Here is a 230,686-nt window from a genome sequence, read left to right on the forward strand (position 1 = left end):
CCCGCGAGGACCGCCTCGACCTCATGGTCGTGGACAGGGCCTCGGGCACCTGGGTGGGCGAGGTCGTCCTCAACGACTGGGACCCTGGCAACGAGTCGTGCAACTTCCGCATCCTCCTCGGCCCGCGCGGCCGCGACCGCGGCCTGGGCAGCGAGGCCACCCGTCTGCTCCTCGACCACGCCTTCACCCGCCTCCCCCTCCACCGGGTCTCACTCGGCGTGTACGCCTTCAACCCCCGCGCCCAGCGCGTGTACGAGAAGGCGGGCTTCGTCGTCGAGGGCCGCGAGCGCGAGGCGCTGCGCTACGACGGCGCGCGCGTCGACCAGGTCCTCATGTCCGTCCTCCGGCCCGACTGGGCCGCCCGTCAGCGCCTCCCGCCCCCGCCGTTGGTGCCACAATGACGCCATGACCGACCCCGTACCCAGCGCGCCAACGACGGCCGCCACGACGGGGACGGTGACCACCCGCCTGGTCCACCGCGCCCCCGTCGGCTCACCGGAGTGGTGGCGCTCCGCCGTCGTCTACGTCAACGAGCCGCCCCTGGTGAGTGGCACGACCACCCTCACGGAGGTCGCCGAGCGCGTCGAGCAGATCCGCGCGGTCTCCCGTCTCGGCGTCCAGGCCGTGCGCATCGGCTGCCCTCCCCTGCCGGGCGAGGCGCCGGAGGAGGCCATCGACGCCGTCGTCGGCCTCCTCACCCGCGCCCACCGCACGGGCCTGCGCGTGGTTCTGCGCATCGACCCGCTCGACCCGCGTGAGGAGGCGTGCGCCCGCTACTGGCTCAGCCGCGGCGCCGACGGCCTCGACCTCGGACCGGTCACCGAGTCCGAGCCGGTCTCCCACGCGCGCTACCGCGAGCTGCACGCCGTGCTCGCCGAGCACGCCCGCGACGAGGACCCGATCCTCTCCACCCGGCTCAGCCCCGCCACCCAGTCGCGGGTGGCGGACATGCTCCACGAGGACTGGCTGCACCACCTCGTCGACGCCGACCTCCTCGATGTCGGCGACCCCGCACTGGTCAGGGAGTCGGTGACGGAGAGCCTGCGCATCCGCGACGCGCTCGGCAGCGCCGGCGCCTGGCTGGTCCCCGACGTCCTCGAGGCCGGCTCCCCCGAGCTCGCGCTGGCCACGGCTCTGGTCGTCCTCGCCATGCCGGGAGCGGTCTACCTGCGCCAGGGCATCGAGCTCGGCATGCCGGTCAAGACCACCCAGCAGCCCGAGCCGGAGCGCCTCACGCTGGCCGCCCGGCTCAAGGAGGAGCAGCGCGGGCAGACGGGCTCGTCCTTCGAGATCGTCCGCGCCGCCCTGCGCCTGCGCGGGGACCACCGGCTGGGCCTCGCGCCGCTCGCCTGGGTCGATGAGCTCGGCGGACCCGTGCCGGACACAGTGCTCGCCTTCCTCAGCGGGGAGGTGCTCGTCGTCGTCAACGTCGGCGACGACGACGTCCCCCTGTCTCCCGAGCGTGAGGTGCTGCTGTCCTCGGGTCCGCTCACCGAGAGGCCTGACGGCCGTCTCCTCCTGCCGCCCCGCACCGCCGTGTGGCAGTGGCTGGAGCCGCAGCCGCGGGAGAACGACCCCCGCGTCCGCCGCTGAGGCCGCTCAGCCCTTGACGGACCCGGCGGTGAGGCCGGAGACGATGTAGCGCTGGAGGAAGAGGAAGATGAGCACGATCGGGATCGCGCCGATCGTCGCGCCGGCCGCGAAGAGTCCCCAGTTCGCCGAGAGCTGGTCCGAGACCCACCCGTAGAGACCCACCGCCAACGTCCACTTCGACTCCGACTGCAGGATGAGCTTGGCGAGGAGGAAGTCGGAGAAGCTCGAGATGAAGGACAGGAGCGCGACGACGGCGAGGATCGGTGCGACGAGGCGCAGGATGATCGTCCAGTAGGTCTGCGCGTGGGTGGCGCCGTCGATCTTCGCGGCCTCGTCCAGCTCCCGTGGCACGGTGTTGAAGAAGCCGTACATGAGGAAGGTGTTCACGCCCAGCGCCCCGCCGAGGTAGACCATGATGAGCGCGACCCGGGAGTTGAGCCCGAGCACCGGGGTGACCTCGCCCAGGACGAGCAGCAGCAGGAAGATCGCGACAAAGGCGAGCAGCTGCGGGAACATCTGGACGATGAGGAGGGCGATGAGCCCGCCGCGGCGCCCGCGGAAGCGGAAGCGGGAGAAGGCGTACGCGGCCGCCGCGCCCATGAGGACCGTGCCGACCGCCGTCGTCGACGCGATGACGAGGGTGTTGGCGAGCCAGGTCCAGAAGTAGGTGTCGCCGAGCTTGCCGTAGTTGGCCGGGCTGACATCGGCGAAGAGCGCGTTGGAGCCGGTGAGGGTGCCGCGCTCGGCGAGCGAGGCCGAGACGATGTAGACGATGGGCCAGACGGCGTAGACGATCGCGACGACGGCGACGACGTAGCGCCAGCCGACCTCGCTCCACCAACGTCGGCGGCTGAGGCGGTGCTGCGGGGCGGCGGTGCGCCCGGCGGGGACGGTCGTGGTGGCCATGTCAGCTGATGTCCTCCAGCGCCTGGGTCTTGCGGAAGGTGATCGCCGAGATCGTCGCGACGATGAGGAAGATGACGAGGGACAGCGCCGAGGCGAGCCCGTAGTTGGTCGCCGCCCGGCCGTCGAGCCCGGAGATCGAGTAGACCATCGTGATGAGGATGTCGGTCGCGCCCACGGGCACCGAGGTGTCCTGGAAGCGTGGCCCGCCCTCGGTGAGCATCTCGATGCCGTTGAAGTTGTTGAAGTTGAAGGCAAAGGACGAGATGAGGAGCGGGGCGACCGCGATGAACAGCAGCGGCAGGGTGAGCGAGCGGAAGATCCGCAGCCGCCCGGCGCCGTCGATGCGGGCAGCCTCCATGACGTCGCTGGGGATCGACTGCAGCGCACCGGTCGTGATGAGGAACATGTAGGGGAAGCCCACCCACAGCTGGACACCGAGGACGACGGCGCGGGCGAGCCACTCGTTGGTCAGCCACGGCACCTCCGCCCCCCCGAGGAGCACCTGGTTGACGAAGCCGAAGTCGGTGTTGAGCATGCCGCGCCACAGCAGGTAGGACATGAGCGCGGGGAAGGCGTAGGGCAGGATGAGCAGCGCCCGCATGACCTTGCGCCCCCGGACCCGCTCGTCGTTGAGGACGAGCGCGAAGAACAGGCCGAGGAAAAAGGTCAGGCCCACGGTGAGGATCGCGAAGGCGAAGGTCCACACGAGCACCTGGAGGAAGGGCTCCGCGTACCGCGAGTCACCGAAGGCCGTGGTGAAGTTGTCCAGGCCCACCGGCACGCGCCAGCCGACGTTGAGGGTGGAGCCGTCCTCCGCCTCGAACTGCCCCGTGTCGTTCGGGCGGTAGACGGCGCCGGTCTCGAGGTTGGTCATCGTGTCCGCTGCCTCGTCGTACTCGAGGACCGAGCGGTAGACGAAGCCGTTGCGGCCGTCCTGGGTGCGGATCGAGCCCTGCTCGGCGTCGTCGGACACCGGGACGCGCAGCTCGACGACCTCGGTCTGGCGGGTGATGACCGTCTGCCGGTCGACGAGCTCCCAGCCCGGCACCTCCGCGACGGCCCCGTCGGTGACGACGGCGCCGTCGATCCCCGCGAGCGGCTCCTCCGCGGTGCCGGCGCGGACGGTGCCGTCGTCGACGACGGCGAAGCCGAGCTCGCCGTCGCGCTCGACGACGGCGAGCGGGTAGGAGCTGGAGCCCTCCACCCGCTGCTCGTTCTGGATGAGCAGCGCCTCGATCGCGTCGCCCTTGGAGGAGTTGTGGCCCTGCCCGTAGTTCGTGAACGCGACGTAGCCGGTGTAGGCGACGGTGAAGACCTGGAAGACGAGGAGGAAGGCCAGCCCGGGGAGGATGTACTTCATCGGCAGCGAGCGGCGCGAGAAGTACACGTAGTCGGCCGCGACGAGGAGCGCGACCATGACTGCGAGCACCGCCCACGACTCCGCCACCCACGCCTGGATGACGATGAACACGCCGAGGGCGTTGACGAGCGCCATGAGCGCGACCTTGACGAAGAAGCCGGGCGTGTACGTCCGCGAGTGCGGCGTGCGCCGGACGTGGAGCGTCTCGGGCTCCGAGTCCGCCGTCGAGAGCTGAGGGGCCTGGGGCTGGGACATCGCGTGCCTTCCGGGGCGAAGAGACGGGGGCGGCGCGGGCGCGGCACGTCCGTCACCGGGCGTGCCGCGCGCGTGCGTCAGCCGCCGATCGCGGCCTGGATGTCCGAGACCATCTTCTCCCAGCCCTCGACCGGGTCGAGCTGGCCGGAGATGATCTGCCCCTCGGTGACACCCCAGAAGTTCCACACCTCGCCCATCTCCGGGATGGAGGGCATGGGCACGGCGTCGGCGCCGACCTCGCGGAAGCCGGCCGCGACCGGGTCCTCGGAGACGGTGTCGGCGGCGGCAGTCAGCGCCGGCGTGCGGTCACCGGCCTCGTACAGCGCGATCTGCGCCTCCTCGGTGGCCATGTAGTTGACGAGGAAGTCCGTGGCGAGCAGGGCGTTGTCACTCTGCGCGCTCACGTAGAAGCCCTGGACACCGGTGAAGGGCTGCGCGGGCTCCCCGCCCGCCGTCGGGATGGGGTCGACGGCGACGTCGACGCCCTCGAAGGAGGCGAGCATCCACGGGCCGCCGAGGAGGTAGGCCGCCTCGCCGTTCGCGAAGGCCTCCACGACGATGTCGTACTCCCAGGAGGTGTTGAGCGTGCCGGCCGCGCCCTGCTCGGCGAGCCACTGGGCGAAGGCGTTGCCGTTCTCGCCGCCCAGGGCGAGCTCGGCGGTGTAGCTGCCGTCCTCGTTCATCTCGAAGACGGGCGCCCCGAAGGACGTCTGGAACGGGTACATCGTGTACGGGTCGCCGACCTCGGTGATCTGGACGAGGAAGGGGTACTCCGCGCCGGACTCCTCGCCCATGGCGATCATCTCGTCGAAGGTCGCGGGGGTCTCGTCCACGAGCGCGGTGTTGCGGTAGATGGCGATGTTCTCGATCGCGTAGGGCAGGCCGTAGACCTGACCCTCGTAGGTGAATGCCTCGACGGCGACGTCCTCGAACTCGCCGGCCTTGTCACCGAGCTCGACCGGGGCGACGACACCGTTGGCCGTGAGCTCGCCGAGCCAGTCGTGGGCGCCGACGGTGATGTCCGGGCCCTCGCCGGTGGGGACCTGGGCGAGGAAGTCGGGGCGGATGTCGTCGAAGTTCTTCTGGACGAGCTCGACGGTGGTTCCCGTCTCGGCCTCGAAGGCCTCGGCTGCGGCGGCGACGGCCGCCTCGCGGGTGTCGTCGACCCAGATGGTGAGGGAGCCGCCCTCGGCGGCGGTGGGCCCCGCGGAGTCCTGCGTGGCCTCGGGCGTGGACTCCTCCGGCTCCTCCGACTCGCTGCCACATGCGGCGAGTCCGAGCGTCAGTGCGACGGCTGCGGTGATCACGATGCTACGGCGCATCCGGTATCTCTCCTTCGTCGGGGCCGAGGCGACGCCGGCGTCGTAGCCGCGTCGCTGTGCCGTTTCGGCGCAGCGTAAGCCGCACCGGCAACGGAGTGCAACACGTTGCAGTAACTTTCATGCAACGATTGCACCCGCACATCCGTCGGACAGCAGGGAGGAGTCAGCGATGCAGGGACGCACCAGACTGACAGACGTCGCCGACCAGGCCGGGGTCAGCACCGCCACCGTGTCCCGGGTCCTCAACGGCAAGCCGGAGGTCGCCGCCGACACCCGCAAGGCCGTCCTCGCCGCCCTCGACATGCTCGGCTACGAGCGGCCCGAGCGGCTGCGCGCGCGTTCGGCCGGGCTCATCGGCCTCGTCGTGCCCGAGCTGACCAACCCGGTCTTCCCCGCCTTCGCGCAGTCCATCGAGTCGGTGCTCTCGACGCTCGGCTACACCCCGCTGCTGTGCACCCAGTCCCCCGGCGGGACGACCGAGGACCAGTACGTGGAGATGCTCCTCGACCACGGTGTCGACGGCATCGTCTTCGTCTCGGGCCTCCACGCCGACACGCAGGCGGACGCCGACCGCTACGAACGGCTGCAGTCCAAGGGCGTGCCCTTCGTCCTCGTCAACGGCTACACCGGCGAGCTCGACGCCGCCGCGTTCTCCACCGACGACTCCGGGAGCATGGAGCTGGCAGTGCGCCACCTCGTCTCCCAGGGACACACCTGCATGGGCCTGGCGATCGGCCCCGACCGCTTCGTCCCCGCCCAGCGCAAGCGCGCGGGCTTTGAGCGCGCGGTCGGTGCGCTCCTTCCCGACGGCGCCGCGCACGTCGTGCCCACCCTCTTCACCTTCGAGGGAGGCCAGGCCGCCGCCGGCATCCTCCTCGACGAGGGCTGCACCGCCATCATCTGCGGCTCGGACCTCATGGCGCTCGGCGCCGTCCGTGCGGCTCGCAGCCGCGGGCTGTCCGTGCCCGAGGACGTGTCCGTCGTCGGCTTCGACGACTCCCCGCTCATGGCCTTCACCGACCCACCGCTGACGACGCTGCGCCAGCCGGTGGACGCGATGAGCCACGCGGCCGTCACGTCCCTCGTCGCCGAGATCAGCGGCTCGCGCGCCCCGCGCAGCGAGCTGCTCTTCGTCGCCGAGCTCATCGTCCGAGGCTCCACGGCCGCCGCGCCCCGCGACGCGGGCTGAGAGCGCCGCCCAGGGCGCACGGTACCCACGAGGCCAGCGGGCGACGGATCGCGCCACCAGTGCGGTCCACAGGGCGGGGCTGAGAGAGCGCGCTCGGCGTGTCGCCGGCGTGTCGCATCCGTGCCGACCGCGCTTGTGGCGCGATCCGGTCGCTCAGGAGGTCCGGGTTGCGGCGTTGGCCTCAGTCCTCGGCGACCGCCCAGGTCGGGCGGCGGTGCAGCGCGTAGAGCGTGCCGCCCACGAGCACCGCGAGCGCTGCCGCGGTGAGGGCCGCCTGGACGGAGGCGCCGAGGGCCGGGAGACCGCGCCGCCACTGCCGCTGCTGACTGCCCCGGCCTCCGTCTCGTCCTCCGAGCCGGCCGGCTCCTCGCCTGGCACAGCCGCGGACGCGCGCCGGGGCCCGCTGGACGTGGACGCTCGCGCCGTCGATCCCGCCGAGCGCACCGAGCCCGGGGGTGACGAAAGTGTCGTTGCGGGTGGTGTTGCCCTTGGTGACGTCCCGCGCTGCGTGGATCTCGTCGCCCAGCATGAGCACCGTGCCGAAGCAGAAGGTCTTCTGGCTCGCGCCCAGCCGCACGGCCTGGAGCAGGTTGGCCGGGCCGTCGGCACCGATGACGCCGGCCTCCCCCGCCGTCTCCCCCGCCGCCCACGGGCGCAGGGCGCCGGTGAGGACCACCGGCTTGCGGTTCTGCATCGTGAGGTCGAGCCAGTAGGCGAACTCCTCCACCGTGTCGGTGCCGGTGGTGACGACGACGGCGTCGAACTCCTCCAACGCGAGCCCCACCGTCGCGGTGAGCTCGCGGTACTGCTCGATCGTGTACCCGCCGGACCCGGCGTTGCCGAACTGGAGGACGTCGACCCTCGCCGGCGATCGTGCCGCCGGTGGCGACGACCGTCACTCGCGGCAGGTCCTCGGCCGGGGCCGCGCCCGCCGCGGGCGCGAGCAGGACACCCACCGCGAGCGGGCGGAGGTGAGGGCGGTGACGGCACGCGCCCGTGGTGAGTCGTGTTCATGAGGCTCCTCGCGTGTGCGGCCGGGCGGGCGCCCGGTGGGCACACAGTCCCAACGACGTGTTTCGGGACCGTTGCACCTCCGCGTCGGCCACGTCTCGGCCTCGCGGACCGTTGGGCTCGGCTCGGGAGCGCGGGTAACGTACTTCGAACCCCCTCCACCCCGCCGAGAGATGGACGCGCCCGTGACCGCCAGCCCTCACCTGCCTCAGCCCCTGACCGGACAGGTCGTGCACCAGCCCACCGCCGACGCCGAGTGGTGGCGCACCGCGGTCATCTACCAGGTGTACCCGCGCTCCTTCGGGGACGCCGACGGCGACGGGATCGGTGACCTGCCCGGCGTCACCGAGCGGCTGGAGCACCTCGCCCGGCTGGGTGTCGACGCGGTGTGGCTCTCCCCCTTCTACCGCTCCCCGCAGAAGGACGCGGGCTACGACGTCGCCGACTACCGCGACGTCGACCCGCTCTTCGGGACGCTCGCCGACGCCGACGCGCTCATCGCCCGCGCGCACGAGCTGGGCCTGCGCGTCATCGTCGACCTCGTGCCCAACCACACCTCCGACCAGCACGCCTGGTTCCGCCAGGCGCTGGCCGACGGCCCCGGCTCGGCGGCCCGGGCCCGCTACATGTTCCGCGAGGGCGCCGGCGAGTACGGGGAGGAGCCGCCGAACAACTGGCAGTCGGTCTTCGGCGGCTCGGCGTGGACGCGCGTGAGCGAGCGGCCAGACGCCCCCGGCAGCAGCTGGGAGCGTGACGGGCAGTGGTACCTCCACCTGTTCGACAGCAGCCAGCCGGACCTCAACTGGGACCACCCCGAGGTCCACGAGGAGTTCTGCAGCATCCTGCGCTTCTGGCTCGACCGGGGCGTCGACGGCTTCCGGGTCGACGTCGCGCACGGCCTGGTCAAGGCAGCCGGGCTGCCGGACTGGGCCGGCCACGTCCGGATGGTCGAGGGGACCGACGTCGAGGAGGGGCTGGCCGCGGCTGAGGACGAGGTCCTCGTCCCCGACGCGAGCGACGACGTCGAGACCGGCCGCAGCCCGATGTTCGACCAGGACGGCGTCCACGAGATCTACCGCGAGTGGCGCGCTGTGCTCGACGAGTACGACGGCGACCGCATCCTCGTCGCCGAGGCCTGGGTGGAGCCGCTCGAGCGGCTCGCGCTCTACGTCCGCCCCGACGAGATGCACCAGGCCTTCAACTTCAACTTCCTCGTCACCCGCTGGGACGCCGCGGCGCTGCGCGCCTCGATCGCCGGCTCCTACGCCGCCAACGACGCCGTCGGCGCGCCCACGTCGTGGGTGCTGTCCAACCACGACGTCGTGCGGCACGCCTCGCGCCTGGGCCTGGCCGAGACCGGCAAGGGCCCCAACGGGATCGGCGCCGAGGACACCCAGCCCGACGCCGAGCTCGGCCTGCGCCGCGCCCGCGCCGCGTCTCTCCTCATGCTCGGCCTCGCCGGCAGCGCCTACGTCTACCAGGGGGAGGAGCTCGGGCTGCCCGAGCACACCACCCTGGACGACTCGCTGCGCCAGGACCCGGCGTGGTGGCGCACCGGCCACGCCGAGAAGGGCCGCGACGGCTGCCGCGTGCCGCTGCCGTGGCGCTCGGACGCCCCGGGCCTGGGCTTCTCCCCCACCGGGCGCACCTGGCTGCCCCAGCCCGAGTCCTGGGCCCCGCTCGCCCCTGACGTCCAGGAGCAGCAGGAGGACTCCACGCTGCACCTCTACCGGCAAGCGTTGGCCCTGCGCGCCGAGCACCGTCTCGGCGCCGGTGCGCTGGAGCTCGTGACGGCGGGTGAGGACGTCGTCGCCGTCCGCAACACCGGCGAGGACCGCCCCGCCGTCGTCGTCATGGCCAACCTCGGGACCGCGCCGCTCGCGCTGCCCGAGGGCCACGAGGTCCTCGTCGCCAGCGGCCCGCTCGCCGACGGCGCGCTGCCGACGGACACGACCGTCTGGCTGCGCGCCCAGGCCTGAGCCCGCGCGTCCCGCCGAGAGCCGGTCCCCCGTGCGGGGGCCGGCTCTCGCCGTTCCCATGCCCGAAAAGTCCGGTTCGCGTGTCGGTGCCCGGGCGTAATGTCGCCCCCAGCGATGACTTCCGGGTCCGGCACCGGTCCAACCGACCAACCACGCGAAGGAGCCACCATGGGAAACGGACCAGCTATCGAGGCCGAGGGCCTCGTCAAACGCTTCGGGGAGACGACCGCCGTCGACGGCGTCGACCTCACCGTCGAGCGCGGCACCGTCTTAGGCCTGCTCGGTCCCAACGGCGCCGGCAAGACGACGATCGTGCGGATGCTCGCCACCCTTCTCGTGCCGGACGCGGGCACGGCGCGCGTGCTGGGGCACGACATCCGCACGCAGGCGGACGCCGTGCGGACCGACGTCGGCCTCACCGGCCAGTACGCCTCGGTGGACGAGGACCTCACCGGCACCGAGAACCTCATCCTGCTCGCCCGCCTGTACGGCTTCTCCGCCGCCCGGGCCAAGCAGCGGGCCGCGGACCTGCTCGCCGCCTTCGACCTCGCTGACGCCGCGGGGAAGCAGGTCAAGAACTACTCCGGTGGCATGCACCGCCGCATCGACCTCGCCGCGAGCCTCGTCATGAGCCCGCGGGTGCTGTACCTCGACGAGCCGACCACGGGCCTGGACCCGCGGAGCCGCAACCAGGTGTGGGACATCATCCGGCTCCTCGTCGCCCAGGGCACCACGGTCCTGCTCACCACCCAGTACCTCGACGAGGCGGACCAGCTCGCCGACCGGATCGCCGTCATCGACCACGGCCGGCTCATCGCCGAGGGCACCGCACCGCAGCTCAAGGCATCCGTCGGCACGGGCACGGTGACGCTGCGGGTGGCCGAGCGCGCCGAGCGGCCCCGCGCCGTCGCCGTCCTCGACGACGTCCTCGGCACCCCCGTCACCGAGCTGCCCGACGGCCTGGGCCTCAGCGCCCGGGTGCCCGACCACGCCCCCGACTCCCCCGCCCGCGTGCTCGCCGCCCTCCACGCGGCGGGGGTCGCGGTGCCCGAGTTCTCCCTCGGCCAGCCCAGCCTGGACGAGGTCTTCCTCGCCCTCACCGGCAGCCCGGCCGAGGAGCCGGCCGAGCAGACGACAGCGGAGGCCACCTCATGAGATCCCTCGACATCGGTTCCAACACCGCCCTGCGCGAGGCCGTGGAGGTCCTCGACCGGCCCGGGCGCGCCTCGGCGGTGAGCTCGACGCTCACCTTCGCCCACCGGGCGCTGCTCAAGATCAAGCACGTCCCCGAGCAGCTCTTCGACGTCACGCTCACCCCGATCATCTTCACCCTGATGTTCACCTACCTCTTCGGTGGGGCGATCGCCGGGGACACCCGGACCTACCTGCAGTTCCTGCTGCCGGGGATCATGGTGCAGACGGTGCTCGTCGTCAGCGTGTACACCGGCTTCACGCTCAACACCGACATCACCAAGGGCGTCTTCGACCGCTTCCGCTCGCTGCCCATCTGGCGGCCCGCGCCGATCGTCGGGGCGCTGCTGGGGGACACGGTCCGGTACACCATCGCCTCGTGCGTCACGCTCGTGCTCGGGCTGCTGCTCGGCTTCCGCCCGGAGGGCGCGGTCGCGGGGGTGGTCCTGGCGCTGCTGCTCCTGCTCGTCTTCGCCTTCTCGCTCAGCTGGATCTTCACGATCCTCGGCCTGGTCATGCGCAGTCCCAACGCCGTCATGGGCGTGTCGATGCTCGTCCTCATGCCGCTGACCTTCGCGTCGAACATCTTCGTCGACCCGCGGACCATGCCCTCGGGGCTGCAGACCGTCGTCGAGCTCAACCCGGTGAGCCACCTCGTCACGGCGGTGCGCGGACTCATGGGCGGCGTGGCGACCTTCTCCGACGTCGGCTGGGTGCTCGTCGCCTCGGCCGCGCTCACCGCGGTCTTCGCGCCGATCACCATGCACATCTACCGCACGCGAGGCTGAGCAGCGCCACCCGCCCCACCCGCCGACAGCCGGATCCTCCGGGAGGAATCCGGCTGTCGGCGGGTGGGGCGGGTGGGGCAGGCGGGGGCGTCAGCCGCCGGAGATGGAGAGCTCGGCCTCGGTGAGGAGCCGGCGCAGCCGCTCGTCGATGTCCTGGCTCTCGAGCCAGGCCTCGGGCAGGTGCGGGACCTTCGGGGACCCGGCGCGGCCGCGGGGGCCCTCGGCGCCCTCGCCCGGGTAGGGCTGGGTGAGGTCGAGCGCGGCGAGTCGATCGTCGAGCTCGGCGAGGGTGCTCACCAGCCCGAGCTCGCGCCGGGCGTCCCCACCGACGACGTAGCCCTTGAGGTACCAGGCCATGTGCTTGCGCAGCTCGCGCAGCGCCTTGGTCTCGGATCCGAAGTGCTCGACCATGAGCTCGGCGTGCGTGCGGATGACGCCGGCGACCTCGGTGAGCCCCGGCTGCACCCGCAGCGGGGACCCGGCGAAGCAGGCGACGAGGTCGGTGAACAGCCACGGCCGCCCCTGGCAGCCGCGCCCGACGACGACGCCGTCGCAGCCGGTCTGGCGCACCATCTCCACGGCGTCCTCGGCGGACCAGATGTCCCCGTTGCCGAGCACCGGCACGCTGCGGACGGTTTCCTTGAGGCGCGCGATGCTCTCCCAGCGGGCCTCGCCGGAGTAGTGCTGGGCCGCGGTGCGGGCGTGGAGGGCGACGGCGGAGACCCCGGCCTGCTCGGCAATGCGGCCGGCGTCGAGGTAGGTGAGGTGCTCGTCGTCGATGCCTATGCGCATCTTGACCGTCACCGGGACCTCGCGGTCGCGGTGGCGCGAGCCCTCGCGCGCGGCGGCGACGGCGCCGGTGACGATGGCCTGGAAGAGGTCGCGCTTCCACGGCAGTGCCGCACCGCCGCCCTTGCGGGTGACCTTGGGAACGGGGCAGCCGAAGTTGAGGTCGACGTGGTCGGCGCGGTCCTCCTCGACGAGGAGGCGCACGGCCGCGGAGACCGTCGCCGGGTCGACGCCGTAGAGCTGGACGGAGCGGACCGGCTCGCGCGGGTCGGCGCTCACCATCCGCATCGTCTCCGGCGTGCGCTCGACCAGCGCCCGCGAGGTGACCATCTCGGTGACGTACAGGCCCGCCGGCGCGTGCTCGCCGGGACGGGCGGCGGCGCGCGCGTCCTCGTCGAGGGCGGCGAGGCCGGCCTCGCGGCACAGCCGACGGAAGGGCGGGTTGGTGACGCCGGCCATCGGGGCCAGCACTACCGGGCTGCCCACCGACACCGGGCCGATCTGGAGGGAGGTCACCCGGGCATTCTCCCAGGCCGAGGGGAGGCCGTCACCGTGGGTGACCTCACGCCCGGGCGGCGGGATCGGAGCGGGCGGCGCTCACGCGGACGAGGGCGGCGGCGATCGCCGTCGTCGCGGGGATGGCGAGGACGAGACCGACGGAGGAGACGAGCGTGCGCACGACCTCCTCGGCGAGCTCCCCCGCCATGAGCGTGTCGAGGAAGGCGCGGTCGTAGGAGGCGGCCATGAGCAGGACCGGCAGGGCGGTGCCGACGTAGGCGAAGGCGAGGGTGTAGACGGTCGAGGCGATGTGGTCGCGACCGATGCGCATGCCGCCCGTCCACAACCGGCGCCGGCCCATCGTGCCGTCCGCGCCGTGCAGCTCCCACACCGCCGAGGCCTGGGTGATCGTCACGTCGTTGAGCGCCCCGAGGCCGGCGATGACGATCCCGCACAGGAGGAGGTCCTGCAGCCGCAGCCCCGGGTAGGTGCCGAAGAGCATGAGGGAGGTCTCCGACGTCGTGCCGGTGAGGTTCGCCGCGCGGGTGCCCCACAGGGCCATCCCCGTCGTCACGGCGAGGCCGATGAAGGTGCCGAGCAGCGCCGTCGTCGTACGGATCGAGACGCCGTGGGCGAGGTAGACGGAGAAGAACATCATCGCGCTGCCACCGACGAGCGCGACGGCGAGCGGCGGCGCACCCGTCATGAGCGCGGGCAGGACGAACAGGACGACGACGGCGAGCGAGGCGCCCAGCCCCGCCATCGCTGCCAGGCCGCGCCACCGTGCCACGAGCAGGACGACGACGGCGTACAGGGCGGCCAACCACCCGATCGGCACCGACCGCTCGAAGTCCCAGAACACGTAGGGCACCCCCGAGCCGAGGGCCGCGGGCGTGAAGAGCAGCCGGATGCGGTCGCCCTCGTCGGTGCCGTTCTCGAGGATCTCCGGCGGCACCTGGACGGGGATGACCTGGCCCTCGCCCTGCCCGCTGAGCAGCTCGGCGCGGACCTCCGCACCCGGCGTGCCGGTCACCTCGACGACCCGCGCCGTCTCGATCGACATCCCCTCGGCGACGAGCGGCTGCGAGCCGACCGGCGTCTGCCCCGTGGGCCACAGCCACAGGAGCCCGGCGAGGGTCGCGAGGAGCAGCGGGACGACGATCGCGGCGAGCACGAGCCGGGCGCGGCGAGCCTGGTCGGGCGGCAGCTGCGCCGGCGTCCCGTCGAGCACGTGGGCGTGGGTCATCGGGGCGAACCTAACCGGGCCGCGGCACCGTCATGGGCGCGCCAGCCCGCGGAGGGGGCCAGAGGGAGATCGTGTCGCGAGACGTGAGATTGATCCGCCAGGTGGATCAATCTCACGTCTCGCGAGATCCCCCGCGGGAAACGCTGGGACGTCAGGCGCCGACGAGGCGCTCGGCGAGGTAGCTGCGGACCTGGCTGAGGGCCACGCGCTCCTGACCCATCGTGTCGCGGTCGCGGATCGTCACGGCCTGGTCCTCGAGGGTGTCGAAGTCCACCGTCACGCACAGCGGCGTGCCGATCTCGTCCTGGCGGCGGTAGCGACGGCCCACGGCGCCGGCGTCGTCGAAGTCGACGTTCCAGTACTGGCGCAGCTCGGTGGCGAGGTTGCGCGCCACCGGGGAGAGCTGCTCGTTGCGGGACAGCGGCAGCACCGCGGCCTTGACCGGCGCCAGGCGCGGGTCGAGCTTGAGCACGGTCCGCTTGTCGACCCCGCCCTTGGCGTTGGGGGCCTCGTCCTCGCTGTAGGCCTCGACGAGGAAGGCCATGAGCGAGCGGGTCAGGCCCGCGGAGGGCTCGATGACGTAGGGCACCCAGCGCTCGTTCTTGGCCTGGTCGAAGTAGGACAGGTCCTGGCCGGAGTGCTCGGTGTGGGTCTTGAGGTCGAAGTCGGTGCGGTTGGCGATGCCTTCGAGCTCACCCCACTCGCTGCCGGCGAAGCCGAAGCGGTACTCGATGTCGACGGTGCGCGTGGAGTAGTGGGAGAGCTTCTCCTGCGGGTGCTCGTAGTGGCGCAGGTTCTCGCGCTTGATGCCGAGGTTCGTGTACCACTCGGTGCGCGCGTCGATCCAGCGCTGGTGCCACTCCTCGTCCGTGCCCGGCTCGACGAAGAACTCCAGCTCCATCTGCTCGAACTCGCGGGTGCGGAAGATGAAGTTGCCCGGGGTGATCTCGTTGCGGAAGGACTTGCCGATCTGCGCGATGCCGAACGGGGGCTTCTTGCGGGAGGTCGTCATGACCTGGCCGAAGTTCACGAAGATGCCCTGGGCGGTCTCGGGGCGCAGGTAGTGCAGCCCGGACTCGTCCTCGACGGGGCCGAGGTAGGTCTTGAGCATCATGTTGAAGTCGCGCGGCTCGGTCCACTGACCACGGGTGCCGCAGCTCGGGCAGGAGATCTCGGCGAGGCCACCCTCGGGAGCGCGGCCCTTCTTCTCCTCGAACTCCTCCTCCATCTGGTCGGCGCGGAAGCGCTTGTGGCAGGAGAGGCACTCGGTGAGCGGGTCGGTGAACACCCCGACATGGCCGGAGGCGACCCACACCTGGCGGGGCAGGATGATCGAGGAGTCCAGCCCCACGACGTCCTCGCGCGACTGCACCACGGTGCGCCACCACTGGCGCTTGATGTTCTCCTTGAGCTCCACGCCGAGGGGCCCGTAGTCCCACGCGGACCGAGTACCGCCGTAGATCTCCCCGGAGGGGAAGACGAAGCCTCGCCGCTTCGCGAGGTTGATGACGGAATCCAGTCGGGAAGGCGCAGCGGCCACGTCAATCACTCCAAATGTCGTTGGTCCGCACCTGGCTGGTACGAACTGGGCAGACCCGCACCTGGCTGGCGCGAGCGTCGGACAGCCGCACCGCGGTGCGGACGTGGTGCCCGTCGGGCACCGACCAAACCTACCCCCGTGGGCGCACGGGCCGTGCCCACCACGAGGGACCGGCGCCGAGCGACGCCCAGTTGACAACGGTTCTCACCTGACTTGAGAATGAGTCTCATGACCCGAGCTCGCACCCTGTCCGCCCTCCTCGCCGTTCTCGCGCTCTCGGGGTGCGCGGCCTTCCAGGACCAGGGCAGCGGCGGCGGTACTACCACCGCAGCAGCATCGGCCGGCGGCAATGTCACGGTCCTCACCGGCGTCTACCCGCTGGAGTACCTCGCCAAGGAGATCGGCGGGGTCCGCGTCTCGGTCGGCTCGCTCACCCCGGCGAACGTCGATCCGCACACCCTGGAGCTGTCCCCGCGCACCGTCGCCGACATGGGGGCGGCCGGGCTCGTCGTCCACGTCTCAGGCTTTCAGGCCGCCGTCGACGACGCCGTCGCCGCCACCGGCGTGCGCGCCCTCGACGCCGCCGAGCACACCGAGCTCCTTCCCGCGGACGGCCACGACCACGGCCACGGCCACGACGAGCACGCCGAGGAGACCCACGACCACGCGGGCGAGGGCCTCGACCCGCATCTGTGGCTCGACCCCGTCCGGCTCGCCGAGGTCGGCACCGCGCTGGCCGAGGAGCTGGCGGACATCGACCCCGACGGCGCCTCGGCCTACCGGGCGAACGCCGAGCGCGTGACCGCCGAGCTCACCGAGCTCGACGCCGAGATCACCGCCGGCCTGGCCACCTGCGAGCGCGACACGATCGTCGTCGCCCACGAGGCCTACGGCTACCTCACCGACGCCCACGGGCTCCACCAGGAGGGCCTGTCCGGCATCGACCCGGACGCCGAGCCCTCCCCCGCCCGTCTCGCGGAGATCGCCGAGGTCGTCAGCGAGCACGACGTCGACACGGTCTTCGTCGAGTCCCTCCTCAGCCCCGCGGTGTCCGAGGCGCTGGCGCAGGACCTGGGGCTGCGCACCGCCGTCCTCGACCCGCTGGAGAACCAACGGGACAGAAGCGCCGACTACCTCGACGTCATGCGCGCGAACCTCGCCGCGCTGCAGCAGGCCCTCGGGTGCACCGCCGCGTGACCGGCGACGTGGCAGCATACGAACCCATGGCCCTGCCCGTGCGCGCCCGCAACCTCCACGTCACCCTGGGCGGTGCCCGCATCCTCCAGGGCGTGGACCTCGACGTCCGGAACGGGGAGATGGTCGCCCTCCTCGGCGCCAACGGCTCGGGCAAGTCCACCCTCGTCAAGGCGCTCCTGTCGGTCGTGCCCGTGAGCCGCGGCAGCGTGACGCTCTTCGGCACCGACGTCGCCGACCGTCGCCGCGTGCCGTGGCGCCGCGTGGGCTACGTCCCCCAGCGGGTGGGCGCGGCGTCCGGCACCCCGGCGACGGCGCTGGAGGTCGTGGCCTCCGGCCTGCTCGACAACCGCAGGCTGCGCCCGCCACGCGGCTGGCGCGGCCTCGCGATGTCCGCCCTGGACGAGGTGGGCCTGGCCGAGCGCGCGCACGAGACGGTCAGCGTCTTCTCCGGTGGCCAGCAGCAGCGCGTCCTCATCGCCCGCGCCCTCGTGCGCCGCCCCGAGCTCCTCGTCCTCGACGAGCCGCTCACCGGTATCGACCGCGACTCCCAGGAGTCCCTCGCCGCCACCCTCACCGGCCTGCGCGAGCGCGGGACGAGCGTCCTCGCCGTCCTCCACGAGCTCGGCTCTCTCGCCGGGCTGCTCGAGCGCGCCGTCGTCCTGCGCCACGGGCGCGTCGTCCACGACGGCCCACCGCCGCCCGCCGCCGCGGGCCACTGCGGCCCCGACCACGAGCACCACCACTCCCACGACGACGAGCAGATCGACCCGCACAACCCCGAGCTGCGGCTGGAGCTGTCATGACCGTCCTCCTCGACATGCTCGCCAGCCCGCTCATGCAGCGCGCGCTCATCGCCGCCGTCCTCGTCGGGCTCGTCGCCCCGGTCATGGGCACCTACCTCGTCCAGCGGCGCCTGTCCCTGCTGGGGGACGGGATCGGGCACATGGCCCTGACCGGCGTGGCGGTGGGCTGGCTCGTCGGTGGCGCACTCGGAGCGACCCCGCATGACGCGTTCGCCGTCCCGGGCGCCGTCGTCGCCTCGATCGTCGGCGCCGTCGTCATCGAGCTCGTCCGCGAGCGCGGACGCACGAGCGGTGACCTCGCCCTCGCGCTCCTCTTCTACGGCGGAATCGCCGGCGGCGTCCTGCTCATCGGTGTCGCCGGTGGCACCACCGCCAACCTCAACGGCTACCTCTTCGGCTCCATCGCCACCGTGACGCTCACCGACCTGTGGCTGACCATCGGGTTGGCGGTCTCGATCCTCGCCGTCGGGATCGGGCTGCGGCCGGCACTCTTCGCACTCTCCCACGACGAGGAGTTCGCGCGCGCCAGCGGCCTGCCGGTGCGGCTGCTCAACATCGTCGTCGCGGTGCTCGCGGCGCTCACGGTGTCGGTGGCGATGCGCGTCGTCGGGGTCCTGCTCGTCTCCGCGCTCATGATCGTCCCCGTGGCCACGGCCCAGCTCGTCACCCGGTCCTTCCGCGGGACGATGGCGGCTGCGATGGTCATCGGGCTGGCGGTCAGCGTCACGGGCCTGTCCGTCACCTACGTCTACCCGCTCTCCCCCGGGGCGACCATCGTCGTGCTGGCGATCGGGGTCTTCGGCGTAGTATCGCTGGCACGTCCGCTGCTCGGGCGCCGCAGCCCCGCGGCCGACCCGCACCCGGACGTCCAGGACGACGTCGAGCTTCGCGAGGCCTCATGAGACCCCGGATGACGCGGCAGCGCGCCGCGGTCAGCGACCTGCTCGAGCGCACCGACGACTTCCGCTCGGCCCAGCAGCTGCACGAGTCGCTGCGCGAGGCCGGCGACTCCGTGGGTCTGGCCACCGTCTACCGCACCCTCCAGGCGCTGGCCGAGGCCGGCGAGGTGGACGTCCTGCGCGCCGACGACGGCGAGGCCCTGTACCGCCGCTGCGAGAGCGTCAAGCACCACCACCACCTCGTGTGCCGCGAGTGCGGCACCACGGTGGAGATCAGCGGTGACGGCGTGGAGGCCTGGGCGGTGGAGATGGCCGCCCGGCACGGCTTCACGGCGATCGAGCACACCCTCGACCTTTTCGGGCTGTGCGCGCAGTGCTCCCGCCGGTCCGCCGGTGCCTGAGTTCCTCACCGGCTGGCCCTTCTGGTTGGTCTTCGCCTTCCTGTTTTCCGGCGCGATGCTGCGCGGCCAGGGCGTCTACTGGCTCGGGCGCCTGGTGACCGTCCAGGCGCTGCGCCACACGCACCCCACCGGCGGCTGGCGGCTGCGCGCCCACCGGACACTGAGCGGGCAGGGCGCCCAGCGGGGCGTCGAACTGGTCCGCCGCTGGGGGCTGGTCGCGGTCCCCGTCGCCTACCTCACCGTCGGGCTGCAGAGCATGGTGATGGCCGGCGCCGGGATCCTCCACGTGCCGTGGCCGCGCTTCACCCTCGCGCAGCTTCCCGGCGCCCTCGCGTGGGCCACGATCTACTCCACCGTCGGCTTCGCGGTGTGGAACGCGGCGCTGGCCGCGGCAGCGGGCTCCCCGGTGGGTATCGCTGTGCTCGCCGTGCTCGCGGCCGCGGTGGTCGCCGTCGTCATCCTCCGCCGCCGCCACCGCTGACACTTCCCCCGGGTGGTGGTCGCGAGCGGGTGGTGGTCGCGCCCCCGGCCGACGGGGCGGAATCCAGCTGTCGGCGGAGGGGTGGGGGCGGGTTACTCGGTCGTCGTGGCGTCGATGGCGCCGCCGTAGCGACGGTCGCGGGAGGCGTAGATCTCGACGGCGCGCCACAGGCTGCGGCGGTCGACGTCGGGCCAGTGCTCCTCGAGGAAGACCATCTCGGCGTAGGCGGCCTGCCACAGCATGAAGTTGGACGTGCGCTGCTCCCCGGAGGTGCGCAGGAAGAGGTCGACGTCGGGCAGCTCGGGCTCGTCGAGGTAGCGCGCGACGGTCCGTTCGGTGACCTTCTCGGGGTTGAGCCGCCCGGCGGCGACCTCGCGGGCGATCTGCTTGGCGGCGTCGGCGATCTCGGCGCGTCCGCCGTAGTTGACGCACATCGTCAGCGTGCACACGTCGTTGCCGGCGGTGAGCCGCTCGGCCTCCTCGAGCTCGGAGATCACCGAGCGCCACAGCCGCGGCCGGCGCCCGGCCCAGCGCACCCGCACGCCCCACTCGTGCATCTGGTCGCGCCGGCGGCGCAGGACGTCACGGTTGAAGCCCATGAGGAAGCGCACCTCCTCGGGGGAGCGCTTCCAGTTCTCGGTGGAGAAGGCGTAGGCCGAGACGTGGGTGACGCCGATCTCGATGGCGCCGGCCACGAGGTCGAGGAGGCTCGCCTCCCCCGCCTTGTGCCCCTCCACGCGCGGCAGCCCGCGCGCGTTGGCCCACCGCCCGTTGCCGTCCATGACGACGGCGACGTGCCCCGGCACGAAGCGGGCATCGACCACCGGCGGACGGGCGCCGGAGGGGTGCGGCGGGGGCGGCACCGGGCTCACACGCGCTCCACGTGACGCAGGGAGCGCAGCTGGCGCTCGAGGTGGTACTGGAGGTGGGCGGCGACGAGGCCGGAGGCCTCGTCCCGCTCGCGCTGGGCGGAGGACTCGGCGGCGGGCCAGTCCCCCGAGAGCAGCGCGCCGAGGAGCTCGAGGGTCTGCGGCGCGGGCGCGGAGGAGCCCGGCGGGCGGCAGCGGTCGCAGACCGCGCCCCCCTGGGCGACGTGGAAGGCGTGGTGCGGGCCGGGACGGCCGCACTGGGCGCAGTCGTCGAAGCTCGGCGCCCAGCCGGCGACGGCGAGGGAGCGCAGGAGGTAGGAGTCGAGGACCAGGCTCGCCGGGTGGCGGCGGGTGGCCAGCGCGTGGAGCGCGCCGACGAGCAGGAGGTACTGCTGCGGCGCGGGCTCCGCCTCCTCCTCGGTGAGCCGCTCGGCGGTCTCGACCATCGCCGTCGCCGTCGTGTACAGGGAGTAGTCCGAGCCGAGCGAGCGCCCGTAGGCGGCCTGGGACTCCACCTGGGTGATGATGTCGAGGCTGCGCCCGATGTGGAGCTGGACGTCGACGAGCGAGAAGGGCTCCAGGCGGGCCCCGAACTTCGAGCTCGTCCGGCGCACGCCCTTGGCCACCGCCCGGACCCGGCCGTGGGCGCGGGTGAGCAGGGTGATGATCCGGTCTGCCTCACCGAGCTTGTGGGTGCGCAGCACCACGGCCTCGTCCCGGTAGAGCTTCACCGGTCCATTGTCCCCCGCCCCGCGCCCCGGCAGCGACCCGGCTCGCCGGTCCGGCCGGCTCCCTCTGGGACGCACCTTTCGTCCGCCCGCGACCGGCGGGAGGTGCGTCCAGGCGCCCGGGTGTGCGTCCCAGGGGGGTGGCCGCGGTCCGCGGCCGGCGGTCACTCAGGCGGAGCGGTGGCGCTGGGCCATGACGGCGGCGCTCACGCCCGCGGCGCTGAAGGTGAGCACGGCCCCCAGGACGAGGAGCAGCGGTCCGGTCCACCCGCCGGTCGCGGAGCTGAGGGCGCCGACGACCGGGCCGGCGGAGGCCGCGGCCACGTAGCTGCCGGTCTGGACGCGGGCGGAGACCGTGGCCGCCTCGCGGTCGCTGCCGCTCGTCTGGGCGATGATCGACAGGATCGCGGTGAAGGCCCCGCCGTGGCCGATCGCGCCGAAGAGCGCCCAGAGGACGAAGGCGCCCGGCGCGAGGAGCAGGCCCACGGGCATGGCCACCCAGCTGACCGCGATGACGGCCATCGGGACCCACCCGGGCGTGCGGGCGGCCAGCAGCGGCACCCCGAGGGCACCGAGCACGGAGAAGAGCTGGAAGAGGGACGCGGCGGACCCGGCTGCTGCCGGGTCCAGGGCTTGCGTGTCCGTCAGCATGGTGGGCAGCCAGCCGGACAGTCCGTAGTAGGCGAAGGTCTGGCAGCCCAGGGCGAGGACGAGCAGCCAGGCGATGCGGCTGACCGACGGTGACACGCGCGTCGACGCGCCGCCGGAGCGGGCCGCCTGGTCCGCCTCCGCGACGGCGGCCGACCGGCGCGCGCGCAGGCGCACCCAGTAGAGCAGGCCGACGACGGCGAGCACGCCCCACAGCGCCAGCGCCCAGCGCCAGCCCACGGCGTCGGCCAGCGGCACGGTGCCCAGCGAGGTGAGGGTCCCGCCGATGTTGAGCGAGGCGGTGTACAGCCCGGTGACGGCGGCGGCCCGGTGATAGGGCACGTCACGGCGGATGATCACCGGGACGACGATGTTGCCGATCATGATCGCGGCGCCGATGACCACCGTCCCGAGGAACACGTTGGCCGTGCCCCCGGACGAGCGCACGATCGTGCCGGCGAGGATGCCGAGCAGGCAGGCGAGCACCGCGCCGTCCGGACCGACCCGGCGGATGAGCCGCGGCACGAGCGGCCCGGCGAGGGCGAAGCACAGGACCGGCAGGCTCGTCAGCAGACCCGCGGTCGTGGAGGACAGTCCGAGGTCCTCGCGCAGCAGCCCGAGGACGGGGGCGGGCGCGAGGATCGGCCCGCGGAGGTTGAGAGCGACGAGGACGACACCGACGACGACGGCCCACGGGACGACGCGACGGACCGTCGCGTCGGCACGAGCCGGGGAGGGGAGGGAGGCCATTTCTCCGATGCTAGGCCGACCGCCCAGAAACCCCGCCCTCGCCCGCCGCGCCCGGTGGGGCGCGGCGGGCGGAGGACGCCGCGGAGGGGCTAGCGGACCGCGCGGTTGACGGCGGAGACGATGGCCTGGAAGGACGCCGTCGTGATCGACGGGTCGATGCCCACGCCCCACAGCACCTGGCCGTCGACCTCGCACTCGACGTAGGCGGCGGCGGTCGCGTCCCCACCGGTCGACAGGGCGTGCTCGGCGTAGTCGAGGACGTTGACCTCGGCTCCGAGCTCGGTGAAGGCGTTGGTGAAGGCGTCGACCGGGCCGTTGCCCGTCGTCGTCAGCTGCCTGGAGACGCCGCCGTCGACGATCTCCATCGACAGGGTCGCGCCCTCCCCCTCACCGCCGGAGGTCAGCGTCGTGCCGCGCAGCGCGAAGCGGCCCCACGAGGCCAGGCCGGAGCCGGCCGGGGCGGGCAGGTACTCGTCGCAGAAGATGTCCCACAGGCGCTCGGCGCTGATCTCCCCGCCGTAGGCGTCGGTGACCTTCTGGACCACGCCGGAGAACTCGATCTGCAGGCGGCGCGGCAGGTCGAGGTTGCGGGTGCTGGCCAGCAGGTAGGCCACCCCGCCCTTGCCGGACTGGGAGTTGACGCGCACGACCGCCTCGTAGCTGCGGCCCACGTCCAGCGGGTCCACCGGCAGGTAGGGCACGTCCCACGGCACGGCGGTCGCGTCGCCGCCGGCAGCGGCGACGCGCTCCTCGCGGACCGTGAAGCCCTTCTTGATGGCGTCCTGGTGGGAGCCGGAGAAGGCGGTGTAGACGAGATCGCCGCCGTAGGGGTGGCGGGGGTGGACGTCCATCTGGGTGCACTGCTCGACGGTGCGCCGGATCCCGTCGATGTCGGAGAAGTCGATCTGCGGGTCGATGCCCTGGCTGAAGAGGTTCATGCCCAGGGTGACGAGGTCCACGTTGCCCGTGCGCTCGCCCTGGCCGAAGAGGCAGCCCTCCACGCGGTCCGCGCCGGCCATGACCGCGAGCTCGGCGGAGGCGACGGCGGTGCCGCGGTCGTTGTGCGGGTGGACGGACAGCGCGACGAACTCCCGGCGGGAGAGGTTGCGGCTCATCCACTCGATCTGGTCGGCGTAGACGTTCGGGGTGGCGCGCTCGACCGTGGCGGGGAGGTTGAGGACGATCTCGCGGCCGGCGTCGGGCTGCCACACGTCCATGACCGCCTCGCACACCTCCAGGGCGTAGTCGATCTCGGTGTCGATGAAGATCTCGGGCGAGTACTCGTAGGAGAAGACTGCCTCGGGGGCGAGGACCTTCTCGGCGTAGGCCATGACCTCGCGGGTCCCGGCGACGGCGAGCTCCTTGGTGGCCTCTCGGCCGCCCCGGAAGACGATGTCCCGGAAGACCGGCGCCGTCGCGTTGTACAGGTGGACAGTGCCGCGGGCGGCGCCGACGAGGGAGTCGATCGTCCGCTGGATGAGCTCGGTGCGGGCCTGGGTGAGGACGGAGATCGTCACGTCCTCGGGGATCGCGCCGTCCTCGATGATCGAGCGGACGAAGTCGAAGTCCGTCTGGCTCGCGGCCGGGAAGCCGACCTCGATCTCCTTGTAGCCCATCGAGACGAGGAGGTCGAACATGCGGCGCTTGCGGGCCGGGTCCATCGGCTCGATGAGCGCCTGGTTGCCGTCACGCAGGTCCGTCGAGAGCCAGCGCGGCGCCTGGGTGATCCTGCGCGAGGGCCACTGGCGGTCCGGCAGGTCGATGCCGTTGACCTCGTGGAAGGGGCGGTACTTGCCGATCGGCATCCGCGAGGGCTGCTGGTCGTTGGAGAAGCTGCGGGTCTTCATCGTTCATCCACTTCGCTGTTGTCTGGTGCGCCGGGCACGAGAGACACCGCGACGAGGGGCCGGCTGCTAGAGGGCCTCGCCGCGGCAGCGAAGGAGGAGAAGACTCCTGACGTGGTGCACGCCACCGACTCTAGCGCACCCCGCCACGCGGCCCGGCCCGAGTCTCACCCGCCCGGCGGCGCGGGAGGAGCGCCCTGCCAGCCGGGCGGCGTCAGCGGAATCTCCTCGCGCGCCGCACGGGCGTCGACGTCACGGCTCAGCGCGAGGACCTGCGCCCGCGTCGCCGCGGCACGGCGGAAGACGTTCCTCGTCCGCCGGACGACGAGGCCGAGGAAGAGCACCCCGGCGAGCACGAACCACCAGGACATCGGGGTGACGGCCAGGCCGCCGAGCCCGAAGCCGAGGACTGCGATGGCGGCCCCGAGCGCCGACCACGTGCCGTAGATGCCCAGGGACACCGACCCGGGCCGGTGGTGGGCGTACACCTGCCGCGCGGCCAGGCGGAACTCCGCGACGGACGTCAGGGGGATGTCGTCCGGACTCGTCACGAACCTCGCGCGGCCGGCCGCGCCGGTCACCGGGGCTCGCGCAGGACGGTGTGCTCGACGTCGGCGTCGCCGACCGTCAGCGTCGTCGCGCCGAGGACGACGACGTCGCCCTCACGCAGCTCGACCGGCTCGCCGGGCCTCAGTGGACGGTTCTGCCCGTCGGGCAGGTGGAGCACGGTGCCGTTCGTCGACCCGCGGTCGAGGACGACGACGCGGCCGGGCTCGACCGTCACGGTGAGGTGGGTCTTGGACACGCGGTCGTCGGCGACGGGGAGGAGGGCGGCCGGCTCCTCCTCGGCGCGGGGCTGCGGCGAGCGCCCGACGAGGGTGCGGCCGGGCGCGAGGACGCGGCCGTCGGACAGGCGCACCGCGGGGTGCGGTGCGCCGGCAGGCTCGTGACCGTCGAGCGGTGTCCCGGCAGGCTCGCGACCGGCGAGCGTAGCGTCGGCAGGCTCGCGACCGGCGACCGCAGTGTCCGCGGCAGGCGCGACAGCCGCGACAGGTGCACCGGCCGCCTCCTGCGGTGCAGGTGCGGGTGCGGGCATGGGCGGCGGCGCCGGCGCGGGGCCGGGCGAATCGGGCACCCCGGGCGGCGGGGTGCCGGCGTCGGGCACGCGGCCGCCGACGACGATCGAGCCGCTACCGACGGCCGGGGTGAGGCCCGCGACGCCGGGGTCGGCGGACGCCGGCTCGTCGTGGGCGACGCGGTGCATGCGGGCGCGGTGCACCCGGCGCAGGCCGCTCGCGGTGAGCAGCGCCGGCAGGAGGCACACGAGCGTGAGGAGTGCCTGGGTCAGCCACTCCCCGCGCACGTCGTCGGCGGCGTAGGGGGTGGAGGCCTGCCCGTAGCCGAGGACGGCGCGCGTGGCTAGCACGACGGCCGCCGCGCTGAGGAGCAGGACCACGAGGGTGCGCGGCAGCAGCGGCGGGCGCCACAGCTCCCCGGCACCGGAGGTGCGGTCGGCCGCGACGGCCTCCTCGTGGGCGCGCAGGGTGTCGGGGTCCGCCGTCGTCGCGTCGACGCGGCCGCCGTCGGCACGGACGGCGGTGGCCAGCGTCCACCAGCCGGCGGTGGCGCGGGCCAGGGCCGAGCCGGTCGCGACGAGGATCCCGCCGAGCACCGTGGCGGCCAGGAGGAGCCCGATCCCGACGGCGGACGCGAAGCCCTCCCCGCCGTCGGCGACGCCGCGTCCCACGAGCACCGCTCCCCCGGCGCCGAGCGCCCAGGCAAGGGCCGCGAGGCCGAGGCGGGCCCAGGAGCCGAGGGCAGCGGAGAGGTCACCGAGGGCCTCGGCGCGACGGATCATCATCGCGCCGTGGCCGGGCCACGAGCGGTTGCGGGAGTCCGGGCCCAGCCAGGGGCGGGCGGCGGGGGGCGTGAGCGGCATGTCAGGCGACCTCGAGCGGACGTCGGGCGGCGCCGGCTCGCACGTGCAGCCGTGTCCGTCCCAGGTGGATGATCGCGGGTGCCCGGACAGTCGTGACCTGCCACGGGCGGCAGCGGACGAGGGACCCGTCGGGAGCCTCGAGCAGCGTACCGTTCGTCGACGCGCGGTCGACGACGCGCACCTGGGCGCCCTCGACGGTGATGGTGGCGTGCGTCTTCGTCACGGTCTGGTCGGTGAGGACGACGACGTCGTCGACGACGTCCTCGGGCCGGGCCTGGGGCCGACGCCCGACGAGCGTGGTCCCCGGCCGCAGCCGGCGTCCGTCGGGCAGGACGACCTCCACGCGGGGCTCCCCGGGACCGCCCGGCGCGGCGCTCTCCGGGCCGGCGAGCGCGGCGCGGACGGAGGACAGGTCGAGCTCGACGGTCGGCGGCCCGAGCGGCGCGGGCCCGGCGGCAAGGACGGCGGGAGGCGGCGGCGCGAAGCTCGCCGGGTGCCGGGGCGCGGCGGCCGGCTCGCTCGCCACGGTGGGGCGGGTCCAGGCCGCCTCGAGGACGACGCGCACGCCACCGAAGGTGCCCACGGCGACGCCCGCGGCGGTCAGTGCCGCGACGCCGAGCACCGCGATGACGACGGCGCGGGTGGCGTCCGGCAGGGCCGCGGTGCCGGAGGCGCCGAGGTAGGCGCCACCGAGGGTGCCGGTGCGGGCCAGCGCCCAGGCCAGGGTGACGGTGAGCGCGACGGCCGCCGCGGCCGCGGCGGCGGCGAGCGCGGCCCGCCAGCGCAGGACGGCGAGCAGCCCGCCGGCGTCGGTGTCGCTCGCGCCGGCGGCGGGCACGCGCAGCCACGCGGCCGCGGCGACGGCGAGGCGCCGCCCGGCGCGCAGCACGCCCGTGGCGAGCCACAGCCCCGCGGCCAGGACGAGCGCCGCGGCGACGGCGAGGGCCGCCGTCGTCGTCGTCGTCAGGCCCTGCCACGGGAGCACGGCGAGGAGGGTGGCTCCTGCGGCGGTCAGCGCCCAGGCGAGGAGGCCCAGGAGGGTGCGGCCGGTGGAGCGGTAGCCGGCGGCGAGGACGTCGAGCGCCTCGCGCCGCAGCGGGGCGAGCTCGGCGTGGTGGGTGTGCGCGGGGACCGCCACGTCCAGGTAGGGCAGCGCCGCCCTCGGCAGGAGCGCCTCGCGCACCGTCGTCGTCCTCTCGAGTGGTGTGTGCAACGCACACCGCCGGGCACGGGCCCGTGGACCCGTACCCGGCGGAGACGCCTGAGTCAGCCGCGCGCCTGAGCGGCGAGCGCCTCGTCGGTGGCTCGCATCTGCTCAGCAGCGCTGGTGAGGTAGTTGCCGAGGTTGGTGAGGTTCTCGATGACCTCGGTGGCGTTGGTGGTGAAGTCCTGGTACGTCTGGTTGAACGCCGTGGAGGCCTGGTCGGTGACGAAGCCGGAGTTCACCAGGTTCTCGATGTAGTCCCGCAGGGCGGAGAGCGTCGTCTGGACCTCCTCCTTGTTGGTCACCAGGTAGCTGGCGGCGTTGTCCATCTCTTCGTAGGTCACGTTGATGTTGGCCACGAGGTGTCTCCTTCACATTGGTGCCCCACCGCCCACCGGCGAGGTCTCACAGGGACATTCCTACCGGCTGCGCACCCCGCTTGTCGCGCCCGCCCCATGGGGAGAACTCCCCTGCCCCCCACCCCTCCACGCATATGCGGGATTATGGCGGCCCGACGGGCACCCGGGCCGCCAGAATCGCGCATATGCGGAGTCGTGGGGGGTCAGCCGCCGAGGAGAGGGAGCTGGACGCGGCGGACCTTGGCCTTGTCGACGAGCATGCCGCGGCCGACCGGGAACTCCTTGCGCTGGACGCGCGGGAAGGAGGTGCGGAAGAGCGAGTCGCCCTCCATCTGGTCCGGCTGCAGCGCCAGCCCCCGGCGGCCGTTACGGATCTCGGCGATCAACGGCCAGGAGGCCCCCCAGGTGCTCGTGTCGCCCTCCCCGACAACGAGGTGCTCGTTGCGCTTGACCGCCTTGATCACCTCGACGAGGGGCTGGTCGGCCGGGCTGGTAAGGAAGTCCGCGAGCGCCTCGATGACGACAACGGTCCCCACCTGGCCCTCCGGCGGCGGTTCCTTGAGGTCCCCGACGACAGCCTTGGCGAGCTCGGCGACGTCCGCCGGGCCCGTGGCGGCCTCGTCCCACAGGTCCAGGCTCCGCAGCCCGGAGCGGCGCGCCCCGAAGTACAGGAAGCGGGCCTCGGGGTGGGCACGCTGGATCGAGCTGACCAGCCAGTGCAGGGCGTTGGTGCGCCCGGACTGCGGCGGGCCGGCGAGCAGGAAGGTGCCCAGTGCCTCGATGCCCACCGGCTCCAGGGTGTCGTCGGCGACGCCGACCACCGGCCGCCCGGCCAGGGCCCGCGGCATCGTGTCGGCCGGGATGATCTCGGGCAGGCGCCGCACGGCGGGTGCCTCGGGCACCCCGGCCCGGCGCAGGGTGCCGGCGAGCTTCTCGATCGCGCGGACCTGCTCGGCGAGGTTCGGCGAGCCGCCGAGCACGGCGACCTGCATCTCCAGGCCGCCGGCGATGGCGCGCCCGGGCGGGGAGGACTCGTCCAGGACGTCCTTGGGCGCCCCGAGCATCGCGTAGGCGTTGGTGTCGACCTGCCGCATGACCACCTTGCGCGGCAGGCTGCCGGCCACCGAGGACGGGATGGACCCGGCGCGGTCCGCGGTGACTGCGACGTGCACGCCGGCACCTCGGCCGTCGACGAGCAGCTGGAGGAACAGCTGGTAGAAGGGCATCCGGGCGCCGATGGACTCCCACTCGCTGCGGAACGCGCCGTAGCCGTCGATGAGGAGCAGGATTCGCGGCTCGTCGGGCCGGCCGGCGATCGTCCGGTACTCCTCGATCGTGCTCGCCCGGGCCTCGGCGTACCGTCCCGAACGCTCCTCGACGGTCTCGCGCAGCTGGCGCAGCAGGCGCTGGACGCGCTCGGCGTCGTCCCCGTCGATGACCGAGCCCACGTGCGGCAGGCCCTCCAGGGCAGTGAGCCCGCCGGAGGCGAAGTCGAGGGCGTAGACCTGGACCGGCCCGCCCTTGGGCGTGATGCCCGCGGCAATGGCGAGGGTCCGCAGCGCGGTGGACTTGCCCGCGCCGCTGCCGCCGTAGAAGGCGATGTTGCCGTCGACGTCGGGGCGGTAGTAGGTGGTGGTCTGCCGCTGGTGCGCGGGGTCGTCGACAACGCCGAGCGGCAGCGCGGAGTCGGAGCGCGGGTGCAGCGCGGACAGGTCCTGGACCTGGGCGAGCGTGGGCAGCCACGGCTTGCGGGGCGCGGGCACACCGGCACTGACGGCGGCCGCCGCGATGGAGTCGACCACCCGCCGGATGTCGGTGGGGCCTTCGTCGACGGGGCCTGCCGGCTCGACCTCCTCGGCCCGCTCCGGGCGCTCCCAGCGGGTGCCGGCGCCCATCGCGAGGGTCTCCACCTCGACCTGCGGCTTGGGCCGCGCCGTCGTCGAGCGGCCGCCGGCGTAGCCGGTCTGGAACATGGTGACGCGCCCGGGGCCGGTCCGGGCCGCACCGCGGCCCGGGAGGGAGGGGTCGAAGCCGGCGGCGACGGGCAGGCCGAGGACGTCCTTGGAGTCGGACTCGTCGTTCATCCGCAGCGCGACGCGCAGGTTGGTGTTGGCGCGCAGGTTGTCCTTGATGACGCCGGCGGGACGCTGGGTGGCGAGGACGAGGTGCAGGCCCAGGGAGCGGCCGCGCTGGGCGACGTCGACGACGCCGTCGACGAACTCGGGCACCTCGGTGGCGAGGGCCGCGAACTCGTCGACGATGATGATGAGGCTCGGCGGGCACTCCGGGTCCCCGGTCCGCTCGAGGGCGAGGAGGTCCTTGGCGCCCTTGCGGTTGAGGAGGTGCTCGCGGAAGTGCAGCTCGGCGCGCAGGGAGGTGAGCGCGCGGCGCACCAGGTGCGGGGACAGGTCGGTGACGAGGCCCACGGTGTGGGGCAGGTCGACGCAGTCGGCGAAGGCCGAGCCACCCTTGTAGTCGACGAAGAGGAAGGTCACCCGGTCGGGGCTGTGCGCGGCGGCCATGCCGAGGACCCAGGACTGGAGGAACTCCGACTTGCCGGCGCCGGTGGTGCCACCGACGAGGGCGTGGGGGCCCTGGGTGCGCAGGTCGAGGGTGAAGGGCTCGGTGGCCGCCTGTCCGATGAGGGCGCGCAGGTTCGCGTCGTGCCGGCGCCGCTGCGGCGGGCTGCCGTCGCGCGGCGTGAGCGAGCCGTTCTCGCGCCACCGCTCGAGGGTGGCGGCCGGGCCCTCCGCCGTCTCCGGGCCGATGAGGCCGAGGTAGGAGACGCGGGCGGGCAGGTCGGAGGCGTCGTCGACGGGCGCGCCGGCGTCGACGACGGCGGCCAGGTGCTTGGCCAGGGCGAGGACCTGGTCCTCGCTCACCGTGTCGCACGCGAGCGGGCGGACCGCGGCCCCCTGCTTGACGTAGCCGGCCGTCGCGCCGTCCGCCGTCGTCGAGACGGTGAGGAAGGTGCGGCACACGGCGGGCAGACGCTCCTGGGCGGGGGCGCACCACAGGACGTGGATCCCGACGGCGGGACCCTCCTCCGCGATCCGCACGAGGCGGCCGCGCTCGATGGGGGCGTCGTCCTCGACGAGGAGGACGAGCGTGGGCAGGTAGAGCTTGGAGGCGGGCGTGGCGGCGCGGCGGCGCGCGTCGAGCAGACCCTCGATCTTCCCGACGAGCTGGATGACGCCGGCCTGGTTGGACCCGACGTGCGGGCCGTCCAGCGGGGAGTGCACCGAGCCGACGTGCGGAAGCCACTTCGTCCAGTCCCAGCGGGCGGCGCTGGCGGCGGAGGTCGCGACGGTGAGGACGAGCTCGGCCGGGGAGTGGAGGGTGACGAGCTGGGCGACGGCCGCTCGCGCGACGTCGTCCAGGATGTGTCGCGGGCCGGCCAGGCCGAGTGCGCCGCTCTCGCGGAGCTGGACCGTGGCGGGGACGCCGTCGATCTCGCGGAAGTCCTCCTTGAGGGCGCTCACCATCTCCCAGTGCTCGGGGATGGCGTCGTTGCGCGCGGGCAGCTTGACCGTGGCGCGGGAGGGCAGCCTGCCCAGCCCGAGGCGCAGGTCGAGGTAGGCCTCGTGCTCGGGGCGCCGGGTCCACAGCAGCGGCTCCAGCGCGAGGGCGGAGCTGCGGACGTCCTGCACGGCGGGGGACTCCCCCAGCCGGGTCGTCCGCTCGCGTTCGCGCTCGACCTCCATCTCGGTACGCATGAGATCGACGGACTGTCCGAACTGCTCGATGGCGGCGCGGTACTCCCGCTTGCCGGTCACCCGTCTGTCGATGTAGTTGCCGATGACCATGAGCGGCATCATCAGCATGAAGACCATGCCCAGGGCGCCGCGGCCGACCATGAGGAAGATCGGTGCCATGAGCAGCGGGATGAGCAGGATGACGATCGGGAACTTCGTCGGCTTCGGCGGCTCGGGCGGCTTGGGCGCCTCGTGCTCCTCACCCTCGTAGACGGGCGCGAGCCGCGGGGACCGGTTGAACTCCACGTGCGCCGCCCCGGGCGCCGCGTGCCGGCTGGCCGCGATCCGGGTCACCTGGATCGTCGTGTCCCCGAGGGTGACGGTGTCCTCGGGCAGCAACGCCGCACGCTGGACGAGGCCGTCCCCCATGAGCAGGCCGTTGGCGCTGCGCAGGTCGACGATCTCGATGATGTCGGTGACGGCGAGGCGCGCGTGCTCCTTGGAGATCGTGGGGTCCGAGAGCCGCACGTCGCAGCCCTTGCCGCGGCCGATGATCGAGGTGCCCTCAGGGAGGGTGACCTCCAGGCCGGCGTCGGGCCCGTCGATGACGGTGAGGCGCGCGGCGGCCGGCAGGTCCCCGCCCGCGCCGTCGAAGCGGGCCGCGGCCTGCGCGAGCGACACGACCGAGCCGGACCGGACCGTCTCGGCGGCGGCGTCCTCGGGCAGGAGCAGCCGGGTGGTGCGGTCCTCCGAGCCCGGGGTGCCGTGGATGCGCAGGGTGAGCTCGCGGCGGTCCTGCTCGGAGAGCAGCGTGGGGACGGGGTCGGTCTCGGCGAGCGCGCGGGCGAGCTCGGCGACCGTGGCGGTGCCGTCGACGGTGACCGCGAGGTCGGCCGGCTCGGCAGAGGTCCGCAGCAGCGTGAGCTTGATCCGCATCAGCGGCCCTTTCGCAGTGAGGTGAGCGAGATCCGCGAGCGTAGCCAGCGGCGGCGGCCCACGGCCTCGCGCAGGCGGCCCTCGGTGGACTGCACGTGCTCCCAGTAGCCGGTGACCGCACCCTCGTCGGGCAGCACCGGGCCGAAGACGCCGGCGTCGGCGTGCCGCGCGAGCGCGGCGGTGTCCAGCCGGGAGACGTCCACCGGCCTCGCGCCGCGGCGCCGGGTGCTGCGCCCGCCGGCGAGGCTGTCCTCGAGGTCGCGGGCCTGCTCGTGGCGGGTGCCCGAGGGGGTGACCGGGACGCCGAGGTCCCGGGCGTGGTCGACGACCTCCGCCCAGCCCCCGGCGACCCGCCCGGAGCCGCTACCGCGGGTGCGCCGCCGTCGCCGGCGCAGCACCTTGAGCAGGACGATGAGCAGGAGCGGGAGGAGCAGGACGAGGATCGAGGCTCCCACGCCGATGACGATGAGCATCGTGTAGCTCAGCGGCTCGTCCTCCGGGACGTCCTCCTCGTCCGCGTCGACCTCGTCGCGGTCCATCGGGGGCGCGTCGGGCGGCTCCTGCGCGGGCGGCGGCGGCTGGAGCACCTGGGGCTGCGGGCGGTCCTGCGGCTCCGGCTCCTCGACCTGGGGGATGCGGTCCTCGTCCGGCGTCGGGTAGAAGGGCACCCAGCCGTGGTCCTCGAAGGCGACCTCGACCCAGGCGGTGACGTCGTCGCCGGTGATCTCCACCGGGCCGCTGACGCCGGCGGCCTCGGGCGCGAAGCCCATGACCACGCGGGTGGGCAGGCCGACGGCGCGTCCGAGGAGGCCCATGAGGGCCGCGTACTGCTCCTCGTCCCCGATCATCAGCTCCTCGGTGACCATCTGCGCGAGGCGGGCGGCGCCGTGGCCGGCGAGCGAGGGCGCGTCGCCCTCGAGGCCGTGGGAGAAGTAACCCTCCTGCAGACCACCGACGAGGGCCTGGACCCGGGCGAGCGGGGTCTCCGCCGAGGCGACCATGGCCGAGGCCTCGGCGACGACCATCTCGGGCACGCCGGAGAGCTCGGGCTGGTCGACGCGGCCGAGCGGAGCACCCTCGAGGGCGCTGACCGGGGGCTCGACGACGGGCGTGGCGAGGAGGGAGTAGCTGTCGCCCTTGCGCAGCCCGCTCGTGACGATGCCGGTGGCGGAGGCGCGGTTGAAGTAGAGGTTGCGGCCGGTCTCGGTGGCGTCCGGACCGGCGAACTCGACGTCGTAGGTGCGTCCCACCGTGGGCAGCCACACCCCCGCGTACTCGCCGAGCTCGATCTCGACCGTGGCGGCGTCGTCGGGCACGGTGGCCTCGACGCGCTCCCCGATGCGGGTGAAGGTGCCCGAGCCGGCGGCGCTGCCGTCGGCGCTCCCGGCGACGGCCCACGTCGTGCCGTCGTAGGCGTCCATCGTCGCCAGGCGCACCGGGGCGCCTGCGGGCAGGCCGCTCACCGTGAGGATCGTGTCCTCGCGGTGGTCCTTGAGGTAGGAGCGGAAGCCCGCGAGCGGGCTGGGGTAGTCGTGCGGGTCCAGCGGCGGCTCGATGATCTCGCGCAGGACGACGCGGTGGGTGTCCCCGGGGGCGAGGAGGCCGACGCCGGTGCCACCGGCCGCGGCGACCGCGACGAGGACGAGGACGGCCACCGGCCGCCCGTGCTGCAGCCGCCCGGTGCGCCACGTCGCCCACAGCAGGCCGGTGAGGGCGCCGACGAGGGCGAGCGGCAGCGCGAGGACCTCACGGGCCGTGCCGAGGAGGATCGCACCGGCGAGGACGACGGCGGGCGCGAGGAGCGCCCACGCCGGCCGGCGGGTCCGCAGCGAGACGGTCACCGCGACGAGCGTGGCGAGGAGGGCGAGGAGGTAGGGCGCGGTCAGCGTGTTGCCGACCGCCCCGAGCGGCGGGGCGAGGGTGACGACCTGCTTCCAGGACGTCACCGCGCCGCTGCCGACCGCACCGAGGGTCTGCGGGGTCGGCACGATCCCGGCCAGCGCCGTCGTCGGGGCCCCGAGGGAGGAGCCGAGGACGGTCGCCCCGAGGGTCGCGGCGATGATCGTGAGCGTGGTCCACCGGCGCCACGCGCCCAGCGTCGCGACGAGCGTGCCGAGCACCGCTCCCCCGAGCGCGGCCGCCACGAGGCGGGCGCTGCCGTAGACGGGCACGAGGGGGACGAGGGCGAGGAGGACGAGCCCGACGGGGACGAGGACGTCGACCCAGCGGGCGCGCAGCAGCGCGAGGTAGTCGCTCACCGGCGCTCGGCCTTCCGGAATCCGCGGCGCAGCTCGGAGAGCTCGCCGATCGTGAGGACGGTGACGACGCCGACGGTGTGGACCGCGGTCTCCGCGCCGCTGACCACCTGGACGGCGAAGGCGCGCGCGTCCACGGGGAGCACGGCGCCGGCGGCACGCAGCTGGTCAGGGGTGACGGTCGAGCCGCACACGAGGACGACCATCGAGGCGCGCTCCACCTCGCGGCTGACCTGGTGGGCGATCGACACCACGCCCGTGGGGCCGCCGCCGCGCTCGAGCCGGGTGAGGGAGTCGAGGTACTGGCCCGGGGAGACGGCGCGCAGGGTCTCGTGGCTGGTGAGGGTGGTGAGGTCCTTCTCCTCGCGCATCGCCTGGAGGGCGAGGGAGCCGAGGGTGGAGACGGCGGTCTCGAACTCGTCGTCGTCGCCGTAGTCGCGCTCATTGCGGCTCATCCCGACGACGAGGTGGGAGCGGCGGGTCTCCTCGAACTGGCGGACCATGAGCTTGCCGGCGCGCGCGGAGGTGCGCCAGTGGACGTAGCGGCGGTCGTCGCCGGGGACGTACTCGCGCAGGGCGTGGAAGGACAGGTCCGCGCTCGTCACCTCACGGGTGGGCCGGCCCTCCAGGTCGTGGATGAAGCCGGCGGCCGAGGAGCTGAGCACGACGGTGCGGGGGTGGACGTAGAGCTCCTGCGGGTCGCCCCAGGCGACGCCGCGGCGCATGAGGCCGAGGGGGTCGCCGCGGACGGTGCGGACCGGACCGACCGGGATGACGCTTCTGCGGCTCGTGGGGATCGCGAAGATCTCCTCGTGCTCCTCACCCGCCCCGAGGCCGGGCAGGTGGAAGCCGACCTCGGCGGCGCCGACGGGCAGCTCGACACGGGCGGGCAGCACCGGGTGCGCGGCTGCGTTGCGGACGATGACGCCCGCCATCGCCCGCTCCCCCACGACGACGCGGCGGTCGCTGAGGCGCAGGCTCACCTCGTAGGGGTGGCGGCCGAGGGTGAAGATGAGGGCCGCGAGGAAGGTGGTGACGAGCGTGGCGCCGAGGACGACGAGCTCGACCCAGCCCAGGCGCCGCCCGGCGACCCAGGCGACGAGGCCGACGACGAGCACCGCCCAACCGGCGACGCTCACCGCCCTCGCGGCACGCTCGATCCCGAGCCGCGGCCCGCGGGTGCGCTCGACCAGGGACCGCAGCGCACTGGTCTCCGACAGTCGCTCGGAGAGGGCGGCGCGGCCCCGGGTGGTGGTGGAGGGCTCGCTCACGGGTTACTGGTCGCCGCCGCGGCGGGTGGGCGGGGCGATCTCGGCGAGGACGCCGCGGATCGCGCCGGCCGCCGTCGCCCCCTCGAACTCCGCCTCGGCGTCGAGCACGATGCGGTGCGCGAGGACGGGCTCGGCGAGGTCCTTGATGTCGTCCGGGACGACGTAGTTGCGCCCGTGCGCGGCCGCCCAGGTCTTGGCGGCGCGGATGAGGGAGATGGCGCCACGGACACTGACCCCGACGGTGACGTTCTCCGCGCGGCGGGTCTCGGCGACCACGCGCGAGACGTACTCGAGGACGGCGGCGTCGACGTGGACGGTGCCGGCGAGCTCGATCATCTCGACGACGGCGGTGCCCGTGATGACGGGCGTGACCCCGCCCGCGCGGTCGCGGGTGGCGGCGGCCGCGAGGATGCTCACGGTCGCGTTGTGGTCGGGGTAGCCGACCGAGGTCTTCATGAGGAAGCGGTCGAGCTGGGCCTCGGGCAGGCGGTAGGTGCCGGCCTGCTCGATGGGGTTCTGGGTGGCGAGCACGATGAAGGGCCGCCCGACGTCGTAGGGCACGCCGTCGAAGGTCACGCGCCCCTCCTCCATGACCTCCAGGAGCGCGGACTGGGTCTTCGGCGAGGCGCGGTTGATCTCGTCGGCGAGGACGACGGAGGCGAAGATCGGGCCCTTGTGGAACTCGAACTGCTGCGTCTTGGGGTCCAGGATCGACACGCCGGTGACGTCGGAGGGCAGCAGGTCCGGGGTGAACTGGATCCGTGAGCTCGTCGTCTGCACCGCCGCGGCGAGCGAGCGGGCGAGCTGGGTCTTGCCCGTACCGGGGACGTCCTCGAGGAGCACGTGGCCGCCGCTGAGCATCGTCGTGACGACGAGCCGGATGACGTTGGCCTTGCCGACGACGGCCCCACCGACGGCGGAGACGATCCTCTCGAAGGTGTCGGCGAACCACGCCGCCTGCTCGGGCGTCATCGTGGTCTGCTGCTCGGTCGTGGTCATGCGGGCTCCGTGTCTCTGGGGCGGTCGTGCGGGAGGGAGGGGCGTGTACTACTTCGCCCATCTGATGGAGTGACACGCGTTGACACCGTTGCCGGTGACACACACACCGACCGTGTCGGGGTTGGCGGTGCCGTTGGGGGAACCTCGGAAGGTCGGGCTCTGCCACGACCCTGATCCCGACAGCGTTCTCGTGTAGGTCCGCCAGTGACCGTCGCCGGGCTCACTGCTGGCGGTGAACCGCACCGTGTAGGTCCCCTGAGGCATGTCCGCCCACGAGAACTTCAGGTACGCGCAGTTGGCGTCGTTGCACTGGGAGTTGTTCACCCTGTCACCCCTGATCATCCGGACGCTCGGGTCCGGCGGGGGCGGGGGCGGGCGCCGCACGGGCGCGTCGATCGTCCGCACCGAGGCGTTCGCGGTGCGCTCCTGGCCGTCGGCCCGCTTCACGCGGATCTGGGCCTGGTAGGTGGTGCCCCAGTCGCCGCTGATCTTGCGGCTGCCGTTGGGCGGGACGTTCTCCCAGCCGCCGTTGTCGATCTTCAGCTGGATGCTCGTCACCTCGCGGCCGTTGCCGTCGGGCGTGGTCCAGCTGAACGTCGCACCCGGCTGCTCGGAGACGGTGTCGATGTACGTGTTGTGGGCGCCGTGCCGCTGCCCGGACATCGTCGCCTGGCCGAAGGGCCCGAAGGGGACGGCGGCCGCCGAGGCGGGGCTGCCCTCCCCGCAGTAGGTGTTGCAGGCGCGCACGGAGAAGGTGTAGCTCGAGCCGTCGTTGAGGCCGGTGATGAGCTTGGTGGAGGCGAGCTGGCTCCAGCCACCGCCGTTGATGCGCACCTCGAAGCGGCGGACGGGGTCACCGTTGTCGGCGGGGTTCTGGTGGCGGAGCTGGACCTGACCGTCCGCCCCGGTCGCCTCGGCCGTGACGCTGGGGACCCGGTCGGGCTGGAGGAAGGACCGCACCGACGCGGACGGGGGGCTCACCGGGCCGGTCCCGGCCTTGTTCCTCGCCGCCACGGTCACGGTGTAGTCGCTGCCGGCGGGCGCGTCCTCGGTGAAGGAGGTCTGGCCGCCGGGCAGGGAAAAGGACTTGAAGGCGGAGCCGTCGCGACGGATGACGACGTCGTAGGACGCGATCGCGTCCCCGTTGTTCGCCGGCGCCGTCCACGAGGCGGTGATCTGGGCGTTGACGGGCGAGTCGACGCGCTGGGCGACCGGCGCGACCGGCGCCTCGGGCTTGCCGGCGGGCACCTCGGGCGCCGACCACTCCGACCACTCGCTGGGGTCGGGGGCGTCGTTGTGGGCGCGTACGCGCACGGTGTAGGACTGGCCGTTCCGCAGGCCGGTCCACGTGTGGGAGTTGCCGCTCACCGAGATCTGCCCGCCACCGGGGGACGGCGCGATCTGCAGGTCGTAGGAGGTGACGTCCGAGCCGCGGCTCACCGGGGTCTGCCAGGCGACCTCGAGCTGGCCGTCACCGAAGGTGAGCGTGGGCGCCCCGGGCCGCTCGGGCTTGACGTCGGGTCGCGCGACCGCGGACGGGCCGGAGGGCTCGGAGTCGCCCACCTTGTTGACCGCGGTGACCGTGAAGGTGTACTCGACGTCGTTGGTGAGCCCGCCGATGGTGCAGGTGGTCGTCGGGCACTCCTGGCTCACGCCGTCGGCCTCGACGCGGTACCCGGTGATCGGCGCACCGTTGTCCGCGGGCGCGGACCAGGTGAGCACGACGGTCTCGTCGCGCACCTCCTCCACGCGCGGCGGCGCCGGGCGTTCGGGGACCCCGATGACGGAGTAGGAGATGCGGCCCTCGACGTCACGCAGCGGGTCACCGGTCGCGTCCTGCACGGTGTAGCGCACGGCGGCCCGGCCCACGAACTCGGCTCCCGCCGTCACCGTGACCGTGCCGCCGTCGGTGACGGGCTCCGGCCCGCCGGTCTCGCTGCGCGCGCCGACGACGATGAGCGGCTCGCCAGGGAAGGGGTTGAAGGCGCCCTGGAGCACGTCGACCGACTCCGACTCGCCCTGCTCGATCTCACCGAGGTCGACGTCGTTGACCGACGCGAGGCGGCGGTTCGACGCCGTCACCGTCACCTCGATGACGCCGGGGACCGGCTCGGCCTTGGAGTCGGAGACGGTGATCTCGATGTTGCCGGCCGTGCCGCGCGGGGTGTCCACGGGCGCGGAGACGGTGAGGTTGGGGCCGTCGAGGCTCGCGTCGACGCCATCGGGCACACCGACGAGCTCGTAACGCAGCTGGTTGAAGTCCCCGGTGTCGAGGTCCTCCGACAGCTGGCGCAGGTTGAGCTCGACCGGCCCCTCCGCGGGCACGACCTCGACCGCTGCGCCGTCGAAGGTCGGCGGGGTGTTCTCCGTCGACTCGACGGTGATGTCGAGGGTGAGCACGGCCGTGAGGCCCGCGGGGTCCTCGGCACTCTGGCCGTCGGTCACCTCGAAGGTGATGGTGGCCGGCCCGGCGTAGGTGGGCGCGGAGGTGAAGGTGAGCGTCGTCGGGCCCACGACGGGCGAGCTGCCGTCGGAGTTCGTCGCGCGCACCTTGTCGGCGTCGGTGAGGCGCACCTCCTTGCCGCTCGGGGCGATGACGTAGTCCGCGAGCTCGAGCTCGCGGGTCTCCCCCGTCGCGACGACGATCGGGTCGACGTCGGTGCGCAGCACCGGGCCGGAGTCCTCCAGGCCGGGGACGTCGACGAAGGCGTAGGACGTGAGGCCGTCGAGGTCGGTCACCGAGTAGGTGAGCACCTGCCGCGAGGCGAGCACGTCGACCTGGATCTCGTCGCCGACGACGGTCGCGTTCTCCGGGGAGCCCTCGAGGCCCACCGTGAGGTCCTCACGGCTGCCGTCGGGGTCGGAGTCGTTGTCGAGGACCGGGATCGTCACCCGCTCCTGGTCGAGGATCGTGATGGCCCGGACGAGGTCGTCGACGGCGACGGGTGCCTGGAGGGGCGCGTCGGCGTCGACCCGGACGGTGATGATGCCCGTCGAGGTCCCGCCGCGCTGGTCGCTCACGTGGTACGGCAGGGCGAAGGTGCCCTCCTGCTCGGGCGTCGTGATGCGCAGGCGGCCGCTGTCGAGCTGCTCGACCTCGAGCCCCTCGACCTCGTCGACGGCGGGGTCGCCGAGGTAGAGCGGATCGCCGTCGGGGTCGGTGTCGTTGACGATCGGGTCGAAGTCGACGACGCGGCCCGGCCGCACGGTCACCTCGTCGTCCAGGGCCTGCGGCGCCCGGTTCAGCTCGGGCGGCGGGACGACGGCGACGCGCGCCGTCGCCGAGGCGTAGGTGCCCATCCGGTCGCGGACGGCGTAGGTGAAGGTGTCGGTGCCGGTCGAGCGGGAGTAGGCCTCGTAGTCGATGTACGTGGGCCCGACCTCGACGATGCGGCCCTTCGTCGGCGCGCGGTCGGCGCCGAGGAGCTGGACGGAGTCGCCGTCGGGGTCGATGCCGAAGAGCGGCACCTGGATGCGCACCCGCTCGCCGGCAAAGGCGCGCGACTCGACGGGCAGCGGCTGCGGCGGGGCGTTGCGCTCGCCGTCGTCGGCCTGGACGTAGATCGTCACCTGGGCGGAGGCGCGCTGGTCGGACTCGTCGACGACCTCGTAGACCGCGTTGATCGTCTGCGGCTGCTCCGGTGCGCGGAAGCGCAGCGTGTCGCCCGAGGCGAAGAGGTGCCCGGCCTGCGGCTCCTCGACGAGCTCGCTGTCCAGCTCGAACTCCAGGCCCGCGGGGTGGGAGTCGTTGGACAGGACGGGGATCGTGACGAAGTCCCCGGCGCGGACGTTGGCGACGTCAGCCTGGGCGACCGGCGGCTGGACGAGCGCGTCCGGCGGGACCTGCATGACGACGACCTCACCGGTGGCGCTGGACTGGCCGTTGGACACCTCGTAGGTGAGGCGCTGGGTCGTCTGGACGTCCTGGCTCGCGGTGATCTTGAGGATGCGGTGCTCGAGGACGGCGACCGTGAGGCCGGAGCCCTCCGGCACGTCGACCTGCCGCACGGCGAGCAGCTCACCGCTCGGATCCTCGTCGTTGGCGAGGACGTCGACGAGCACCTGGCCACCGGCCGGCAGCAGGCCGACGTCCTGGACGGCGACCGGCGCCGCCTCGGCCGGCTCGCGCACGTCGACACGGATGAGGCCGGTGGCGGAGGCACCGGCGTCGTTGACGACGATGTAGGTGAGGTAGTACGTCTGCGCGGCGTCCGCGGAGAAGCGGAACGCACCGGCGTCGTAGTCGGGCACGACGGTCGCGCCCGGCACCTGCTGGACGTCGGCCAGGCGCAGCGGCTCGGCCTCGCCGCCCGGGTCGGTGTCATTGGCGAGCGGCTCGACGACGGTCTCCTGGCCGGCGATCGCGGTGACGAAGTCGAAGACGGGCGTGGGCGGCAGCGCGCCGGCCGGGCGCACGTCGACGTCCAGCTCGACCTCGGCGGTGTCGGTGCCGTCGTAGACCTCGATCGCCACCGGCTTGATGCCGGGCGTGACGCCGGAGTCGACGAACGTGACCGCGCCGTCGGGGGTGAAGCGGACGATGTCGTCGGTGCTGGCGGTCGCGCCGACGACGACGAGCTCGTCGCCGTCGGGGTCCATGACGGTGTCGAGGACGTTGACGCTGCCGGTGGCGCCGGACACGAGCGTGAGGGCGGCCGGGCGGACCTGCTCGGGCGGCCGGTTCGCCTCGGCGGGCACGACGGTGACGCGGGCGACGGCCTCGGCCTCTCCCCCGCGCCCGTCACTCACCGAGTAGCGCATCGCAAAGGCCCCGCTCGCGCCGTCGGCGACGGCGATCTGCAGGGCGCGGCCCCCCATGATCGGGCGGACGGTGCCGAAGGACTCCGCGGGCGCGTCGAAGGAGGCGACGGTGAGGAGGTCGCCGTCGGGGTCGGTGTCGTTGGCGAGCACCTCCAGGACGGTCGTCGACCCAGCGCGGACGCCGAGCTCGTCGTCCTGGGCGATGGGGTCGCGGTTCTCCTGCTCGCGGTCGAGCGGGAGCTGCTCCTCGATCTGCTGCTGGGACTCCTCCTCGTCATCGCTCGCGGCCTGCGGCGGCACGACGTCGTCCCAGTTCTCGACGATCTCCATCGCGTCCTTGACCAGCCACACGGTGCCGGCGACGAGGTCGTTGAGGACGACGACGTCCCGGTTGACGCGGAACACGAGCTTCGCGTCGGTGAGGGTCTTGTCGATGGGCTGCTCGGCGACCTCGCCGTTGCCGCAGCGGGACTGGTAGACGCCGGTGGCGCCGGCCCACGCGCCGTGGCTGCAGCCGGCGACGACGACGGGCTCGGTCGGCGTGCCCGGCTGGGAGACGGGGTCCACGGTCGGCTCTCCGCGGCCGAGCGGGACGCGCACGAGGCCGTCGCGGGCGGCAAGGACGACGTCGCGGGCGGCGTCGGAGGGCGCCTGGAGGGCCACCTGGGAGGTGTCGGCGAGGTCGGCCAGCTCGAGCGGCTCGGTCTCCGGGCGCAGGAGCGTGACGCGGTCTTGCTCGTCCCTGACGAGCACGACCGGCTCGTCGCCGACGGCGCTCACCTGGATCTCGGCGTCGGTGAGGCGCTCGGGGTCGATGCCGAGCTCGGCGACGGCGGGCTCCTCCTCACCCTCGGGGTCGAAGCCGGCGGGGACGGTGACGAGGGTGGCGTCGCTCGGGGAGACGCCGTAGGTGGTCCCGTCCACCCCGACGGCGATGACGGCGTTGGCGCCCAGGCCCACGGTGGGCTCGCGCTCCTCATCGGCGAGCCCGCCGGCGCCGAGGACGGGGGCGGTGTGGAGCTGGCCGCTGCGCGAGTCGAGGACGGCGAGGGTCTCGCCGTCCATCTCGATCTGGCGGGGGCCGGGCAGGGACACCGTGGTCGTCGTGAGGACCGTGGCGGGGTCGACCTGCTGGAGGACGCCGGTGCCCTCGTCGACGAGGAAGACGTGGCCGCCGTCCTGGAGGACGTCGAAGCTCGCGCTGCGGGCCGCGAGCCCGCCGTCGAGCAGCTGGACCTGGCTGTTGAGGCGTCCCAGGCGCATGTGCTCCTGGCTCGTCACCCACACGCCGCCGTCGTTGAGGTCGACGTCCGCCGTGGCGACGCCGTCGTACAGGACGCCGGCGACGACGAGGCCCGCACCGAGGACGGTGACCGTCGCGGTGGAGACGACGCGCTGGCGCCGCTTCGGGTCCGCGGGGCGGCCCTTGCGCTGAGGGATCGGCTCGGCCCGGCGTGAGCGCCGGCCCGTGGGGACGTCTGGCACGTCGGCACCACTGTTTCGCCCGCGTCCGAGTCGCACGTGTCCCGCCCTACGTCGTGTGTGGAGGCATGCTGCGCTCCGGCGGCCTCACCAGGCCCCCGGCGCCGCTCCGCAGACTAGCAAAGGCGAGACGTGCAAGCGCTGTCCGGCCATGGGGAGAACTCCCCCGTCAGCCCGCGGAGTTGCGGGCCTTCTCCTGGTCCAGCCCCGGGAGCTGGTCGGCGCTGACGATGCGCGAGGCGACGGCGTGCTCGACGAGCCGCGCGCGCCGGTTGACCGCCAGCTGCTGGGGGCCGCCGCGCAGGCCCCGGACGCCGTTGCGGTCGAGCTTGTCGCAGACGTTGTCGAGCTTGCGGTTGAACTTCGTCAGCGCCCAGCCCAGCCGCTCGGCGGCCTGCGCGGACGTGGGGATCGCCGCGCTCCCCCGGCCCGAGAGCACCGGCTCGGCCAGCGCGAGGACGAGGAGGTGCTGGGACTCGGTGAGGGCGACCGGCCCGATCGTCGTGTCCCCGACGTGGACCGGCTCGGCCTTGGCGGGTGCGAAGGTCGGGTCGGGGTTGACGAGGTTGATCTCGTAGGTCGTGGGCCCGGCGGTGAAGAGGATCGTCGTGCCGGCGTAGACGAGCGGCAGGCGCGCGCCCGGCGCGAGCCAGGCCTGGGTGTTGCCCTCGCTGTCGGCGAGGGTCGCCGACAGCCGGGCGCCGACGTTCTCGATCCACCACAGGTCCTCGACAAAGGCGATCCGCAGGAAGCGCCGGTGGAGGTAGGGGTTGTCGTCGATCTCGAGGGCGCCCTCGCGCCCGACGTAGAACGGCTCGTCGCGGGAGATGGGGAACCACTCCCCGCAGAACTCCAGCTGCAGCGTGCTGTCCTCGCTCATCGTCTCCCTCACTCGACGCACGCCTCGGCCCGCTCGGCCGAGACCATGCCCTGCTCGGTGATCGTGCGCACCTCGACGCACACCCGCCCGCCGGACTCGAGCGCCAGCGGCGGCTCGTCCACCGGCTGGCTCTCCCCGACCTTGTTCCCGTCGGTCCGCACCCACGAGTAGCTGAGCTCCCCGGGCACGTCGGGCGCCGTCCAACTGAACTCGACCTGGCCGTCGTTGACCCGCTCCCCGCTGAGGTCCACGGGGGCGGGGACGACGTCCGGCAGGACGACCGTGCCGATGGTCGAGGTCGGCGCCGGCTCGGGCACCTCCTCCCCGCGAAGCTGACCCGCCACGACGATCCCGCCGGCGACGACGACGGCGGCCGCGGCCCCCGCGACCACCCAGCGCCGCCCGGGACGACCGCGCTCGGGGGCAGCGTCGTCGGCGTCCGTGGCGACGGCCCGGCGGCTGCGGGTGCTCTCGGTGAGGTCCTGCGGCCCCCACGCGTCGCGGACAGGACGCAGCACGGTGTGCGGCTCGTCGTCCGCCGGCGACGGCGGCGGCGGTGCGCCGGTGGGGTCGACCTCGGTGACGGCCCGCACGACGGTGCGACCCTCGTCGGAGTCGTCGCGGCTGGGGGCTGCCGGTGAGAGCCACGAGGTGTCGGGCACCTCGATGTCCGTCATCGCCAGGCGCAGCTCCTGCTCGACGACCTGGAGCGCGCGCGCCAGCTCGAGCGCGCTGGTGGGCCGGGCGGCCGGCGACTTCGCCATGGCACGCGCGAGGAGCTGCTCGAGGGAGGCCGGGACGTCGGTGCGCCCGATCGGCGGCACCGGGTCGCGCTTGATGCGCATGGTGAAGTCGAGGCGCGAGTTCGGGCCGCCGGGCCGCGAGAAGGGCGAACGGCCCGCGAGGAGGGTGTAGAGCGTGGCGGCGAGGGAGTAGACGTCGCCCGCCACCCCGGCGGACTGGCCCTCGACGGCCTCGGGCGGCGCCCACGGGATCGACACGCCACCGGACTCGTCGGCGCCGGTGAGCCCGGCGATCCCGAAGTCGGTGAGCGCCGGACGCCCGTACTCGGTGGTGAGGATGTTGGCGGGCTTGATGTCGCGGTGGACGATGCCCGCGCGATGGGCGGTCTCGACGGCGCCGGCCAGCCGCACCCCGATGCCGAGCACCTCGGGCACGCCGAGGGGCCGCACCTTGACGCGCTCGGCGAGGTTGGGCAGCGGACAGTACTGCATGACGAGGTAGGGGCGCCCGTCGGCGGCGGTGTCCGCGTGGTAGATCGTGACGATCGAGGAGTGCGTCGACAGCTGGGCCATGAGGTTGGCCTCGGCGGCGAACTGCTCCCGGGGCTGGTCCCGCGTCGCCTCGTGGGTGAGGACCTTGATCGCCACCTGCCGCTGCGGCATGCGCTGGGAGTACAGGTAGACGTCGGCGAAGCCGCCGGAGCCGAGCAGCCGCTCGACGGTGTATCCCGGCAGCTCCGGCGCCGGGGCGGGCTGGCGCCGTGGGCTCACTGCGCGCCCTCGGGTCGCTCGACCGTGACCGTGACGCCGGTGCCGAGCTCGATGACGGCCCCCGCCCCCACGGGCACGCCCGTGCCCGGCTGCAGCCGTACGGGGGGCTGGTCGGGGCGGTGGACGACCGTGCCGTTCGTCGAGCTGAGGTCGGTGACGACGACGTGCCCGCCCGCCGGCCGGATCTCCGCGTGGGTGGAGGAGATGTCGCGCTCCGGGTTGGAGACGCTGACCAGGCGCGGCACCTCAGTGCCGGCGAAGCGCGCCGCCTCGGGCGCGCGGCCGAGGAGGACCGGGCGGTCCAGCTCGATGCGCGGCCCGGTCGACAGGACGAGCTCGAGCAGCGGCGCGGGGCGCTCGACCGTCTCCACGGCGATCTCGACGTCGGTGATCGGCAGGTCCGCGGCGAGGATCGTCTCGCCGTCGTGGTCCCCGTCGTCGGTGCGTGGCGGCGGGGGCAGGTCGACCGGAACGCCGACGGGCGCGGCCGGCGGCGTGGGCAGCGCAGCCGGGGCGGGCGGCGGGGGGCCGGCGGGGCGCAGGCGGCCGGGGACGGAGTCGATGATGCCGCCGGTCGTCCCGCCGTGCTCCTCGGGCTCCGGCTCGCGGGTGGCCTCGAGGTCGGCGTGGACGCCGTCGTCCACGGGCTCGGGGACGGGCTCGGGCTCGACGTCGTCCAGCTCCGGCTCGGGGGCCGCAGGCCGCGTGGCCGGCGTCTGCTCGCGGGCCTGGACCTGCTCGGTGGACCACAGGAGGAAGTCGTAGTCGTCGGAGTCCTCGGGGTCCTCCTCGGCGGCGTCCGCGGGCGTGGCAGCGCCGCCGTTCTGGGCGTCGGGCACGGCGGCAGGAGCGGACACGGCCGCGTCGGCAACGGATGCCGGTGCCGGCTCGGCCGTGTCGTCGGTGGGTGCCGGCTCATTCACGGCGGCCGGTGCCGGCGGCTCGTCCTGCGAGGCTCCGGAGAGCCAGGCGGGCATGGCAGGCGGCGCACCAGCGGGAACCTGGCCCAGCGGCGGGGCGGCCGGTGCACCGGGCGGCGTCGCGAGGCCCCACGGCGCGGGCGCCGCGGTGAGGCCGGCATCGGCTGCCGCAGGGGGCGCCTCGGCCGCCGGTGCCGCGGCGTTCTCCGTGTCCTCGTCGGCACGGACCGCGCCCGCTGCGGTCCCGGCGGCGGTGCCGGCGCCGGCGGGCCCGGTCGCGGGCGGACCGAACTGGGCCGAGGCATCCGTCGGGGAGGGCTCGCTGGCCGCGTCAGCCGCCTCGGCGGGCGTGGCCGCGGACGTGCCCGCAACGGCTGCCGCCAGGGCGGGCATGCGGGCCACGGTGAGCTCGACGTCGTCCTCCTCCTCGACCGGCGCGGCGGGGACCTCCTGGTCCACGGCGAGGCGCACCGCGGCGGCGCGGACGATGCCGCCGGTGAGGGGCAGCCACCCGCCGTCGTCGGCCGCGGCGCGGATGGTGACGTCGGTGGCCGCGGGCACGACCTCCTCGCGCCATGTCGCGTAGCCGCGGGCGGACACGGTGCGGCCGGCGATCTCGACGTCGACCTCGCCGCGCACGAGCACGCGCAGGCCGTCGGGGTGGGCCTCGACCATGGCAAAGGACGGGAGCGTGGCGATACCCCGCGAGGCGAGGTACTCGACCCACGCGCCCAGGCGCCGCCCGGTGGTCGTCAGCTGCCACAGCTCGCGCGCGACGTCGTCGGCCACGCCGGGGTGGAGCAGCGCGAGGGCGCCGTCGGTCACGAGCGCCGTCCAGCCGCCCGTCTGGTACTCGTGCGCCGTCATCGACCGGCTCCTGCCTCGGCGCGCGGGATCGTGGACCCGTGGTCCTCGCCGGCGCGCCGCTCGGTGCTGTCGACAGCGTCGTCACCGCCGGCCGCGACGACGATGACGGAGACGTTGTCGTTCGCGCCCCCGCCCTGGACGGCGCGGTCGAGGAGGGTGGCGGCGGCCTCGTGCGGGTGGGCGGCGGAGGAGACGATCTCGGCGATCTCGCCGTCGTCGAGCTCGCCGAAGAGGCCGTCGCTGCACAGGACGAGCCGGTCCGGGCCACCGGCGCGGAGCATCCAGAAATCGATCTCGGGCACGCTGCCGGTGCCGACCGCCCGGGTGATGACGTTGCGCTGGGGGTGGCGGCGGGCCTCGGCGCGGCTGATCGTGCCGGAGTCGACCATCTCCTGGACGAGGGAGTGGTCCACGCTCACCTGCTCGAGGTCCTGGGCGGTGCAGCGGTAGACGCGGGAGTCACCGACGTTGAAGACGAGCCAGAAGGGCTGCCCGTCCTCCTCGGTGAGGATCGCGCCGGCCACCGTCGTGCCGGCCACCGCGTCCTCCCCCGCCATCGTGTCGCGGATCCGCTCGCCGGCGCGGACCAGGGCGGCGGACACGTCCTCCGGGCGCAGCGGCCGGTCCGAGCGGGTCAGGCCCTCCAGCTCGGTGACCACCGTGCGGCTGGCCATGTCGCCGCGCGCGTGCCCGCCCATGCCGTCCGCGACGGCGAAGACGGGAGGCTGCGCCAGCACGGAGTCCTCGTTCGCCTGGCGTCGGCCGCCCGCGTCGGTGGCCACGCCCCAGTGGATCTGCATCCGCTTCCTCTCGCTGTTCCGAGGGGGATCCTACGGGAGCGCGGAGCGCCCCGCGGTCACCAGACCGTGGGGAAGACGCCCCAGTAGCCGGCGGCGAGGAGCAGCACGAGCGCCCCGAGGTGGACGCCGACGAGCGTGATCGTGCCGACCGTCCCGGTGCGCACGCCGCCGCGCCGCACGCGCAGCCACGTGGTGGCGGACCAGACCCCTACCGCCGTCGTCCCGATGGCAACGGCCTGCACCCCGAGCCAACCGCCCTGGACGGCGAAGTCGTTGGTCTCGTAGTTGAGCGCGAGGTCCGCGACGACGAGGAGGTAGGAGACGAAGAGCGTCCACACGGCGAGCACGCCCATCGCGAGCGCCGCGGTGGTCCGGGCCAGGGGCGAGGGCAGCGGCTCGCTGGGGCGACGCACGAGCCGGGTGAGCAGCCACAGCACGGGCCCGAGGGCGAGGAGCACGAGCGGGCCGACGAGGGTGAGGACGATCATGTCGCCCGAGGCGTACCAGCGGGGGCTGTCGACCGGCTCGGCGCGGAAGCGCTGGTCGGGCTGACCGCCGGCGATGCGCGGCTGGGCGTCCGCCGTCTCGGGCAGCCCCTGCACCCACCGGGCCAGGACCTCCGGGAAGCCCGGGGCGAGCTCGCCGTCGATGCGGATGCCGTGGTTGGCGCCCTCGAAGTACCGCACCGTGTAGCCGTCGTTACCGGTCCGGGCGAGGTCGGCGACGACCTTGGCGGGCGCCTGGACCACCGGCATCGACACGTCCTGCGTGCCGTAGACCATGAGGACGGGCTGATCCGTGCGCTGTTGGTAGGGGCTGACGTCGAAGTCGGCGTAGACGAATCCGCCGCCGGGGATCTCGCTGCCGAGCAGCCGCGGCACCGCCCGCAGGAGCTGCTCGGGGGCACCGAGGTTGCGCAGGTAGGTGTCGGTGGCGAGGGCGAACTGCTCGCGTGCCGGGACGACGGGCGCGGAGACGAGGACGAGGTGAGCGACCTCGGGGTGCTCGGCCGCGGCGACCGGGGCGACGAACGCCCCCTCACTCTCGGCGTAGAAGCCCACCCGGTCCGGGTCGACGCCGGGCCGCGCCGCGAGCTCCCGGAAGCTGTGCATGTAGTCCTCGGCCATCGCCGGGTAGTCGCGGTAGCGCGCGCTGTAGGTGTCCATGCGCTTGTCCGGGACCATGGCGACGACCCCGGCGCTGGCCAGCGCCTCGCTGATCTGCCAGAAGTTGTCGTGGGTGGCGGTGCCGGCGCCGTGCATGAAGACGAGGCCGGGGCGCAGGCCGGGGGCGCCGACGGGCTCGTGGACGGTGGCCCGGACGGTGGCGCCGTCGAGCTCGACGGTGAAGGTCTCGGTGCGGGTCTCGTAGGTGCCGAGCGGGTCGGTCGCGACGTCACCGCCGATGGCGACGTCGGGGGTCTGGACGACGAGCGTCTGATCCAGCGGCTGCGGGTGCCAGCCCGGGCCCGCGACGGTGCCGATGAGCCCGAACAGCAGAACCGCGACCACCGTCACGGCGACTCTCCACGACCTCACCGAGCCAGGGTAGACGCATGCCCGCCGGTCACCGGCCCCCACTCCCCACGTCTGGGACGCACCTCTCGTCGGCTAGGAGCACCTGCGGACACGTCGAGGAGTACCGGAGGTGCGACCGAGAGGACGGGGCGAAGGCGCGGTGCTCCACAGTGCGGCGCGCGGGAAGGTGAGTCCCCAGGGCGCAGTTGTGTCCCGGCCGCCGTCCGCCCGCGGACGCAGCATCAACACATGGGACTGGAGATCACGCCCCGCACGGTGCCCACGGCCTACCTGAGCTCCGAGCTCAGCCGCAGTGCCGCCAGGGCAGCCATCGCGGCCGGTGAGCTCGCCGTCGTCCGCCGCGGGGCGCTCGTCCCGGCACCGACGGCGACGACCGGGTGGGCAAGGGACGAGGAGCGTGCGCTGGCGATGATCGCCTCGGCCGGACGGAGGCTGCGGAACGGGGCGGTGTTCAGCCACGCGTCGGCGGCGCTGCTCCACGGGCTGTGGCTCTGGTCCGTGCCGGAGGTGCCGGAGGTGACCCAGCGGTCCAGGCCGAACGCGCACGGGGCGCACACACTCAGACGCCACCGCGCCGAGCTCGCACCGAAGGACGTGACGACGGTGAGCGACCTGCGCGTCACGACGATCGAGCGCACCATCGTCGACTGTGCACGACGGATGCACCCCCGGGACGCGCTCGTGGTGGCGGACAGCGGGATGCGCGCCCTCGTCGGTGCCAACCGCTTCAGACGGACCGACCAGGCGGACGCCGTCGAGTACCTGCGCGATCGTCTGCTCGGACTCGTGGGCCAGGGACGCGGCCACGGCCGACGACGCGCCCGCGCGGTGATCCAGGCTGCGGATCCGTACTCGGAGTCCCCGATGGAGACCGCGCTGCGGTGGATCGCCGTCTCCCGCGGGCTTCCGCCGCCCACCACGCAGCTGCAGGTCCGCACCCGCGGCGGCACGTTCTACGCGGACCTGGGTTGGCGCTGGCGGGTCTCGCTGCCCGACGGCACCGTCACGTTCATCACGGTGCTCCTCGAGTACGACGGCGAGCTCAAGTACCTGCCCGGCAGCGGACTCGTCTCCAGCGTCGGGGAGTCCTCCGCGACCGTCGTGGCCGAGAAGCGTCGCGAGGATCTCATGCGGGAGGTCCCGGGCACGGTCGTCCTGCGCTTCTCCAGGGGCGAGCTGAACGATCCCGCCGCGGCCTTCGCCCGCCTCCTCGCCGCTGTGCCACGCAACGTCCGAGCGGACCTGCGGCCGGTCGCCGAGCTCCTGGCGGGCCCGGCCCGGACCCGCCACTGACCGCGCCCCGCTCGACTGGTACGCCCCTCCGGTACTCCGGGAGATGGCGGGAGGGGCGTCGAGATGACCGGATGTGCGTCCCAGGCGGGCGGGGGCGGGGCTAGAGCCCAGGCGGCGGGGGCAGGCTAGAAGCCGAGGCGGTGGAGGAGCTTGGGGTCGCGCTGCCAGTCCTTGGCCACCTTGACGTGGAGGTCGAGGTACACCCGCGTACCGAGGAGCATCTCGATACCTCGGCGCGAGCGCGTGCCGACCTCGCGCAGGCGTGAGCCGGCCCGGCCGATGACGATGGCCTTCTGCGAGTCCCGCTCGACGTAGAGGTTGACCCGCACGTCGAGCAGGTCCTTGCGGCCCTCGCGCTCGACGATCTCCTCGACGACGACGGCCAGCGAGTGCGGCAGCTCATCACGCACGCCCTCGAGGGCGGCCTCGCGGACGAGCTCGGCGATCATCACGAGCTCCGGCTCGTCAGTGAGCTCCCCCTCGGGGTACAGCGGCGGGGACTCGGGCATCTGCCCGAGGAGGACGTCGGCGAGGACGCCGACCTGCTCCCCCCGCTTGGCCGAGACGGGCACGATCTCGGCCCACTCCCCGAGCGCGTCGATCTCCAGGAGGTGCTCGGCCAGCCGCTCGCGGCTCACCTTGTCGCTCTTCGTCGCGACGGCGACGACGGGCGTGTGCAGCTCGGCGAGCTCACGGGCGATGAACTTGTCACCGGGACCGATCTTCTCGTCGGCGGGTAGGCAGAAGACGACGACGTCGACCTCGCTCATCGTGTCGCGCACGAGGTCGTTGAGCCGCTCGCCCAGCAGGGTGCGCGGGCGGTGCAGGCCGGGGGTGTCGACGAGCACGAGCTGTCCGTCCTCGCGGTGCACGATGCCGCGCACCGCGTGCCGGGTGGTCTGGGGACGGCCGGAGGTGATGGCCACCTTCTGGCCGACCAGCGCGTTGGTCAGGGTCGACTTGCCCGCGTTGGGGCGTCCGACCAGCGAGGCGAACCCCGCTCGGAAGCCCTCGGGCCACGAGTACGTCATGAGCTCTCGTCCTCTTCGTCGGGCTCGGGCGCCTCGACGGCCCGCGCCAGGATGGTGGCGATCTGGCGGCGTCGTCCGCCGGCACGCTCGGCCTGCAGGTGCAGGCCGGCGACCTCGACCTCGGCCCCGGGGATCGGGACCTTGCCCAGTGCCTTGGCGAGCAGGCCGCCCGCGGAGTCCACGTCGTCGTCGTCGAGCTCGAGCCCGAAGAGCTCACCGAGCTCGTCGACGGGCAGCCGCGCGGGCACCCGCACGAGGCCGCCGTCGAGCTCCTCGACGACGGGCTCGGCACGGTCGTGCTCGTCGGTGAGCTCACCGACGAGCTCCTCGAGGAGGTCCTCGATGGTGACGAGGCCGGCGATGCCGCCGTACTCATCGACGACCATCGCGATGTGAAAGTTCTTCGCCTGCATGTCACGCAGGAGGTCGTCGACGAGGATCGTCTCGGGCACGAAGACGGCCTCGCGGGCGACGGACTCGACGAGGTCGGACCCGGCGTCGGGCCGCATGTGGGTGCGGCGCAGGACGTCCTTGAGGTAGAGGATGCCGCGCACGTCGTCGACGGACTCCCCGACGACCGGCACGCGGGAGAAGCCGGAACGCACGAACAGGGCCAGCGCCTTGGTGAGCGGCCGGTCCGCGTCCATCGTCACCATGTCGGGGCGCGGCACCATGACCTCGCGCACGAGGGTGCTGCCGAGCTCGAACATCGACTGGAGCATCGAGCGCTCCTCGTCGGCGAGCTGCTCGGACTGGCTCACGCGGTCGACCATGTCGCGCAGGTCCTCGGCGGCCTCCTCGCGCGCCTCGGCCTCCGTGAGCGTCGGCTTGGGTGTCAGCGCCCGGGCGACGGCGACGGCGGGGCGGGTGACGGCGAGGACGACGCCGACGAGGGGCAGCAGCGCGTGCAGCACGCGGCCGGGCTGGCGGGTGCCCAGGCGCCGCGGCCCCGAGCCGGCGACGACGGCCACGAGCAGCGCGGTGACGACGACGGCGGTGAGCAGCACCTGCCACCACTCGGGCACGAGGTCGGCGACGACGAGCGTGAGGGCGACCGCCGTCGTCATCTCCGCGAGGACGCGCGCCAGGGCCAGCGCCGGCAGCGCCGCCTCACGGGAGTCGGCGAGCTGCTCGACGCGGCCGGCGCGCGGCCGGCCGGCGACCTGGAGCTCGCTGAGCGCGGTCCGCCCGATGCGCCGCAGCGCCGCCTCGGCCGCGACGAGCACGGCGGTGAGGACGAGCATGACGAGCGCGAGGACGAGCAGCCACCACTCGGGGATGTCGGAGAGCAGTCCGTCCATCTCAGCGCTCGGCGAGGAAGGTGAGCAGCAGCTGGCGTTGCAGCGCGAACATCTCCTTCTCCTCCTCGGGCTCGGCGTGGTCGTAGCCGAGGAGGTGGAGGATGCCGTGCGTCGTGAGGAGGAGGAGCTCCTCGGCGGTGCTGTGGCCGGCGGTCTTGGCCTGCGCGGCGGCGACCTCGGGGCACAGCACGATGTCACCGAGCATGCCCTCGACGGGCTCCTCGCCCGGCCGGCCGGGGCGCAGCTCGTCCATGGGGAAGGACAGGACGTCGGTGGGGCCCGGCTCGTCCATCCACTTGACGTGGAGCTCGGTCATGACGTCGGTCGTGACGAACATGATCGACAACTCGGCCTGGGGGTGGACGTGCATCTGCTCGAGGACGTAGCTCGCGAGAGCGGAGAACTCCGCCTCGTCGACCTCGTGGCCGGACTCGTTGGCGACCTCGGTGCTCATGCTCGTCCCTCCCGGCGCGCGCCGGTCCGTCGCTGGGCGCGGTTGGCACCGCTCGGTCCGGCGTCCCAGCGCTCGTAGGCGTCGATGATCTCCGAGACGAGACGGTGGCGGACGACGTCGGCCGAGGTGAGGCGACAGAACGCGACGTCCTCGATGCCGTCGAGGATGCCCTCCACGACCCGCAGCCCGGAGGCCGTGCCGCTGGGCAGGTCGACCTGCGTGACGTCACCGGTGACGACGACGCGCGAGTTGAAGCCGAGCCGGGTGAGGAACATCTTCATCTGCTCCGGCGAGGTGTTCTGGGCCTCGTCGAGGATGATGAAGGCGTCGTTGAGGGTGCGTCCGCGCATGTAGGCGAGCGGTGCGACCTCGATGGTCCCCGCGGCCATGAGCTTGGGGATCGACTCGGGGTCGAGCATGTCGTGGAGCGCGTCGTACAGCGGCCGCAGGTAGGGGTCGATCTTGTCGTTGAGCGTCCCGGGCAGGTACCCGAGCCGCTCCCCCGCCTCGACGGCGGGGCGGGTGAGGACGATGCGGTTGACGCGCTTGGACTGCAGGGCGTGCACGGCCTTGGCCATGGCGAGGTAGGTCTTGCCGGTGCCGGCCGGGCCCACGCCGAAGGTGATGGTGTGATCGTCGATCGCGTCGACGTAGGACTTCTGCCCGAGCGTCTTGGGCCGGATGGTGCGGCCGCGGCTGGAGAGGATGTCGAGCGTGAGGACGTCGGCGGGCCGCTCGGCCGTGGGCGCGGTGAGCATGCGGATGGCGCGCTCGACGGCGTCGGCGGTCAGCGCCTGCCCGCTGCGGGCGACCTCGGCGAGCTCGTCGACGAGCCGCTCGGCGAGCGCGACGTCACCGGCGGGGCCGGCGAAGGACACGACGTTGCCGCGGACGTGGATGTCGACGGCGGGGAAGCCCGACTCGACCGCCCGGAGGACCTCGTCACGCTGGCCGAGGAGGAAGACCATGGGCACGTCGTCGGGGATCGTGATCTGGTGCTGGAGCATCGCGCCCTGTCGGGACGCGTCGTCGCTGTGTGGCATGGGCAGGGGCGCGGCCCCGGTTCCTCCTGGGTGGGTGACAACGTACGCACGAGCATAACGGCGAGGTCCACCCGAAACTTCCCGATCCGCCGCGGGCCGGGACGGGCGACGGTCGGGGACGGTCAGGACCAGCGGCCGAGGCGGTCCGCCAGGAGCGCGGCGGCCACCGGACCGGCGGTCGAGGTGCGCATGACGTGCGGGCCGAGGCGGACGACGACGGCGCCCCGCTCGGTGAGGTCCGCCACCTCCCGCTGGCTCAGGCCGCCCTCGGGGCCGACGACGAGGAGCACCTCGCCCGCGTCGGGCAGCGCGACGGTGGACAACGGCACGGTCGCCTCCTCGTGGAGGACGACGACGGCGCCCCCGCCGTCGACGACGGACGCGACCCGGGCGAGCAGCTGCTTGCCGACGACGAGCTCCTCGACCTCCGGCAGGCGGGCGCGGCGGGACTGCTTGGTCGCGGCGAGCGCGACGGCCTGCCAGCGCTCGCGCCCCTTGGCGGCCTTCTTCCCCGCCCACACGGACACGCAGCGCTCGCTCTGCCACGGCAGGGCGGCGTCGATCCCCACCTCGGTGGCAGTCTCCACGGCCTGCTCGTCACGCCCGCCCTTGGCCAGGGCCTGGACGAGGACGAGCCGCACCCCGTGCGCGGGCTCGCGGGTGAGCTCGGTGACGTGGACGGCGAGCTCCTCCCCCGCGGCGGTGGTGACCTCCCCGCGCGCGCGGGTGCCCTCGCCGTCGACGACGTCGACGACCTCACCGGGCCGCACGCGCCGCACCGAGACGGCGTGGCGCGCCTCGGGGCCGCGGACGGTGAGGACCGTCCCGGCCCGCGCCGTCGCCAGGTCGGCGGGGTCGCCGAGGAAGACGGGCGCGCTCATCAGCGGCCGGAGAAGCGGTCCCGCAGGCGGGAGAAGACGCCGTTGGACGCGGGGGTGAGGCGGGGCTCGGCCCGCTCCTCCCCGCGGAGCGTGGCGAGCTCGAGGAGGAGCTCGCGCTGACGGTCGTCCAGGGCCGTGGGGACCTCGACGTCGACCTGGACCTTGAGGTCGCCGCGGTCGGGGCCGTTGAGGCGACCCACGCCCAGGCCCTCGAGGGTGATGACCTCCTCGGGCTGGGTGCCCGGCGCGATGTCGATCTCCTCGGGGCCGTCGAAGGTCTCGAGGTGCAGGACGGTGCCGAGCGCGGCGGCGGTCATCGGGACCTCGACGCGGGCGTAGAGGTCGTCGCCGCGCCGGGCGAAGACGGGGTGGGGACGGACCCGGAGCTCAACGTAGAGGTCGCCGGCGGGGCCGCCGCCGGGGCCGACCTCGCCGCTGCCGGTCAGCTTGATCCGGTTGCCGGTGTCGACGCCCGCGGGCACCGAGACGGGAATCGTGCGGCGGTTGCGCACGCGACCCTGGCCGGAGCACTCGGGGCAGGGGTCGGGGATGGTCGTGCCGTGGCCGCCGCAGGCGGAGCAGGGCGAGGTCGTCATGACGTTGCCGAGGAAGGAGCGGGCCACCCGCTGGACCGAGCCGCGGCCGTGGCACACGGCGCAGGTCTGCACGCTCGTGCCCGGGCGGGTGCACGTGCCGTTGCACGTGCCGCACAGGACGGCGGTGTCGACCTGGACCTCCTCCTCGACGCCGAAGACGGCGTCCCGGAGCTCGACCTCGAGGCGGATGAGGGCGTCCTGGCCGCGCCGGCCACGCGGCGCGGGGCCGCGGCTGGCGCCGCCGGCCGCACCGAAGAAGGTTTCGAAGATGTCGGAGAAGCCGAAGCCGGCCCCGCCCCCGCCGTTGCCGCCGAGCGCCGACTCCCCGCCGAGGTCGTACATCTGCCGCTTCTCGGGGTTGGACAGGACCTCGTAGGCGCGGCCGACCTCCTTGAACTGGTCCTCGGCCTCCGGCCCGGCGACGTCCGGGTGGAGCTTGCGCGCCAGCTTGCGGTAGGCGCGCTTGATCTCCTCCTGCGTCGCGGTACGCGGCACGCCGAGGATCTCGTAGTAGTCGTTCACCAGGTCACTTCCTGTGGGGGTTCTTCGGGCGGGTGTCGGGGGCCGGTCAGCCGGCGAGGATCCGCGACAGGTAACGGGCCACGGCCCGCACGGAGGTCATGGCCGAGGGGTAGTCCATGCGCGTGGGGCCCAGCACACCGAGGCGGGCCACCCCCTCGCCACTCCCCCCACCGTAGGCGGTCGCCACGATCGATGCCTCGGACAGCGACTCGTGCCGGTTCTCCTCGCCGATGCTCACGGCGACGGCGTCGTCCTCGGACATCTCCTGGAGCAGCTTGAGGAGGACCACCTGCTCCTCGAGGGCCTCGAGGACGGGACCGATGGTGCGGGAGAAGTCGACGTCGGAGCGGGCGAGGTTCGCGGTGCCCGCCATGACGATGCGCTCCTCGGCGTCCATCCGAAGCGTCTCGGTGAGCGCCTCGACGACGCGCGCGACGAGCGGGCGGTGCTCGGGGGCGAAGCGGTTCGAGGTGTGCTCGAGCGCGGAGCCGATGTCGGCGGCGCGGCGCCCGATGCTGCCGGCGTTGATGCGGGCGCGCAGCTCGGCGATGACGCCGAGGTCGAGCGGGGTGTCGACCTCCAACGCCCGCTGCTCCACGCGCCCGGCGTCGGTGATGATGACGACGAGCAGCCGGTGCTCGGAGAGCGGGACGAGCTCGACGTGCCGCAGCGCGGCGGTGCGCAGCGAGGGGTACTGGACGACGGCGACCTGGTGGGTGAGCTGGGCGAGCAGGCGCACGGTGCGCTCGACGACGTCGTCGAGGTCGACGGCGCCCTCGAGGAGGTGCTGGATCGCGCCCCGCTCGGCGGCGGACAGCGGCTTGAAGGTGGACAGCTGGTCCACGAAGAGACGGTAGCCCTTGTCGGTGGGCACACGTCCGGCGGAGGTGTGCGGCTGGTGAATGTACCCGCTCTCCTCCAGGACGGCCATGTCGTTGCGGATCGTCGCCGGTGAGACACCGAGCGAGTGGCGCTCGACTAAGGCCTTGGAGCCCACCGGTTCACGCGTGTGGACGTAGTCCTCGACGATCGCTCTCAGCACATCGAGTCGGCGGTCAGCCAACGGGTTCCCTCCTGACGGCGCTCGTAGCCGGCTCGGCGTGGGCCGGCGGTCAGCACTCACCGGTCCGGAGTGCTAATTCTACGCGCCACGCCCCCGGGTGTCTCGTGACCTCCCCCACCGCGCGCCTACCCTGCGAGGGTGATGGATCGCTACGGCTCGGACGTCCTGTCCTCCGACCCCCACCGCACCGGTGCCCACGCCCACCGTCCCACGGTCCGCGACGAGCCCGCCGAGCTCGGCCTCGTCGTCGAGGACGTCGAGACCGGCTGGGTCGGCGCGGTGACGGCCGTGGAGAAGTCCGGCGGGATGCACGTCGTCGTCCTCGAGGACCGACGCGGCCGCACCCGCACCTTCCCGCTCGGCTCGGGCTTCTGGGTGGACGGCAAGCCGGTGCACCTCGTCCCGCCCGCGCGGAAGGCAGCACCCCGCGGCCCGGTGACGGCCGGGGGACGGCGGCTCACGGCGTCGGGCTCGATCGCCGTCGACACGAGCCGCGCGCGGGTCGCCCGCGCCTCGCGGATCTGGGTCGAGGGACGGCACGACGCCGAGCTCGTCGAGCGGGTGTGGGGCGACGACCTGCGCGTGGAGGGCGTCGTCGTCCAGCTGCTCGAGGGCGTGGACAACCTCGCCGAGGTGCTCGCCGACTTCGCGCCCGGACCCACCCGCCGGGCCGGTGTGCTCGTCGACCACCTCGTCCAGAGGTCCAAGGAGACGCGGCTCGTCGAGGAAGCGCTGCGCACCCTCGGGCGCTCGGCACAGCACGTCAAGGTGCTCGGCCACCCCTACGTCGACGTGTGGCAGGCCGTGCGGCCCGAGCGGGTCGGCCTGAAGGCGTGGCCGGACGTGCCACGCGGCACGGACATCAAGTACGGGACGCTCGCCGCGCTCGGCTGGCCCCACGCGGACCAGGCCGACGTCGCCCGCGGCTGGAAGCGCATCCTCGGCACCGTGCGCAGCTACAAGGACCTGTCCCCCGCCCTGCTCGGGCGGATGGAGGAGCTCATCGACTTCGTCACCGAGGTCCCTGAGCAGGGATGACGACGACGGCGGTGCGGCCGGGCGCCGACGTCCGGGAGCTCCTCGCCGGGCGGGCGTCCCTGGCCGGGGACGCCCTCGCGGTCCTGCGCGAGGAGGAGCGGCTGCGCCGGGGCGTGGTCTCGCTCGTGGACACCTACCGCGGCGAGCGGGTACGGGCGGAGCTCGGCGGGATCGAGGTCGGGCGGCTGCGGGAGACCACCGAGCGCAACCTGCGGCTGCAGGCGCTGCAGGACGCCGGCGTGCGGACGGTGCGCGACGTCCTGGACGCCGGGCCCCAGCGGCTGGAGGCGCTGCCCGGGGTTGGACCGCACACCGCGCGGGCAGCGGCCGCGGCGGCGGAGCGGCTGGCCGAGACCTTCCGCGCCGGCGTGCCCGTGCGGATCGAGCCGCGCAGCGACGGGCCGCTCGGCCTCGGTCTCGCGTCCCTGCTGTACCGGATGGACCGGGTGTCGGGGCCGCTCGAGGACCACCGCGACGAGCTCGCGGACTTCGCCTCGACGGTGGCGGCACAAGTGCACCAGGCAGCGCCGGCACGTAGCCGGCTCGGTCTGCTCCTGCGTCTGCCGAGCACCCGCGACCGCGCCCGCGAGGCGGTCGAGGCGCTGGCGCGGTGGGAGCCGTGGCTCGCCGCCACCGAGCTGCCCGCCACGGTCCGCGAGCTGACCGCGCTCCTCGCCGAGCCCGGCCCGCTCACCGTGTGGGAGCACCTCGAGCAGCACACGCCCCGCTACTACGCGCTCCTCGACGAGATCGTGCCCGGGCTGGGTGGGGCCGCCGCCCAGGGCACGCTGCCCGCCGCGCTCGTCGAGCGGATCAGCGCCTTCCCGCTCGACGAGTCGCTCCTGCGGGCGCGGCTGCGCGGCTACCAGGTCTTCGGCGCGAAGTTCGCCCTCAACCAGGGCCGGGCGCTCATCGGCGACGAGATGGGCCTGGGCAAGACCGTCCAGGCCATCGCCGTCATGGCCCACCTCGCGGCGACGGGTGAGGACCGGGCACTCGTCGTGTGCCCGGCGAGCGTCGTCGTCAACTGGTGCCGCGAGGTCGCGCTCCACAGCGAGCTGCGCGTCCACCGCGTCCACGGCCCCGGCCGCGAGGAAGCCCTCGCCGCGTGGCAGCGCGAGGGCGGCGTCGCCGTCACCACCTTCGCCACCCTCCCCACCATCCCCCTCCCGCTGCCGCCCTCCCCGCCGACAGCTGACTTGCTACCGCCGTCGCCCACCCCCTCCCCGCCGACAGCGGGATCTCGCCCGCCGGCACCCGCCCTCCTCGTCGTCGACGAGGCCCACTACGTGAAGAACCCGCGGGCACTGCGCAGCCAACAGGTCGCCGCCTGGGCCGAGCGCACCCCGCGCGCGCTCTTCCTCACCGGCACCGCGCTGCTCAACCGGGTCGAGGAGCTCCGCTCGCTCGCCGGCATGCTGCAGCCGGAGCTCATCCCCTCCCTCCCGCCGCACCTCGGCGTCGCCGGCGCCGACACCTTCCGCCGCCACCTCGCCCCCGTCTACCTGCGCCGCGCCCTCGACGACGTCCTCGTCGAGCTGCCACCCCGGGTCGTGACGGACGAGTGGGAGACCATGACGCCGACGGCGGAGCGCCACTACCGCGACGCCGTCGCCTCGGGGAACCTCATGGCGATGCGCCGGGCCGACCTCACCGTCCCCGGCCCCGCCAACTCCGCCAAGCTCGAGCGGCTGCTCGAGATTGTGGAGGAGGCGCGGGACGGCGGGCAGCGCGTCGTCGTCTTCTCCTTCTTCCTCGACGTCGTGGCGCGGGTGACCGAGCAGGTGGAGCGGCTGGACGGGGTGCGCGCCTTTGGACCGATCACAGGCTCGGTGCCCGCGGCCGAGCGGCAGGAGATCGTCGACGCCTTCACCGCGGGGCCGGCCGGTTCGGTCCTCGTGAGCCAGATCGGCGCGGGCGGGGTGGGGCTCAACGTCCAGGCGGCGAGCGTCGTCGTCATCACCGAGCCGCAGCTCGTCCCGGCCGTGGAGGACCAGGCCATCGGCCGGGTGCACCGCATGGGTCAGCAGCGGCCCGTGCAGGTGCACCGCCTGCTGACCGAGGACAGCGTCGACGAGCGCATCGAGGAGCTCCTCGCGGGCAAGCGGCAGGTCTTCGACGCCTACGCCGGGGAGTCGAGCCTCGCCCAGGCGGCGCTGGGCGCCGTCGACGTCACCGAGGCCGAGCTCGCCACCCGCGTCGTCGCGGCCGAGCAGGCGCGGCTCGGCTACGGCCCGGTGTGGGACGAGCTCTCGATCTCCGAACCCCTGCCGGGCGCACCGGAGAGCCGGTAGGGGACGCGCCAGGGCCTGCCGGCCGCGCTAGTCCTCCTCGAGACGCGAGACGAGCTCCTCCAGGCCTTCCGCCGTCGCCCCGATCTCGGCGACCGAGGAACCGACGAGAGCGTCGGCTTCCCCCCGGGTGAACACGCCGCCCTCGCCCTGGTCGACGTCCTCAGGCAGCGTCCAACGGACCTCGTCGACGTTGTCGATCGTCGCGAGGAGAAGGGTCGCGCGATCCATCATGAGGTCGTCCGCGACGTCGGGTGTGACGCCGTCCGCGACGGCGGAGAAGTTGAGCACCAGGCCGTAGGGCCGCTGGCCGGTCCGCAGCTCGAGCGTCGACTCGCCGACGGCCCGGGGACCGGTCGCACCGACGAGCGCGACCACCCGGCTGTTGTCGCCCAGGTAGGGCGTGCGGTTCTCCTCCAGTGACGCGACGTCGATGGCCTCGGACAGCGCCGAGTCCATCGTCACGTCAGCACCTTCCTCCGAGCCGTCGCCGGCACAGCCCGCGACCACGACCAGGACAGCGCTGACCGCCATGACGCGACCGGGACTCCTCATGCGCTGAGCATGCCAGATGAGTTCCGGGCTCGAAGCCGGTCGCCGCGGACCTCGAGCAGCCCGCCGTCGAGCGGGAGATCTCCCGCCGGAACACTGCCGCGCACAAAGTTGTGGTGTCCGACTCGTTCGCCGCCGAGGACCTCTGCGGCTGGGGTTCGGAGCTGGTCCGGCGCGCCGTGCTCACGACACCGTGCGCAGGCTCACGGCCCAGGACGGCGCCGACATCCTCGTCTTCGGCAGCATCCCGGTGTGGAACGACCTGCTGACGGCGGGTCTGGTGGACGAGCTGCACGTCATGGTCGGCAACGGCGTCCTCGGCGACGGCGTGCCGGCCTTCACCGCCGGCCTCACCGCCCGGCTGCGGTTGCGGGAAACTCACCGGCTCACCGGCTCGGACCACGTGCTCCTCGTCTACGCCACCGGCGACCATGGCCCGCGCGCACCGGGAACGGACCCGACCGACGTCCCCGCCGACGCCACCTAATTCCAACCGTCCACAGCCCGCTCCCCCATCGGCGAGCGCTGAGTTGTCCCGGTGAACAGCTCAGCGATAGACGAGAGGGAAGCGAGAAACAGCTCAGCGCTCGGCGCGAGGGGAGGCGGGGAACAACACAGCGCTCGGCGTGGGAGGAGGGCAGGGGCCAGGGGGTGATCCGGTCAGTCCGTGAGGGCGCGGACGACGGTGTCGGCGAGCAGACGGCCGCGGCGGGTGAGGAGGATCCGGCCGGCGCGGGCGGCGGGCATGTCGATGAGCCCCTCGGCGATGAGGCCGGCGACGGCCTCGCGGTACTTCTCGGGTACGCGCCCGGTGCCGGGCGCGAGCTCCAGGCCCTCGGCCAGCCGGACGCCGAGCAGCACCCGCTCGAGCTCGCGGGCGGTGTCGTCGAGGACTTCGTGGCCGGCGCCCGGGCTCATTCCCTGGTCCAGGCGGTGGGCGTAGGCGCGCGGGTGCTTGACGTTCCACCAGCGCACCCCTCCGACGTGGCTGTGCGCGCCGGGCCCGACCCCCCACCAGTCGGCTCCGCGCCAGTAGTTGAGGTTGTGCCGGCACGCGTGCTCCGGCGTCGTCGCGAAGTTCGACACCTCGTACCAGGCCAGGCCCGCGGCGGTGAGGACGTCGTCGGCCGCCTCGTACTTGAGGGCCGCGTCGTCGTCGTCGGGCATGGGGAGCTCGCCGCGGCGCACCTGGGCGCCCATCTTCGTGCCCGGCTCGATCCCGAGCGCGTAGGCGGACACGTGGTCCGGCTCCAGGGCGACGGCGGTCTCCAGGCTGGTCCGCCAGTCGGCGGCCGACTCCCCCGGGGTGCCGTAGATGAGGTCGACCGAGACGTCGAGACCCGCGTCGCGTGCCCAGCGGACGACGTCGGGCAGGCGGGCGGGGTCGTGCGTGCGGTCGAGGGTGGCCAGCACGTGCGGGACGGCGGACTGCATTCCGAAGGAGACACGGGTGAAGCCGGCGGCCGCCAGCTCCTCCAGGGACGCCGGCGTCACCGAGTCCGGGTTGGCCTCCGTCGTCACCTCGGCGCCGTCGGCCAGCCCCCACGTCGCTCGCACGTGGGTGAGCATCGCGGCGAGGTCGGCCGCGGGCAGCAGTGTGGGCGTGCCGCCGCCGACGAACACGGTGGACACCTCGCGCCGCGCGACGCCGGCCCCCGCGAGCACCCCGGCGGCGAGGTCGATCTCCCGCCGCGCGGTGTCCGCGTAGGCGGCCTGGCTCGCCCCGCCCCCGAGCTCGGTGGCGGTGTAGGTGTTGAAGTCGCAGTACCCGCAGCGCACCCGGCAGAAGGGCACGTGGAGGTAGACGCCGAAGGCACGATCGGCCGAACCGGCCGCCGCCGACGCCGGCAGCGCCCCGTCCGCGGGAACGGGGTCGCCCGCAGGCAGAGCAGGACTCACTTCTTGGCCTTGGCGTCCTTGCCCGTCGGGGTGTCGGAGGACAGCGCGGCGATGAAGGCCTCCGGCGGGACCTCGACCCGGCCGATGTTCTTCATCCGCTTCTTGCCCTCCTTCTGCTTCTCCAGGAGCTTGCGCTTACGGGAGATGTCACCGCCGTAGCACTTGGCGAGCATGTCCTTGCGCAGCGCGCGGATCGTCTCGCGGGCGATGATCCGGGCGCCGATGGCCGCCTGGATCGGCACCTCGAACTGCTGCCTCGGGATGATCTCGCGGAGCTTGCCGGCCATCTCGACGCCGTAGGAGTAGGCCTTGTCCCGGTGGACGATCGCGCTGAAGGCGTCGACCTGCTCGTGGTGGAGCAGGATGTCCACCTTGACGAGGTCGGCGGCCTGCTCGCCGTCGGCCTCGTAGTCGAAGGAGGCGTACCCGCGGGTGCGGGACTTGAGCTGGTCGAAGAAGTCGAAGACGATCTCGGCCAGCGGCAGGTGGTAGCGCATCTCCACCCGCTCCGGGGAGAGGTAGTCCATGCCGTCCTGCACGCCGCGGCGCTGCTGGCACAGCTCCATCACCGTGCCGATGAACTCCGCCGGCGTGATGATCGTCGCGCGCACGACCGGCTCGTAGACCTCGGAGATCTTCCCGTCGGGGTACTCGCTCGGGTTGGTCACCTGGGTGCGCGTGCCGTCCTCGGTGACGACGTTGTAGACGACGTTGGGGGCGGTCGAGATGAGGTCGAGGTCGAACTCGCGCTCGAGGCGCTCGCGCACGATCTCGAGGTGCAGCAGGCCGAGGTACCCGCAGCGGAAGCCGAAGCCGAGGGCGACGGAGGTCTCCGGCTCGTAGGCCAGGGCCGCGTCGTTGAGCTTGAGCTTGTCCAGGGCGTCGCGCAGCACCGGGTAGTCCGAGCCGTCCACCGGGAAGAGCCCGGAGTAGACCATGGGCTGCGGGTCGCGGTACTCACCCACGGCCTCCGCGGCGGGCCGCGCCGCGTTGGTCACCGTGTCACCGACGCGAGACTGGCGCACGTCCTTGACGCCGGTGATGAGGTAGCCGACCTCACCGACGCCCAGGCCCTTGGTGGGCCTGGGCTCGGGGGAGCTGACGCCGATCTCGAGGAGGTCGACGCTCGTGCCCGTCGACATCATCGTGAGCTTCTCGCGGGGCTTGATCGCGCCGTCGACCACGCGCACGTAGGTGACGACGCCGCGGTAGGTGTCGTAGACGGAGTCGAAGATCATGGCGCGCGCCGGGGCGTCCGGGTCCCCCACCGGGGCGGGGATGTCTCGGACGAGGCGGTCGAGGAGCGCGGGGACGCCGACGCCGGTCTTGCCGGACACCTGCAGGCAGTCCTCCGGCTCGACGCCGATGAGGTTGGCCAGCTCCTCGGCGTAGCGCTCCGGCTGGGCCCCGGGCAGGTCGATCTTGTTGAGGACCGGGATGATCGTGAGGTCGTTCTCCATCGCCAGGTAGAGGTTGGCGAGGGTCTGGGCCTCGATACCCTGCGCGGCGTCGACGAGGAGCAGCGCGCCCTCACAGGCCGCGAGCGAGCGGGAGACCTCGTAGGTGAAGTCGACGTGGCCGGGCGTGTCGATCATGTTGAGCGCGTAGGCGGTCTCCTCCACCTGCCACGGCATGCGCACGGCCTGGGACTTGATCGTGATGCCGCGCTCGCGCTCGATGTCCATCCGGTCGAGGTACTGGGCGCGCATCGCCCGGTCCTCGACGACCCCGGTGAGCTGGAGCATGCGGTCGGCCAGGGTCGACTTGCCGTGGTCGATGTGCGCGATGATGCAGAAGTTGCGCAGCAGCTCGGGCGCGGTCGCCGCGGGGGCGATCGCTGCGGTCAGCGTGGGACTGGGGATCGGGGACACTCACGTTCCTTCAAGCGACGACGACGCGCGGAACACCTTCCGCGAGGACACACTGCCTCCCATGGTCCCACGAGGCGGCGACAACCGGCGTCTCCGGTCGGGGCCCGTCCGCCCAGGAGAGGAAGCACGATGTCGACACTGCCCGACGAGCCCACCGGCTCGGAGCCGCCCGCCCGCTACGAGGACCCCGTGGTGCTCGAGGAGGACGAGACCGTCCCGCCGCGGCCCGAGGAGGAGATCGCCGACGAGCTGCGCGCCAACCCGACGTAGCCGCCGCCCGCTCGGACCGTGGCCACGGAGGAATCCGGCTCTCGGCGGAAGGAGGGGTACCCCCCTCCCCCCATTCGTCGACAGCCGGATTCCTCCAGCTCAGGACAGGAGCAGGGCGAAGGCGCTCATGAAGGCGCCGAGGATCCCGAGCGGGATCGCGGCGACCGTGCCGAGGAAGGCGATGAGTGTGATGCGCAAGTCGTCCCGCAGGTAGGGCGCCCGCACGGGGCCACCCGCCGCCCGCAGCAGGGCGCGCTGGGTGGCCTCGACGCGCGGGAGCCAGCGGGCGGTGCGGACGCGTCCCTCGTCCATCGCCTCGGTGAGAGTGGCGAGCTCCTCCTCGAGGGCCGCCTGCGTGGGCTCCCCCGTCACGACGACGACGCCACCCGCCGTCGTCACCGGACCGTCGCCGATGTCCGCCGTCGTGCGCTGCAGCCGCTCGCGGCGGACCGCCAGGACGGCGACGGGCACCGCCAGCACGAGCCCGAGCGCGAAGGGGACCCAGCCGCCCCACGACTCGGCGTCCAGGCCCAGGAGCAGGCCGAGGAGGAGGAAAACTCCGACGGGCACCGCGGCGCCGACGAGGAGGAGGTACCCCGGCCGGCGCGCGAGGCGCACGACGTTGACGACGATCTGGTTCATCGCGTCGTTGGTCGCAGTCATGGATCCAGCCTCCCACGCTGCCCGAGAGGCGGTCCCCCGGGCCCCCGGATAACGTCGGTGCGTCCTTTTTGGTTCCCGACGTAGGAGCTCTCTCCCCATGAAGCCGCTCGACCGGTTGCACGACGCGCTCGGACTGCGCACCAGTCCCCGGATCTTCTTCCCGGCGGCGCTCGTCGCGATCATCTTCGTCGTCGGGACGATCCTGTTCACCGAGCAGGTCGACGCGGCCTTCGCCGGCGCGTCGGGCTGGATCATGTCGAACCTCGGGTGGTTCTACATCCTCGGAGTCACCGTCTTCCTGCTCTTCCTCGTCTACCTGGCGGCCAGCCGCTTCGGACGGGTGCGCCTGGGCGACCAGAAGCCGGAGCACTCGGGCCTCACCTGGTTCGCCATGCTCTTCGCGGCCGGTATCGGCTCGATCCTCATGTTCTGGGGCGTCGCGGAGCCGATCAACCACTACGCGAACCCGCCGATGCAGGACGTCGAGGGCCAGACCCAGGCCGCCGCGCGCGAGGCCATCGCCTTCACGCTCTACCACTTCGGCCTCCACACCTGGGCGATCTTCGCGCTGCCGGCGCTGGGCTTCGCCTACTTCATGTACCGGCGCAACCTCCCGCCACGCGTGAGCTCGATCTTCCAGCCGCTGCTGGGTGAGAAGATCCACGGCCCGGTGGGGGCGGCGATCGACGTCGTCGCCGTCGTCGGCACGATCTTCGGCGTCGGCGTCTCCGTGGGCCTGGGCACCCTGCAGATCAACAGCGGGCTCAACACGCTGTGGGGTCTCGGGGAGAGCCGGCTCGTCCAGGTGCTCATCATCGTCGCCGTCTCGGCGATCGCGGTCGTCTCGGTGAGCGTGGGGCTGGAGAAGGGCATCAAGCGGCTGTCGAACCTCAACATCATCCTCGCGGTCGGCCTGCTGTGCTTCGTCGTCGCCACCGGTCCCACACTCTTCCTCGTCAAGGGGACGATCGAGTCGGTGGGTATCTACGCCTCGGCACTGCCGCAGCTCGCGTTTTGGAACGACACCGCGGGCGACTCGGGCTGGCAGAACCAGTGGACGGTCTTCTACTGGGCGTGGACGATCTCGTGGTCGCCCTTCACCGGCATCTTCATCGCGAAGATCTCCAAGGGCCGCACGATCCGCCAGTTCGTCAGTGGGGTGCTCGCCGCACCGGTGCTCTTCAGCATCGTGTGGTTCGGTGTCTTCGGCTGGGCGTCCTTTGGGATCGAGCAGGAGACCCCGGGTGAGCTCGTCGGGCCGGTGGTCGAGCAGGGCGATGTCGCGACGGCGTTGTTCGTCTTCCTCGAGCACTTCCCGTTGACGACGGTGACCCAGATCCTCGCCGTCGTCCTCGTCGTCATCTTCTTCACGACGTCGGTCGACTCGGCCGGCCTCGTCATCGACTCGATCAGCAACGGCTACGAGGAGGAGGCGCCGGTCCGGCAACGGGTGTTCTGGACCATCGCGATGGGCGCGGTCGCCGCCACCATGCTCGCAGCCACCGGCGAGGGCGGGCTCGCGGCCCTCCAGCAGGTGATCATCGTCGTCGGCCTGCCGTTCTTCATCATCGGCTACGTGATGATCTACACGATCCTCGCGGCGTTGAAGGAGGACGCCGGGGAGTCCCCGCCCGTGCGGGCGCTGCGCTGGCGGCGGGTGCTGCCGCCGGAGGAGGCCGCGCGGCGCACCGTGGACGAGGAGTACGACAACGACACCTTCACCGTGGTCCCGGAGATCGAGCCGGGCCAGGAGCCCATCCCGGTCGACCCGATCCTCGTCGAGGACGACGACGAGCCGGCGACGGCGGGGCAACCTCGGCCATGACGGGCGCCACACGTGCGCCGCTGCGGCCGGGTACCTGGTAAAGTACCTCGCTGAGCCTCCGCCGGTCGTGCGGGGGCCGGCTTGCGGCCGACCACGGGTGTCCCCACTCCCCAGTCCCGGTCGTTGGCACAGCCCTCACCGACCCATTGTCTGATCGCTTCGGCGAAATGTAGGAGAAGTCCACACGTGGCGAACATCAAGTCCCAGAAGAAGCGCATCCTCACCAACGAGAAGGCGCGTCTCCGCAACAAGGCCGTGAAGTCCGAGCTCAAGACGCACGTGCGTCGGGTGCGCGAGGCTGTCGCCGCAGGTGACAAGGAGACCGCGGCCACCGCGCTCCAGTCCGCCGGGCGCAAGCTCGACAAGGCCGCGAGCAAGGGCGTCATCCACGCCAACCAGGCCGCGCAGCGCAAGTCCAAGCTGGCCAAGCAGGTCGCGGGCCTGTAAAGACCCGGCCCTCCCGCGACGGCGCCGTTCCCCACCCGGGGGGCGGCGCCGTCGTCGTCCTGCCGGTCCTGCTCGAGGAGAGCCGATGCTCCACCGGACCACCGCCCTGCCCGCCTGGCTGGCGGCGCTCCTCGCTGCCGCGATCGGCGCCGTCGTGCCCGTGCAGTCGCGGATCAACGGTGAGCTCGGCGCGCAGCTGGAGGACCCGGTCCTCGCCGCCGCGATGAGCTTCGGCGGCGGGCTCGTCGTCATGGTCGCCGTCGCGCTCGTGCTGCCGCGGGTACGCCGCGGGGTGCTGCGGCTGCCGGGAGCCGTCCGACGGCGCGAGCTGCCGCCCGCCTACCTCCTCGCGGGCACCATCGGCGCCCTGCTCGTCCTCACCCAGTCCGCCGTCGTCGCCGTCGTCGGGGTGGCGGTGTTCACGGTCGCGGTCGTCGCGGGGCAGACCCTGAGCGGGCTGCTCACCGACGCCGTCGGCTTCGCGCAGGACCTGCGCCGGCGCCCGACGCCGCAGCGGCTCGTGGGCGCCGGGCTCGTCCTCGTGGCGGTGGCGCTCGCGGCGTCCTCCTCCTTCACCGGCGACAGACCCTGGCAGGAACTGCTCCTGCCGGCCCTGCTGCCGCTCGTGGCCGGGCTGCTCACCGGCTTCCAGCACGCGGCGAACGCGCGGGTGGGGGCCGTGGGCGGCTCGCCCCTCACGGCGACGGTGGCGAACTTCGTCGCCGGATCGGTCGCGCTCGTCGTCGCGGCGCTCGTGCGCGGCCGCGGGCTGCCGGACGAGCTGCCCAGGGAGTGGTGGCTGTACACCGGCGGGCTCTACGGCATCGTCTTCATCGCCGGCTCGGCGGCGATCGTGCCGCGGACCGGCGTGCTGGTCCTCGGGCTCGGCTCGATCGCCGGCCAGCTCATCGGCTCGCTCGCGCTGGACCTCCTCGCGCCGGTGGCCGGCTCCGCCGTCAGCCCGACGACCGTGGCCGGGACGCTGCTCGCGCTCGTCGCGATCTCCCTCGCCTCCTTCCCCCGGCGCAGGGTGCGGCGGTAGCGACCGCCACACCTGCCGCGGGGGACGGTGCGGGCGGTGTGGGCGGTCCGTGGCACGCTTGGGGCGTGCCCCCGAAGACCCGTCGCAGCACCCCGTCCGGACTGAGCTGGGACGAGGCCCCGCTCGCTCCTGTCGTGCTCGTGCGCGGCGCCGAGGGCGTGCTGAGCGACCGCGCCGTCGCGCGGGTCGTCGAGCAGGCCCGCGAGGCGGACGCCGGCACCGAGGTCACCCGCCTCGACGCCGCCGCCTACGACCTCGGGCGCCTCGAGATGCTCGCCAGCCCCTCGCTGTTCGGTGAGGCGCGCTGCATCGTCATCAACGGCGTCGAGAGCTGCACCGACGCCCTCATCGACGACACGATCACCTACCTGCGCGCCCCCGCCGACGACGTCACGCTCGTCCTGCAGCACAACGGCGGCGTGCGCGGCAAGCGCCTGCTCGACGCCGTGACCAAGGCCGGACACCCGGTGGTGGCCTGCGAGCCGGTCAAGCGCGACGCCGAGAAGGCCGCCTTCGTCGCCGCGGAGTTCACGCGCGCCCGGCGCCAGATCGACCAGGACGCGATCCAGGCCCTCGTCCAGGCGCTGGGCTCGGACCTGCGCGAGCTCGCCGCCGCGTGCACCCAGCTCGTCGCGGACACGACCGGACGCATCGGCGCGGACGTCGTCGAGCAGTACCACGGGGGCCGGGTGGAGGCCACGGGCTTCAAGGTCGCCGACGCCGCCATCGCCGGTCACGCCGGCCAGGCCGTCACGCTGCTGCGGCACGCTGTCGAGACGGGCGCGAACCCCGTGGTGCTCGTCGCGGCACTGGCGGTCAAGCTCCGCACCATGGCCAAGGTCGAGGCGATGTCCGGCCGCGGTGGTGCGGGTGGCCTGGGCCTGGCGCCCTGGCAGGTGGACCAGGCGCGGCGCGAGCTCGCCGGTTGGGGGCCGGAGGGGCTGGCGCGCGCGATCACCGCCGTCGCCGCCGCGGACGCCGAGGTCAAGGGCCTGAGCCGGGACCCGGTCTTCGCCGTCGAGCGGGCGGTGCTGCGCATCGTCGCCAGCCGGGGCCGGCGGTGAGCGACCCGTCCGGCAACGGCCCGGTCCACCGCTACCGCGTGGTGCCCGCCGCCTACGTCGTCCTCCTCCGCGAGGAGGCGGACGGTGCGGACAGCGCGCTCCTCCAGCTGCGTACTGGGACCGGCTTCATGGACGGGCACTGGGCGTGCGGCGCGGCCGGGCACGTCGAGGCCGGGGAGAGCGTGCTTGCGGCCGCGGCGCGGGAGGCCGCCGAGGAGCTCGGCGTGGAGGTCGGCGCCACCGAGCTGCTGCCCCTCACCGTCATGCACCGCACCCAGGGCACGGGACTCGCGGTCGACGAACGGGTCGACTTCTTCTTCTCCTGCCGCCGTTGGCGCGGCGAGCCGCGCCCGCAGGAGGACAAGGTGGCGGACCTGCGCTGGGTGCGCCTGGACGCCCTCGACTCCCTCGCCGAGCCGGTGGTCCCCCACGAACGGCAGGTCCTCGACGGCCTCGCTGCCGACACCCTCACGCCCGTGACGACCTTCGGCTTCGCTCAGCACTGAGCGGCCAGACCGCCGTCGCCGGGAACGACGACGACGGCGCCGCACTCGTCGGTCCGCAGCACCAGGGCGCCGCCGCGCCCGTACAGCTCGAGCGTCGGGGGAGCCGGGTGCCCGAAGTCGTTGTCCGCGCCGACGCTGACCAGGGCGAGCCGCCCACCCACCGCCTCGGCGAGCGCGGGGAGCTGCGCCGCGGACCCGTGGTGCGGGACGAGGACGATGTCCACGCCGCCCGCTGCGAGCTCGCGGAGCACGCCGCGCTGCCCGTCCGGCTCGAGGTCGCCGAGGGCGAGCACCGACAGGTCCGCGGTCTCGAGGCGCACGACGAGCGAGAGGTCGTTCGCGGCGTCGTCATCGCCGGGGGCCGCCAGCTCGACCGCCCTCGGGGTGGGCCACAGCCCTTGCCACCGCACACCCTCCACCTCACCGGCGGTCCCCGCGCCTGCACGCTCGACCGTAGCCCCCTCGTCCGCGAGCGCCGCCAGCACCTGCCGCTCGGCGGTGGCCGGGCCGTCGAAAGAGGTGAGGAGGGCGTGGTGGACGTCGACGGCGTCGAGAACCTCCGGCAACCCACCCACGTGGTCGGCGTGGAGGTGGGTGAGGACGAGGAGGTCGACCTCGCGCACACCGGCCGCGACCAGGCAGTCCGCGGCGGCCGGCCCGGCGGGACCGACGTCGACGACGACGGCGGATCGCGGCCCGCTGCGCAGCGCGAAGCCACTCCCCTGGCCGACGTCGCACTGGACGGCGAGCCAGTCGTCGGGGACGCCCGAGACGAGGCCGTCCAGCGCCCGGCGCGGACCCGGGACGAGGGCGAGCACGAGGACGAGGGCACCGACGCCCGCCCCGAGGAGCTGGGTGCCCGGGCCACGGCGGGCGAGCATGAGCGCGAGGACGGTGACGACGGCCAGCAGCACCGCACCGGCGAACCCGCCGAGCCACGGCAGCCGCGCCCCGGGCAGCTCGGCCCACCCGAGCGCGACCCACGCGATCCAGCCGGTGAACCAGCCCGCCGCCGCCGCGAGCGGCTCGGTGAGTCCGGGCAGCCACGGGGAGAGGACGGTCGCGACGACGCCGAGGACGGTCGCGGGCGGCACCGCGGGCGCGGCGAGGACGTTGGCCGGCACCGCGTAGGTGGCGACGGCCGGCTCGAGGAGGACGATGACCGGCGCGCAGCACACCTGCGCCGCTGCCGGCACGGCGACGACGTGGGCCAGCGTGCGGGGCATGCGGTGGGACAGGGCTTCGGCCCACGGCCCGGACAAGACGACGAGGCCCGTGGTCGCGAGCACCGACAGGACGAAGCCGTAGGACCGGGCCAGCCACGGGTCGAGGAGGAGCAGGACGACGACCGCGCTGCACAGCGCCGGCAGGGCGCGCGCAGGGCGGCCGAGCAGCAGGGCGAGCAGGGCGACGGCGCCCATCGTCGCCGAGCGCAGCACGCTGGCCTCCGGCCGGACGAGGACGACGAAGCACACGAGCACCGCACCGCCGACTGCCGCGCGCATCCAGCGCGGCGCCCAGCTGAGCGCGGCGAGCACTGCGCCCAGGACGATGGCGACGTGCGCGCCGGACACCGCGGTGATGTGGGTGAGGGAGACCGCCGTCATGGCGTCGTCGAGCTCGGGTGGCAGGCGGGAGTCGTCACCGACGGCGATGCCCGGCACGAGGCCACGGGCCTGCGCCGGGGCGTCCTCCACAGCGGCGACGAGCCCGCTGCGCATCCGGCTCGCGAGCCGCTCGTGGGCGGGCGGCGGCGCCTCGACCGTCGGGTCGGCGTGGACGATGACGAGCGCGACGACGTCCTCCCCCGGCTCGGTCTCGACGAGCCGACCGGTGAGGCGCACCCGGGCACCGAGCTCGACGCCGGTCCAGCTCGGTGGCGCGAGGAGGAGCACCGGGGCCCGGGCGCGCGCCGTCAGCCCCCGGCCCACGACGAGGTCTGCCCGCAGCGGCACCGTCACCCGCTCCCCGCCCCCGCGCTCGGGCGGCGTGGTGATGGCGGAGGGGTCCCCCGTGACCGGACCGGTCACCGTGACGACCGCCCCGACCTCGACCAGCTCGGTGAGCAGCCCGCTCGCCCGCTGGTGGACGTGCGCGGCGACCGCCCCGAGCAGGAGCGCCGTGACGACGAGTGCGAGCACTGCGGTGGCCTGCGGCGTGGGCCCGGCACGGTCGCGGTGCCGTCCTCCGCCGCGCAGCGACCACGCGGTGCGGGCGGCAAGGAGCAGCAGGAGCGCGGCGCCCGCGACGGCGACCGGTGGTGGCAGGAGGACGCCGACGAAGGCGGCCGTCCACGCGGCGAGGGCGGCGGGCACGAGGCGCAGGTCGAGGGTCACACGCGCACCCGCTCCCGCAGCTTCTCCAGCGTGGCCGGCCCGATGCCCGCGACCTCGAGCAGCTCCTCCACGGAGTGGAAGGGCCCGTTCGCGTCGCGCCAGTCGAGGATGCGCTGCGCGATGGCAGGTCCTACGCCGGGCAGGGTGTCGAGGGCGGCGAGGTCGGCGGAGTTGAGGTCGACCACCCCGCCCTCGGCGGCAGGCTCGCCCGCGGCCGGTCCCGCATCCACGTCCGGCGGCGCTGCCCCAGCGCCCCGTGGCTCCTCCCCCGCCCGCGGCACGTACACCTGCTCCCCGTCGACGAGCGGCCTCGCGAGGTTGACCGCTGCCAGCTCGGCGTCCGGCTGCTCGCCGCCTGCCGCTGCGACGGCATCGGCCACGCGCGCTCCCAGTGGCAGCTCGACGACGCCGGGCCCGCGGACCGCCCCTGCGACGTGGACGACGACGACACCCGCCGGCGCGGCCTGCGGCTCCCGCGACGGCTCACCGGTGGCCGCGTCACCCGGCGCTGGAGGGGAGGCGGCGGGAGACGAGGCGGCGGGAGGCGCCTCCGACGTGGCCGGTGCTACGACCGCGCTCACCTCGGGCACCGGGACGGCGTCGGACGGTCCGAGGGCGATCGCGCGGGCCACCACCGCCCCCGCGAAGGCCGCCACCACCGCCAGTACCACGACGACCGCGCGGCCCGAGACGCTCCACCGCCGCACCGGCCGCTCCTGCGCGCCGACGGACCGCCTGCCACCGCCGGCACTGCCCACCGCTCCACCGCCGTCCCGGCTCCCGCGGCCTGCCGCCGCGCCGTCTTCCCAGCCCTGGTCCCCCTCACCGCTGACGATGCGGTCGAACTCACGCCCGGCGTCGTCGTCGAGGTCGAGGTGCCCGGACGTCGCCGTGTAGGCGCGGCGGGTCAGCGCCCGCAGCCGGGCCGCGGAGTCCGTCCGCCTCGTCGGTGCCATGCGCGTGACCGTACGGACCACGGCCCACGTCACCCGTTGCGGAGGTGCCCGCTCGGGGACGGCACCTTCCCGCCGTCGCCCTGTGGAGCAGCGCTCAGCTCGGCCCGGGGACGGTCACTCGCCCGCTGGGGCGAGCGCCACGCCCACGACGCCGGGGCCCGTGTGCGCCCCCACGACGGCGGTGACCTCGCTGCGGACGATGCTCGCCACCTGCGCGCCCGTCTCCGTCAGGCGCTGCTCGAGCGCCACGGTGAGGGCGTCGGCGGCGTCGGTGTCAGCGAAGTGGTGGACGGCCACCCGGACCGGGCCGCCGTCGCCGCGTGGGGTGGCCGCGCCCGGTCCGCCTGCGGCCCGGACGGCGAGCTCGACGATGCGGCGCTGCGTACGCGCCGCTCCCCGCGCCGTCTCGGCGACCGCCAGCCGCCCGCCTCGCAGCGCGAGGATCGGGCGTACCCCGAGCGCCGAGCCGAGGAAGGCTCGCGCGGGGCCGATGCGGCCGCCTCGGGCGAGGTGGTGGAGGTCCGGGACGGCGAAGAGGACGCTGCTGCGGGCCGCGGTCTCGCGGGCGGCGGCAAGGACGCCGTCGGCACCGGCGCCGCGTGCCGCGCGCTCGGCGGCCGCGAGGGCCGCGAAGCCCGTCCCCGCGCCGACGGTGCGCGTGTCGACGACGTGCACGGGTGTCCCCCGCCGTGCGCTGACCTCCTCGGCCGCGAGGCGCGCGTGCCCGACGGTTCCCGACAGCTCGGCCGACAGGTGCACGCACACGACGGCGGAGGCACCGTCGTCGACGGCCGCCTCCATCGCGTCGGCGAGCGCCTGCCGTGACGGGCCCGACGTCGTCGCCGTCCCACCGGCCCGCAGGTGCGCGGCGAGCTCCTCGCGGCTGAGGGCGTCATCGGGGTGGTCCGCGCCGTCGATCAGGACGCGCAGCGGGACCACCCGGATACTCAGGTGCTGCACCGTCTGCGGTGAGAGCGAGGCCGTGGAGTCGGTGAGGACCACGACGCCGGGCATCGCACCATCATCGCACCCTGGCCGGATCAGGAGGCGCTGGCCTGTGGCAGAGTCGCGCCATGCGCCTGCTCGTGATCTTCGGCCCTCCCGCCGTGGGCAAGATGACGGTGGGGCGCGAGGTCGCGCGGCGCCCGAGGCGGCCGGCCGCATCCTCGCCTGGCTCGACGGTCCCGACGGGACCGCCCACCGTCCTAGGTGCGCACTTCTGGCCGCTCGAGGACCGAGAAGCCACACCCAGGCGGTGGGCCGCGGTGTCGGCTCACGCCGGGACCGGCTACGCCTCCGTGGTCGCCCCGGCCACCGAGACCAGGCCACGGGCCTGGAGCGCCGGGATGATCCCGCGCAGCAGCCGCTGGACGTCAGCGGGGATGGAGCCGGGCAGGACGACGAAGCCGTCCGCGGCACCGGCCTCGACCCACCGCTCGATGGTGGCGACGACGTCGCCCACGGTGCCGACAGCCTCGAGCGCACCCGACCACCCGGCGTCGCCCCCGGCGATGTCGGTGAGGAGGTCGGCGCGGGCACGGGCAGACTCGTAGTCGGACGCGATGACGGTGCGCAGGTCGACAAGGACCCGCACGGGACCACGGCCGGCGGCACGCGCGGCGGAGCGGACGGCGAAGCGCAGCTCGCGCGCCCAGCTGAGGTCGGCCTCACGGAGCCGGACGACGTCCGCGAGCTCACCGGCGGCGGCGAGGTCGGCCTCCTCCTCGAGCGGGACGACGACGGTGGGGCGCTGGCTGGAGCGCGCCTCCGTGCTGCGGACGAGCTCCTCGAGCAAGTCGCCGAGCTGGGGCAGCGCGGCCACCGGCGCCTGCTCGCCGCGGGCCACCTGCAGGCCGGCCCACGAGCCGCTCTTGCGGTTGAACTGCGCGAGCTCGGCGGCCACGGCCGAGTCGGCGCGGCCGAGCTGGACGGTGGGCACGAGGCCCGTGGCGCCGGCGCTGGGGCTGATGCGGCGAGCGGCGATGACCGGGTCGAGCCAGGCGTTGGCCCGCGGTGCGGCGTCGGCGCGGAGGCGGAAGTCCTCACCGAGCGTGACGAAGGAGACGCCGCCCTTGTGCGCCGCTCGGGCGTAGGAGGCGAGGCGGACGAGGTTGGCCTGCTCGGCGGGCAGCCCGGCAGCCGCCTCACGGTCGTGGGCGGGGGCGCCCAGGCCGGAGAGGTCGAGGGCGATCGTCGCGGTGGTCGAGGTCGTCGCGGTGGTACGGGTGGGCAGGAACGCAGCAGTCATGGCAGCACCTATCGAGGTCGCAGCGCCTGGGGCGCGGGGAAGGACGTGAGACCTGATACGCCGGGTCCGGCGCCTGGCGTGTCACTCGCCGGCGGCTCGGGGGCTGGATCAGGGGTGACGCGTCAGCGCGGCTCGCGCAGAGGGCGTCGCTTCCGTATGTCTCAGACCGACATACACGGACGACCGCACATGCACATGCTGCTGCCGCAACGGCTGGTGATCTGCCGGGGGCTGAGGTGCGTGGTCATCCTGGTACGTCCTTCGCGTGCTGGCACCGTCGCGGTGCGCTCCGTTGTCCCGACGGTCGCGGGACCAGGTCATCACCCGGGGCACCCACCGCACGTGGCGGGTTGCCGACCAGCAAGCCGGGGCTTAGCGCACTCGAGGTACGCACTGGTGCTCTGAACCTGTCGCAGACGCTAGCCGCGCCTCACTTCATGTGTCAACTGTCACGCGGCCGAATGTCAGTGCTCGGTCATACGGTGGAGTCATCAGGTTCACAGCACCGAGGTGGTGAGCGAGATGGCGGCGACGCAGACCGGGGGCTGGTGGTTGACCCCGGCGGACCTCGCCGGCCCCCCGCCCTGCCTCGTGCCCGACGACGGCCCCGCTCAGCTCCCTGCGCTTCCGCCCGACCCTCTCCCGCCGGGCGCCGGCCCCGACGAGCGCTGGGCCGAGGAGGTCCCGCTCGAGGACGACGGTCCGCCCGAGCTCCCTCCCCTCCCTCCCGACCCGCTCCTCCCAGCAGGCCGGCGCGGGAACGCGGACGTCCTCGACGACGACGACGGCGCAGAGCTGGGTGGCCTGCTCACCTCCCTGGCCCCGGGGCCGGCCCTCGCGGCAGCGCTCGAGGCTCTCGGCCCGCGCGCCGTCAGCCTGTACGCGCTGGTCGAGATGGTGGCGGGCTACCAGCGGCTGGCGTCCTGGGCCACGGCCCGGGCCATCGAGCTCAGCGGGGCCGTCGCGGGGCGGCCGGGCATCAACCCGCACCACCCGCTCCCGGGTGGGAAGATCGCCGCGGACTGCGCCGCCGCCGAGCTCGCCCCGCGCCTGGGGATCACCCGGTTCGCGGCGCGTCGCATGGTGGGTGATGCCCGGCTCTTCCGGGACAAGCTCGCCCAGACGGCTCAGGCCCTTCGGCTTGGGCTCGTCAACCCCGCCAAGGCCGCTGTGCTCACGCGCCACCTGGCGGACCAGCCGGCGGACGTCGCCTGGGAGGTCCAGCGCGTGATCCTGCCCGACGCCCCGCACCAGACACCGAGCCAGCTCACGCGGGCCGTGGAGAAGGCGATCATCGCCATCGACCCGAACCGGGCGGTCCAACGGCACCGCCGGGCGCGCGAGGAACGGCGCGTGGACCACCCGCGCCCGCTGCCCGACGGCATGGCCTCGATCCACGCGTTCCTCCCCGCCACCGACGCCGCGGGCTTCGACCTCGCCCTCGAGGCCGCGGCCCGCAGCGCCAAGGCGGCCGGTGACAGTCGCACGATCGACCAGCTGCGTGCCGACGTCTTCGCCCTCATGGGCCACACCGCGCTCGAGCAGGGCTACATCGGACTGCCAGAGCCGAGTGACACGGACGCGGCCGCCGCCGCGGGAACGGACGCGGTACCTTCCGCGGAAGCGGGTGGCGAGGGATCCCGGGAGGTCGACGCCGACGACGGCGTGCCCGCGGCCCCGTCAGCCGCGACCGGCACGCCAGACCTCCAGCCCGTCAGCGACTACCTCAGGATGCTCCACATGCCGATGGGCACCATCGGCGGCAGGCGTGCCGTCATCCGGATCGACGTGCCGCTGTCGGTCCTCGTCCTCCCACCGGAGACGCAAGGCGCGTTCCCCGCCTACGGCGAGTGCTGGGACCACCTCACCGCAGATTCCCACGCCGCCCCAGGGGCGAGCCCTGCCCACGACCCACCAGGTGACAGCCCTGCCGACGACGGCCCGTTGCCCATGGCCGAGGTCGCCGAGCTCGAGGGCTACGGCCCCATCACCCCGGACGTCGCCCGCGCGCTGGCGATGAGCGCAGGCACCTGGCAGCGGATCGTCACCGACCCGCTGAGCGGGGAGGTCCTCGACGTCGGCCGCACCCGCTACCGCCCACCCGCCGCCCTGGCCGAGTTCGTCCGGGCCCGCGACCGCAGCTGCGTCATCCCGGGCTGCTCGACCCCGGCCCACAGCTGCGACCTCGACCACGTCGTCCCCTTCCCCGAGGGCCCCACGAGTGCGTCGAACCTTGGTGCCGGGTGCCGGCCGGACCACACCATCAAGACGCTCGGTCGGTTCCGCCTCGAGCACCTCGGAGCCGGCACCTTCTGCTGGACCACGCCGAGCGGTCACGTCTACCAGCGCGACCACCACGGCCGGGTGACCTGGGTGCGGACGGGCGCCGGCAGCGCAGACGCCGCCGAGCCGCCCTTCTGAGACGGGTGGCTCGGGCGCGTCCAAGGACTGGGAGGTCACACCCGCTGAGCGCCCACCGCGGCCACGCCTGGCCGACAATGGGGACAGCCCCGAAGTCGACCGCAAAGGACCGCTGATGACCGCCGAGCAGCCCGCCACCCCCACCGCCCTGCCCGCGTCGGTGGGCAGCGAGGAGTTCAAGGCCGTCTTCCGCCGTCACCCGGCAGGCGTCGCCGTCATCACCTGCGCCACCCCGGACGGGCCAGCAGGCTTCACCGCCACCTCGGTCATCTCCGTCGCCGCGAACCCCGCCATGCTGGCCTTCTCCGTGGCCGCGGGCTCGACCTCGCGCCGCATCCTCGACAGCGCCCCGAGCGTCGTCGTCAACTTCCTCAGCGAGGATCAGCAGGACCTCGCCCACCGCTTCGCCGCCCGCGGCGCCGACCGCTTCGCCGGGATCGAGCACTGCTCGCTGCCCACCGGCGAGCCCGTCCTGCCCGGCACCACCGCGTGGATCCGAGGCGTCGTCGAGCAGCGCGTCCCGGTCGGCGACAGCCTGCTCATCACCCTGCGCGCGGTCCTCGCCCACCACGAGGACGACACCCGGCCGCTCGTCTACCTCGACCGCGCCTTCCCCCGCCTCGAGGGCTAGGCAGCCACGAGGGCTCACCGGCGCGAAGGCCGACAAGACGCGAAGGCTGACCAGACGCGGTGGCTGCAGACGGCGAGAGCCGGATTCCTCGTGAGGAGGAGTCCGGCTCTCGGTGCGTGAACGGGCCGCTACGCCGGCACGATGTTGACGAGCTTGGGCGCCCGCACGATGACCTTGCGCACCCCGCGGTCTCCCAGCGCCCGCTTGACGCCCGGCGTGTCCAGGGCCAGCCGCTCGAGCTCCGCGGCGTCGATCGACACCGGCACCTCGAGCTTGTCGCGCAGCTTGCCGGCCACCTGGACCACGCAGGTCACGGTGTCCTGGACCAGCAGCGCGGGGTCGGCGACCGGGAAGGGCTCGTGGGCCAGCGACCCCTCGTGCCCGATCCGCCGCCACAGCTCCTCGGCGATGTGCGGGGCAACGGGCGCGAGCATGAGCAGCAGCGGCTCGACCGCCTCGCGCGGGCTCGACGGCAGCCCGGTGAGGTGGTTGTTGAGCACGATGAGACGCGCGATCGCGGTGTTGAGCCGCATCGCCGCCATCTCGGTCTCGACGTCGGTGACCGTCCGTGCGACCAGGCGGCGGGTCTCCTCGTCGGCCGGCTCGTCGGTGACGAGCAGCTCCCCGGTCTCCTCGTCGACGACGTTGCGCCACAGCCGCTGGAGGAAGCGCTGGGAGCCGACGACGGCGCGCGTGTCCCACGGTCGCGACAGGTCCAGCGGCCCCATCGACATCTCGTACACCCGGAACGTGTCGGCACCGTAGGCCTCGTACATGTCGTCGGGCGTGACGATGTTCTTGAGGGACTTGCCCATCTTCCCGTACTCGCGGGTGACCTCCTGGCCCTGCCAGCGGTAGCTCACCTCCCCGGAGCCGTCCTCGGCCGCGACCTCCTCGACCTCGTCCGCGGGCACGTACTGGCCGCGAGCGTCAGCGAAGGCGTAGGCCTGGATGTAGCCCTGGTTGAAGAGCTTGTGGAAGGGCTCGACGCTCGAGACGTGCCCGAGGTCGAAGAGCACCTTCTGCCAGAAGCGCGCGTAGAGCAGGTGGAGCACGGCGTGCTCGACGCCACCGACGTACAGGTCGGCGCCACCGCAGGACTTCTCGGCGGTCGGGCCCATCCAGTACTGCTCGTTGGCCGGGTCGACCAGGCGCTCGGTGTTGTTCGGGTCCAGGTACCGCAGCTCGTACCAGCACGAGCCGGCCCAGTTGGGCATCGTGTTGGTGTCGCGGCGGTAGGTCTTGACGCCGTCACCCAGGTCGAGCTCGACGGTGACCCAGTCCTCGGCCCGCCCGAGCGGGGGCTCCGGCGAGGAGGTCGCGTCGTCGGCGTCGAAAGTGCGCGGGGAGAAGTCGGGGACCTCGGGCAGCTCGACCGGGAGCATCCTTTCGGGCAGCACGTGGACGCGGCCCTCCTCGTCGTAGACGACGGGGAAGGGCTCACCCCAGTAGCGCTGGCGGGAGAAGAGCCAGTCACGCAGGCGGTAGGTCGTGCGCGCCTCGCCGCGGCCGCGGGCCTGCAGCCACTCGGTGATCGCGGCCTTGGCCTCGGCCACGCCCAGGCCGTTGAGGGAGATCTCCTCGTTGGCGGAGCTGATGATCTCGCCGTCGCCGGTCCAGGCGCCCTCGACGTGCTCGGCGGGCGGCTGGACGGTGTGGACGACGTCCAGCCCGTAGGCCTGGGCGAACTCGTAGTCGCGCGCGTCGCCACCGGGCACGGCCATGATCGCGCCGGTGCCGTAGCCCATGAGGACGTAGTCGGCGACGAACACGGGCAGCTGGGCGCCGTTGACGGGGTTGGTCGCGAAGGCGCCGGTGAAGACACCCGTCTTGGCGCGGCCCTCCTCCTGCCGTTCCTCGTCCGTCTTGGCGGCGGCCTGGGCGCGGTAGGCGGCGACGGCCTCGGCCGGGCTCGCGTGCCCACCGGTCCACGTCTCCTGGGTGCCGGCCGGCCAGGCGGCGGGCACGGCGTCGTCGAGGAGCGGGTGCTCGGGGGCCAGGACCATGAATGTCGCGCCGAAGAGCGTGTCGGGACGGGTCGTGAAGACGTCCAGCGCGAGCTCCGCGGAGCCACCGGGCGCCTCCCCCGCGCTCACGCGTGAGGGCAGCGCGAAGGTGACGATCGCCCCCTCGGAGCGACCGATCCAGTTGCGCTGCATCGTCTTGACCTTGTCCGGCCAGTCGATGTGGTCGAGGTCGTCGACGAGACGGTCGGCGTAGGCGGTGATCCGCATCATCCACTGGCGCAGGTTGCGCTTGAAGACGGGGTAGTTGCCGCGCTCGGAGCGGCCGTCGGCGGTGACCTCCTCGTTCGCCAGCACGGTGCCCAGCCCGGGGCACCAGTTGACCGGCGCGTCGGACACGTAGGCGAGGCGGTGGGCGTCGAGGGCGGCGGCGCGCGCGTCGGCGTCCATGTCGGCCCACTCCCGGCCCGACGGCGTGGGCCGGCTCCCGTCGGCGAAGGCAGCCTCCAGCTCGCTGATCGGGCGGGCGGCACCGCGGCCACCGCCGGGACGCTCGGCGTCCTCGTCGTACCAGGCGTGGTACATCTGGAGGAAGATCCACTGCGTCCAGCGGACGTACCCGGTGTCCGTCGTCGCGAAGGAGCGGCGGTCGTCGTGGCCCAGGCCCAGGCGCCGCAGCTGGCGGCGCATGGTGGCGATGTTCTCCTCGGTGGTGATCCGGGGGTGCTGCCCGGTCTGCACGGCGTACTGCTCCGCGGGCAGGCCGAAGGCGTCGTAAGCCAGCGCGTGGAGGACGTTCTTGCCCTTCATCCGCTGGTAGCGACCCACGACGTCGGTGGCGATGTAGCCCAGCGGGTGCCCCACGTGCAGCCCCTTGCCCGAGGGGTAGGGGAACATGTCGAGCACGTAGAAGGTCGAGTCCGTCGCGTCCCCGGCGAGGTCGCCGACCGGGTTGGGCGCGTGGAAGGTGCCGAGCTCCTCCCAGCGGTCCTGCCAGGCCTGCTCGATCTCGCTCGCCAGCCGGGCGGTGTAGCGGAAGCGGGGCTCGGCGGGGACGGGGGTCTCGGTACTCATGTGATCCTCACGGTGGGGGTGGTCGCTCCTGGCATGAGAAAACCTCCCCGCAGGGAGGTGGGCCGCGCTGATGCGGCGCCGTCGGCGCCCGCTGTGGTCAGCGCGGCTGCGTAAGGAGGACCCGTCGCGACATGTGGCCCACCTTACCGCAGCGGCTGCGGGAGGCGGCGGACCGGGCCGCGCCATATGCTCGACAGCGTTCGTCATCGTCATCGCGCGCACAGGACGTGCGCCGCGGAAGGGAGAGAGCAGATGGCTGCCAAGCCCACGGAGAAGGTCCTCACCAGCCTCCAGGAGACCCTCGTCGACCTCATCGACCTGTCCCTGCAGGCCAAGCAGGCCCACTGGAACATCTACGGGTCGCACTTCCGCTCGGTGCACCTCCAGCTCGACGAGGTCACCGACCAGGTGCGCCTCGCCTCCGACGACGTCGCGGAGCGGCTCGTCGCGATCGGCGGTGAGCCGGACGGCCGCGCCTCCACCGTGGCGAGCTCCACGCAGGTGGAGTCGCTCTCGGACGGCCGCCTCCCCGACGACAAGGTCATCCGCCAGTTCGAGGAGCGCCTCCAGTCGGTCGCCGACCGCATCAAGGGCAAGCTCGACGACGTCGAGGAGAGCGACCCGCTGAGCCACGACCTTCTCGTCACGGTCGCGACCGGCCTGGAGAAGCAGGCGTGGATGTTCCGCGCCGCCAGCGGCGACGCCAGCTGACCGAGCCGCACCCCGCCCCCTACGCCGACAGCCGGATTCCTCCGCGGAGGATTCCGGCTGTCGGCACCTGTGGGGCGGGTCAGCGGAAGCGCTGGACGGCGAGCGGCGCGGCTTCGGCCAGCTCGCGGACCGTGGGGTGCTGGTCGATGTCGCCGAGGAGCTCCCCCAGCGGTCCGGTGGCCACGACGGTGCCCTCGGCGAGGACATGGACCTCGCGGCAGGTGCGCTCGACGAGCTCGAGGTCGTGGGACACGAGGACCACGGCGGTGTCGAGCTCGGCGAGCAGGCCCGCCAGCCGCCGGGCCAGGTTGACGCGGGACTGCGGGTCGACGGCGGTGAGCGGCTCGTCCAGGACGAGGATCTCCGGCCGGGTCGCGAGCGCGGCCGCGACTGCCACGCGCTGCTTCTCCCCGCCCGAGAGCGTGACGAGCCGGCGGCTCGAGAAGGTCGCGGGGAGCCCGACGGCGTCGAGCAGGTCCCCCATCGACGTCGCGTGGGTCCGCCCCGCCTTGCGCGCCTCGCCCAGCGCGAGGCCGAGGCTGCGGGCGACGGTCAGCCGCGGGTCGGTGACGGTGAGGGAGTCCTGGGAGGTGAAGCGCACCGAGGCCTTGAAGGTCTTGCCCTCCCGGCGCGGCAGGCGGTGGACCGGGCGGTCGTTGAAGGTGACCGTGCCCTGGACCGGCCGGATCTGCCCCTGCAGGGCGCGCACGAGCGTCGTCTTCCCGGCGCCGGAAGGCCCCACGATGCCGAGCGGAGCGTCGCCGGACCGGATCTCGAGGTTCACCCCACGCAGCACGTGCGTCCCGGGGTAGCCCGCCCACAGGTCGTCGGCACGGAGGACCGCGCGAGTCGCCATCCCAGCTCCTTTCGTCCGAGCGCACTCTACGTGCTCGGACTGGGGGCTCAGGACTCCAGGACGACGTCGGCCGGCTCCTTGTCCGGGCGCCAGCCGCGCCACCGCGGGTGGCGCAGCCGCCCGGTGGATGTCCACTCGGCGAACTCGACCTCCGCCACCCGGCGGGGCGTCACCCAGCGGGCGTCGCGGGCCTCCGGCCGGGGCACCTCCAGCGGGGCGGTCGTGCGCTCCTCGCGGCCGAGCTCCTTCGCCCACCGGGCGGCGTCCCGCTCGGAGAAGCCCGTCCCGACCCGCCCGATGTAGCGCAGCTCGCCGTCGTCGGGCAGGGCGAGGAGGAGGGAGCCGACCTTCCCGGCGCGGTTGCCCTGCCCGGGTCGCCAGCCGACGACGACGGCCTCCTGGGTGCTCGCATGCTTGATCTTCAGCCACGAGCGGCTGCGGCGTCCGGGCGTGTAGGCGGAGTCGCGCCGCTTGGCCACGACGCCCTCGAGCTGCCACTGGCGGCTGGCCGCGACCGCCGCCTCGAGGTCGCCGTCGAACGCGGGCGGGATCTCGACGAGGGCGCACCCGCTGGGGTCGACAACCTCCTCGAGCACCTCCCGCCGCTCGTCGTAGGTGCGGCGCAGCAGGCTCGTGCCGTCGACCGAGATGGCGTCGAAGAGCATGAGGCGGACCGGGTTCTCCTTCGCGGCGCGGGCGATGGCGCGGGCGTCGGTGAGCTGGATGCGCTGCTGGAGCAGGCCGAAGTCGGGGCGGCCGGTGTCGGTGAGCGCAACGATCTCCCCGTCGAGCACGGCGGTGCGCGCGTCGACGCACCCGGCGAGCCCGGAGAGCTCGGGGTAGGTGTCGGTGACCTCCCGGCCGCTGCGGCCCACGAGCCGCACGGCTCCGTCCTCGACGAGGACGACGGCGCGCACCCCGTCCCACTTCATCTCCACCGCCCACTCGGCCGAGGCGTCCAGGACCGTCGCGTCGCTGAGGGTGGCGAGCATGGGGACGACGAACTCCGGAGCCGCGGCCTCAGGGGACGCGCCGTCCGTCTCCCGCGCCGAGGAGCTCGGCTCTCGGCGCGAGGAGGAGGAGCTCGGCCCTCGGCGGGTGGAGTCCGGCCGTCGGCGCGAGGGCGAGGAGTCCGCCTCTCGGCGGGTGGCCGGGGCGGAGGGGGCGCCGTCAGGGGGTGACATGAGGTGGATGAGCCAGTGGTTGGACTCGTCCTCGGACCGGCCGCCGGTGTGGATGAGCGCGAAGCGGCTCGTGCGGCCCGGGCCATCCGGGCCGGCGAGACCGCCGTCCTCCTGCCCGGTGAGCGTGACGATGGCCTCCTTGCCCTCCCGCCACTTCTCGAAGGTGAACGTCCCGGTGTCCCAGATCGTCATCTCCCCGGCGCCGTACTCGCCCTTGGGAATGGCGCCGGAGAAGGTGAGGTACTCCATCGGGTGGTCCTCGGTCTGGACCGCGAGGTGGTTCTTCCTCGGCGAGGTCGGCACGCACTTGGGCAGCGCCCAGCTGACGAGGACGCCGTCGTGCGCCAGGCGCAGGTCCCAGTGCAGCCGGCTCGCATGGTGCTCCTGGATGACGAAGGCGAGCGTGCCGTCGTCGGGAGCGACGGTGGCCGGCACGGGCTCGGGCGTCCGCGCCGCGTCGCGCTTGGCGCGGTAGACCTCGAGGCGGTCGCGCCTGGGCTGCCCGCCCGCCTGGTCGGCGGCCTCCCCGAGCTCGGCCATCGGGTCCCCGCGCCGCTCGACGCGCTCGACGACCTCCCGCAGGTCCAGGTGGCGCAGCCTCGGGTGGGTGAGCTCGCGCCACGTCCGGGGGGCTGCAACCATCGGCCGCTCCCGGCCCCGCAGGGAGTACGGCGCGATCGTCGTCTTGTTCCCGTTGTTCTGCGACCAGTCGACGAGTACCTTCCCGCGGCGCAGCTCCTTCTTCATGTTCGACACGACGAGGTCGGGGTGGTCGGCCTCCAGGGAGCGGGCCAGCTCCTTGGCCACCTCGCTCACCTCGTCCGACGTCGCCGTACCTGGCAGCGCGGAGTACAGGTGGATGCCCTTGGACCCGCTCGTCACCGGAACCGGGTCCAGCCCCATCCCCTGGAGGATGTCGCGGGCCAGAACGGCCACCTCGACGCACTCGGCGAGGCCCGCGCCCTCCCCCGGGTCGAGGTCGAGGACGAGGCGGTCGGGGTTGCGGCGCTTCCCGTCGCTGCCCACCCGCCACTGCGGGACGTGGACCTCGAGCGCCGCGACCTGGGCGAGCCAGGCGAGCGTCGCGGCGCTGTCGACGAGCGGGTAGGTGTTGACGTGGTCGCTGTGCTGGATCTCCACCCGCTCGACCCAGTCCGGCGCGCTGGACTCGACGTTCTTCTGGAAGAACACCTGGCCCGGGTCCTGCCCCGAGCCCGTCCCGTTGGGCCAGCGCTTGCGAGTGGCGGGACGGCCGGCGCAGTGGTGCAGCATGACCGGCGCGATCCGCGTGTAGTACTCGAGGACGTCGGCCTTGGTCGTGCCGGTGGCAGGGTAGAGGACCTTGTCGAGGTTCGTCAGGCGCAGCCGGTGGCCGTCCACCTGCACGACCGTGGGTCCGCTGTCCTTCGCCATGGCGCCATGCTGCCCGGCGGGCGCCGGGCGCGCACCTACACCGGGTACTCGGTGAGCCGCAGCACCGTGAGCGCCCCGGCGACGACGGCCAGGGCGAGCGGGACGACAAAGGGCTCGCGGCGGCGCAGGTGGAGGGCGGTCGCGACGAGCATCATGACGGCGAGCGCCCCCGAGGCGATGGGCACGAGGTGGACCGAGCGCTCGAGCACCGGCGGCAGCACCAGGCCGAGAGCGCCCGTGAGCTCGAGCAGCCCGATCGCTTTGAGCGCCACCGGGTGGACGTCCTGGACGTAGGACATGCCGCTGTCGTAGAGCGCCTGCCGTGAGCTGACGACCTTCGAGACCCCCGACCCGAGGAAGACGACCGCCACCAGCGCCGTGACCACCCACAGCCAGATCTCCACACCCGCTCCTCTCGCGCGTCGTTGCGCCGGCTCCACCGTAGGTGGCAAGGCCCCGTCCCGTCCGGGTTTTGGGCGCCCCCTCTCCCGGATCTCCGCTGGCGGGAGTACGGTACGGGCACTTCACTGGGGGCAGACGGACGAGGGCCGGCCCCGCCGGCGAGGAGGCAGCATGCGCGCGATCTGGAAGGGCTCGATCACCTTCGGGCTCGTCAACGTCCCCATCTCGGTCTTCAGCGCCACGGAGAGCCACGACATCCGCCTGCACCAGGTGCACGACGCCGACGGCGGGCGGATCCGCTACCAGCGGCGCTGCGAGATCTGCGGGGAGCCGGTCGAGTGGGACCACATCAACAAGGCCTTCGACGACGGCGACCGGACCGTCGTCATCACCGACGACGAGCTCTCGGAGCTGCCGACCGAGAAGTCGCGCGAGATCGAGATCCTCCAGTTCGTCCCCAGCGACCAGGTCGACCCCATCATGATGGCCAAGACCTACTACCTCGCCCCGGCCTCGACCTCAGCGAAGTCCTACGCGCTGTTGCGCCGCACGCTGGAGGAGACCGAGCGGACGGCGATCGTGTCCTTCACGCTGCGCCAGCGCACCCAGCTCGGGGCGTTGCGCGTGCGCGAGGACGTCATGCTCCTCCAGACCCTCCTGTGGGACGACGAGGTGCGCGAGCCCGACTTCGCCGGCGTCGACAAGGACGTCCGCATCAGCGCCAAGGAGCTCGAGATGAGCCAGGCGCTCGTCGAGAACTTCTCCGGCGACTTCGACCCCTCCGAGTACACCGACGAGTACCAGGCGCAGCTGCGTACCCTCGTCGAGGCCAAGCTCGAGCAGGGCGACACCGTGGACACCGAGGAGACCTTCGGCACCGACCGCGAGGAGGGTGAGGAGGCCGAGGTCCTCGACCTCATGGAGGCCCTGCGCCGCTCCGTCTCCGCCGCCAAGGAGAAGAAGTCCGGGTCGGGGTCCGGCTCCGGCAGCTCCACGCCGAAGGCGACGTCGTCGTCGACCGCGAAGAAGTCGGCCTCATCCTCCTCCTCCTCCAAGGACGAGGAGAAGAAGCCGGCCGCGAAGAAGAAGACGGCCGCGACCACCCGTAAGAAGACGGCGAGCAAGAAGACCGCCTGACGGGTTGAGACACGCCGCCGTTGCGTTTATCGGAATTGCTGAGGTAAGGCTTTCCTCACCTAATTCGCGCGCCTTTTCCTGCTGCTTTCTTCGTCATTTCGGACTATTGTCGTTCCCACGACGCCCGCGACGAGACGGGTGCCACGGAGACGACGAGGAGCACGACGATGAGCGCTCTGGCGGAGCTGCCCCCGGTCACCGACTGCACCGTGACCGGCTGCGGGTTCAACCACGACCACGACTGTCACGCGGCGGCGGTCACCATCGCCGGGGCGAGGGGCGACGCCGCGTGCGTCACCTTCATCCCGCTGGGCACCAAGGGTGGCCTGGACACGGTGCTCGCCCACGTCGGCGCCTGCCAGCGCACCGACTGCGTCCACAACGCCGACCTCGAGTGCACGGCGAGCGCGATCCGCGTGGGCGCCGGAGGGTCCGCGGCCGACTGCCTCACCTACACCGCGCGGGCCTGAGGGACCACCGCGCGGGCCTGAGGGACGCCCTCGGGAAGAAGCCGGCGGCGCCCGTGGTTGGCGCAGGTATGACCACCTCACCCATCCATGTCGACATCTGGTCCGACATCGCCTGCCCCTGGTGTTACATCGGCAAGCGCAAGTTCGAGGCCGGGGTCGCCGCCTTCGACGGCGACGTCACCGTCACCTACCACTCCTTCGAGCTCGCCCCAGACACGCCGGTCGACTTCGAGGGCAGCGCCGCGGACTTCCTCTCCCGGCACAAGGGCATGCCCCGCGAGCAGGTCGAGCAGATGCTCCAGCAGGTGACCTCGATCGCCGCCGAGGTGGGCCTGGACTACGACTTTGGCTCCGTCCACCAGACGAGGACGCTGCTGGCCCACCAGGCCCTGCACCACGCCCGCGAGCAGGGCCGCCAGCTCGAGCTCGTCGAGAAGTTGTTCGAGGCCTACTTCGTCCAGGGCCGCCACGTCGGCAAGGTCGAGGAGCTCGTCGCGCTCGGCGCCGAGGCCGGGCTCGACGCCGACACCCTGCGGACCGCCCTGGAGGAGGGGACGCACGCCGACGCCGTCGCCGCCGACATCGCCCAGGCCCGCGTCTACGGCATCCAGGGTGTGCCCTTCTTCGTCATGGGCGGGAAGTACGGCGTGTCCGGCGCGCAGCAGCCGGCCGTCTTCACCCAGGCCCTCGAGCAGGTCCGCAGCGAGGCGGTGACGGTCCGGTGACCGAGCCGCTGCTGCCCGCCTTCCCGCCGCCCGCCGGCCTCACGATGGTGGGTGCCGAGGACGCCGCCGTGTGCGTCGACGGCGTCTGTGCGGTCCCGGCCCCACCCGAGGAGCCGGTGGGGCCCGCACCGCGGGAGGACGCGGCGCCCACCCGCTGAGAAGCGCCTGCGGAGGCGAGCGCCCGGGTCCCGCTGCACGATGGTGGCCATGAGCTCGAACACGCGACGGACCAGGGTCCTTTTCACGGGTGCGACCGGCGGCATCGGAGTGCTCCTCGAGGAGCGCCTCGGCGGCGACTACGACCTCGTGACCCACGGGCGCCACCCGGCCACCGAGGAGCAGGAGGAGACGCTCAACATTGCCGACCTCGACGACTACGACGAGGTGCTCGGGCTGATGGACGGTATCGACGTCGTCGTCCACCTGGCGGGGGCCGCCTCCCCCGAGTCCGAGTGGGACGCGGTGCTCGCCGCGAACATCGTCGGCACCCGCAACGTCCTCGAGGCCGCGCGGGAGGCCGGCGTGCGGCGCGTCGTCTTCGCCTCCTCCAACCACGCGATGGGGATGTACGACCGGCACCGTGAGTGGCCGGTCTACCCCCACCACCTGCCGCGCCCCGACTCCCTCTACGGGGTGTCGAAGGTCTTCGGGGAGACGATCGGGCGGTTCTACCACGACGAGCACGGCCTGGAGTTCATCGCCCTGCGCATCGGCTGGTACACCGACGACCCCCTCGACGCCGACGAGGACGTGCTCCGGGCGATGTGGCTGAGCCCGGACGACTGCGAGCACGTGGTCCGCCGCGCCATCGAGGCCGAGGTCCCCTACGGCGTCTACTACGCGGTCTCGGACAACCCCAACCGCCGCTGGGACCTCACCAACACCATGCTCGAGCTCGGCTACCGCCCCAAAGACGACTGGACCGCGCTTTCTGGCGCCCAGGAGGACGTCGTCGAGGGCGGCGAGGACGCACCGGACAGCTGGCCCGCGGGTTCCTAGTAGCGGGAGACGATGACGAGGTCGTCGCGGTGGACGACCGGCCGCGGGTGGGCGGTCCCGTCCCGCTCCTGGAGCTCCGTCGTCGTCCGTCCCTGCATCTCGCGGACCTCGCCCGCGCTGTAGGCGACGAGACCGCGGGCGGTGACGACGCCGCCGGAGCTGGCGAGCTCGACCGGGTCGCCCGGCTCGAAGTCGCCCTCGACGCCGGTGATGCCCGCCGCGAGGAGGGAGCGCTTGCCGTGGGTGATGGCGTGGATCGCGCCGTCGTCCAGGACGAGGCGCCCGCTCGTGCGCGCGGCGTGGGCCAGCCACAGCCGCCGGGTGCTCTTGCGGCGGCCGGTGGCGGCGAACCACGTGCCCACCGGCTCCCCCAGCAGGGCTCGCTCGGCGTTGTCGGCGGCCGTGAGGATGACGGGCACGCCGGCGCTCGTGGCGATCGAGGCGGCCTCGAGCTTCGTCACCATGCCGCCGGTGCCGATCGACGTGCCGCGCCCGGTCACCTCGACGCCGGCGAGATCATCCTCGCTGCGGACCTCGGGGATGCGGCGGGCGCCGGGCCGCGAGGGCGGGCCGTCGTAGAGGCCGTCGACGTCGGTGAGAAGGACGAGCGCGTCGGCACGGACGAGGTGCGCGACGAGCGCCGCAAGGCGGTCGTTGTCCCCGAAGCGGATCTCGTCGGTGGCGACGGTGTCGTTCTCGTTGACGATCGGCACGACGCCGAGCGCGAGCAGCCGCTCCAGGGCACGCTGCGCGTTGCGGTAGTGCTGGCGCCGGATGAGGTCCTCGGCCGTGAGGAGCACCTGGCCCACGCGGCGGCCGTGCTCGGCGAAGGCCTCGGTGTACCGGGCCACGAGCAGTCCCTGTCCCACCGACGCGGTGGCCTGGGCGGTGGCGAGGTCCGTGGGCCGCATCGGCAGCCCGAGCGGGGCGATGCCCGCCGCGATCGCACCGGAGGAGACCAGGACGACCTCCTGGCCGGCGGCCCGCCGCTCGGCGACGACGGCCACGAGCCGGTGGATCCGGTCGAGGTCCAGCCGGCCGCCCGGCGCGGTGAGCGACGAGGAGCCGATCTTGACGACGACCCTCCCGGCGTCGGCCATCGCGGAGCGGTCGAGCAGTGGCGGGGTCACGGCCCTATTGTGCCGTGGACGGGTCCTCGGCCTCGGGCGTGGCCCAGTGTCCGGACTCGCGCTCGGTCCACAGCTCCTCGCGAGCAGCGGTCTTGGCGTCCATCCGGTCCTGGTACTGGCGGCGCTTGTCGGCGCGCGTGGAGCGCGGGGCGTACGCGGCGTCCTCCAGACGCAGGTCGCTGCCGCGAGGGCCGAGCAGCTCCGCGCCGGTGGCCATCGTGGGCTCCCAGTCGAAGATCACCCCGCCCTCGACGGGGCCAATGACGACCTCGTCGCCGGGCGTGGCGCCGGCCTTGAAGAGCTCGTCCTCGATGCCCAGCCGCGCGAGACGGTCGGCGAGGAAGCCGACGGCCTCGTCGTTGGCGAAGTCGGTCTGGCGGACCCACCGCTCCGGCTTGGAGCCGCGGATCTGGAAGAAGTAGCCCTCGTGGCGGTTGCGACGGGTGACGGTGAACCCCGCGTCGTCGACGGCACGCGGGCGCAGCACGACGCGGGCCGGCTCGGCGGGCGGCGCGGCGGCCCGTGCCTCGGCGACGAGGCCGGCGAGGGCGAAGGACAGCGGGCGCAGACCCTCGTGGCTCGCGGCGGAGACCTCGTGGACGGGCAGGCCGCGCCCCTCGAGCTCACCGCGCACCATCTCGGCGAGCTCACGGGCCTCCGGCACGTCGATCTTGTTGAGGACGACGACGCGCGGCCGCTCGCCCAGCGGCTGCCGGCCGCTCACGGTGAGGTCCTCGGCGTAGGCGGCCAGCTCGGCCTCGATGGTGTCGAGGTCGCTCACCGGGTCGCGGCCCGGCTCGAGGGTGGCGCAGTCGAGGACGTGGACGATGACGGCGCAGCGCTCGATGTGGCGCAGGAAGTCCAGGCCCAGGCCCTTGCCCTGGCTCGCGCCGGGGATGAGCCCGGGGACGTCCGCGACGGTGAAGCGCTCGTCGCCCGCCTGGACGACGCCGAGGTTGGGCACCAGCGTGGTGAAGGGGTAGTCGGCGATCTTCGGCCGGGCCGCGGACAGCGCCGCGATGAGGCTCGACTTGCCGGCGCTGGGGAAGCCGACGAGCGCGACGTCCGCGACGCTCTTGAGCTCGAGCACGAGCTCGGCCGTCTCCCCCTCCTCGCCGAGGAGGGCGAAGCCGGGGGCCTTGCGGCGCGGGGAGGCGAGGGCGGCGTTGCCCAGGCCGCCACGTCCGCCGGCGGCGGCGACGAGGCGGGTGCCGGCACCGACGAGGTCGGCCAGCACCTCGCCGTCGGCGGTCTTGACGACCGTGCCGTCCGGCACCGCGAGGACGAGGTCCTGGCCGCTCTTCCCGTTGCGCATGTCCCCGGCGCCCTGGCTGCCGTTCGTGGCGCGCCGGTGCGGGGAGTGGTGGTAGGCGAGCAGCGTCGTCGTCTGCGGGTCGACCTCGAGGATGACGTCACCGCCCCTGCCGCCGTTGCCACCGTCGGGGCCCCCGAGCGGCTTGAACTTCTCACGACGGATGGAGGCGACGCCGTTGCCACCGTTGCCGCCGGCGACGTGCAGCACGACGCGGTCGACGAAGCTGGCCATGGTTCCTCCTGGGGCCGGGTACGGAAGCGGGGGGGGGCGGCGCGGGGCGTCCGCCCCCCCCCCGCGCACCCCGCGCCGCGCCCCCCCCCCCCCCGCCGGGACGTGCGAAGCGCTGTCGATCAGGCCTCGGCCGCGACGATGTTGACCGTCTTGCGGCCACGGCGCGTGGCGAACTCGACGGCGCCGGCGGCGAGGGCGAACAGGGTGTCGTCCTTGCCACGGCCGACGTTGTCGCCGGGGTGGAACTTGGTGCCGCGCTGGCGGACGATGATCTCGCCGGCGTTGACGACCTGGCCACCGAAGCGCTTGACGCCGAGGCGCTGCGCGTTCGAGTCGCGGCCGTTCCGGGTGGAGCTGGCGCCCTTCTTCGTTGCCATCTCAGTCCTGCTTTCGTGTGGTGCGAACGGGGGTGTGCTGGCCCGGGGGCCGCGGACTACTTGATGCCGGTGACCTTGATGCGGGTCAGCTCCTGGCGGTGACCCTGGCGCTTGCGGTAGCCGGTCTTGTTCTTGAACTTCATGATCGTGATCTTCTTGCCGCGCTCTGCGCGCACGATCTCTGCGGTGACGGTGACCTTCGCGAGGTCGTCCGTCCCGGTGGTCACCTTGTCGCCGTCCACGAGCATGAGCGGGGTGAGGTTGACGGTGTCCCCAACCTTGCCGTCAACCCTGTTCATGACGACGACGTCGCCGACGGACACCTTCTCCTGTCGGCCGCCGGCCTTGACGATCGCGTACACCACGTTGCTGCTCATCTCTGTCGTTACGGGGCCCGGCACTCACCGGCCGAGCCGGTGCGCGGGGCGCACAAGGGAGGGCGCGTCCGGGACGCACCGACGTTCAAGAGTACGCCGCGCACCCGCGCCGAGCAAATGGCCCAGCCGCGCCAGCACCGGGAGAACGGTGTGGTTCCGCGCACAGTGCAACCGGGCGCGCGCCCAGCATACTCAGTGCCGGTCGTGCCACGTGCACACGCGGACCTCGGCGCCCTCGGGGTCGGCGAGGACCCAGCGCGCGGGCGCCTCCGCGTCGGACACCAGCCGCCCGCCCGCGGCCACCGCCGCCCGCACCCGGTCCTCCGCGACGTCGTGCGGCACGTGGACGTCGAGCTCGAGGTCACCGTGGGGCGGCTGCGCCGGCACGCGGTGGAACCACACGTGGGGCAGCCGCCCGTGCGGGTCGGAGAGCTCGCCGTCGTCCTCCTTGTACCCCAGCACCGCCGACCAGAAGGCGCGGACACGCTCGGGATTGATGACGGAGATCCCGATCTCGAGGTCGTTGACGCGGCCGGGCGCGAGCGGCACGCCGAGCTCCTCGGCGATCCCGGAGATGCGCTCGGCGAGCGCGACGTCCGCCTCGGTCAACGTGCCACGTGAGTGTGTGGTCACCGAGACGTAGAGCGTCCCGTACCGCAGGTCGAGGTCCGGGTGGTGGTCCATCTCCTCGGCGACATCGACGATCCGGCTGATGATATTGGCACCGACGGGCATGGCCCCGGTGCGCAGCGCGGTGCGCAGGAAATGGCGCACCACCCGCCACCCGCTGAGAGTGGGTCGCGCGGAAGCGTCCTCCGCGCTGACTGGTCTGTTTTCAAGCACGCTCCCCATCTGCGTACCCTCGCACCGGCCGCGCGCAGCGACAAGCCGGAGCGATGTCGGTGAGCGGTGGGACGCTTCGCACATGGACGACGACGCACGGGTACCGCTGTCGGGGGCGCAGCTCCTCTCGTCCTTCTTCGCGTCCGCACCGACCGCGGCGCACCCCGCGATCCGCGCGCGGGTCCCGCGGGTGCGCGCCCACCTGCTCACCTACCTCGACACCGAGGCGGAGGCGTGGCTGACGCCCGACGAGCTCGTCCTCGTGGGCGCGGAGCGGCAGCTCGAGCCGCAGGACGCCGTCGTCCGGGTGACGGGTGTGGAGGTCGTCGTCGCGGCGCTGCCGGGCTTCTGCCACCCGGCCTGGCTGCTGCCCGCCACGCTCGACGCCCGGGCGCAGCTGCGCCTCGTGGCCGCGCTGCGGCAGTGGGCGGCCGAGCACGGGAACCTGTCCGCGCAGGCCACCATGCACCTGCTCCCCCGGGTGGACGAGGCGGTGCGCCGAGCACAGCGGGGACTCAACGGCTCACCCGCCCCGTGACGAGCACGGGGCGGGTGAGGACGCCTGAGGCTCAGGCCGTGATCGGACCGCCGGAGGTGACGCGGCGCGAGCGGCGCTTGCGCGTGCCGGACTGCTCCTGGGCGTCGTTCCCCGCGCCCTGCGAGTCCGCGCTGGGGGCCGGGTCCTGTGCGGGCGCCGGGTCCTTTGCCGGGACGGCGTCCTGGGTAGCGGCCTGGGCGGGCGCAGCCTCTCGGCCGGGGGCGGTGTCCGTCACGGGCGCGGCGTCCTGGGCGGGTGCCGCGTCCTTGACGGGGGCAGCGGACTCGGCGGGCGCGGCGTCCTGGGCGGGCGCCGGAGCCGTGGTCGGGGCCGTCGTACGGCGACGTCCGCCCCTCGCCCGGGGCGCCTTGGCCGGCGCCTCCGCGGGTGCCGCCTCGGACGTGGCCTCGGCCGGTGCGGCCTCCTGCACCGCGCCGTCCTTCTCCACGGCGGGAGCGGCGTCCTCACGTCCGGCGGGCAGCGCGGCGGCGAGGGCCTCGAGCGAGGCGCGCACCTCCTCCGCGGACCGGGGCGCGTCGGACGCGGGCTCGGACGCCCGGGCCGCGGGCAGCGGCACCGTGCTCGGCTCCGCGGCGCGCTCGCGGCGCGGTGCCTTCTGCTGCGCGGGTGCCTTCTGCTGGGCGGGTGCAGCGTCCGGTGCGGCATCGATCGACGTGCCGTCCTCGTCCTCGGCGTGAGCCTGGGCGGCGGCGGCGGCGATCGTCGCGAGGGTGGCCTTGACGGCCTCCCGGGCGGCGACGGCCTCGGGGTCGTCCGAGACGGGAGCGGGCGCGGCGGCCGGGACGGCCACCTCGGCGGGACGGCCACTGGTGGGGGCGGCGCCACGCTGCTTGCGACGACGGTTGCCGCCCTCACCCTCAGCGGCTGAGGAGGCCGAGCCCTTCTCCACGGGGTGGTCGTGGACGATGAAGCCGCGTCCACCGCAGTGCTCGCAGGGCTCGCTGAAGGCCTCGACGAGGCCCTGGCCCACCCGCTTGCGGGTCATCTGGACGAGCCCCAGCGAGGTCACCTCCGCCACCTGGTGGCGGGTGCGGTCACGGCCCAGGCACTCGACGAGTCGACGCATCACGAGATCGCGGTTGGACTCGAGCACCATGTCGATGAAGTCGATGACGATGATGCCGCCGATGTCCCGCAGCCGGAGCTGGCGGACGATCTCCTCGGCGGCCTCGAGGTTGTTCTTCGTCACCGTCTCCTCGAGCGTGCCGCCCGAGCCGGTGAACTTGCCGGTGTTGACGTCGACGACCGTCATCGCCTCGGTGCGGTCGATGACGAGGGAACCGCCGGAGGGCAGGTAGACCTTGCGGTCCATGCCCTTGGCCAGCTGCTCGTCGATGCGGTGCTCGGCGAAGACGTCACGCTGGTCGGTCCAGTGGTGCATCCGGTCGGCGAGGTCCGGGGACAGCTGACCGACGTAGGTGGAGATGGTGCCCCACGCGCCGTCACCGGAGACGATGAGAGAGCGGAAGTCCTCGTTGAAGACGTCGCGGACCACGCGCACGGCGAGCTCCGGCTCCCCCTTGAGGAGCACGGGCGCGGACTTCGTCGACGCGGCAGCGGCCTCGATCTCGGCCCACTGCGCGGTGAGGCGCTCGACGTCGGCGCGCAGCTGCTCCTCGCTCGCACCCTCGGCGGCGGTGCGCACGATGACGCCCGCCCCCTCGGGGACGATCTGCTTGAGCAGCTTCTTGAGGCGGGCGCGCTCGTTCTCCGGGAGCTTGCGGGAGATGCCGGTCATCGCGCCCGAGGGCACGAGCACGAGGTAGCGGCCGGCGAGGGTCACCTGCGAGGTGAGGCGGGCGCCCTTGTGACCGATCGGGTCCTTGGTGACCTGGACGAGCACGGGGTCCCCGGAGGACAGCGCCGCCTCGATACGACGGGGCTGGCCCTCCTTGCCCATCGCGTCCCAGTTGACCTCACCGGCGTACAGGACGGCGTTGCGCCCCTTGCCCAGGTCGACGAAGGCGGCCTCCATGCTCGGCAGGACGTTCTGCACCCGGCCGAGGTAGACGTTGCCGACCATCGAGGTCTGCGTCTGCTGGGCGACGTAGTGCTCGACGAGCACCCCGTCCTCGAGGACCGCGATCTGGGTCCGGCCGTCGCGCTCCCGCACGACCATGTCGCGGTCGACGGCCTCGCGGCGGGCGAGGAACTCGGCCTCGGTGATCGTCGTGCGGCGACGCCCGGCGTCGCGTCCGTCGCGGCGGCGCTGACGCTTGGCCTCCAGGCGCGTGGAGCCCTTGAGCGCGGTGATCTCGTCGCGCGCGGCGCGCCCCTCGCGGGACGTGGCCGAGCCGTCGTCACCGCGGCTGCGGCGGCGCCGGCGACGACGGCGGCTGGCGCCCTCGCCGTCGTCATCGGAGTCGCCCTGGTCGTCGCTGTCGTCCGCCTCGTCAGAGTCGTCCTGGGCGTCCGCCCCGTGCGCGTCGGTGTCCGGGGCGTCGGCCCCCTCGGCGGCCTCCTCCTCGGTGTCGTCGGAGTCCTCGGACTCGTCGGTCGACTCGTCGCGGCCGTTGCCACCGCGGTTGCGGCGGCCCCGTCCCCCACGACGACGACGACGGCGCGCGCCGCCGCCCTCACCGTTGCCGTCGCCGCTCTCGGCGTCGGTGGAGTCGGTGTCGGTCGCCTCGGCAGTCTCGTCGGTCGCCTCGGCGGGCTCGTCGGCCGGCGCGGGGGCGGGCTCGGCGGCCGGCTCCTCGGGCGTGGCGGCGGGCTCCTCGGTGGTGGCCGTACGGCGGCGCGGGGCACCACCCTCGGCGCGGGAGCGGCGGCGGGCGCGGCTGGGGTCCGGCGCCTGGAAGAGCAGGGCCGTCGCGGGCAGGCGGACGTCCTCCTCCTCCTCGTCGGTCTCCTCCTCGTCGACGTCCGTTGCTGCGGGCTCGGCGGCGCTGAAGGAGGCGAGGACGTCGAGCTTCTGCGCGTCGTCGCGGACCGGGCGGCGCGAGCGCGACCGCGCTGGCGGGGCCTGCTCGGCGGTCTCGTCGGCGGCGGGCTGCGCCGCCTCCTCGACGGGCTGCTCGGCGGCGTCCGCGTCCCGGGCCGGGGCGGCCTTTGCACGGGAGCCGCGCGCGGGCACGGCGGCGGGGGCGGACTCGGCGGGGGCGGACTCGGCGGGCGCCCCGGTGGCGGCGCTCGCGCGGCGGCTGCGCCCGCGGGCGGGCTTCTCGGGAGCGGTGTCGGCGGCGGCGTCCGTCGCCGCGGTCTTCGGGGCGGCCTCGGCGGCCACCTCCGTCGTCGCGGCGGCCGTGGTCCTGGTGGCACGGGCCTTGCGGGGCGCCTTGGCGGGCGCCGGGGTGTCGGTGCTCACCGGCGCGTCGGTGCTCTCGGCGGCGTCGCTCGCGGCGGGCTCGGGGGCGGCGGTGGTCGCCGGCACGTCGGTGGCCTTGGCGGCGTCGCTCGCGGCGGGCTCGGCGGCGGCGGGCTCGGTGGCCTTCGCGGCGTCGCTCGCGGCGGGCTCGGCGGGGGCGGGCTCGGTGGCCTTCGCGGCGGGCTCGGCGGGGGCGGGCTCGGTGGCCTTCGCGGCGGGCTCGGCGGCGGCGGGCTCGGCGGCCTTGGCGGTCCGGCGGCGCGGGGCGCGCTTGACCGGGGCGGCGGCCTCGGCGGCGGGGGCCGTCGCCTCGGCGGCGGGGGCCGTGGCTTCGGCGGCGGGGGTTGCGGTCTCGGCGGCCGGCGCCTGCTCGGCAGCGGCGGACTCGGCCGGCGCAGCGGTCTTGCGGGCCCGGGGCGCGCGCTTCGCCGGGGCGGGAGCGCCCTCCTCGGTCGCGGCGTCGTCGGCGACGGGCGCCTTGCGGGCCCGGGGGGCGCGCTTGCGGGGCGCGGCGGGGGCGGTCTCCCCCTCGTCGGTGGTCGCGTCGGTGGCGCTGGCGGTGTCCGTCGTGTCCGCGGTGGCGGGCGTCTTGCGGGGCGCGCGCTTGCGCGGCGCCTTCGCTGCCTCGGGCTGCGGCTCGGCCGCGGCCTGCGGCTCGGCGGGCGCCTGCTCGGCGGGCGCCGGGGCCGTCGTGGCCCGGGTGACGCGGCGTCGCTTGGGCTGCTCGGCGGGCTGTGCCGAACCGGCGTCAGGTGTGGTCGTCATGTGAGTGTTTCCCTCGCCGCGGTCGCCGTCCACACCACCAGCGCCGCAGCGTATTCGTCGTCACCGGCGGGAGCCGGGGACGGAAGTCATCTGTTCACGTCCTCACCGCGCCGGGTGGCACTGCTCGGACGGCAACGGCTTCGCAGGCGCCGCTCGTCCGTCCCGGAGGACGTCCGGCGAGGCCTCCCGCCGCTTCAGCAAGCAGCGCACTCACCCGGATGGTGAGGCGGCGCGAAGTCGAGGCGAGTACCTACGTCGTCGTCGGGCCGGTGAACGGGGTGTGGACCTGTCCCTCGACCACGAGAAGTATCGCACAGCGGGTCCCGCGCGGCGCGGAGGACACCCGGCCCGTCGCCAGGACCTTGGTCCCACGGGGGCATTTCCCCTGATTCCTACGGTGGCGATGTGCCCGGTCGGGGCACCTTCACGACCGAGGAGACCCGCAGTGGAAGCGCTCGACCTGGCTCGCTGGCAGTTCGGAATCACGACCGTCTACCACTTCGTCCTCGTGCCACTGACGATCGGGCTCTCCCCGCTCGTCGCGATCATGCACACCGCGTGGGTGCGGACCGGCAAGGCGCACTGGCACCGGCTGACGAAGTTCTTCGGCAAGGTCCTCCTCATCAACTTCGCCCTCGGCGTCGCCACCGGCATCGTCCAGGAGTTCCAGTTCGGGATGAACTGGTCGGAGTACTCCCGCTTCGTCGGCGACATCTTCGGGGCGCCCCTCGCCATCGAGGCGCTGGCCGCCTTCTTCCTCGAGTCGACCTTCCTCGGCCTGTGGGTCTTCGGCGAGGGCAAGCTGCCGCGGTGGCTGCACAACGCGTGCATCTGGGCCGTCGCCGTCGGCACCTCGCTGTCGGCCTACTGGATCCTCGCGGCCAACTCGTGGATGCAGCACCCGGTGGGCGCCGTCTACAACCCCGACACCGGCCGTGCGGAGCTCGACGGGGTCGGGGGCTTCCTCGAGGTGATGACGAACAACACCCTCGTCGCCGCCTACGCCCACACGATCACCGCCTCCTTCCTCGTGGCGGGCACCTTCGTCGCCGGCATCTGCGGCTGGTGGATAGTGCGTGCCACCCGCTCCGGGAACACCGACGAGGCCCGCCAGGTGTGGCGTCCCGGCGCGTACCTCGGGCTCGTCGCGACGCTCGTCGCCGGCCTCGGCGTCATCGCCAGCGGCGACGTCCAGGGCAAGCTCATGTACGAGCAGCAGCCCGGCAAGATGGCCGCCGCCGAGGCGGTCTGCCAGGGCGGGGAGGGCGTGGGCTTCTCGCTCCTGTCGATCGGCATCCCCGGCAGCAACGACTGCGAGGACATCAAGCACGTCCTCGAGATCCCCTTCCTCACCTCATTCCTCGGCACCGGCTCCTTCACCGGCCCCGACAGCTACCTGCCCGGCGTCGCCGACGTCCAGGCCCAGCAGATGGAGCTCTACGGCGACCTCGACGGCGTGGACGAGGACACCGAGCTCTACCCCAACCTCTTCATCTCCTTCTGGAGCTTCCGGCTCATGATCGGCCTCGCCGCCGGCTCCGCGGCCCTCGCCGTCGCCGGTTTCTGGCTGCTGCGCAAGGGCCGGATCACCGACTCCGTGTGGTTCTCGAGGCTGTGCCTCCTCGCGCTGCCCATGCCCTTCCTCGCCTCGAGCTTCGGGTGGATCTTCACCGAGATGGGGCGCCAGCCCTGGGTGGTCCACCTCAACCCGGCCAACCCGGTGGACCAGGTCATGCTCCTCACGACCGACGGCGTCTCCACCGTCGTTGCCCCCGGCACCGTCCTCACCTCCCTCGTCGTCTTCACGCTGCTGTACGCGGCCCTCGGCGTCGTGTGGTTCCGCCTCATCCGGCGCTACGTGCGCGAGGGCGTCACCCCCCTCGAGCCGGCCGGCCCCGTCGAGGACGAGCAGCCCGCGCCCACCCTGTCCTTCGCCTACTGAGGAGCGCCCCCGTGGACCTGCCCCTGCTGTGGTTCGTGCTCATCGCCGTCCTGTGGACCGGCTACCTCGCCCTCGAGGGCTTCGACTTCGGCGTCGGGATGCTCCTGCGCACCTTCGCCCGTGACGAGCGGGAGCGCCGCGTCCTGCTGCGCACCATCGGGCCGGTGTGGGACGGCAACGAGGTGTGGCTGCTCACCGCGGGCGGCGCGACCTTCGCCGCCTTCCCCGAGTGGTACGCGACGATGTTCTCCGGCTTCTACCTGCCGCTGCTCCTCATCCTCGTCGCCCTCATCGTCCGCGTGTGCGCCCTGGAGTGGCGCGCGAAGATCAACGACCCGGTGTGGCGCGACCGCTGGGACCGGGCACTGACCTTCGGTTCCTGGCTTCCCTCCATCCTCTGGGGCGTGGCCTTCGCCAACCTCGTCCAGGGCATGGAGATCGAGCTCGTCGACGGCACTCACCAGCTCACCGGCGGCTTCCTCTCCCTCCTCACGCCCTTCACGCTGCTCGGCGGGCTCGTCACCCTGGGCCTGTTCCTCACCCACGGCACGATCTTCGTCGCGCTCAAGACGGCCGGCCCCATCCACGTGCGCGCCGCGCGCCTTGCCCACCGCCTGTCCATCGGCTCCGGGATCGTCGCCCTCGTGTGGGTGCTGTGGGCCCAGGCCCTCCACTCGACGACCCTCCTCACGCTCGTGCCGGCCGCCGTCGCCGCCCTCAGCCTCATCGGCGTCATCGCCGCCACCCGCCGGGGCCGCGAGGGCTGGGCCTTCGCCCTCCACACCGTGGGGATCGTCGGCGCCGTCGCCTTCATCTTCACGACGATGTTCCCGAACGTCATGCCCTCCTCGATCGACCCGGCCTTCTCCCTGTCGATCGCCGAGGCCGCCGCCACCGGGCCCACGCTCACCGTGATGAGCATCGTCGCGCTCGTCTTCGTGCCGGTCGTCCTCGGCTACCAGGGATGGACGTACTGGGTGTTCCGCACGCGCGTGTGGGTGAGCGACATCGTCGGTGACGAGGGGCTGCACCCCACCGAGGAGCGCGCCGAGTCGGCCGCCGGGCCGAGTGCGGGTCGCGGCTAGGTGAAGCCCCTCGATCCCCGGCTGCTGCGCCACGCGCGGGCGGCGCGCCGCTACATCGCGCTCACCACGGTCCTCGGGCTCGCCTCGGCGGGGCTCGTCGTCGCGCAGGCGATCCTCGTCGCCGGGGCCGTCGCGCCGGTGGTCGACGGCGACGCGGGCTGGGCGGAGGTGGCTCCGCTCGTCGGGTGGTTCGCCGTCGTCGCCCTCGCGCGCGTGCTCGTCACGGTGGTCCAGGAGTCGCTGGCCCACCGCGCGGCCGCCGACGTCGTCGCCGAGCTGCGCGGGAGCGTCCTCGCCCGCGCCGTCGCCCTCGGCCCGCGGGGGCTGCGCGAGCCGACCGACGTCGTCATGCTCGTCACCCGCGGGCTGGACGACCTGGAGCCCTACTTCGTCCGCTACCTGCCCCAGCTGCTCCTCGCCGCGACGCTCACCCCCGCGACGCTCGTCGTCGTCGCGGGCCTGGACCTCGGCTCGGCGGCGATCGTCGCCGGGACGATCCCGCTCATCCCGGTGTTCATGTGGCTCATCGGCGTCCTCACCCAGCGCTTCGCGGCGGACCGGCTGGTGGCCATGCAGCGGCTCGGCGCCCAGCTCCTCGACCTCCTCGCCGGCCTCAGCACCCTCAAGGCCCTCGGCCGCGAGCGCGGCCCCGGGACCCGGGTGCGGGCCCTGGGTGAGGCCTACACGCGCACGACGATGAGCACGCTCAAGGTCGCCTTCCTCTCCGGCGCGGTCCTCGAGCTCCTCGCCTCGATCGCCGTCGCCCTCGTCGCGGTGACGGTGGGCATGCGGCTCGTCTACGGCGGCCTCGACCTCACGACCGCGCTGGCCGTCCTCATGCTCGCCCCCGAGGCCTACCGCCCCATCCGCGAGGTCGGCACCCAGTTCCACGCCTCCGCCGACGGCCTGGCCGCCGCCGAGCAGGCCTTCACCGTCCTCGAGCAGCCCCTGCCACCGGCCGGCACCGACCCCGCCCCCACCGTCGGCGCCCTCGTGCTCGACGGCGTGGGCGTGCTCGCCCCCGGCCGCGACGTCGTCGCCCCGGCGGGCCTGTCGGTGCGCGTCGCGCCGGGCCGCGTCACCGCGCTCGTCGGCCCCTCCGGCGGTGGGAAGACGACGACGGCGATGCTCGCCCTGGGGCTGCTGCGCCCCGACACCGGCCGGGTGCTCGTCGAGCCGGCCACGGGCGGCGCGCCGGTCGACCTCGCCGGGCTCGACCCCGCGTCGTGGCACGCCCAGGTCACCTGGGTGCCCCAGCGGCCGGTCCTCGTGCCGGGGACGGTGGCGGACGCCGTCGTCGGGGAGTCCGGGGAGGTGGACGGCCGCGCGGAGGCAGCGGCTCGCGCCAGCGGCCTCGACGAGGTCCTCGCCTCGCTGCCCCAGGGCTGGGACACGCCCCTCGGCCAGGGCGGCTCAGGGCTGTCGCTCGGGCAGCGCCAGCGCGTGGCCCTCACCCGGGCGCTGCTCGACCCGGCGGCGCTCGTCGTCCTCGACGAGCCCTCCGCCCACCTCGACGCCGCCTCCGAGCAGCGCGTCCTCGACGTCGTCTCGGCGCTGCGCGACCAGGGCCGGGCGGTCCTCGTCATCGCCCACCGGCCCATGCTCGTCGCGCTCGCCGACGACGTCGTCGAGGTGCTCAGCTCGGCGCGTGAGCCTGCTGTGGCGGCCGGTGGAGGTGCGGCATGAGCCTGCTGCCCCTGTCCCCCGCCGAGCGTCGCGCGCTCCGCCGCGCCGTCGGCCTCCTCGACCTCGACCGGTGGCGCTTCCTCCTCGCCGTCCTCGCCGGGACAGCCGGGCTGGGCAGCGCCGTCGGCCTGTCCGCGACCGCCGCGTGGCTCATCGCCCGCGCCTCCCAGATGCCGCCGGTCCTCGAGCTCGGCGTCGCCTCGGTGGCGGTGCGGACCTTCGGGATCGCGCGCGGCCTCATGCGCTACGTCGAGCGGCTCGTGTCCCACGACGTCGCCCTGCGCGGGATGGCCACGCTGCGCGAGCGCGTCTACACGACCCTCGCCGACGCCCCCACCGACGTCGTCTCCGCGCTGCGCCGCGGGGACGTGCTCGCCCGCACGGGTGCCGACGTCGACGCCGTCGGGGACGTCGTCGTGCGCGCCCTGCTGCCCGCCGCGGTGGCCGCCGCCGTCGGGGTCGGCACGGTGACGCTCGTCGCGTGGCTCCACCCCGGGATCGGCGCGGTTCTCGCGGCGTGCCTGCTCCTGGCCGGCGTGGCGGGGCCGCTGCTCACCGTGCGGGCCGCACGCCTCGACGAGCTCGCCCAGGCGCGGGCGCGCACCGAGCTGACCGCCGGGGCGATGGCGATGGTCGAGGGCGCCGCCGAGCTCACCGTCTCCGGTCGCCTCCCCCGCGCCCGCGCCGCCCTCGCCGGCACCGAGCAGCGCCTGGCCCGCGCCAAGGACGCCGCAGCCCGCCCCGCCGCGCTGGCCGCCGGCACCGACCACCTCGCCATGGGCGTCGCGGTCCTCGCGGCACTCGTCCTCGGTGTGCACGCGACGGTGGCCGGGACGATGGAGGCGGTGGAGCTGGCTGTCGTCGTCCTCACCCCGCTCGCGGCCTTCGAGGGCACCGCCCTGCTCGGGCCGGCCGCCGTCCAGCTCGTCCGGTCCGCCGAGGCGGCCGTGCGGGTGACCGAGCTGCTCGACGGCGCGGGTCCTGGTCGCGGCGCCGCGGGCGACCCCGCGGGTGCGGGTCGCGCCTCCGCGGGCGACCCCGCGGGACAGGCCGACGACGGCGCGCGTGCGGCGGCCGCCGGCGCGCCGCGGGCCGCGACCGGCGCGGGCGAGGACCCTGCGGCCGAGGAAGCGCGCGCCGCCGACCCGCCCGTCCTCCGGGCCCGGGACCTCGCGGTGGGCTGGCCGCGGACCGGCGTCGTGGCCGAGGGGCTGGACCTCGAGCTGCGGCCCGGACGCAGCGTCGCCGTCGTCGGCCCCAGCGGGATCGGCAAGACGACCCTCCTCCTCACCCTCGCGGGCCTGCTCCCGCCGCGGGGCGGTGAGGTCCTCCTCGGTGCGTCCCCCGTCGCGGGGCTGGACCGGCGGGCCGTGAGCGGCGCCGTCGTCCTCACCGCCGAGGACGCGCACGTCTTCGGCACGACCGTCCTGGAGAACCTCCGGGTCGCCCGCGGCGACGTGAGCCCCGCGGAGGCCGTCGAGCTGCTCGCCCGCGCGGGACTCGCCGAGTGGCTCGCCGCCCTGCCCGACGGCGTCGACACCCTCCTCGACAGCGACGCGACGTCCCTGTCCGGCGGCGAGCGCCGCCGTCTCCTCCTCGCCCGCGCCCTCGCCAGCCGAGCCACGCTGCTCCTCCTCGACGAGCCGGGCGAGCACCTCGACCCGGACACCGCCGACCGCCTCGTCGGAGACCTCCTCGGAGCCCGCGACTCCGGCCGCGGCATCCTCCTCGTCACCCACCGGCTCGCGCCGCTGGCCGCGGCGGACGAGGTCGTCGTGCTCGGCGCGTCAGGCGGACCGGCTACCGTGCTTGCGAGAGGAGCTCACGAGCACCTCCTGCGGACCGTGCCCAGCTACCGGTGGGCCGTGGAACAGGAGGCGCGGTGAGCACGCGCACGCAGGGAGCGAGGATCGTCATGCCCAACCCAGAGGCCCGCGCCCGGCTGCTCCGCGCCGCCATCGGGCTCACCTCGAGCCTTGACCTCGACGCCGTCCTCAAGGGCTTCGTCGACAGCGCCGCCGGTCTCACCGAGGCGCGCTATGCGGCCATCGCGGTCCTCGACAGCCGCGGCGACACCGCGACCTTCGTCCAGCACGGCGTCGACGAGGAGACCGAGCGGCGCCTGGGCCACGCCCCCCACGGCCACGGGATCTTCGCCGAGATCCCCACCCACGGCCACCTCCTCCTCGACTCCATCACCGACCACCCCGCCTTCGGCGGCTGGCCCGCCGCCCATCCCCACATGGACGGCTTCCTCGGTGTGCCGGTGCGCATCCGCGAGCAGGTCTTCGGGCGGCTCTACCTCGCCGACAAGCCGGGCGGCTTCACCGAGGAGGACGCCCGCGCGATGGAGCAGCTCGCCTCCGCGGCCGCCGTCGCCGTCGTCAACGCCCAGCGCTACGCCGACGCCCGCGACCGCGAGCGCTGGGTGGCCGTGAGCCAGGAGATCACCACCCGGCTCCTGTCCGGCACCGAGGAGGAGGAGGCGCTCGAGCTCATCGCCGCCAAGGTCCGCGAGGTGGCCCGCGCGGACGCCGCCCTCATCGTGCTGCCCTCCGTGGGCGACACGTGGATGTGCGAGATCGCCGACGGCGAGGGGGCCCACGACGTCATCGGCGCCGTCTTCCCCCCGGAGGGGCGGGCCCGCACGGTGCTGGCCAACGGCGTCGGGATGATCGTCGACTCGATGTCCCGCGCCCGCGCACTGCGCGTGCCGCAGCTCGCACGCTACGGCCCGGCGCTGTACGCCCCGATGATGTCCCAGGGCGTGGGCCGTGGCGTGCTCATCCTCCTGCGGCTGCAGGGCGGGGCAGAGTTCACGCCCGCGGAGCTCGAGGTCGCCGAGGTCGTCGCCGCGCAGGCCGCCGTCGCGCTCGAGCTGGCGGCCGCCCGGCATGCCGAGGACGTCTCCTCCCTCTTCGAGGAACGGCAGCGCATCTCCCGCGACCTCCACGACCTCGCCGTCCAGCAGCTCTTCGCCACCGGCATGCAGCTGGAGACGGTCCGGGTGACCGCCGTCGCGGACCCGGACACGGCCTGGATCGCCGAGAGCCTCGAGGACGCCCTCACGAGCGTCGACGAGAGCGTGCGGCAGATCCGGTCCATCGTCCACTCCCTACGCGAGCCGGACGAGGCGGTCGGGCTCGTCGAGCGGCTGCGGCGGGAGACCTCCCTCGCGCGCACCGGCCTCGGCTTCGCCCCCTCCCTCCTCATCGCCGTCGACGGCCGGCTCGTGCGCGACGGTGACGGCGAGCTCGACCTCGCCGCCTCCCCCGCCGAGCTGCTCGACGCCCGCGTGGACGACGACATCGCCGACGACGTCGTCGCCGTCGTGCGCGAGGGGCTCGCCAACGCGGCCCGCCACGCCCGCGCGTCCTCGGTCCAGGTCCGCGTCACCGTCCGCGGCTCCGGAGTCCACGGGCGGGTCGCCGTCGAGGTCGAGGACGACGGCGTCGGCGTGGACCGCGCGTCCACGCGCCGCTCGGGGCTGGACAACCTCGCCGTGCGCGCCCGCCGCCACGGCGGCACCTTCTCCCTCGGCCGCAGCGACTCGGGCGACGGCACGCTGCTGTCCTGGCAGGTCCCGCTCACCTGAGCGGGCGCGCCCCGGCGCCTGCCGCGCCTCTGGGACGCCCATGCGGTCTCCGGGAAGGCGGCCGGATGGGCATCCGGACGACCGGGTGTGCGTACCAGGCGAGAGGGGTTAGGCGCGCCAGCCCTTCGCGCGCTGGCCGGCGACCCACGCGGCCACCTGCGTGCGGCGCTGGAGGCCCATCTTCGCCAGCAGCGAGGTGATGTGGTTCTTCACCGTCTTCTCCGCGACGCCGAGCTTCTCCCCGATCTCGCGGTTGGACAGGCCGTCGCCGATGAGCTCCAGGACCTTGCGCTCGGAGGGCGTGAGGTCCGCGGTCGGGTCTTCGTGGTCGGCGCGGCGGCGGGTGACGGTGCGGTCGTCCAGGAGCGTGCGGCCGGCGGCCACGGCCTTGATGACGTCGGCGATCTCGGCGCCGCGCACCGTCTTGAGGAGGTAGGCGCGGGCGCCGGCCTCGAGGGCCTCGGCGAGCGCGTCGTCGTCGTCGAAGGAGGTGAGGACGACGGCGCGGGCCTCGGGGACCGTCTCACGCAGCGCGCGGATGATGTCGATGCCGGTGCCGTCGGGCAGCTGGAGGTCGACGAGGAGGATCTCGGGGCGCACGAGCGGCGCGCGACGCAGCGTCTCGGCGACGGAGCCTCCCTCGGCGACGACGGTGAGACCCTCGGAGCGGTCGACGATCTCGGCGATGCCGCGTCGCACCACCTCGTGGTCGTCGATGATCATGACGCGGATGTCGCGCGGCGCGGAAGGGGTCTGCTCGGTCACGCCTCGACCCTAGCGCCCCCGGCGGCGCGGACGGCAACGGCTCGGCGGTGCGCCCCGGGAATACCGCGCCCGCGTACGCTCGGCGGGTGACCAGTGGCCCCGCCGAGACTGCCGCCGCCGTCGTCCAGCGCGTGCGCGAGCGCTTCGACAGCGGCGTCACCCGCCCGCTGTCGTGGCGGCTGGGGCAGCTGGACCGGATGGCCGCGCTGCTCACCGAGAACGCCGGGGAGATCGAGCGGGCGCTGCACGCCGACCTCCGCAAGTCCCCCACCGAGAGCCACCTCACCGAGATCGGCGTGCTCCTCGAGGAGATCCGCCACACCCGCAAGCACCTGCGCCGGTGGCTCGCGCCGCAGCGGGTGAGCGTGCCGTGGCAGTACCAGCCCGCCCGCGCCTCCCTCGTCCTCGAGCCGCTCGGCACCGTCCTCGTCATCGCGCCGTGGAACTACCCGGTCTTCCTCCTCCTCGGACCGCTCGTCGGGGTGCTGGCCGCCGGCAACACCGCCGTCCTCAAGCCTTCCGAGCTCGCGCCGCGCACCGCCGAGGTGCTCGAGCGGCTCGTGCCCCGCTACCTCGACGGCGTCGCGGTCGTCACCGGTGGCCCGGACCGGACCACCGAGCTGCTGCGCGAGCGCTTCGACCACATCGTCTTCACCGGCGGCGGCAGGGTCGCGCGGATCGTCATGGCGGCGGCGGCCGAGCACCTCACGCCCGTCACCCTCGAGCTCGGCGGGAAGTCCCCCGCGTGGGTCGACGCGACCACCGACCTGCCCGCCGCGGCCCGGCGCATCGCGTGGGGCAAGCTCGTCAACGCCGGCCAGACCTGCGTCGCGCCGGACTACCTCCTCGCGCCGCCCGACGTCGCCCGCGCCCTGGAGCCGCTCCTCGCCCGGGAGATCCGCGCGATGTACGGCACCGACCCCGCCGCCAGCCCGGACTTCGGGCGCATGGTCACGAGCGAGCACGCGGCGCGCCTGGACCGGATGGTGAGCGAGTCGGTCGCGGCCGGCGCGCGCGTCGTCGTCGGCGGGGAGGCGGACGTGGCCGGGCGCTACGTGCCCCCGACCGTGCTCGCCGACGTCACCCCCGACTCCCCCGTCATGGCCGAGGAGATCTTCGGCCCCGTCCTGCCGATCGTCCCGGTGCCCGACCTCGACGCCGCGATCGCGCACGTCCGCCACGGCGACAAGCCGCTCGCGCTGTACGCCTTCACCGCCGACGAAGGAGTGCGCGCCCGCCTGCTGCGGGAGACGTCGTCCGGAGCGGTGGGCTTCGACGTGCCGCTCGTCCAGGCCTCGATGCCGTCCCTGCCCTTCGGCGGCGTCGGTGCCTCCGGGACGGGCGCCTACCACGGGGAGGCCTCGGTGCGAGCCTTCAGCCACGCCAAGCCGGTGGTGCGCAAGCCGCTCCTGCCGGACACGCTCGGCGCTGTCCGACCGCCCTTCACCGCCGTGCGGCGGGCGCTGGCGCGGCGTCTGCTCTGAGGGGTCCGGTCACCGCCGACCGCTCAACGTCGCCGCCGTCCTGCCGATGGGAGTGCTCGGGGGACGCACGTGCGCACCCTTCACCATCGGAGCACCTCATGAACCGCCTCTCCCTGACCGTCGGACGCCGGCTCGCGCTCGGTTTCGTCCTCGTCATGCTCACCACGGTGGTCGTCGCCGGGGTCGGCGTGAGCCGGGTGCACCAGATCGAGGAGCGCCTCACGACCGTCAACGACGTCAACGGCGTCAAGCAGCGCCACGCCATCAACTTCCGCGGCAGCGTCCACGACCGTGCCATCGCGCTGCGCGATGTCGTGCTCGCGCGCGACGCCGACCAGGTGGGCACCGAGGTCGCCCTCATCGCGTCCCTCGCCGCCGACTACAGCGACTCGGCCGGCCCGATGGCGCAGCTGTTCGCCGACCCTGCGCTCGTCACCGACGCCGAGGTCGCCGCCATGGCCGAGATCGAACGCGTCGAGGCTGAGACGATGCCCGTCGTCGAGGAGGTCGTGGCCCTCAAGCGTGCGGGCGACGAGGCCGCCGCACTCACCGTCCTCACCGAGCAGGCCAAGCCGCTGTTCATCTCGTGGCTGGACTCCATCAACGTCCTCATCGACCTCGAGGAGCAGATGAACGCGGTCGAGACGACCGAGGCCCGCGGCATCGCCAGCGGCTTCCTCGTCATGATGCTCATCCTCGTCCTCGCGGCCGGTGCGCTCGCGACCGCCGTCGCGTGGTGGATCGTCCGCAGCATCACCCGCCCGCTCGGGCACGCCGTCGACGTCCTCGCCGCCGTCGCCGACGGCGACCTCACCGCCCGCATGGACGTGCGCTCCGACGACGAGGTGGGCCGCATGGGCCGTTCGCTCAACAGTGCCCTCGCCTCGATCGGCACGGCGATGGCCGCCGTCGCCGGCCGCTCGGACGGCCTGACCGCGATGAGCGGCCGCATCGGACGCCTCTCCGAGGACATCGCGGCGGGGGCGCACAGCTCGGCGACCCAGGCGGGCGTCGTCGCCTCGACCGCCGCGGAGGTGTCCCGCAACGTCCGGACCGTCGCGACCGGCGCCGAGCAGATGGGCGCCTCGATCAGCGAGATCGCCCACAACGCCGGCGAGTCGGCGACCGTCGCGCAGCAGGCCGTCACCGCCGTCGGGACCACGACGGCGACCGTCGCCCGGCTGGGCGAGTCGAGCCGCGCGATCAGCGAGGTCGTCAGCGTCATCACCTCCATCGCCGAGCAGACCAACCTCCTCGCCCTCAACGCGACCATCGAGGCCGCGCGGGCAGGCGCCGCGGGCAAGGGCTTCTCCGTCGTCGCCGGGGAGGTCAAGGAGCTCGCCCAGGAGACGGCCAAGGCGACGGAGGACATCGCCCGCAAGGTCGAGGCCATCCAGGGCGACACCCGCGAGGCGGTGAGCGCGATCACCGAGGTCGAGGGCGTCATGCGCCAGCTGCACGAGTACCAGATGTCCATCGCCGCGGCGGTCGAGGAGCAGACGCTCACGACCAACGAGATGAACCGCGGGCTGGGTGAGTCCGCCTCGGGCTCGAGCCAGATCGCGGAGAGCATCGTCGACGTCGCGCGCGCGGCCGAGACGACCACCGGCTCGGTGGAGGAGTCCCAGCGGGCCGCCGGGGAGCTGTCGGTGTTCGCCGACGAGCTCCAGCGGCTCATGGCGGGCTTCCGCTTCGCGGCCGGGCAGGAGCAGCGCGAGGCGGCCGGGGTGTAGTGCCGGCCGACGGCCGGTCCCTCCCGACTAGGTGTGGCTTCCTGGACCTCTGAGGTCCAGAAGTGCACACCTACGCGCGTCGACTCGCGGGTACGGCCAGCCGGCCGGCCGCGCCGCCGCCGGTCAGCCGCGCGAGGGTCGCTGGCAGCGCGGGCAGAAGGTCGAGGACCGGCCCATGAAGGACTCGCGGCGCATGGGCGTGCCGCAGCGCCGGCACGGCTCGCCCGCACGGCCGTAGGCGTCCAGCGACCGTGCGAAGTAGCCGCTCGCCCCCTCGACGTCGACGTAGAGCGCGTCAAAGGACGTGCCCCCGGCCGCGAGGGCCTCGCGCATGACGGCCTCGGCCGCGTCGAGGAGCTCGAGCGCGGCGCGCTGGGTGAGGCGGTCGGCCGCGCGCCGCGGGTGCAGGCGCGCACGCCACAGCGCCTCGTCGGCGTAGATGTTGCCGATGCCGGAGACGAGCGACTGGTCGAGCAGGGCGCGCTTGACCTCGGTCCGGCGCTGCCGCAGCCGGCGGGCGAGGGCGGCGCGGTCGAGGTCCGGGTCGAGCGGGTCGCGGGCGATGTGCGCCGCGGGCTCGGGCAGCGCGGGGACCGGTGAGCCGTGCCCGCCCGGCCCGCCGTCCGCCGTCGGGACGAGGTCGGCGACGAGCAGGTGGCCGAAGGTGCGCTGATCGACGAACCAGAGCCGGGCGCCGTCGTCGAGGTCGAGGGAGACGCGCAGGTGGCGGGTGGGGTCGGGCGGGACGCCGGGGGCTGCGGTGGGTGGACGCGCGGCCGGAGGAGCCGGGCTGTCGGCGGCAGCGGGGCTCGCCGCCGGTGGGTGGACGAGGTGCTCCGGCGGGGGCAGGGTGATCGCCGCCGTGTCCTCACGGCGCACGAGGAGCTGGCCGCTCATGCCGAGGTGGACGAGCAGGGCCTCGCCGGGCTCGTCGTCGAGCACGAGCCACAGGTACTTTCCGCGGCGCACCGCCGCGGACAGGGTGCGCCCCGCGAGCCGCCCGGGCAGGTCGAGCGCCCCGCCCGCGTGCCGGCGCACCGCCCGGGGGTGGTGGACGAGGACGCCCTGCACCCGCCGGCCGAGCACGTGCCGGGCCAGCCCGTCGCGGACGGTCTCGACCTCGGGCAGCTCAGGCACGGGCGCCTCAGGCGCTCTCGGCGAGGAGCCGGGCGTAGGCGTCCTCCGCGGCCTGCTGCTCGGCGACCTTCTTCGCCGTGCCGGAGCCGGTGCCCCAGGCCTGTTCGGCGACGATGACGGTGGCGGTGAAGCTGCGCGCGTGGTCCGGCCCGGTGCCGACGACCTGGTAGGTCGGGGACGGCAGACCGCGGGAGGCGACGAGCTCCTGGAGGCTCGTCTTCCAGTCCAGCCCCGCGCCGAGCGTCGCGGCCTGCGCGAGGAGGCCGGCGACGAGCCGTTCGATCATCGCGCGGGTGGGCTCGAGGCCGTTGCACAGGTAGGCGGCGCCGATGAGGGCCTCGACGGTGTCGGAGAGGATCGAGTCTTTCTCGCGCCCGCCGGTCACCAGCTCGCCGCGCCCGAGGAGGATGAAGTCGCCGAGGCCGAGCTCGCGCGCGACCCCGGCCAGCGCGCGCTGGCTCACGGTCGCGGCGCGCATGCGGGCGAGGTCGCCCTCGGCGGTCCCGGCGTTGGCGCGGTAGAGCCGCTCGGTGACGACGAGCCCGAGCACCGTGTCCCCGAGGAACTCCAGGCGCTCGTTGGTGGGGATGCCGCCCGCCTCGTGGGCGAAGGAGCGGTGGGTGAGGGCCAGGACGAGCAGCTCGGGGTCGATGTGGATGCCGAGCCGCTCGAGGAGCACGTCGACGTCGTCACGGGCCGGGCCGGCGGCCACCTTCCGGCCCATCAGCGTGCCTCGCCGTCGGTCCCGTCCGCGGCGTCGTCGGCGGCCAGGCCTGCGAGCGCCGCCCAGCGGGGGTCGAGGTCCACGTGCTCGTGGTCGGCGGGCAGGTCGTCGAGCCGCTCGCCGCAGCCGGCGCACAGGCCGGCGCAGCTCGGCTCGCACAGCGGGCGGAAGGGCATCGCCGTGACGACGGCGTCGCGCACGACCGGCTCGAGGTCGAGCAGCTCGCCCTCGAGCTCGAGCATGTCCTCGGCCTCCTCGTCGCCGTCGGCGAGGGCGGCCGCGCGGGCGCCGGGGTAGAAGAAGAGCTCGCTCACCTCGATGGTGCGCGACTCGGTGATCTCACGCAGGCAGCGGGAGCACTCGCCCTGGAGCTCGACGGCGACGTCACCGGAGACGAGCACGCCCTCCATGACGGCCTCGAGGCGCAGGTCCAGCCGGATGTCGGAGGTCGGCACGACCCGCATGACGGCGGTGCCGAAGTCCTCGGGAGCGGGGACCGCGCGCTCCACCGTCCGCAGCGTCCCCGGCTGGCGCGCGAGGTCGTGGGTGCTGATCACGAACGGTGATCGAGAGTCCATGGTCACTCCTGGTGAGACGGCGAGACTGCGAGCCGCGGGCCAGCCCGCAGCCGCTCCACGCTACCTCACCCCCTCCTCCCCGACGTGGTGAGGTGGCCGACACCGCGAGCACTTGCCGACGGCGGCGGGCGGGGTCAGGACCCCGGCGCCGGGTCCGTCGTCGCGAGGCGGTCGCGGCCGGCGCGGACCTGCTTGGCGATCGCGCCGAGGTCGATCTCGAACTGGGCCAGCTGGCGGTCGCAGTAGTCGTTGGCGCCCCTGGCGAGCTCGGCGGCCCGCTCCTCCGCGGCCGTGATGATCTGCTCGGCACGCTGACCGGCCATCTCGACGACGTTCTCCTGCGCGATGAGCCGCTCGGCCTGCTCCTCGGCCTCCTGGAGGAGGCGCGCCGCCCGCTCCCGCGCCTCGGCGAGGACGTCCTCCGCGCCGGTGAGGACGTCGTCGGCGGCCTGGATCTCCCCCGGCACGACGCCCTTGGCCGCGGCGATGAGGTCGAGCGCCTCCGCACGGTTGACGAGCACGGACGCGGACATCGGCATCTGCCGGGCCTCGGTGACGAGCGAGGTGAGCTCGTCGAGGATGGCGATGAGCGAGGCGCCGTCGTGGTCCTCGGCGGGGGCGGTCATTGCGGTTCTCCAGGGTGGGGGAAAGCCTCGCGCAGGGCGTGCGCAACGGCGGGTGGGACGAGGTCGGAGACGTCGCCGCCGTGGCGGGCGACGTCCTTGACGAGGGAGGAGGCGACGTGCGCGAGCGCGCCGTCGCCGACGAGGAAGACCGTCTCGATGCCGGACAGGTGCCGGTTCATCAGGGCCATGGGCTGTTCGGCGTCGAAGTCGGCCCCGCCCCGCAGGCCCTTGACGACGGCGCTGGCACCGACGCGGCGGCAGTAGTCGGCGAGCAGCCCGTCCACGACGTCCACGCGCACGTCCAGGCCCTCGGTCGCCGCGCGGGCGAGCGCGACGCGCTGCGCGAGCGGGAAGAGCGAGGTCTTGCGGGAGTTGTGCGCGACGGCGAGGACGACCTCGTCGAACATGCCGCGCGCGCGGCGCACGACGTCGAGGTGCCCGAGGGTCACGGGGTCGAAGGAGCCGGGGCAGACGGCCAGGCTCATCGCTGCTCCCCCGCTCGCTCGCCCATGTCGGTCACCGTAACCGGCTCCTGGCCAGGCGCGGTGGAGGCGAACCACAGTGTCGTGTCGCCGTAGCGGCGCTCGTCGGTGCGCTCGAGGGCGGGTGGCCACGTCGGCTCGGGGCTGCGGCGCGAGCGCTCGACGACGACGACGGCGTCCGGCGCCAGCCACGCCGTGAGGGCGGCGAGCACGTCCCCGAGGTCGGTCTCGGTGACGTCGTAGGGCGGGTCGACGAGGACGAGGTCGTAGGCGGTGCTCGGCGCGCCCATGAGGTAGCCACGGGCGGTGCCGGCGACGACGACGGCGGTGTCCCGCAGCCCGAGCGCGGCGACGTTGCTCCGGCAGGCGGCGGCGGCGGGCTTCGCGGAGTCGACGAGCGTGACGCCCGCGGCGCCACGGCTGGCGGCCTCCAGCCCCAGCGCTCCGGAGCCGGCGTACAGGTCCAGGACGCGGGCGCCGTCGACGACGCCCAGGTGCTCCAACCGCGAGAACAGCGCCTCGCGCACCCGCTCGCTCGTCGGGCGCGTGGCCCCCTTGGGGACGGTGAGCGTGCGTCCGCCCGACGCCCCGGACACGATCCTCGTCACGGCACCGACCCTACGCCGCGCCGGACAGGTCACCCGGCGACAGGCTGAGCACGGCGGCGACGAGCAGCACGGCGACGACGACCATGGCGACGACGACGCCGCCCACCGCCCACGCCACCCAGCGCGGGGACCTCACGGGTCCTCCTTGCGGCGCGCCGGGCGGACGGCGAGGACGACGGCGAGCGCCGTGAGCGCGACCTGCAGGCCGAGCAGGACGGGCGTGACCGCGCCGACGAGGACGGCGACGAGCAGCGGGATCGCCCCCAGCAGGACGACGTCGGGGCCGGTGTTGGCGATCGTCGCCATCCCGGGAGGGAAGACGCCCATCGGCGTGATGATGAGCGGGCCGGAGAAGTCGGCCTGGGGCCGGTAGGCGGAGCGGACCGCGCCCCCGGCCCACACCGGCGCGGCGAGCAGGCCGAGCGCGAGCCAGCCCGCGACGTCGTCGTGGGTGCTCCCCAGGACGGCGAAGACGGGCACCGTCCACCCGAGCATGGCGAGCACCGGCACGGCCAGGCGCCAGGTCCGCACGGTGCGCTGGGCCACCGGCAGGAGGGCGTCGACGGCGGGCACCGCCTCCGCGTCGCGGGCACCCTGAGCGGTGGTGAGGGCCGCGACCCACGCCCCAGCGACGACGAGCAGGGCGCTGAGGAGCGCCGGCAGGGACGGGACGAAGGGGGCGAGGAGCGCGAGCGCGGCCCCGCAGCCCAGCTGGACGAGCCGCCGCGGCGCGCGCAGGAGCAGGCGTGCGTCGGCCACGGCCACGACGACGCCCGGCCCGAGCGTCCTCACAAGGCCCGGCACGGCCGAGAACCGGGCCGAGCCGCGGCGCCGGCCCCGCCGCGGCTGGGTGTCCAGGGCGCGGCCGAGCGCGCGGGTGTCCATCGTCAGCGAGGCGCCGCGCAGCTCCACCGTGGCGGCGCCGCGCTCGCGCAGCTCGCTGTCGTGGACCCGTGGCAGCGACCGCAGCGCGGCGACGGCGGCGAGCACGGCCAGCCCGGCGGCCGCGGCGGCCGGCCACCACGCCCCGCTCACGGTGAGCGGGGCGGGCGGGGCGAGGGCGAGCCCGAGGGCGGCGACGGGGACGAGCGCGAGGAGGAGGTCCCCGGCGGTGCCGGCCACCCGCCGTCGTCCCGCCGCCTCGAGGGGCACGAGCCCGAGGGCGAGCGCCGCCCCCAGGCCGAGCCCGGCGAGCGCCGCGGCGACGCCGTGCCCGGCGGTGACGGCGGGGTCGAGCGCGAGGACGAGGAGCAGCCCGGTGGCGGCGCCGGTGGTCGCCGAGGCGACGGTCGGCGCGACGAGGGAGGGCCGCAGGAGGGAGCCGCGCTCCCCCGGCAGCGGCAGCCACCACGCCGTCTGCGCGCCACCCAGGGACACGGGTCCCGTGCGCGCGAGGAGGCCGGTCGCCACCCCGAGGACGGCGACGGCGAGGAGGACGGTGATCCAGGCGGTGTCGAGCTCCGGCGGGGCGCCCGCGCGCAGCAGGCCCTGGCTGCGGGCCAGCGCGGCGACCATCGCGACGGTGACGGCCAGCGTGAGGACGACCGTGTAGGCGTCGGAGAGCAGCTCACCGGCGCTCGTGCTGCTGCGGGCGCGCAGCACGAACCGGGTCCAGCGGCGCATGGCGCCGCCGCTCGGGTAGCCCTCGGCGCCCGAGGTGTTCACAGCGCGGCGATCGCCGCGGCGCCGGCGGCGGGGTCCAGGACCTGCACGCCGTCGTCGTGGAGGAGGACGACGCGCGTGGCGGCCCGCTCGACGAGTACGGGGTCGTGGGAGGCGACGAGGACGGCGCCGCCGTCCTCGCGCTCCTGGACGAGCATCTCCGCGAGCCGGTTGCGCATGCCGGCGTCCAGGCGCTGCTCGGGCTCGTCGAGGACGAGGAGCGAGCGGGGGCGGGCGAAGGCCGCGGCGAGCAGCACCCGGCGGCGCTGCCCGGAGGACAGGGCCGAGGGCAGCGCGTCGGCGCGGTCGGCGAGCCCGAAGTCCTCGACGAGGTCGGCGACGATCTCCCGGGCCTCGGGAACCCGGTGGCCGAGGGCGGTGAGGAGGAGGTGCTCGGTGACGGTGAGCGCCGGGAAGAAGGCGTCGTCGCCGAGGACGCTGGCCACCGCGGCGCGGACCTCGCCGGTGCGCGGGTCGGGCGGGCTGCCGAGCAGGCTCACGCGGCCGCCGAGCGGCTCCTGCAGACCGAGAATGGTGCGGAGGACGGTCGACTTGCCGGTGCCGTTGGCGCCGATGACGGCGACGCCCTCCCCGGGCCGCACGTCGAGGTCGACGGGCGCGCAGACCGGCTCCTCGCCGTAGCCGACGCTCAGGGACCGGGCGCGAAGGAGCGGCTCGTCGGGCATGGGGGCGAGCCTAGCGGCCGCCGGGTCCGCCGCCGTCGGCGTCCCCGGACGTCACCCCGGTGCGCCGTCACCTCCAGGCCGGCACGCTCGAGCAGGACCCGCTCCCGGTCGGTGGCGTCCACGGCACGCCTCAGGACCGGTCGAGGAACTGGGCGCGCTCGGGGTCGAGCTGCTCGGTGATCGCCTGGAGCAGGGCCGGGTGGTCCATGAGCAGGCGGTCCTGGTCGACGAGCGCGCGCGCGTCCCAGCGCGCCTTCTCGATGACCGTCGTGTCGGTGAGGACGCGCAGCAGCCGCAGCGAGCTGCCGCGGCCGGACTGGGCCGCGCCGAGGATGTCGCCCTCGCGGCGCTGCTCGAGGTCCACCTGGGCCAGCTCGAAGCCGTCGGTGGTGGCCTCGAAGGCGCGCAGGCGGGTCATCGCCGGGGTGTCCTCCACGGCGGTGGTCCAGGCGATGCACGTGCCCGGGCGGGCACCGCGGCCGATGCGGCCGCGCAGCTGGTGGAGCTGGGAGATCCCGAAGCGCTCGGCGTCCATGATGACCATGACCGAGGCCTCGGGGACGTCGACGCCCACCTCGACGACCGTCGTCGTCACGAGGACCGGCACCTGCCCCGAGGAGAAGGCGGCCATGGCCGCCTCCTTGTCCTCCGGCGACATCCGGCCGTGCAGCTCGCCCACCGCGACGCCCTCGAGGACGGGGTGCTCGCGCAGGAGCGCGGCGACCTCGTCGACGGCGGCCAGCGGCCGGGCGGGGGCGGCGCCGCTGCCGGCCGGCGCGTCCTCGGCGGGCGGCGCGTCGGTCTCGGTGAGGAGGTCGGTCTCGACGTCGTCGCCCTCGGACGTGATGCGCGGGCACACGACGTACACGCGCCCGCCGTCGTCCACCTCCTCCCGGGCCAGCTGCCAGGTGCGCTCGGTCCACCGCGCGTTCTTGGCCGGGGCGAGGAAGGTGCGGATGGGCGAGCGGCCGGCGGGGATCTCCCGGAGGGTGGACGTCTCGAGGTCACCGAAGACGGTCATCGCCACGGTCCGTGGGATGGGGGTGGCCGTCATGACGAGCAGGTGCGGGGCGGTGGCGGCCTTGGCGCGCAGGGCGTCACGCTGCTCGACGCCGAAGCGGTGCTGCTCGTCGACGACGACGAGCCCGAGCTCCGCGAACTGGACGTCCTCCGAGAGCAGCGCGTGGGTGCCGATGACGATCCCCGCCTCCCCCGACGCTGCGGCGAGGAGCGCCTTCTTCCGGGCGGTGGCCGGCATGGCGCCGGTGAGCAGGGTGACGCGGGTGGCGTTCTCCGCGCCGCCGAGCATCCCGGCCTCGGCGAGCGGGCCGAGCAGCGCGGTGACCGAGCGGGCGTGCTGGGCGGCGAGCACCTCGGTGGGGGCGAGGAGCGCGGCCTGCCCCCCGGCGTCGACAACCTGGAGCATGGCGAGCAGCGCGACGACGGTCTTGCCCGAGCCAACCTCGCCCTGGAGCAGGCGCTGCATCGGCCAGGGCCGGGCGAGCTCGGCGGACAGCTCGGCGACGACCTCCTGCTGGCCGTGCGTGAGGGTGAAGGGCAGCCGCGCCTCGAAGGCCTCGCGGATGCCGCCCTCCCGTGCGGGGCGCGCGGTGGCGGCGGTGGCCTCTGCCTCGGCGCGCCGCACCGCGAGCGCCGTCTGGAGGACGAAGGCCTCCTCGTACCGCAGCCGCTCGCGGCCGCGGCGCCAGTCCGCCTCCGTCATGGGGGCGTGCACCAGCCGCAGCGCCTCCAGGAGCGTGGGCATCTTCTCGCGCTGGAGGACGCGGAAGGGGACGGGGTCGGAGACGTCGGCCTCGTGGAGGGGCTCGAGGACCGTCTGGACCGCACCGCGGATCCGCCACGTGGGCAGCGACGCGCTCGCCGGGTAGAAGGGGATGGGCCGCGACTGCTCCAGCGCCGCCAGCTCGCTCTCCTCCTCGTCGTCGACGAAGCGGAAGTCGGGGTTCTTGAGCATCCGCCGGCCGCCGAACTCCTCGACGGTGCCGGTGAACAGCCCCACCCGGCCGCCGCGCAGCTGGTTCTCGCGGCTGGTGAGCATGCCGCGTCCGCCGAAGAAGCGCAGGAGCAGCTCGCGCCGCCCGTCGCTCACCGTGACGTCGAGCATCGCGGTCCGCGGGTTGCGGGTGGAGCGCAGCGAGGTGCGCACGACCATGGCGTTGACCGTGACGTGGTCCCCCACCGGCAGGTCGGTGAAGTCGGTGAGCCGGCCCGGCTCCCCGTAGCGGCGCGGGTAGTGGCGCAGCAGGTCCCAGGCCGTCTCGATGCCGAGCTTGGCCAGCACCTTGGCGGTGCGGTCCCCGACGAGCCGAGCCAGCGGGGTGGTCAGGGCGGTCACTGGGCCCCCAGGAGCAGCTCGGGCACGGGCACGCCGGCGTCGAGGACGAGCACCTCGGCCTCCGGCGCACGGGCGAGGACGGCGGTGCGCAGCCGGCCGGCGACGCTCGCGGCGCCGGTGCCGACGACGGCGGTGAGGAGCTCGTCCCCCGGCTGCACGAGCCGGGCCACCGTCTCCTCGAGCCCGGCGACGGCGCAGCTGGCGGTGCGGACCCTGCCTGCGACGTCGTCGGCCGCGGCCAGCCGCTCGGTGGCGGGCGCACCGAGGTGCTGCTCGGCGACGACGGCGAGGACGGCGGGCTCGGAGCGGGTGGCGGCCACCGCAACGCGCTGCGGGAGGAAGGGCCCGTCGGTGAGGACCCGGCCGGCCAGCGCCGCCGACTCCTCGTCGCAGGGCAGGAGCAGGATCCCGCGCGCGCCGGCGTCGACGACGCCGCGCTCGAGGCCCGCGGGGTCGGGGTGCAGGACGACGACGGCGCCGGTGGCGGCGAGCGGGGCGACGAGCCCGGGCAGGCGCGTGCAGGCGACGACGCCGGCGGGCGGGGCGGTGAGCGAGCGGACGCACACCTGCTCGGCGCCGTCCGCCAGGACGGCGGTGGGCTCGGCGGTGTGGACGTGGACCTGCCACAGGCCGCGCTCCCCCGGCCCCTCGCTGCCGCCGACGACGGCGACCGACTCGCCCGCGGTGTCGAGGCGGGTGCGCAGCGCGGCCGCCTCACGTGCCGTCGCGTGCAGGACGTACATGACCTCGAGATCGCCCTGCCCGCCGTCCTCGGCCCCGACGACGCCCGCACCGAGGGCGCACGCGGCCTGGTGGGCCACCGGCCCGTGCGCGGGCAGGCTCGCCAGCGCCTCCCGGGCGCGGGCCGTGGCGGGGGCACCGCCGTCGACGACCGACGCGAGCGCCTCGAGGAGGATCGTGTAGCCCGCGGCGCCGGCGTCGACGACGCCCCGCTCGGCGAGGACCGGGAGCTGGCTGCGGGTGTCGCCGAGCGCGCGGGCGGCGCCCTGCGCGGCGGCGGTGACGACGCCGGCCAGGCTCCGGTCGGGCGCCTCCTCCGCGGCCCGGGCGGCGGCCGCGGCGACGGTGAGGACGGTGCCCTCGACGGGGCGGGCCACCGCCTGGCGGGCGTCCTGGGCGGCGGCGCTGAGCGCGGCGGCGGTGGCCGGGCCGTCCATGGAGTCCCGGCCCGCGACCGCGCGGGCCAGGCCGCGCATCGCCTGGCTGAGGATGACCCCGGAGTTGCCCCGCGCCCCGACGAGCGCACCCCGGGCCGCGGCGGCGGTGAGCGCGGTGAGGTCCGCCTCCGGGCCGAGGCGGCCGGCAGCGCGGGCGGCACCGGCGAGGGTGAGGACGAGGTTGGTGCCGGTGTCCCCGTCCGGGACGGGGAAGACGTTGAGGACGTCGACCTGCCGGCGGACGGCGAGGAGGGACCTCAGCCCCTGCTCGAACCAGCGGCGCACGTCCGCGGGCCCGAGCACGGTGAGCGTGTCCGCCACGTCCGTCCTCCCGGGTATCGTCGATCGTGTCCAGGCTAGTGCCCGCCCCTGACACCGTGACGCACCTCGCCCGAGCCCGTTTGGGCGCGCGCCACGGCGTCGGGTATCCTGCTCAGGTTGCCCGTACGGGCGGTCGGCCGGCCTGCGTCGTCGACCACGACAGACCCCCACGATCGAGCAGATCGTGTTGCCAGCAAGAGATTCAGGAGAAGACCGTGGCTGCCACCTGCGACGTCTGCGGCAAGCACCCCAGCTTCGGCAAGAGCGTCTCGCACTCCCACGTGCGGACGAGCCGTCGGTGGAACCCGAACATCCAGCGCGTGCGCACGAACGTGAACGGCACCGCGAAGCGGATGAACGTCTGCACCTCGTGCCTCAAGGCCGGCAAGGTGCAGCGCGCCACCAGCGCCTGATCTTTCCGTCACCCGGCCCGCCGGGTGACCAGAGCCTGACCGAGAGGGCCGCCCGGGTACCGGGCGGCCCTCTCGGCGTGCCCGGGTACTGTGTCGCGGTGCCCGAGCTCACCACCGACCGCCTCCTCCTGCGTGCGTGGACGCAGGACGACGTCGACTTCGCCCTCGACCTCCACTCCCGCTGGGAGGTCCAGCGCTTCCTCGGCGCCGAGCCGCGGGTGGTCACCGACCGCGCCGAGGCGGTCGAACGCGTCGCGCGCTACCGCAGCCTGGACGGCCACCCCGTCCACGGGATCTGGCTCGTCGCCGACCGTGACGGCGGCCGGCGGCACGGCACGCTGCTCCTCAAGGACATCCCCCTGTCCGGTCCGACGCTTCCGCTGCAGCCCTCCGGCGACACCGAGATCGGCTGGCACCTCCACCCGGACTCGTGGGGGCGCGGCTACGCGAGCGAGGCGGCGGCCGCCGTGCTGGCCCACGCCCTGGCCTGCGGGCTCCCGCGCGTGGTGGCGGTGACGTACCCGGAGAACGAGGCCTCGCAGCGGGTGGCGCTGCGCGTCGGCATGGAGCACCGCGGCACGACGGAGCGGTACTACAACGTCACGAGCGAGCTCTTCGTCGCGGAGGCGTAGGCGCGGACCATCCGGCCCCTCCCACCGTGCCGGTGTCAGGTCGACGGTGCACCGGGCAGGGCGGGCGCCCAGTGGGACCGGCGGGCGCATGGTCGGGGCGGGGCTGCCGGACCTCTTACCGGCGGAAGTGGTCCCAGCCGACGGCGGCGGCGTGCGGCGCGTCCTGCGGCGCCGTGAGGACACCCGGCACACCTGCTCGCACCGTGCCGATGCGCCGGAAGCCCGCCGGCAGCAGGGCGCTCGGAGGGAAGGTCGCGAGCAGGCCGTGATCCTCGCCCCCGGTGAGCAGCCAGGCCGCCGGCTCGGTGCCGAGCCGCGCCGCGAGAGGCGCGAGGGCGGCGAGGTCACCGGCGAGGGAGTCGGCGAGCGGGTCGAGGACGATCTCGGCACCCGAGGCGCGCGCCAGCCTGCCGGTGTCGCGCAGCAGGCCGTCGCTCACGTCCATCATCGCGCTCGCCCCCGCGTCCGCGGCGGCCGGGCCGGCGGCGTAGGGCGGCGCGGGCCGCAGGAAGGCGCCGACCGCGGCGGCCGCTGCGCCGTCGTCGTCGCCGTCGTCGTGCTCCGTGCCGACGGCCAGGACGGCGAGGCCGGCGGCGGCCCGCCCGATCGCGCCGGCATGGGCGAGGACGTCGCCGGGCCGGGCGCCGGAGCGCAGGACGGGGTCACGGCCCTCGAGGTCGCCGTGGACGGTGACGGCGACGACGAGCCGCTCCCCCGCGCTGAGGTCGCCGCCGTCGACGCCGACGCCCAGCGGTCCGCACACGTCAGCGAGGCCGCGGGCGAGGTCCTCGACCCAGCCCACAGGGGTGGCCGGCGGCAGGACGAGGCCGACGACGGTGCTCGTCGGGACGGCGCCCATGGCGGCGATGTCGACGAGGTTCTGTGCGGCGGCCCGGGCCCCGACGTCGCGGGCGGTGCCCCAGCCGCGGCGGAAGTGGTGGTCCTCGACGAGGACGTCGGTCGACACGACGAAGCGCCCGTCCGGGGCGGCGACGACGGCGGCGTCGTCACCCGTGGGGACGAGGGTGGCGCGTCCGCGCGGGAGCAGCGGGGTGAAGCGGGCGAGGAGCTCGCCCTCGCTCAGCGCACTGACGGGGAGCGCGGAGGTGTCGGTCACCCGGCCACGCTACCCGGGGCACCGGCGCGCCCGGGCGGCGGGTTACCGTGAGGGACGTGAGACGACGGCGGATGGTGGCGGTGGCGGCAGCTGTGGTGGCGGTGGGGGCGTGCTCCCCACCGGTGACGGTGCCCGCCGGCCCCGACGCCGCGGACCCGGTCTGCGGGGAGGTGCTCCAGGCGCTGCCGGGTGTGCTCGCCGGTGGTGAGGAGCGCTCGATCGGCAGTCAGTCCATCGCCGGCTGGGGCGAGCCGGCGATCACGCTGCGCTGCGGCGTCGAGGTCCCCGGCCCGAGCACCGAACGGTGCATCACCGTGGAGTCGGGCGAGACCTCCGTCGACTGGCTCGCCCTCGAGGCCGACGACGCCATGGTCCCCGACCACGCCCGGCGCGAGAACGGCTCGTGGACCTTCATCACCTACGGGCGCGTGCCCGCGGTGGAGGTCGTCGTGCCGACCGAGCGCGGCGGCGACCAGCCCACGGCAGTCCTGGTCGACCTGGCGTCGGCGGTGGAGCGGACGACAGCCGAGCGCGCCTGCGTCGGCGCCGACGACCTCTGACCCGTCTCCTCCGCACACTCTCCTCCGCATATGCGGGAAAGCTGCAGGCGTTCGCGCACTCCGGCGGTGATTTTCCCGCATATGCGGGAAATGCGGGGAGGTGAGGGGTGGGTCAGCGGAGGCCCACTGGGCGGTCCAGGGCGAGCTGGATGAGCTCGTCCACCAGCTCGGGGTAAGGCAGGCCACTGCGCTCCCACATGAGCGGGTACATCGAGTACGGCGTGAAGCCGGGCATCGTGTTGACCTCGTTGACGGTCACCCGGCCCGAGCCGGTGACGAAGAAGTCCACCCGGGCCAGGCCCTCGCAGCCGAGCGCCTCGAAGGCCCGCGCCGCGACGACCCGCACCTCGTCGATGACGTGCTGGGGCAGCTCGGCGGGGCAGCTGAGCTGGACGTGGGCGGCGTCGAGGTACTTCGCCTCGAAGTCGTAGAAGGCGTGGCCGTCGACGACGATCTCCCCCGGCAGCGCGGTACGCGGGGCGTCGTCACCGCGGCCCTGGAGGACGGCGCACTCGATCTCCCGGCCCTCGAGGGCCGCCTCGACAACGACCTTGGGGTCGTGGCGCTGCGCCTCGGCGATGGCGTCGGCGAGCTCGGCGCGGCGGTCGACCTTCGTGATGCCGAGGGACGAGCCGGCGCGCGCGGGCTTGACGAAGACCGGGTAGCCGAGGCTGTCGACGGACTCCATCGCGGCATCGGCGTCGCTGCGCCACTGCCGCGGGGTGATGACCGTGTAGGGCCCCACCGGCAGCCCGTGCCCCGCGAGGACGACCTTCATGTAGTGCTTGTCCATGCCGGCCGCGGACGCGAGCACCCCGGAGCCGACGTAGGGCAGCTGGGCCATCTCGAGCAGCCCCTGGAGCGTGCCGTCCTCCCCGAAGGGCCCGTGGAGCACGGGGAAGACGACGTCGACCTGACCGAGGCTGCGCGGCAGCCGGCCGGCCTCGGTGACGGTGAGCTCGCGGCGCACGTCCGCCATGGGCAGGACGACGTCGCCCTCGGCCTCCGCGACCTGCGGCAGGTCCCCGCCGGCGATGGACAGGGCGTCCGGGTCGTCCGGCGCGAGCACCCACTGGCCCGACGGCGTGATGCCGATGGGCAGGACGTCGTAGCGCTCGCGGTCCAGGGCGCGGAGCACCCCGGCGGCCGTGGCGCAGCTGATCGCGTGCTCGCCGCTGCGCCCGCCGAAGACGAGGGCCACCCGGGTGCGGCGCGGCGCCCCGGCGGCGGCGCCGGGGGCGGCGGCAGGAGGGAACGCGGGCTGGGTCGAGTCGCTCATCGCCTGTGAGACTACCGGCGGCCGCCGGCACCGCCCCGGCAACCCGCCGCCCGCGTGGGCGGGCTCACGTGGCCGCCCCCCGGCCCGGCCCCCTGCGCGCCGCCCGTCCCCGGGCCCGGACGGCCGGCCGCGCTCGTGGGACGTGTCGCGGGGCAACGCGCGTGCAGGTCTACCCTGACGCCGTGAACGACCGAGACCTCAGCCCCGCCACCTACGCCGTCGTCGCCGGGCGCCCCGAGCGCACCGAGGGGGCGCCGGTCAACCCGCCGGTGGTCCTGTCCTCCACCTACGTGGGCCGCGGCGCCGCGGCGCCCGGAGCCCCCGTCTACACCCGCCTGGGCACCGAGACGTGGGAGCCGCTGGAGGAGGCGCTGGCCGGCCTCGAGCGCGCCGCCGAGCCGGGTCTGGTCTTCGCCTCGGGCATGGCCGCGGTCAGCGCCGCGCTCGACCTCACCCGCCCCGGCACCCGGCTCGTCGTCCCGCGCCACGCCTACCACGCCTCCCTCGTCGCGGCCCGGCACCTGGTCGAGCGCAGCAACGTCGAGCTCGTCGAGGTCGACATCGCCGACACCGCCGCCGTCGTCGCCGCGATCGAGAGCGGCACGACCTCGCTCGTGTGGGTCGAGACGCCCACCAACCCGATGCTCGAGATCGCCGACATCGCCGCGGTCAGTGCCGCCGCCCACGCGGCCGGCGCCGTCGTCGTCGTCGACAACACCTTCGCCACCCCGCTGGCGCAGCGTCCCCTCGAGCTCGGTGCCGACGTCGTCGTCCACTCGGTGAGCAAGTACCTCGCCGGCCACTCCGACCTCATCCTCGGTGCCGTCCTCACGAGCTCGCGCGAGCTCTACGACGCCGTGCGCACCCGCCGCGACATCGGCGGCGGCATCGCCGGGCCGTGGGAGACATGGCTCGCGCTGCGCGGCCTGCGCACCCTCGCGCTGCGCGTCGAGCGCTCCCAGGCCAACGCCGCCGAGCTCGCGCGCCGCCTCGAGGGCCACGAGCACGTCGTCGCCGTCTCCCACCCCTCGCTGGCCAGCCACCCGCAGCACGAGCGTGCCACCGCCCAGATGGACGGCTACGGCTCGGTCATCACCCTGCGCCCCGCGGGCGGGCGGGCCGGCGCGGACGCCCTCGTCTCCGCGGTGCACCTGTGGGTGCCCGCCACGAGCCTGGGCGGCGTCGAGTCGAGCCTCGAGCGGCGCCGGCGCTTCGCCTCCGAGGCCCCCACCGTGCCCGACGACCTCGTGCGCATGTCCGTGGGCGTCGAGGACGTCGAGGACCTGTGGGCCGACCTGCAGCACGCGCTCGCCGCGGCGGCCGCCGTCTAACATCGGGGCATGACTGCCTCGCGCACCACCCGGATCGTCGCCGCCGCCTCGCTCGCCGCCCTCGCGCTCGCCGCGTGCGGGAACGACGACGGCGAGCCCTCACCGTCCACGTCGACGAACCCGCCGCCCGTCGTCACCGAGCCGACGACCGACGCCTCCCCCACCGGGGAGCCGTCGGCCGGCCCGGAGGCGAGCACCGACGCGCCGGCCGCCACACCCGCCCCGGAGGAGCCGACCGACGCGCCGGCCTTTGGCCCCGCCGGCACCGCGCAGAGCGCCGAGCCGAGCGGCGACCTCCTCCTCCCGGTCGGCCTGCGCGTGGGCGACCACGACGGCTTCGACCGCGTCGTCGTCGAGCTCACCGGCGAGGGCGTGCCCGGCTGGCAGGTCGAGTACGTCGACGAGGCGATCGAGGACGGTCGCGGCGATCGCGTGGACGTCGACGGCGAGGCGATCCTCTCCGTGCACGTCTCCGGCACCCGCTACCCCGACGAGGGCGAGGAGCACTACGTCCCCGGCGAGCCGCTCGACGGCCCGGACATCATCGACGAGGTCCACTACCTGGGGACCTTCGAGGGGCTGACCCAGCTGTTCATCGGCGTCGACGACGGCCCGGCGGACTACCGGGTCTTCACGCTCGACGACCCCGCCCGCCTCGTCATCGACATCGCCGACCCGGAGGACTGAGCCCTAGACGCCCTCGGCCTTGCGGGGCCGGGAGAGCAGCGCCTCGGTCATCGCGAGCACCGGCAGGCCCTCGTGGAGGACGGCGGCGACGGCCTGGCTGATCGGCAGGTCGACGCCGTGCGCGGCGGCGAGCTCGAGGACGGCGCGGCACGACTTCACGCCCTCGGCGGTCCCGCCGGTCGCGGCCACGGCCTCCTCCAGCGACATCCCCTCGCCCACGTGCCGGCCGAGGGTGTTGTTGCGCGACAGCCGCGAGGCGCAGGTCGCCACCAGGTCCCCCAGGCCCGCGAGGCCGGCGAAGGTCTCGGCCTGGGCGCCGAGCGCGAGACCCAGGCGGGTGGTCTCGGCCAGCCCGCGCGTGATGATCGTCGCGGTCGTGTTGTCCCCGAAGCCGGCGCCCTGGGCCATGCCGACGGCGAGCGCGATGACGTTCTTCACCGCACCACCGAGCTCGACGCCGACGACGTCGGTGTTCGTGTAGGGCCGGAAGTACGGGGTGGCGCAGGCGTGCGCGACCCGGGCGGCGGTGGCCTCGTCGCTCGCGGCGACGACGGTGGCCGTGGGCTGGTGGGTGGCGATCTCGCGGGCGAGGTTGGGCCCGGACACGACAGCGACCCGCCGCTCCTCCAGACCGAGCGCCTCGCGCAGCACCTCGCTCATCCGCTTGTGGGTGCCGAGCTCGACGCCCTTCATGAGCGAGACGACGACGGCGCCGGCCTCGAGCGCGTCCGCGGAGCCGGACAGCGCCGCGCGCACCGCCTGGGACGGGACGGCCACCGCGACGAGGGCGGCGCCGCCGAGCGCGGCGCGCAGGTCCGTCGTCGCCGTGACGCCACCCGGCAGGGTGACGCCGGGCAGGTACCGCTCGTTGCGGTGCTCCTCGGTGATCTCGCGGCACGCCTCGGGCGAGCGGCCCCACATGGTGACCTCGTTGCCGGCGTCGGCGAGGACGGCGGCGAAGGTCGTGCCCCAGCTGCCGGTGCCGAGGACCGCGGCGCGCGGGGCCGGGGCGGTGGTCGTGCTGGTCATGCATCCCTCTCGCTGTGGGTGGTGCGGGCAGCGCGGCGGGCACGCTTGCGCTCGGCGCGGGCGGCGAGCTCGGCGGCGCGCGGGTCGCCGTCGCGGCGGGTGTCGTACACGCGGGCAGGGGGCTGCTCGCCCCGCAGACCGGCGAGGATCTCGGTGATCGCGGCCATGACGCGCTCGGTCGCCTCGCGCAGCGCCTGCGGGTCGTCCTCGCGGCCGTACAGGTCCTCCAGCGGCACGGGCGGGCCGGCCTCGACCCGCACGGTGCGGCGCGGGACGACGTGGAGCACCTTCCCGTAGCGGGCGAGCACGTCCTGCGGCCCCCACTGCGCGACCGGCACCACCGGCACGCGCGCGGAGAGGGCCAGTCGGGCGACGCCGAGCTTCGCCGTCATCGGCCACAGGTCGGGGTCACGGGTGAAGGTGCCCTCGGGGAAGATCCCCACGCACAGCCCCTGCGCGAGGGCGTCCCGCGCCGGCTCGAGGGCCGCGAGCGCCGAGGCGCTGTCCCGCTCGACGGCAATCTGCCCGGCGCGGCGCAGCACCCAGCCGACGACCGGCACCGCGAAGAGCGTGTGCTTGGCGAGGAAGCGCGGCGCGGCACCGTGGTTGTACAGGTAGTGCGCGAAGACGAGCGGATCGACGTTCGTCAGGTGGTTCCCGGCCGCGATGAAGCCGCCCTCGGCGGGCAGGTGCGCGGCGCCGCGCCAGTCGCGGCGCATCGTCGCCCGCAGCAGCGGGCGCAGCAGCCCGGCGATCACGCGGTACATCCGAGGGACGGGTCTGGTCACCCGGGGATCGTATCGTCGTGCCCTACGCGCTCCCGACGGCGGGAGCCGCCACCACCTCCTCCACCGGGGCGGGCGCCGTCGTCGGGACGGGGCGGCGGGCGGCACGCCGCCGCCGCACGAGGCGGACGGTGCCGAACGCCACCCGCGCCAGGACGAGGACGACGACGGCGGCCGGCACCCACGGCACCGCGACGGCGGTGACGGTGGCCGTCTCGCGGACGGCGTCGGGGCCGGTGCTCAGCCGCGCGAGGACGGAGACGTCGGCGCTGAGCAGGCCCCACGCGGGCACGCCGGGGAGAACGAGGGAGTCGGCGACCCCGGTGAGCGCCGAGGCGCGCAGCCGGTCCCCGGGCATGAGCTCGGGCAGCGCGACTGTCGCGGGGGCCGCGGAGAGCGGGCCGAAGGGGCTGCTGAGCGTCACCGCGGACTGGGGCATGAGCCGGGCGTTGCCCTCGTTCGTCACGGTGAAGTCGACCCGGGTGTCGCCGGACCAGAAGTTCCACCACGGGGCGTCCCGGGTGAGGGTGAGCTCGGAGACCGTGACGGCGGGCGCGAGGTCACCGGGAACCCGCAGGTAGACGCGGCTGGCGACACGGGCCTCGACGAGCACCCGCTCGCCCGTGCTCGTCGTCTCCCCGCGCGGCATCGACACGACGACGCCGGCGACGTAGTCACCCGGCTGCTCGTTCTCGGGGACCGTGACGGTGAAGGGGACGGCGCCCTCCCCGCCGGGCTCGAGGGTGAGGCGCGCCGTCGCCGGCGTGATCCAGGCGCCGGCGAAGCGCGGGGCGTCCTCGGCCAGGAGCAGGCCGAGGTCCCCCGAGGGTGTGGTGACGGCGTCGGTCGCCCACACGTCCACGGTGATCTCCTCCGGGCCGCGGTTGCGGACGAGGACGGTGTCCTCGTGCGTCTGCCCGGGGTCGAGGGTGAGCTCGAAGGCCTGCCGCGGGCCGTCGTCGTCGGGGGCGGGCAGCACCTCCCAGGCGGCGGGTGGCGGGGCCTCCTCCGCGGCGGCGGGGGTACCGAGCAGGGCGGCGGCGAGGATCGCGGCCGCGGTGGCAAGACGTCTCATGGGGTTCTCCTTGGGGTCTGTCGGGTGTGCCGGTGCGGGAGGGGCGGGCCCTCCCGCACCGGCGGACCCGCTAGAAGACGGTGACGGTCACCCGGGCGACGTAGTCACCGGGAACCGTCGAGGTGGGGGCGTGCAGGAGCAGCTCCCCGCCGACCGTCGTCGTGCCGCGGCCGCCGCCGGGGGCGGCCGAGGCGAGGGTCGTGCCCTCGGTGAAGCCCTCACCGGGGGCGACGGGCTCCCCGGCGGTGACCTCCTGGGTGGGCGCGGCGGAGAGCACGCGGGGGGTCACCCCGAGGTACCGGCCCTCGAGCACCGCGGCCCCGGCCCGGAAGTCGCTCACCTCGGCGGTGAGCGACCAGCCAGGGTCGGCCGGCCGGGTGTCGGCCACCGTGATGGTGGGCAGGTCACCCGACGCCGCGAGGTGGCTGAGCCCGGTCTCGAGCCCGGCCGTCCCGAGGCTCACCCGGTCGGCACCGACCGCCACGGCGAGGCCGCCGGTCTCCGGGATGGAGACCTCGACGTCGAATCCGTCCGTCGTCTGCCCGGTCACCGGCTGGGTGGCGCCGCGGACCTGGGACATGAGCCAGTCGTGGGTGACCGCGTTGTTGTAGGCCGGCACCCAGGAGAAGTGGCCGCTGAGCGGGATGCTCGGACCGTCGGCGTCCGGCGGTGTGCCGGTCGTGCCCGCCTCGAAGATGGTCACGAGGTGGTGGGCACCGATGTCCTGCGCGGCGCGGCGCTGCTCGGTCTGCAGCGCGACGGCCTCGGCGAGCGGGAGGTTGCCCGCCCACCGTCGCTGGACGACGTCGACCCCGAGCGCCTCGAGGGCGGTGACGCTGTCGTAGACGCCCTGCACCGGCACCGTGCGGTCGTCCTCGGAGTGGAACTGCCAGATCGGGAAGTCGACGAGCTCCGCCAGGCCGGGGTTCGCCCCCGGACCGTAGGCCACGGTGACGGCACCGGCGAAGACGTCCGAGTCGTCGATGAGGAGGTTCCACGTGCCGATCGACCCGAGGGACAGGCCGGTGATGTAGACCCGGTCGGGGTCGATGGGGAGCGTCTCCTTGGCGTGCTCGACCATCGCGAAGAGACCGGCGCGCCCCTCCTCGTCCTGCCACGACAGGTCGGGGTGACGTTGCGGTGCCATGACGAAGGCGGGGTGCTCGGCCTGCGCCGCTGGCTCGGCCCACGACGTGACGAGACGGTTGGCGAGGAGCTGGGCGGCGTTGTCGGTGCCCGACTCCCCCGACCCGTGGAGCGCGAGGACGAGGGGGTAGAGCCGCCCGTCGTCCTCGCCGTCGCGCACGGCCTCCGGCTCGAAGAACCGGTAGGCGAAGTCCGAGCCCTCCCCCGTCCACTGCTCGACGGAGAAGTCGTCGACGACGGAGCGGACGACCTCGGTGTTGACCACCGTCGTCGAGCGGGCCGGGACGGTCTCGTCGTCACCGACGAGGTCCTCGGTCTGGCGCACCGAGTAGGCGCCGTCGAGCGGGTACTGGTTGTTGATGCCCGTGTAGAACAGGACGCCGGCGTTCGCGTCGTAGCGGGACAGCTCGAGGATCACCCACTCCCCGCTCGTGCCGGCCCGCTCCGCGGAGCGCTGAGGCGCGTCGCTGAGGTACGCGTGGGTGACGGTCCGCTCCCCGGTGCTCGTGTTGCCGGGGGTCGAGCCGCTGCGCCGGGCGGTGACGGTGAACGCGTCGGGGTCCAGGGGCACGTCGCCGAAGTCGAGCTCCTCGGAGTACTGGACCGCGAGCGCCGTCACCTTGGCGCCCTCGTCGAGGGTCTCGACGAGGACGACGGCGTCGGTGATCTGGGCGTCGGCCGGTGCGGCGAGCGCCGGGGCGGCGCCCAGGGCGCCGAGCCCGAGGGCGGCGACGGCGGTGATACCGACCGCCCGCCCCCGTCTGATGGGAATTGCCATGACTGCACATCCTCACTTCATCGTGGTGATGACGTCCTGCGACTGGATGCGGTTTTCACGCGCACACAGAACGCGATCACATCCGGATTTTCGAATGCCGGTGGACGACGTCGTCCAGCACGATCACGCCCCCCCGACGAGCAGGACGTTAGCGGTCATTCTCAGCCCTGACAATGCCGTGTCCACCGGGACTGCAGACTTCTGCTGCACCCGCTGAATGACATTGCTGTAAGGCCACCACCTTTTGATTCTCCGAAACCGTCGGAAGAGGCCCGCTAAACCACCCCGCGCCCTTTTGTCATCCAGCTTCCGACGCATTTCTCGTGCCGGCAGGATGATTTCTCACACCGGGTGCAGCAACACCCGGTCCGCTCGGGGGACGAGCGGGCTCAGATCCAGCCGTGGCGGCGGGCGACCTGGACGGCCTCGTGGCGGTTGGCGGCGCCCAGCTTCATCGCGGCCGCGGAGAGGTAGTTGCGGACCGTCCCGGGGCTGAGGTGGGCGCGCTGGGCGATCTCCTCCACGGGCGTGCCGTCCGCGGCGAGCTCGAGGACGTCGGCCTCGCGCGGGGTGAGCGGGGAGTCGCCCGCGCTGATGGCCTCCGCGGCGAGCTCGGGGTCGACGTAGCGCCCGCCGGCCTGGACCTGGCGCACGACGTCGGCGAGCACCCGCCCCGAGACCGTCTTGGGCAGGAAGGCCGAGACACCGGCCTCCAGGGCCCGCTTGAGGTAGCCGGGTCGCCCGTGGCTCGTGACGATGACCGAGCGGCAGCCGGGCACCTCGGCGGCGAGCTGCTGGGCGACGGCGATCCCGTCGAGCCCCGGCATCTGGAGGTCGAGGACGGCGACGTCGGGACGGTGGTGGCGGCCCGCGGCGACCGCCTCCGGGCCGGACGCGGCCTGCGCGACGACCTCGATGTCCTCCTCCAGCCCGAGGAGGCCGGCGAGGGCGTCGCGGATGAGGTTCTCGTCGTCGGCCAGGAGGATGCGGATCATGGTGCTCCCATCGTGCCACCGGCGTCGTCGCCGCCGAGCGGGACGTGCGCCCGCAGGGTAAAGGTGCCCCCGGGGGCCTCGGTCGCCACCGTGCCGCCGAGGTCGGCGAGGCGCTCGGAGAGGCCGACGAGGCCGGAGCCGGTGGACGGCGGGCCGCTCACGCCGTCGTTGACGATGGTCAGCTGGGCCAGGCGCTCCCCCGCCTCCTCGACCACGGCGACGTCGATGGTGCACGAGTCGGCCGAGGAGTGTCGCACGACGTTCGTCGCCCCTTCTCGCACCACCCACGCGAGCGCGGACTGGACCCGCGGGGGCAGCGTGGTGTCCTCGCCGATGATCCGGGTGCGCACGCCGGCCGAGCGGAGCACCGAGCGGGCGCCGGCGACCTCCGTGGCGAGGTCGGCCTGTCGGTAGCCGGCGACGACGGCGCGCACCTCGCGCAGCGAGTCGCCTGCCAGCTCGCGGACCTCGAGCATCTGCTCGGCGGCCCGCTCCCCCTGGCCGCGGCGGCTGAGCTCGGCGCCGAGCTCGCTCTTGAGCGCGATCGCGGACAGTGCCCGGCCGAGGACGTCGTGGAGGTCGCGGGAGAAGCGCAGCCGCTCCTCGGCGACGGCGAGGCGCGCGTGGAGCTGGCGGGTGCGCTCCTGCTCCCAGACGACCCCGAGCATCCACACCGAGATCCGGAAGCTCGGGGTGAGGGCGACCATGACGATCCCGAAGATCAGGGCCGTCGTGGGGACGAGGGGCCAATCGAGGGCGGGCCGGTTGGCAAGGGCCGCGGCGGCGCTCACCACGAGGGACAGCGGAACGAGGACCGGGGAGGTGAGCACGGGCGTCACCGCGAACAGGCAGGTGGCGAGCGCGAGGAGCACGGCCGCTCCCCTGCCCTGCCAGCCGATCTCCCCGGCCGGCGGCAGCCCGAGCATCGCGGCGACGACGGCCGCGCCCGTGAGGACGAGCAGGAGCGCCACCGGCCCGCGCGGCAGCGGCGTGCTGTCGCGGAAGGCGGTGACGCCCTGGCGGATGACGAGGATCGCCACGCCAGTCTCGACGACGACGAGACCGGCGTAGGCGGTGAAAGCGGCGGTCCGGTCCGGGTCGAGCTCGGTGGTCCCGATGACCGAGGCCGCGAGGAGCGGGACCATCCCGAGGAGGAGGTAGAGCGTCCAGCGGGTGTACGTCTCGAAGCGTTCCGGCCCGGTGCGGCGGCGCCACGAGTCGACTAGTCGCATGGTCGCATCCTCTCAGCAGCCGCGGGGCGGGACGGTCAGCGGGCCGGTCAGCGGCGCGGCTCCCAGCGCATCCAGCGCCGGGTGGCCAGTGCGCCGAGGACGATCCACAGGGCCAAGGCCGCGAGGGGCTGGGCGACATCCGCGAAGGCCCCTGAGGCGAGCGTCCCGTCCAACGCCACGGCGCCGAGACCGTGCTGGACGAGGGCGACGACGGGGAACATCGGCGTCCACTGCGCGACCGTCGCGAGGGCGTCAGGCATGATGTGCACCGGGATGGCGAGCCCGGACAGCGCGGTGGCGACCATGAGGATCGGCAGCGTCGTCAGCTGCGCGGTCTCGACCGTCCGGGTGAGCCCGGCGGAGGCCGTCGCGAGCAGGACGAAGAGGACGACCCCGCCGACGACGGCGGCCGCGACCCACAGCGGGTTCTGCAGCGTCGGCACCTCCAGCCACACGGCCATCGCGACGACGCCGAGCACGAGCTGGGCGAGCAGGACGAGGACCGCGGGAGCGGCCGTGGCCGCGATGATCTCGCCGCGGGAGACGTCACCGGTGAGCAGCCGCTTGAGGACGAGCTCCTCGCGGCGGGCGACGATCGTCGTCGTGAGGTTGTAGTAGACGACGATGACCAGAGCGAGCGCCACGAGCATGGTGAGGAGCATGCCGGCGACGCCCGCGCCCCCGCTGTCGGGAGTCATCCCGAGGGTGGCGAAGAAGAGCACCGTGAGTGGGGCGAGGGCGACGGCGTTGAACAGGGTGGTGCGGTTACGCACGAGGAGGAGCAGCTCGGCACGGACGAGGGACAGGACGCGGGCCGCGCGCCCGGCGCGGGGGGCCGAGGCGGTGGCGGGCTGCAGGGCGGTGGTGGTCACGGTCGTGGTTCCTTCGGATCAGGTCTGACGGGAGCGGCTCAGGCGGTGGCGAGCTCGGGGACCGACGGCGCCGCGGCGTCGTCGTCCTCCCCGGCCACCGCGAGGAAGGCCCGCTCGAGGGAGGCGTGGCTGGCCTCGAGGTTGGTCAGCGCCTCCCCGGTGGCGTTGGCGCGCTCGAGGAGCGCGGTGAGCGTGGCCTGGAGGTCGCGCGACTCGATCTCGACGAGACCGGTGCGGGTGCGCCCGGCGGTGAGGAGGGCGGGCAGGGCGTGGAGCGCACGCGGGTCGGCGAGCTCACCGGCCGTCGTGCGGTAGCGGATGCGTGCCGGCTCCCCGGCGACGATCTCGGCGACCGTGCCCTCGCGGACCACCAGGCCGCGGTGCATGATCGCGAGGCGGTCGGCGAGCTCCTCCGCCTCCTCGAGGTAGTGGGTGGTGAGGATGACGGTCGTGCCGGCCTCGAGGAGCCGGCGCACGAGCTCCCACGCGTCGCGGCGCGACTGCGGGTCCAGGCCGGTGGTCGGCTCGTCGAGGAAGAGGATCTCGGGGCGGCCCATGATCGCCAGCGCGAGGTCGAGGCGCCGGCGCTCACCGCCGGACAGCGACTTCACCTGGACCGCGGCCCGGTGGCGCAGCCCGACGAGCTCGAGGGCGTGCGCCACGGGCATGGGGGCTCCGAGGGTGCCGTGCCACATGCGGGCGGTCTCGACGGTGGTGAGGTCGGCGGGGAAGCCCGCCTCCTGGAGCATGATCCCGGTGCGCGGGCGCACGAGGTGCCGCTCGCGGTAGGGGTCGCGGCCCAGGACGCGGACGGTGCCGGCGCTGGCGGGCGCGATGCCCTCGACGACCTCCAGGAGCGAGGTCTTGCCGGCACCGTTGGTGCCGAGGAGCGCGAAGAGCTCCCCGCGGCGGACCGTGAGGTCCACGCCCCGGACCGCCGTGAAGGCCGCCTTCGCGGTGCCGTAGCGGCGCTGGACGCCGGTGACGGTGATGACGGAGCTGGTGTCGGTGGTGGTCATGTCCCCACCCTCCACCCGGGTTCGCGCGTGCAGCGGTGCACGGCGTCATCGCCTCGGGTGGAACGCGCACGGCCGGCCCATGACACGTGTCATGGGCCGGCCGTGGACCTGCTCAGTCGAGTGGCTTCACGTCCGCGCCGAGGGCGCGGAGCTTGCCCATGAAGTCCTCGTAGCCGCGGTAGATGATGTCGATGCCGCTCACCCGCGAGGTGCCCTCGGCGGCGAGCGCCGCGATGAGGTGGGAGAAGCCGCCGCGGAGGTCGGGGACCTCGATGTCGGCGGCGCGCAGCGGCGTCGGGCCCGAGACGACGGCCGAGTGGTAGAAGTTGCGGTGCCCGAAGCGGCAGGGCGAGCCGCCGAGGCACTCGCGGTAGACCTGGATCTGGGCGCCCATGCCGCGCAGCGCGTCGGTGAAGCCGAAGCGGTTCTCGTAGACCGTCTCGTGGACGATCGACAGGCCGGTGGCCTGGGTGAGCGCGACGACGAGCGGCTGCTGCCAGTCGGTCATGAACCCCGGGTGGACGTCGGTCTCCAGGACGATCGACTTGAGCTCCCCGCCGGGGTGCCAGAAGCGGATGCCGTCGTCGGAGACCTCGAAGTCGCCGCCGACCTTCCGGAACGTGTTGAGGAAGGCCATCATCCCGTGCTGGTCCGCGCCGCGGACCATGATGTCGCCGCCGGTGGCCAGGGCCGCGCAGGCCCACGAGCCGGCCTCGATGCGGTCGGTGAGGGCGGTGTAGGTGGCCCCGCCGAGGCGGTCGACGCCCTCGATGCGGATGACGCGGTCGGTGTCGACGGAGATGATCGCGCCCATGCGCTGGAGGAAGGCGATGAGCGCCATGATCTCCGGCTCGGTGGCGGCGTTGCTCAGCTCGGTCTTGCCCTTGGCGCGCACGGCGGTGAGGAGCAGCTGCTCGGTGGCGCCGACGCTCGGGTAGGGCAGCTGGATCTTGGCGCCGGTGAGCCCGCGGGGGGCGGTGATGTGGATGCCCTGGGGGCGCTTGTCCACGACGGCGCCGAACTCGCGCAGGATCGAGAGGTGGTAGTCGATCGGGCGGTCGCCGATGCGGCAGCCACCGAGGTCGGGGATGAAGGCCTCCCCCAGGCGGTGGAGCAGCGGGCCGCAGAAGAGGATCGGGATGCGGCTGGAGCCGGCGTGGGCGTCGATGTCCGCGACGTGGGCGGTCTCGACGTCGCTGGAGTCCAGGCGGATGACGCCGGCCTCGACGTCGTAGTCCACCGTGACGCCGTGCAGGCGCAGCAGGCCGGAGACGACCTCGACGTCCTTGATCTGCGGGACGTTGCGCAGCTCGGACGGCGACTCCCCAAGCAGGGCGGCGACCATGGCCTTGGAGACGAAGTTCTTCGCGCCGCGGACGCTGATCTCGCCCTTCAGCGGCGTCCCACCGTTCACCTGCAGTACTGCGCTCATACCCACCTCATCGCCGACGTCGGACCCGCGCGGCCCGGACAGTTCAGCATAAGCCGCCGATGTGAGGGAGGGATGAGAGGACGTGAAGGGTCGGTGAAGGTGCCCAACCTCACGCGCGCACCACCCATGTCGCGAGAGCCGGACCTCTCCGGTGAGGAATCCGGCTCTCGCGGGGTGGGTGGTCTTGACAGCCGGGGTGACCGGTGCCACGATCTTGCCGAATCGATTCGGCACCGTCCGCGGTGCCCGGACCCCCCATCGGACACAGGCGTCGGGAGCGCAGATGAACAATCGACGGACACCCATCGGGATCGCCCTGGCGGCGGCCCTGGCACTGACGGCGTGCAGCAACGACGACGGCGCCTCGTCGGGCGACGGCGAGGGCGGCGGTGAGATCACCATCTGGGCCCACCAGGGCCAGGAGTCGGAGGTCGACGCCCTCCAGTCCGCCGTCGACGGCTTCAACTCCTCCCAGGAGGAGTACACGGCCACCCTCCAGCTCGTCCCCGAGGCCGACTACACGAGCACGGTGACGACGACCTCCGCCGACTCGCTGCCCGACGTCCTCGAGTACGACGGCCCGATGATGGCCTCGCTCGTCTACGCCGGGAAGCTCGCCCCCGTGGGCGACCTCGTCGCAGCCGAGACGCTGGAGAACCAGACCGACTCCGCGCTCGCGCAGAACACCTACCCCGTCGACGACGAGGTCTACGGCGTCTCCCAGTTCGACGCCTCCCTCGGCATCTACGCCAGCGCGTCCAAGCTCGAGGCCGCGGGCGTCGACTACCCGCAGGACCTGCAGGACGCCTGGACGGTCGAGGAGTTCGAGGCCGCCCTCGAGGCGCTCGCCGCGCAGGACGAGGACGGCCAGGTCCTGGACATCAAGGAGAACTACGGCGCCGAGTGGCCCACGTACGGCTTCCTGCCGGTCGCCTGGTCGACCGGGAAGAACATCGTCGAGGACAACGCCGCGGACGGGAACCTCAACAGCCCCGAGGTCGTCGCCGCCGTCGAGCGCTTCGCCGGCTGGCGCGAGTACATCGACCCGAACACCGATGACGCCGCCTTCCTCGACGGCCGCGTCGCGATGAGCTGGGTGGGCCACTGGATGTACAACCCCTACGCCGAGGCGCTGGGCGAGGACCTCGTCGTCCTGCCGCTGCCGGACTTCGGCGCCGGCCCCAAGAGCGGCCAGGGCTCCTGGGCGTGGGCCGTCAACCCGGAGAGCGACGACGCCGAGGGCGCCGCGGCGTTCCTCGACTTCCTCACCACCGACGAGCAGGTCGCTGCCATGACCGAGGCCAACGCCGCGCCCCCGGCCACGACCACGGTCCTGGAGTCCAGCGAGCTCTACGGCGCGGACGGCCCGCTCGCGATCTTCGCCGAGTCGCTCCAGGCCACGTGCGGTGACGCCGTGCCCAGCCCGGACTGCGTCGCGGTCCCCCGCCCGATCACCCCGGCCTACCCGGTCATCAGCCAGCAGTTCTCCGAGGCCTTCTTCGGTGCCTATGAGGGCGGCGACGCCCAGGAGCTGCTCGACACCGCGGCCCGCGCCATCGACCTGGACTTCCAGGACAACGACGGCTACGGCCTGAGCTGACCCACCGCCGTGGGCGGGGGCACGCCGCTCCCGCCCACGGCACCCTCGTGAGGAGGAACGATGACCACTGCGGTGACGCGCCGGGCCCGCGCCCGGCGCCCGGAGACCCTGGCGGGTTGGGCGATGATCGCGCCCGCCGCCATCGGGCTCCTCCTGTTCGTCCTGCTGCCCTTCCTGCTCGCCGGCTGGCTGTCGACGCAGAACGTGCGCCTCGACACCCCGCAGCCGCCGTCGTGGTTCGGGCTCGAGCACTACCGGCGGATCCTCCTCGACCCGGACTTCCGCGGCGAGTTCCTCACGGGCCTGCGCAACAACCTCATCTTCGCGGCCGTCGTCGTGCCGGTGCAGACGTCCCTGGCGCTGGCGCTGGCCGTCCTGCTCAACCGGCCGCTGCGCGGCATGCCGGTGTTCCGCACCTTCTTCTTCATGCCCGTCGTCTTCCCCATGGCCCTGGTGGCCGTGGTCTGGAAGGTCATCTACACCCGCGGCGAGCTGGGCCTGCTCAACTCGGTCCTCGACACCGTCTCCTTCGGGCTCATCCCCTCCCAGGACTGGCTGGGCAACCCGAGCACCGCGCTCGCCGCGATCATCATCATGTCGATCTGGCAGGGCGTCGGGCTGCAGATGGTCATCCTCCTCGCCGGCCTCCAGGGCATCCCCGGCGAGCTCTACGAGGCCGCGGCCCTCGACAAGGCCGGCCCGTGGCAGCGCTTGCGCCACGTCACCCTGCCCGGCCTTCGCAACACCCTGATCTTCGTCGCGATGGTGACGACGATCCTGTCCTTCCGCGTCTTCGACCAGGTCTACATCATGACCGGCGGCGGCCCGCAGGACGCGACGACGACGGTGATGTACCAGGCCGTGACGACCGCCTTCACGGCGAACAACGTCGGGCGGGCCTCGGCCATCACCGTCCTGTTCTTCCTCATCGTCCTCACCATCACCCTGATCCAGCGCCGTGTGCTGCGCGAGGAGCGTGAGATCGCATGACCACCACCCGCTCCCGTCCGCTGCGCACCGCGGGCAGCTACCTCCTCCTCACGGTCCTCGCGCTCGTCTTCGTCGCGCCGATCGCCTACCTCGTCATCGGCAGCTTCAAGCCGTCCTCGGAGGTCATCGACGGCGTGGGCGGCTTCGTCCCCCGCGAGCTGTCCCTGGACAACTACTCCGGCATGCTGGGCCGGTTCTCCAGCCCCGCCACCGGGTACTTCACCGACTTCTTCCTCACCTCGCTGCTCGTCACGACCGGCGTCGTCGCCTTCGGCCTGCTCGTCAACTCGATGGCCGCCTACTCCCTCGCGCGGCTGCGCTGGGGCGGGCGCGACGCCGTCATGCTCGGCGTCGTCGCGCTGACGATCCTGCCCTTCGAGGCGATCGCCGTCCCGCTGTTCTACGCGCTGAACGAGCACCGCAACACGTACTACATCCAGATCCTGCCCTTCGTCGCGAGCGCCTTCTCCATCTACCTCTTCTACTCCTTCTTCATCGGCCTGCCGAAGGAGATCGAGGAGGCCGCGCGCCTGGACGGCGCCGGCGTGTGGCGCACCTACCTGCGCATCGTCGTGCCGATGTCCAAGCCGGTCTTCGCGACGGTGGCGATCTTGTCCTTCCTCACGACGTGGGGCTCCTTCCTGTGGCCGGTCATGATGATCGACCAGCCGCAGAAGCGGCCGCTGCCGCTGGCGATCGCGGTGTTCCAGGGACAGCCGCCCTACGACTGGGGCCAGATCTTCGCCTTCGGCGTCCTCATGGTGCTGCCCGTCCTCGTCGTCTTCCTCCTCTTCCAGCGCTGGTTCGTCCAAAGTCTGGCCTCCTCGGGCCTCAAGGGCTGACGCCCGCCCGCTTCCGCACAAGAAGAAAGCAGCTGCATGCCTCTCGCCCTGCCCGACCGCTGGGTCTGGGACTTCTGGTTCGCCCACGACGGGGACGACGTCCACGTCTTCTACCTCCAGGCGCCGCGCTCGCTCGGCGACCCCGACCTGCGCCACCACAGCGCGACCATCGGGCACGCGGTGAGCCGCGACCTGCGCAGCTGGCAGGTGCTGCCCGACGCGCTCGGGCCCGGGGAGGGGGAGGACTTCGACTCCCTCGCCACGTGGACCGGCAGCGTCATGCGCCACGACGGCGTGTGGCACATGTTCTACACGGGCGTCTCGACGGCGGAGGGCGGCGCGGTCCAGCGCGTGGGCCTGGCCACCTCCCCCGACCTCCTCACGTGGACCAAGCAGGGCATGGTCCTGGAGGCCGACCCGCGCTGGTACGAGCGCCTGCACGACGGCGTCCGGGAGGAGGCGTGGCGCGACCCGTGGGTCTGGCACGAGCCGACGACGGGCCGCTTCCACATGTACCTCACCGCCCGCGCGGACCACGGGCCGCTCGACGGGCGCGGCGTCGTCGGGCACGCCGTCTCCGAGGACCTGCGCACCTGGGAGGCGCTGCCCCCCGTCTCCGAGCCGGGCGACTTCTACCACCTCGAGGTCCCGCAGCTCCTCCACCTCGGTGGCGCGTGGCGGGTGGCCTTCTGCCTCACCGCCGGGGAGCACAGCGCGGTCCGCCGCGAGCGCGCGGGCTTCGTCGCGGAGGGCGGCACGCACGTCCTCACCGGCCCCGGCCCGCTCGGGCCCTTCCGCCTGGAGAGCGAGCGCTTCCTCCTCGGCGACCCGCACGCCAGCCTCTACGCGGGGCGCTTCGTCGAGCACCGCGGCAGCTGGTACCTCCTCGCCTGGGAGCACGTGGACGACGACGGCGGCTTCGGCGGCCGCATCAGCGACCCGATGCCCGTGTCCGTGGACGAGGACGGGACGATCCGGGTGACCCGTCCGGCATAAAGTGTGGGGGCCAGCAGCCGACGAGGGAGGACCGGGGTGACGAGGAGGCCACGCATCCGCGACGTCGCCGAGCTCGCGGGGGTGGCGCCGTCGACCGTCTCCGTCGTCCTCAACGACACCGCGGGCGCCCGGGTGGCCGGCAGCACCCGGGACCGGGTGCGGGCGGCCGCCGCCGAGCTGGGCTACGTGCCCAACTCGCTGGCCCGCGGCCTGCGCACGCAGCGCTCGGGGACCCTCGCCTTCATCAGTGACGTCATCGCGACCACCCCGTACGCGGGCCAGCTCATCCAGGGCGCGCAGGACGCCGCCTGGGAGGCCGGGTACCTCCTCATGCTCGTCAACACGGGCGGGGACAAGACGCTCGAGGAGCACGCCGTGCGGGCGCTGCGCCAGCAGCAGGTCGACGGCGCGCTCTACGCGACGATGTACCACCGCTCGGTGACGCTCCCGGGGGTCCTGGACGGGCTGCCCACGGTGCTCCTGGACTCGCGGCCGGCGCAGGGCGCGACGACCTTCGTCGTGCCCGACGAGCAGCAGGGCGCGCAGTCCGCCGTCGAGGAGCTCGTGCGGCACGGGCACCGACGCATCGGCTTCGTCCGCGACCTCCACGACGGCCCCGCCGTCGACCGTCGGCTGCGCGGGTACCAGGACACGCTTGCCGCGCACGGGCTCGAGGTCGACCCGGGGCTCGTGGTGCGGGAGCGCTCGGACTCCGCGGGCGGTGACCGCGCCGCGGGGGTGCTGCTCGACTCCGAGCGGCCGCCGTCGGCGATCTTCGCCTTCAACGACCAGATGGCGATCGGGGTCTACCGGGCCGCCGCTGCGCGGGGGGTGCGCATCCCGCAGGACCTGTCCGTCATCGGCTTCGACGACCTCTACGTCGTCTCCAGCGAGCTCACCCCGGGCCTCACCACGATGGCGCTGCCGCACCGGGAGATGGGCCGGCTCGCCGCCCTGGCCCTCATCGCCGAGCGCGACGGCGCCGAGCCCGCCGGGGAGCTGCTCGTCCCCTGCCCGGTGGTCCGCCGCGGCTCCGTCGGCCCGGCGCAGTCCTCGTAGCCGGCCTCGCCGGGGCGCCGGCCCACGTCGCGAGAGCCGGATTCCTCCGTCGTCCCCCGCACCCCACGTCGTGAGAGTGGGTGGGGGTTGGACTCGCGCTGACACCCCGCGGACACACGGCGGCGGCGCCCCCTGCGCCGAGAGCCGGATTCCTCCAGGAGGAATCCGGCTCTCGGCGGGGGTGGGATGGGTCAGCGCAGGGGGGCCTGCTCGTGGGCGGGGACGCCGTCGTCGACGGGGCGGGCGGCGACGATCTCCACCGGCGGCAGGTGCTTGGCCGGGAGGGTCTGCGGCCGCCAGGCGGCGCGGGACTCCTCGAAGGTGGTGATGTCCTGCTCGTGCTTGAGGGTGAGGCCGATGTCGTCCAGGCCCTCCATGAGGCGCCAGCGGGTGTAGTCGTCGATCTCGAACTGCGCGACGACCGAGCCACAGCTCACGGTGCGCGAGACGAGGTCGACGGTCACCTCGGTGCCCGGCGCGGTCTCGAGGACCTTCCAGATCTGCTCGACGTCCTCCTGCGCGAGGATGCCCGCGACGAGGCCCTGCTTGCCCGAGTTGCCGCGGAAGATGTCGGCGAAGCGGGAGGCGAGGACGGCCTTGAAGCCGTAGTCCTTGAGCGCCCACACGGCGTGCTCGCGGGAGGAGCCGGTGCCGAAGTCGGGTCCGGCGACGAGGACCGAGCCGCTGCGGTAGGCGTCCTGGTTGAGGACGAAGTCCGGGTCACCGCGCCAGGCGGCGAACAGGGCGTCCTCGAAGCCGGTGCGGGTGACGCGCTTGAGGTAGACCGCCGGGATGATCTGGTCGGTGTCGACGTTGCTGCGGCGCAGCGGGACGCCGACGCCGGTGTGCTGGGTGAACTTCTCCATGGCGCTTCTTCTCTCAGGCGTTGACGAGCTCGCGGGCGGGCTCGAGGTCGGCGGGCGAGGACAGGGTCCCCCGGACGGCGGTCGCGGCGGCGACGAGCGGCGAGACGAGGTGCGTCCGCCCGCCCTTGCCCTGGCGGCCCTCGAAGTTGCGGTTCGAGGTGGACGCTGCCCGCTCACCCGGCTTGAGCTGGTCGGGGTTCATGCCCAGGCACATCGAGCAGCCGGCGTTGCGCCACTCGGCACCGAAGTCGAGGAAGACCCTGTCCAGCCCCTCGGCCTCGGCCTGGAGGCGGACGCGCGCCGAGCCCGGCACGACGAGGACGCGGACGTCGTCGTGCTTCTTGCGGCCCTTGATGACGTCGACGACGGCACGCAGGTCCTCGATGCGGCCGTTCGTGCACGAGCCGATGAAGACGGTGTCGACCGGGATGTCGCGCAGCGGGGTGCCCGGTTCCAGGCCCATGTACTCCAGCGCGCGCTCGGCGGCGACGCGGTCGCCCTCGTCGCCGATCTCGGCCGGGTTGGGCACGTTCGCAGAGAGCGGCAGGCCCTGGCCGGGGTTGGTGCCCCAGGTGACGAAGGGCTCGAGCTCGGAGGCGTCGAGGTGGACCTCGACGTCGAAGACGGCGTCGTCGTCGCTGCGCAGGGTCTTCCAGTACTCGACGGCGGCGTCCCAGTCGGCGCCCTCGGGGGCGTGCGGGCGACCCTTGAGGTACTCGAAGGTGGTCTCGTCCGGCGCGATCATGCCGGCGCGGGCGCCGGCCTCGATCGACATGTTGCAGATGGTCATCCGCGCCTCCATGGACAGGGAGCGGATGGCCTCGCCGCGGTACTCCAGGACGTAGCCCTGGCCGCCGCCGGTGCCGATCTTGGCGATGATCGCGAGGATGATGTCCTTGGCCGTGCTGCCCTCGGGGAGCTGGCCGTCGACGTTGATCGCCATCGTCCTGAAGGGCTGGAGGGGCAGGGTCTGGGTGGCGAGCACGTGCTCGACCTCGCTCGTGCCGATGCCGAAGGCGAGCGCACCGAAGGCGCCGTGGGTGCTCGTGTGGGAGTCGCCGCACACGACGGTGAGGCCGGGCATGGTGAGCCCCAGCTGGGGTCCCACGACGTGGACGATGCCCTGGTCGGCGTCGCCCAGGGAGTGGATGCGGATGCCGAACTCCTCGGCGTTGCGGCGCAGCGTGTCGATCTGCGTGCGGCTGGTGAGGTCCGCGATCGGCAGGTCGATGTTGAGCGTGGGGGTGTTGTGGTCCTCGGTGGCGATCGTGAGGTCCGGGCGGCGCACCGGGCGTCCCGCGAGCCGCAGCCCCTCAAAGGCCTGCGGGCTCGTCACCTCGTGCACGAGGTGCAGGTCGATGTAGAGGAGGTCGGGGGCCCCGTCGCTCCCTTCGCGCACGACGTGCGCGTTCCAGACCTTCTCCGCAAGGGTGCCGCTCATGTTCTCCACCTCTCGGGCGCAGCGGTAGCCGCGGCCCTTCTCCGTCCCTTCCCGGACCCTGTTCGGTCCGGGGGCTTGCATCTCAGTGAGTGAGATGCCAATATCGCCACATGGACAACTCTAGCGGAGTCGGCGTCCTTGACAAGGCCGCCACGGTTCTCGGTGCCCTCGAGGCAGGGCCCGCGACCCTCGCGCAGCTCGTCGCTGCGACTCACCTCGCCCGCCCCACCGCCCACCGGCTGGCCGTCGCCCTGGAGCACCACCGCTTCGTCGCGCGGGACATGCAGGGCCGCTTCATCCTCGGCCCCCGGCTCAGCGAGCTCGCCTCGGCGGCCGGCGAGGACCGCCTGCTCGCGGCTGCCGGTCCGGTGCTCACCGCCGTGCGTGACCACACCGGGGAGTCGGTGCAGCTCTACCGCCGCCAGGGCGACCAGCGCATCTGCGTGGCCGCCGCCGAGCGGCAGATGGGCCTGCGCGACTCGATCCCGGTGGGCGCGACCCTCACGATGTCCGCGGGCTCGGCGGCCCAGATCCTCCTCGCGTGGGAAGAGCCGGACCGCCTCCACCGCGGCCTGCAGGGCGCGACCTTCACCGCGACGATCCTCTCCGGCGTGCGCCGCCGCGGGTGGGCGCAGTCTGTCGGGGAGCGCGAGCCGGGCGTCGCGTCCGTCTCCGCCCCCGTGCGCGGGCCCTCGGGCCGCGTGCTCGCCGCCGTGTCGGTCTCCGGACCGATGGAGCGCATGGGCCGCCAGCCCGGGCGCCTCCACGCCGGCGCCGTCGTCTCCGCCGCCAACCGCCTCACCGAGGTGCTGCGCCGTACCGAGGACACCCAGGAGGGCTGAGCTCCTCCCTCGCCGCACGCGGGTCGGCATGCTCCGCAGATGACACGGCGAGGTGGGGCTCGGCGGGACGACGCCGCACGACGCGGCGCCTCGCCGCCCACCTGCGCGCCGGGTCCTGCGAGCGCCGGTGAGGGGCCCCGGCGCCGGGTCACCACCTGAGACACTGGCCCCATGCAGAAGAACCTCCTGGGTCCCGACCCCACGTACCTGCCCGAGGACCACCCCGACATGGCGGCGCGCGCCGCCGTCGAGCGCGGCGACGACCCGCGTGACGTCGCCGCCCGCCTGCCCGCGTCGAGCTACGCCTGGGCGGTGCTCGCCCGTGCGGCTTTCGACGAGAAGGACCCGGTCGCGGCCTACGCCTACGCCCGCACCGGCTACCACCGCGGCCTGGACGCGCTGCGTCGCGCCGGTTGGAAGGGTCAGGGCCCGATCCCCGCGGGCCACGTCCCGAACCAGGGCTTCCTCAGCGCCCTCCAGACGCTCGGGGACGCTGCCGCCGCGATCGGCGAGGACGACGAGGCCGCTCGCTGCCGCAACTTCCTCGCGGACGCCACCGTCTGACCCGCACCACCGGGAGGCCGGACCGCGCTCGGCGCGGTCCGGCTTCTCGCATCGGTACGTTTTGGGCAACAGGTTCACAAAACAACGTGCGTACGTCATGATCGTCTGCGAGCACGTGCGCGGGAGGGGCCGCGTGGCGTGCCTGCGGCCCCTCCGCCGCACCCCTGTCCTCCACAGGTGAAAGGCCTCGCACCGATGCGTTCCTCCCTCCGTCCCGCCCTGACGCTGAGCGCTGCCCTCACGCTGACCGCCCCGTTCGTCGCGGCCGTCCCGGCCCAGGCCCTCGTCCCACCGGCGTCCATCGCGACGACGTCGGCGCCCACCGCGACCGCACCCGCGGCCACGCCGACGGTGCCCGGCAACACCTTCCACCTGGCCGACAACGGCCTGCGCCGCACCGCGCGAGTCCTCACCTACGGGCGGCCCGGTGACGAGGTCCTCGTGGGCGACTGGGACGGGGACGGCACCGACACCCTCGCCGTGCGCCGCGGCAGCACGATCCACGTCTCCAACTCGCTCACCGGCGGTCGCGCGGACGCCGTCGTCGCCTACGGGCGGCCCGACGACGAGCTCCTCGTGGGCGACTGGAACGGCGACGGGAAGGACACCCTCGCGGTGCGCCGCGGCGCGGAGTACCTCCTCAAGGACTCGATGAGCCCGGGTCCGGCGGACCGGGTGCTGCACTTCGGGCGCGGGTCCGACACCGTCATCGTCGGGGACTGGGACGGCGACGGCGTCGACGCCCTCGCCGTCCGTCGCGGCGCGCACTACTTCATCAACACGACGATGCGGTCCGGTCCCGCCGACACCGTCGTCTGCTACGGACGCGACGCCGACGACGTGTACGTGGGCGACTGGGACGGGTCGGGCGAGGACGCGCTCGCCGTCCGTCGCGGGGCGCGCTACCACCTGGCCGACCGGCTCCGTCACGGCCCGGCCGATCGCAGCGTGACCTTCGGGCGACCCGGCGACGTCACCCTCGTGGGGGACTGGGACGGCGACGGCACCGACTCCCTGGCCGTGCGGCGCAGCTCCGGCTCGCCTGCCGGCCCGGTGGTGCCGGGCGAGCCCGGCGGACCCGTCGTCGTGCCCGGGGAGCCGGGCGGACCCGTCGTCGTGCCCGGGGAGCCGGACGGGCCGACCGACCCGGTCGACCCCGAGCAGCCCGAGCCGACCTTCGACCAGGCGCTGGCGATCCCGCCGCTGGCCGACTCGGTCGTCGACGAGGACGGCACCCGCGTCTTCCAGCTCACCGCCCAGGCGGGGACGACATCGTTCCGGGAGGGCGTCGAGACCGAGACCTGGGGCTTCAACGGGGACTTCCTCGGCCCCACTCTGCGGGCGCGCCGCGGTGAGCAGGTGGCCGTCGAGGTGACCAACACGCTCGGGGAGGCCACGAGCGTGCACTGGCACGGGATGCACCTGCCGCCGGAGATGGACGGCGGCCCTCACCAGGAGGTCGAGGCCGGCGGCACGTGGCGGCCCACCTGGCTCGTCGACCAGCCGGCGGCGACGCTCTGGTACCACCCGCACCCCCACGGGCTCACGGAGAAGCATGTCTACCTCGGGATGTCCGGCATGTTCATCCTCGACGACGACGCCGCGGACGCCGCCGGCCTGCCGAGCGAGTACGGCGTCGACGACATCCCCGTCATCGTCCAGGACAAGTCCTTCACCGCGGACGGCCAGCTGACCATGGAGTCCGCGGTGCCCAGCGGCGTCATGGGCGAGGCGCTGATGGTCAACGGCACCATCGGCGCGGTCCAGGAGGTGACGACCGAACGGGTGCGGCTGCGGCTGCTCAACGGCTCGACCCTGCGCAGCTACAACTTCGGCTTCGCGGACGACCGCTCCTTCCAGCTCGTCGCCTCCGACGGCGGCCTGCTCCCCGCCCCGCACGAGACGAACCGCATCCAGCTCTCGCCCGGTGAGCGGGCCGAGATCGTCGTCGAGATGGAGCCGGGCACCGAGACGATGCTGCGCTCCTACCCGCAGCGGCTCGGCGAGATCGCCGACCCGCAGGGCTACGGTGCGCTCGACACGCTCGACATCCTGCGTCTGGAGGCCGCCGACGAGCTCGCGCCGTCCGCCGTCGTCGCCGGTGAGCTGTCCGACGACGAGCGTCTCGACGAGGCCGACGTCACCACGACCCGCACCTTTGTCATGAAGGACCTCAAGCTCAACGGTCAGCGGATGAAGATGGACCGCATCGACGAGGTCGTCACCGTCGGGACGACCGAGGTGTGGGAGGTACGCAACGAGGACCCGCTGCCGCACAACTTCCACATCCACGACGTCCAGTTCGAGGTGCTCTCCGTCGACGGCGCTCCCCCGCCGCCGGAGCTCTCGGGACGTAAGGACACGATCTACACCGAGCCGGGCCGCGAGTACCGCCTCATCATGCGCTTCGAGCACTACGCCAACCCCGACATGCCGTACATGTACCACTGCCACCTCCTGCGCCACGAGGACTTCGGGCTCATGGGCCAGTTCGTCGTCGTGGAGCCCGGCACCGAGCCGCCGACGGAGGTGTCGGGGCCGAGTCACGAGCACCACTGACGCCACACCGGCGGGTCCGGCTCTGGCGCCGCCCGGACCCGTCCGCGTGCGGGCGTGTGACGGACGCGACACCCGTCGACGGGTGGACACGGCACCGTGGAACGGCCGCAGACCGTGGACCGTCCAGGAGGGCCGGCTCGCCCACCTCGGAGCGCACGTGTCGCGCGACACACGTCTCCACGCAATCCCATTCCGCGGACATGCGAAAGGCCCCCATCCACTCGGGATGGGGGCCTTTCTCGTGTAGCCCCGACCGGATTCGAACCGGCGCCGCCGCCTTGAGAGGGCGGTGTCCTAGGCCGCTAGACGACGGGGCCTCTAGCATTTTCAACCTGGCTGAGGTTACCGGATCTCTCCGCCTCACTCAAACCGCTGGGGTACCAGGACTCGAACCTAGACTAACTGGACCAGAACCAGTCGTGCTGCCAATTACACCATACCCCATGGGGGTATTCCGTCCGCTCCTGCGAACGTCCTACCGGGCGGTAACACTACCCTGCTCCGCGGGCGCGGATCAAAGCCGGGAGCGGTGGGCGTCGTCACACCCCGCGGTAGGTGCCGACGGTCCAGAGGTTCCCGTCCCGGTCCCGCACGCCGAAGGTGTGCGAGCCGTAGTCGGTGTCGTGGAGGGCCTCGGTCACCTCGAGGTCCGCGTCACCCTCCGCGCGGGCCCAGACGGCGTCGACGGTCGCGGCATCGGCGGCGACGACGTACACGCCCGCCGGTCCGAGGGCTCCCCAGTCCCCCGGCTTGCCACGGCTCCCGAACATGACCCCACCGCCGTCGGGCCAGCGCGCCTCGGCGTGGGCGACGGTGCCGTCGTCGTCGCGGTAGAGGGCGGTGACGACGAAGCCGAGGACCTCGGTGAGGATGCGGACCCCGGCGTCGACGTCGGTGAAGCCGACGCTGGGCCACACGGTGGGGGCGGATGCGGGCAGAGTGTTCTCGTCGGTGCTCATGACACCGATCGTGCGCCCGGGGTCCGAGCCCCGTCTTGGACGAATGGGAGCTCCTCGCGCAGCCAGGTGGTCATGCTCGCACCCGTGAGGGCGCGCCACTCGCGGGCGAGGTGCGCCTGGTCCGCGTAGCCGGTCTCGACGGCGACGTCCGCCAGCGGCCGGCGGGCGCGGAGCCGCCGCTGGGCGTGCTCGAAGCGGGTCACCCGCGACGCCTCCTTCGGGGTGAGCCCCGTCGCGCGGCGGAACTGCTCCCCGAGGTGGCGGCGGCCCCAGCCGACCGTGGCGGCGACGTCGACGACGGGCAGGCGGCCCTCGCTCGCGAGGATGAGCCGCCACGCCTCGGCGACCTCGGCCGGCGCTGCCCAGCCCGTGCCCCACCTGGAGCCGGCCAGCCGGAGGAGCAGCGCCTCGTCGAGGAGGCGGAAGCGGCCCGGCCAGTGTGGCGTGCCGGCCATCTGCTCGACGAGCCGCGCGGCGTCGGGTCCGAGGATGTCCTCCAGGCCGACGGCGCGGTCCCGCAGCTCCCCCGCGGGGATCCCAAGCAGCAGGCGGGCACCGAGCGGGCCGAGCGCGTACTGCACGCCCTCCTGGGGGCGGCTTGCATCGATGAGCGCGGGCACCGTGTGGAGCCCGCCGACCACGCCGTGAGCGCTGACGGTCTCCCCCAGGCCGCGCACGGTGAGCGGGCCGAGGAGCTCGACAACGAGCGTGAGGTGCCGGGAGGGGAGCCCCCGGTGGACCCCCGCCGGGTAGGCCGGGGCCCGGTAGCCCACCGCCGTCGCGACCAGGGGCCGCAGGGGTGCGGGGACGGTGTGCGGCACGAGCGGGGACACGCCTCCATCGTCCTCCCGCACGGTGCCCGGGCCAAGGGCTCAGGACGTCTCGAGCAGCCCGAGGTCGAGGGCGCGGAGCACCGCCCGCGTCCGGGGCGAGGGCTCAGACGCCCGCCGCTCTCTTCCGCCGCAGCCGCGCGACGAGGACCATGGGGCGATGAGCAGCGACGACGCCCCCGCCCCGGACCTGCCTCGGATCGGCCGACCCGCCACCAATGCCCTGCACGAGCAGGGCGTGACCTCGCTCGACCAGGTGGCCACCATGTCGGAGCGCGAGCTCCTCGCGCTCCACGGCGTCGGCCCGCGCGCCGTCCGGCTGCTGCGCGAGGCGCTCGCCGCGCAGGGACGCGACCTGGCGCCGTAGCGGTCTGCGGCGCCTCGGATCGCCACCGGTGAGAGCCCGGGTGGCGAATCGTGGGCGCACGGGCCGGGCGTGCGGAAGGATGACTGGGTCACTGAGGACCCGACCGTGAGGAGCACGATGCCGAGCGCATCATTCGGCTGGACGGCCCACGGGACGCCCCTGCACGACGACGGGGCGGTACCCGCCGGCCGTGACGGCCGGCTCGAGCTCGCCGACGTCGGCCGGCTCGCGCGCCGCGCGGCCCGCGGACTGGCCGGCGTCGCGCGCGCGGAGGAGCGCGAGACGCTCTCGAGCCTGCTGCACGCGCACCTCGCCGCCCCGGTGGAGGAGCTCGACGTCGTCGAGGAGGGCCGGCCCGCCTACGAGCACGTCAACGTCCAGGCCGGCCTGGACGGCTGGCTCGCCGCGGACCACCGCAGCCACCGCCTCGTCGGCATCGTCGGCTACCAGCACCGGCAGTTCGGCCTCGCGGAGCTGCTCGAGGGCATCGGCGGCGTGCACGACCCCTACGGCCCGCGGCCGGGGAACGTCTCGCGCGTCAACCTGCCGAGCGGGCCCGGAGGGCAGGTCGCGTCGTGCGTGCGGTGCGGGCTCTACCTCGTGGACGACGGCGGAAGCCCGCTGGCCGTGCTGCTGCGTGGTGCGGACCCGGAGTCGGGCCTCACCACGGTGACTGTCGAGATCACCGGCCCCCACGCTCCGACGGTCGCGGCGGCGGCCCGCGAGATCCAGGAGCTCGCGACGACGCACAACGTCTTCCGTGGTCAGGTGCTGTCCTTCGACCACGAGATCTTCGGGCACGGCGGGACCCTGCTGCAGTTCCACGAGCGTCCTGCCGTGGGGAACGAGGACGTCATCCTGCCGGCCGCGGCCGCCGAGGCCATCCGGCGGCAGGTCGTCGAGGTGGCTCGGCACAAGGAGCGGCTGCTGTCCGCCGGCCAGCACCTCAAGCGTGGGCTGCTCCTGTACGGGCCTCCGGGAGTGGGTAAGACGCACACCGTGCGGCACCTCATCAGCAGCCTCACCGGCACGACGGTCATCCAGCTGACCGGCGGGGCCCTGTCCCTCATCAGCGAGGCGTGCTCGGTGGCGCGGGCGCTGCAGCCGGCGATGGTCGTCGTGGAGGACGTCGATCTCATCGCCGAGGACAGGGACCTGCACTCCGGTGCCCACCCGCTGCTCTTCCAGCTCCTCGGGGAGATGGACGGCCTGGCCGAGGACGCCGACGTCGTCTTCGTGCTCACCACCAACCGGGCGGACCTGCTGGAGCCCGCGCTCGCCGCTCGCCCGGGGCGCGTGGACCAGGCGGTGGAGCTCCCGCTTCCCGACGGCGAGGCCCGCCGACGGCTGTTCGAGCTCTACTCCGGGACGCTGGTCCTGGACCGGTCCCACCTCGACGCCGTGGTGGATCGCACCGAGGGCGTCACGGCGTCCTTCGTCAAGGAGCTGCTCAGGCGGGCGGCCCTGTTCGCGGCGGAACGCGGCTCCGGGGACGGTGACGGGGGCCTGGCCGTCTCGGCCGAGGACCTCGACGCCGCGCTCTGCGAGCTGCTCGACACCCGCAACGCGATGACGCGGGTGGTGCTCGGCGGCGCCGGCAATGCCACGCGGGAGGACTGACCGGCCGGGGGCACACCTGTCCCCTCGGCCTCCGGCTACGGGTCGGCGGTGATGAGCCAGCCGTGGCGGTCGCGGAACCACCACGTGCCCTCGGACCGGGTGATGGTGATCTCCTGGGCGTGGACCCAGTCATGGTGGTGCCAGCACAGGAGCACGCCGTGCTCGACGTCGGTGCCTCCGAGGTGCTGGGCCCACCACAGCGAGTGGTGGACCTCCCCGAAGCCCGGTGGCTCGTCGCAGCCCGGGTACTGGCAGTGCCTGTCCCTCGCGATGATGGCCCGGACCTGGTTGGCGGGAAAGATCCGCTTCTCGCGGCCGGCGTCGAGGATGGTGGAGACGGCCCCGAAGATCACGCGGGAGATCTGAGACTCGCAGGCGAGCCGGGCCAGCACCGCGGGTGGGATGGGGGTGCCGTCCTCAAGGGTGGGCGGCTCGAGGCCGCGGACCTGCTCGTAGTCGATCGCGGTGGAGATGACGTGGTCGTCACCGGACTCCCACCGCTCGAGCCAGCGGCGGGTCTCCTCCGAGGCGGTGAAGAGCCCCACCTCGCCCTCCGGTGCGGGCGCCTCGGGGTCGCGCGGGCCGCCGGTGGCGGTGAGTGCGGCCTGGCTGGAGGGGCCGAAGGTGGCTCCGGGGGCGTAGGGACGCCCGTCGGGGCCGACCCGCGGGATGGCTGAACCCATGGCTGCGGCGAGGGCCCGCAGGGTCTCGATCGTGGTGGTGACGGTGAGGTGGGGCCGGATCCGTGCCGCGGCTCCCTGGATGCCGGCGTCGAGGGACTGGCTGGCCAAGGAGACAAGGGCGGCCGCGCGGCGCTGCGCCGGGGTGCGCTCGTCACCCTTGCCCTTGCGGCCCGCGTGCGCCTGCAGCGCGGTGCTGACGATCTGGCCGGCGACCTCGTCCAGCCAACCGCGGAGGTGGAAGCCGTCGGTGGTCCGGGAGAGCGTGAGCTCCTCCTTGCTGCCAGCCTCGCGCCATGCACGATCCGCGCCCTCCGGGTCCACCCTGACGGTCCAGGCCCGGACGAGCTGCGTGAAGGTGCCTGCGTCCATCGCCGATGCCTGCGCGACGAGGAAGGCCTCCCCCAGGTCCGCGTCGGTGAGCTGGGTCCGCAGCTGCCGGGTGCGGACGGCCTCACGGACGAGCACGGCGACGTGGTCGGGACCGATGCGCCCCGCCGCCAGTGCTGCCCGGGTGAGGGGCAGGTGGTCGCGCAGCGCCCGTGACTCCCGGACCTGACGGGAGGCGCCGGCCGCGGTGGAGCCGGTGCGCTGCCGCAGCCAGGCGCTGTAGGTGCGTGAGCCCTGCAGCGCCCACAGGCCGTTGGCGTCCACGACGGTGAGCACCTGGGCGCGCAGGGCGGCGAGGTGCCGGGCGGCCCGCTCGATCTCGTCGAGCGCGTCGTGGGCCGCCTGGCCGGGGAGCTCGTGCCAGGGGACGTCAGTGAGGGCGGTGAGGGTGTCGGTGACACCCGTCAGCGCGGCGACCGGGCCCGGCAGCGTGGCGGTGGCGGTGGCGCCGCCATCGGCAGCGGGGGTGGCGTCGCCATCGGCAGCGGCGGTGGCGGTGGCGGTGGCGGTGGGCGCCGTGACACGGCGCTCATCCCCATCCAGCCTGGGCTTCCAGCCCGACGGCGCATCAGGCGGCATCTTTGCGGCCATCGCGCTCACCTCCCCGCTGAGAACCTCTTCCCCCAACGGTAGATCCGACCACTGACATCGCCCCGAGCGCGGCCCGAAGGTCCGCGCGGCCACCGGTGCCCGCCGTGACGGCACCGTCCGCGCGTGCCCCGCGTGCCGTCACCGAACCCACCTCCAGCGGTGTCGTCCTCTTCCCCCAACGGTAGATCCGACCACTGACATCGGTCCGGCCCGTGCGTGTTGACAGCCACACCCGCCCGGTGCCAAGATCTCGGCCATCCCCGGAAACGATTCCAACGGCTGCGACACCCAGCCCTGGAAACGTTTCCGAATCGGGCCTGGCACCACCACTCAACGACGAAGGAGGGCGACAGTGACGTCTCCACGCGCGACGCTCATCCAGGTCGCCCGCCGCGCCGGGGTCTCCCTCGCCTCCACCTCCCGCGCCCTGCACGGCACCGGTGCCAGCCCCGCGATGGTCGAGCGCGTACGTGCCGCCGCCGAGGAGCTCGGGTACCGCCCCCACGAGACGGGCCGGTCCCTGCGCATGAAGCGCACCTTCCAGGTCGCCTTTGCCGTCGCCGACATCGGCAACCCCGTCTACATCGAGATGCTCACCGCGATCCACGCGGTCCTCGCGCCGCACGGCTACCGCGTCGTCGTCATGTCCACCGGGGGCACGGTCGCCTCGACCGTCGACCTCGTCCACAGCCTCGACGGCGGCTTCGTCGACGGCATGATCATCAGCCCGCTGCGCGTGGACGACGCCTTCGTCACCGCCGTCGAGGAGGCCACGGTCCCCGTCGTCGTCATCGGCCGCTCCCTGGCCGACCACGGCATCGACTCCGTCTCCACCGACTCCACCGGCGGCATCGTGCAGGCGGTCGACCACCTCGTCGCCGTCGGCCGCCGCCGGATCGGCTTCCTCAACGGCCCCCTCGACACCACCCCGGGCGAGGCCCGGCAGCGCGGCTTCGACGCCGCCACCCGCACCGCCGCCTTCACCGCCGCGAACGGCGGCACCGAGGTGGCCGAGGACTTCACCGTCACCGCCGGCCTCGCCGCCGCCCACCGCCTCCTCGACCGCGCCGACGACGCCGGCACCCCCCTCGACGCCGTCGTCGCCGCCAACGACCTCCTCGCCATCGGTGCCATCCGCGCCGCCGGCGAGCGTGGACTCACCGTGCCCGGCGACCTCGCCGTCACCGGCATGGACGACACCGACATCGGCCGTGTCTTCCAGCCCAGCCTCACGAGCGTCTCGCTCGGCTCGGGCCGGCGCGGCCACCTCGCCGCCGAGCTCGTGCTCGGCCTCGTCGACGACGGTGAGGAGCGGGGCCGGTACGTCACCGTCGGCCCCGAGCTCATCGTCCGTGAGTCGTCCGTGTCCGCCCCCACCCCATCCCCCTCACCACGCAAGGAGGACGCATGACGGCACCGATGCTCGCCGCAGGAGCGCGGCCGGACGCACCCGCGCCCCGGCCCAGCCGCGGCTCACCCCGTCGCCGCAGCGGGCTCGATCGGGCCCGGCGCCGTGAGGCCGCCGCGCTCGTCATCCCCTCGCTCATCCCGATCCTCGTGCTCAGTGTCGCGCCCCTCATCGTCGGCGTCGCGCTCGCCTTCACCGACGCGCGCCTCGTGCGCAACCCGGAGTACACCTTCGTCGGCACCGAGAACTTCGCCCGGCTGCTCGACAACTCCTTCTTCTGGGACTCCTTCCGCATCGGCATGGTCTGGGCGGTGTCGGTCACGCTGCTCCAGCTGCTCGCCGGGATGGGTTTGGCGCTGCTCCTCAACTCCGGCCTGCGCCTCCAGGGCCTCACCCGCGTCCTGGCCCTCATCCCGTGGGCGATGCCGCCCGTCGTCGTGGCGATCATGTGGCAGATGATCTACTCGCCCAACGCGGGGCCGCTCAACGCCGTCCTCGGCGGCATCGGCCTGCCGGACGACATCAACTGGCTCGCCAACTTCTCCACCGCGCTGCCCGCCGTCATCGTCGTCGGCGTGTGGGTCGGCATGCCACAGACCACCGTCACCCTCCTCGCCGGCCTCCAGCAGATCCCCGAGGAGCTCCACGAGGCCGCCTCGATGGACGGGGCCAGCGCGTGGCGCCGCTTCACCGCTGTCACCTGGCCCTCGCTGCGCCCGATCGTCACCTCGATCACGTCGCTGAACTTCATCTGGAACTTCAACTCGTTCTCGCTGGTCTACGTCCTCACCGAGGGCGGCCCCGGCGGCCGGACGATGCTGCCGATGCTCTTCACCTACCTCGAGGCGTTCAAGAACCGGAACATCGGCTACGCCGCCGCGATGGGCGTCGTCCTCGTCGTCGTCGTCGTCATCCTCCTCGCCGTCTACCTGTGGTCCCAGTTCCGCGAGGACAGCACCGAGAGGAAGGGCTGAGCCGATGCGCACCCTGATCCGCCCCGCCCAGTACGCGGCGCTCGTCGCCTACATCGTCTTCCTGGGCTTCCCGCTCCTGTGGCTCATCTCGGCCTCGTTCAAGTCCTCGGGGGAGCTCAACTCGCTCTCGATCAGCCTGCTGCCGGGCGAGTGGCACTGGGAGAACTACTCCAACGCCCTCGCCCGTCAGGGCCTGGTGCGCTCCGCCGCCAACAGCGCCGCCGTCGCCCTCGTCTCCACGGTGCTCGTCATCGTCATCGCGATGCCGACGGCGTACGTCCTGGCCCGCCTCAAGGGCAAGGTCCGGGCCGCCGGGATCGGCTGGATCCTCGTGAGCCAGGTCTTCCCGGTCATCCTTATCATCCTGCCGCTCTTCCTCATCCTGCGGACGCTCGGCCTCACCGACAGCCTCGTCGGCCTCACCCTCGTCCACACGACCTACACGTTGCCCTTCGCGCTGTGGATGCTCCAGGGCTACGTCACCGGCATCCCGGTGGACCTCGAGGAGGCCGGCTCGATGGACGGCGCCGCCCGGCTGCGGGTGCTGCGCTCGATCGTCTTCCCGCTGCTCGTCCCGGGAGTCGTCGCGACCGCGATGTTCTCCTTCGTCTCCTCGTGGAACGAGTTCTTCTTCGCCCTCGTCCTCCTGCAGTCCCCGGAGAACTACACCCTGCCCATCACGCTGAAGATGTTCATCGGCGGCGAGGGCAAGGTGGCGCTCGGCCCGCTGGCGGCCGGCTCCGTGCTCGCCGCGATCCCCAGCATCGTCTTCTTCTCGATCATGCAGCGCAAGCTCGTCGGCGGCCTCATGTCCGGCGCCGTCAAGGGCTGACACCCAGACCCCACCCCCATCCCCCTCGAAAGGTCGACCAATGAAGATCCGTGGAGCCTCCACAGCCGCATGCCTCACGATCGCCGCGCTCACCCTCGCCGCCTGCGGTGGCGGGGGCGACGACGGCGGCAGTGCCGACGGGCCCGTGACCCTCAAGTTCCAGTCCCTCTCCGACCAGCCCGCCGCCATCGAGGCGACGGAGGCGATCGTCGCCGAGTGGAACGAGGCCAACGCCGACGTCCAGGTGGAGATCGTCCCCGCCGGCTGGGACGGCATCTACGACAAGCTCATCACCCAGTTCAACGGCGGCGCCGCCCCCGACGTCATCCACTACGAGGCGGCGAGCATCGTCCCCTTCGCCCGCGACGGCTACCTCGCCGACCTCTCGGAGTACATGTCCGACGAGCGCCGCGCCGACATCCCCGAGGGCATCCTCGACTCGGTGACCGTCGACGACCAGGTCATCGCCTACCCCACCGAGCTGCAGTCCTACATGGTCTTCGCCAACACCGCGCTCCTGGAGGAGGCGGGCGTCGAGGTCCCCACCGGGGAGACGATGACGTGGGAGCAGCTGCGCGAGATCGCGCAGACGACGACGACGGACGACACCTACGGCCTCGGCTGGGGCCTGGCGAGCCCGACGGCGGCGTTCATGTCCTTCGCCCCGGGCTTCGGCGGCACCTTCTTCGAGGGCACCGGCACCGACGCGAGCATCACGATCGGTGAGGGCGAGCTGGCCGTGCCCGAGCTCGTCCACACGATGGCCTTCGAGGACGAGACGGTCCTCCCGGTCACCCTCACGCAGTCCGGCTCCGAGGTCCTCGCCTCCTTCTACGCCGGCCAGATCGCCATGACGGTCCAGGGCTCCTTCCAGGCCGCCAACATCGCCACCGACGCCCCCGAGGGCTTCGAGTGGACCGTGCTGCCCCCGCTCGAGGGCCCGCAGGGCGCCGGCCAGGCCGCCAACCCGCAGACCCTCTCGGTCAACATCGACTCCGAGCACGTCGAGGAGTCCGCCGAGTTCATCGAGTTCTTCACCGAGACCGAGAACCTCGCCGCCCTCAACGAGGCCGACGCGCTCATCCCGGCGACGACCTCCGCCCAGGAGTACATGGCCGAGAACCTCGGCGACGAGAACGGCTGGGCGACGATCCTCTCCTCCGGCCAGCACCTCGTCTCCGCGCCGTACCTGTTCGTCGACGCCTACGCGCAGTGGAAGGACACCGTGGCCACGCCCGCCTTCCAGCGCTACCTGGCGCAGGAGATCGACACCGCCGGCCTCGGCACGCAGCTCGAGGACGGCTGGGCCGAGATCACCGGCTGACCCCGTCGCGGGGCGGGTCCGATCACTGGGCCCGCCCCGCCACACCCCGGCCGCCCCGCGGCCACCGGCCGCCCCGCGGCCACCGGCCGCCCCGCGGCCACCGGCCGCCCCGCGGCCACCGGCCGCCCCGCGGCCACCGCACGTACCGCAACACGAAGGCAGGAGTAGATCTGTGAGCTGGCTGGACGATCGATGCGTGGCGGTGATCACCGGCGCCGCCGTCGGGGACGCCCTGGGGGGAGCCACCGAGGGGTGGACCCCGGAGCAGATCGAGGAGCGCCACGGCGGCCGGGTGCGCGGCATCGTCGGCCCCTGGTACGAGAACTGGCGCACCGCGCGCCCGATCGCGCCCTACCACAAGGGTGACGGGCACATCACCGACGACACCCTCATGACGCAGGCGCTGGTGGAGGTCTACGCCAAGCGGCGCGACCACCTCGACGCCTACGCCGTGGCCGAGGACCTCGTCCCGCTCATGATCGGCGAGCCCCGCTGGATCCCCGAGCTGGAGAGCGAGGCGCTCATCCTCCAGCGCGTCTTCCTCGCGGAGAAGTGGATCGTCGCCCGCCTCCACTACGGGCACGTGGACCCGCGCGAGGCCGGCGTCGGCAACGTCGTCAACTGCGGCGCGGCCATGTACATGGCGCCCGTGGGGCTGGCCAACGCCGGCGACCCGCGCGCCGCCTACGCCGAGGCGATCGACGTCGCCGGGGCCCACCAGTCCAGCTACGGGCGTGAGGCGGCCGGAGTCTTCGCCGCCATGGTCGCCGCCGCCGTCGCCCCCGGTGCGAGCGTCGACGCCGTCACCCGCGCCGCCCTCGACGTCGCCCACGACGGGACCGCCGCCGCCCTGCGCGCCGTCGTCGACGCCGTCGCCGGCCGCGACGTCCCCACCGACGACGACGGCGAGCGCAAGCTGGCCCGTGTCATCCGGGAGGCCGTGGCACCGTTCGACTCCGTGGGCCCGGAGTACCGGCAGATGTCGATGGACGCCCGCCGCCCCTCGCGCACGAAGTCCATCGAGGAGCTGCCCGCGGCGCTGGGCTTCGTCCTCGGCCACCGCGGTGACTTCCGCGGCGCCGTCCTTGGGGCGGTCAACTACGGCCGTGACGCCGACTCGATCGCCGTCATGGCCGGCGCCGTCTGCGCGGGCCTCGGCGGGACCGAGGTGGTGCCCACCGAGTGGCTCGACGCGATCGAGACCGCCAGCCGCACCGACGTGCGCGCCACCGGCCGGCTCATGGCCGGCGTGGCCACCGACATCCTCCGCGCCGACCGGGAGCGCGCCCGCGCCCGCGCCGCGGCGCTCGAGCAGCTGGAGGGGGCGTCGGCATGAGGCTGACCTGGGCCCAGCCCGAGGATCTCCTCGCGCACGAGCTCGTCCAGTCCGCAGCCGAGGGGCGGGACGTCACCGCTGTCCGCGAGCGCTGGGTGGCCGCCGGCGGGGACCCGGTCCCGGCCGTGAGCGGCGCCGGCCCGGTCCCCGCTCCCCCGGCCCTGCGCGCCCTGGCCCGCGAGCTGCTCGACGAGCTCGCCGCCACCCCGGCCCCGCCGTCGCCGGCCGAGCCGGACGAGTGGGAAGAGATCGCCGCCCTGCTGGCCCCGGCCCCGCAGCTCGTCGGCCGCCCCGACGACGCGGCCTACCGCGAGCGCCTCGTCGGCGCGTGGACCGGCCGCGCCGCCGGGTGCCTGCTCGGCAAGCCGGTGGAGAAGATCCCGCGGCAGGGCATCGAGGAGATCCTCCGGGCCACCGGACGCTGGCCGCTGGACCGCTGGTTCACCGCCGTCGGCCTGCCCGGCGACGTCGCGGCCCGCTGGCCGTGGAACCGCCGCTCGGCGCCGACCTCGCTGGAGGAGAACATCTCCGGCATGCCCGAGGACGACGACCTCAACTACCCGATCCTCGCCCTCGCCCTCCTCGAGCAGCACGGCCACGGCTTCACGACCGAGGACGTCGCCCAGCTGTGGCTCGACAACCTCCCCGCAGGGCGGGTCTTCACCGCCGAGCGCGCCGCCTACCGCAACATCCTCGACGCGCGCCCGGTCCCGGAGACGGCCACCCACCACAACCCCTTCCGGGAGTGGATCGGGGCGCTCATCCGCACCGACCTCCTCGGCTGGGTGCTGCCCGGTGACGTCCGCGCCGCCGCCCGCCTCGCCTGGGCCGACGCGCGCCTGAGCCACACCCGCAACGGCGTCTACGGCGCGATGTGGGCCGCGGCCCTCGGCGCGGCGACGATGGTGTGCGACAGCGTCGAGGACGTCCTCGACGCTGCCGACGCCGCCGTCCCGCCCGCCAGCCGGCTCGCCGCCGCGATACGCCTGGGCCGTGAGGCGGGGGCTGCCTGCGACGGCACCGAGCCCGCCGTCCGGGACGGCCTGGACCGGCTCCACGCCGCATACGGAAACCTGCACTGGGTCCACACGCTGGGCAACGCCGCGACGATCGCCTTCGCGCTCACCGCCGGGCGTGAGGACTTCGGGGCCAGCGTGTCGATCGCCGTCATGGCCGGCTGGGACACCGACTCCGCGGCGGCCACGGTCGGCGCGGTGGTCGGCGGCCTCCGCGGCGCCGACGGGATCGGCGAGCAGTGGACCGCGCCCCTCCAGGGACGGATCGCCACCTCGCTGCCCGGCGGGGAGCAGCGCATCACCGACCTCGCCGAGCGCACCCTCGCGCTGGCCGTCCCGCTCCCCGCGGCGGTGACCCCGTGAGCGCAAGGCACGTCGCGGCCGGCGGCGCCGCGGCGGTGGCGACGCCGGTCGGTGCCGGGCGCGTCGTCGTCGTCGGCTCCGCGAACGTCGACCTCGTCGTCCCGGTGCCGCGCCACCCGGCCGGCGGCGAGACCGTGCTCGGCGGCACGCTCGAGCGCCACCCCGGCGGAAAGGGCGCCAACCAGGCCGTCGCCGCCGCGCGGGCGGGCGGCGCGGACACGAGCTTCGTCGGTGCCCTGGGCAGCGACGAGTCCGGCGAGCTGCTCCACGCCTCCCTCGCCGGCGCCGGGGTACGCACCGACCTCATCGCGCGCGTCGCCGAGCCCACCGGCACCGCGCTCATCTCGGTGGACCCGGGCGGTGAGAACACGATCATCGTCGCGCCCGGCGCCAACTCCCACGTCACGGTGGGCACCGAGCAGGCAGCCCGGATCGCGGAGGCGGACGTCGTCCTCGCCCAGCTCGAGATCCCGCTCGAGGCGATCCTCGCGGCCTCGGCCGCCCGCCGGGAGGGCACGCTCCTCGTCCTCAACGCCGCCCCCTCCAGGGAGCTGCCGGAGGAGGTGTGGACCGCCGTCGACGTCCTCGTCGTCAACGAGCACGAGGCGGCCGACCTCGCCGGCCGCGGTGACGGTGCCGAGCCGGCGGACCTGGCGCACGCGCTGCTCGCCCGGGTGCCCGCCGTCGTCGTCACCCTCGGGGGTGCCGGGAGCCTGGTCGCCGAGCGCGACGGGGAACCCGTCCACGTCCCCGCGTTCCCGGTGGAGCCCGTCGACACGACGGGCGCCGGGGACACCTTCTGCGGCGTTCTCGCCGCAGCCCTCGCCGGTGGTGCCACCCTCGCCGACGCTGCCCGCCTCGCGGCCGCGGCCGGCGCCCTGGCCACCACCGCCCCCGGCGCGCAGGAGTCCGTCCCCACCGCGACCGCCGTCGCGGACCTCGCGCGCCACCGCTGAGCAAGAAAGGCGTCATGTACACGTTCGACCCCCTCGTCCCGCGACTCATCGACCTCCCCACCGAGGTGCCCCTCGACGGCCTCACCACCGAGCAGTCCACGGCGCTGGACGAGGCGAAGATCTTCGTCGGGCCGGCTGACCCGGCCGACCGGCCGGCGTGGCGCGAGGCCCTGCACCACTGGCGCGAGGCCGCCCGCGCGCGACACGGCTACCGCGGCGCCGCCTACGAACGGCCGGGGGCGGCGTGGGCCGCGCGGTGCCACACCGTCGCCCAGGTGTGGCTGTGGGACGAGCTGCTCTACTCCTTCGAGGAGCACCGCTTCACCCCCGAGCGCTTCCTCGCCGACGCCCGCGAGCGCTTCGGCGGGCTCGACGCCGTCGTCCTGTGGCACGCCTACCCGGTCATCGGCATCGACGACCGCAACCAGTGGGACTACTACCGCGACGTGCCCGGCATCGTCGAGCTCGTCCGCGAGCTGCACGACGCGGGCCTGCACGTCTTCGTCGACTACAACCCGTGGGACACCGGCACCCGCCGCGGCGCCGACGACGTCACCGAGCTGGCCGACGTCGTCTCCTGGCTCGGCGCCGACGGCGTCTTCCTCGACACGCTGAAGAAGGCCGAGCCCGAGCTCGTCGCGCGCCTCGAGGAGGCCCGCCCGGGGATCGTCCTCGAGGGCGAGTCCAAGCTTGCCGTCGAGCGCATCGAGGACCACTCCTCCTCGTGGGCGCAGTTCTTCGCCGACTCCCCCGTGCCGGGCGTGCTGCGCGCGCACTGGTACGAGCGGCGCCACATGCAGCACCACGTGCGCCGCTGGCACCGCGACCACTCCGAGGAGCTGCAGTCCGCCTGGCTCAACGGCGTGGGCGTCATGGTGTGGGAGGTCGTCTTCGGCGTGTGGGTCGGCTGGACCCCGCGTGACGCCGCGACCGTGGCCCGGATGGTCGCCGTCCAGCGCGCCGCCGGCGACCTCCTTCTCGAGGGCGAGTGGACGCCGCTCACCGAGCTCGCGCCGGAGGCCGACGCCGCGGGCGTCCACGCCTCCCGCTGGGAGCTGGACGGCCTCACCCTGTGGACCCTCGTCAACCGCGGCTCGGAGGACTGGACCGGTCCCGTCCTTCCCGACGGCGCCGTCACCGGCGGCCGGCTCCTCGCCCTCACCGACGACGACGGCGCGGGCCCGGTCACCGTGCCGGGCCGCGGGATCGCCGCGCTGCTCCACGTCGCCGACGGCGTCGCCGCGCCCGAGTGGCTCCCCGGCCTCCAGGAGGAGCTCGCCCGCCGCCCCCACGTGCCGGACGCCCGCTTCCCGCACCGCCTCGCCCGCCGTGTCACCACCACCCCGGCGGGCCCCACCCCCCTCCCCGCCGACAGCGGAGTTGTCTCCGACGCTGCCCAGCCCCCCGCCGTCGTCGTCCCGGCGGGCGAGCACGTCCTCACCGTGCGCCACCGCGCGCGGGAGACCGGCATGTACCAGGGCGCGCCCTACGTCGACGAGTGGAAGCCGCTGCCCCCGCGCCTGCACGACGCGCGCACCCTCCAGCGCGAGCTCACCCTGCGGGCGCCGGTCGCCGTCGCCGTCCACGAGGTGACGAACGAGGAGTTCGCCGTCTTCCTCGACGCGACCGGCTACCGGCCAGCCGTCGAGCACCGCTTCCTCGTCCACTGGCTCGAGGGCCGCCCCGCCCCGGGCACCGAGGACGAGCCGGTGACCTTCGTCGACCTCGACGACGCCCGCGCCTACTGCGCCTGGCGCGGCGGCCGGCTGCCCACCGAGGACGAGTGGCAGCTGGCAGGCGAGACCGGTGAGCTGCACCGCGGCACCCCGGCGGTGTGGAGCTGGACCGAGAGCGAGCACAGCGACGGCCGCACCCGCTTCGTCATGCTCAAGGGCGGCAGCGACTACCGCGCCGAGGGCTCGGACTGGTACGTCGAGGGCGGCGTCCACGCCCCCGACCACTCCCTCAAGTACCTCCTGCCGGGGCTCGGCACGGCTCGCTCGGCGACCATCGGCTTCCGCTGCGCCTGGGACGGGGAGGTGACCCGATGAGCGTCTCCCGTGACGCCTCGGCCGGGGCCCTCGCCGGCCTGCGCGTCGTCGACGCCTCCACCCTCTTCGCCGGCCCGATGGCGGCGATGCACCTGGGTGACATGGGCGCCGACGTCGTCAAGGTCGAGCACCCCGACAGGCCCGACCCCTCCCGCAACCACGGCGCCGCCAAGGACGGGGTCAACCTGTGGTGGAAGACGCTGGGGCGCAACAAGCGCACCGTGACCGCCAACCTCGGCAGCTCCGGCGGGCGGGAGGTGTTCCTCGCGCTGGCCGAGCGGGCCGACGTCGTCATCGAGAACTTCCGCCCCGGCACCCTGGAGCGGTGGGGCCTGGGCTACGAGGAGCTGTCTGCGCGCAACCCGCGGCTCGTCCTCGCCAGGGTGAGCGGCTTCGGGCAGGTGGGCCCCTACCGGACGCGTCCCGGCTTCGGGACGCTCGCCGAGGCGATGAGCGGCTTCGCGGCGATGACCGGGGAGCCGGACGGCCCGCCCACGCTACCGCCCTTCGGTCTGGCCGACGGCGTCGCGTCGCTCGCCACGGCCTTTGCCGTCATGGTGGCGCTGCAGTCGCGGGAGCGGACGGGGCACGGGCAGGTGGTCGACATGGCCATCATCGAGCCGATCCTCGCGATGCTCGGCCCGCAGATCACCCGCTGGGACCAGCTGCGCACCGTGCAGCCGCGCACCGGCAACCGCTCGGCGAACAACGCCCCGCGCAACACCTACCGCACACGCGACGGGCAGTGGGTGGCGGTCTCGACGTCGGCGCAGTCGATCGCCGAGCGCGTCATGCGGTTGGTCGGGCGGCCCGAGCTCATCGAGGAGCCGTGGTTCGCCCGCGGTGCGGACCGGGCGGCGCACGCCGACGTCCTCGACGACGCCGTCGGCAGCTGGATCGCCGAGCGCACGCGCGACGAGGTGGTGGCCGCCTTCGAGGAGGCGCAGGCCGCCGTCGCCCCGATCTACGACGCGCAGGACATCGTCGCCGACCCGCAGTTCCAGGCCCTCGGGACCCTCCACGAGATCGAGGACCCCGAGCTGGGCCCGATGCTCATGCAGGGACCGCTGTTCCGGCTCTCCGGCGCCGACGGCGTCATCCAGTTCACCGGCCGCGAGCACGGGGCGGACACCGACGCCGTGCTCGAGGAGCTCGACTTCCCCGCCGAGCGGGTGGCCGAGCTGCGCCAGGAGGGGGCGGTATGAGCCTCCCGCCGCCGCTCACGCTGCTCTACGTGCCGGGCGACCGGCCGGACCGGGTGGCGAAGGCGCTGGCGTCCGCGGCCGACGCCGTCATCGTCGACCTCGAGGACGCCGTCGCGCCGAGTGCCAAGGACGCGGCGCGGTCCGCCGTGGCGGAGCTGCTCGCTTCGGTGCCGTCCGGTCGCGCCGTGCAGGTGCGCGTCAACGCGGCCACCATGCCGTGGCACGCCGACGACGTCGCCGCCGTGGCCGCGCTGCCGGCTCACGTGGGGCTGCGGCTGCCCAAGGCCGAGCACCCGGCCGCGGTGGACGCGCTCGTCTCGCGGGTGCGAGGACGCGAGGTGCACCTGCTCGTCGAGTCCGCGCTCGGGGTGGAGCGTGCCTTCGCGCTCGCCTCGGTCCCCGGGGTGTCCTCGATCGGGCTCGGGGAGGCGGACCTGCGCTCCGAGCTGCGCGTGGACGACGACGCCGGGCTCACCTGGGTCCGCAGCCGCGTGGTCGTCGCCGCGCGGGCAGCCGGGCTGCCTTCCCCCGTCATGTCCGTCTACCCGCACGTGAAGGACCTGGCCGGGCTCGCCGAGTCCTGCCGGGCCGGGCGGCGGCTCGGCTTCAGCGGCCGTACCGCCATCCACCCGGCCCAGCTCGACACGATCCGCGCGGCCTTCCTGCCGACCCGCGAGGAGGTCGAAAGGGCACGGGAGGTCGTCACGCGCGTGGAGGATGCCGTCGCCGCGGGCACCGGTGCCCTCGTGCTCCCGGACGGGAGCTTTCTCGACGTCGCCATGGTCGAGCGCGCCCGCGCCACCCTCGCCCTCGCCGAGCACCACGGCGCCACCTGACCCGCCCCACCACCCCCCGGGGCACGCCCTCCCGCCACAGCCCTCTCACCGCCGAGAGCCCTCCCCTCGCCGACAGCCGGATTCCTCCCCACCCCTCCCGCCGCAGCACCGCCGCCCGGCCCACAGACCACTCGCCCTCATCCCGAGCGCGAGCCCCCACCGGCTCACCAAGGAGAACCCCATGAGCTCAGCCCGCCTCTCGCGGCGCCTGGCGGTGACGGCAGCAGTCGCCGTCGTCGCCGGTGCGTCGCTCACCCTCCCCGCGCTCGCCGCCGAGCAGGGCACCCTCGTGCCCGCCGAGGCCACCGGCACCGCCGCCGGCACGGTCGACTACACGGTCTACCTCCCGCCCGGCTACGACGACAGCACCGACCGCTACCCCACCGTCTACCTCCTCCACGGCCGCGGGGACACCCAGGCCGCCTGGCAGCGGGTCGCCACCGACCTCGACGAGCTCATCACCTCCGGTGAGCTCCAGCCCGTCGTCGCCGTCATGCCCGACGCCCCCTGGAACGACCGCGGCAGCTGGTACACCGACTCCCTCTACACCGGTGACGCCGCCTCCGGGCCGGGCCTGCCCGTGGAGACCGCGCTCGCCGAGGACCTCGTCGAGCACGTCGACGCCACCTACCGCACCGTCGCGCACCGCGAGGCGCGCGCCGTCGGGGGTTACTCGATGGGCGGTGCCGGCGCGCTGCGCGTGGCGCTCGCCCACCAGGAGGACTTCTCCGCCGGCATCGTCCTCAGCCCCGCCGCGTACGTGCCCCAGCCACCGGCCGACTCGTCGGTCCGCGACTACGGCGCCTACGGCGTCGGCGACGCGCTCTTCGACGCCGACCGCTACACCGAGCTCTCCTACCCGACGGCGCTCGAGTCCCTCGATCCCGCACTGCCGGTCCACCTGTTCGTCGCCGTCGGCGACGACGAGTGGCCCAACCCGGACCCGGCCGAGGCGCAGCACGACATCGACCTCGAGTCGGCCCAGCTCTACAACACCGCGCGGCGCGTGCCGGGCGTGACGGCCGAGCTGCGCGTCCTCGACGGCGGGCACGACTGGGACGTGTGGCAGCCCGCCTTCCGCGAGGCGATCGTCGACGTCGGGCAGCGCCTGCGGACCGAGCCCGCCGCGACCTGGGACGCCGAGCTGCTCGGTTCCGCGGGTGACGACCGCGCCGGCGGGATCGTCGAGACGGCCGACGGCGGGAGCGTCGTCGCCCTCAACCTTGCCGGTGCGTGGGACGGCTACGAGCCGGCCGGCGGGATGGACACCCTTCTCGTGCGCCGCGCGGCGGACGGCACGGAGGCCTGGCGTCACGCCATCGCGACCGGCGCGAACGACCGCGCCTACGGCGTCGTCAACGGGGCCGACGACGGCGTGCTCGTGGCCGGCTACACGCGCGGCACCCTCGCCACGGGCGAGGCGGACACGCAGGACGACGCGTTCGTCGCGGCGGTCGACGCCGCCGGTGAGCGCACGTGGACGCTCGAGCTCGGTGACCCGGGCGCGGCCGACCGCTTCTACGCGATCGCCCCGGACGGCGACGGCGGCGCGTACGTCGCCGGGTACACGAGCGGCAGCTTCGCCGGCACACCGAGCGCCGGCGACAAGGACGCCGTCCTCGCCCGCGTCTCGGCCGGCGGCGAGCTGCTGTGGAGCACCCAGCTGGGCGGCTCCGGTGAGGACAAGGCGATGGCCGTCGCGCTGACGAGCGACGGGGACGTCGTCGTCGGCGGCGTGAGCGGCGCCGGGCTGCCCGGTGCCGAGCACCTCGGCTCCGGCGACGGCTGGGTCGCGCGGTACGACGCCGACGGCGAGCAGCAGTGGGTCCGTGCGGTCGCCACCGCGGAGAACGACATGGTGAGCGGCCTCGTGCCGCTGGCCGACGGCGCGGTGCTGGCCGTCGGGCAGACCAAGGGCGTGCTCGGTGAGGCGGCACTCGGGGACAACGACATCGTCGTCCGGGCGCTGACCGCCGACGGCGAGGAGTCGTGGACGCTGCAGACCGGCACGTCCACTGACGACCGGGGCGTCACCGGCGTGGCGACCGCCGACGGCGGGGCGCTCGTCCTCGCGACGACCTACGGCGCGATGGGCGAGCCGCTGGGCGGGGTCGACGTCGTCGCGCTGCCCGTCTCGGCCGACGGCGTGGCCGGCGAGCCGCTCCAGCTCGGCTCCCGCGACCGCGACGGCGCCGACGAGTGGGACGAGGCCAACCTCTTCGCGGCGCCCGGGACGGAGGGCACGTGGCTGAGCGGGCTGACCTTCGGGGCACCGGACGGCGCGGTCAACGCCGGGGCGGGCGACGTCTTCGTCATGCGGCTGGCGTCCACGCCGGGGGAAGAGCCGACCGAGGAGCCGACGACGGCAGAGCCGAGCGAGCCCGAGCCCGAGCCCGAGCCGACCGTGACGCCCGGGGAGCCGAGCAGCCCGGAGCCGACCGTCACGCCGACGGACGGGCCCGCCCCCACGGACGGGCCCGGCAGCGAGTCGCCCGAGCCCAGCGCCACCCCGGTCCCGCCGGTGACGGACACCGCCTCCGGCGCGGGCGGGCTGCCCTCCACCGGCGCCGCGGTCATCGGTGCGGCCGTGCTCGCGCTGCTGCTCGCGGCGGCCGGCGCGGTGCTCGTGGCCCGCCGCCGCGGAGTCGCCGCCTGACACAGCGCCGCTCCTCCACCGCACTGTGCGCCTCTTGTGCCCCTGTGCGCCTGGTAGACCAAGCGCACAGGGGACGCACGGGGCGCACAGTCGCCGGAGGAGGTGGCTGGCTAGTCCGCGCTGCGCAGCGCCCGGAGCGCGATGACCGCGGCGACGACCATGAGCACGACACCGATCGCCGAGGTGATGACCACCCCGGAGTCGAAGGCGTGCCGCGCCGACTCGAGGAGCGTCTGCGCCACCGAGTCCGGCAGTCCGCCCGCCACCTCGGTCGCACCGCCGAGGGTCTCCCCCGCCGCCCGCGCGTCGTCGCCCGTCACCCCGTCCGGGACGACGACGTTCGTCCGGTACACCGCGGTGAGGATGCTGCCGAGCACGGCCGTGCCGAGGACGGCGCCGAGCTCGTAGGCCGTCTCCGACACCGCCGACGCGGCGCCGGCCTTGGCCGCCGGGACGCTGGAGAGGATGAGGTCGTTGGAGATCGTCTCCGCCGCGCCCACCCCGGCGCCGAGGACCATGAACGCGACAAGGAGCCCGACGTCGGAACCGGCCGACCCGCTCACGAGCACCAGGCCGTAGCCGACGGCGTTGAGGAGCAGCCCGCCCGCGACCACCCGTGCGGGGCGCACGTGCTGGACGACGCGCACGACGGCGAGGCCGGCGACCACAGTGACGACGAGCCCCGGCACGAGCACGAGCCCCGCCTCCATGGGCGTGCGCCCGCTGACCAGCTGGAGGTGCTGGGAGATGAAGAAGAGGAAGCCGACCATCGCGAAGACGCTGAGGAGGTTCGCCGCGACCGAGCCGCTGAAGACCGGGTTGGCGAAGAGCCGCACGTCGAGCAGCGGCACGGGCCGGCGCAGCTGGCGACGGACGAAGCCGTAGCCGAGGGCGAGCCCGAGGACGATCGCGAGCAGCGCCGTCGTCGTCGGCCCGTCCTCCGCGATGCGCTTGATGCCGTAGACGAGCGGCACCATGGCGCCCAGCGAGAGGGCGATGCTCACCGGGTCCACGGGACCGGGCTCGGGGTCGCGCGACTCGGGCACGAGCACCGGTCCCAGGACGAGCAGCGGCACGAGGACGGGCACCGCGAGGAGAAAGACCGAGCCCCACCAGTAGTGCTCGAGCAGGAAGCCGCCGAGGATCGGGCCGAGCGCCGCGCCGCCGGAGAAGCCGGCCGCCCAGATCGCGATCGCCGTCCGGCGCTGGACGGGGTCGGTGAAGATGTTGCGGATGAGGGAGAGCGTGGCCGGCATGAGCATCGCGCCGAAGAAGCCGAGGGCGGCACGTGCGGCGATGAGGAGCGGCGCGCTGGGCGCAAAGGCGGCGACGGCAGAGACGATTGCGAACCCGGTCGCGCCGATGAGGAGGAGCCGGCGGCGGCCCACCCGGTCCCCGAGGCTACCCATCGGCACGAGTAGACCGGCGAGCACGAGCGGGTAGGCGTCGACGATCCACAGCAGCTCGGTGCCACCGGGGCGTAGCGACTCGGAGATCGACGGGACTGCGAAGGCGAGGACGGTGTTGTCCACCGCGACGAGCAGCACGGGCAGCATGAGCACGACGAGCGCCGCCCAGGGGCGGGCGGCCGGTGAGCTCGGCGTGACGGGTCGCGATGAGGTGGTCGAGGTCAAGACGGTGCTCCGGTGACGGCGGTGACGGGCGCGGACTGCGCCGTCCTAAACTGTACCGTCTGGACGGTTTACCGTCACTGTGGGTAGCGTCTCCCCCATGTCGGCACGAGACAAGGTCCTGGACGCCTTCGAGGAGCTCCTCGTCATCGAGGGTGCGCGGGCGACGACGCTCGACGCCGTCGCCGCGCGGGCGGAGGTGTCCAAGGGCGGGCTCCTCTACCACTTCCGGAGCAAGGAAGCGCTCGTCGAGGGCCTCCTCGAGCGCCTCACCGCCCTCGCCACCGCCGACACCGAGGCGATGGCGGCCGACCCCCGCGGCCCCTCCGCCTACTACGTCGACACCTCGGTCGCCGACGGATCCCCTCTCGACCGCACGCTCGTCGCCGCCGCCGGGCTCGCACAGGACGCGAACGCCCGGGTGCGCGAGACGCTGCACGAGGTCCACCGCGGCTGGTTCCGGCTCATCCTCGAGGAGGTCGGCGACCGCGCGATCGCGCGCGCGATCGTCCTGCTCGGCGACGGCCTCTACTACAACGCCGTCCTCGCCGGCGCCGTTGCCTCCGACGACGTCGCGGGCACCGAGCCGCAGGACCGCGCCGAGCTCCTCGAGGTCGTCGCACTCCTCAAGCAGCAGGCCCGCGGCTGAGGTCACGCCCACTGGGTGTGGACTTGTGGCCCTCTAGGGCCTGTTGCGAAATGGGGTGCAGGTCGGAGCCTGTGGATAGAGGGGCTCGGGCGTGTCGTTTGGCTTACCTGCGGGGCGTGGTGGCTGGGGGCGGGATCCTTGAGGTATGGCGAAGGACTATCGGCCCGTGGACCGTGATCAGCAGTTCTTGCTCCCCCCGGACATGCGCTCGTGGCTGGCGCCGGATCATCTTGTGTGGTTTGTGATCTCGGTGGTCGAGCAGCTGGAGATGGAGCGGTTTGAGGCGCTGTCGCGGCGGGGCGGTGTGGGTCGTAAAGGCTTTGACCCGCGGATGCTGCTGACGGTGTTGATCTATGCCTATGCGATGGGTGAGCGCTCCTCGCGGCAGATCGAGCGGCTGTGCCACACCGATGTGGCCTTCCGTGTCGCTTGCGGTGGGGATGTTCCCGATCACACCTCGATCGCCCGTTTCCGGCAGCGTCACGAGGAGGCGCTGGTGGAGGTGTTCACCGATGTGCTGGAGCTGTGTGCCCGCTCGGGGCTGGGCAAGTTGGGAACGGTGGCCATCGATGGGACGAAGATCGCGGCCAACGCTTCGGATGATGCGATGCGCAGCGAGAAGTGGCTGCGCGAGCAGGCGGACCGGATCCTGAGCCAGGCCCAGGAGGCCGATGCCCAGGAGGACGCCCTGTTCGGTGCGGCTCGTGGTGATGAGCTGCCCGCTGAGCTGGCAGACCCCGCCACCCGTGCCGAACGCATCCGGCGGGCGGGGCCTGTCAAATGGTGTGTGTAAGGGGTGTGGCACTACACCCTGAAGGAGACACGCTGTGACGATTGATGCCATGCCGAAGATGAGCGCCGAGGAGCGCGCTGAGCGTCGTAGGAAGCAGGCCGAGCTGGCTGCCGAGCTGAAGGCCACCGGGGCACTGGATGAGGTGTTCGCCCGGATTGATGCTGGTGAGCCGCTGACCGGGGACGGTGGGGTGCTGGGCGGGATGCTCAAGGCCGCCCTGGAGCGGGGCCTGGAGGCCGAGCTGAGTGAGCACGTGGGCTATGAGAAGGGCGCCCCGGACGCTGCGGATCACCCGAACTCGCGTAACGGGCACTACGCCAAGACGGTGACCAGCGAGGTCGGTGACATCGAGCTCGCCGTCCCGCGTGACCGGGCCGGGACGTTCACCCCGATGCTGGTGGGCAAGGGCCAGCGCCGCCTGGACGGGGTCGATGGGATGATCATCTCGCTGTACGCGGGCGGGATGACGCTGCGCGACATCTCCCACCACCTGGCCTCCACCGTGGGGGTGGATGTGAGCCACGAGACGATCAGCAAGGTCGTGGACTCCATCGCCGAGGAGGTGCTGGCGTGGCAGCGCCGCCCGCTGGAGTCGCTCTACCCGGTGATCTACCTCGACGCGATCATGGTCAAGGTCAAAGACGGCTCCCACGTGATCAACAAGGCCGCCCACATCGCCGTCGGGGTGGACATGGACGGCATCAAGCACGTCCTGGGGATCTGGGTGCAGACCCACGAGGGCGCCAAGTTCTGGGCCCAGGTCTGCGCGGACCTGGCCAACCGCGGAGTGCGCGACGTGCTCATCGTGTGCTGCGACGGGCTGACCGGCTTCCCCGAGGCCATCGAGGCGACCTGGCCACTGGCCACCGTCCAGACCTGCGTGGTCCACCTCATCCGCGCCGCGATGCGGTTCGTGTCCTACGGCGACCGCAAGGCCGTCGCCGCGGCCCTGAAGCCGATCTACACCGCCGCCAGCGAGGACGCGGCACTGGAGGCGCTGGAGGCCTTCGAGGCCGGCTCCTGGGGCACGAAGTACCCCGCGGCCTCACGCTCGTTCCGGGCCGCGTGGGACCGGTTCATCCCGTTCCTGGCCTTCCCACCCGAACTACGCCGGGTGATCTACACGACGAACGCGATCGAGTCGCTGAACTACCAGCTACGCAAGGTCACCAAGAACCGCGGCCACTTCCCCAACGACGCCGCCGTGGTCAAGCTGCTCTGGCTGGCGATCTGCAACATCGAAGACAAGCGAGCCCGAGAGCGCGAAAAGGAACGCGGCCTGCCCGCCGCCGAACGCCGAGCCCCCGGACGCCTCATCGAAGGATCGGTGACCACGAACTGGAAGGCCGCCCTGGGCCAACTCGCCCTCGTCTACCCCGAACGAATCGAACCCTACCTGTAACGCCCGTCACACCCCTTACACACAGGGATTGACAAGCCCGGCGGGCGCTGGCCGACATCGAGGCCGAGAAGGCCGCCGAGGAGGCCGAGGACGCCCAGGCCGCCGAGGCCGACCGCCAGGCGGGCCAGGCCTATGAGCAGCGGGTGGGCGATCCTCACCGACCTCCGGGGCGCGGGATCGGAGCTCCTCCCAGAGCGGCTGACCCGGTGGTCATCGCCCGGGCCCGGCTGGAGCGGGAGATCGCCCGCGCTCAGGGGCAGATCGACAAGTACGCCCAGCGGGCTGCTGCGGGCGCAACGCAGGGACGTCGACCCAAGGGACAGCGGCCCCTGGCGTCGGTGGAGGACTACAGCTACGTCAAGCGCGCCCGCGCCGCTTTGGACGCGGCCCTGGAGAAGGCCCAACGCCCACCCGCGCCGGCGCCCGCGGGCCAGGGCAAGGTCCGCTACCGCAACATCACCGATCCCGACGCCCGCTCCATGCCCACCCGCAAGGGCTGGGTGACTGGCTACAACAACCAGCTCGCTGTCAGCGCCGACCAGCTCATCGTCGCGCTGAGCGTGGAGCAGAACCCGGCCGACAACCTGGCATTCGTCCCGATGCTGGAGAAGGTCGAGCAGGCCGCCGATCTCATGGCCCGCTGCGGCAGCCCCCACGCCGAGATCGGCATCGTGCTGGCCGACGCCGGCTACCGCAGCGAGGCCAACATCACCGCTCCGGGACCCGACCGGCTCATCGCCACCGGTAAGCACCGCACCGACCTGCGCCGCGCGCGCCAGGAGCCGGCCAGTGGCCGCCCGCCGGCCCAAGCCAGCGCGCTGGAAGCGATGGACCACCGCCTACGCACCCCCGAAGGCCAGGAGGCCTACCGCCACCGCGGTCACCTCGTCGAGGGCACCAACGGACAGCTCAAGGACGTCATCGGACTACGCCGATTCGCGCGCCGAGGACTCAGGGCCGCCATCAGCGAACTGCACTTCGCCGCCGCAGTCCACAACGTCCTCAAGCTCTTCCGGGCCCAGGGCGCCATCGCCTGACGCCCACCGGGGCTCAGCACCCCACAGTGCCCCACCACCGGCTCCAGGAGGCGTCACACCGGCCCGCACGGCTCCGAGCCCAACCCCCGGCGAACGCCTCACTCCCGCCGCCAGCCGAAACGACACCGAGCACACGGGCGCCCACGCCATCCACTGCACGCCGTCAAAGCGCAACGGGCCCTCTAAGGTCGGAAAGTCCACACCGAGTGACGGGCACGAGTGCCGTCAGCGGGGGTGGAGCACCTCGACCTCACCGGTCACCGGGTCGGTGAGCGTGACACGCGCGTCACTGCCCAGGTCGATCGCCACCGGCTCGCCCCACACGAGCAGGTGGACCGTCGCCCCCGGCTCCGCCTCGGCGATGCGCCGGCGCAGCAGCACGACGTCGAGGTCCGTTCCCTCACGCACCTCCCACGAGTGCGAACCGACCGCGAGGACCCAACGTCGCGCCGTTGTCGTCTGCCGCGGGGTGGTGCCGGGCAGGTTGATGCCGAAGATGGTGGTGAGCGGCGGGGCGAGCTCGTCGGCGGGCGGCTCCCCGACCGGCGCTCCCTCCCCGACCCAGACCCGCCGCTGCCCGCCGGCCGCGACGACCAAGCCCGGCGCCACGAGCGTCGCCTTCCCCGCGGCCGCGAGCTGGCCGCGCAACGGGGCGGCGTGGTCGGGCGGCACGAAGCCGACGATGACGTTGCGCCACACGACGACGACGCGTCCCTCCGCCCCCGGGGAGAGCTCGACGCGCGCAGGCACGGCGGATCGGGAGCACTCGGCGCCGGCGAGGGCAGTGATGATCGCGCGCTGCATCGCGGCGGCCTCGGCCACCCAGAAACCGGTGCCGACGTCGGCGGGAACCTCGGCGGAGCGCCAGCGGTCGAAGAGTCTCACGGCGCCATCATTCCTGACGGCGAGGCGGAGCCGTCACTCAGCTCGCGGGGTCAGGGCCGTCACGACGCACCGCCAGCCGTCGGCGTCCCGCGTGAACCGCTCGCGCGGGACCGTGCCGCCCGTGCCGACGAGCACCCAGTCCTCAGTCGCGAAGGAGCCGATCCGGTCGGCGTCGTTGGCGACGATCGCCTGCGCCCAGGCGTCGAGGAGTGCGCGTATCTCGTCCCGCGGGCGCGGGCCCATCCTCCGATGGTCCTCCGACCGCCGTCCATCGTCGAGGGGCAGATGTGGAGGGAGAGCCGGCTGCCGACGAGGAATCCGGCTGTCGACGGAAGGGGGCCGGTGCCGGCGGGCTGGGCGGGATCCGGCTGTCGGCGAAAGGGGTCCGAGGGCGGCGGCGGGGCGGGATCCGACTGTCGGCGCATGGGCTGGCCGGGCCGGAGGAATCCGGCTGTCGGCGCGAGGGGCGGGTGAGAAGTGGGGGTCAGTTGAGGGTGGCGGCGGGGACGGTGAGGCCGAGGACCTGCTCCAGGGCGCGGACGTGCTCCTCGGCGCGGCCGTCGCGGGCGGCGGTACGGGCGTGGACGGTCGGCGTGTGGAGCAGCCGTGCGGCGAGACGGCGCAGCGCCCGGGCGGCGTCCTCGGAGGACACCTGACCGCCGGCGGGCAAGCGCGACAGCTCGTCGCCCACCGCGTCCTCCACCCGACGTCGCAGCGCGACGACGGCCTCGTCGACGGCGCGACCGGCGAGGTCCTCACCGAGCCGCTGAACTCCGCGCGCGACGAGCTCGCGCGCCCGGTCCACCTCGAGGGCCGTCGTCGGCGGCAGCTGCTCGCGCACGGTCTCGAGGTCGACGAGCCGCACCCCGGGCACCTGCCCCACGGTCGGGTCCACGTCGCGGGCCAGCGCGAGGTCGACGACGACGAGCTCGTTGGCACCCGCCCGCGAGCCAAGCACCTCGGTGACGGTCGCGACGTCGAGCACCACCGTGCCGGTCCCCCGGCAGGTCACGACGACGTCGGCCCGGACGAGGGCGGCAGCGAGGTCGGTGACGGCGACGGCGTCGTGGCTCTCCGCGAACCTCGTGGCCCGCCCGGAGGCGGACCACACCGCGACGTCCTCGACGCCGCGGGAGCGCAGCGCCGCGAGCGCGACCCCGGCGTACGCGCCGGTGCCGACGAGCAGCGCCCGGTCCCCGGCCAGCGAGCGGCCGGCGAGGTCGAGGGCCACGGACGCGACCGACGCGCCGGCACGGGCGAGGTCGGTCGTCACGGCCACCTCGCGGGAGGTGCGGGACGCGTGCTGGAAGGTCCGCTCGAGCAGTGGCGTCGTCAGCCCCGCCGCGCGCGCCGCGTCCAGGGACCGGCGCACCTGCCCGACGATCTCCCGCTCCCCCACGACCATCGAGTCCAGCCCGCTCGCCACCTCGAAGAGGTGCCGGGTGGCGGCGTCGCCGGAGAGGGCGATCGTGTGCTCGGACACCTCGGAGGGGCACACGCCACTCGCGCGCGCGACGGCGTGGCGGGCGTGCTCGGCGGCGGCGACCGGGTCGGCGGCGTCGAGGTAGATCTCGAGGCGGTTGCACGTGGACAGGACGACGGCGCCGCCGATCCCGCAGTCCGCCTCCGGGTCGAGCGAGCCGGCCCCGGCCGCGGCATGGTCGGCGAGCACGGCGAGGAGCCGGTCGGCGCCCGCTGCGCTGAGCCGGTCGACGTGCGCCAGCCCCGCGTGGCGGTGGTTGGCCGAGATCACTGCAAGGGTCACGAGTCTCCCCCTGGGAACCGCTGGTCGGCGGGGCAGGCACAATGGCTGCATGACTGCTCCAGGCCGCAACGTTAATACATCAGACGAAGTCCGTGGTCCCCTTCTGACCGCGTACTCCGGCCGGCGGCCCGAGCGCCTGCCCGTCTGGTTCATGCGTCAGGCCGGGCGTTCCCTGCCCGAGTACCACGAGGTACGGCGCGGCGTCGGCATGCTCGAGGCCTGCCTCAAGCCCGAGCTCGCGACGGAGATCACTCTCCAGCCGGTGCGCCGGCACGGCGTGGACGCGGCGATCTTCTTCTCCGACATCGTCGTGCCCCTGCGGCTGGCCGGGGTGGACGTCGAGATCGTCTCCGGGGTCGGCCCCGTCATCGGCGAGCCGGTGCGCAGCGTCGCCGACGCCGAGCGCCTCGCCGCCCACGCGCCCGGCGACCACAGCGCCGTCCAGGAGGCCGTCCGCCTCACCGTCGCCGAGCTGGGCGAGACCCCGCTCATCGGCTTCGGCGGCGCCCCCTTCACCCTCGCGGCCTACCTCGTCGAGGGCCGCCCCTCGCGCGACCACCTTGCCGCCCGCGGGCTCATGCACTCCGACCCCGGCACCTGGGACCGGGTGATGACCTGGGCCGCGGACCTCACCGGGGCGTTCCTCCGCGCGCAGGTCGAGGCCGGTGCCCGCGCCGTCCAGCTCTTCGACTCCTGGGCCGGCGGCCTCTCGCTGGCGGACTACACCGCGTACGCCGCCCCCTACAGCGCCCGCGCCCTGTCCCACGTCAAGGACCTCGGCGTCCCGATCGTCCACTTCGGCACCGGGACGAGCGAGCTCCTCGGCGCGATGCGCGACGTGGGCGCGGACGTCGTCGGCGTCGACTACCGCCTGCCCCTGGACGAGGCGAGCCGCCGTCTCGGCGGGACCACCCCGCTCCAGGGCAACATCGACCCGGCCCTCCTCACCGCTCCGTGGGAGGTCCTCGAGGCACACGTGGGCGACGTCGTCGCCCGCGGCCGCCAGGCCCCCGCCCACGTGCTCAACCTCGGCCACGGCGTCCCGCCCACCACCGACCCCGGCGTGCTCACCCGGATCGTCGAGCTCGCGCACAGCCTGTGATGCGTGACGCCGTCGTCGTCGGCGCGGGCATGGGGGGCCTCACCGCCGCCCACGCCCTCGCCGCGGCCCGTCTGCGCCCCCTCGTCCTCGAGGCGGGCGACCGGGTGGGCGGCCTGGTCCAGCACGCGCGCGTGGGCGGGATCGACGTCGACGCCGGAGCGGAGTCCTTTGCGCTGCGGCGGCCCGAGGTGGCCGACCTCGTCGCGCGGCTGGGTCTTGCACACGCGACTCCGGCGACGGCGTCGACCATCTGGACCGGCGACCGGGCGCTGACGACCCCCGCCCGCTCCCTCCTCGGGATCCCGGCCGACCCGCTCGCCGACGACGTCGTCGCCGTCGTCGGTCCGGACGCCGCCACCCGCGCGGCCGCCGACCTCACCCTCGACCCCGCCGCGGGCGCCGACGCCACCACCCTCGCCGAGCTCGTCACCGTGCGCATGGGAGCCGGCCTGCTCGAGCGGCTCGTCCGGCCGGTGGCGCGCGGCATCCACGGCGCGGACCCGGAGAACCTCGCCGTCGACGCCGTCGCACCCGGGCTGCGGGCCGCGCTCGTCACCCACGGCTCGCTCGCCGCCGCCGTGGCCGCCACGGTGCCGGACGGGCCGGCCGTGGGCTGCGTCGTCGGCGGGATGTGGCGCCTGCCCGCGGCGCTGGCGACGAGCGCGGAGGTCCGCACGGGTACGCGCGTGACAGCGGTGGCGCGCGGCTCGGACGGGACGTGGCTGGTCCACGCCGACGACGGCGCAGCCCCCGTCCGGACGCGCCGGCTCGTCCTCGCCGTGCCCGGTCCCGAGACGGTCGAGCTGCTCTCCGGCGCCCTGCCCGGTGAGCTGCCGGAGCTGCGGCCGGGGCACCCGATCGTCCAGGTGACGCTCGTCCTCGACGCGCCGCAGCTGGACGCCGCACCGCTCGGCTCGGGAGTGCTCGTGGGCCCGGACGCGGGCGTGCGGACCAAGGCCCTCACCCACGCCACCGCGAAGTGGGCCTGGCTGCGGAGCGCGGTGCCGCAGGGCGTCCACGTGGTCCGCCTGTCCTACGGGCGCGCCGGCGACGACCCCGCCGCCATCGAGGCCGTCGACGCCGAGCTCGCCCTCGCCGACGCGCAGGCGCTGCTCGGCGTGCCGCTCGACCGTTCGCAGGTGCTCGACAGCCTCCGGGTCCGGCGCCCGCTCGGCCTGCCGCCGTCGGCCGCCGCCGACCCCGCCCTGCGCCCGCTGCTCGAGCGGGTGCGCGCGGCGACGGGGCTCGGGGTGTGCGGGGCGTGGGTGGCGGGGACGGGCGTGGCCGCCGTCGTCGCCCAGGCCGAGCAGGAGGCCGCGCGCCTCCTCGCCCGCCCCGGTGCACGCGACCGCTCGACACCGGGCGAGGTCTCCCCGCTCTCCGCCGTTCACCCGCCCATCCTCGACTGACAGGTCGCCGGCGCGACGGAGGTCACCTCGACTTCGATTCCCCGGGGTGTGCACACTTGAGGGGTGACCCCTCCCCCTCTCCGGCTCGGCACGCGCGCCTCGACGCTGGCGCTCACGCAGTCCACCACCGTGGCCAAGGCGCTGGAGGCCGTCACCGGCCGGGAGGTCGAGCTCGTCCGGATCCGCACGGAGGGCGACCGCAACCGCGCCTCTCTCGCCAGCCTCGGCGGCACCGGCGTCTTCGCCGCCGCGCTGCGCGAGGCACTGCTCGCTGGGGAGTGCGACCTCGCCGTCCACTCCCTCAAGGACCTGCCCACGGCGCCGACGCCCGGCCTGTCGATCGGCGCGCTGCCCGAGCGCGCGGACTCACGCGACGTGCTGTGCGCCCGCGAGGGCTGGACCCTGCAGACGCTTCCCGACGGCGCACGGGTCGGCACCGGCTCACCGCGCCGGGCCGCCCAGCTGCTCGCCGCCCGCCCCGACCTCGACATCGTCGACATCCGTGGCAACGTCGAGACCCGCCTCGGGCGGGTGCAGCCCGGTGACCTCGACGCCGTCGTCCTCGCCCGCGCGGGGCTCGCCCGCGTCGGGCGGCTCGAGGCGGTCACCGAGACCCTCGACGCGGAGGTCGTCGTCCCCGCCCCGGGGCAGGGCGCGCTGGCCGTCGAGTGCCGCAGTGAGGACCTCGCCGACCTGGACCACCCGCTCGCCGCCGGCTTGCGCGCGCTCGACGACCACGCCACCCGCCTCGCGGTCACCGCCGAGCGCATCGTCCTGCGCGTCCTCGAGGCCGGCTGCGCCGCGCCGCTCGGCGCACTGGCCCACCTCGAGGGCGGGTCGCTGCACCTGCACGCGACCGTCGTCGAGCACGACGGCAGCCGCCGCCTCAGCCACCGCGCCCACGTCGCCCTCCCGACCGACGACGCCGCCTCCCTCGCGGCGGCGGAGTCCCTCGGCGCCGAGGTCGCGACCGCACTCCTCGAGGCGGGTGCCGCGAGCATCACCGGACGGCCCGCGTGAGTCTGGCCGCCTGCGCCGCGCTCCGCCGGGCCGGATCGCTGCCGCCCATGACCGCGAGCGCCACCGGACGGACGGAATGAGCCTCGCCGGCCGCACGCTCCTGCTCCCCAACACCGACGCCGCGGACCGCCTCGCCCACGCGGCCGAGGAGCTCGGTGCGCGGACGGTGACGGCGGACCTCATCCGCCACGAGACCGTGGCGCCCACCGACGAGCTCGACGCCGCCCTCCGCGCGGCCGTGAGCGTCGACTGGGTGGCTCTCACCAGCGCCACGACGGTCGCGGCCGTCGCCGAGCGCGCGGCCGCCCTCGGCACGACGACGGCGCAGCTCCTCACCGGCCCGCGCGTCGCCGTCGTCGGCCAGGCGACCGGCGCCGCCCTCGCCGCGCACGGCATCACCGCGGACCTCGTCCCGCCGGAGCGCTCGAGCGCCGTCGACCTCCTCGCCGTCTGGCCCGAGGGCCGCGGCACCGTCCTCGTCCCGCGCTCGGAGATCGCCGCCCCCACCCTCGTCGACGGCCTGCGCGAGCGCGGCTGGCAGGTGCGCGACGTCATCGCCTACCGGACCGTCCCCGCGACGGTCGCCGATCCCGCGGTCGTCGAGATGCTCGACGGCGGAGGGGTCGACGTCGTCGTCCTCACCTCGGGCAGCACCGCGAGCGCCTTCGCCGCCCTCTACGGCACCACCGCGCCCGTGCGCGTGTGCGCGATCGGCGAGAGCACCGCCGACGCCGCGCGCCGCGCGGGGCTGCCGGTGCACGCCGTCGCCGACCACCAGACCACCGCCGGCCTGCTCGAGGCGGCGGGCCGCGCCCTCACCACCGGAGCCCGCCCATGACGCACCCGATCCCCACCGCCCGCCCGCGCCGGCTGCGCCGCAGCCCCGCGATGCGGCGGCTCGTCTCCGAGACCCGCCTGCACGCGGCGGACCTCGTGCTGCCGATGTTCGTCAAGGAGGGCCTGGAGGAGCCGGCGCCGATCGCGTCGATGCCGGGCGTCGTCCAGCACTCGATGGACTCCCTGCGCCGCGCGGCCGTCGAGGCCGCCGAGGCGGGGGTCGGCGGGCTCATGCTCTTCGGCGTCCCGGCCACGCGCGACGCCGTCGGCTCCTGCGCGACGGACCCGGACGGGATACTCAACGCGGGCCTGCGCGCGCTCGTCGAGGAGGTGGGGGACGCCGTCGTCGTCATGTCCGACCTGTGCCTGGACGAGTTCACCGACCACGGGCACTGCGGCGTCCTCACCGCCGACGGCACCGTCGACAACGACGCGACCCTCACCCGCTACGCCGAGATGGCGCTCGCGCAGGCGGAGGCCGGGGCCCACCTGCTCGGGCTGTCCGGGATGATGGACGGCCAGACCGCGGCGGTCCGGACCGCCCTCGACGGCGCCGGGCACAGCGACGTCGCGGTCCTCGCCTACTCCGCGAAGTACGCCTCCGCCTTCTACGGCCCCTTCCGCGACGCCGTCGACTCCGCGCTCCAGGGCGACCGCCGCACCTACCAGATGGATGCCGGCAACCGCCGCGAGGGGCTGCGGGAGGCGACGCTCGACCTCGCCGAGGGCGCTGACGTCGTCATGGTCAAGCCCGCGATGAGCTACCTCGACGTCCTGGCCGACGTCGCCGCCCACTCCCCCGTGCCCGTCGCCGCCTACCAGGTGTCCGGCGAACTCGCGATGATCGAGGCCGCGGCCGCGCAGGGCTGGATCGATCGGCGCCGGGCGATCGAGGAGTCCCTCCTCGGCATCCGCCGGGCCGGCGCGGACATGACCCTCACGTACTGGGCGACCGAGGTCGCCGGCTGGCTCCGCTGACCACCCCACCCACCCGAGAGGCACCGATGAGCGACCTGCCCACCGACCCGATGGACGAGATCTTCACCTCCGCCCGCGCCGTCATCCCCGGCGGGGTGAGCTCGCCGGTGCGCGCGTACGGCTCGGTCGGCGGGGTGCCGCGCTTCGTCGCGTCCGCGCGCGGACCGCACATCACCGACGTCGCGGGGCGGGAGTACGTCGACCTCGTCATGTCGTGGGGGCCGGGGCTGCTCGGCCACGCCCACCCGGAGGTGGTGTCCGCCGTGCAGGAGGCGGCCGCGCGGGGCCTGTCCTTCGGCGCGCCGACCGTGGCCGAGATCGAGCTCGCCGAGGCGATCCGCGGGCGCGTGGCGCACGCGCAGCGCGTCCGTTTTGTCTCGACCGGCACCGAGGCGACGATGACGGCGATCCGCCTCGCCCGCGGGGCGACCGGCCGCGACCTCGTCGTGAAGTTCTCCGGCCACTACCACGGGCACGTCGACGCCCTGCTCGCCGCGGCCGGCTCCGGTGTGGCGACCTTCGCCATGCCCGGTTCCGCCGGGGTGACGGCGGCGACGACGGCGCAGACCATCGTCCTGCCCTACAACGACGCCCCCGCGCTCACCGACCTCTTCGCCGCGCGCGGGCACGAGATCGCCGCGGTCATCACCGAGGCGGCGCCCGCCAACATGGGCGTCGTCCCGCCCGATCCGGGCTTCAACGGGCTGCTGCGGCAGATGACCGAGGCGCACGGCGCGCTGCTCGTCCTCGACGAGGTGCTCACCGGCTTCCGCGTCCACCGCTCCGGCTGGTGGGGCCTGGAGCACGCCGACGCCGGCGGCGCGCGGGCCTGGGAGCCGGACCTCGTGACCTTCGGCAAGGTCGTCGGCGGCGGGATGCCGCTCGCCGCCGTCGGCGGACGGGCCGAGCTCATGGACCTCCTCAGCCCCCTCGGGCCCGTCTACCAGGCGGGCACGCTCTCGGGGAACCCGCTGGCGACGGCGGCCGGTCTGGCCACCCTGCGCCTCGCCGACGACGCGGTCTACGCGCGGGTGGACGAGGCGGCCGGCGTCATCGCCGACGCCGTGGGCGCCGCGCTCGACGCCGAGGGTGTCCCGCACCGGGTCCAGCGGGCCGGGAGCCTGTTCTCCGTCTTCTTCGGGGAGGCCGCGGCTGCCGCGCCGGTGCGGAACTACGCACAGGTCCAGGCACAGGAAGCCTTCCGCTTCCCGCCCTTCTTCCACGCGATGCTCGACGCCGGTGTGGCCCTGCCGCCCTCGGTCTTCGAGGCGTGGTTCCTCTCCGCCGCGCACGACGACGCCGCGGTGAGCCGAGTGCTCGACGCCCTGCCGGCGGCGGCGCGTGCCGCAGCCGCCGCTCGTCCGGGCTGAGCCGCCCGGGTGCGCCGGCCGCTCCGGCGGTACGGTCAGCGGCCCGCCGCTGGCTCACTCGGTCGTGCGGCCGCGACCCGTAGGAAGCTGCCGGCCGCGCCGCTCGGCACGTCGGGGCCGGCCCAGACCGCGCGGATGTTGCGCGCCAGCGTCACCGCCTCCCCCGCCGGCGTGCGGATCGGCACCCGGACGAGCCGGTGCTCGGCGATGTCCCGCGCGACGACGAGCCGGGAGACGACCGCGGGCGCGACACCCGCCCCGACGGCGTGGACGACCGCAGTCGTCGATGCCAGCTCCATCGCGACGGTCGGTGCCAGCCCGAGGCCGGCCAGCCAACGCACCAGCACCTCTCTGGTCCCGCTGCCCTGCTCGCGCATCACCAGGGGCGTGCCGGCCAGCTCCGTCGGCGTGACGCCGCGCTGCGCCCACGGGTGGGTCGGAGCGACGACGAGGAGGAGCTCGTCCTTGCGAATCGCCCGAGAACGCAGCCCCGCCGGTGCGCGTGACCCCTCGACGAACCCCAGCTGCACCGTCCCGGACCGCACGCTCCGCGCCACGGCGATGGAGTTGCCCACCTCGAGGGTGACCGAGACGTCGGGTTCACGGGCGGTCAGCGTGCCGACCCACACCGGGACCAGGTGCTCGGCCACCGTGAGACTGGCTCCGACCCGCAGCCGGCGACGCCGCTCACCACGCAGCGCCGCCGCGCCGTCGACCAGCTCCTGGACCGCACCGAGCGTCACGCGCGCCCACCCCACGACGGCGGCTCCCTCACCGGTCAGGATCGAGCCGTGCGTGGTACGCCGCACGAGCGCCAGGCCCAGCTGCCGCTCCAGGGCGCGCAGGCGTGCGCTGGCCGAGGGCTGACTCACCCCGAGGGAGCGGGCGGCCGCACCGATGCCACCGCGGTCGGCGACGGCGACGAGGAGCTCGAGCGAGGCGAGGTCGGGGCGGGGCATAGGTGGAGCCTATGACCTGATCGGCAGTTCCGGTCTACCGCCGCCCGCTGCGGACGGGAAGGCTGGTCGGCATGGCCCGTCCCGAGAAGCCCGCGCTGTCCCGCCCGACCGCCCCCGCGTCAGCTGCTGCCGACGTCCCGGCGAGCGGGCTCGTTCCCCACGACCCGTCCGGTGCGTGGCACTGGCTGGGCGGAGTGGCGCTGTGCGCCGCCGTCGCCGCCCTGGCGACGCTCGCCGGGAGCTGGGTGCCGCTCATGGGCGGGCCGGTCCTGGGCATCGTCCTGGGCATCGTGCTGGGCCGGCTCCTCCCGTCGACCGTGCAGGCGCTCCGGCCCGGCCTGAGGTTCACCTCCAAGGCGGTCCTGCAGGCCGCGGTGGTCCTCCTCGGGGCCGGGCTGTCGCTCGGTCAGGTCGCGCGCACCGGCCTGGACTCGCTCCCCGTCATGGTGGGGACGCTGCTCGTCGCGCTCGGCGGCACCGCCCTGCTCGGACGCCGTCTCGGTCTCGGGGAACAGACCCGCACCCTCATCGGCGTCGGCACCGGGATCTGTGGCGCCTCGGCGATCGCGACCGTGAGCGCCGTCATCGGCGCCTCGGAGGTCGCGGTCTCGCTGGCCGTCACGACGATCTTCGTGTTCAACGTGCTCGCGGCCGTGCTCTTCCCGGTCCTCGGGCACGCCCTCGGGCTGGGGCAGGAGGCGTTCGGGCTGTGGGCGGGAACCGCCATCAACGACACCTCCTCCGTCGTGGCGGCCGCCACCGTCTACGGCGCTGCCGCGACGAGCTACGCCGTCGTGGTCAAGCTCTCCCGCACCCTCATGATCATCCCGGTGTCCGTCGCACTGGCGGTGCGAGGGCACCGCGCCGAACGAAGGGCCGCGGACGGGACGGGGCAGGCGGCAGCCGGCGTGCCGTGGCGCAAGCTCGTCCCCGCCTTCCTCGTGCTGTTCCTCGTCGCCGCGGCACTGAACACGGCCGGCGTGGTCCCGGACGCGGCGCACGACCCGATCAAGTGGATCAGCGTGTTCCTCACGACGATGGCGATGACGGCGATCGGTCTGTCCACCCCCGTCGCCGCGCTCAAGGAGGCAGGCTGGCGGCCCCTCGCCCTCGGCGGAATCCTCTCCGTCGCCGTCGCGGCGAGCAGCCTGGGCCTGCAGGCCCTCACCGGGGCGCTGTAGCACACGCGGCGAGGCCCCCACCCGACGTGCGAGATGCCGGGGCGGGAGAGCCTCGAGTGACCCGATGGTGCAGGAGGTAGGACGCAGCCCCCCACTCCCCGAGTGGGACGAGGGTAGGCAGGTGAGCCGCTGACGGCGGTGGTGGTCAGCTCAGCATGCGTCTCCGCAGCACGAGGAGCGCCCCTCCCACGAGCACCAGCGCCACGACCGCCGCCGCGCCCGATTTCAGCGGAGCGCCCGTCGACGCGAGCCGGCCCGGACCTGCGTCGGACGAAGGCTGCGAGGTGTCCGCACCGGCATCGGTCGGGGCCGGTGCCGTCGGCTCACCCGTCGGCTCATCGGTCGGCTCATCGGTCGGCTCGACTGTGCGCTTCGGCCTGCTCGACCAGCTCCTCCAACGAGGCACCGGCGGAGCCCGCCTCGAGGTAGGACCAGCGCGCGAAGCCGTGGCGGTCGCGATGCCCAGCGCGTTGCCGGCGGTGTTCCACGCCGAGTACGCGAGCAGCGACGCGATCTCCACCGACTCCTCGAGCCGTGGCGGGCAGGCGAGCCGGAGGAGGCAGGCTCTCAGCCCTTGAGGCCGGTCTGGGCCAGGCCCTGGATGAACTGGCGCTGGGCGAAGATGAATACGACGAGCACGGGCACGACCGTAAGGGTCGTCGCCGCGAGCTGGACGTTCCAGATCGGGCCGCCGTAGGCGTCGACGTACTGCGTCAGCGCCTGCGGCAGGGTGAAGTTCTCCCGGCTGGAAAGGAAGACGATCGGCTCGAGGTACATGTTCCAGGACTTGAGGAACATGAAGATCGCGACGGCGGCCACGGCCGGGCGGGCCAGCGGGAAGGCGATCCGCCAGAAGATCCCGAACCGGGTGAGCCCGTCCATCCGGCCCGCCTCCTCCAGCTCGGCCGGCAGTGCGAGGAAGAACTGGCGCATGATGAAGGTCGCCAGCACGCTCGGCGCCCCGAAGATCGGGATGAGGACGAGCGGCCAGTGGGTGTCGATGAGCCCGACGGAGTTCACCATCCGGAACAGCGGGACGATCGTCACCTCGATCGGCACCAGCAGCCCCACGAGGACGAGGACGAACAGCAGGTTCGCCCCCGGGAAGCGCACCCGCGCGAAGGCGTAGCCGGCCATCGAGGAGAACAGGATCGTCCCGAGGGTGACGAGCAGCGCGATGTACAGGCTGTTCCAGTACTGCTGCGCGAAGGGCTGCAGCTCGAAGACCTGCCGGTAGGGCTCGAGCGAGGGGCTGGCGGGCCACAGGGTGGGCGGCACGCGCAGGATCTCGCTCGTCGTCTTCATGCTCGACGTCGCCATCCACCACGTGGGGAAGAGGAAGGGGACGCACGCGACGGCCATGACGGCGATGAGCACCCAACGCCAGGGACGGCGTCGGGCCTGGCGAGATCGCGGCGTCGTGTCGGGCGGGGGCGCGAAGGTCGTCTCCCCGACGGCCTGGTCGACCAGGTCAGACTTCATGGAACACCCACCGCTTTCTCGTCTGCCACTGCACGAGAGTCAGGGCGAGGACGATGACGAACAGGAGGACGGCGACGGCGCTCGCGTAGCCGAACTGGTTGAACTCGAAGGCCTGGCGGTAGAGGTAGTAGACAAGCACCGTCGTCGTGTTCCCCGGCCCGCCCTTGGTGAGGACGTCGATGAGCGCGAAGGTCTCCAGCGAGCCGACGATCGTGAGGATCGAGACGAGGAGGAGCGTCGGGGAGATCATCGGCAGGACGATCGAGCGGAAACGCCGCCACGGTCCCGCGCCGTCGAGGGTCGCGGCCTCCTGGATCTCCTCCGGCACGCCCTGGAGGGCAGAGAGGAACAGGATCATGTTGAGGCCGACGTTCTTGAAGACCTGGACGACGACGACGGCGACCATCGCCGTCACGCTGCCGCGCAGCCAGTTCGGGCCGTCGATCCCGAGGCCGTCGAGGAAGGAGTTGATCCCGCCGTCCGCCTGGAGGAGGAAGCCCCACACGATCGTCCACGCCACGAGCGAGACGACGACCGGGGAGAAGAACGCGACCCGGAAGAACGTCGTCCCCGGCAGCTTCTGGTTGAGCAGGACCGCCAGGCCCAGCGCCAGGCTGATGTTGAGGACGACGACCCCGACGGAGAACCACAGGCTCGCGACGAGCGAGTCGTGCAGGGCGGAGTCCGCCAGCATCCGCTCGTAGTTCGCGGCACCGGCGAAGGTGAAGGTGCTCGCCAGGACGTTCCACTCGTGCAGCGAGTACCAGACCACCGCGATGAGAGGCCCGACGACGAACAGCAGGCTGCCCGCGATGACGGGGGCGGTGAAGGCGTAGCCCCAGGCGGCGTCACGCCGCCGCCAGGCGGACCGGCGCTGCCGGCCCGCCTGGCTTCCGGTGACAGTGGTCATCAGTCCGCGAGCAGCGGCTCGATCGCCGAGCAGACGTCCGCGAGAACGGCCTCGACGTCGGCCGACTCGTTCCACAGGGCGTCGAGGCCCGCGCGGACGGCGGAGTCGAGCTGGGCGAAGTTGCTGTGTGCGGGCTTCACCTGCGCCCCGACGATGCTGTCGATGACGGCTGTCTCCAGCTGCTCGGGCGATAGCAGCGGGTTGGCGTTGCCCAGCACGTCGGTGGTCAGGAGCGACTCACGCGGCGGCGGGAAGTAGGCGGCCAGCTTCTCCGCGCTCTCCGGGCTGGTGAAGTAGGCGAGGAAGTCCGCGGCGATCTCCGGGTTCCCGGCGTTCTGCAGGACGCCGATGCCGGCCTGGCCGATGACGCTCTGCTGACCGGCCGGACCCGCGGGCAGCGGGACGACGTCCCACTCGAAGGAGCCGTCGAGGGAGGCAGCGCGGGAGATCTGGGTGATCGTCATCGTCACGTCTCCCCCGAAGAAGTCCGCGCTGGTCCCCGGACCGGGGACGGCGTCCTGGGTGAAGATCGCGTCGTGGAACCAGGTCATCGAGTCCACCATCGCCGGGTCGGTGAAGGTGCACTGGGTGCCGTCCGCGGACCACGGAGTGGCGTCCCAGCCACCCCAGAGCGTGGCGAGGTTGCCCCAGGCGGCGTAGTCGAAGTCGCGGACGACGAGCCCGGAGCCGCCGAGCGCCTCGACGCTCGCGGCGGAGATGTCCCGCGCAGCGTCGAAGGTCCACTCCCCCGCGGCGAGGAGGTCGGCCGGGTTGTCCTGACCGGACTCGGAGATCCGGTCGGTGTTGACGAACACGACGAACGGGGAGTTGGAGAACGGGTAGGCGAACAGGCCGTCGTCCTGCGTCCAGAGGTCGAGGGACGAGTCGAGCAGGTCGTCGTAGGCGTAGCCCTCGGTCCCTTCGAGCGTGGGACGGATGTCAGCGAGCGCGCCGCTCTCCACGAACTCCGGGGCGGTGTTCTCGAAGATCCACGCGAGGTCCGGCGGATTGCCGCCGGCGAGCTGCGTCGTGAGCGTGGTCGTGTAGTCCTCGAAGGGCAAGGCCTCGAAGGTGACGCTCGCGACGGTCTCGGGATTCTCCTGGACGTACTTCTCGCCGATCTCGTCGAAGAGCGCGAGCTGGCTCTCATCAGCGGTCCAGACGGTCATGCGCAGGTCGACGGGCGAGTCCGGGGTGGTGGCCGAGCTGCCGCCGCTGTTGTCGGAGCCGCCACAGGCGGCAAGGGAGCCGACGCAGAGGACGGCAAGAGCAGGGACCAGAGTTCGACGGTGAACCATCGTGTCTCCTTTTCTGGGGGGTGGTGCCGAGCGCCGGGCGGCGTCGGTGGAGGTGAGCCGGTCAGTAGCCGTAGACGCCGTCCGGCCAGTGGAGCTCCACGCCGTCGGCGAGGAGCCGCGAGCGCAGCTGGTCGACCAGGGCGGGGTCCCCGTGGACCTGGTGCGGGGTGGTGCGGTCGGTGATCGACGTGGCAGCGAGCACGCCCGCGACCTCACCGATGTTCCACTCGACCGGGTGCAGCCGGTAGCAGCCGTTGGTGATGTGGGTGGTGCCGATGTTCTTCGCCGCCGCGAGCAGGTTGGTCATCCGCTGCGGGACGAGCGCGCCGAGGGGGATCTCGAAGGGCGCGGAGCCGACGTCGATGTAGTTGTCGCCGCCGGTGGAAGGGTGCAGGTCGATGCGGTACATGCCCACGCCGACGCTGTCGGGGTAGCGGCGCGAGCCGGCGTCGCCGCGGACGGCGAGGGAGACGTCCTGCTCGCGGATCGTCTCGAGCGCGCGAATACGGCGTCCCTCGCGGTGGTAGGGCGCCATCGCCAGGCCGTCCTCGGTGCCCATGACGTCGGGGCGCAGGCGCAGGCCGGGCCAGCCGGTCCCACCGTCGGGGCGCGGGGCCTCGGTCTGCATCCAGTAGAGCATCGAGAGGCTGAGCTGGCGGGCGTCCTCGAGGCGGGCTGCCGCGACGTCCTCGGGGACGTCGATGACCGGTCCCTCGAAGTAGTCGATGCTCGGCCAGTTCACGAGCGTGATGTCGCTGGGGTAGGTGCCCGGCTCGAAGAGGTCCTTGGCCGCGATGCGGCGGAAGGTCCACAGGTTCCCGTCGCCGGGGTTGAGGCTCTGGTCGGCGAAGACGGACAGCGGCTCGTCGCCCGGGTTGGGCTCGAAGTGCCGTTCGGTGATCTCCAGGGTGCGCGGGTGCGGCGCGGTCCAGCTGAGGAGGTTCCCGCCCCAGAAGTCGGGACGGACCGAGCGCCAGTGGTCGTACTGGGCGGGGCGCTCGATCGTGTGGTCCTCCCCCGCGATGTGGTCGACGGCGAAGCAGACCGAGACAGCCTGGATGTTCTCCGGCTGCGCCTCGGCGGGGGCGCTGGGCTCGCCGGTCTCCGCGGACGACTCGAAGCCGGTGACGTACTCGGTGCCGGACAGCGGCAGCAGGTCACCGGTCTCGGTCGCGTCCAGCACGTAGTCGGCGCCGACGGTCGAGCGCTCGCCCGTGCGGAGGTCCTCGAGGGTGACGGAGCGGATCGTGTCCCCATCGGTCTCGCAGGCGACGGGACGGCGGTGCGTGAGGACGCGCAGCCGGCCGCCGGAGACGTAGGGGGCGAGCATCTCGTCGATGACGGCGACGGCGACGCGGGGCTCGTGGCACAGCTTGCTCACCCAGCCGGCACCCGGGTTGAGGTCGCTCTTGCGGCGCGCGGCCTCCTTGAGCGGGTAGCTGCGGCGGTAGTAGTCGCGGATGCCGTCGCGGAAGCGACGGTAGGAGGCGGTGCAACCGAAGTCCTCGATCCACGGGTGCTCGTCCGGCGGGACCGCCTGGGACGTCGACTGGCCACCGAGCCAGCCGAACTCCTCGGTGAGGATGACGCTCGCGCCGTGGCGCAGCGCGCCGAGCGCGCCCGCCACCCCGCCGAGTCCTCCGCCGACGACGAGGACCTGGGTACGTAGTTCCACCAGTGGTGCCTTTCTTCTGGCCGGTTGTCCGGCTTACTGACACGGGGCGACGGTCGCCCCGGGGACGAGGGTGCAGGGGATGCTCACCTGGAGGGCGGCACCGACAGCCGGGTCGGGCGCGAGCTGGCGCAGGACCAGGCGCACCGCGTTCGCGCCCATCTCCCAGCGTGGGATGAGGAAGCCGCTCCAGTCCACGTCCTCACCGTTCGGCCGCTCGGGGTCTCCCAGCCGGGCGATCGACAGGTCGCGGGGGACGTCGAGGCCGCGGGCGAGCGCGGCACGGCGCAGCGGGGCGGCAAGGTCGGAGGTGACGAGCGCGGCCGTGACGCCCGCACCCAGGAGGGTGTCGAGGAAGGTGCCGGACTCGAGGTCGGGAGCGTCGAAGGTGACGGGCTGCAACCCCGCGGCAGTCATCGCCTCCCGGTAGCCGCGGGAGCGGTCCTCGATGGACTCGTGGCCGGTGAACTCGTTGACCAGGACGATGCGCTGGTGGCCGAGACCGATGAGCCGCTCGACGACGGCGCGGGTGGCCTCGCGGTAGGCGGCTGCCGCGTACGGCGTCTGGCCTTGGGGCGCCTCCCGGCGGCCGACGAAGGCGAAAGGGAAGTCCTGACGGAGCATCTCGGCTAGGTCCTCGGGGTAGCTGCGGCGTCCGAGGAGCACGCAGCCGTCGGCCACCCGCAGCCGCCCGACGCGGCCCGTGGACACCAGGCTCCTGCCCGAGCGGCCGGACATCGAGGTGAACATGAGGAGATCGACGCCGGAGCGTTCCGCCTCGTCCTCGATCCCCTCGAGGAAGGGGTAGTAGAAGTCGCCGCCCGAGTGCGGGAAGACCGGCTCGTAGGTGTAGACGCCGACGATCGAGCTGCGGCCTCCCGCCAGCAGCTGCGCGCTGGGGTTGGCGGAGTACCCGGTGACGGCGATGGCCTCGAGCACCCGGTCACGCACGTCGGCGCTGACCCGGCGCTGGGCGGCGCCGGTGCCGTTGAGGACCATCGACACGGTTGTCTGGCTGACGCCCGCCAGGCGTGCGACGTCCGCCTGCGTCGCGCGCCGTCCCTTGACCACCATGTCGTCTCCTTCGACCGAGTGGCCTCAGGCAAACGGGTTTTGCGTAAAACCATAAGCGCCGGCTTTAGGTCGGGTCATGCGCATAACTCCCGAGCGACTGCCTAGATGGCGCCACGGGCCTGATGTCCCGCCTTGTCGTTTTGCGTATGACGCTGTTCGATGCCGAGCACGCGCCCTCGCCGACGACGGTGCCGGGCACTGCTTCAGCGACGAAGGAGAAGAACGGATGAGAGCACGAGCACCACGGCTCGCCACGGCCGCCGCCCTGGCGTTCACCGTGCTGGTGGGGGCGATGGCCCCCGCGACGGCGGCGGTACCACGGAAGGACGCCGCGGCCACCACACAGGCGGCCACCGCCGTCGTGCAGGACGGGCCGAGCCAGGACAACCTGCCGGTCTTCGAGTACCAGGGCGTCATCACCGACAAGGAGACGATGTCGTACAACCCGACGAACGAGTACATCTTCCCCAGCGTCTTCCACGCGGGCGCCCACCTCGAGGACCCGCTGGCCGAGTGGTACCTCTACCTCGGTCCGCACGACGCGCCGGGCGGCATCGTCCTCATGTACGCGGACTCCCTTGCGGGGCCGTGGACGGAGTACGGGGGCAGCCCGGTCATCGCCAACGAGTGGGGCGAGTACTACTCCGTCTCGCACGTCGCGACGGCCGAACCCTTCTGGCACCCGGAGGAGGACGAGCTCTACCTGTACTTCCACGGTGAGAACACGACGACGAGGTACGCGACGTCGTCGGACGGGATCCACTTCGAGTACGGCGGCGAGGCGGTGACGACGGTGCAGGGTGGGCCGGGGATCTCCGAGACGTCCTACGCACGCGTCTTCGAGCACCCCGACGCCGACTCCCGATACGCCTACGCGATGTTCTACATGGACAACACCCCGCAGAACATCCGCCGCATCCGCGTCGCGGAGTCGCACAACGGGCGCGACTGGGACGTGCGGCCCGACCCGCTCGTCGTCCCCGGCGCCGCCGAGGGGCAGAACGTCTCGAGCGCGAACCTGTGGGAGTGGGAGGGGCAGCTGTACGTCATCTACCACGCGTCGTCGGGCAAGATTCACGCGCGCACGGTGAACGACGCCCTCACCGAGACCGGCCCGACGTGGACCCTCCACGAGGCCAGCGGCGCGGGCGACGACACCGGTCGCGTCGCTGCCCCGGACATCGTCACCGACGAGACCGGCACCTATCTCTTCTACGAGTCCGGCGACCGTCTGGGCGCGACGATCAAGTTCGCCAAGCTCAATCCCGACGCCGTGCGCGAGCCGGCTCCGGGCGCCGACCCGGACCCGCTGCGCCAGCAGTGCAGCGGCGCGGCGTCCGACGAGTTCGACGGCGCCTCCCTGGACACCGACCTGTGGTCCGCGGGGGTCCGCACCGGCGCGAGCGCGCACGAGCTGCGCGACGGCTCGCTCGTCCTGCCCACCTACCGGGCGGGCGTCAACGGCGCGCCGCTGCTCCTCCAGGAGCTGCCCGACGGCGCATGGGAGGTGACGACCGAGCTGAGCTTCAGCCCCGACCAGAGCTTCCAGCAGGCCGGGCTGCTGCTGTACGCCGACGACGCGAACTACGCCAAGCTCGACCTCGTCCACGGCTCCCAGGGGCTGCGCCTGGAGTACATCCTGCGGAGGAACGGCAGCGACCGGAACACCGGCTTCGACTCCGTGGTCCCCGATGCCGGGCTGGGCGAGACCTTGTGGCTGCGGCTGACGAGCGACGGCGACACCGCGGTGGCGTCGGTGTCCTTCGACGGCGAGAGCTTCGAGCCGTGGGGGCGGCCGGTGGACGTTGCGGCGCTGTCCCCCACCGCCGTCGGGCCCTTTGCCATGCGCGGCGCGACGAATGCTGCGGAGATCGAGGCGAGCTTTGCCTGGCTGCGGTGGACGCCGACAGCGTCCGAGCAGGAGGCCTGCGAGGGCGGTCTCGTCATCCCCGAGGTCTCGGACGACGACGAGACCTCCCCGCCGGGCAACGCCTCGTTGCGCACGACGAGCGGCTGGGCCACCGGTCTGCACGACGGCAGCTTCGAGGTCCTCGTCGACCTGTGGTGGGGCACCAACGGCAGCATCCTCGCGCTGTACGAGAACGGTGAGCTCATCGCCGTCGAGAACCTCGAGCTCGCCAGTCCGCGGGCGCAGTCGTTGCGCATCCCGGTGAGCGGCCGGCCGAACGGGACGTACACGTACACCGGGACACTCATCAACTCCCAGGGTGCGACGGAGACGCAGCCGGTGACCGTCGTCGTCGACAACGCCGGACCTGGCCGGGCTCAGCTGAGCCACGACAACTGGGACGGGGACGGCAGCTTCACCGTGGCCGCGGACCTGTGGTGGGGGACGAACGCGACGTCCTACCGGATCCTCGAGAACGGCGTCGTCGTCGCCGAGGGCCCGCTCGTGGCGGCCACGCCGGGCGCCCAGCGGGCGACGGCCACCGTGAGCGGCCGCGCGCCCGGGACGTACACCTACGTCGCCGAGCTCACGAACGCCGCCGGCACGACGGCGAGCGCCCCGGTGAAGGTGACCGTCCGCCGGTAGGGGCGGCCCGCCAGCCGGGCCTCGGCGAGCCTCCCTCGACCGACCATCAAGGACGGACGGCCGGAGCCCCTACCGCCGACAGCCGGATCCTCCTCGGAGGAATCCGGCTGTCGGCGGCGGGCGGCGGGTGGTCAGGGCGGGCGGTCAGTCCTGCAGGGCGCCGGCGCGCAGGGCGGAGGCGAAGGACGGGGTGAGCGGGACGTCGGCCATGAGGGCCGCCTGGTAGGCGTGGTAGACGTCCGGCTTGCCCTCCCACGTGCCCGACGCCGGCCGGTTCGCGGGGTCGAGCTCGTGGTGCCAGGAGCCGCCCTCGCGGTCGACGAGGTAGGTGTCGGCGTAGGCCCACCAGCGCTCGACGTCCGCGCCGTAGGCTGGGTCGCCGGTCACCCGCTCGAGCACGGTGGACGTGGCGATGGCCTCGGTGACGACCCAGTGCATCCGGGCCCGGACGACGGGTTTCCCGGACCAGTCGGTCGTGTAGACGAAGCCCTCCGCGCCGTCGGCGTCCCAGCCGTCCGCCACCGCCCGGGCGGCGAGCGCCGCGGCGGCCTCGGGCAGTCCCGCGGGGGCGTCCGCGCCGAGCGTCGCGTCGACGGCGAGGAGAAGGCGCGCCCACTCCAGGCCGTGGCCCACGGTGGCGCCGTAGGGCTTGAAGGGGTCGGCCGGGCGGTCGCGGTTGTGCTCGAGCAGCGGGGCCCAGTCGGTGGCGAAGTGCTCGGGGATGCGCCACTCGTTCTCCCGCGCCCAGGTGGCGACGTGCGCGGAGATGCGTCCGGCGCGGTGGTGCCAGCGGGCGTCAGAGGTGACGTCGCCGGCGGCGAGGTACGCCTCGACGCTGTGCATGTTGGCGTTGATGCCCCGGTAGGGGGCGAGCGTGGTCCAGGCGCGGTCCCACTCGTCCACGACAAGCCCCGCCTCCTCATCCCAGAAGTGCGCGTCCTGGGCGGCGAGGGCGAGGTCGAGCAGCTCGTCCGCACCGTCGACGCCCGCGGCAACGGCGGAGCTCGCCGCGAGGACGACGAACGCGTGGCCGTAGGCCTGCTTCGTGGTGTTGGACGGGCCGTCCGCGGTGACGGCGGCGAACCAGCCGCCGTGCTCGTCGTCGTGGAGCGGGCCGCGCAGGGAGCGCACGCCGTGGGCCGCGAGCGCCGCCAGCTCCTCGCGGGACGGACCGCCGGGCGCCGGTTCTTCGCCGGCGAGGACGCCCAGGCTGAAGATGTGCGTCATGCGGCAGGTGATCCACAGCTCGACGGTCGTCGGGTCCACCTGGCCCCGCTCGTCGAGGTAGCCGAAGCCGAGCTCGCAGCGGGCGCCCGCGCCGAAGCGCAGGAGCTCGGCCCGCTGGGCGCGGCGGAAGCCGTCGCTGCTAGGGCGGCTGTCGGCGGTGGGGGTGTGGTGCGTCATCTCGGTTCCTTCCGAATCGCGGCCGTCCATACCGTAGTGCTCGCGCGCCCTTCCCCTGCGCAGACGCCGCCGTCACCGCCGACCCACCTGCTAGCCCGTGGCGGCACGTTGCCAGCATGAGTGGGACGTACAGCGTGACGATGGGCAACCGCGGCCGGCTTGTCGTCCCGGCCCTAGGTGAAGGAACGTGGACTGCGGAGGTCGAAAGGTCCACACCTAGCCAGCGCCAGGCGGCCGCCAGCGCACCGGCCCACCCCCTGGCGGGCGCCGACGAGGCCAGCGGATGACGTGGTAGGGGGACGTTAGATTGATCCGCCTCGTGGATCAATCTAACGTCCCCGCACACACACTCCTCGTGCCTCCCTGCTGGACGCATGGGCCGCTCCCCCAGCTGCGAAGGCCAGCGGATGACGTGGTGCCGAGACATGAGACGGCTCCGTCCGGCGGAGCATCTCGCATCCCCCCACACGCACGTCTCCAGTCCTTCCCGGGCACGCACGGCTGGTCCGCCCTCGCCGCCATGACGGAGCGGTGACTCAGAGCGGGGCACCGCACTCCCGCGGGCCCGCCTCCCCGCCCCTACGGCGACAGCCGGGTTCCTCGCGGGAGGAATCCGGCTGTCGGCGGTAGGTGCACAGCCGGCGCTACGTGCAGTGTCGGCGGGGGCGGGGTGGGCCGAGGGCGGCGGACTACAAAGTCGCGCGCAGGGCCCGCAGACGCGTGAGGGAGGCGTCCTTGCCGAGGATCTCCATCGACTCGAACAGCGGCGGCGACACGCGCCGGCCGGTGATGGCCACGCGCAGCGGCGCGTAGGCGAAGCGCGGCTTGATGCCCATCTCCTCGACGAGCACCGCCTTGAGCGCCTCCTGCTGGGACTCCGGGGAGAAGTCCGCCAGGCCCTCGAGCACGGCGATCGAGCGGTCGAGCACGTCGGCGGCCTCGGGGCGCAGCGCCCCGCGTGCGTCCTCCTCCACGGCCACGGCGTCGTCGGCCACGAAGAGGAATCCGAGCATCCCCGGCGCCTCGCCGAGCAGCGTCATACGCTCCTGGACCAGCGGCGCGGCGGCGGTGAGCAGCGCCTGCTGAGCGGCGGGCAGCTCCTCGAAGCTCCCCGCGGACACCACGCCGGCGTCGCGCAGGTACGGCACGAGGCGCCCACGGAAGTCCTCCGGCGCCAGCAGGCGCAGGTGGGCGGCGTTGATGGCCTCGGCCTTCTTGAGGTCGAAGCGCGCCGGGTTGGGGTTGACGTCGGCGACGTCGAAGGCGGCGACCATCTCCTCGCGGCTGAAGATGTCGTTGTCCGGGGAGATCGACCAGCCGAGCAGCGCGAGGTAGTTGAGCAGGCCCTCGGGGGTGAAGCCGCGCTGGCGGTGGAGGAAGAGGTTGGACTCCGGGTCGCGCTTGGACAGCTTCTTGTTGCCCTCGCCCATGACGTAGGGCAGATGGCCGAACTTCGGCATGACCGAGGCGACGCCGATGTCGAGCAGCGCCCGGTAGAGCACCACCTGGCGGGGGGTGGAGGACAGGAGGTCCTCACCGCGCAGGACGTGGGTGATGTTCATGAGCGCGTCGTCGACGGGGTTGACCAGCGTGTAGAGCGGCTGGCCGTTCCCTCGGACGATGACGAAGTCCGGCACCGAGCCACCCTTGAAGGTGACCTCGCCACGGACGACGTCGTCGAAGCTCACGTCCTCCTCGGGCATGCGGATGCGCAGCACCGGCTGGCGGCCCTCGGCCCGGTAGGCGGCCCTCTGCTCCTCGGTGAGGTCACGGTCGTACCCGTCGTAACCGAGCTTGGGGTCCCGCCCGGCCGCGCGGTGACGTGCCTCGACCTCCTCGGGCGTCGAGAAGGACTCGTAGGCGTGCCCCGCCTCGAGCAGCTTCGCGGCGACGTCCGCGTACAGGTCCATGCGCTGGGACTGCCGGTAGGGCTCGTGCGGTCCGCCGACCTCGACGCCCTCGTCCCAGTCCATCCCCAGCCAGCGCATCGCGTCGAGGAGCTGCTCGTAGCTCTCCTCGGAGTCGCGGGCAGCGTCGGTGTCCTCGATCCGGAACACGAAGGTCCCGCCCACGTGGCGCGCGTAGGCCCAGTTGAACAGCGCCGTGCGGATGAGCCCCACGTGCGGGGTCCCCGTCGGCGAGGGGCAGAAACGGACGCGGACGGCGCCGGAGCGGGCGCCGTCGTCGGCAAGGGCGGGAGCGGGGTTCTCGGTCATGGTGCCCCCAGCCTATCCAGCGCCGTCGGCGACCTCCTTCAGCCGCTCCACGTAGTCCGCCCACCACCGCTCGCCGCGGCGCGGCAGGTTGGTCGCGCCGGTGCGCAGGCCCGCGGCGCCGTCGATCTGCTCGCGGACGATGTCGGCGTGGCCGGCGTGCCGGGAGGTCTCGGCGACGACGTGGACGAGGACGTGGTGGAGCGTGACGTCCGCGGCCCGCCACCACGGCACGCGTCCGGGTGAGTCGAGGTCGAGCTCGGCGATGGTTGCGTCCGAGAACGCCCACGCCTGCCGGTACAGCCCGACGACGTCATCGACCGACTCCTCCGCCGTCGCCCACATGTCGGCGTTGTCGGGCGCGTCGTCACTCATCCACGGCAGCTGGACAGGGCTCGGCCGGCCGAAGGTGTCCCCGAAGTAGCCGAGCTCGACGCCGGCGAGGTGCTTGACCAGCCCGAGCAGGTTGGTGCCGGTGGGCGTGTGCGGCCAGCGCAGGTCGCGCTCGGGGAGGCCCTCGAGCTTCCAGAGCATCGCGTCCCGGGAGCGCTGGAGGTACTCGTGGAGCAGGTCCTTCGGGTCCCTCATGGCGACGTCCGCGAGAAGCACAGGCAGAACGGGTGGCCGGCCGGGCTCGCGTACACCTGGAAGTCCTCGTCGTCGTCGGGGTCCTGCGCCTCCTGGAGCAGCTGCGCCCCCACCGACATCACGTGCTCGTGGGCCGCGGCGACGTCCTCCACCCACAGGTCCAGGTGTACCTGCTGGGGGTTGCCGTCGGGCCACTGGGGCGGGACGTGGCCGGGCGCGAGCTGGACGGCGACCGGGCGCGTCCCGTCGATGACGACGTTGTGCCAGTCGTCGTGGCTCGGGTCGACCGTGCCGCCGAGGACTCCCGCCCAGAAGTGGCTCTCCGCGCCGATGTCGGCGGCGTCGAAGACGGTGGTCAGGCGCGTGATCTTCACGGTGGCCTCCTCGCTCGGGTGCGGACACGCTAGCGAGGGCAAGCGGCCGATGGGAACAGCCCCGTCACGCGTGTGGGCGCAGGGGTCCGGATGGGTCTACAGTCCTCCCGTGCCACACACGGGCCGCACGCGACCTTTCCTGCGCCGGCGATCCCCGGCACACCCCGCACAGGTCATCGTGGGGAGCTACGCGGCCGCGCTCGCCGCCGGCACCGCGCTCCTCATGCTCCCCGTCTCCGTGACCCCGGAGGCGGGCGGCAGCGCCGGCCTCGTCGACGCGCTCTTCACGGCGGGCTCCGCCGTCTCGGTGACCGGCCTGATCGTCGTCGACACCGCCACCTACTGGAGCGGCTTCGGGCACGTCGTCATCCTCGCGCTCATCGAGCTCGGCGGCCTGGGCCTCATGACCTTCGCCTCGCTGCTCGGGCTCGTGCTCGTCCACCGCCTGGGCCTGCGCTCGCGCATGGCCACGAGCGCCTCCCTCGGCACCCCGACCACCGGGGACCTGCGCGAGCTCGTCGTCGGGATCGCCAAGGTGGCCCTCACCGTCCAGGCCGCCACCGCCGTCGTCCTCGCGGCACGCTTCGCGCTCACCTACGACTACCCGCCCGGGCGGGCGCTGTGGCACGGCGTCTTCCACGCCGGCTCGGCCTTCAACAACGCCGGCTTCGCGCTGTACTCCGACAACGTCATGGGCTTCGTCGCCGACCCCTGGGTGTGTCTGCCCCTCGCCGTCGCTGTCATCCTCGGCGGCATCGGGTTCCCGGTCCTCATCCAGCTGCGCCGCCACGTGCGCATGCCGCGGCTGTGGAGCATGAACACCCGCATCGTCCTCGCCGGGACCGCGGTGCTGCTCGTCGGGGGCACCGTGACGATCACCGCCCTCGAGTGGGACAACCCCGGCACCCTCGGCCCGCTCGACGTGCCGGCGAAGCTGCTCGCGGGCTTCTTCGCTGCCACCGTCGCGCGCACCGCCGGCTTCAACTCGGTGGACGTCGCCGAGATGAACACCCAGACGTGGTTCGCCCAGGACGTCCTCATGTTCATCGGCGCCGGCCCGGCGGGCACCGCGGGCGGCATCAAGATCACGACGGCGGCCGTCCTCCTCGCCATCGTCCTCACCGAGGTCCGGGGCGAGGGCGCCGTCAACGTCTTTGGCAGGCGTCTTGCCCGCTCCGTGCACCGCCAGGCCATCACGGTGCTCACGCTGTCGGTCGCCGTCGTCATGGGTGGCACGTGGGCGCTGCTCATCACCACTGAGTTCACCCTGGACCAGCTCGTGTTCGAGGTGATCTCGGCCTTCGCCACGGTGGGCCTGTCCACCGGGATCACCCACCTCCTGCCCGACGGCGGGCAGCTGCTCCTCGTCGTCGTCATGTTCGCGGGCCGGGTCGGTCCCGTCACGCTCGCGACGGCATTGGCGCTGCGATCCCGCAAGCGCCTGTACGAACTCCCGAAGGAGAGACCCCTCATTGGCTGAGCACCTGCGCCCCCGCCGCCGCGGCATCACCTCCCTGGGGCGCGACGACTCCGTCGTCGTCGTCGGCCTGGGCCGCTTCGGCCAGGCCCTGGCCCTGGAGCTCGCCGCGTCCGGCGTCGACGTCCTCGGCATCGACAGCGACGAGACGATCGTCCAGGACCTCAACGGCCGCCTCACCCAGGTGGTCCGCGCCGACGCCACCCGGGAGGAGGTGCTGCGCCAGCTGGACGTCGCCGACTTCACCCACGCCGTCGTCGCGATCGGTTCGAGCATGGAGGCCTCCATCCTCACCAGCTCGTGGCTGCTGCGCCTGGCCGTGCCGCACGTGTGGGCCAAGGCCATCACCGCGGCCCACGGGCAGATCCTCACCCAGCTGGGCGTCCACCACGTCGTCTACCCGGAGAACGACATGGGCCGGCGGGTGGCGCACCTGCTGCGGGGCACCATCGCCGACTACCTCGACCTCGGCGGCGGCTTCGCGATGGTGACCGCGGCGGCACCGGAGGCGATGACCGGCAGGCCCCTGGACAAGGTCGGCTTCCGCAAGAAGCACAACCTCAACGTCGTCGCCGTGCGCCAGCCCGACGGCAGCTGGGGGCACGCCACCGGTGAGACCGTGCTCGCCAAGGGCGACACGATCATCGTCGTCGGCCCGGCCGCCGTCGCCGAGCGGTTCATGGAGATGACCTGAGGCGACACCGCCGTCGTCACAAGACGACGAACATGCACCCGCGAGCGCCGTTGCCCGCTAGGGTGTGGATACGCACAGACCTCGAGCCGGCTCACGCAGGCTGGTGGGGGGGCGACGACGGCGCTACTTCTCGGGCGGGGAGTGGCGCCGCCGTTGTGCGGACACCGACGGTGAGGCCCGGCGGGAGCGGTACCCTCGCCCGGAGGTCCTCGGAGGGAGAAGCACCATGGCGCTGACCGTGGCGGTGGCGCAGTTCGCGCCCGGGCAGGACAAGGCCGCGAACCTGCGGACCATCGAGGAGCAGCTGCGCACGGCTGCCTCCCGCGGCGCGCGGCTCGCGGTGCTGCCCGAGTTCTCCGTCTTCACCGCGCCGGCCATGGACGAGCGCTTCGTCGCGAGCGCCGAGCCGCTGGACGGGCCGAGCGTCGGGCGGCTGCGGGAGCTGTCGGCCGAGCTGGACCTCACCGTCGTCGCCGGGGTCAACGAGGCCGCCGACGGCGAGCGGATCCACAACGCGCTCGTCGGCCTCCAGGGCGGCGAGCTGCGCGCGCTCTACCGCAAGGTCCACCTCTACGACGCCTTCGGCTACCGGGAGTCCGACCGCGTCATCGCGGCCGACCCGCGGGAGGCCGCGCTGCTCGAGGTCGACGGCTTCACCGTGGGACTGCAGACCTGCTACGACATCCGCTTCCCCGAGGTCTCGCGCACGCTCGTCGACGCCGGCGCCGACGTCCTCGCGGTGCCCGCCGCCTGGGCGCCCGGGCCGCTCAAGGAGTACCACTGGGGCACGCTGCTGCGCGCTCGGGCGATCGAGAACACCGTCTACGTGCTGGGCGCGGACCAGACCGGGCCGACGAGCGTGGGCAACAGCGTCATCCTCGACCCCATGGGCGTGGCCCTGGCCGCGGCCGGCGAGGCGCCCGGCGTGGCCGTGGCACAGCTGGGTCGGACGCGTCTGGAGCAGGTGCGCGCAGTCAACCCGGCGCTGCGGCTGCGCCGCTTCCGCGTGACGCCGGCGGAGGGCTGAGCAGCCCCGGACGGTGGCGTCTGACTTAGCGCACATGCCTATACAATTCCGCGGTCGGCAACGGGTGCCGGCCACGAGTGGAGGCGATGATGCGCTCACACAACCAGGCGGCAGCAGTCGTCCTCAGCCTTGGCCTCGTGCTGGCCGCGTGCTCCGACGCGGAGGAGCCGCCCGCGGACGCCACGCCCAGCCCGACCGCACCGGCGCCGACGACGGAGACCACTGACGCCGCCGCCGAGGGCCACGGCGCCCACGGTGCGCAGGGCGCCGAGGATGCTCCGGCCGCAGCGGTGACCGGCCCTGTCACGGCCTCCGTCCTCGGCACCTCGACCGGCAGCTACGGCCCGCTGGACGAGGGCCTGGGCAGCGCGACGAACACGCTCGTCGTCGAGGGCACCGTCACGCTCGTCAAGGACGAGGACGGCACCCAGATCTCCACCAACGTCACCGGCCTGCTCTCCGGTGCGCCCCACCCCGCCCACCTGCACGACGGTTCGTGCACCGAGTTCGGTGGGCACTACATGCACGACCACTCCGGCCCGCCGGAGCCGCCGAACGAGATCTGGCTGTCCTCCAGCAACGACCCGGCCGGGCCCCTCGAGCCCAGCCAGACGGGCACCGCGGTCGGCGCGGGCGGCGCCGACTGGGTCCCGCGGGAGACGCCGCTGTCGATGATGATTCACGACTCCGAGTTCCCCGGCCTGCCCATCGCCTGCGCGGACTTCGCCGCCTACGACGGACCCGCGACCCTCGTGCTCGAGCCCGCCGAGGATGGCGTCGAGGCGATCGAGTACTCCCTCGACGACGGCGAGTGGCTGGCCTACGAGGGTCCCGTCGAGATCGCCGAGCCGGGGACCTACACGGTGTCCTACGCGCCCGCCGGCGAGCACGACGACGCCCCGGAGATCTCCTTCACCGTCGCCGGCTAGGCCCGGTAGCCCCCCCTCATGCGCCGAGAGCCGGATTCCTCGGGAGGAATCCGGCTCTCGGCGCGTGTGGGGCGCGGCTGCTCACTCCACCGGGATGATGACGCCCTGGTACTCCTCCTCGATGAACTGGTCCATCTCCTCGGAGGTGAGCAGCTCGTAGAGGGTCGCGATACGCGGGTCGTCCGCGAGCTCCGGCGTGGTCGACAGGACGTTGTAGTAGTCGCTGTCGCTCTCCTCGGCGAGGATCATCTTGTCCTCGCCCAGGCCTGCGGGCAGCGCGAAGGCGGCGGTGACGATCGCAGCGTCCTGGTCCTCCACGGCCTGCGGGAGGGTGGCGTTCTCGATCTCGACGAACTCGATGCCCCGCGGGTTCGCGGTGATGTCGGCGATCGTGATGGGCTCCTCGGTGACCTCGATGAGGCCGTGCGCGGCGAGCAGCTTGAGGGCGCGGCCCTCGTTGGTCGGGTCGTTGGGGATGGCGACCGAGGCGCCGTCGGGCAGCTCCTCCAGCGAGCCGAAGTCGTTGGAGTACAGGCCCATCCGCGGCAGGTAGACCTCGCCGACGGACACGAGGTCCTCGCCCATCGCCTCGTTGAAGGTCTCCATGAACGTCGTGTTCTGGAAGAGGTTGGCGTCCGCGTCGCCGTCCACCACGGCGGGGTTCGGCGTGTTGTAGTCGCTGAACTCGACGAACTCCACGGTCAGGCCCTCGGCCGGGGCGAGCTCCTCGGCGACGAAGCGCAGCATGTCACCGGCCGGGACCGCGAGCGCGGCCACGCGGATGGTGTCGGACCCGGCGTCGGAGGATCCGCCGTCGTCGTCCCCTCCCCCGCAGGCGGTGAGGGCAAGGGCGGCGACGACGGCGACGGGCAGGGTGCGGGTGAGGCGCATGGATCTACTTCCTAACGGTGGGAGGCGCGTCGGGCGACGTAGTTGCCGACGGACTGGAGGATCTGGACAAGGACGACGAGGAGCACGACGACGACGAGCATGTACTCGAGGCTGTAGCGCTGGTACCCGTAGCGGAAGGCGACGTCCCCGAGCCCGCCGCCGCCGACGGCGCCGACCATCGCGGAGTAGCCGATGAGGCCGACGACGGTCGTCGACAGTCCCAGCGTGAGGGCGGGGACCGCCTCGGCGAGGAGGACCTTGAACGTGATCGTGCGCCTGGTCGCGCCGAGGGAGACGGCGGCGTCGACGACGCCGCGGGGCACCTCGCGGACGGCGATCTCCACGAGCCGGGCGAAGAACGGGATGCCGGCGATGGTGAGCGGGACGATCGAGGCGGTCGGGCCGATGAAGGTGCCGACGACCAGCCGGGTGAAGGGGATGAGCAGGATCATGAGGATGATGAACGGGATCGAGCGTCCGATGTTGACGACGACGTCGAGCAGCCGGTTCAGTGCCTTCCCCAGCGCGCGGGAGCCAAAGGGCTTGGCGTAGAGGCCGCCGTCTTCGGTGGTGACGAGGAGGACGCCGATCGCGATGCCGACGACGACCGTGAAGAGGAGCGCGACGAAGACCATGTAGAGGGTCTCCCACGTCGCGGCGGTGACGACCTCGACGAGGTCGGACCAGAAGTCCGGGTCGTTGCGGTCGATCATCGGACCACCTCCACGAAGAGTCCCTGCGAGCGCAAGTAGGTGAGCGCGGTCTGGATCTGCTCGCCGGACCCGGGGATCTCGAGGCGGGTGCGGCCGGTCTGGGTGCCGTCGTGGATGGTCTCCATGGCGGCGCCGAGGATCGCGACGTCCAGCCCCTGGTCGCGTGCCAGGCGCGCGATGACCGGCTCGGAGGAGGTCTGCTTGGTGAAGGTGACGTCGATGATCGTCGTGCCGCGCTCGGCGGGGAGCTCGCCGAGCTGGAAGAGCTCGGCGGCCAGGCGGGAGCCGGGCGTGGTGAGCAGCTGGTCCATGGGGCCGTGCTCGAGGATGCGGCCGTGCTCCATGAGCGCGGCGGAGTCGCAGATGCGCTTGATGACGTCCATCTCGTGGGTGATGAGGAGGACGGTGAGGCCGAGCTCGCGGGACAGGCGGCGAATGAGGTCGAGGACCGAGCGGGTGGTCTCCGGGTCCAGGGCCGAGGTCGCCTCGTCGGAGAGGAGGACGCTCGGGTTGTCGGCCAGGGCGCGGGCGATGCCGACGCGCTGCTTCTGGCCGCCGGAGAGCTGGGCGGGGTAGGCGCCGGCGCGGTCCGACAGGCCGACGAGCTCGAGGATCTCGGTGGCGCGCTGGCGGCGCTCGGCGCGGGAGGTGCCCGCGATCTCGAGGGCGAGCTCGACGTTGGACTGTGCGGTGCGCGAGGACAGGAGGTTGAAGTGCTGGAAGATCATCCCGGCGCGACGGCGGGCCTCGCGCAGCTCCTTGCCCTTGAGCTCGGAGATGGCGGCGCCGTCCACGGTGACCGTGCCGGAGTCCGGCTTCTCGAGGGCGTTGACCGTCCGGATGAGCGTGGACTTGCCCGCACCGGACTGCCCGACGATCCCGAAGATCTCCCCCGGCTCGACGTGCAGGGTGACGTGGTCGAGCGCGTGGACCTCGCCGCCGGGCGTGCGGAAGGTCTTCGACACGTCTACCAGCTCGATCAACCGGGCCTCCTCCAGGACACGAGGCGCGCGTGGATGCGGCACGTCGTGGCAAGTCCAGGGTCCGACGGCGGACGGTGCGATGTCCACCTCTAGAGACACCCGTCTCAGGATACGACCTGTGACGTGCAGCGCGGCCGGCGAGGCTGACGGCTGCGCGCCCGCGCGGGCTTGCGTCGCCCTTTCAGATCTTAGGGCGTCCCTACGACTATGGGGCGGGGAGCGGTACGTGCGACCCAAGGGGGCACCGCGCGGGCCGCACCGCACACCTCAGCCAGCCGGCCTACCGCGGGTCGGAGATCGGCGAGAGGCGGCCGTCGACCATCTCGACCACACGGACGCAGTGGGTGAGCACACCGTGGTCGTGGGTGACCATGACGACGGCGATCCCCCGCTCATGGCACCGAGTGGCGCGGTGCCCGGCGACGGTCGCGTCAGTGCCCCTGGGTACAGGACCAGACTTTGCGCCACCGCCCGGCGATCGGCAGGCGGGGGGCGGTCACCCTCGCCGGCAACCGCGACAGCCGCAGCATCACCCGCTCCGTCCGTCCACCGTCGGGCGTGCCGGTGCAACGGTGGGACCAGGAGGTTCGACCTTGGCGTCGGGAGCACACGATGATCTGCACGAGCGTCAGCAGCGCGGTCGGCGGTCGGGTGCGCGCCGTCGTCGTCGTGCTCACGGGACTGCTCGCGGTCCTCGCCCTCCTGGTTGCGCCCGAGGCACAGGCACAGACGGAGGAGCCGACCCGGGACCCGACCGACCGTGCCTGTGCCCTCGCGCAGAGCCTCAACGCGCAGGCTCGGCCTCAGGACGCCCGCGCCCTCATCGACGAGCATCGCGCCGCAGCGGCAGCGCATCGCCGCGACTGTGCCCCGGAGTACTTCGAGGCACAGGCCCGGACCTCGCTGGCGACGGTCGTCTCGGCGCTGGCGGACGACGCCGCCCTCGCGCCGCTGCGCGGCCAGCTCGCCGACGTCTGCGGCACGTCGGCGGGCACGCGCAGCGAGGTTCTCGCCGCCTGCGACGTCGCCGTGTCCACCGAACAGCCAACGACCTGGAGCGAGGACGTTGCATCCTCCCTCGCGGTCTTCGTCGAGCGGTGGGCGGAACCACTCCGGGACCTCGCGCTCGCCGTCGTCGGCTTCCTTGCCGCCGTCTACGTGCTCGCCCGCGTCCGGACCCGTCGCCTCTCGCCGACGCAGTACGCCGTGCTGGCCAGGATCGGCGCCAGCCGTCGTGGTGCGAAGGTCGCCACCGGCGTGGTGGTGCTCGCCGCAACGGCTGCGTTCGTCTTCCTCGTCGTCTGGGCACCACGCGCGAGCGGGGACACACCGGTGATCGCTGCTGTCGCCGTCGGGGTCCTCGCCCTCACGGCGTGGGCGGTGGACCGCCTCGCCCGGCTCTTGGCGAGCTCGCTGCGGATCGCGGTGACGGTGCGGGGCGCAGACGGCAAGGAGTCGACGAGTGCGACCACGCACGTCATCGGCATCCTCAACGAGCTCGGGGCCCGGGGCCCGCGAGGGGCGCAGTTCCCCCGCGGCACGGACGTCTCCGCGCTCGACACCGCCGTCATCAGCGCGCTCCCGGCGGGCGCCGTCGCGAAGCTCCTCCTCGCCGTCCTCCACGTGCTCGTCCCGCGCGCCCCGTGGGAGGTGTCCGTCGACGAGGAGTCCGTGGACCGCGAGACGGTGGAGGTCACCCACAACGGCCGCTCCGCCCTCGTTGCGGTCGTGGACCGAGACGCGCTCGGCCTCCGCACGCCGGTGCTCACCTCGAGCGGGTCTCTCTCCTCGGAAGCGGTGGTCCTGCCCGACCTGCACCGCATGAGCGCCGCCCTGGTGCTGGCCAAGCTGCACGAGGTGCATCGATTCCCCGGGTTGGGGGGTGCGACCGACGGCCTGTCTGTCGGGTTCCAGGCCGTGGCCACCAGCGACTTCGCACGCGACTACGACGCGGCCGCGCCGCTCCTCGCCCGGGCCGTCGGCCTGGACAGCGCCAACCTCGCCGCGACGCTGGGCCTGCTCCACTGCCGGTTCCGCAGCGCCAGCACCGCGCCGGACCTCGAGCTCTACGTCGACGAGCTCGCCGCCCTCCTCGACAGGCTCGAGCGCCTCAGCGAGGACGATCCAGCGGGCGCGACTCTGCTCATCTGCCGGGCGCGGCTCAACCGGCTCGTCGCCCGGATCAACCTCGCCTTCGCCGACGGCGGTGACGGTGCCGCCGGGCTGGAGTGCTCCCGGGAGCTGGCGAAGGCGCTCGTGACGGACGTGGACACGCTCCTCACGGCTTCGGCAGTCCCCGCCGAGAGCATCACGCTGCTCCGGGCGATAGGGCGCAACGCCCGGATCCTCATGGTCGTCGGGACGGACACCGGCTTCCTCGAGCCGCCCCTCACCCCGCTCGAGCACCACCAGGCCGCCTGCCACGACGCCACGGCCCCCACGCCTGCGCTCGAGCGGGCGGTCCACCACCTCCGTCTCGCAGCCGCCGAGCCGCAGCTTGCCGCATGGCGCGCACTGGATCCCCAGCTCGCGGACTTCCGCCGTACCGACACCTACCGTGCGGCGTTCCCGCCCGACAAGGACGAGTTCTTCTCCCTGCCCGGCATCGCTCGACTGAAGGACCACCTCACGCGCCTGGGCATCACGGGTGAACGCGACCTCCTCGCGCACTCGCCCACCGAGCTCGCCCAGCTGCTCGGGACGACCTCGGCCGTGGCCGACCGCCTGCTGGCACTCTCCCGCCTCGTCTCCCGGGTGCCCGCCGACCTCCATCCCTGGCGTTTCACGATCGGCTCCTGGGTCGCGCGGAAGGCGCGTCCGGGCCTCACGCGAGCGGAGCTGGCGGAGGCCGTCGACGAGGACCTTGCGGAGGAGCTCACGGCGGGTGAGATCACGGCGCTCCAGGTGTGGGTCCGCGAAGGCTCCTGCCGCCGGTCCGACGTCGCGGACTACCTGCGCGCCGCCGCCTGAGCCCGAGCGCGTCTGTTTCCGGACCTTGCGTCGCACTTCCGCGTCTTCGGTCGCCCAGAGAAACGGACGCCAGAGGTGTGTAGGTGCGACGCAAGCGACCGGCTCAGCCGCGCAAGCGCGCCAGCCCCTCTGCGGCCCGCTCCAGGACACTCTCCTGCTTGACGTAGGTGAAGCGCACCCACGAACCCAACGCCTCCGCCGTCGGCGATCCCGCGGCGCAGAAGGCACTGACGGGGATACCCACGACGTCGGCCAGCTCGGGCAGCCGGCGGCACAGGTCGACGGCGTCGGTGAAGCCGAGCGGGGCGGCGTCGGCGACGACGAAGTACGTCCCGGCCGCCCGCGCGGTGGCGAAGCCGGCGGCGTCGAGCGCCCCGGTGAGGAGGTCGCGGCGCGACTGCAGGGAGGCCCGCAGCCCGGCGACGTACTCCCCCGTCCGCCCGTCCTCGTCGGCCAGCCCGGCGGCGACGGCGTACTGGAACGGCCCGGAGGCGACGTACGTGAGGAACTGCTTGACGGTACGGACGGCCGTGACGAGCTCCGCCGGGCCGTGGATCCACCCGACCTTCCAGCCGGTGAAGGACAGCGACTTCCCCGAGGAGGAGATCGTCAGCGTGCGCCCCGCCGCGGCGGGCAGGGTGGCGAGCGGGACGTGCCGCACGCCGTCGTAGGTGAGGTGCTCGTAGACCTCGTCGGTGACGACGACGGCGTCACGCGCCGCGGCCTGCTCGGCCAGCAGGGTCAGCTCCTCGGTGGTGAGGACCGTGCCGGTGGGGTTGTGCGGGGTGTTGACCAGGACGATGCGGGTGCGGTCGGTGAAGGCGGCGCGCACGTCGTCGGGGTCGAGGTGGAAGCCGTCGGGGCCGGGGCGCAGCGCGATGGTGCGGTGGGTGGCGCCGGCCATGGCGATGGAGGCGGCGTAGGAGTCGTAGTACGGCTCGAGGGTGAGGACCTCGTCGCCCGGGCCGGCGAGCGCGAGGATCGTCGCGGCGATCGCCTCGGTGGCACCGGCGGTGACGAGCACCTCGGTGTTCGGGTCGACGCTCAGGCCGTAGTGGCGAGCCTGATGCGCGGCGAGCGCCTCGCGCAGCTGCGGGATGCCGGGGCCCGGCGGGTACTGGTTGTGGCCCTCGCGGATCGCGGCGACGGCGACGTCCTTGAGGTGCTCCGGCCCGTCGACGTCCGGGAAGCCCTGACCGAGGTTCACGGCCCCCGTGCGGGTGGCGAGCTCGGACATCTCGGCGAAGATCGTCGGGGCCACGACGCCCGACGGCGAGAGCAGGCCGGCCCCGCGGGCCACGTCGATCCAGCGGTCACTACGCATAGGCGGCATCGTCGCACCGCGCGTCCGACATTGCTGGACCCGTCCGCCCGACGACATCGTCAAGTCGAAGGCGTGAACGACGTGTCGGTTCGCCCAGCGCGCGCCAGCAGCAGAACCCGTCCCGAACGCGCGCTAGTCGACAGCGAACTACTTGGTCCTCTTCGTTGTCGGCTGCGGGTTCTGACGCGCCGTCGAGCTTGCTTGTGTCTTGTTCCCCGTGACGTAGCGCCCGGTGAGCGCACTTCGTCGAACGCCGGTCACCCGGTACGTTCCCCCGCCGAGACTCTGAAACGAGCCACTCTTGCTGCTTTTGGTCACGATGCCCTCCTGAGTCGAGTGTAGTTCCTGATCTACTTCGGTACGGCGTCACCGAGCCGCGTGCTCCAGTCATCGGCGATGCCCGACAATGCGTCTCGCCACATGAGCGCCGACGCTTCGTAGGCACGCGCGGCTTCCGGCAGGCCAACGCTCAGCACCGCTGTCACGAAGCTAGCCCATGGTGCGATACGGACGGGGATCGCCAACGCCAAGACCGACTTCCATCGCACGGTTGAGCCATCGTCGGTGTCCTTGAAAAGGACCGACTCCGAGCCGAGCGCTCTGCCGGCGACCCAACGGCTGTCATGACCAGTCTCGACCATCCGCAGGTCCGTCACGCTTCGGTAGTACCGATCCTGAGTCGCCCACCGCGCGAGGTTCCCTGCCCCGTCTGCGAGCCAGAGTGTGAGATTGAGTCGTTCGGTACCCAGTGAACTTCGCAAGGTCTCTGCATCGGATGCCAGCTGATCCGAGTAGATCTGCTGGAGTTCCGCGAAGCGCTCCGCGTGCTCGTCCCACACGCGAAGCGCCCGATCTTGTGGAGCGACGTAGGCGGCGGAGCTGACGTCGCGCAGTTCCCGGATGATCTGGGCAGCGTCGGAGTGGTCCTGAAGAAGTACTGCTCGCATCCCGATCGCGTCCCACTGATCGGCGAGCGCCTGCTGCACGGCCGAAAACTCCTCCCTCGCCAGGTCGAAGCCTTGGCGGGCAAGGAGAACGACAGCGGCATGGTCCGCCGGTCGGTCTGCCAGCACGGTGTGTAACCACTGACGAAGGTCAGGATCACGATAAGACGTACCGGCGATGATTAGCGCTCCTCTCGACATCGCTCTCCGCAAGTAGGCCAGTTGCCACGACTCCGCCTCGCTCAGCAGATCGGTGAAGTCCTTGAGAGTCAGTACGACATCCCGCACCTGGTCGAGAGCGATGACGCCGTGCAGGTGGTGAACCTCGTGCCCAACACCAGCAAGCGCCTCACCGGTGACGGACAGGGCGGGAAACCCCTCGCCTTCGATGGCGTGCTCGAGAAGAGTGTCGAAGTTGAGCGTGACGAGCTGGGTATCCTCACTCTCGCCGGTGAGGAGGTGACCGACCGCCGCAAGATGGAGCGGCGACGCGTCCAAGTCCTGGACCCCCTCATACAGCGACGCCCGCAGGATCTGCTCCCAACGTCCTCCCGCAGCCGCTCGCGCAGCCTCCGCCACGAGGAGTGGGTCCTGCCGAGAGACGAGGAGCTCAGCGGCGTCGAGGGTCTCCACCGAACCACTTCGGATCAGCAGTCGAGCAGCAAACTCGTCCCACCCTGGAAGGCCCGACGTCGTCGACGCTCCGGCACCGAGGAGCAGAGTCGTGTGCTTCTCGGTGCCGGAGTCAATGAACTGCGACATCATCTGGGCACTGAGATCCGGGGCACTCACGTGGGCATCGTTGCACCTCTTACCGACACGGGGCAGCGAACGTGCGAGGTGGCGCGTCCGGAGTTCGCGGGCAGTGCGTTCGACTCGAGCGCCCTCACAACCAGTCGTGCTCCCGCGCGTAGCGAGCGGCCTCGTGGCGCGTGCCGGTCTGGGCCTTCTGCATCGCGTTCGAGAGGTAGTTCCGCACCGTTCCCTGCGCCAGGTGCAGCTGGTTCGCGATCTCGGCGACCGAGCACCCCTCTCCCGTCACGCGCAAGACCTCCACCTCACGATCGGTCAGTGGACTGTCGCTGATCACCGCGGCGGCCGACACGTCGGGGTCGATCCAGCGCCGCCCCTCGTGCAGCGCCGTGATGACGCCGGCGATGTGCGCCGGATCGGCCGACTTGCTGACGAGGCCCTGGACGCCGAGCTTGAGCGCACTGCGAAGCACGCCGGGTCGTGCGTGCCGGGTGAGCATGAGCACCACCTGCTCGGGAAGCCTGCGCCGCACCTCCCCCACCGTCCCGAGGCCGTCGAGCCCCGGCATCTCGAGATCGATGACGAGGACGTCGGGACGGTGCGCGAGGGTGGCTGCCACGGCGTCCCGCCCGTCCACCGCCTCAGCGAGCACCGCGATGTCGCCCTCGAGCGGGAGCAGCGCGGCGAGCGCCTCGCACGGTCTGTGCCTGCCGCACGACGAGCAGCGGCCCGACGGCGACGAACATCGGGATGAACAAGGTGAGGTTGAGCCCCCGGAAGTGCCGCTGCGACGCCGGTCCGGCGCCGCGCGCCGGCGGGCGCGGTCGGCGCGTTGTCGAAGCTGGTGGGTTCATGGACCGCCCACGGACGGGGACGGGGCTCCCCCGGCGACGGTTTTCGGGTGACCGACGGACCCCGGCCAGCATCTACGCCACGATCATCATGCTCGACGACCGGCAGCAGAAGTACCTCGTCCGGTTCACCGGGCAGCAGCAGCAGCTCTTCTGCCCCGAGGACGTCATCATCCCGTGGTCGACCGGAGGCCCCGCGGCGACCGAACCGACGAGCGACAACGGAGCGGACGCGGGCCAGGTGAGATGCGCGAAGCCCAACCGGCAGACGCCTAGCCGAGCAGGTGGCGGCGTCGCACGAGGGCCGCACCGGCCGCGAGGAGCACGAGACCCGCCAGCCCGGCCAGTGCCACACCGGACGCACCGGTGCTCGGCAGTCCGCCTCCCCCGCCGGGCGCGGTGGGCGACGGCGGTGCCGGCGTCGTCGGTTCCGGACCGGAATCCGTGGGCGACGGCGTCGAGCCGGGATCCGTGGGTGACGGCGTGGGCGTCGGCTCCTCGGCCTCACCCTCGACGAGCCACAGCATCGCCGCGTCGAAGATCGCCTGCCCCTCCTCGGTGAGCACCGCCGTCGCGTCGTCGACGTAGGGCAGGCCGAGGCGGCGGGCCGGGGCGTCGAGGTCGACCATCGCGTCGCCCTCATCGTAAGCGAAGAGCACCGCGAGCTCGGGCTGCTCCGGCACGGTGGCGACCACGGTCGCCCCAGCACCCGGCGTCCCGAAGCCGGTGACGCCCTCGCGGGAGTAGATCCGCACCACACCGTCCGTCCCCGCGGCGACCGGGTGCTTGGGCGCGACGACGTCGACGTCGAAGGTCCGGAACTGCAGGTTCGGGTCGGCGGCCATGCCCATGTCGTCGTAGACGAAGTGCTCGTACACGCCCACGGGCACCGGCACGTCGCGGAACTTCGTCGCGACGTCACCGGAGGACACCGACTCGCTGACGACGACGGCGGCCACGCCGTCTGCGTCCTGCGTCGTCACCTCCGGCGCGAGAACCGTCTCCACCGGGTAGCCGAGGAACTCGATCCGAGCGCGCGTCGCGACGTCGCCGGCGACGTCCGCCGTCGCCATCCCCTCGGGCGGGCCGACGACGAGGAGCACCGGCTCCGGGTCGCCCACCGTCACGCGCACGGTGCCGGACTCGACGGCGGTGCCGACGTCGTCGTGGGCGACGGCGTACAGGCTCGGCATGCCCTCGGGCACGTCGTGCCAAGTCACCCCGTAGGGCGCGGTCGTGTCCGTGCCCACGAGCTCGGTGCCGGCGTAGAAGCGGACCTCGGCGATCTCCACGTCCCCGGAACGAACCTCGGCCGCGATCGTGATGTCGTCCCCGACGTCGTACTCGGCACCCGCCTCGGGCGCGGTGACCGTCACCAGCCGGCTCGCGCCACGGAGCCAGGTGAGGAAGGCGTCCATGATGCCGCCGGACACCTCGACGTCCTGGTCCCCTGCCCGTGCGGCGGCCTCCTCCAGGAGCCGGCGCTGCTCCCAGGCGGCCGTCTCGTCGTCGGCGAGGTCGGCGAGCAGCGAGCGCACGCCGGCGGCGCCGGCCTCGCCGTAGGCGCCGACCTTCTCCACCCAGGGCTCGACCTCCGCGACGAGCGCCTCGTCCAGCCCGGCCTCCGGCACGCCGGCCATCGCCTCGAGGTAGGCGACGAGCGGCTCGGCGGCGCCGTCCACGCCCGAGCCCGACTCCCACGCCGTCTCGAAGTCCTCGATCAGCCCGGTGAGCACCGGGTTGGCCGGGTGCCCGATGTCCGAGCCGTAGCTGTTCTGGGCGAAGACCCGCAGCGCGTCGGCCGCCGGTCCGCCGACGAGCTCGAGCGCGGCGTCCCAGGAAGCTCCCGGCTCGTAGGAGCTCGGGTTCCACAGGTAGTCGTGGACCGTGGCGAGCGGGACCTGCGACGCACGGGCCTGGTTCATCGGGTTGGCGGAGAAGCCGACGACTCCGTGCTCGGCGAGGTCGGCGTCGCGCCCGATGAGCGGGCCCATGAACAGCCGCGCCGGCGCGAAGTCGTTGACCGGGTAGTTGTCCCAGACCGCCAGCTGGTGCTGCCACAGCGCCGTGGCGGCGTCGGCGTCCTCGGCGGTGATGGTGTCGGCCACGACCGCCGGGCCGGTCCAGTAGACGACGACGTCCTCGGGCGCCTCGGCGGCGAAGACGTCGGTGTACTCGGTCTGCTCCGTGCCGGAGTACTGCGTGGGCACGGTGAGGAGCTCGAGCGGCTCCGGCTGCTGCTCGACGAACTCAGTGAGCACCGTCTCGAGGAGATGGGCCTGGGCGGCCGCGGCTGGGCTCGCGGAGTGGCCGTAGGCCTCGACGTCCGCGGCGCAGTCGAGCTCGAGGTCGATGTCGTCGAAGAAGATCCCGAACTGCTGGACGCCGATGCCGGCCATCGCGTCGAGCTTGTCGAGGAGCGCGGCGACGTCGTCGGCGTCGGAGTAGCAGATGTCGTTGCCCGGGGAGACCGTGAAGACGAAATCGACGAGCGTGGCGTCGGCCGCGTCGACGAGCTCGGTGATGCGCGCGAGCTCCTCGGCCGGGTAGGGCTCACGCCACTGCGCGAGGTGGTACGGGTCGTCCTTGGGCGCGTAGACGTAGCTGTTGCCCTTGACCTGGCTGACGAAGTCGATGACCTCGAGCCGGTCGGCATGGGACCACGGCTTGCCGTAGAAGCCCTCGATGACGCCACGGAGCGGCAGCTCGGGCCAGTCCCTCACGGTGCCGGTGGCCAGGCTGGCGCCGTCGTCGTCAATGGTCGCGAGCTGGGCGAGGGTGCGCAGCCCGTAGAGCGCGCCCCGGGCGTCATTGCCGACGACGACGGCGGCGTCCACGCCCTCGAAGTGACCGACCGCCGTGGCGTACCCCTCGGCAGCGTCCTCCGGCGCCGGGGTGATACCGAAGCCCTCGAGCACCGGGGCGGGGACCGCGCTGACGTCGTCGGTGACCACGAGCGCGAGCTCCGCGTCGGGCGTCTCGTCCTGCGCGACCTCCTCGATCTCCTCGACGCCGAGGTTCGTGAGCAGCTCGCGCGCCTCCCGCACGACTCGCTCGTCGGTCCCCTCGACGACGGCGAGCGCCATGACGGCGGGCACCACGAGCTCGCCGCCGGTGAGCGTAAGCTCCCGCGGCTGCGGGAGCAGCCGGTCGGCGGGGTCGAGCCGGGCGGGATCGAGCTGCGCGGCGACCTGTGAGCCGGCCGGGGCTGGGGCGGCGGCCGGTGCGGACGCTCCCGCGACGCAGACGGCGGCGACGAGCAGGGCGGCGGCAGTGCCGGTGGCGCGCATTCGGTTCCCCCATGAACGAGTCGCAGAGGATTGCCACGGTATGGGGCGGGCCACCGTCCGGCAAGGGCACGTGGCCGCAGCGCCGTCGGCGCCGCGGCGGCGCACGTCCGAGGGTCACCCGAGCGAGATGACGACCTTGCCCCGGGCGCGACGGGTCTGCACCTTCGCGAGCGCCGCCAGGGCGTCGGTGAACGGGAAGACCCGTTCGATGGCGAGGATGAACTCACCCCGCGCGATCCGGTCCATGACGGCGAGCAGCTCCTCGCGCACGTCAGCGCCGTAGGCCAGCCCGCTCACCCTCACGCCGTGGGCCGGCGCCACCTGGTCGCCGGAGACGGTCACCACCGTCCCGCCCGCCTTGACCAGTCCCATGCAGGGGGCGGTCGTCCGCGGCTGCACGGCCACCGCACCGTCCAGGCCCTCGGGACGCCACCGGCGCACCTGCTCGGTCCACTGCGGGTCGCGGTAGTCCACGGTCAGTGTCGCGCCGAGCGACCGCAGGTAGTCGTGGTTGGGCGTGGAGGCCGAGGCGGCCACCTCCCAACCTCGTTCGCGGGCCAGCTGCACCGCGAAGGTCCCCACCGCGCCTGAGGCACCGGCCACGAAGATCGCACCGCCGGGAGGAGTCGCCGGCAGCGCGTGCAGGGCTCGCAGCGCCGAGTTGCCGGCCACCGGGATCGCCGCCGCGTCCTCGAAGCCCATGCCGTCGGGTACCGGGAGGATGAGGGAGTCGGCCCGCACGGCGGCGTACTCCGCCCACACCCCGCCCTTGGGCTGCATCATGCTGACGAAGGCGATCCGGTCGCCCACGCCGTACCCCGACGCGGCGAAGCCTGCCTCCTCCACCACCCCGGCCGCCTCGATGCCGATGGGGTAGGGCAGCACGAGCTGCCTCGGCAGGAAGGTGGAGTCGTGGATGCCGACCCCCACGGCCCTGATGCGGACCAGCAGCTCGTCCGCGTCGATGGTGGGCACCGGGACCTTGGCCGCGGTGAGGTCTCCCTGGGGGCTGGACACGACCAGTGCGTCCATCAACGGCATGAAACCTCGTCTCCGAGGACGTCGTCCTCCCTGGTGCGGACCGTGGTCGACCGGTGGAGCGCGAGCGCTCCCGACGACCCGTGGCGTGATGCCGACCACCATGTCACGTCGTGGGGCTTCCTGGACGAGCGTCGGCGACTGTCCCTCGGTCCAGCGGCTCCCGGCGGTAGCGTGACCTCCCGGTGCGCGGCCGTGCGCTCCGACGTCGGCGCGGGAGGTACGGGGATGAGCTGGCAGGAGCTGGTCGAAGGCTCGGCATCTCCCCTGCCGCCGCCGTCGCGGTCGTGGTCGCCACCGTGGTGCTCTACCTGGCCTTCATCGTGCTCACCCGCTCCCTCGGCCAGCGTGTCCTGGCGAGCCTGTCCGGGTTCGACGTGCTGGTCGTCATCGTCCTGGGCGCCGTGCTGGGCCGGGCCATCCTCGGCTACAGCCCCACCCTGAGCGCCGGGCTCATCGCCCTGGTGACCCTCCTGTCGCTCGAGGCAGTCGTCGGGACGCTGGCGTCCCGGCCGCGGTGGGAGCGGCTGGCCAACAACCGCCCGGTCCTCCTCATGGCCGGCAGCGAGATCCTGCACGACGAACTGCGGCGCACGCACGTCACCGAGTCCCAGCTACGGTCCCGGCTCCGCCAGGCCGGCGTCCGGACCGACGAGGAGGTCGCCGCGGTCATCCTCGAACCGACCGGCTCCATGAGCGTCCTACACCGGGGAGTGGCGATCATGCCGGCCATGCTCGACGGCGTCCGCAGCGGCGAGCGGATGCCCGCGGAGCTCCTCGACACGTAGGACGACAGACCGGCCGACACCGCGGACGGGGAGGCACCGCCCGGGCACGGGCCTCGGCCGGCTGCCACCGGCTACGGTCGCGCCGTGCTGCGGCCGGGTGTAGGGATTGAGGGTGCCGCGAACCCGGGCACGGACCACAGCAGCTCGGACGGCCGGAGGATCCGTGGGACAGCGCATCGAGGACTACGCCGTCATCGGCGATCTGCACACCATGGCCCTGGTGGGCCGTGACGGATCCATCGACTGGCTGTGCCTGCCACGCTTCGACTCCGGCGCCTGCTTCGCGGCTCTTCTCGGTGACGAGGACGCCGGGTTCTGGCGTCTGGCCCCCGTCGACGGCGGCACCTGCACGCGCCGGCGCTACCGCGAGGACTCCCTGGTGCTGGAGACGGAGTGGGACACCCCCGACGGGACGGTGCGAATCATCGACGCCATGCCCCCGCGTGACGGCGCCGCGGACGTCGTACGGGTGGTGGAGGGCCTGTCCGGCCGCGTGCGGATGCGGATGGAGCTGCGGCTGCGCTTCGACTACGGCCACATCGTGCCCTGGGTCCGGCGCCAAGGTGAGCGGCTCTCGGCGATCGCCGGACCCGACTCGGTGTGGCTGGACACCCCTGCTCCGCTCGAGGGCCACGACTTCCTGACAGTGTCCGAGTTCGAGGTGGACGCCGGTGAGCAGGTGCCCTTCGTCCTCACCCACCACCCCTCGCACGAGTCGGCGCCGCCGCGCCGCAACGCTGCCCGGCTCCTCAAGGGCACGGACCGTTTCTGGACGACGTGGATGTCCCAGGCCAACTACGAGGGCGCCTGGTCCGAGGCCGTGCGCCGCTCGCTCATCACGCTCAAGGCCCTTACCTACGCACCCACGGGCGGCATCGTCGCCGCGGCGACGACCTCCCTGCCCGAGGAGCTGGGTGGCACCCGCAACTGGGACTACCGGTACTGCTGGTTGCGGGACGCCACCTTCACCCTCCAGGCGCTCCTGGGGACCGGCTTCGTCGAGGAGGCCGGCGCCTGGCGAGACTGGCTGCTGAGGGCCGTCGCCGGGGACCCGGCCGACCTGCAGATCATGTACGGGATCGACGGCACCCGCCGGCTCACCGAGCTCGAGGTCGACTGGCTTCCCGGGTACGAGGGCGCCTCCCCGGTCCGCATCGGCAACGCCGCGGCGGGCCAGCTCCAGCTCGATGTGTGGGGAGAGGTCCTCGACGGTCTGCACGTGGCCCGTGGTGCGGGACTGGCCGGGGCAGAGGACGCCTGGGACCTGCAACGCGCCCTGCTGGACTACCTCGAGGGCAGCTGGCAGGAACCGGACAACGGCCTGTGGGAGGTCCGCGGCCCCCGCCGCCACTTCGTCCACTCCAAGGTCATGGCCTGGGCAGGCGTGGACCGCGCGGTCCAGGCGGTGGAGAAGTTCGGGCTGGAGGGGCCGGTCGACCGATGGCGGGCGCTGCGCAGCGAGATTCACGCCGACGTCTGCGAGCGGGGCTACGACCCCGAGCGGAACACCTTCACCCAGTTCTACGGCTCACGCGGGCTGGACGCGGCGCTGCTCCTCATCCCCCAGGTGGGCTTCCTGCCGTGGGACGACCCGCGCGTGGTCGGCACGGTCGACGCCGTCCAGCGTGAGCTCGTCGAGGACGGGTTCGTCATGCGCTACCGGCCCGGCAGCGACGGCGGCGTGGACGGTCTGCCCGGGATCGAGGGTGCCTTCCTCGCCTGCAGCTTCTGGCTCGCCGACGCCCTCAACGGCATCGGGCGACGGCAGGAGGCCGAGGCGCTCTTCGAGCGTCTTCTCCAGCTGCGCAACGACGTCGGTCTGCTCAGCGAGGAGTACGACCCCCGCTACGAGCGACAGGTCGGCAACACGCCACAGGCCTTCAGCCACGTGGGGCTGGTCAACACCGCCCGTCACCTCAGCGGCACCCACCCCGCCACCGCAGCAGACACATGAGCACGGACAGGAGAACCATGCGCGCACTGACCCTCACCCCCGGCCAGGCCGGGACGCTGGCTGTCACCGACGAGCCCGAGCCCGAGCCGGCCGACGGCGAGCTCCTCGTCGAGGGCCTGTCCCTCGGCGTGTGCGGTACCGACCGCGAGATCGCCGCCGGCGAGTACGGCTGGGCGCCCCCCGGCCGGCAGCGGCTCGTGCTGGGCCACGAGTCCCTCGGGCGGGTCCTCCAGGCTCCCCAGGACTCCGGCTTCACCGCCGGCGACCTCGTCGTCGGTGTCGTGCGGCGGCCCGACCCCGAGCCGTGCGGCGCCTGCGCGCACGGGCAGTTCGACATGTGCCGCAACGGCCGGTACACCGAGCGTGGGATCAAGGAGATCGACGGCTACGGCAGTGAGCGCTGGTGCGTCGAGCCGCACTACGCCGTCCGGCTCGACCCGGCCCTGCGTGAGGTGGGGATGCTGCTGGAGCCGACCACCGTCGTCGCCAAGGCGTGGGAGCAGGTGGAGAAGATCGGCGCCCGGGCCTGGTTCGAGCCCCAGCGGGTGCTCGTCACAGGAGCCGGCCCGATCGGCCTGCTCGCCGCCCTACTCGGTGAGCAACGCGGTCTGGACGTCCACGTCCTTGACCGCGTCACCGGCGGGGCCAAGCCCGGACTCGTCGCGGAGCTCGGGGGCACCTACCACAGCGACGCGCCCGACGACGTGATGGAACGGGTGCGCCCCGACGTCGTCATCGAGGCCACCGGGGCCAGCTCGGTGGTGCTCGCCGCCATGGCCGGCACCGCCCCCTACGGCATCGTCTGCCTCACTGGCGTCTCGTCGGCCGGGCGGAGCGTGTCGCTCGACGCCGGCGCCCTCAACCGCGAGATCGTGCTGGAGAACGACGCCGTCGTCGGGTCGGTCAACGCCAACCTCAGCCACTATCAGGCCGCCGCAGAAGCACTCGCCCGCGCGGACCTCGGCTGGCTGCGCCGGCTCATCACCCGCCGGGTGCCCCTCGAGCGCGCCGCCGAGGCCTTCGCGGCCGAGGACGAGGACATCAAGGTCGTCATCGACCTGTAGAGGCGGGAGGACGACGGCGACCGAAGTACTTGCCCGGCCGCGTGAGGCGACTTCCCGGGAGCGGACGAGCAGAAGGGGGCGGAGGACCGATGACGTGGATCGCGACCCCGCCCACGGCGGCGGCGGCCACCGCCACTCCGGACGAACGTACCTGCGCTTCGGCGCCATGCTCGCCGAGAACACAGTTTCAGGCGGCGTCGCGCCTGTACTTTCGTGGCACTCGCCGCCCGCAGAGGAGGGCCTGTCCGGCACATCGTGCCGGACAGGCCCTCGGGTGACGTCGGTCGCTCTCGCGTCGTGGGCGGTCGAGGGTTCCGGCCGGGCTCAGCGGGCACTGACGAGCCCGGTGACGTCGGCTGCCGTCGGTACCGCTTCCTGTGCACCGGCGGCCGTGGTGGCGAGCGCCCCGGCGGCGGCCGCTACCTGAGCCGCCTCAACAAGGTCCCTTCCCTTCGCGAGCTCGGCGGCAAGGACGCCGCAGTAGGTGTCGCCCGCGCCCGTCGTGTCGACGACGTCGACACTGAAAGCGCCCACCATCACCTGTCCGCCTTCCCTCGTCGCGACGAGGCTGCCCTCCCCGCCGAGGGTGACGACGACCGCGGGCACTCGACGGAGTAGTGCCTCGGCGAGCACCGCGGGCGCCCCACCCGTGCCCGCGAGGTCCGCCGCCTCGTGCTCGTTGACGACGAGGACGTCGAGAGCACCCCACAACCACTTCGGTAGGTCCTGGGACGGGGCCGCATTGAGGACGACGAGCGTGTCGGCGGCACGGGCCTCCACCGCCTGCCGGATGACTTCGAGTGGCACCTCGAGCTGGGCGAGGAGCACGGCCGCGGCCGCGATGCGCCGTGCCTGCGCGCGTCCGATGCCCACGTGCCGGTTGGCACCCGGCGCGACGATGATCGTGTTCTCACCCGTGGGCGAGACCGCGATCAGCGCCGTCCCGGTGGGGGTGTCCACCCGGTCGACCAGGGAGACGTCCACGCCGGCGGCTCGCAGCGACCCCGCGATGAGGTCACCGGACGCGTCCCGACCCAGGGCGCCGATGAACGTCGTCCGGACGCCTCCAGCGCGCGCAGCCGCGACAGCCTGGTTGGCGCCCTTCCCGCCGGGATGGCGTACGACGTCACCGCCGAGGATCGTCTCCCCGCCGACCGGGTGGCGCGGGACGGGTACGACCAAGTCGACGTTGGCGGAACCGACGACGGCGACCTCGGGGCTGTCCTGCTTGGAGTCAGCCACGATGAACTCCCCTAGCTCCCGGCCAGCCAGCGCACGCAGCGGTCGAAGAGGGGGCCGTAGCCGGCCCACCCCATGAACTCCTCGGGTGCCCAGTGCGGGGAGATGTCCGACGCGAAGGCGACGGTGCGGCCCTCTCCTACCTCGACCACGGCCAGCAGCGGCTCGGACTCGATCGTGGCCAGGACCGTCGCCTCGTCCTTCGCGACGAGCGACTGGTAGCCCAGCAGGATCGGCCACGTCTCGTCGAGCCCGTCGGTGATCGGGTGCGCCACCCCGGAGAGCACACCCGTCACGCCCTCGGGCGCCTCGACACGGTCGTCGTACCGGTGGATGGTCACCGGGAGGACGTCCTCGAGGGGGGAGCCCGCGTAGTTGGCCTTGGCCTGGAAACCTTGGAAGCTCAGGTACCCGCCGGCCATCATGAGGCCGCCCCCTCCCCGGACCCACTCACGCAGCAGCTTGAGCCGGTTGGGGGCGGGCCGCCCCTGGGCGAAGACCTGCGGCGGCAGGAGGAGGCTGTTCGCCCCGATGTCGGAGAGGATGACGACGTCGTACTCGTCGAGTGCCTCGAGCGTCAGGGGAAACAGCTCGGCGACGTCGTGAGAGCGGAGGTGGGTCACGTCGTGCCCCGCGCCGTCCAGCTCCGCAAGCAGGCGCGCGCACCCGATCTCGAGCTGCGTGTGGGGGAACGCGTCGTACCCCTTGTGGTCGATCGCCGCGTTGATCCAGGACTCTCCGGCAAGCAGCACTCGTGACATGGGTGATCTCCTCGTGGTCGGTTGGTGGTGTCAGAAGGGGATGGATAACGACTGGCTGGGCACCCGGTCCGCCCTCGGCAGGACCTCCACCAGGTGCGTGAGGAGCGGAACGCTCCACGCGATGTTCGCGGCGATGCCGGGGTTGGGCAGGTCCTCCGGCTGGTGGAGCCGGTGCAGGTCGTTGAAGGTGTAGAAAGCCACCGGCAGACCGGCCGCGTAGAACGCGCCCTGATCGGTGCCGCAGGTGGGAGGGAACCGGGACTGGACCCGGAGGTCCGGCCGGTTCTCGGCGGCGTAGGCGCCGAGGACGGCGAGGAACTCGCGCTCGAAGGTTTCCGGCCCGGCGAAGACCTCCATGAAGTCCCCGCGTCCGAGCCCGTCGACGTTGAGGACGAAATCGAGCTCCTCCCCGTCCTTCGCGGTCATCTGCTCGACGTAGTGCCGTGAGCCCGCCAGATGCCACTCCTCCGCCGTCGTGAGCACGACGGTCACGGGACGGGAGGGCGGCTGCGTCATCAGCTGCCGCACGAGGTGGACGAGCGCGATGGTGCCGGAGCCGTTGTCGTACGCACCGGGCGTGTTGAAGAACGTGTCGTAGTGGCCTGACACGAGGACTCGACCACGGTCCTGAGGACCGGCGGCCGGGACGTCGACGATCACGTTCCGGCTGACAGCCTCCCCCGCGTGCGCGGACTCGCACGCCAACTCGACCTCCACCGTGATCCCGTCGGCCAACCACTCGCTGAGCGACAGACCGTCGATGTGCCCAAGTGCCAGGTGCGGGACGGAGGTGTCCGAGCCCGCGGGAAGCGGCTGGGGCGCCGCAGGGCCACCGTCACGGGCGTGCAGGTACGCGACCAGAGCGCCGTCGGCGTCGGTGACGGCGAACTTCGTCCACACCATCGAGTCGCCCCACAGGCCCTGCACACCGACGGCGTGCACGCGCCCGCGGACCACGCCCGTGGCGGGGCCCGACCAGAGCATCGGCCACGCTGGGACGGCGCGCTCGAGGGGTGCCGTCACGCGCAGGGAGCTGCTGGCGCCGGGGTCCCAGCCGGGCGTCCGGACCTCCTGCGTCCGCACGCGAGCGCCCATCCCAACCAGCCAGCCGACGAGCAGCCGTTCGGCGTCGTGGATCCCGCTGGTCCCGTGGAAGCGTGGGCCGAGCGCCACGAGCTCCTCGAGGTCGCTGAGAGCCCGGGTCGCGCGCTCCTCGTGAGTGGTCATGCGCTGTCTCCTCCTCGTACCGCACTAATGAACAGGTTCTTGACGTTGGTGGTGAGCAGGGCCTCGGCCGCCTCGACAGCGACGCCGAACCGCCGGTGGAGGCGGGGAAGGAACAGCCGGGGGATGTACCCGTAGCCGTTGCCGCCGTGGGCCGTCCACATCGCCTTGACGAACACGTCGTGACTCACGAGCACCCGGTGCCCGAGCCCCGCCTCCACCAGCCTTGCGATGTGCCGGGCGTCGTCGTCTGGTGCCGGGCTCTGACCGCCGTGGTCGGCGTAATAGAAGCCCATGCCGGTCATGTCGAAGCCGAGCCAGGCGCCTCGCTCCGCCAGGCTCGCCTGGTAGTCAAGGTCCGATCCGGACGGGTTCATGTGGCCCAGGACCACGGCGTCCGCCCGCGCGCCCTCGCTCTGCAGGATGTCGAGGACCTGGTGGCCCGCGCGAGCCCACCCGTCGAGGTGGACGAAGACGGGCAGGCCGGTGGCGACATGGGCTCGGGCGGCGGCTCGCAGGCAGGTGGTCTCCGAGTCCGTCGGCGTGGTGGAGACACCGATCTCCCCCAGGACGCCCGGCCGAGCTGTGGTCCCGTCAACTCCGTTCGTCACCTCGTCGATCAGTTCTCCGGCGAGCTGGTGGACATCGGCCGCCCGGACGGCCGCCGAGTGGGTCGGATCGATGTACCAGCCCGCACCCATGATGATCTGGGTACCGGACCGCTGAGCGACTTCCTGCAGACGGCGGGCGTCACGTCCCATGCCGGGAGTCGACACATCGACGACCGTGCGCCCACCTGCCTCGGTGAACAGTTGCAGCTCTGCGACCGCCTGCGGGACCGAGTCGAGCCGGCAGTTGTCGGGGTGAAAGAACGGGTCCTCACGCAGCGCCCAGGCCATCGCGGCGCTGACCGGCTGGTCGGCGAGCTCACGCTTCCATGGCTCCGGCGGCGTCCACAGGTAGTTCGTGACGTCGCACCACACGTGCTCATGAGAGAGCGTCATCCCGAGCTCCGAAACAGGAACGCTCCCCGTCACTGTGTTGACCGTGACCTCCGGATGCTGCGTGCTCACTGGTTCTCCAGCTCGCCGACGCCGGCACCGAGGAGGTGGGCGGAGGCGCGGTCGATCTCGTCCCGTGTACCGAAGAACCACCACGACGTGAAGGTGTCCGTACTCGTCGTCCGGTCGGTGTCGGTGCCGGTCGGGGTGCCGCGGCTCTCCACCTCCGCGAAGCCACCGAGACCGCCGTCATCGTTGTACAGGTGGATGGAGTCCCCCATGACCCCCGGGGCGAAATCGGGCTCCTCGCCGTAAGGCGCCTCGGCACGGTTGCCGAAGTCACGCACGAGGAGCGCATACTCGTCCCCGGCGAGCCGGCGCACGTAACCGCTCCGCCCGAAGACATGAGGCGCCTTGACCCCGATCTTGAACCGGTCCCTCCCGGTGAGCGAGGTCGCGAGCACGCCGGGACGCCGCGTGAGGAGGTCACCGACCGGCTCGTAGTAGTCCGTCACCTCAGCGACGCCGACCGCGGGGATGAGTGCGGTGCCGCCCGCGAGCACCTGGACGATGTCCCACGACTCCATCGGTGCGGACGTCTCACCACGGTCGAGCGTGATCGTCACCGAGTAGCCCGCGCAGCGGAGTGCGCGCAGCGGGTCTTCCGGCGTGCCGACGAAGCGCAGCGGCGACGGGGCAGGCCGCACCCGCATGCCGAGCTCGAAGGTGACGTCGCCCGAGCCCGTGTTGCGCGCCGTCACCGTCCCCGCCCGCTGCAGGATGAGCGGGTCACGGCTCTCGCAGGTGTGCGGTGCGGGGTCGATGGCGGTGGGGAGGACGAAGGTGCCCCAGTAGTCGTCGCGGTCCTCGATGATGTAGGTGACCTCAGGGCCGATCCAGATCCGCTCGCCGCCGACATTCCAAAATCCCGAGCGGACGAGTTCGTCGAAGGCTTCCGGTGAGGCGAACGCCTCCGGCACCCACGTCTCGGACCCCCGGTCCGGACCGCGGAAGGGCCCGTAGACGCGGCCGCCGTAATGGCTGACGACGATGAGGGACCCGTCGTGCAGCGCGATCGTGTGGTGCTCGATCTCTTGCTCGGTGAGCCGGGCCGTGAGGTCGCGGTAGGTGATGCTCATGGTGACGCTTCCCGTGTGTGTCGAAGTGATGTGCTGCCCCGGGGCGCAGCAGGGCACGCGCCGGCTGCGCCCCGGGTTGGTGAAGCTCAGTCCTTTGTGACCACCTCGACGGGCACGACCGTGACCTCGTCGAGAGTCTCGCCATCGAGGAAGCGCAGCGCCTGCTCGATGCCGACCTTGCCGAGCTCGTAGGCCTGCTGGGCGACGGTGGCGTGCATTGTTCCGGCGTCGATCGCCGCGCGAGCGTCGTCCGTGCCGTCGATGCCGACGACGTAGGTGCTCGTGCCGGCCGCGTCACCCAGCGCCTGGATGCCACCCAGCGCCATCTCGTCGTTCTCCGCGAACACACCGACGATGTCCGGGTTGCCCTGGAGGATGTTGGAGAGCACGTCCAGGCCGCGGGCGCGGTCGTACTCGGCGGACTGCGCCGCGACGACCTCGACGTCGGGGTAGTCCGCGATCGCCTCGTTGAATCCCTGGAACCGCTCGTTGGAGGACGGCAAGCCGGAGATCCCACGGAGCACGGCGACCTCACCCTCCCCGCCGATCGCCTCCATGAGCGCCTCGCCGGCGAGCCTACCGAGCTCGACGTTGTCCGACGCCACGTACGTCTCCGCGGGCGCATTGTTGACGAGACGGTCCACGGTGATGACCGGGATGTCGGCGTTCGCCATGGCGTTGACCGGCGGGGTGAGCGCGTCCGAGTCGGTGGCGTTGAGGACGACGGCGTCGAAGCCCTGGCTGACGGCGTCGGCGAGCTGGTTGGCCTGCGTCGCGGAGTCGTCCTGGGCGTCGACGATCGACAGCTCGACGCCGGCTGCCTCGGCGGCGTCGACGGCACCGTCACGCATGTCGATGAAGAAGGGGTTGGCGAGCGTCGAGACCGCGAGCAGGACGCGCGGTCCGTCGCCGTTCCCGCCGTCGGCTGAGTCGTCACCGCCGCACGCGGTCAGCGCGAGGGCGGCCGCCGCGGCCAGGGCGATGCCGGCGGTGAGGCGACGACGGTTGGGTCGAGGTGATGTGAACGTCATTGTCATGTCTCCGTAGCTAGTGGTGGATGGGTATGGGTGGAGGGGCGGCAGGGGTCACGAGCGCCGACGGCGAAGCGCGTCGGCCAGCACCGCGAGCGCGATGACGACGCCGATGGCGACCTGCTGCCAGAAGGGGTTGACGTTGAGGAGGTTGAGACCGTTGCGGATGACGGCGAGCACGAGGGCGCCGATGAAGGTGCCGGAGATCTTGCCGACGCCACCGGCGAGGCTGGCACCACCGATGACGACGGCGGCGATCGCGTCGAGCTCGTACCCGGAGGCGGCCTGGGGCCCGGCGGACGACAGTCGGCCGGAGAGCACGAGGCCCGCGACAGCGGCGAAGAGCCCGGCCAGGATGTAGACGGACATGAGGGTGCCGCGCACGTTGAGCCCGGAGAGGCGCGCGGCCTCCTCATTGCCACCGACGGCGTACATCGAACGACCAAGCATGGTCCGGTTGAGGATGACGGCTGCCACGAGTCCCATGACCGCCATGACGATGATCGGCACGGGCAGCCATTCCGCGATGGTCGAGCCGAGGGTCGTGACGACGTCCGGGGTGCCGATCGGGGTTCCGTCGGCGATGACGAGGGTGAGGCCACGCGCGATGCTCAACATCGCTAGGGTGGCGACGAACGCCGGTATCTGTCCGTAGGCCACCATGACACCGTTCACCGCGCCCGCGAGGGCGCCGACGACCATGCCGAGGAGGACGGCGAGGAACGGGTTCACCTCGACCGAGGTCGCGGACCACGCCGTGACGATGGCGGAGAGCGCCGCGATCGAGCCAACGCTCAGGTCGATGCCCGCGGTGATGATGACGAACGTCATCCCGAAGGCGAGGATGGCGATGACGGACGCCTGGATCCCGACATTGAGCAGGTTGGTCCCGGTGAGGAAACGCGAGTTGGCGAACGAGAGCAGGACGACCAGGGCGACGAGCCCGAGCAGCGCGCCGTTGCCGCTCAGTGCGTTGCCGACGACCTGCTTCCAGGGCGTGCGCTGCGATGTTGCGTCAGTGGACACGGGAAGACTCGACCT

193 protein-coding genes, 2 tRNA genes and 1 riboswitch (2 of these 196 only partly in view) are annotated in these 230,686 nt (G+C 73.4%); of the genes, 84 read left to right on the plus strand and 111 right to left on the minus strand.

Annotation, left to right across the window (positions count from 1 at the left end; genetic code table 11):
- On the plus strand, positions 1–401 hold the 3' portion of the coding sequence (locus M3148_RS01055) for a GNAT family N-acetyltransferase (RefSeq protein WP_251302792.1). Its footprint begins 211 nt before the window's first position; only the last 401 of its 612 coding nucleotides appear in the window; its start codon lies beyond the left edge, outside the window; the stop codon is at positions 399–401.
- 4 nt (positions 402–405) lie between these two features.
- Entirely contained in the window at positions 406–1,593 is a 1,188-nt protein-coding gene (locus M3148_RS01060) for a DUF3459 domain-containing protein (RefSeq protein ID WP_251302793.1), read from the plus strand.
- Positions 1,594–1,599: 6 nt separating this feature from the next.
- Here M3148_RS01060 and M3148_RS01065 read toward each other — a convergent pair whose 3' ends face one another.
- The 3 genes from M3148_RS01065 to M3148_RS01075 all read right to left on the minus strand — a co-directional run bounded on the left by M3148_RS01065 (position 1,600) and on the right by M3148_RS01075 (position 5,436).
- A complete protein-coding gene (locus M3148_RS01065; RefSeq protein ID WP_251302794.1) occupies positions 1,600–2,499 on the minus strand; it encodes a sugar ABC transporter permease in 900 nt (299 codons plus the stop codon).
- A gap of 1 nt (position 2,500) precedes the next feature.
- Positions 2,501–4,114 (minus strand): ABC transporter permease subunit, encoded by a 1,614-nt coding sequence (locus M3148_RS01070; RefSeq protein ID WP_251302795.1) that lies wholly within the window; start codon positions 4,112–4,114, stop codon positions 2,501–2,503.
- Between the two features lie 77 nt (positions 4,115–4,191).
- Complete coding sequence (locus M3148_RS01075; RefSeq protein WP_251302796.1) at positions 4,192–5,436, minus strand: sugar ABC transporter substrate-binding protein; 1,245 nt, start codon at positions 5,434–5,436, stop codon at positions 4,192–4,194.
- A 169-nt stretch (positions 5,437–5,605) separates the two neighbouring features.
- Between M3148_RS01075 and M3148_RS01080 the strand changes: the two genes are divergently transcribed.
- Positions 5,606–6,625: a LacI family DNA-binding transcriptional regulator gene (locus M3148_RS01080; RefSeq protein ID WP_251302797.1), complete on the plus strand. Its 1,020-nt coding sequence runs from the start codon at positions 5,606–5,608 to the stop codon at positions 6,623–6,625.
- Positions 6,626–6,806: 181 nt separating this feature from the next.
- Here the strand turns inward: M3148_RS01080 and M3148_RS01085 are convergent, their stop codons facing one another.
- A complete protein-coding gene (locus M3148_RS01085; RefSeq protein WP_251303001.1) occupies positions 6,807–7,439 on the minus strand; it encodes an asparaginase domain-containing protein in 633 nt (210 codons plus the stop codon).
- Here M3148_RS01085 and M3148_RS01090 point away from each other — a divergent pair.
- The 4 genes from M3148_RS01090 to M3148_RS01105 all read left to right on the plus strand — a co-directional run bounded on the left by M3148_RS01090 (position 7,369) and on the right by M3148_RS01105 (position 11,594).
- Positions 7,369–7,641: a hypothetical protein gene (locus tag M3148_RS01090; protein ID WP_251302798.1), complete on the plus strand. Its 273-nt coding sequence runs from the start codon at positions 7,369–7,371 to the stop codon at positions 7,639–7,641. The two genes, M3148_RS01085 and M3148_RS01090, sit on opposite strands and share 71 nt — an antisense overlap.
- 180 nt (positions 7,642–7,821) lie before the next feature.
- Complete coding sequence (locus M3148_RS01095; protein ID WP_440136881.1) at positions 7,822–9,615, plus strand: glycoside hydrolase family 13 protein; 1,794 nt, start codon at positions 7,822–7,824, stop codon at positions 9,613–9,615.
- A 168-nt stretch (positions 9,616–9,783) separates the two neighbouring features.
- Positions 9,784–10,770, plus strand: a complete 987-nt coding sequence (locus M3148_RS01100; protein ID WP_251302799.1) for an ATP-binding cassette domain-containing protein — start codon at positions 9,784–9,786, stop codon at positions 10,768–10,770.
- Positions 10,767–11,594, plus strand: coding sequence for an ABC transporter permease (locus M3148_RS01105; protein WP_251302800.1), 828 nt, complete (start codon positions 10,767–10,769; stop codon positions 11,592–11,594). The genes M3148_RS01100 and M3148_RS01105 overlap by 4 nt, the downstream gene beginning before the upstream one ends.
- 90 nt (positions 11,595–11,684) lie before the next feature.
- Here M3148_RS01105 and dusB read toward each other — a convergent pair whose 3' ends face one another.
- From dusB to M3148_RS01120, 3 genes are all read right to left on the minus strand, one after another.
- Positions 11,685–12,899 (minus strand): tRNA dihydrouridine synthase DusB, encoded by a 1,215-nt coding sequence (gene dusB / locus M3148_RS01110; protein ID WP_308203194.1) that lies wholly within the window; start codon positions 12,897–12,899, stop codon positions 11,685–11,687.
- Between the two features lie 46 nt (positions 12,900–12,945).
- The gene (locus M3148_RS01115; protein ID WP_251302801.1) at positions 12,946–14,127 is read right to left on the minus strand and encodes a YibE/F family protein; all 1,182 of its coding nucleotides are present in this window, start codon (positions 14,125–14,127) and stop codon (positions 12,946–12,948) included.
- A 151-nt stretch (positions 14,128–14,278) separates the two neighbouring features.
- Positions 14,279–15,667 carry a glycine--tRNA ligase gene (locus tag M3148_RS01120; RefSeq protein WP_251302803.1) on the minus strand — a complete coding sequence of 463 codons (1,389 nt, stop codon included), beginning with the start codon at positions 15,665–15,667 and terminating at the stop codon, positions 14,279–14,281.
- Positions 15,668–15,895: 228 nt separating this feature from the next.
- Here M3148_RS01120 and M3148_RS01125 point away from each other — a divergent pair, with 228 nt between their 5' ends.
- Genes M3148_RS01125 through M3148_RS01145 form a run of 5 tightly spaced genes read left to right on the plus strand, consistent with a single transcriptional unit; the run spans position 15,896 to position 19,448 of the window.
- Positions 15,896–16,864 (plus strand): metal ABC transporter substrate-binding protein, encoded by a 969-nt coding sequence (locus M3148_RS01125; RefSeq protein ID WP_251302804.1) that lies wholly within the window; start codon positions 15,896–15,898, stop codon positions 16,862–16,864.
- Positions 16,865–16,890: 26 nt separating this feature from the next.
- On the plus strand, positions 16,891–17,667 hold the full coding sequence (locus M3148_RS01130) for a metal ABC transporter ATP-binding protein (protein ID WP_251302805.1): 777 nt from the start codon (positions 16,891–16,893) through the stop codon (positions 17,665–17,667).
- Positions 17,664–18,569 carry a metal ABC transporter permease gene (locus M3148_RS01135; RefSeq protein WP_251302806.1) on the plus strand — a complete coding sequence of 302 codons (906 nt, stop codon included), beginning with the start codon at positions 17,664–17,666 and terminating at the stop codon, positions 18,567–18,569. Before M3148_RS01130 ends, M3148_RS01135 begins: the two co-directional genes overlap by 4 nt.
- An 8-nt stretch (positions 18,570–18,577) precedes the next feature.
- Positions 18,578–18,967: a Fur family transcriptional regulator gene (locus M3148_RS01140; protein ID WP_251302807.1), complete on the plus strand. Its 390-nt coding sequence runs from the start codon at positions 18,578–18,580 to the stop codon at positions 18,965–18,967.
- Positions 18,960–19,448 (plus strand): DedA family protein, encoded by a 489-nt coding sequence (locus tag M3148_RS01145; RefSeq protein ID WP_251302808.1) that lies wholly within the window; start codon positions 18,960–18,962, stop codon positions 19,446–19,448. The genes M3148_RS01140 and M3148_RS01145 overlap by 8 nt, the downstream gene beginning before the upstream one ends.
- 92 nt (positions 19,449–19,540) lie before the next feature.
- On the opposite strand, the gene M3148_RS01150 is transcribed toward M3148_RS01145, so the two are convergent.
- From M3148_RS01150 to M3148_RS01235, 18 genes are all read right to left on the minus strand, one after another.
- Complete coding sequence (locus M3148_RS01150; protein ID WP_251302809.1) at positions 19,541–20,320, minus strand: isoprenyl transferase; 780 nt, start codon at positions 20,318–20,320, stop codon at positions 19,541–19,543.
- On the minus strand, positions 20,317–21,048 hold the full coding sequence (gene recO, locus M3148_RS01155) for a DNA repair protein RecO (protein WP_251302810.1): 732 nt from the start codon (positions 21,046–21,048) through the stop codon (positions 20,317–20,319). Before recO ends, M3148_RS01150 begins: the two co-directional genes overlap by 4 nt.
- 165 nt (positions 21,049–21,213) lie before the next feature.
- A complete protein-coding gene (locus M3148_RS01160; RefSeq protein ID WP_251302811.1) occupies positions 21,214–22,443 on the minus strand; it encodes an MFS transporter in 1,230 nt (409 codons plus the stop codon).
- A gap of 89 nt (positions 22,444–22,532) precedes the next feature.
- A complete protein-coding gene (gene leuA, locus M3148_RS01165; RefSeq protein ID WP_251302812.1) occupies positions 22,533–24,290 on the minus strand; it encodes a 2-isopropylmalate synthase in 1,758 nt (585 codons plus the stop codon).
- Positions 24,291–24,454: 164 nt separating this feature from the next.
- On the minus strand, positions 24,455–24,838 hold the full coding sequence (locus M3148_RS01170; protein ID WP_251302813.1) for a hypothetical protein: 384 nt from the start codon (positions 24,836–24,838) through the stop codon (positions 24,455–24,457).
- A gap of 26 nt (positions 24,839–24,864) precedes the next feature.
- A complete protein-coding gene (locus M3148_RS01175; protein WP_251302814.1) occupies positions 24,865–26,226 on the minus strand; it encodes an FHA domain-containing protein in 1,362 nt (453 codons plus the stop codon).
- A 1-nt stretch (position 26,227) separates the two neighbouring features.
- Complete coding sequence (locus M3148_RS01180) at positions 26,228–27,409, minus strand: FHA domain-containing protein (protein WP_251302815.1); 1,182 nt, start codon at positions 27,407–27,409, stop codon at positions 26,228–26,230.
- Positions 27,410–27,492: 83 nt separating this feature from the next.
- Entirely contained in the window at positions 27,493–27,789 is a 297-nt protein-coding gene (locus M3148_RS01185) for a WXG100 family type VII secretion target (protein WP_251302816.1), read from the minus strand.
- A 203-nt stretch (positions 27,790–27,992) separates the two neighbouring features.
- Complete coding sequence (locus tag M3148_RS01190; RefSeq protein WP_251302817.1) at positions 27,993–32,420, minus strand: FtsK/SpoIIIE domain-containing protein; 4,428 nt, start codon at positions 32,418–32,420, stop codon at positions 27,993–27,995.
- Positions 32,420–34,678 (minus strand): transglutaminase-like domain-containing protein, encoded by a 2,259-nt coding sequence (locus M3148_RS01195; RefSeq protein WP_251302818.1) that lies wholly within the window; start codon positions 34,676–34,678, stop codon positions 32,420–32,422. The genes M3148_RS01190 and M3148_RS01195 overlap by 1 nt, the downstream gene beginning before the upstream one ends.
- The gene (locus M3148_RS17680; RefSeq protein ID WP_251302819.1) at positions 34,675–35,946 is read right to left on the minus strand and encodes a DUF58 domain-containing protein; all 1,272 of its coding nucleotides are present in this window, start codon (positions 35,944–35,946) and stop codon (positions 34,675–34,677) included. The genes M3148_RS01195 and M3148_RS17680 overlap by 4 nt, the downstream gene beginning before the upstream one ends.
- Positions 35,947–35,949: 3 nt before the next feature.
- Entirely contained in the window at positions 35,950–36,945 is a 996-nt protein-coding gene (locus M3148_RS01205) for an AAA family ATPase (protein WP_251302820.1), read from the minus strand.
- A 48-nt stretch (positions 36,946–36,993) separates the two neighbouring features.
- Entirely contained in the window at positions 36,994–43,191 is a 6,198-nt protein-coding gene (locus M3148_RS01210; protein ID WP_251302821.1) for an Ig-like domain-containing protein, read from the minus strand.
- Positions 43,192–43,357: 166 nt separating this feature from the next.
- Complete coding sequence (locus M3148_RS01215) at positions 43,358–44,068, minus strand: hypothetical protein (protein ID WP_251303004.1); 711 nt, start codon at positions 44,066–44,068, stop codon at positions 43,358–43,360.
- An 8-nt stretch (positions 44,069–44,076) separates the two neighbouring features.
- Positions 44,077–45,582, minus strand: a complete 1,506-nt coding sequence (locus tag M3148_RS01220; protein ID WP_251302822.1) for a serine/threonine-protein kinase — start codon at positions 45,580–45,582, stop codon at positions 44,077–44,079.
- Positions 45,579–47,369 carry an FHA domain-containing protein gene (locus M3148_RS17685; RefSeq protein ID WP_285882613.1) on the minus strand — a complete coding sequence of 597 codons (1,791 nt, stop codon included), beginning with the start codon at positions 47,367–47,369 and terminating at the stop codon, positions 45,579–45,581. The genes M3148_RS01220 and M3148_RS17685 overlap by 4 nt, the downstream gene beginning before the upstream one ends.
- On the minus strand, positions 47,366–48,169 hold the full coding sequence (locus M3148_RS01230; RefSeq protein ID WP_251302823.1) for a PP2C family protein-serine/threonine phosphatase: 804 nt from the start codon (positions 48,167–48,169) through the stop codon (positions 47,366–47,368). The genes M3148_RS17685 and M3148_RS01230 overlap by 4 nt, the downstream gene beginning before the upstream one ends.
- Positions 48,170–48,225: 56 nt before the next feature.
- Complete coding sequence (locus tag M3148_RS01235; protein ID WP_251302824.1) at positions 48,226–49,707, minus strand: alpha/beta hydrolase family protein; 1,482 nt, start codon at positions 49,705–49,707, stop codon at positions 48,226–48,228.
- A 228-nt stretch (positions 49,708–49,935) separates the two neighbouring features.
- Between M3148_RS01235 and M3148_RS01240 the strand changes: the two genes are divergently transcribed.
- Positions 49,936–51,000 (plus strand): type IV toxin-antitoxin system AbiEi family antitoxin domain-containing protein, encoded by a 1,065-nt coding sequence (locus tag M3148_RS01240; RefSeq protein ID WP_251302825.1) that lies wholly within the window; start codon positions 49,936–49,938, stop codon positions 50,998–51,000.
- Between the two features lie 125 nt (positions 51,001–51,125).
- On the opposite strand, the gene era is transcribed toward M3148_RS01240, so the two are convergent.
- The 7 genes from era to hrcA form a co-directional block, all read right to left on the minus strand.
- On the minus strand, positions 51,126–52,031 hold the full coding sequence (era, locus tag M3148_RS01245) for a GTPase Era (protein WP_251302826.1): 906 nt from the start codon (positions 52,029–52,031) through the stop codon (positions 51,126–51,128).
- Complete coding sequence (locus M3148_RS01250; protein WP_251302827.1) at positions 52,028–53,332, minus strand: hemolysin family protein; 1,305 nt, start codon at positions 53,330–53,332, stop codon at positions 52,028–52,030. The genes era and M3148_RS01250 overlap by 4 nt, the downstream gene beginning before the upstream one ends.
- A gap of 1 nt (position 53,333) precedes the next feature.
- Positions 53,334–53,786, minus strand: a complete 453-nt coding sequence (gene ybeY / locus M3148_RS01255; protein WP_251302828.1) for an rRNA maturation RNase YbeY — start codon at positions 53,784–53,786, stop codon at positions 53,334–53,336.
- Positions 53,783–54,793: a PhoH family protein gene (locus M3148_RS01260; RefSeq protein ID WP_440136882.1), complete on the minus strand. Its 1,011-nt coding sequence runs from the start codon at positions 54,791–54,793 to the stop codon at positions 53,783–53,785. Before M3148_RS01260 ends, ybeY begins: the two co-directional genes overlap by 4 nt.
- A 158-nt stretch (positions 54,794–54,951) precedes the next feature.
- Positions 54,952–55,710 carry a 16S rRNA (uracil(1498)-N(3))-methyltransferase gene (locus M3148_RS01265; RefSeq protein ID WP_251302830.1) on the minus strand — a complete coding sequence of 253 codons (759 nt, stop codon included), beginning with the start codon at positions 55,708–55,710 and terminating at the stop codon, positions 54,952–54,954.
- Positions 55,710–56,828, minus strand: coding sequence for a molecular chaperone DnaJ (dnaJ, locus tag M3148_RS01270; RefSeq protein ID WP_251302831.1), 1,119 nt, complete (start codon positions 56,826–56,828; stop codon positions 55,710–55,712). Before dnaJ ends, M3148_RS01265 begins: the two co-directional genes overlap by 1 nt.
- Before the next feature lie 46 nt (positions 56,829–56,874).
- On the minus strand, positions 56,875–57,891 hold the full coding sequence (gene hrcA / locus M3148_RS01275) for a heat-inducible transcriptional repressor HrcA (RefSeq protein WP_251302832.1): 1,017 nt from the start codon (positions 57,889–57,891) through the stop codon (positions 56,875–56,877).
- Between the two features lie 141 nt (positions 57,892–58,032).
- On the opposite strand from hrcA, the gene M3148_RS01280 reads away from it, so the two are divergent.
- The gene (locus tag M3148_RS01280; RefSeq protein WP_251303006.1) at positions 58,033–58,929 is read left to right on the plus strand and encodes a DUF3097 domain-containing protein; all 897 of its coding nucleotides are present in this window, start codon (positions 58,033–58,035) and stop codon (positions 58,927–58,929) included.
- Entirely contained in the window at positions 58,926–61,223 is a 2,298-nt protein-coding gene (locus M3148_RS01285) for a DEAD/DEAH box helicase (RefSeq protein WP_251302833.1), read from the plus strand. Before M3148_RS01280 ends, M3148_RS01285 begins: the two co-directional genes overlap by 4 nt.
- Before the next feature lie 27 nt (positions 61,224–61,250).
- On the opposite strand, the gene M3148_RS01290 is transcribed toward M3148_RS01285, so the two are convergent.
- Positions 61,251–61,775, minus strand: coding sequence for a DUF4825 domain-containing protein (locus M3148_RS01290; RefSeq protein WP_251302834.1), 525 nt, complete (start codon positions 61,773–61,775; stop codon positions 61,251–61,253).
- Between the two features lie 190 nt (positions 61,776–61,965).
- On the opposite strand from M3148_RS01290, the gene M3148_RS18230 reads away from it, so the two are divergent.
- Positions 61,966–62,259, plus strand: a complete 294-nt coding sequence (locus M3148_RS18230; RefSeq protein WP_251302835.1) for a dihydrofolate reductase family protein — start codon at positions 61,966–61,968, stop codon at positions 62,257–62,259.
- A 173-nt stretch (positions 62,260–62,432) separates the two neighbouring features.
- Here M3148_RS18230 and hemW read toward each other — a convergent pair whose 3' ends face one another.
- Together hemW and lepA are read right to left on the minus strand one after the other, a co-directional pair.
- Positions 62,433–63,671: a radical SAM family heme chaperone HemW gene (gene hemW, locus M3148_RS01300; protein WP_251302836.1), complete on the minus strand. Its 1,239-nt coding sequence runs from the start codon at positions 63,669–63,671 to the stop codon at positions 62,433–62,435.
- The gene (gene lepA / locus M3148_RS01305; protein ID WP_308203195.1) at positions 63,668–65,542 is read right to left on the minus strand and encodes a translation elongation factor 4; all 1,875 of its coding nucleotides are present in this window, start codon (positions 65,540–65,542) and stop codon (positions 63,668–63,670) included. Before lepA ends, hemW begins: the two co-directional genes overlap by 4 nt.
- A 129-nt stretch (positions 65,543–65,671) precedes the next feature.
- On the opposite strand from lepA, the gene M3148_RS01310 reads away from it, so the two are divergent.
- Positions 65,672–65,812 (plus strand): hypothetical protein, encoded by a 141-nt coding sequence (locus M3148_RS01310; protein WP_251302837.1) that lies wholly within the window; start codon positions 65,672–65,674, stop codon positions 65,810–65,812.
- 99 nt (positions 65,813–65,911) lie between these two features.
- Here the strand turns inward: M3148_RS01310 and M3148_RS01315 are convergent, their stop codons facing one another.
- The gene (locus tag M3148_RS01315; RefSeq protein ID WP_251302838.1) at positions 65,912–66,475 is read right to left on the minus strand and encodes a hypothetical protein; all 564 of its coding nucleotides are present in this window, start codon (positions 66,473–66,475) and stop codon (positions 65,912–65,914) included.
- Positions 66,476–66,572: 97 nt separating this feature from the next.
- On the opposite strand from M3148_RS01315, the gene M3148_RS01320 reads away from it, so the two are divergent.
- From M3148_RS01320 to M3148_RS01340, 5 genes are all read left to right on the plus strand, one after another.
- Entirely contained in the window at positions 66,573–68,300 is a 1,728-nt protein-coding gene (locus M3148_RS01320; RefSeq protein ID WP_251302839.1) for a BCCT family transporter, read from the plus strand.
- A 186-nt stretch (positions 68,301–68,486) separates the two neighbouring features.
- Positions 68,487–68,747, plus strand: coding sequence for a 30S ribosomal protein S20 (gene rpsT, locus M3148_RS01325; RefSeq protein ID WP_110850608.1), 261 nt, complete (start codon positions 68,487–68,489; stop codon positions 68,745–68,747).
- A gap of 85 nt (positions 68,748–68,832) precedes the next feature.
- On the plus strand, positions 68,833–69,789 hold the full coding sequence (locus M3148_RS01330) for a DMT family transporter (RefSeq protein ID WP_251302840.1): 957 nt from the start codon (positions 68,833–68,835) through the stop codon (positions 69,787–69,789).
- A gap of 65 nt (positions 69,790–69,854) precedes the next feature.
- Entirely contained in the window at positions 69,855–70,853 is a 999-nt protein-coding gene (gene holA, locus M3148_RS01335; RefSeq protein WP_251302841.1) for a DNA polymerase III subunit delta, read from the plus strand.
- Complete coding sequence (locus tag M3148_RS01340; RefSeq protein ID WP_251302842.1) at positions 70,850–71,359, plus strand: NUDIX domain-containing protein; 510 nt, start codon at positions 70,850–70,852, stop codon at positions 71,357–71,359. The genes holA and M3148_RS01340 overlap by 4 nt, the downstream gene beginning before the upstream one ends.
- Here M3148_RS01340 and M3148_RS01345 read toward each other — a convergent pair.
- The 4 genes from M3148_RS01345 to M3148_RS01360 all read right to left on the minus strand — a co-directional run bounded on the left by M3148_RS01345 (position 71,350) and on the right by M3148_RS01360 (position 76,899).
- The gene (locus M3148_RS01345; protein WP_251302843.1) at positions 71,350–73,695 is read right to left on the minus strand and encodes a ComEC/Rec2 family competence protein; all 2,346 of its coding nucleotides are present in this window, start codon (positions 73,693–73,695) and stop codon (positions 71,350–71,352) included. The two genes, M3148_RS01340 and M3148_RS01345, sit on opposite strands and share 10 nt — an antisense overlap.
- Positions 73,692–74,651 carry a ComEA family DNA-binding protein gene (locus M3148_RS01350; RefSeq protein ID WP_251302844.1) on the minus strand — a complete coding sequence of 320 codons (960 nt, stop codon included), beginning with the start codon at positions 74,649–74,651 and terminating at the stop codon, positions 73,692–73,694. The genes M3148_RS01345 and M3148_RS01350 overlap by 4 nt, the downstream gene beginning before the upstream one ends.
- 114 nt (positions 74,652–74,765) lie before the next feature.
- Positions 74,766–75,665 carry a DegV family protein gene (locus tag M3148_RS01355; RefSeq protein WP_251302845.1) on the minus strand — a complete coding sequence of 300 codons (900 nt, stop codon included), beginning with the start codon at positions 75,663–75,665 and terminating at the stop codon, positions 74,766–74,768.
- 274 nt (positions 75,666–75,939) lie between these two features.
- On the minus strand, positions 75,940–76,899 hold the full coding sequence (locus M3148_RS01360; protein ID WP_251302846.1) for a hypothetical protein: 960 nt from the start codon (positions 76,897–76,899) through the stop codon (positions 75,940–75,942).
- 283 nt (positions 76,900–77,182) lie between these two features.
- Positions 77,183–77,307, minus strand: a riboswitch (SAM riboswitch).
- A 114-nt stretch (positions 77,308–77,421) separates the two neighbouring features.
- On the opposite strand from M3148_RS01360, the gene M3148_RS01365 reads away from it, so the two are divergent.
- Positions 77,422–79,320, plus strand: coding sequence for an HNH endonuclease signature motif containing protein (locus M3148_RS01365; RefSeq protein ID WP_251302847.1), 1,899 nt, complete (start codon positions 77,422–77,424; stop codon positions 79,318–79,320).
- A 115-nt stretch (positions 79,321–79,435) separates the two neighbouring features.
- Positions 79,436–79,951: a flavin reductase family protein gene (locus M3148_RS01370; RefSeq protein WP_251302848.1), complete on the plus strand. Its 516-nt coding sequence runs from the start codon at positions 79,436–79,438 to the stop codon at positions 79,949–79,951.
- Between the two features lie 128 nt (positions 79,952–80,079).
- Here the strand turns inward: M3148_RS01370 and leuS are convergent, their stop codons facing one another.
- Positions 80,080–82,989 (minus strand): leucine--tRNA ligase, encoded by a 2,910-nt coding sequence (gene leuS / locus M3148_RS01375; protein ID WP_251302849.1) that lies wholly within the window; start codon positions 82,987–82,989, stop codon positions 80,080–80,082.
- Between the two features lie 252 nt (positions 82,990–83,241).
- Here leuS and M3148_RS01380 point away from each other — a divergent pair, with 252 nt between their 5' ends.
- Positions 83,242–83,700: a Dps family protein gene (locus M3148_RS01380; RefSeq protein WP_251302850.1), complete on the plus strand. Its 459-nt coding sequence runs from the start codon at positions 83,242–83,244 to the stop codon at positions 83,698–83,700.
- 79 nt (positions 83,701–83,779) lie between these two features.
- Here M3148_RS01380 and M3148_RS01385 read toward each other — a convergent pair whose 3' ends face one another.
- The 3 genes from M3148_RS01385 to M3148_RS01395 are packed head-to-tail and all read right to left on the minus strand — an operon-like array spanning position 83,780 to position 87,557.
- On the minus strand, positions 83,780–84,556 hold the full coding sequence (locus tag M3148_RS01385) for an ABC transporter ATP-binding protein (RefSeq protein ID WP_251302851.1): 777 nt from the start codon (positions 84,554–84,556) through the stop codon (positions 83,780–83,782).
- Positions 84,557–84,603: 47 nt separating this feature from the next.
- Entirely contained in the window at positions 84,604–87,153 is a 2,550-nt protein-coding gene (locus M3148_RS01390) for an ATP-dependent DNA ligase (protein ID WP_251302852.1), read from the minus strand.
- Positions 87,154–87,188: 35 nt separating this feature from the next.
- A complete protein-coding gene (locus M3148_RS01395) occupies positions 87,189–87,557 on the minus strand; it encodes a DoxX family protein (RefSeq protein WP_251302853.1) in 369 nt (122 codons plus the stop codon).
- Positions 87,558–87,726: 169 nt separating this feature from the next.
- Between M3148_RS01395 and ku the strand changes: the two genes are divergently transcribed.
- From ku to M3148_RS01420, 5 genes are all read left to right on the plus strand, one after another.
- Positions 87,727–88,692 (plus strand): non-homologous end joining protein Ku, encoded by a 966-nt coding sequence (gene ku / locus M3148_RS01400; RefSeq protein WP_251302854.1) that lies wholly within the window; start codon positions 87,727–87,729, stop codon positions 88,690–88,692.
- Positions 88,693–88,859: 167 nt separating this feature from the next.
- A complete protein-coding gene (locus M3148_RS01405) occupies positions 88,860–89,162 on the plus strand; it encodes a DUF1540 domain-containing protein (RefSeq protein ID WP_251302855.1) in 303 nt (100 codons plus the stop codon).
- A 68-nt stretch (positions 89,163–89,230) separates the two neighbouring features.
- Positions 89,231–89,887: a DsbA family oxidoreductase gene (locus M3148_RS01410; RefSeq protein WP_251302856.1), complete on the plus strand. Its 657-nt coding sequence runs from the start codon at positions 89,231–89,233 to the stop codon at positions 89,885–89,887.
- The gene (locus M3148_RS01415; RefSeq protein WP_251302857.1) at positions 89,884–90,045 is read left to right on the plus strand and encodes a hypothetical protein; all 162 of its coding nucleotides are present in this window, start codon (positions 89,884–89,886) and stop codon (positions 90,043–90,045) included. The genes M3148_RS01410 and M3148_RS01415 overlap by 4 nt, the downstream gene beginning before the upstream one ends.
- A 49-nt stretch (positions 90,046–90,094) precedes the next feature.
- Positions 90,095–90,886, plus strand: a complete 792-nt coding sequence (locus tag M3148_RS01420; protein WP_251302858.1) for an NAD-dependent epimerase/dehydratase family protein — start codon at positions 90,095–90,097, stop codon at positions 90,884–90,886.
- On the opposite strand, the gene proB is transcribed toward M3148_RS01420, so the two are convergent.
- From proB to M3148_RS01445, 5 genes are all read right to left on the minus strand, one after another.
- Positions 90,883–91,986, minus strand: coding sequence for a glutamate 5-kinase (gene proB, locus M3148_RS01425; protein WP_251303008.1), 1,104 nt, complete (start codon positions 91,984–91,986; stop codon positions 90,883–90,885). The two genes, M3148_RS01420 and proB, sit on opposite strands and share 4 nt — an antisense overlap.
- A 34-nt stretch (positions 91,987–92,020) precedes the next feature.
- Complete coding sequence (obgE, locus tag M3148_RS01430) at positions 92,021–93,562, minus strand: GTPase ObgE (protein WP_251302859.1); 1,542 nt, start codon at positions 93,560–93,562, stop codon at positions 92,021–92,023.
- A 119-nt stretch (positions 93,563–93,681) separates the two neighbouring features.
- Positions 93,682–93,939 carry a 50S ribosomal protein L27 gene (gene rpmA / locus M3148_RS01435; RefSeq protein WP_251302861.1) on the minus strand — a complete coding sequence of 86 codons (258 nt, stop codon included), beginning with the start codon at positions 93,937–93,939 and terminating at the stop codon, positions 93,682–93,684.
- 56 nt (positions 93,940–93,995) lie between these two features.
- A complete protein-coding gene (gene rplU, locus M3148_RS01440) occupies positions 93,996–94,304 on the minus strand; it encodes a 50S ribosomal protein L21 (protein WP_251303009.1) in 309 nt (102 codons plus the stop codon).
- A 204-nt stretch (positions 94,305–94,508) separates the two neighbouring features.
- Positions 94,509–95,168: a VOC family protein gene (locus M3148_RS01445; protein ID WP_285882635.1), complete on the minus strand. Its 660-nt coding sequence runs from the start codon at positions 95,166–95,168 to the stop codon at positions 94,509–94,511.
- A 73-nt stretch (positions 95,169–95,241) separates the two neighbouring features.
- On the opposite strand from M3148_RS01445, the gene M3148_RS01450 reads away from it, so the two are divergent.
- Positions 95,242–95,697 (plus strand): hypothetical protein, encoded by a 456-nt coding sequence (locus tag M3148_RS01450; protein ID WP_251302863.1) that lies wholly within the window; start codon positions 95,242–95,244, stop codon positions 95,695–95,697.
- Between the two features lie 31 nt (positions 95,698–95,728).
- Here M3148_RS01450 and M3148_RS01455 read toward each other — a convergent pair whose 3' ends face one another.
- Entirely contained in the window at positions 95,729–99,790 is a 4,062-nt protein-coding gene (locus M3148_RS01455; protein ID WP_251302864.1) for an Rne/Rng family ribonuclease, read from the minus strand.
- Between the two features lie 445 nt (positions 99,791–100,235).
- Between M3148_RS01455 and M3148_RS01460 the strand changes: the two genes are divergently transcribed.
- From M3148_RS01460 to M3148_RS01480, 5 genes are read left to right on the plus strand one after another with little or no spacing between them, the layout of a single operon-like run.
- Complete coding sequence (locus tag M3148_RS01460; protein WP_251302865.1) at positions 100,236–101,732, plus strand: cytochrome ubiquinol oxidase subunit I; 1,497 nt, start codon at positions 100,236–100,238, stop codon at positions 101,730–101,732.
- Between the two features lie 11 nt (positions 101,733–101,743).
- Complete coding sequence (gene cydB, locus M3148_RS01465; RefSeq protein WP_251302866.1) at positions 101,744–102,817, plus strand: cytochrome d ubiquinol oxidase subunit II; 1,074 nt, start codon at positions 101,744–101,746, stop codon at positions 102,815–102,817.
- The gene (gene cydD / locus M3148_RS01470; RefSeq protein ID WP_251302867.1) at positions 102,818–104,503 is read left to right on the plus strand and encodes a thiol reductant ABC exporter subunit CydD; all 1,686 of its coding nucleotides are present in this window, start codon (positions 102,818–102,820) and stop codon (positions 104,501–104,503) included.
- On the plus strand, positions 104,500–106,389 hold the full coding sequence (gene cydC, locus M3148_RS01475; RefSeq protein WP_251302868.1) for a thiol reductant ABC exporter subunit CydC: 1,890 nt from the start codon (positions 104,500–104,502) through the stop codon (positions 106,387–106,389). Before cydD ends, cydC begins: the two co-directional genes overlap by 4 nt.
- Entirely contained in the window at positions 106,386–108,098 is a 1,713-nt protein-coding gene (locus M3148_RS01480) for a GAF domain-containing sensor histidine kinase (RefSeq protein WP_251302869.1), read from the plus strand. Before cydC ends, M3148_RS01480 begins: the two co-directional genes overlap by 4 nt.
- 108 nt (positions 108,099–108,206) lie before the next feature.
- On the opposite strand, the gene M3148_RS01485 is transcribed toward M3148_RS01480, so the two are convergent.
- The gene (locus M3148_RS01485) at positions 108,207–108,821 is read right to left on the minus strand and encodes a response regulator (protein ID WP_251303010.1); all 615 of its coding nucleotides are present in this window, start codon (positions 108,819–108,821) and stop codon (positions 108,207–108,209) included.
- Positions 108,822–108,949: 128 nt separating this feature from the next.
- Here M3148_RS01485 and M3148_RS01490 point away from each other — a divergent pair, with 128 nt between their 5' ends.
- Both M3148_RS01490 and M3148_RS01495 read left to right on the plus strand, forming a co-directional pair.
- Positions 108,950–110,347, plus strand: a complete 1,398-nt coding sequence (locus M3148_RS01490; protein WP_251302870.1) for an aldehyde dehydrogenase family protein — start codon at positions 108,950–108,952, stop codon at positions 110,345–110,347.
- A 98-nt stretch (positions 110,348–110,445) separates the two neighbouring features.
- Positions 110,446–112,080, plus strand: a complete 1,635-nt coding sequence (locus M3148_RS01495; RefSeq protein ID WP_251302871.1) for a methyl-accepting chemotaxis protein — start codon at positions 110,446–110,448, stop codon at positions 112,078–112,080.
- Positions 112,081–112,203: 123 nt separating this feature from the next.
- Here M3148_RS01495 and mutM read toward each other — a convergent pair whose 3' ends face one another.
- The 11 genes from mutM to M3148_RS01545 form a co-directional block, all read right to left on the minus strand.
- Entirely contained in the window at positions 112,204–113,217 is a 1,014-nt protein-coding gene (gene mutM, locus M3148_RS01500; RefSeq protein WP_251302872.1) for a bifunctional DNA-formamidopyrimidine glycosylase/DNA-(apurinic or apyrimidinic site) lyase, read from the minus strand.
- Between the two features lie 7 nt (positions 113,218–113,224).
- Positions 113,225–113,941: a ribonuclease III gene (gene rnc, locus M3148_RS01505; RefSeq protein WP_251302873.1), complete on the minus strand. Its 717-nt coding sequence runs from the start codon at positions 113,939–113,941 to the stop codon at positions 113,225–113,227.
- Positions 113,941–114,519, minus strand: a complete 579-nt coding sequence (locus M3148_RS01510; RefSeq protein WP_251302874.1) for a YceD family protein — start codon at positions 114,517–114,519, stop codon at positions 113,941–113,943. Before M3148_RS01510 ends, rnc begins: the two co-directional genes overlap by 1 nt.
- A gap of 134 nt (positions 114,520–114,653) precedes the next feature.
- On the minus strand, positions 114,654–115,145 hold the full coding sequence (locus M3148_RS01515; protein ID WP_251302875.1) for a hypothetical protein: 492 nt from the start codon (positions 115,143–115,145) through the stop codon (positions 114,654–114,656).
- On the minus strand, positions 115,142–115,630 hold the full coding sequence (coaD, locus tag M3148_RS01520) for a pantetheine-phosphate adenylyltransferase (protein WP_251302876.1): 489 nt from the start codon (positions 115,628–115,630) through the stop codon (positions 115,142–115,144). Before coaD ends, M3148_RS01515 begins: the two co-directional genes overlap by 4 nt.
- Positions 115,627–116,235, minus strand: coding sequence for a 16S rRNA (guanine(966)-N(2))-methyltransferase RsmD (gene rsmD / locus M3148_RS01525; protein ID WP_251302877.1), 609 nt, complete (start codon positions 116,233–116,235; stop codon positions 115,627–115,629). Before rsmD ends, coaD begins: the two co-directional genes overlap by 4 nt.
- Before the next feature lie 10 nt (positions 116,236–116,245).
- Positions 116,246–116,371: a hypothetical protein gene (locus tag M3148_RS17695; protein WP_285882641.1), complete on the minus strand. Its 126-nt coding sequence runs from the start codon at positions 116,369–116,371 to the stop codon at positions 116,246–116,248.
- Positions 116,368–117,900 (minus strand): DUF6297 family protein, encoded by a 1,533-nt coding sequence (locus M3148_RS01530; protein ID WP_251302878.1) that lies wholly within the window; start codon positions 117,898–117,900, stop codon positions 116,368–116,370. The genes M3148_RS17695 and M3148_RS01530 overlap by 4 nt, the downstream gene beginning before the upstream one ends.
- Complete coding sequence (locus M3148_RS01535) at positions 117,897–118,583, minus strand: ABC transporter ATP-binding protein (RefSeq protein ID WP_251302879.1); 687 nt, start codon at positions 118,581–118,583, stop codon at positions 117,897–117,899. The genes M3148_RS01530 and M3148_RS01535 overlap by 4 nt, the downstream gene beginning before the upstream one ends.
- A 130-nt stretch (positions 118,584–118,713) precedes the next feature.
- On the minus strand, positions 118,714–120,939 hold the full coding sequence (locus M3148_RS01540) for an ATP-dependent DNA helicase RecG (protein ID WP_251302880.1): 2,226 nt from the start codon (positions 120,937–120,939) through the stop codon (positions 118,714–118,716).
- Positions 120,936–122,438: a DAK2 domain-containing protein gene (locus M3148_RS01545; RefSeq protein ID WP_251302881.1), complete on the minus strand. Its 1,503-nt coding sequence runs from the start codon at positions 122,436–122,438 to the stop codon at positions 120,936–120,938. Before M3148_RS01545 ends, M3148_RS01540 begins: the two co-directional genes overlap by 4 nt.
- Positions 122,439–122,653: 215 nt before the next feature.
- On the opposite strand from M3148_RS01545, the gene rpmB reads away from it, so the two are divergent.
- Together rpmB and M3148_RS01555 are read left to right on the plus strand one after the other, a co-directional pair.
- A complete protein-coding gene (gene rpmB, locus M3148_RS01550) occupies positions 122,654–122,851 on the plus strand; it encodes a 50S ribosomal protein L28 (protein ID WP_110853808.1) in 198 nt (65 codons plus the stop codon).
- 98 nt (positions 122,852–122,949) lie between these two features.
- A complete protein-coding gene (locus M3148_RS01555) occupies positions 122,950–123,483 on the plus strand; it encodes a GNAT family N-acetyltransferase (protein ID WP_251302882.1) in 534 nt (177 codons plus the stop codon).
- Positions 123,484–123,598: 115 nt separating this feature from the next.
- Here M3148_RS01555 and M3148_RS01560 read toward each other — a convergent pair whose 3' ends face one another.
- Positions 123,599–124,600: a thiamine-phosphate kinase gene (locus M3148_RS01560; protein ID WP_251302883.1), complete on the minus strand. Its 1,002-nt coding sequence runs from the start codon at positions 124,598–124,600 to the stop codon at positions 123,599–123,601.
- Between the two features lie 56 nt (positions 124,601–124,656).
- Between M3148_RS01560 and M3148_RS01565 the strand changes: the two genes are divergently transcribed.
- The gene (locus tag M3148_RS01565) at positions 124,657–125,160 is read left to right on the plus strand and encodes a DUF3515 family protein (RefSeq protein WP_251302884.1); all 504 of its coding nucleotides are present in this window, start codon (positions 124,657–124,659) and stop codon (positions 125,158–125,160) included.
- Between the two features lie 112 nt (positions 125,161–125,272).
- Here the strand turns inward: M3148_RS01565 and M3148_RS01570 are convergent, their stop codons facing one another.
- Positions 125,273–126,439 (minus strand): D-alanine--D-alanine ligase family protein, encoded by a 1,167-nt coding sequence (locus M3148_RS01570; protein ID WP_251302885.1) that lies wholly within the window; start codon positions 126,437–126,439, stop codon positions 125,273–125,275.
- A 182-nt stretch (positions 126,440–126,621) separates the two neighbouring features.
- On the opposite strand from M3148_RS01570, the gene M3148_RS01575 reads away from it, so the two are divergent.
- Positions 126,622–127,770 carry a trans-sulfuration enzyme family protein gene (locus M3148_RS01575; RefSeq protein WP_251302886.1) on the plus strand — a complete coding sequence of 383 codons (1,149 nt, stop codon included), beginning with the start codon at positions 126,622–126,624 and terminating at the stop codon, positions 127,768–127,770.
- 9 nt (positions 127,771–127,779) lie between these two features.
- Positions 127,780–128,457 (plus strand): AMIN-like domain-containing (lipo)protein, encoded by a 678-nt coding sequence (locus tag M3148_RS01580; RefSeq protein ID WP_251302887.1) that lies wholly within the window; start codon positions 127,780–127,782, stop codon positions 128,455–128,457.
- 3 nt (positions 128,458–128,460) lie between these two features.
- Here the strand turns inward: M3148_RS01580 and M3148_RS01585 are convergent, their stop codons facing one another.
- The 9 genes from M3148_RS01585 to murA all read right to left on the minus strand — a co-directional run bounded on the left by M3148_RS01585 (position 128,461) and on the right by murA (position 138,820).
- Positions 128,461–129,486, minus strand: a complete 1,026-nt coding sequence (locus M3148_RS01585; RefSeq protein ID WP_251302888.1) for an NAD(P)H-dependent glycerol-3-phosphate dehydrogenase — start codon at positions 129,484–129,486, stop codon at positions 128,461–128,463.
- The gene (locus tag M3148_RS01590) at positions 129,483–130,274 is read right to left on the minus strand and encodes a lysophospholipid acyltransferase family protein (RefSeq protein ID WP_251302889.1); all 792 of its coding nucleotides are present in this window, start codon (positions 130,272–130,274) and stop codon (positions 129,483–129,485) included. Before M3148_RS01590 ends, M3148_RS01585 begins: the two co-directional genes overlap by 4 nt.
- Positions 130,275–130,296: 22 nt before the next feature.
- A complete protein-coding gene (locus M3148_RS01595) occupies positions 130,297–131,346 on the minus strand; it encodes a WxL protein peptidoglycan domain-containing protein (RefSeq protein WP_251302890.1) in 1,050 nt (349 codons plus the stop codon).
- Positions 131,347–131,416: 70 nt separating this feature from the next.
- Positions 131,417–133,270: a hypothetical protein gene (locus M3148_RS01600; RefSeq protein ID WP_251302891.1), complete on the minus strand. Its 1,854-nt coding sequence runs from the start codon at positions 133,268–133,270 to the stop codon at positions 131,417–131,419.
- A 389-nt stretch (positions 133,271–133,659) separates the two neighbouring features.
- A complete protein-coding gene (locus tag M3148_RS01605) occupies positions 133,660–134,265 on the minus strand; it encodes a response regulator transcription factor (RefSeq protein WP_110853818.1) in 606 nt (201 codons plus the stop codon).
- Positions 134,262–135,497, minus strand: a complete 1,236-nt coding sequence (locus tag M3148_RS01610; protein ID WP_251302892.1) for a sensor histidine kinase — start codon at positions 135,495–135,497, stop codon at positions 134,262–134,264. Before M3148_RS01610 ends, M3148_RS01605 begins: the two co-directional genes overlap by 4 nt.
- A 47-nt stretch (positions 135,498–135,544) precedes the next feature.
- Complete coding sequence (locus M3148_RS01615) at positions 135,545–136,369, minus strand: ABC transporter permease (RefSeq protein ID WP_251302893.1); 825 nt, start codon at positions 136,367–136,369, stop codon at positions 135,545–135,547.
- A 38-nt stretch (positions 136,370–136,407) separates the two neighbouring features.
- Positions 136,408–137,388: an ABC transporter ATP-binding protein gene (locus M3148_RS01620; protein WP_251302894.1), complete on the minus strand. Its 981-nt coding sequence runs from the start codon at positions 137,386–137,388 to the stop codon at positions 136,408–136,410.
- A 112-nt stretch (positions 137,389–137,500) separates the two neighbouring features.
- Complete coding sequence (gene murA, locus M3148_RS01625) at positions 137,501–138,820, minus strand: UDP-N-acetylglucosamine 1-carboxyvinyltransferase (RefSeq protein WP_251302895.1); 1,320 nt, start codon at positions 138,818–138,820, stop codon at positions 137,501–137,503.
- Between the two features lie 283 nt (positions 138,821–139,103).
- Here murA and M3148_RS01630 point away from each other — a divergent pair, with 283 nt between their 5' ends.
- Genes M3148_RS01630 through M3148_RS01650 form a run of 5 tightly spaced genes read left to right on the plus strand, consistent with a single transcriptional unit; the run spans position 139,104 to position 144,307 of the window.
- Positions 139,104–140,420, plus strand: a complete 1,317-nt coding sequence (locus M3148_RS01630; protein WP_251302896.1) for a sugar ABC transporter substrate-binding protein — start codon at positions 139,104–139,106, stop codon at positions 140,418–140,420.
- A 60-nt stretch (positions 140,421–140,480) separates the two neighbouring features.
- A complete protein-coding gene (locus M3148_RS01635) occupies positions 140,481–141,410 on the plus strand; it encodes a carbohydrate ABC transporter permease (RefSeq protein WP_251302897.1) in 930 nt (309 codons plus the stop codon).
- Positions 141,407–142,252, plus strand: a complete 846-nt coding sequence (locus M3148_RS01640) for a carbohydrate ABC transporter permease (protein WP_251302898.1) — start codon at positions 141,407–141,409, stop codon at positions 142,250–142,252. Before M3148_RS01635 ends, M3148_RS01640 begins: the two co-directional genes overlap by 4 nt.
- A 36-nt stretch (positions 142,253–142,288) precedes the next feature.
- A complete protein-coding gene (locus M3148_RS01645) occupies positions 142,289–143,248 on the plus strand; it encodes a glycosyl hydrolase family 32 (RefSeq protein ID WP_251302899.1) in 960 nt (319 codons plus the stop codon).
- A gap of 36 nt (positions 143,249–143,284) precedes the next feature.
- Positions 143,285–144,307, plus strand: coding sequence for a LacI family DNA-binding transcriptional regulator (locus M3148_RS01650; protein ID WP_251302900.1), 1,023 nt, complete (start codon positions 143,285–143,287; stop codon positions 144,305–144,307).
- Positions 144,308–144,498: 191 nt separating this feature from the next.
- Here M3148_RS01650 and leuD read toward each other — a convergent pair whose 3' ends face one another.
- Both leuD and leuC read right to left on the minus strand, forming a co-directional pair.
- Positions 144,499–145,173: a 3-isopropylmalate dehydratase small subunit gene (leuD, locus tag M3148_RS01655; RefSeq protein WP_251302901.1), complete on the minus strand. Its 675-nt coding sequence runs from the start codon at positions 145,171–145,173 to the stop codon at positions 144,499–144,501.
- A 13-nt stretch (positions 145,174–145,186) separates the two neighbouring features.
- Positions 145,187–146,614, minus strand: coding sequence for a 3-isopropylmalate dehydratase large subunit (gene leuC, locus M3148_RS01660; protein ID WP_251302902.1), 1,428 nt, complete (start codon positions 146,612–146,614; stop codon positions 145,187–145,189).
- A gap of 110 nt (positions 146,615–146,724) precedes the next feature.
- On the opposite strand from leuC, the gene M3148_RS01665 reads away from it, so the two are divergent.
- The 3 genes from M3148_RS01665 to M3148_RS01675 all read left to right on the plus strand — a co-directional run bounded on the left by M3148_RS01665 (position 146,725) and on the right by M3148_RS01675 (position 150,579).
- Positions 146,725–147,456 (plus strand): IclR family transcriptional regulator, encoded by a 732-nt coding sequence (locus tag M3148_RS01665; RefSeq protein WP_110853829.1) that lies wholly within the window; start codon positions 146,725–146,727, stop codon positions 147,454–147,456.
- A gap of 171 nt (positions 147,457–147,627) precedes the next feature.
- A complete protein-coding gene (locus M3148_RS01670; RefSeq protein ID WP_251302903.1) occupies positions 147,628–148,020 on the plus strand; it encodes a DUF3151 domain-containing protein in 393 nt (130 codons plus the stop codon).
- 195 nt (positions 148,021–148,215) lie between these two features.
- Positions 148,216–150,579 (plus strand): multicopper oxidase family protein, encoded by a 2,364-nt coding sequence (locus tag M3148_RS01675; RefSeq protein WP_251302904.1) that lies wholly within the window; start codon positions 148,216–148,218, stop codon positions 150,577–150,579.
- Between the two features lie 244 nt (positions 150,580–150,823).
- Here M3148_RS01675 and M3148_RS01680 read toward each other — a convergent pair.
- The 4 genes from M3148_RS01680 to M3148_RS18235 all read right to left on the minus strand — a co-directional run bounded on the left by M3148_RS01680 (position 150,824) and on the right by M3148_RS18235 (position 152,371).
- Positions 150,824–150,896 (minus strand) — tRNA-Glu (locus tag M3148_RS01680).
- A gap of 55 nt (positions 150,897–150,951) precedes the next feature.
- Positions 150,952–151,023, minus strand: a tRNA-Gln gene (locus M3148_RS01685).
- A 95-nt stretch (positions 151,024–151,118) separates the two neighbouring features.
- Positions 151,119–151,538: a VOC family protein gene (locus M3148_RS01690; RefSeq protein WP_251302905.1), complete on the minus strand. Its 420-nt coding sequence runs from the start codon at positions 151,536–151,538 to the stop codon at positions 151,119–151,121.
- Complete coding sequence (locus tag M3148_RS18235) at positions 151,535–152,371, minus strand: helix-turn-helix domain-containing protein (protein ID WP_251302906.1); 837 nt, start codon at positions 152,369–152,371, stop codon at positions 151,535–151,537. Before M3148_RS18235 ends, M3148_RS01690 begins: the two co-directional genes overlap by 4 nt.
- A 157-nt stretch (positions 152,372–152,528) precedes the next feature.
- Here M3148_RS18235 and M3148_RS01700 point away from each other — a divergent pair, with 157 nt between their 5' ends.
- Together M3148_RS01700 and M3148_RS01705 are read left to right on the plus strand one after the other, a co-directional pair.
- Complete coding sequence (locus M3148_RS01700; protein WP_251302907.1) at positions 152,529–152,735, plus strand: helix-hairpin-helix domain-containing protein; 207 nt, start codon at positions 152,529–152,531, stop codon at positions 152,733–152,735.
- 117 nt (positions 152,736–152,852) lie between these two features.
- The gene (locus tag M3148_RS01705; RefSeq protein ID WP_251302908.1) at positions 152,853–154,355 is read left to right on the plus strand and encodes an AAA family ATPase; all 1,503 of its coding nucleotides are present in this window, start codon (positions 152,853–152,855) and stop codon (positions 154,353–154,355) included.
- A gap of 35 nt (positions 154,356–154,390) precedes the next feature.
- Here the strand turns inward: M3148_RS01705 and M3148_RS01710 are convergent, their stop codons facing one another.
- Positions 154,391–156,016, minus strand: coding sequence for an HNH endonuclease signature motif containing protein (locus tag M3148_RS01710; protein WP_251302909.1), 1,626 nt, complete (start codon positions 156,014–156,016; stop codon positions 154,391–154,393).
- A 352-nt stretch (positions 156,017–156,368) separates the two neighbouring features.
- On the opposite strand from M3148_RS01710, the gene M3148_RS01715 reads away from it, so the two are divergent.
- The 11 genes from M3148_RS01715 to M3148_RS01765 all read left to right on the plus strand — a co-directional run bounded on the left by M3148_RS01715 (position 156,369) and on the right by M3148_RS01765 (position 170,973).
- Positions 156,369–157,427, plus strand: coding sequence for a LacI family DNA-binding transcriptional regulator (locus M3148_RS01715; RefSeq protein WP_251302910.1), 1,059 nt, complete (start codon positions 156,369–156,371; stop codon positions 157,425–157,427).
- Positions 157,424–158,398 (plus strand): carbohydrate ABC transporter permease, encoded by a 975-nt coding sequence (locus tag M3148_RS01720; protein WP_251302911.1) that lies wholly within the window; start codon positions 157,424–157,426, stop codon positions 158,396–158,398. Before M3148_RS01715 ends, M3148_RS01720 begins: the two co-directional genes overlap by 4 nt.
- Positions 158,399–158,402: 4 nt before the next feature.
- Positions 158,403–159,230 (plus strand): carbohydrate ABC transporter permease, encoded by an 828-nt coding sequence (locus tag M3148_RS01725; protein WP_251302912.1) that lies wholly within the window; start codon positions 158,403–158,405, stop codon positions 159,228–159,230.
- 40 nt (positions 159,231–159,270) lie between these two features.
- Positions 159,271–160,554, plus strand: a complete 1,284-nt coding sequence (locus M3148_RS01730; RefSeq protein WP_251302913.1) for an ABC transporter substrate-binding protein — start codon at positions 159,271–159,273, stop codon at positions 160,552–160,554.
- A 196-nt stretch (positions 160,555–160,750) separates the two neighbouring features.
- Positions 160,751–161,890, plus strand: coding sequence for an ADP-ribosylglycohydrolase family protein (locus M3148_RS01735; RefSeq protein WP_251302914.1), 1,140 nt, complete (start codon positions 160,751–160,753; stop codon positions 161,888–161,890).
- Positions 161,887–163,269, plus strand: a complete 1,383-nt coding sequence (locus M3148_RS01740; RefSeq protein ID WP_251302915.1) for an ADP-ribosylglycohydrolase family protein — start codon at positions 161,887–161,889, stop codon at positions 163,267–163,269. The genes M3148_RS01735 and M3148_RS01740 overlap by 4 nt, the downstream gene beginning before the upstream one ends.
- Entirely contained in the window at positions 163,266–164,225 is a 960-nt protein-coding gene (locus M3148_RS01745) for a ribokinase (protein WP_251302916.1), read from the plus strand. Before M3148_RS01740 ends, M3148_RS01745 begins: the two co-directional genes overlap by 4 nt.
- A gap of 14 nt (positions 164,226–164,239) precedes the next feature.
- A complete protein-coding gene (locus M3148_RS01750; protein ID WP_251302917.1) occupies positions 164,240–166,276 on the plus strand; it encodes an SUMF1/EgtB/PvdO family nonheme iron enzyme in 2,037 nt (678 codons plus the stop codon).
- Positions 166,273–167,481, plus strand: a complete 1,209-nt coding sequence (locus tag M3148_RS01755) for a CaiB/BaiF CoA transferase family protein (protein WP_251302918.1) — start codon at positions 166,273–166,275, stop codon at positions 167,479–167,481. Before M3148_RS01750 ends, M3148_RS01755 begins: the two co-directional genes overlap by 4 nt.
- Positions 167,478–168,317: an HpcH/HpaI aldolase/citrate lyase family protein gene (locus M3148_RS01760; RefSeq protein WP_251302919.1), complete on the plus strand. Its 840-nt coding sequence runs from the start codon at positions 167,478–167,480 to the stop codon at positions 168,315–168,317. Before M3148_RS01755 ends, M3148_RS01760 begins: the two co-directional genes overlap by 4 nt.
- A gap of 181 nt (positions 168,318–168,498) precedes the next feature.
- Entirely contained in the window at positions 168,499–170,973 is a 2,475-nt protein-coding gene (locus M3148_RS01765) for an alpha/beta hydrolase-fold protein (RefSeq protein ID WP_251302920.1), read from the plus strand.
- Positions 170,974–171,083: 110 nt separating this feature from the next.
- Here M3148_RS01765 and M3148_RS01770 read toward each other — a convergent pair whose 3' ends face one another.
- A complete protein-coding gene (locus M3148_RS01770) occupies positions 171,084–172,529 on the minus strand; it encodes an MFS transporter (RefSeq protein ID WP_251303011.1) in 1,446 nt (481 codons plus the stop codon).
- A gap of 175 nt (positions 172,530–172,704) precedes the next feature.
- Here M3148_RS01770 and M3148_RS01775 point away from each other — a divergent pair, with 175 nt between their 5' ends.
- From M3148_RS01775 to M3148_RS01790, 4 genes are all read left to right on the plus strand, one after another.
- Positions 172,705–173,253, plus strand: a complete 549-nt coding sequence (locus M3148_RS01775; protein WP_251302921.1) for a TetR/AcrR family transcriptional regulator — start codon at positions 172,705–172,707, stop codon at positions 173,251–173,253.
- A 145-nt stretch (positions 173,254–173,398) separates the two neighbouring features.
- Positions 173,399–174,046, plus strand: a complete 648-nt coding sequence (locus M3148_RS01780) for a transposase (protein WP_251302922.1) — start codon at positions 173,399–173,401, stop codon at positions 174,044–174,046.
- Between the two features lie 58 nt (positions 174,047–174,104).
- A complete protein-coding gene (locus M3148_RS01785; protein WP_251303012.1) occupies positions 174,105–175,448 on the plus strand; it encodes an IS256 family transposase in 1,344 nt (447 codons plus the stop codon).
- 206 nt (positions 175,449–175,654) lie between these two features.
- A complete protein-coding gene (locus M3148_RS01790; RefSeq protein WP_251302923.1) occupies positions 175,655–176,485 on the plus strand; it encodes a transposase in 831 nt (276 codons plus the stop codon).
- A 225-nt stretch (positions 176,486–176,710) separates the two neighbouring features.
- On the opposite strand, the gene M3148_RS01795 is transcribed toward M3148_RS01790, so the two are convergent.
- From M3148_RS01795 to M3148_RS01805, 3 genes are all read right to left on the minus strand, one after another.
- Entirely contained in the window at positions 176,711–177,370 is a 660-nt protein-coding gene (locus tag M3148_RS01795; RefSeq protein WP_251302924.1) for a hypothetical protein, read from the minus strand.
- A 33-nt stretch (positions 177,371–177,403) separates the two neighbouring features.
- Positions 177,404–177,613, minus strand: a complete 210-nt coding sequence (locus M3148_RS01800; RefSeq protein ID WP_251302925.1) for a nuclear transport factor 2 family protein — start codon at positions 177,611–177,613, stop codon at positions 177,404–177,406.
- 241 nt (positions 177,614–177,854) lie between these two features.
- On the minus strand, positions 177,855–179,135 hold the full coding sequence (locus M3148_RS01805) for a glutamyl-tRNA reductase (protein ID WP_251302926.1): 1,281 nt from the start codon (positions 179,133–179,135) through the stop codon (positions 177,855–177,857).
- A 49-nt stretch (positions 179,136–179,184) separates the two neighbouring features.
- Between M3148_RS01805 and hemE the strand changes: the two genes are divergently transcribed.
- The 6 genes from hemE (at position 179,185) to hemL (ending at position 185,851) form a co-directional block, all read left to right on the plus strand.
- Positions 179,185–180,237 (plus strand): uroporphyrinogen decarboxylase, encoded by a 1,053-nt coding sequence (gene hemE, locus M3148_RS01810; protein WP_251302927.1) that lies wholly within the window; start codon positions 179,185–179,187, stop codon positions 180,235–180,237.
- Positions 180,237–181,646 (plus strand): protoporphyrinogen/coproporphyrinogen oxidase, encoded by a 1,410-nt coding sequence (locus tag M3148_RS01815; protein ID WP_251302928.1) that lies wholly within the window; start codon positions 180,237–180,239, stop codon positions 181,644–181,646. Before hemE ends, M3148_RS01815 begins: the two co-directional genes overlap by 1 nt.
- A gap of 63 nt (positions 181,647–181,709) precedes the next feature.
- A complete protein-coding gene (gene hemC, locus M3148_RS01820) occupies positions 181,710–182,666 on the plus strand; it encodes a hydroxymethylbilane synthase (RefSeq protein ID WP_251302929.1) in 957 nt (318 codons plus the stop codon).
- Positions 182,667–182,742: 76 nt separating this feature from the next.
- Positions 182,743–183,504 (plus strand): uroporphyrinogen-III synthase, encoded by a 762-nt coding sequence (locus tag M3148_RS01825; RefSeq protein WP_251302930.1) that lies wholly within the window; start codon positions 182,743–182,745, stop codon positions 183,502–183,504.
- On the plus strand, positions 183,501–184,481 hold the full coding sequence (gene hemB, locus M3148_RS01830) for a porphobilinogen synthase (RefSeq protein ID WP_251302931.1): 981 nt from the start codon (positions 183,501–183,503) through the stop codon (positions 184,479–184,481). Before M3148_RS01825 ends, hemB begins: the two co-directional genes overlap by 4 nt.
- Before the next feature lie 26 nt (positions 184,482–184,507).
- Positions 184,508–185,851, plus strand: a complete 1,344-nt coding sequence (gene hemL / locus M3148_RS01835; protein WP_251302932.1) for a glutamate-1-semialdehyde 2,1-aminomutase — start codon at positions 184,508–184,510, stop codon at positions 185,849–185,851.
- Between the two features lie 35 nt (positions 185,852–185,886).
- Here hemL and M3148_RS01840 read toward each other — a convergent pair whose 3' ends face one another.
- Positions 185,887–186,810, minus strand: a complete 924-nt coding sequence (locus M3148_RS01840) for a LysR family transcriptional regulator (RefSeq protein WP_251302933.1) — start codon at positions 186,808–186,810, stop codon at positions 185,887–185,889.
- A gap of 71 nt (positions 186,811–186,881) precedes the next feature.
- On the opposite strand from M3148_RS01840, the gene M3148_RS01845 reads away from it, so the two are divergent.
- On the plus strand, positions 186,882–187,991 hold the full coding sequence (locus M3148_RS01845) for a YeiH family protein (protein ID WP_251302934.1): 1,110 nt from the start codon (positions 186,882–186,884) through the stop codon (positions 187,989–187,991).
- 145 nt (positions 187,992–188,136) lie between these two features.
- Here the strand turns inward: M3148_RS01845 and M3148_RS01850 are convergent, their stop codons facing one another.
- The 6 genes from M3148_RS01850 to M3148_RS01875 form a co-directional block, all read right to left on the minus strand.
- Positions 188,137–188,511 (minus strand): DUF4127 family protein, encoded by a 375-nt coding sequence (locus M3148_RS01850; RefSeq protein ID WP_251302935.1) that lies wholly within the window; start codon positions 188,509–188,511, stop codon positions 188,137–188,139.
- A gap of 47 nt (positions 188,512–188,558) precedes the next feature.
- The gene (locus tag M3148_RS01855) at positions 188,559–189,473 is read right to left on the minus strand and encodes a carbohydrate ABC transporter permease (RefSeq protein WP_251302936.1); all 915 of its coding nucleotides are present in this window, start codon (positions 189,471–189,473) and stop codon (positions 188,559–188,561) included.
- Entirely contained in the window at positions 189,463–190,383 is a 921-nt protein-coding gene (locus M3148_RS01860; RefSeq protein ID WP_251302937.1) for a carbohydrate ABC transporter permease, read from the minus strand. The genes M3148_RS01855 and M3148_RS01860 overlap by 11 nt, the downstream gene beginning before the upstream one ends.
- Entirely contained in the window at positions 190,383–191,681 is a 1,299-nt protein-coding gene (locus tag M3148_RS01865; protein WP_251302938.1) for an ABC transporter substrate-binding protein, read from the minus strand. Before M3148_RS01865 ends, M3148_RS01860 begins: the two co-directional genes overlap by 1 nt.
- 61 nt (positions 191,682–191,742) lie before the next feature.
- Entirely contained in the window at positions 191,743–193,356 is a 1,614-nt protein-coding gene (locus M3148_RS01870) for an FAD-dependent oxidoreductase (protein WP_308203197.1), read from the minus strand.
- 33 nt (positions 193,357–193,389) lie between these two features.
- Positions 193,390–194,427 (minus strand): LacI family DNA-binding transcriptional regulator, encoded by a 1,038-nt coding sequence (locus M3148_RS01875; protein ID WP_251302939.1) that lies wholly within the window; start codon positions 194,425–194,427, stop codon positions 193,390–193,392.
- A 226-nt stretch (positions 194,428–194,653) separates the two neighbouring features.
- Here M3148_RS01875 and M3148_RS01880 point away from each other — a divergent pair, with 226 nt between their 5' ends.
- Entirely contained in the window at positions 194,654–196,981 is a 2,328-nt protein-coding gene (locus M3148_RS01880; protein WP_251302940.1) for a DUF1349 domain-containing protein, read from the plus strand.
- Between the two features lie 144 nt (positions 196,982–197,125).
- On the opposite strand, the gene M3148_RS01885 is transcribed toward M3148_RS01880, so the two are convergent.
- The 4 genes from M3148_RS01885 to M3148_RS01900 all read right to left on the minus strand — a co-directional run bounded on the left by M3148_RS01885 (position 197,126) and on the right by M3148_RS01900 (position 201,560).
- Positions 197,126–198,385 (minus strand): AGE family epimerase/isomerase, encoded by a 1,260-nt coding sequence (locus tag M3148_RS01885; RefSeq protein ID WP_251302941.1) that lies wholly within the window; start codon positions 198,383–198,385, stop codon positions 197,126–197,128.
- A gap of 689 nt (positions 198,386–199,074) precedes the next feature.
- Positions 199,075–200,601: a glutamate--tRNA ligase gene (gene gltX, locus M3148_RS01890; protein WP_251302942.1), complete on the minus strand. Its 1,527-nt coding sequence runs from the start codon at positions 200,599–200,601 to the stop codon at positions 199,075–199,077.
- A gap of 12 nt (positions 200,602–200,613) precedes the next feature.
- Entirely contained in the window at positions 200,614–201,186 is a 573-nt protein-coding gene (locus M3148_RS01895) for a DinB family protein (RefSeq protein WP_251302943.1), read from the minus strand.
- The gene (locus tag M3148_RS01900) at positions 201,183–201,560 is read right to left on the minus strand and encodes a VOC family protein (RefSeq protein ID WP_251302944.1); all 378 of its coding nucleotides are present in this window, start codon (positions 201,558–201,560) and stop codon (positions 201,183–201,185) included. Before M3148_RS01900 ends, M3148_RS01895 begins: the two co-directional genes overlap by 4 nt.
- Positions 201,561–201,669: 109 nt before the next feature.
- Between M3148_RS01900 and M3148_RS01905 the strand changes: the two genes are divergently transcribed.
- The 4 genes from M3148_RS01905 to M3148_RS01920 all read left to right on the plus strand — a co-directional run bounded on the left by M3148_RS01905 (position 201,670) and on the right by M3148_RS01920 (position 205,687).
- Complete coding sequence (locus tag M3148_RS01905) at positions 201,670–203,040, plus strand: TrkH family potassium uptake protein (protein WP_251302945.1); 1,371 nt, start codon at positions 201,670–201,672, stop codon at positions 203,038–203,040.
- On the plus strand, positions 203,033–203,731 hold the full coding sequence (locus M3148_RS01910) for a potassium channel family protein (RefSeq protein ID WP_251302946.1): 699 nt from the start codon (positions 203,033–203,035) through the stop codon (positions 203,729–203,731). The genes M3148_RS01905 and M3148_RS01910 overlap by 8 nt, the downstream gene beginning before the upstream one ends.
- A gap of 226 nt (positions 203,732–203,957) precedes the next feature.
- Positions 203,958–204,758 (plus strand): carbon-nitrogen hydrolase family protein, encoded by an 801-nt coding sequence (locus M3148_RS01915; protein ID WP_251302947.1) that lies wholly within the window; start codon positions 203,958–203,960, stop codon positions 204,756–204,758.
- An 89-nt stretch (positions 204,759–204,847) separates the two neighbouring features.
- A complete protein-coding gene (locus M3148_RS01920; RefSeq protein ID WP_251302948.1) occupies positions 204,848–205,687 on the plus strand; it encodes a hypothetical protein in 840 nt (279 codons plus the stop codon).
- 81 nt (positions 205,688–205,768) lie between these two features.
- Here M3148_RS01920 and M3148_RS01925 read toward each other — a convergent pair whose 3' ends face one another.
- The 3 genes from M3148_RS01925 to M3148_RS01935 are packed head-to-tail and all read right to left on the minus strand — an operon-like array spanning position 205,769 to position 208,274.
- A complete protein-coding gene (locus M3148_RS01925; protein ID WP_251302949.1) occupies positions 205,769–206,578 on the minus strand; it encodes a MetQ/NlpA family ABC transporter substrate-binding protein in 810 nt (269 codons plus the stop codon).
- A gap of 11 nt (positions 206,579–206,589) precedes the next feature.
- Entirely contained in the window at positions 206,590–207,291 is a 702-nt protein-coding gene (locus tag M3148_RS01930; protein WP_251302950.1) for a methionine ABC transporter permease, read from the minus strand.
- Positions 207,288–208,274 carry a methionine ABC transporter ATP-binding protein gene (locus M3148_RS01935; RefSeq protein WP_251302951.1) on the minus strand — a complete coding sequence of 329 codons (987 nt, stop codon included), beginning with the start codon at positions 208,272–208,274 and terminating at the stop codon, positions 207,288–207,290. The genes M3148_RS01930 and M3148_RS01935 overlap by 4 nt, the downstream gene beginning before the upstream one ends.
- Before the next feature lie 612 nt (positions 208,275–208,886).
- On the opposite strand from M3148_RS01935, the gene M3148_RS01940 reads away from it, so the two are divergent.
- Positions 208,887–211,244: a hypothetical protein gene (locus tag M3148_RS01940; protein WP_251302952.1), complete on the plus strand. Its 2,358-nt coding sequence runs from the start codon at positions 208,887–208,889 to the stop codon at positions 211,242–211,244.
- Between the two features lie 103 nt (positions 211,245–211,347).
- Here M3148_RS01940 and M3148_RS01945 read toward each other — a convergent pair whose 3' ends face one another.
- The 5 genes from M3148_RS01945 to M3148_RS01965 all read right to left on the minus strand — a co-directional run bounded on the left by M3148_RS01945 (position 211,348) and on the right by M3148_RS01965 (position 219,438).
- Positions 211,348–212,568, minus strand: a complete 1,221-nt coding sequence (locus M3148_RS01945) for an aminotransferase class I/II-fold pyridoxal phosphate-dependent enzyme (protein ID WP_251302953.1) — start codon at positions 212,566–212,568, stop codon at positions 211,348–211,350.
- Between the two features lie 350 nt (positions 212,569–212,918).
- On the minus strand, positions 212,919–214,304 hold the full coding sequence (locus M3148_RS01950; RefSeq protein ID WP_251302954.1) for an SIR2 family protein: 1,386 nt from the start codon (positions 214,302–214,304) through the stop codon (positions 212,919–212,921).
- 94 nt (positions 214,305–214,398) lie between these two features.
- Positions 214,399–214,944, minus strand: a complete 546-nt coding sequence (locus tag M3148_RS01955) for a response regulator transcription factor (RefSeq protein WP_285882871.1) — start codon at positions 214,942–214,944, stop codon at positions 214,399–214,401.
- A 444-nt stretch (positions 214,945–215,388) separates the two neighbouring features.
- Positions 215,389–218,406, minus strand: a complete 3,018-nt coding sequence (locus M3148_RS01960) for a beta-N-acetylglucosaminidase domain-containing protein (protein ID WP_251302956.1) — start codon at positions 218,404–218,406, stop codon at positions 215,389–215,391.
- 114 nt (positions 218,407–218,520) lie between these two features.
- Entirely contained in the window at positions 218,521–219,438 is a 918-nt protein-coding gene (locus M3148_RS01965; RefSeq protein ID WP_251302957.1) for an NADP-dependent oxidoreductase, read from the minus strand.
- A gap of 293 nt (positions 219,439–219,731) precedes the next feature.
- Between M3148_RS01965 and M3148_RS01970 the strand changes: the two genes are divergently transcribed.
- The 3 genes from M3148_RS01970 (at position 219,732) to M3148_RS01980 (ending at position 223,250) form a co-directional block, all read left to right on the plus strand.
- Complete coding sequence (locus tag M3148_RS01970) at positions 219,732–220,232, plus strand: DUF421 domain-containing protein (protein WP_251302958.1); 501 nt, start codon at positions 219,732–219,734, stop codon at positions 220,230–220,232.
- A gap of 163 nt (positions 220,233–220,395) precedes the next feature.
- Positions 220,396–222,186 (plus strand): glycoside hydrolase family 15 protein, encoded by a 1,791-nt coding sequence (locus tag M3148_RS01975; RefSeq protein ID WP_308203198.1) that lies wholly within the window; start codon positions 220,396–220,398, stop codon positions 222,184–222,186.
- A gap of 17 nt (positions 222,187–222,203) precedes the next feature.
- A complete protein-coding gene (locus M3148_RS01980) occupies positions 222,204–223,250 on the plus strand; it encodes a glucose 1-dehydrogenase (protein WP_251302959.1) in 1,047 nt (348 codons plus the stop codon).
- Between the two features lie 324 nt (positions 223,251–223,574).
- Here the strand turns inward: M3148_RS01980 and M3148_RS01985 are convergent, their stop codons facing one another.
- The 8 genes from M3148_RS01985 to M3148_RS02020 form a co-directional block, all read right to left on the minus strand.
- Entirely contained in the window at positions 223,575–224,492 is a 918-nt protein-coding gene (locus tag M3148_RS01985) for a PfkB family carbohydrate kinase (RefSeq protein ID WP_251302960.1), read from the minus strand.
- 11 nt (positions 224,493–224,503) lie between these two features.
- Positions 224,504–225,250: a glutamine amidotransferase gene (locus M3148_RS01990; protein WP_251302961.1), complete on the minus strand. Its 747-nt coding sequence runs from the start codon at positions 225,248–225,250 to the stop codon at positions 224,504–224,506.
- Between the two features lie 30 nt (positions 225,251–225,280).
- Positions 225,281–226,477 (minus strand): M20/M25/M40 family metallo-hydrolase, encoded by a 1,197-nt coding sequence (locus M3148_RS01995; protein ID WP_251302962.1) that lies wholly within the window; start codon positions 226,475–226,477, stop codon positions 225,281–225,283.
- Entirely contained in the window at positions 226,474–227,631 is a 1,158-nt protein-coding gene (locus tag M3148_RS02000; RefSeq protein ID WP_308203199.1) for a phosphotriesterase family protein, read from the minus strand. The genes M3148_RS01995 and M3148_RS02000 overlap by 4 nt, the downstream gene beginning before the upstream one ends.
- Entirely contained in the window at positions 227,544–228,614 is a 1,071-nt protein-coding gene (locus M3148_RS02005; RefSeq protein WP_251302964.1) for a hypothetical protein, read from the minus strand. Before M3148_RS02005 ends, M3148_RS02000 begins: the two co-directional genes overlap by 88 nt.
- An 86-nt stretch (positions 228,615–228,700) precedes the next feature.
- Positions 228,701–229,645 carry a substrate-binding domain-containing protein gene (locus M3148_RS02010; RefSeq protein WP_251302965.1) on the minus strand — a complete coding sequence of 315 codons (945 nt, stop codon included), beginning with the start codon at positions 229,643–229,645 and terminating at the stop codon, positions 228,701–228,703.
- A 54-nt stretch (positions 229,646–229,699) separates the two neighbouring features.
- Positions 229,700–230,671, minus strand: a complete 972-nt coding sequence (locus M3148_RS02015; RefSeq protein ID WP_251302966.1) for an ABC transporter permease — start codon at positions 230,669–230,671, stop codon at positions 229,700–229,702.
- Positions 230,661–230,686 carry the 3' end of a sugar ABC transporter ATP-binding protein gene (locus M3148_RS02020; RefSeq protein ID WP_251302967.1) on the minus strand. It continues 1,495 nt past the right edge of the window, so 26 of the gene's 1,521 nt are visible here — the last part of the coding sequence; its start codon lies beyond the right edge, outside the window; the stop codon is at positions 230,661–230,663. Before M3148_RS02020 ends, M3148_RS02015 begins: the two co-directional genes overlap by 11 nt.

The sequence above is a fragment of the Georgenia satyanarayanai genome (assembly GCF_023715365.1).
GTDB classification, from domain to species: domain Bacteria; phylum Actinomycetota; class Actinomycetes; order Actinomycetales; family Actinomycetaceae; genus Oceanitalea; species Oceanitalea satyanarayanai_B.

What these genes read in the sequence shown, in the direction of transcription:
- M3148_RS01060 (WP_251302793.1), top strand. Translation starts at nt 406, where the DNA reads ATGACCGACCCCGTACCCAGCGCGCCAACGACGGCCGCCACGACGGGG.
- M3148_RS01065 (WP_251302794.1), bottom strand. Translation starts at nt 2,499, where the DNA reads ATGGCCACCACGACCGTCCCCGCCGGGCGCACCGCCGCCCCGCAGCAC.
- M3148_RS01070 (WP_251302795.1), bottom strand. Translation starts at nt 4,114, where the DNA reads ATGTCCCAGCCCCAGGCCCCTCAGCTCTCGACGGCGGACTCGGAGCCC.
- M3148_RS01075 (WP_251302796.1), bottom strand. Translation starts at nt 5,436, where the DNA reads ATGCGCCGTAGCATCGTGATCACCGCAGCCGTCGCACTGACGCTCGGA.
- M3148_RS01080 (WP_251302797.1), top strand. Translation starts at nt 5,606, where the DNA reads ATGCAGGGACGCACCAGACTGACAGACGTCGCCGACCAGGCCGGGGTC.
- M3148_RS01100 (WP_251302799.1), top strand. Translation starts at nt 9,784, where the DNA reads ATGGGAAACGGACCAGCTATCGAGGCCGAGGGCCTCGTCAAACGCTTC.
- M3148_RS01105 (WP_251302800.1), top strand. Translation starts at nt 10,767, where the DNA reads ATGAGATCCCTCGACATCGGTTCCAACACCGCCCTGCGCGAGGCCGTG.
- M3148_RS01115 (WP_251302801.1), bottom strand. Translation starts at nt 14,127, where the DNA reads ATGACCCACGCCCACGTGCTCGACGGGACGCCGGCGCAGCTGCCGCCC.
- M3148_RS01125 (WP_251302804.1), top strand. Translation starts at nt 15,896, where the DNA reads ATGACCCGAGCTCGCACCCTGTCCGCCCTCCTCGCCGTTCTCGCGCTC.
- M3148_RS01130 (WP_251302805.1), top strand. Translation starts at nt 16,891, where the DNA reads ATGGCCCTGCCCGTGCGCGCCCGCAACCTCCACGTCACCCTGGGCGGT.
- M3148_RS01135 (WP_251302806.1), top strand. Translation starts at nt 17,664, where the DNA reads ATGACCGTCCTCCTCGACATGCTCGCCAGCCCGCTCATGCAGCGCGCG.
- M3148_RS01140 (WP_251302807.1), top strand. Translation starts at nt 18,578, where the DNA reads ATGACGCGGCAGCGCGCCGCGGTCAGCGACCTGCTCGAGCGCACCGAC.
- M3148_RS01160 (WP_251302811.1), bottom strand. Translation starts at nt 22,443, where the DNA reads ATGGCCTCCCTCCCCTCCCCGGCTCGTGCCGACGCGACGGTCCGTCGC.
- leuA (WP_251302812.1), bottom strand. Translation starts at nt 24,290, where the DNA reads ATGAAGACCCGCAGCTTCTCCAACGACCAGCAGCCCTCGCGGATGCCG.
- M3148_RS01175 (WP_251302814.1), bottom strand. Translation starts at nt 26,226, where the DNA reads ATGCCGCTCACGCCCCCCGCCGCCCGCCCCTGGCTGGGCCCGGACTCC.
- M3148_RS01190 (WP_251302817.1), bottom strand. Translation starts at nt 32,420, where the DNA reads ATGCGGATCAAGCTCACGCTGCTGCGGACCTCTGCCGAGCCGGCCGAC.
- M3148_RS01205 (WP_251302820.1), bottom strand. Translation starts at nt 36,945, where the DNA reads ATGACCACGACCGAGCAGCAGACCACGATGACGCCCGAGCAGGCGGCG.
- M3148_RS01215 (WP_251303004.1), bottom strand. Translation starts at nt 44,068, where the DNA reads ATGAGCGAGGACAGCACGCTGCAGCTGGAGTTCTGCGGGGAGTGGTTC.
- M3148_RS17685 (WP_285882613.1), bottom strand. Translation starts at nt 47,369, where the DNA reads ATGACGGCGCACGAGTACCAGACGGGCGGCTGGACGGCGCTCGTGACC.
- M3148_RS01230 (WP_251302823.1), bottom strand. Translation starts at nt 48,169, where the DNA reads ATGCAGATCCACTGGGGCGTGGCCACCGACGCGGGCGGCCGACGCCAG.
- M3148_RS01240 (WP_251302825.1), top strand. Translation starts at nt 49,936, where the DNA reads ATGGGACTGGAGATCACGCCCCGCACGGTGCCCACGGCCTACCTGAGC.
- era (WP_251302826.1), bottom strand. Translation starts at nt 52,031, where the DNA reads ATGACGTACTCGTGGCCCGAGGGCTTCCGAGCGGGGTTCGCCTCGCTG.
- M3148_RS01250 (WP_251302827.1), bottom strand. Translation starts at nt 53,332, where the DNA reads ATGGACGGACTGCTCTCCGACATCCCCGAGTGGTGGCTGCTCGTCCTC.
- ybeY (WP_251302828.1), bottom strand. Translation starts at nt 53,786, where the DNA reads ATGAGCACCGAGGTCGCCAACGAGTCCGGCCACGAGGTCGACGAGGCG.
- M3148_RS01260 (WP_440136882.1), bottom strand. Translation starts at nt 54,793, where the DNA reads ATGCTCCAGCACCAGATCACGATCCCCGACGACGTGCCCATGGTCTTC.
- M3148_RS01265 (WP_251302830.1), bottom strand. Translation starts at nt 55,710, where the DNA reads ATGAGCGCGCCCGTCTTCCTCGGCGACCCCGCCGACCTGGCGACGGCG.
- M3148_RS01280 (WP_251303006.1), top strand. Translation starts at nt 58,033, where the DNA reads ATGGATCGCTACGGCTCGGACGTCCTGTCCTCCGACCCCCACCGCACC.
- M3148_RS01285 (WP_251302833.1), top strand. Translation starts at nt 58,926, where the DNA reads ATGACGACGACGGCGGTGCGGCCGGGCGCCGACGTCCGGGAGCTCCTC.
- M3148_RS01290 (WP_251302834.1), bottom strand. Translation starts at nt 61,775, where the DNA reads ATGAGGAGTCCCGGTCGCGTCATGGCGGTCAGCGCTGTCCTGGTCGTG.
- M3148_RS01310 (WP_251302837.1), top strand. Translation starts at nt 65,672, where the DNA reads ATGTCGACACTGCCCGACGAGCCCACCGGCTCGGAGCCGCCCGCCCGC.
- M3148_RS01315 (WP_251302838.1), bottom strand. Translation starts at nt 66,475, where the DNA reads ATGACTGCGACCAACGACGCGATGAACCAGATCGTCGTCAACGTCGTG.
- M3148_RS01320 (WP_251302839.1), top strand. Translation starts at nt 66,573, where the DNA reads ATGAAGCCGCTCGACCGGTTGCACGACGCGCTCGGACTGCGCACCAGT.
- M3148_RS01330 (WP_251302840.1), top strand. Translation starts at nt 68,833, where the DNA reads ATGCTCCACCGGACCACCGCCCTGCCCGCCTGGCTGGCGGCGCTCCTC.
- M3148_RS01350 (WP_251302844.1), bottom strand. Translation starts at nt 74,651, where the DNA reads ATGGCACCGACGAGGCGGACGGACTCCGCGGCCCGGCTGCGGGCGCTG.
- M3148_RS01355 (WP_251302845.1), bottom strand. Translation starts at nt 75,665, where the DNA reads ATGCCCGGCGTCGTGGTCCTCACCGACTCCACGGCCTCGCTCTCACCG.
- M3148_RS01360 (WP_251302846.1), bottom strand. Translation starts at nt 76,899, where the DNA reads ATGACTGCTGCGTTCCTGCCCACCCGTACCACCGCGACGACCTCGACC.
- M3148_RS01365 (WP_251302847.1), top strand. Translation starts at nt 77,422, where the DNA reads ATGGCGGCGACGCAGACCGGGGGCTGGTGGTTGACCCCGGCGGACCTC.
- M3148_RS01370 (WP_251302848.1), top strand. Translation starts at nt 79,436, where the DNA reads ATGACCGCCGAGCAGCCCGCCACCCCCACCGCCCTGCCCGCGTCGGTG.
- leuS (WP_251302849.1), bottom strand. Translation starts at nt 82,989, where the DNA reads ATGAGTACCGAGACCCCCGTCCCCGCCGAGCCCCGCTTCCGCTACACC.
- M3148_RS01380 (WP_251302850.1), top strand. Translation starts at nt 83,242, where the DNA reads ATGGCTGCCAAGCCCACGGAGAAGGTCCTCACCAGCCTCCAGGAGACC.
- M3148_RS01385 (WP_251302851.1), bottom strand. Translation starts at nt 84,556, where the DNA reads ATGGCGACTCGCGCGGTCCTCCGTGCCGACGACCTGTGGGCGGGCTAC.
- M3148_RS01390 (WP_251302852.1), bottom strand. Translation starts at nt 87,153, where the DNA reads ATGGCGAAGGACAGCGGACCCACGGTCGTGCAGGTGGACGGCCACCGG.
- ku (WP_251302854.1), top strand. Translation starts at nt 87,727, where the DNA reads ATGCGCGCGATCTGGAAGGGCTCGATCACCTTCGGGCTCGTCAACGTC.
- M3148_RS01405 (WP_251302855.1), top strand. Translation starts at nt 88,860, where the DNA reads ATGAGCGCTCTGGCGGAGCTGCCCCCGGTCACCGACTGCACCGTGACC.
- M3148_RS01410 (WP_251302856.1), top strand. Translation starts at nt 89,231, where the DNA reads ATGACCACCTCACCCATCCATGTCGACATCTGGTCCGACATCGCCTGC.
- M3148_RS01420 (WP_251302858.1), top strand. Translation starts at nt 90,095, where the DNA reads ATGAGCTCGAACACGCGACGGACCAGGGTCCTTTTCACGGGTGCGACC.
- proB (WP_251303008.1), bottom strand. Translation starts at nt 91,986, where the DNA reads ATGGCCGACGCCGGGAGGGTCGTCGTCAAGATCGGCTCCTCGTCGCTC.
- obgE (WP_251302859.1), bottom strand. Translation starts at nt 93,562, where the DNA reads ATGGCCAGCTTCGTCGACCGCGTCGTGCTGCACGTCGCCGGCGGCAAC.
- rpmA (WP_251302861.1), bottom strand. Translation starts at nt 93,939, where the DNA reads ATGGCAACGAAGAAGGGCGCCAGCTCCACCCGGAACGGCCGCGACTCG.
- M3148_RS01445 (WP_285882635.1), bottom strand. Translation starts at nt 95,168, where the DNA reads ATGGGGAGCGTGCTTGAAAACAGACCAGTCAGCGCGGAGGACGCTTCC.
- M3148_RS01450 (WP_251302863.1), top strand. Translation starts at nt 95,242, where the DNA reads ATGGACGACGACGCACGGGTACCGCTGTCGGGGGCGCAGCTCCTCTCG.
- M3148_RS01455 (WP_251302864.1), bottom strand. Translation starts at nt 99,790, where the DNA reads ATGACGACCACACCTGACGCCGGTTCGGCACAGCCCGCCGAGCAGCCC.
- cydC (WP_251302868.1), top strand. Translation starts at nt 104,500, where the DNA reads ATGAGCCTGCTGCCCCTGTCCCCCGCCGAGCGTCGCGCGCTCCGCCGC.
- M3148_RS01485 (WP_251303010.1), bottom strand. Translation starts at nt 108,821, where the DNA reads ATGATCATCGACGACCACGAGGTGGTGCGACGCGGCATCGCCGAGATC.
- M3148_RS01495 (WP_251302871.1), top strand. Translation starts at nt 110,446, where the DNA reads ATGAACCGCCTCTCCCTGACCGTCGGACGCCGGCTCGCGCTCGGTTTC.
- rnc (WP_251302873.1), bottom strand. Translation starts at nt 113,941, where the DNA reads ATGGGCCGGAAGGTGGCCGCCGGCCCGGCCCGTGACGACGTCGACGTG.
- M3148_RS01510 (WP_251302874.1), bottom strand. Translation starts at nt 114,519, where the DNA reads ATGGACTCTCGATCACCGTTCGTGATCAGCACCCACGACCTCGCGCGC.
- M3148_RS01515 (WP_251302875.1), bottom strand. Translation starts at nt 115,145, where the DNA reads ATGACCGCCCCCGCCGAGGACCACGACGGCGCCTCGCTCATCGCCATC.
- coaD (WP_251302876.1), bottom strand. Translation starts at nt 115,630, where the DNA reads ATGAGCCTGGCCGTCTGCCCCGGCTCCTTCGACCCCGTGACCCTCGGG.
- M3148_RS01535 (WP_251302879.1), bottom strand. Translation starts at nt 118,583, where the DNA reads ATGCCCGACGAGCCGCTCCTTCGCGCCCGGTCCCTGAGCGTCGGCTAC.
- M3148_RS01570 (WP_251302885.1), bottom strand. Translation starts at nt 126,439, where the DNA reads ATGAGCGACTCGACCCAGCCCGCGTTCCCTCCTGCCGCCGCCCCCGGC.
- M3148_RS01580 (WP_251302887.1), top strand. Translation starts at nt 127,780, where the DNA reads ATGACTGCCTCGCGCACCACCCGGATCGTCGCCGCCGCCTCGCTCGCC.
- M3148_RS01585 (WP_251302888.1), bottom strand. Translation starts at nt 129,486, where the DNA reads ATGACCAGCACGACCACCGCCCCGGCCCCGCGCGCCGCGGTCCTCGGC.
- M3148_RS01595 (WP_251302890.1), bottom strand. Translation starts at nt 131,346, where the DNA reads ATGAGACGTCTTGCCACCGCGGCCGCGATCCTCGCCGCCGCCCTGCTC.
- M3148_RS01600 (WP_251302891.1), bottom strand. Translation starts at nt 133,270, where the DNA reads ATGGCAATTCCCATCAGACGGGGGCGGGCGGTCGGTATCACCGCCGTC.
- M3148_RS01605 (WP_110853818.1), bottom strand. Translation starts at nt 134,265, where the DNA reads ATGATCCGCATCCTCCTGGCCGACGACGAGAACCTCATCCGCGACGCC.
- M3148_RS01610 (WP_251302892.1), bottom strand. Translation starts at nt 135,497, where the DNA reads ATGCGACTAGTCGACTCGTGGCGCCGCCGCACCGGGCCGGAACGCTTC.
- M3148_RS01620 (WP_251302894.1), bottom strand. Translation starts at nt 137,388, where the DNA reads ATGACCACCACCGACACCAGCTCCGTCATCACCGTCACCGGCGTCCAG.
- murA (WP_251302895.1), bottom strand. Translation starts at nt 138,820, where the DNA reads ATGAGCGCAGTACTGCAGGTGAACGGTGGGACGCCGCTGAAGGGCGAG.
- M3148_RS01630 (WP_251302896.1), top strand. Translation starts at nt 139,104, where the DNA reads ATGAACAATCGACGGACACCCATCGGGATCGCCCTGGCGGCGGCCCTG.
- M3148_RS01635 (WP_251302897.1), top strand. Translation starts at nt 140,481, where the DNA reads ATGACCACTGCGGTGACGCGCCGGGCCCGCGCCCGGCGCCCGGAGACC.
- M3148_RS01640 (WP_251302898.1), top strand. Translation starts at nt 141,407, where the DNA reads ATGACCACCACCCGCTCCCGTCCGCTGCGCACCGCGGGCAGCTACCTC.
- M3148_RS01645 (WP_251302899.1), top strand. Translation starts at nt 142,289, where the DNA reads ATGCCTCTCGCCCTGCCCGACCGCTGGGTCTGGGACTTCTGGTTCGCC.
- leuD (WP_251302901.1), bottom strand. Translation starts at nt 145,173, where the DNA reads ATGGAGAAGTTCACCCAGCACACCGGCGTCGGCGTCCCGCTGCGCCGC.
- leuC (WP_251302902.1), bottom strand. Translation starts at nt 146,614, where the DNA reads ATGAGCGGCACCCTTGCGGAGAAGGTCTGGAACGCGCACGTCGTGCGC.
- M3148_RS01665 (WP_110853829.1), top strand. Translation starts at nt 146,725, where the DNA reads ATGGACAACTCTAGCGGAGTCGGCGTCCTTGACAAGGCCGCCACGGTT.
- M3148_RS01670 (WP_251302903.1), top strand. Translation starts at nt 147,628, where the DNA reads ATGCAGAAGAACCTCCTGGGTCCCGACCCCACGTACCTGCCCGAGGAC.
- M3148_RS01675 (WP_251302904.1), top strand. Translation starts at nt 148,216, where the DNA reads ATGCGTTCCTCCCTCCGTCCCGCCCTGACGCTGAGCGCTGCCCTCACG.
- M3148_RS01690 (WP_251302905.1), bottom strand. Translation starts at nt 151,538, where the DNA reads ATGAGCACCGACGAGAACACTCTGCCCGCATCCGCCCCCACCGTGTGG.
- M3148_RS01700 (WP_251302907.1), top strand. Translation starts at nt 152,529, where the DNA reads ATGAGCAGCGACGACGCCCCCGCCCCGGACCTGCCTCGGATCGGCCGA.
- M3148_RS01705 (WP_251302908.1), top strand. Translation starts at nt 152,853, where the DNA reads ATGCCGAGCGCATCATTCGGCTGGACGGCCCACGGGACGCCCCTGCAC.
- M3148_RS01710 (WP_251302909.1), bottom strand. Translation starts at nt 156,016, where the DNA reads ATGGCCGCAAAGATGCCGCCTGATGCGCCGTCGGGCTGGAAGCCCAGG.
- M3148_RS01720 (WP_251302911.1), top strand. Translation starts at nt 157,424, where the DNA reads ATGACGGCACCGATGCTCGCCGCAGGAGCGCGGCCGGACGCACCCGCG.
- M3148_RS01725 (WP_251302912.1), top strand. Translation starts at nt 158,403, where the DNA reads ATGCGCACCCTGATCCGCCCCGCCCAGTACGCGGCGCTCGTCGCCTAC.
- M3148_RS01730 (WP_251302913.1), top strand. Translation starts at nt 159,271, where the DNA reads ATGAAGATCCGTGGAGCCTCCACAGCCGCATGCCTCACGATCGCCGCG.
- M3148_RS01740 (WP_251302915.1), top strand. Translation starts at nt 161,887, where the DNA reads ATGAGGCTGACCTGGGCCCAGCCCGAGGATCTCCTCGCGCACGAGCTC.
- M3148_RS01750 (WP_251302917.1), top strand. Translation starts at nt 164,240, where the DNA reads ATGTACACGTTCGACCCCCTCGTCCCGCGACTCATCGACCTCCCCACC.
- M3148_RS01755 (WP_251302918.1), top strand. Translation starts at nt 166,273, where the DNA reads ATGAGCGTCTCCCGTGACGCCTCGGCCGGGGCCCTCGCCGGCCTGCGC.
- M3148_RS01760 (WP_251302919.1), top strand. Translation starts at nt 167,478, where the DNA reads ATGAGCCTCCCGCCGCCGCTCACGCTGCTCTACGTGCCGGGCGACCGG.
- M3148_RS01765 (WP_251302920.1), top strand. Translation starts at nt 168,499, where the DNA reads ATGAGCTCAGCCCGCCTCTCGCGGCGCCTGGCGGTGACGGCAGCAGTC.
- M3148_RS01770 (WP_251303011.1), bottom strand. Translation starts at nt 172,529, where the DNA reads ATGCTGCCCGTGCTGCTCGTCGCGGTGGACAACACCGTCCTCGCCTTC.
- M3148_RS01775 (WP_251302921.1), top strand. Translation starts at nt 172,705, where the DNA reads ATGTCGGCACGAGACAAGGTCCTGGACGCCTTCGAGGAGCTCCTCGTC.
- M3148_RS01780 (WP_251302922.1), top strand. Translation starts at nt 173,399, where the DNA reads ATGGCGAAGGACTATCGGCCCGTGGACCGTGATCAGCAGTTCTTGCTC.
- M3148_RS01785 (WP_251303012.1), top strand. Translation starts at nt 174,105, where the DNA reads ATGAGCGCCGAGGAGCGCGCTGAGCGTCGTAGGAAGCAGGCCGAGCTG.
- M3148_RS01800 (WP_251302925.1), bottom strand. Translation starts at nt 177,613, where the DNA reads ATGGGCCCGCGCCCGCGGGACGAGATACGCGCACTCCTCGACGCCTGG.
- hemE (WP_251302927.1), top strand. Translation starts at nt 179,185, where the DNA reads ATGACTGCTCCAGGCCGCAACGTTAATACATCAGACGAAGTCCGTGGT.
- M3148_RS01815 (WP_251302928.1), top strand. Translation starts at nt 180,237, where the DNA reads ATGCGTGACGCCGTCGTCGTCGGCGCGGGCATGGGGGGCCTCACCGCC.
- M3148_RS01825 (WP_251302930.1), top strand. Translation starts at nt 182,743, where the DNA reads ATGAGCCTCGCCGGCCGCACGCTCCTGCTCCCCAACACCGACGCCGCG.
- hemB (WP_251302931.1), top strand. Translation starts at nt 183,501, where the DNA reads ATGACGCACCCGATCCCCACCGCCCGCCCGCGCCGGCTGCGCCGCAGC.
- hemL (WP_251302932.1), top strand. Translation starts at nt 184,508, where the DNA reads ATGAGCGACCTGCCCACCGACCCGATGGACGAGATCTTCACCTCCGCC.
- M3148_RS01840 (WP_251302933.1), bottom strand. Translation starts at nt 186,810, where the DNA reads ATGCCCCGCCCCGACCTCGCCTCGCTCGAGCTCCTCGTCGCCGTCGCC.
- M3148_RS01845 (WP_251302934.1), top strand. Translation starts at nt 186,882, where the DNA reads ATGGCCCGTCCCGAGAAGCCCGCGCTGTCCCGCCCGACCGCCCCCGCG.
- M3148_RS01855 (WP_251302936.1), bottom strand. Translation starts at nt 189,473, where the DNA reads ATGAAGTCTGACCTGGTCGACCAGGCCGTCGGGGAGACGACCTTCGCG.
- M3148_RS01860 (WP_251302937.1), bottom strand. Translation starts at nt 190,383, where the DNA reads ATGACCACTGTCACCGGAAGCCAGGCGGGCCGGCAGCGCCGGTCCGCC.
- M3148_RS01865 (WP_251302938.1), bottom strand. Translation starts at nt 191,681, where the DNA reads ATGGTTCACCGTCGAACTCTGGTCCCTGCTCTTGCCGTCCTCTGCGTC.
- M3148_RS01875 (WP_251302939.1), bottom strand. Translation starts at nt 194,427, where the DNA reads ATGGTGGTCAAGGGACGGCGCGCGACGCAGGCGGACGTCGCACGCCTG.
- M3148_RS01880 (WP_251302940.1), top strand. Translation starts at nt 194,654, where the DNA reads ATGAGAGCACGAGCACCACGGCTCGCCACGGCCGCCGCCCTGGCGTTC.
- M3148_RS01885 (WP_251302941.1), bottom strand. Translation starts at nt 198,385, where the DNA reads ATGACGCACCACACCCCCACCGCCGACAGCCGCCCTAGCAGCGACGGC.
- gltX (WP_251302942.1), bottom strand. Translation starts at nt 200,601, where the DNA reads ATGACCGAGAACCCCGCTCCCGCCCTTGCCGACGACGGCGCCCGCTCC.
- M3148_RS01895 (WP_251302943.1), bottom strand. Translation starts at nt 201,186, where the DNA reads ATGAGGGACCCGAAGGACCTGCTCCACGAGTACCTCCAGCGCTCCCGG.
- M3148_RS01915 (WP_251302947.1), top strand. Translation starts at nt 203,958, where the DNA reads ATGGCGCTGACCGTGGCGGTGGCGCAGTTCGCGCCCGGGCAGGACAAG.
- M3148_RS01920 (WP_251302948.1), top strand. Translation starts at nt 204,848, where the DNA reads ATGCGCTCACACAACCAGGCGGCAGCAGTCGTCCTCAGCCTTGGCCTC.
- M3148_RS01925 (WP_251302949.1), bottom strand. Translation starts at nt 206,578, where the DNA reads ATGCGCCTCACCCGCACCCTGCCCGTCGCCGTCGTCGCCGCCCTTGCC.
- M3148_RS01930 (WP_251302950.1), bottom strand. Translation starts at nt 207,291, where the DNA reads ATGATCGACCGCAACGACCCGGACTTCTGGTCCGACCTCGTCGAGGTC.
- M3148_RS01940 (WP_251302952.1), top strand. Translation starts at nt 208,887, where the DNA reads ATGATCTGCACGAGCGTCAGCAGCGCGGTCGGCGGTCGGGTGCGCGCC.
- M3148_RS01945 (WP_251302953.1), bottom strand. Translation starts at nt 212,568, where the DNA reads ATGCGTAGTGACCGCTGGATCGACGTGGCCCGCGGGGCCGGCCTGCTC.
- M3148_RS01960 (WP_251302956.1), bottom strand. Translation starts at nt 218,406, where the DNA reads ATGCGCGCCACCGGCACTGCCGCCGCCCTGCTCGTCGCCGCCGTCTGC.
- M3148_RS01965 (WP_251302957.1), bottom strand. Translation starts at nt 219,438, where the DNA reads ATGGACGCACTGGTCGTGTCCAGCCCCCAGGGAGACCTCACCGCGGCC.
- M3148_RS01980 (WP_251302959.1), top strand. Translation starts at nt 222,204, where the DNA reads ATGCGCGCACTGACCCTCACCCCCGGCCAGGCCGGGACGCTGGCTGTC.
- M3148_RS01990 (WP_251302961.1), bottom strand. Translation starts at nt 225,250, where the DNA reads ATGTCACGAGTGCTGCTTGCCGGAGAGTCCTGGATCAACGCGGCGATC.
- M3148_RS01995 (WP_251302962.1), bottom strand. Translation starts at nt 226,477, where the DNA reads ATGACCACTCACGAGGAGCGCGCGACCCGGGCTCTCAGCGACCTCGAG.
- M3148_RS02005 (WP_251302964.1), bottom strand. Translation starts at nt 228,614, where the DNA reads ATGAGCATCACCTACCGCGACCTCACGGCCCGGCTCACCGAGCAAGAG.
- M3148_RS02010 (WP_251302965.1), bottom strand. Translation starts at nt 229,645, where the DNA reads ATGACGTTCACATCACCTCGACCCAACCGTCGTCGCCTCACCGCCGGC.